Raw genomic sequence first — 230,686 nt, forward strand, 5'->3', positions numbered from 1 at the left:
GCGCGTGTCGCCGTGCAGTTCGTGGTCAATTTCGAGGAGGGTGGCGAGAACAACATCCTGCACGGCGATCGTGCCTCGGAGGCGTTTCTGTCCGACGTGCTGGGCGCGCAGCCCTGGGTCGGCCAGCGTCACGCCAATATCGAGACCATGTTCGAATATGGCTCGCGCGCCGGGTTCTGGCGGCTATGGCGGATGTTCACCGAGCGAAAGTTGCCGGCCACGGTGTTCGGCGTCGCGATGGCGCTGAAGCGCAATCCGGATGTGGTTGCGGCGATGCAGGAGGCGGGCTGGGACATCGCGAGCCACAGCCTGCGCTGGATCGAGCACAAGGATATGTCGGAGGACGAGGAGCGCGACGAGATCGCCCGTGCCATTGCCGTGCATACCGAGGCGACCGGCGCGCGGCCGCTCGGCTGGTACACCGGCCGCTCCTCGATCAACACGCTGCGGCTTTTGATGGAGGCGGGCGGCCTGCGCTATCTCTGCGATTCCTATGCCGACGATCTGCCCTACTGGATCAAGGCAGCCGGCACCGAGCCGCATCTCGTGATCCCCTATACGCTCGATGCCAACGACATGCGCTTCATCAACGCGCAGGGCTTTGGCGGCGGCGATGAGTTCTACACCTATCTGAAGGACAGCTTTGACGTGCTCTATGCCGAGGGTGCGACGCGACCCAAGATGATGTCGGTCGGCCTGCATTGCCGCGTCGTCGGCCGTCCCGGCCGCGCCGCCGCGCTGATGCGCTTCCTCGACTACATCCAGAAGCACGAACGGGTCTGGGTGCCGACACGGCTCGCGATCGCAGAGCATTGGCACGCCAATCTGAAGCATCTCGCCGAGCAGGCGTTCGAGATCGGGTAGTCAAACCACTCTCATCGCGCCTTAGCGCGTCAGTGCCCGGCCATGTGGCGGCCGATCTCGGTGAGGTCAGCTTCGCTGGCGCTGACATCGTGCACGAACGCGCCGTGGAACATCACGACCAGTCGGTCCGACAATTCCAGCAGCTCGTCGAGGTCCTCGCTGACCAGCAGCACCGCGGCGCCGCGGTTGCGGGCGGCCATGATCTCGGCGTGGATCTGCGCCACCGCCGCGAAGTCGAGCCCGAAGCATGGATTGGCGGCGATCAGCACCTCGACGTCGCCCGAGAGCTCGCGCGCCAGCACCGCGCGCTGCACGTTGCCGCCCGACAGCGCCGCGATCGGCGTCTCCGGCGTGCGGGTCTTGATCTTGTAGCGGTTGATCTTGCGCTCCGCGTCGTCGCGGAAGGCCGCGCGGTTCAGCCACCAGCCGCCGCGCGCGAACGGGGCGCGGTCGAACTCGCGGAATGCGATGTTGTCGGCGACGCTCATGCCGCCGACGCAGGCGTTCTTCAGCGGCTCTTCCGGCAACAGCGACATCTTGTGGCGGCGCATCTCCTCGCGGCTTGCCGCATAGGCCTCGCCCTGGACCCGGATCACGCCGCTTTCGGCTTCGCGCTGGCCGGCCAAGACCTCGACCAGCTGGCGTTGGCCGTTGCCGGAGACGCCGGCGATGCCGACGATCTCGCCGCTCTTCACCGTCAGCGATACGCCGTGCACGGCAATCGCGCCGGCATCGTCGCGCGCGGTGAGCTTGTCGAGCTCGAGACGGGGCGCGCCGGTCTCGCCGGTGCGTGGCGGCTGCACGGTCAACTGCTCGGCGCCGATCATGGTGCGGGCCATCTCGTCGGGCGTGAGGTCGGCGACCCGGCCGGTGCCGGCGAGCTTGCCGCGGCGCAGGATCGTGACGTCATCGGCAAATGCCATCACCTCGCGGAATTTGTGCGTGATCATCAGGATGGTCAGCTCGCCCGCGACCACCATGGCGCGCAGCATGCCGAGCACTTCGTCGGCCTCGCCCGGGGTCAGCACCGAGGTCGGCTCGTCCAGGATCAGGAAGCGGCGCTTCAGATAGAGTTGCTTGAGGATCTCGCACTTCTGCCGCTCGCCGGCGGAGATGTCGGAGACCTTTGCGTCGAGCGGCACCTTGAACGGCATCCGTGCCAGGAACGCCTCGAGCTCCTTCTTCTCCTTGCGCCAGTCGACCACGGCGGGCACGTCGTCGCGCGCCAGCACCAGGTTCTCGGCGACCGTCATCGCCGGCACGAGGGTAAAGTGCTGGTAGACCATGCCGAGCCCGAGCGCATGCGCGTCCTTGGGGTTGGCGATGGTCTGCTGGCGGCCGCCGACCAGGATGTCGCCTTCGGTGGCGTGGTAATAGCCCATGATGCATTTCACGAGCGTGCTCTTGCCTGCGCCGTTCTCGCCGAGCAGCGCATGAAACGAGCCGGGACGCACCTTGAGCTCGACATTGTCGAGCGCTGTGAAGTCGCCGAACCGCATGGTCATGGCGATGGCGTCGATGCCGAATGCGCCTGACGGTGCGGGCGGTTCGCCGATGATCACGACAGCGCCCCGATCAGGTCGGCGGATTTCGTCACCGCGCCGAACACGCCGCCCTGCATCTTGATCATCTTCAGCGCATGATCGTGGTTGCTTTTGTCGGTGGCGCCGCAGCAATCCTCGACCAGCACGCATTCGAAGCCGCGGTCGTTGGCCTCGCGCATCGTGGTGTGGACGCAGACGTCGGTGGTGATGCCGGTCAGCACGATGTTCTCGATGCCGCGCAACCGCAGCATCAGTTCGAGATCGGTGGCGCAGAACGAGCCTTTGCCGGGCTTGTCGATAACAGGCTCGCCCGGCAGCGGCGCGAGATCGGGGATGATCTCCCAGCCCGGCTCGCCGCGCACCAGGATGCGGCCGCACGGACCGGGGTCGCCGATGCCGGCGCCGATCTGGCGCGAGCGCCAGCGCTTGTTGGCGGGCAGGTCGGCCAGATCGGGGCGGTGGCCTTCGCGGGTATGGATGATGTGAAAGCCCTGCGCACGCATCACCGCGAGCAGCTTCTTGATCGGCTCGATCGGCGCCCGGGTCAGCGAGAGGTCGTAGCCCATCTTGTCGACATAGCCGCCGACGCCGCAGAAATCGGTCTGCATGTCGATGATGATCAGCGCGGTATTCTCTGGCCGCAGGTCGCCATTATAGGGCCAGGCGTAGGGCTCGGACTTGATGAAGCGCTCGGGCATGGAATGATCTCGCGAGATGCTATCGGGTGATGGACAATTCGGCGGGCGCGCCGGTCAGTGTGCGCTTCGGCGAGCAGGTGATGATCATGATCGCCAGGGTCAGGATGTACGGCGCGGCGTTGAACAGGTGATAGCCGGAGGTGATGCCGACTGATTGCAGCGCGGGCCCGAGCGCGGCGGCGCCGCCGAACGCGAGCGAGGCCCACAGGCACAGCATCGGGTCCCAGCGCGCGAAGATCACCAGCGCGACCGCAGTGATGCCCTGTCCCGAGGAGAGCCCTTCGTTCCAGCTGCCCGGATAGAACAGCGACAGGAACGAGCCGCCGATGCCGGCGAGGAAGCCGCCGACCATGGTGGCGCGCAGCCGGATCAGCAGCACGGAATGGCCCATCGCGCGCGCCGCGTCCGCGCTTTCGCCGGCGGTGCGGATCAACAGGCCCCAGCGCGTGGTCCTGAAGGCCCAATAGAGCAGCGGCGCGATGGCGGCGCCGATCAGGAACAGCACGTTGATGCGCAGCGCCGCGCGCACCTGCGGCACGTCGCTCCACCAGCCGAAATCGATCGCCGGCAGCCGGGCCGCCGTCGGCTCGATCAGCGGCTTGCCGAGGAAGAAGGCCAAACCAGTTCCGAGCAGCATCAGCGCGATGCCGACCGCGATGTCGTTGACCCGCGGCAGCGAGCAGATGCCGGCATGCAGCGCGCCGAACAACGCGCCGGTGATCCCGGCCGCGAGCACCCCGAGCCATGGCGAGCCGGAGAGATAGGAGATGCCGTAGGCGCTCATCGCGCCCATCACCAGCGTGCCTTCGAGGCCGAGATTGATGCGGCCGCTTCGTTCGGTGATGCATTCGCCGAGGCTGACGAACAGGAACGGCGTCGAGACGCGGATGGCGCCGCCGAACACGGCGAGCGGGACGGTCCAGAGCCCGAGCGAAGCATCCGCCATGTCAGGACTTTCCCTTCAGGAAGCCGATCCGTCCGTAGAGCGCGTCGCTTGCCAGCACGAACACGAAGATGATGCCTTGCAGCACCAGCACGGACGCATCGGGCAGGCCGAGCCGGCGCTGCAACAGGCCGCCGGAGGCAGAGATGCCGCCGAGCAGGATTGCGACCGGAATGATCGCGAGTGGATTCTGTCGCGCCAGGAATGCGACCAGGATGCCGGTGAATCCATAACCCGCGGCGAGGTTGGCATTGGTTCGGCCCTGCACGGCCGCGAGACCTCGATCATGCCGGCAAGCCCGGCGCTGCTGCCGGCGAGGAAGCAGACCGTCAGGATCAGCTTGCCGACGGAAAGCCCCACGATCTTGGCGGCGCGGATGTTGCCGCCGGCGACGCGCGCGGCGAAGCCGAAGGTGGTGTGATAGATCAGGATGTAGGCGGCAACGGCGGCGACGAGGCCGAACACCAGGCCCCAATGCACGTCGGTGCCGGGAATGCTGCCGATCATGTTGGCGGCGCCGATCTCGCGCGTCGACGGCTTGTTGAGGCTCGCCGGATCGCGCATCGGCCCTTCGACCAGATGGTTGAGGACGGCAAGCGCGATATAGACCAGCAGCAGGCTCGAGATCGTCTCGTTGACCCCGCGATACTGCCGCAAGCCGCCGGACAGCATGATCCAGAGACCGCCGCCGATCATGCCCGCGATCACCATCGCGATCTGCACGACGATCGGCGCTGCGCCCTGCAACGCCAGCGCCGCTGACGTCGCCGACAGCGCGCCGATCAAGAGCGCGCCTTCGCCGCCGATGATCACCATGCCGAGCTGCGCCGGCAGCGCCGTGCACAGCGCGGTCAGGATCAAGGGCGCTGCGCGGGTCAGCGTGTTCTGCCAGGAGAACCAGGTGCCGAACGCGCCGTAATACATGTAGAAATACAGGTCGAGCGGGTTCTTGCCGTAGAGCGCGATGAACCCGCCGAACACCGCGAGCGCGCCGACCAGCGCCGCGCCCGGGATCAGGATGTATTCGATACTCGCGCCGTAGCGCTGGAGGAAGCCGGGATCGGCGGCCGGAGCAACGCCGCCGGCCGCCTCCACCGATTCCGCCGCCTCGGTCGTCACGCGGTGGCTCCGATCACGCCCTCGACGAGATAGTCCATCTTCTCGAGTTCGGGATCCTGCTGGCCGCGATCGGTGCCGGAAGCGATCACCGTCTTGCCCTTGTTGTCGACGAGCGGGCCCTTGAAGATCGCGTACTCGCCGGACATGAACTTGGCCTTAGACGTCGTCGGCATGCTTGCGGGCTTCCGCCGAGACCATCTCGCCATAGGGCGAGACCTTGACGATCTCTTCCTTCAGGCCGCCGCGATAGAAGTTCGGGATTGCCTCACCCGCGGTGATCATCTTGACGAATTTCGGATAGAGCGCCTCCCAGTTCCACTCGGCGCCGGTGAGATAGGCCTTCGGCGCCAGCGGCGACTGGTTGACGTGATAGCCGCACACCATCGCGCCGCGGCGCGCGGCGTTCTCGACCATCGTCTTCGGTCCGTCGACATGGCAGGTCAGCACATCGACGCCCTGGTCGATCAGGCTGTTGGTCGCCTCGGCTTCCTTGACCGGCATCGACCAGTCGCCGGTGAAGATCACCTGCGTCGTCGCCTTCGGATTGGCGAGCCGGGCGCCGAGCGTGAACGCGTTGATGTTGCGCAGCACCTGCGGGATCGGCTTGGCCGCGACGAAGCCGAGCTTGCCGCTCTTGGTCGAATAGCCGGCGACGATGCCGGAGATGTATTGCGCCTCGTCGATGTAGCCGAAATAGCTGCCGGCGTTCTTCGGGTCCTTGTCGGTCCACAAGCCGCCGCAATGCTCGAAATGCATCTTCGGAAACTTGCCCGCCATCTTGACGACGTGCGGGTTGTAGTAGCCGAACGAGGTCGGAAACAGCAGCGTGGCGCCGTCGAGATTGATCATGGACTCGATGGTCTTCTCGACCGCGTCGGTCTCCGGCACCTTCTCTTCCTCGACCACCTTGATGCCGGGAAGCTTCTTCAGCGCCGCCGCGCCCTGTGCGTGGGCCTGGTTGTAGCCATAGTCGTCGCGCGACCCGACATAGATGAAGCCGACCGTGGTTTCCGCTGCCGCCGCGCCGCGAACGCCGAGCGTGCTGCCGAGCGCCAATGCCGCGCTTCCCTGCAATAAATGCCTTCTTGAAATCCTGCCAAAATCCATCGCCTGCTCCCTCCGGCGGGGCCGACCCGCCTGTCCTTGTCGCAGCCGCCGTAACGGCGGCGCGTGACGGAGTGTCGCAAGCTTCGTGCCAGAGCACGTTTAGCGGTCATGGTTCCATAAGTAGCTGAATATCAATGCGAATAATAGTCAACATGGGCGACCTCCGGAATCGGCAGAGTCCGGATTGCCTATTTGATGAGCGATCAATCGCCGTTGTATGCAATGCCGTTAAGCAGTCGCTAACTCCTGGACGGCCGATGCGATCCGCGCCGGGGGCGGCGTCAGGGCGCCATTTGCCGGCTGGTCAATCGGACCGGGCCTGCTACGAGTGAAGCGGGCTCGGGTGCCGGGTTGGACTGATGGGAAACAGCATGAGCGAGAAGAAACCGTCCGCGAAATCGTCCTCGAATCCATCCTCCCTTGGCGATGAGATCGTGGCGCGGATCGATCAGCTCGCGGCGATCTCGGAGACGCCGGAGCATCTGGCGCGCGTCTTCCTCACCGACGAGCATCGCAGGGCGGCCGATCTCATCCTGTCCTGGATGCGCGAGGCCGGCATGAGCGCGCATCTCGATGCGATCGGCAATGTCTGCGGCCGCTACGAGGGCGAGCGGCCGGGCCTGCCGGCCCTGATGCTTGGCTCGCATTACGACACCGTGCGCGACGCCGGCAGATGGGACGGCCCGCTCGGCGTCATCACCGCGATCGCCTGCGTCGCCGATCTGAACCGGCGCGGCAAGCGGTTGCCGTTCGCGATCGAGATCGTGGGCTTCGCGGACGAGGAGGGTGTGCGCTTTGCGTCGACCCTGCTTGGCAGCCGCGCCGTGGCCGGCACGTTCGACGAGAGCGTGCTCAACACGCGCGACCGCACCGGCACGTCGATGCGTGATGCGCTGATCGCCTTCGGGCTCGATCCCGATCATATCGGCAAGGCGGCGCGCGCCCGCCGCGAGCTGCTCGGCTATATCGAGCTGCACATCGAGCAGGGCCCCGTGCTGGAACAGAAGGCGCTGCCGGTCGGCGTCGTCACCGCGATTTCAGGTGCGACGCGGCTCGCCGCCAGTCTCACCGGCGTCGCCGGCCATGCCGGCACCGTGCCGATGAAGCTGCGGCGCGACGCGCTGACCGGCGCCGCCGAATGCATCGTGGCGATCGAGCAGTTCTGCAAGAGCGATGAAGCCGGCCTCGTCGGCACCGTCGGCTATATCAACGCCATGCCCGGCGCCACCAACGTGATCCCAGGCAAGGTGTCCTTCACGATGGACATCCGCTCGCAGACCGACATGCATCGCAAGCGCGCCGTCGCCGACATCGTGCGTCAGATCGAGGCCATCGCAAAGCGCCGCGAACTCGCGTTGCAGATCGACGTCACTCACGAGAACCGCAGCGTGCCCTGCGCGCCGTGGCTGAAAACGCAGATCGCGGCGGCGGTCGCCGCCGAGGGGCATGCCGTGTTCGAGCTGCCGAGCGGGGCCGGGCATGACGGGATGGCGATGGTCGACGTCGCCGATATCGGCATGATCTTCGTGCGCTGCCGCGGCGGGATCAGCCACAATCCGGCCGAGCATGTCGAACTCGCCGACGCCGACACCGGTGCACGGGTGCTGCTGGGATTCATCGAGAATTTTCATCCGCACGGTGCAGTGAATAGCTGAGGCCGCCACGCTTGGCGGCCCGTATAGCGCCAGTCCGCTGTCGCCTGATCCGTGCCGAATCCGGACAGATCAGACCGCCGTTTCCGGCTCGGCCGAGCCTATTTGCGCCCCGGGTCCGAAGCGCTAGACTTGTCCGAACGGGGGGAAGGACATGCGCTCGTCGTCCGTCGTGCAGGACGTTCAGTTCCCGAAACAACCGGCGCTGCAGCTGATCTATGACACTGCACCGATCGGCCTTGCCTACCTCTCTCCCGATTGCCGTTACCTCCAGATCAATCAGCGGCTCACCGAAATCTGCGGCATTTCCGTCGAAGGTCATCTCGGACGCACCGTGCATGATTGCGTGCCCGCATTGGCGACCGCGGTCGAAGGCATCGTTCGCTCGATCATGGAGACCGGAGAGCCCGTGACCGGCGTGGAGGTGTACGGCCAGCGCCCGGGCCACAATGACGAGCGATGCTGGATCACGCATTGGCACCCGCAACGCGAGCCGAACGGCAGCATCGTCGGGGTCAACGTGGCGGCGGAAGAGATCACCGACCGCAAACGCAGCGAACGCGAGATCCGCGCCGCCCGCGACGCGGCCGAGAAGGCCCTGCATCATCTGCAGGAGACCCAGGCCTCGCTGATCGAGGCGGAGAAGCTTGCAGCGCTGGGCCGGCTGGTGGCCGGCGTCGCGCATGAGATCAACAGTCCGGTCGGCACCAGCCTCACCGTCGCCTCGGTACTGGAGCAGAAATGCGCCGACTTCGCTGCCGAGGCCGCGCGCGGCAAGCTGAAGCGTTCCAGCCTCAGCGATTTCATCGAGGTCGTCGAGAGCGCCTCGTCGCTGCTGGTCGGCAACCTCAAGCGCGCCGCGGATCTGGTGCAATCGTTCAAGCAGGTCGCCGTCGATCCGCAGCTATTTCGACCGCAGCCAGTTCGATCTCGGCGAGGTGACCGAGCAGGTGCTCTCGAACCTGCGTCCGGCATTGCCGAAGAACAATCTGACGCTTGAGGTCAACTGCCCGTCCGGTCTCGCGATGAACAGCTATCCCGGCCCCTACGGCCAGGCGCTGACCAATTTGTTTGTCAATTCGGTCGCGCATGCCTTTCCGGACGGCAAGGGCGGCACCATCACGATCCGGCTGCAGGCGTCGGGAGGGGAACACGTCGAGATACTGTTCGCCGATGACGGCTGCGGGATGAGCGGCGACGTGTTGCGGCAGGCCTTCGATCCATTCTTCACCACGCGCCGCGACCTTGGCCGCATCGGGCTCGGCCTCCACATTGTTCACAACATCGTCACGAACCGGCTGGGCGGCGAACTCCATCTCGACAGCGCCCCGGGCATGGGGACCAGCGTGCGGATCACGCTGCCGCGCCTGGCGCCGCAGCGCGGAACCGATGGTTGAGCTGGGTTGGAGCCCCGAGAAGGAAATGCTCCCTGGCCTTCGGACCAAAAAACGTCCTTCCAAGTAACCGGCGCAAAAGGCATTCGACTACCCTTGCTTCCGCCCCTGCCATCGCGACATTCTACGGGCATTCCTGATGGTCAAGACGATGAGCCAATCCGCATTCGATCCCTTCGGCGAGCCGGTTCCCGCGGTCGATTCTTCGGCCGCGAGCGAAGGTGTGTCGAAATGGCTGAAGACCGCGGGCACCAGCGTGTTCTGGGTGCTGGTGGTCGGCATCGTGCTGGCGCGCGCGGTCTATTTCGAGCCCGGCGTGTTCAGCTTCGAGCATGCCGTTGCGTGGGCGCAGGGTCTGTTCGCCGCGCTTTAGCCGCCGGCGTGCGCGGCGCCGCCTTCGCGCCCTTCGTCTCCCGAATGATCCCCTCGAACGCGACCGCCGCCGGCACGTCCAGCCGGCCGGGCGATTTCAATTGCCAGAGCGTGCGCTCGATATGGACGCCCTTGATCGGGATCACCTTGAGTTTTCCGAGCTTCACCTGATCGTCGATCGTCGCGACCGATACGATGGCGACGCCGACACCGGCCGCCACCGCCTGCTTGATCGCCTCGGTGCTGCCGATCTCGAGCGTCCGCTGCGGCTCGACGCGGTGGGCGGCCAGCGCCTGCGCGACCACCTCGCGGGTGCCTGAGCCGGGCTCGCGCACGATCAGGATTTCGTCGTTGAGCAGGCGGACGTCGATCGCTCCCGCGGCGGCTGCGAAGCGGTGATCCGGAGCCGCGATCAGGACCATCACGTCGGTCCGCCAGGCTTCGCTGATCAAATTCTCGTCCTCGACCGGCCCCTCGACCAGGGCGATTTCGATCTCGTGCCCCAGCATCAGCGCCGCGATATCAGAGGTGTTGGCGCTCACCACATGCAGGTCGATACCGGGAAAGGCGCGGTGAAACACGCCGAGATATTCCGGGATCATATAGGTCGCGATCGTCGTGCTGGCGCCGATGCGCAGCGAGCCGCTGTCGAGGTTGCGCAATGCCTGCAACTCGTCCTCGGCGGCGCGCTCGGCCGCGAACAGTGTCTCGGCATGGCGGGCCAGCGCCGCGCCCTCCCGGGTCGGCCGCACCCCCTTCGGCGTGCGGTCGAGCAGCCGGCAGCCGACCTGCAGCTCGAAATCCCGCACGCCCTTGGAGATCGCGGGCTGGCTGATGTGCAGGAGGTCGGCGGCGCGCGAGAAACTTCCGGTTCTCGCCACGGCCGCGAACAGGCGGAGCAGATGCAGGTTGAGGGACATAACTTCTCTCTATCCGGGCAGTCCGAAAAGATATTAGCCAAGCGGGGCGCCCTGGCGCATAAAATCTTCTCCGAAAAGAGGATGTCGTGCCGCAACAAGAACAAGATCAGGGGCAGAAGCAGGGCGCGCTGAAGCGCATTTTCCTGCTCATTCCGGGCATTCTGCTCTGCGGGGTGGTCACGGTCATCTCGCTCGGCGTCCAGGCCATCGAGGAGCGGGTTTTCGACCATCCCTATATCGAGGCCCTGGTCGTCGCGATCCTGCTCGGGATGGCGGTGCGCACCGCCTGGGAGCCGTCGGAGCGCTGGCGATCGGGCATTGCCTTCAGCGCCAAGCAGCTGCTCGAGGTCGCGGTGATGCTGCTTGGCGCGTCCATCAGCTTCGCCGCCATCGTGGCGTCGGGCGGGCTCCTGATCGGCGCGATCGCCGTCACCGTCGTGATCATGCTGGCGGTGACCTATGGTCTCAGCCGGATCCTCGGGCTCAAGACCAAACTCGCGATCCTGATCGCCTGCGGCAATTCGATCTGCGGCAATTCCGCGATCGCGGCGGTGGCGCCCGTGATCGAGGCCGATGGCGACGACATCGCCTCGTCGATCTCGTTCACCGCCATTCTCGGCGTCCTGATGGTGCTCGGCCTGCCGCTGCTGATTCCGCTGTTGAAGCTGACGGCGACGCAATACGGCATCCTCGCAGGCCTCACGGTCTACGCCGTGCCGCAGGTGCTGGCGGCGACCGTGCCGGCCGGCATCGTCTCGACCCAGATCGGCACGCTGGTGAAGCTTGTACGCGTCCTGATGCTGGGCCCGATCGTGGTCGGCCTCTCGCTGTTCGTCGCGCGGCGGCGCAAGGCGGCCGGCACCGCCACGGACGGTGCCGCAAAGGCCGCCTCGATCAGCCCGTTCAAGCTGGTGCCCTGGTTCATCATCGGCTTCCTGGTGCTGGCCGCGCTGCGCTCGTTCCAGCTCGTGCCCGACATCGCGATCGCGCCGGTAACCAAGACGGCGGCGATCCTCACCGTCGTGTCGATGGCCGCACTCGGGCTTGGCGTCGATGTGCGCGTGCTCTCGACCGTCGGCGGCCGGGTGACGGCGGCGGTCACGCTGTCGCTGATGCTGCTGCTGGGCCTCAGCATCGGCCTCGTGCATTTCTTCAAGTAGAGCGTGATGAGATCAGGTTGAGCTCGAACGGCGTCGGAAGTTCACCTCTCCCTTTGGGAGAGGTCGATTTGCGCAGCAAATCGGGTGAGGGGTTACGGTTTATCGAGAGAGCAAGAGCCCTCACCCGGATTGCACCGGACGATGCTTCGCATCGCCGAGAGCAATCCGACCTCTCCCCGACGGGGAGAGGTGAACCGAAAGCGCGGCAAAGCGAGTCAACCAAAACTCACACCGCTCCAGCGGCTACTCGGCGGCCTTCGCGGTCTTGCCGAACATCCGTGTCGGTGCGGGAAAGCCGCAGGACGTGCCGTCGGTGATCTTGACCTGATCTTCCCAGGGCAGGCGGAAGCGGCCGGACACCATGTCCTGCATGAAGGTGTAGGGACAATCCATCGCGCCGCCCTTCACCGCGACATAGCCGCGGTGCCAGAGCTGATAGATGTTGTTCTCGACGCCCCAGTTGATCCGCGCTTCGCGCACGAGGTCGGGTCGCACTTCGGCGGTGATGATCTCGTCGGCCCGCCCCGTGGTGCCGTGCGCGATGATGCTGCCGTCGAAATTGACGATCATGCCTTCGCCCATCGAGTCGAACGACCCGTCCGAGCCGCACATGCAGACATTGGCCGTCACCATCAGGTTCTGGAACGCGTTGGCCTGGTTGGTGAAGCGCCAGCTGTCGCGGATCGGCGCGGTGTAGCCTGCGGTGCGGATCATGATCTCCGCGCCCTTGTAGGCACATTCGCGCGCCATCTCGGGGAACATGCCGTCATGGCAGATGATCAGCGCGATCTTCGCACCTTTCGGTCCGTCGATCACGGGAATGCCGACATCGCCCGGCTCCCACGGCTCGACCGGAATCCAGGGATGGAGTTTGCGGTAATAGAGCTTGATCTCGCCGTGATCGTCGATGATCAGCCCTGAATTGTACGGATTGCCGTGCGGGTTGAACTCCATGATGGAGAAGCAGCCCCAGATCCTGTTGTCGATGCAGGCCTTGCTGAAGGCCGCGACTTCAGGCCCGTCAAGCCGGCACATGATCTCCGGATTGGTGTCCATCGAGAGACCGTGCAGCGAATATTCGGGGAACACGACAAGATCCATGGTGGCGAGATTGCGCCGCGCCTTGCCGACCATCCAGGCGATGCGCTCGGTCTGCCGCGCCAGATCGACCTTGGTCACCACCACGGGCAGCTGCAGCTGCACCGGTCCGATCACCACGCCGTTGGGTGACTTGTTGAGACCGCCAAGTCCATTCATGCCTGTCCTCCCGCCAATTTGAAATGGGCTGTCATTTCGCGAACGATTGTTGTCGTTCCTCGGGCTCCCAGCTAGCAACGATCATGCCAGCAAGATCGAACGACCGGCAAATCAGGTGCCGGTGAGAACCTGGCAAGATGGCGCGGAGAACGGCCGAGCGCGTTCCAACAGATTGAGATGCCGGACGTTTCGGGCGGTTGAAGGCGCGAGCCGCATCATTGCGCAATGGCACGCCGTTTGCTTAATCAGTTCTAGGTCTTCTCGCATTCGGGGCTTGGTCATGGCGAATTCAAGCGGGACAATCGCGGCGGAGCCGGCGCCGATCACGCTCGACTGGAGCAAGACCGCGCTCGTCATCATCGACATGCAGCGCGATTTCATGGAGCGAGGGGGCTTCGGCGAGACGCTCGGCAACGACGTCAGCCAGCTCGCCCGCGCGGTGCAGCCGATCGCCGCCGTCCTCGCCGCGACGCGCAACGCCGGCTTGCTCGTGGTCCATACCCGCGAGGGCCATCTGCCCGATCTCTCCGACGCGCCGCCGGCGAAGCTCGAGCGCGGCGCGCCTCGCTTGCGGATCGGCGATCCCGGGCCGATGGGGCGGATCCTGATCCGCGGCGAGGCGGGGCACGACATCATCCCCGAGCTCTATCCGCTCCAGAGCGAGATCGTGATCGACAAGCCCGGCAAGGGCGCGTTCTACGCCACCGAATTCGGCGACATCCTGCAGAAATACGGCGTCGAGAATCTCTTGGTCTGCGGCGTCACCACCGAAGTCTGCGTCAACACCACGGTGCGCGAGGCCAACGACCGCGGCTATCGCTGCGTCGTGATATCAGACGGCTGCGCGTCCTACTTCCCCGAATTCCACGAGATGGGCCTGAAGATGATCAAGGCCCAGGGCGGCATCTTCGGTTGGGTCGCCGAGTCTGCCGCGGTGCTGGCGGCGCTCGCTGGCTAACTTGCGCAAATTCGGAATATTAGAAGAATATCCCTGAATTGCCCGACGTGTCAAGTTGCCTGGTCGAACGCCGGACGCCGCCGGCACCTTTGCATGGGGTTGTTTTCGATATTTTGGCAGCGCCCCCTGCAACGGCCCCATCACCCGATATTGCTCTAGCCGCCTTTCACCGCGCCCGCGGTGAGCCCGGCGACGATCTGCCGCTGCGCCATCACGGTGAGCAGCAGCACCGGTGCGGTCACGATCAGTGCGGCAGCGGCGAGCGGGCCCCAGCTCAATTGGTCGAACGAGATCATGTTGTAGACCGCGACCGGCAGCGTGCGGGTCTCGCGCCCGGCCAGCACGATGCCGAACACAAAGTTGTTCCAAGAGAAGATCACCGCGAGGATGAAGGCAACCGCGAGCCCGGGCCTGGCGATCGGCAACGCGACATGGCGGAACACCTGCCAGCGCGTTGCGCCGTCGATCAGCGCGGCTTCTTCCAGCTCCAGCGGCGTGGTCTCGAAATAGCCGATCATGATCCAGATCACGATCGGCACCGTGACCACGAGGTGGATGATGATCTGCGGCACCAGCGTGCCGAGCAGGCCGAGCCACTGGAACAGCAGGAACAACGGGATCAGATACGACAGGCCCGGCGTGATGCGGGCGATCAGGATCACGATCGCCGATTTATGCGCCGCCATCCGCGCAATGCCGTAGCCCGCGGGCACGCCGACCAGCATCGCCAGTCCCGTGGCGCAGCCGGTGACAACAAGGCTGTTGCTGAAATAGGTCAGGAAGCGGTTCGAGGCGAACACGTCGGCATAGTTCTTCCAGGCGAAATGCTCCGGGATGAACACCGGCGGATAGGAGGCGTTGTCGATCTCGAATTTCAGCGACAGCGAGGCCATCCAGAGGAAGAACAGGATCGCCGGCGACACGATGACGAACACCGACAGCCACAGCCCGATCCGGCCCAGAATCTGACGCAAAGATATCTGACGCGGGTTCATGCGCCGTCTCCGAGCTCTGACGTCCACAGCAGGCGCTTGCGCAGATAGAGCAGCAGCGCCGCCAGTGCCACGATCAGGAGGAAGAACACCACCGCGATGGCCGAGCCGTAGCCGAGGTCGTAATAGACGAAGGCGACGCTGTAGAGATAGACGTTGATGGTTTCCGACGCCGAGCCCGGCCCCCCCTGGGTGATTGCGAAGATGATGTCGAAGCTCTTCACCGCATCGATCATGCGGATCATGCCGGCGATAAACAGGAACGGCATGATCAGGGGCAGTGTGATGAAGCGGAACACCTGCCAGAAATTGGCGCCGTCGATCTGCGCGCTCTCATAGGGCTCGGTCGGGATCGCGGCGAGGCCGCCGAGCACGATCAGCATCACCAGCGGCGTCCATTGCCAGGTCTCGACCAGCACCAGCGACGGGATCACCGTCGTCGGGTTGAACACCCAGAGCTGCGGCGGCAGGCCGACCAGCGACAGCAGATAGTTCAGGACGCCAAGCTGCGGGTGGAACATCATGGTCCACACCAAGGCGATCGCCACCGGTGTGGCCATCATCGGCATGATGAAGATGCCGCGGAGGAAGCCGCGCGCGGCGAATTTCTGGTGAAACACCACCGCCGCCAGCGTGCCGAACACCAGCGGCAGCACCACCGACAGCGCGGTGTAGGACAGCGTGTGCCCGACCGCCTCGACGAAGCGCGGATCGGTCGGCAGCCGCAGATAGTTGGCGAGCCCGACGAAGACGGTCGGCGAGCCGACCTTCCATTCCTGCATGCTCATCCAGATCGTGAACACCCACGGAAAGACGATCACCGCCAGCACCACGACAAGCGCCGGGATCACGAATGGCCAGTAGGACGGCGGACGCCATTCACGCGCCGGCGCGGCGTCCCCAGAGCCTCCGGCTCTGGAGTCTTGTTTTGACGCGTTTTCTTCACGCGAACCGGTACCCACTTCGCTCGAAAACGCTTTGTCCGCCGCCGGCGAAGCCTGTGTCACCACGCTCACGCTTTTTCACTACGCTCCAGGATGGGGCGGAATTGCTCGTGCGCCTTCTTCAGCTCGGTGGCGGGATCGGCGCCCGACAGCGTCGCGGTCAGCGCCGCACCGACGATGTCGCGGAATTCGGCGACCGGGATGATGACCGGCAAGCCGAGCTTGGAGATCTTGGCGGAATCGACCACCGACTGCAGCCATTCCTTGGTCTTCACGCCCTTGGCGACCTCGGGGTCGTCGACGATGGAATTGCGGAACGGCACGCCGCCGCCGGCCTGCAGCAGGCGGGCGCCCTGTCCCCGCGAGACCACCCATTGGCAGAGCAGGTAGGCGGCTTCCTTGTTCTTGCTCGCCGCGGGAATGCCGACGCCGTCGCCATAGGTCGACGAGAATTTGCCCTTGGGTCCGGCGGGCACCAGCGTGTAGCCGACCTTGCCGACGACGCGCGAGGCGGCGGGGTCCTCCAGCGGCGGCGCCCAGCCGTCGGCGTCGATCCACATCGCCGCGCGGCCTTGGGTGAAGGAGGCCATCGATTCCATCCAGTTGAAGCCGGCGACGCCGGGAGGCGCGCATTTCGTCAGCAGCCGCTGATAGAGCTTGGTGGCTTCGACGGCCTCGGGGCCGTCGGTCAGGATGTTGCCCTTGGCATCGAGGAATTCGCCGCCATAGTTCAGATAGAAGTTGGTCCACATCGCCATGTTGGCGTTGCGCAGGCCGCGGCCGACGAAGCCGTAGATGCCTTCCTTGGGATCGGTCAGCTTCTCGGCGGCGATCGCCATTTCCTCCAGCGTCTTCGGGACCTCGACGCCCTTCTTCTGGAACAACTCCTTGTTGTAGTAGAGGATGAAATAGTCGACCGACCACGGCAGCGACAGCATCTGGCCCTTGTCGTTGCGTGCATATTGCAGGCCGGCGGCCGAGAAATCGCTCTCGACGAGGTCGGGCGGCGTCAGGCTCGGGTCCTTGAGAAAGCCCGACATGTCGGCGAGCCAGCCGGCCTTCTCGAACTGCCGCTTCTGCACGTGATAGCTGAGGTGCACGACATCGAAGCTCGGCTTGCCCGACGACAGCTCGATCACGCATTTCTGGCGCTGCTGCTGCTCGGGAATCTGCTCCGATTCGACCTTGATGCCGGAGAGCTCGGTGAATTCCCTGATGTATTTTTGCAGATTGTCGCCGCGCGGCCCCTTGGCGAGGATCACCTCCAGCGTCGTCCCGGAATATTTCTTCCAGTTGAGCTCGGCGCGGGCCGGAAATCCGGTCAATCCAACCGCGCCGGCGGCTGCGGTGCCGGCCAGCATCTGCCGGCGCGAGATCAGGTGATGCGACATGTTTCTCTCCCTGGACGGTTCTTGTTTGGGAGAGATAGTAGCGTCTGGACTTGGCCTGCCTAGCCCCCCGTGCGCGGCGCCGCTGCATAACGTTGCGCCGCGCATGGTATGGCAGTTATGCCTTGACGAAGGCGAGCAGGGTGCCGTTCGCAGCGGCCGGCGGCACGGTGATGCCGCTGCCGCTCTTCACGCCGGTCGTGCCGAGCGCCTTCTCGGTTGCGGCGAGGTCGGCCGCGATCACGAGGCCGGCGCCGCCGCGATCGGACAGGCCATCCAGCGATACGCCGGGATAACGCTTGCCGAGCTGATCCCTGGTCAGGAACACGAAGTCGGCGCGATCTCCGCCGGACGGCACCGTAACCGCGCCGTCGGGATCGTGCCTCGCGGCGATATCGATCATCCGGGAGAGATGCGCAGCATCGGTCGCGGGATCCGGCGAGACGATCAGCGCCTGCTTGAGACGTTTTGCCCCATTGGCGTGCGTCATCAGTTCGGGGATCCACACCGTCTCGCGGGTCTTGTGCTGGCAGGCGAAGATCCGGACGCCGCCGGGCGCCTCAGTGGTCGGCCACTGGAAGGTGCGGAATTTCGCGGCCGAGACTGTGCCATCAGGCAGCGTCACCGGGCGTTCGAAATCGGTCGGCCCGATCGGCGTATAGCCGCGCGCGCGGATCTCCTCGGCACCGGCGGTCGAATCCAGCGCGGTGAACGCGATCCGTTCGATGCCTTCGCCGCGCTTCTCGAGGAAAGCGCGCGCCGGAGCATTATGTTCTGTCGGCGTCAGCACGCCGAGCAATTCCATGTAGTCAGGGTCGAACATGATGGTGTAATTGCCCGATCCCATGTGCGCGCTATGGGTGCCGCGCGGCGACACGGTGAAGCCGAGCCGCCTGTAATTCTCGGCGGCCTTGTCGAGGTCCTTTACCATGACCACGGCGTGATCGATTCCGATGACGTTCTTGAGTGTCACTTCTTGTCTTCCCGGCTGGAATGAGAGAGTAGAGTAAAGCTAACCAGAACGCGCAGGCGCCTGCAAGAAAGGATCATGATGAGCAGCAATGCCGTGCGCTGGCCCAATTCGCTCTGGGCAGCAGCGACGCCACCCGGCCCCGATTGCCCCGAATTGACCGGCGCGCAACAGGCCGACGTCGTCATCATCGGCGGCGGCTTCACCGGCCTGTCGACCGCGCTGCATCTGCGCGAGGCCGATGTCGACGTCGCGATCGTCGAGGCCGCCGAGCCGGGCTGGGGCGCCTCGGGCCGCAACAACGGCCAGGTGATCCCGACGCTGTCGCGTCCCGATCCCGATGACATCATCGCCCGGCACGGCGCGGCCGGCGAGCGCTTCGTCGCGATGCTGCGCGACAGCGCGGCCATGCTGTTCGACGTCGTCAAGCGCTACAACATCGAGGCCGAGCAGGAGCAGGCCGGCTGGGTGCAGCCGGTGCATTCGCCGGGCCGGATCAGGATCGCGGAGCGGCGGGTGCAGCAATGGTCGAAATTCGGCGCGCCGGTCGAATTGCTGTCGCGCGATCAGACGAGGGACATGCTCGGCTCGGATGCGTGGTACGGCGGCTTCTGGAACAGGACCGGCGGCCACGTCAATCCGCTGGCGCTGGCGCGAGGCCTGGCGCGCACCGTGCTCGGCCTCGGCGCTCGGATCTATACCCGTTCGCCCGCGCTGAGCTTCGAGCGCCGCGGCGAGCGCTGGGTGGTGAAGACCGAGAAGGGGGAAATCTCCGGCCGCGCGCTGGTGGTCGCGACCAATGCCTATAGCGGCGAATTCGCGAAATCGCTGGTGCCTGAGATCGCGACCGAGGTGATGCCGGTGCTGTCGTGGCAGATGGCGACGCAGCCGCTGTCGGACAATGTCCGCAAGACCATCATTCCCGGCCGGCAGGCGATGTCGGATACCCATGGCGAGCTGTATTTCGCGCGCTATGACGCCCGCAATCGCCTCGTCACCGGCGGTGCCGTGCTCGGCCCGGGCGACAAGACCGCGCGGCTCAAGGCGCGCGGGTGACCGAGCGGTTGCAGCGTCTGTGGCCGCAGATCGGCGACGTCTCCTTCGACTATGTCTGGAACGGTTATGTCGGGATGACCGCGGATTTCCTGCCGCGCATGCATCGTCTCGGACCGAACGCCTATGGCTGGACCGGCTGCAACGGCCGCGCCGTCGCGCTGACGATCCCGCTCGGCCGCGAACTGGCAAAGGCAGTGCAGGGCGTGCCGGAGAGCGAGCTGGCGCTGCCGTTCACCGAGCCGGTGCAGTACGTGGCGCACGGATTGCTGCGCAAGCTCGCGCCCTGGATGCTGGTGCTCTACAGGCGCCGCGACGCACAGGAGCTGGTCAAGGGCGATCGCTTCGAGTTGCTGCGCTGGGCGGAACATTTGCTCGCGTCGCGCCGCTCGCGGTGAGCGCGGACCAACGACGCACCACGCGCGATGGCTCGATCAGGCGATCAAGGCATCGCGCTTTCGCGTGAAGTCGCCGCCGGGGATCGCCGACAGCAGCGCCTGCGTGTAGGGATGCTGCGGCCTGCCGAACACCTCAGCGGTCAACCCTTGCTCGACCACGGCTCCGTCCTTCATCACGGCGACGAGGTCGCAGATCTGCGCGGCGACCCGCAGATCGTGGGTGATGAAGATGATGGAGAGGCCGAGCTGCTGGCGTAGCCCGGCGAGCAGCTTCAAGACTTGCGCCTGCACCGAGACGTCGAGCGCCGAGACCGGCTCGTCGGCGACCAGCACATCGGGTTTCAGCGCCAGCGCACGTGCGAGCCCGATGCGCTGCCGCTGGCCGCCGGAGAATTCATGCGGGAAGCGATCGCCGGCGGATGGATCGAGCCCGACCAGCTCGAACAGTTTTCGCGCTTCCGCGATCGCGGTGGCGCGGTCGGTGCCGTGCACGATCGGTCCCTGCGCCACCAGCTCGGCAGCCTTGCGGCGCGGATTCAGCGAGGCGAACGGATCCTGAAACACCATCTGGATGTGGCGGGTCTCGCGCCTGATAGCGTCGCGGCCGAGCTTTGCCCAGTCCTGGCCGTTGAGCACGATCGACCCGGTGTCGGGATCGATCAGCCGCACGATGCAGCGCGCGAGTGTCGATTTGCCCGAACCGGATTCGCCGACGATGCCGAGCGTCGCGCCGCGCGGCAGGCGGAGCGAGACGTTCTTGACCGCCTCCGTCACCCGCGCGCCGCGGCCGAGGAAGCCGCCGGTGCGGTAGGTCTTGGACACGCCGTCGATGGTCAGGATGTCCTTGCCGGAGAGGATACGTGGCGGCGGTGCTTTCAGCGGCGGAACCGCCGCGATCAGCTGCTTGGTGTAGGCATGCTGCGGATCATTCAGCACCTTGTCGGCCGTGCCTTGCTCGACGATCGCGCCGTGCTGCATCACCACGACGCGGTCGGCGATCTCGGCGACCACGCCGAAATCATGGGTGATGAACAGCACCGCCGTCTTCTTGCGCTGCTGCAGGTCGCGGATCAGCTTCAGGATCTGGGCCTGCGTCGTGACGTCGAGTGCGGTGGTCGGCTCGTCGGCGATCAACAGCTTCGGGTCCAGCGCCAGCGCCATCGCGATCATGGCGCGCTGGCGCTGGCCGCCGGACAGCTCGTGCGGATATGCCTTCGCGGCCGCCTTGGGGTCGGGGATGCGCACGTCCTCGAGCAGTGCCTCTACCCGCGCATTGATCTCGGCCTTCGACAGGCCTGTGTGGATCGCAAACATCTCGCCGATCTGGTCGCCGATCGTGCGCAGCGGATTGAGCGCCGTCATCGGCTCCTGGAAGATCATCGCGATGCCGGCGCCGCGCACCTCGCGCATTTCGGCCGGATCGGCGGCACAGAGGTCGCGGCCGTCGAACAGCAGCCGGCCCCGTTCGATCGTCACCTCGTTCGGCAGCAGCCGCATGATGGCGTTCGCCATCATCGACTTGCCGGAGCCGGACTCTCCGACCACGCAGAGGATTTCGTTGGAGGCGATCGACAGGGAAACGTCGGACAGCGCGTGCGGCCGGTCGGCGCCTTTGGGCAGGCGCACCGTCAGCCCGTCGAGCGAAAGAACCGTGTCGCTCATCGGCTCTTCAGCCTCGGATTGAGCGCATCGTTGAGGCCCTGGCCGACCAGCGAAACCGCGAGCACGGTGACGAGGATCGCAATGCCGGGGATCGCCGAGACGTACCATTGCACCCGGAGCACGTCGCGGCCGAGCCCGATCAGATTGCCCCAGGAGGCGACGTTGGGGTCGGACAGCCGCAGGAAAGCGAGCGCGCTTTCCAAGAGGATCGCGACCGCCATCACCACGCTGGCATAGACGATGACAGGCGGCAGCGCATTGGGCAGGATCTCGCCGAGGATCAGCTGGAGGTCCTTCATGCCGAGCGTCTTGCCGGCCTGCACGAATTCGCGGTTGCGCAGCGACAGGAACTCGGCACGGGTCAGCCGCGCCGGCGCCGGCCACGACACCACGCCGACCGCGATGGTCACCGTCGTCAGCGTCGAGCCGAACACCGCGACCAGCACCAGCAGCAGCACGAAGTTCGGCAAGGTCTGGAAAGCTTCGGTGATCCGCATCAGGACATTGTCGACCCAGCCGCCGTAATAGCCGGCGAAGGCGCCGACCAGGATGCCGATCAGGATCGCGATCACGGTGGCGACGCCGCCGATCAGGAGCGAGATCCGCGCGCCGTAGAAGATCTGGGCGGCGATGTCGCGGCCGGAATTGTCGGTGCCGAGCAGGAAGCGCGGATTGGAGAACGGCCAGACCAGCGGCCGGCCCGCCAGCGCGAGCGGATCGCGCGGATACAGGAAGCCGGCGCTGACAGCCATCGCGATCACGAGTAGCAGCAGGATCAGGCCGATCACCGCGGCAGGGCTGCGGAAGTAGCGTTTCACCGCGCCCATCGTCAGCCCTCCGCCGCGATGCGCGGATCGAGCCGCGCGTAGAGCAGGTCGACGACGAAGTTGACGATAATGACGAGCAGGGCGGACACGAAGACGATGCCGAGCAGGGTGTTGAGGTCGCGCTGCACCACGGATTCATAGGCGAGGCGGCCGAGGCCGGGCAGGGAGAACACGCTCTCGACCACGACCGAGCCGCCGAGCATGGTGCCGGCCTGCAAGCCGATCAGCGTCACCATCGGCAGCAGCGCGTTGCGCAGCACGTGGCGGGTGATGACATGGGTCTCGTCCAGCCCCTTGGCGCGGGCGGTGCGGACGAAATCGAGGTTCAGGACCTCGAGCATCGAGGCGCGCATGATCCGCAGATAGATCGCAAGGAAGATCAGCCCGAGCGTCAGCGTCGGCAGCACCAAATGCGCGGCGATATCGAGCACGTGCCAGATCCCCCTCTGCACGGTGCCGATGTCCTCGAAGCCGCCCGGCGGCAGCCATTGCAGATAGACCGAGAACACCACGATCGCCATCAGCCCGAACCAGAACGAAGGCGTGGCGTAGAAGATCAGGCCGAGCGTCGAGATCAAGGTGTCCGGCCAGCGGTTGACGCCGCGCGCGGCGATCACGCCGAACACGAGGCCGAAGAAGAACGCGAACGACAGCGACGCGGTCATCAATAGGATGGTCGGCGGCAGCCGTTCCAGGATCACGGTCGCCACCGGCTTGCCGTAGATCGAGGAGAAGCCGAGATCGAGCCGCACCAGGTGCCACAGATAGTTGCCGAGCTGCGCCGGAACTGAGAGGTCGAGCCCGTAGAACTTGCGCAGCTGTTGCGCGGTCGCGGCGTCGCCGCCGCCCGTCTGCGCCATCAGCGCATCGACGGTGTCGCCCGGCGCGAGCTGCAACAGCAGGAACACGCCGATCAGGATCAGGAACAGGGTCGGGATCGAGGCGGCGAGCCGCCGCCCCGCAAGGCTCAGGATACGCATCGGTTATCTATAGCGTTTTCGAACGAAGTGGACACTGGCCTCTCAGTCACCTCGCCCCGCGTGCGGGGAGAGGTCGGATCGCATCGAAGATGCGATCCGGGTGAGGGGGTACAGGTCCATCGACAGATTGATCCGGCGGAGAGAGCCCCTCACCCCGACCCTCTCCCCGCAAGAGCGGGGCGAGGGAGAAGCGGGCAGCGCCGCTTTTGCCGGATAGCCGCCTCATGCGCTCAGCCAAAGATCGTGCCAGCTCGCCGAGCCCCAGCGCGGTGTGTTGGAGTGGTTGCGCGCCTTTGCCGTGATCACGGTGACGAAGATCTGCTCGATCGGCATCCAGACCGGCAGCTCGGTGTTCACCTCCTTGACGAAGTCGGCATAGAGCGCCTTGCGCTTGGCGGGATCGACCTCGGTCGCGGCATCGTCGATGGTCTTGTCGACGGTCTTGTCCTCCCAGCCCCACTGGTTGGTCCACGGCGCCCCCTTGGGCTGGCCGGAGCGGTACCACACCGTGGTCGAGACCGCGGGGTCGTTGCGATACTGATGCCAGCCGGTGGCGAGATCGAAGGCGTGGTCGTCATAGACCTGCTTGAGGAAGCCGCCGCCGTCGTTGCGCACGATGTCGACCTGAATGCCGACTTCTCCCAGCGACTGCTGGATAAACGTCGACCACAGCGAGATGTCCTCGCCCCACGGAGCCGGCAGCAGTTTGAGCGAGAAGCGGTTGCCGCCGGAGGCCTTGAAGCCGGCCTCGTCGAGCAGCGCGATCGCCTTGGCCTTGTCATATGGATATTGCGGCGTGTTCGGCCCGGGATAGAAGTCGGTCGATGTCGAGGGGATCGGGCCGGTGCCGAGCTTGGCGAAATCGCCCAAAAAGTTCTCGATGAAGAACGGCACGTTGATCGCATGCGCAATGGCGCGGCGGACGCGGATGTCGGACAGTTCCTTGCGGCGGAAGTTGAACTCGATGGTGTTGGTGCGGGCGTTGCCCTCATTGCCCTTGGTTGAGACGATGAAGCGCTTGTCCTTGCCGAGCCGCGCCATGTCCGAGATCGTCAGCCCCGAGAACGGGCTGTAGTGCAATTCGCCAGCCTCCATCTGGGCGGCCGCGGCGGCGCGGTCGGTGATCACCTTCCAGACGATGCGGTCGAGATAGGGTGCGTTCGGCCGCCAGTAATCCGGATTGCGGTCGGCGATGATGTATTGCCCGCGCTCGTATTTGACGAATTTGAACGGGCCGGTGCCGACCGGCGCCAGATTGGTCGGGTTCTGTCTGATGTCGCCGCTCTCATAGAGATGCTTGGCGGAGACATAGCCGAGGTCGGGCAGGGCGCGGAGCAGCAGGTTCAGCGGCATCGGCCGCTCGTAGCGGAAGATCGCGGTCTGCGGATCGGGCGTATCGACCGATGTGAGGAACAGCTGCAGCGTCGATCCGTAGTTGAGGATCTTCTTCCACATGTTCATCGCGGTGAAGGCGACGTCCTCCGAGGTGAACGGCTTGCCGTCGTGCCAGGTGATCCCCTTGCGCAGCTTGAAGGTGACCGTCTTGCCGTCCGGCGTTGCCTCCCAGCTCTCGGCGAGCACGCCGACCGGCTGTCCCTGGGCGTCGAGGTCGACCAGATTCTCCTGGATCTTGCCGCCGATGATGTAGACGCCGGTCGAGGCCTGGATGCCCGGGTTGAGCTGGCGCTGCTCGGCGCCGTAATGGACGTTGAACACGCCGCCCTTGCGCGGGGTTTCCTGCGCGAATGCCCGCATCGGATTGATGACATTGGCCGCAATCGCGGCCGAGGTCAGAAGGGCCGTGCGGCGGTTGATCTCGAGGCGGGACAAATCCATACGCGGGGTCTCCGGAACATACATAAAGGCTTGCATCGGGCGGCCAGCCGATCGGCCGTGGCGCCCCTTTGCGATATTACGATGGAATGGGAACCCGAGTCATTTTCTAATGCCTCGGCCTTTTGGAGGATCGTTTCCGAAACCTGAAGTGGCGCGCCGCGCCGCATCGCAACCCGAATTGCACGCCGCGCTGGCGCACGAGATGCGCCGGGTGATTCTCTTTAGGGCCAGCTTCGGGAGCCCCGAAGCCGCGCAAACGCTGTAATTTTAGGGGTCGGAAGCGACTTGACTGGAAAAAACACTGGAAAAACCCCTGATTCGGGGGCTGTCCACAACGATATTGCTATGGTGAGTGCAGAAAACACTGTTTTTCTCGGCGTTTTCCGCCATATCGTGCCCACTCCAGAATCAATGGAGCAACCATGGCTACCCAACTGTCGAAGTCGCAAGTGATCGAGAAGATCGCGACCACCACCGAACTCTCCAAGCGCGACGTCAAGAACGTTTTGGACTCGCTCGTCGATGTCGGCCACAAGGAGCTGAAGAAGGCCGGGGTGTTCCTCGTCCCCGGCTTCGCCAAGTTCGTTGTGGTCAAGAAGCCGGCGACCAAGGCGCGCAAGGGCACCAACCCCTTCACCGGCGAAGAGATGATGTTCAAGGCCAAGCCGGCCCGGAAGATCGTCCGCGCACGGCCGGTCAAGGCCGCCAAGGACGCGGTTTAAAATGAAAGGCCTCCGGTGACGGAGGCCTTTTGCTTTTGAGCCGTCGCTTCCTGCCGTTGGTTGCCCGCTTGAGCGTTTTCGAGCGAAGTGGACACCGGTTCGCGTGAAGAAAACGCGCCAAAGCAAAGTCTCGAGCTCCGGTTTCTGGTTGAACCAGGACCGGGGCTCTAGACCACCGGCGATCGGCCACCATCGACATTGATGGCGGTGCCGGTGATGTAGGAGCCTTGCTCCGAGGCCAGGAAGCAGGCGAGGTTGGCGAACTCCTCCGCTGTGCCGATGCGGCCGAGCGGCGTGCCCCGGGCCAGGCCCTTGGCGAATTCCCCGAAATCCGTGTTCGGCGCCTGGGCCGCGTGCCGCTTGACCCATTGATCGCTCATGATCAGGCCGACCAGCAGCGCATTTACCAGGATGTTGTGCTCGCCGCCTTCATTGGCCATCACCTTGGTCAGCGCCATGCCGGCGGCGCGTGACACCGAGGTCGGCGCGGAGTTGCCGGCCGGCGCCTTCGCAAAGGTGTTGAGCACGTTGATGATGCGGCCCCATTTGCGCTGCTTCATGCCCGGCCACACCAGCCGGCTGAAGCGGATCGCGGCGAACAGTTTCAGGTCGAGGTCCTCCTGCCAGGCCTCGTCGCTGATGCTCTCGAAGGCCAGCGTGCGCGCGGTGCCGGCATTGTTGACCAGCACGTCGATCTTGCCGAGATCCGCGACGATCTGGTCGTGCGCCCTCGAGATGTCGGCGGCCTTGGCGACGTCGCAGACGTAATCGCGTACCACGAGGCCGTCCTTGGCGAGTGCCTCGCGCGCCGCCGTGAGGTCGGCCGCGCCGCGGGCGAGGATCGCGACCTTGGCGCCGGATTCCGCAAACCGCCGCGCCACCGCGATCCCGATGCCCTTGCTGCCGCCGGTGACCACGGCGACACGGTCTTTCATTGATAGGTTCATTGTTGTTCTCCCTGGGGATGGCCCTGAGAGAACGCTATCAAACCGACAGCGCGACCAACAAGGTCATGCAGAGCAGGTGTGCTGTGACGATTATCGCGAGATGGAGCGGGCCGGGCATCGGATGTCTCCATTGTGGTGCGTCTGCGAGGGAGTACCGCCGTCTGTCTCCCTCCCCCTGAAAGGGAGAGGGCGGGGTGGGGTTGCTCTCCGCGGACGCCGGCGTCGGTGGAGGCAGGATCCCCACCCGGTTTGCTGCGCAAACCGACCTCCCCTTTTCAAGGGGAGGTGAGGATCGCTAGTTCAAGCTCGCGCTTGCCGTAAAACTGCGGTCGACGGCTTTACCGACATCCAGCGTCTTGCCGAGGATGCCGTAGCGCGTGGCGCGGTCGGAGGCGGCCTGCACTTCCTTGACCACGGCCTCGTCGATCGCGATCGGGCTGGTCTTCTGTGCGGTGTAGGCGGCGAGCAGCACGTCTTCCGGCAGCTTGGTCAGTTCGGCCGTGTTCCTGGCATACTCCGCGACATGGTCGAGCGACCACAGCCGCGCCTTGTTGAGCCGCTGCACCAGATCCTGCACCGCGGCGCGCTTGGTCGCGATCGCGTTGTCGGAGGCGACGATGAAGGTGATGGTCGGCGTCAAGCCCTCGCCATCGGCGACGACGCGCGCATTGTCCTTCAGCTTGGCATAGGAAATATAGGGCTCCCACACCGCCCAGCCGTCGATCGAGCCGGCGAGCAGCGCGATCTTGGCGTCGACCGGGCCGAGCGGAGCGAAGGTCGCGTCCTCGATCCTGCTGCCGGCCTTTTCCAGCGTCGCATTGATCAGGAATTGGCCCCAGCCGCCCCGCGTGCCGGCGAGGCGCTTGCCCTTCAGATCGGCCGCCGTCGTGATCGGCGAATCCCCGCGCACCAGGATCGCTTGCGTCCGCGCATCGGAGCGCGTCCCGCCGATCGCCTTGATCGGCGCCCCCGAGGCATAGACCGTGAGGAAGGACAGGTCGCCGGTGTAGCCGACGTCGAGCGCGCCGGCATTGATCGCCTCCAGGATCGGGGCTGCGGCCGGGAATTCCGACCATTCGATCTTGTAAGGCAGATCCTTGGCGAGGCCGGAGATCTCGAGCAGCGAGCGGTTGCCGCCCTTCTGGTCGCCGACGCGCAGCACGATCGCATCGGCGGCGAAAGCTGCGGCCGATGTCGACAGCGTGATCACGGCTGTGATCAGCGCGGCTGCCGTGCGGCGCGTGAAAGTATAGGGAGAACCCGAGCGGGTCAGTTTGCGCATATGCATTTTCTTTCTGATTCATTCGCTGCTCGTCGGGAAGCGCGGCAGCGTTCGACCGAGTCTATGAGCAAGCCGTTCGCCGTCAACGAAACGGAAAACTGAAATCGGCCCGCGCGCAGCAAGGATGATCTCGCCGAGCCGTCATGCGTAGAAGACATCGCGCAAGCGGCGATGTTTCGCTCAAATTTGGTGCAATCGATGCCGTTCCGTTGCACGTCTGGGCCGCGACGAGCGCGAAAATCCTTTCATCGTCGCGCGCTGCGATCGTGGAGAGTTCAGCTGCGGCGCCGACTACATTCGAAATTCCATTTCATTGACGATGAACTTGTCGCGCCGCATCATTTGCGCGTTGCTTTGAGTGCAATAGCGCCGGAGAAATCCGCTTTTTCTAAACCATGAGCTTCGAACGACGGGGCGCGCAGACGGAGACGTTTTGCGCGCGGGGCGGAGCCTTGCCGAAATGCAGGAGTGATGATGTCGACGAACAAAAAGACGGTGATGGATCGCCGCACATTGCTGCGCGCGGGCGCCGCCGCAGCCCTTGCCGCGCCGATCGGCGCCTATAGCGCGCAGGCCTTCGCGCCGCGCCCGGTCGCATCGGCGATCGACTTCTCCGAATTCCCGATCTGCAAGGCGGCTTCCGACGCGCCGCCGCTGGCAGGCAGCCCGCGCAAGCTGAAGCTGTCCTGGAACGCCGGTGCGGTCTGCCTCGCGCCGCTGCCGGTCGCCATCGACCATGGCTTCTTCCAGAAGCAGAATCTCGACGTCGAGCTCGTCAACTATTCCGGTTCGACCGACCAGCTGCTGGAGGCGATCGCCACCGGCAAGAGCGACGCCGGTCTCGGCATGGCGCTGCGCTGGCTCAAGCCCTTGGAGCAAGGGTTCGACGTCAAGATCGCCGCCGGCACGCATGGCGGCTGCATGCGCGTCTTGACCCGTACCAATTCCGGCGTCGACAAGCTCGCCGATCTCAAGGGCAAGATCGTCGCGGTCGGCGATCTCGCAGGTCCCGACAAGAACTTCTTCTCGATCCAGCTCTCCAAGCTCGGCATCGACCCGGTGAGGGATGTCGACTGGCGCGCCTATCCCGGCAATCTCCTGAACGTCGCGGTCGGGAAGGGCGAGGTGCAGGCCTTCCTGTCGTCGGATCCGCTGGCCTATCTCTGGCTGAAGGACGCGCAGTACAAGGAGGTCGCCTCCAACCTCGACGGCGAGTATCGCGACAAGAGCTGCTGCATCGTCGGCCTGCGCGGCAGTCTGGTGCGGGAGGAACCCCACGTCGCGCGCGCCATCACCCAGGCGCTGCTCGATGCCGCGATGTTCACCTCGCGGAACCCGGACAAGGCGGCGAAATCATTCCAGCCCTATGCGCCGAAGGCGGCGAGCCTCGCCGATCTCGAAGCGATGGCGCGTTACCACACCCATCACCATCATCCCACCGGCGAAGTGCTCAAGCGCGAGCTCAAGGGCTACGCCGACGACCTGAAATCGGTGCAGGTGTTCAAGCAGAGCACCGACACGGCCAAATTCGCGGAGCGGATCTATGTCGACGTATTCAGTGTCTGACACGACGGCCGCCGCGCCGCGCGCCGCGGTCACGTTCTCGAACCTCTCCGGCAGCTATGGCGTTGGCCTCGCGGCAGCCCTCGCCTGGCTCGCGTTCGGGCTGTCGTGCCTCTATTGGCCCGATGTCGGCGACTGGTCGCGGACCGGGTCGCTTGGCATCGGCGCGATCGTCATCGCGGCCTTTATCCTGTTCGGTACGTTCAGCGCGGATTATCTCGGCAGCGCCGGGCAAGCGTTGCGCAAGCGTGCGCCATGGCTGGTGGTCTTCGGCGCCTTCGTGACGCTGTGGGAGGTCGCCACCGCGAAATTCGCCTGGCTGCCGCTGCCGTTCTTCCCGCCGCCGCAGTCGATCCTCGAGGTCTACACCGACGATCTGCCAAAACTGCTCGACAGCGGGTTCGCCTCGATCAAGCTGCAGCTCGGCGGCTACATCATCGGTGCGACTGTCGGCTTCATCACCGGCGTCTCGATCGGCTGGTCGCAGAAGATCGGCTACTGGGTGCATCCGGTGCTGCGCTTCATCGGTCCGCTGCCTGCCACCGCCTGGCTGCCGATCGCGTTCTTCACCTTCCCCTCGAGCTGGAGCGCCTCGACCTTCCTGATCGCGCTGGCCACCGGCTTCCCGGTGACCGTCTTGACCTGGTCGGGCGTGGCGAGCGTCAGCAGCGCCTATTACGACGTCGCGCGCACGCTTGGCGCCAAGCCGTCGTTCCTGGTGCTCAAGGTCGCGATCCCTGCCGCGCTGCCGCACGTGTTCGTCGGCCTGTTCATGGGGCTTGGTTCGTCCTTTGCCGTGCTCGTGGTCGCCGAGATGATCGGCGTCAAGGCCGGCCTCGGCTGGTACCTGCAATGGGCGCAGGGCTGGGCGGCCTATGCCAACATGTACGCGGCGCTGATCGTGATGTCGCTGCTCTGCTCCGGCGCGATCACGCTATTGTTCCGGACCCGCGACCGCCTGCTGGTCTGGCAGAAGGGCGTCGTCAAATGGTAGTGCAATCCGCCGCCGAGGCGATCACCTATCCCGCCGTCGGCGCCGAGCTCGATATCGAAAGCGTCAGCCACGCCTTCGACATCGACGGCGATGTCCTGCCGGTGCTCGACAATGTCAGCCTTTCGATCGCGGCCGGCGAGTTCGTGGCGCTGCTCGGCCCGTCCGGCTGCGGCAAGTCGACACTGCTGCGCCTGGTCGCGGGGCTGGAGAAGCCGCGCAGCGGCGCGCTGCGCGAGGATGAAGTCCGCATCAGTGGCCCGCATCCGTCGCGTGTGGTCGTGTTCCAGGACCCGACGCTGTTTCCCTGGCGCTCGGTGTGGGACAATGTGGCGCTTGGGCTGGAAGCGCAGGGCATCCTGAAGGCGCAGCGGCACCGGGTCGATGCCGTGATCGAGCTGGTCGGGCTGTCGTCGTTCCGCAATGCCTATCCGCACCAGCTCTCCGGCGGCATGGCGCAGCGCGTGGCACTGGCGCGCGCGCTGGTCAATGATCCGAAGATCCTGGTGCTCGACGAGCCGCTCGGCAAGCTCGATTCGCTGACGCGGATCGCGATGCAGGCCGAGCTCGTGGCGCTGTGGCAGCGCAAGGGTTTTACCACGCTGCTGGTCACCCATGACGTCGAGGAAGCGCTGGTGCTCGCCAACCGCGTCATCGTGCTCTCCGACCGGCCGGCGCGGATCAAGGCCGATATCGCCGTCGCCCGGCCATACCCGCGGCATCGCGGCGATCCCTATTTGGCCGATCTGCGCAGGCAGATCCTCGGGCTGCTCGGACTGGAGGCGACATGGTGACGACAGCGGCGAGGGAGCTGCCGCCGGCGAACCAGCCCGAGCACATTGCGCGCGCGTTGCGGCTCGCCGAGGTGTTTGCCGCGCGTGCGCCCGCGCATGATCGCGACGCGAGCTTTCCCTTTGAGAATTTCGCCGATCTTTCGCGCGAGGGCCTGCTTGCGCTGACCGTGCCGGCGGTATCAGGCGGAGGCGGGGCGGGCGCGCGCGATGCCACGCGCGTGCTCGGTATCATCGGCAAGGCCGATCCGTCGACCGCGCTGGTGCTGTCGATGCATTACATCCAGCACCTGGTGATGGCGCGCAGCACGCGCTGGCCCGGCCGGCTGTCGCGCAAGCTCGCCAAGGAAACGGTCGAGGGCGTGGCGCTGATCAACGCGTTGCGCGTCGAGCCCGAGCTCGGCTCGCCCGCGCGCGGCGGCCTGCCGGCGACCACCGCGCGCCGCACCGAAACCGGCTGGCGGCTCACCGGCCGCAAGATCTATTCGACCGGGGGCGCCGATTCTGAAATGGTACGCGGTCTGGGCCAAAACCGACGAGCCGGAGCCCCGTGTCGGACAATTTCTGGTTCCGGCCGGGTTGCCGGGAACGCGGATCGAGGAGACCTGGGATCATCTCGGCCTGCGCGCCAGCGGCAGCCACACCGTGATCTTCGACGACGTGGTGTTTCCGCTGGATTATGAGATCGACGTCCGCAGGCCCGACGACTGGAAGGTTTCAGACGTCACCCAGGCGACCGTGCACGCGATCTTCGTCGCTGCGATCTATGACGGCATCGCCCGCGCGGCGCGCGACTGGCTGGTCAAGTTCCTCAAGGAGCGGGCGCCGGCCAATTTCGGCGCGCCGCTGGCGACACTGCCGCGCATGCAGGAGGTCGTCGGCGGTATCGAGGCGCGGCTTGCCGTCAATGCCCGCCTGATCGACAGCTTTGCGGCCGATTTCGATAGCGGCTTCCCGCTGTCCGCGATCGAGTCTAACATCATCAAGCTGACGGTGACCAATAACGCCGCAGCAGTGGTGGAGGATGCCTTGTCGCTGACCAGCAATCACGGCCTGTCGCGAACTAATCCGCTGGAGCGGCATTACCGCGACGTGCTGTGCGGCCGCGTCCATACCCCGCAAGACGATGCCACCCGTGTCTCCGCCGGGCGTTCCGCGCTGGGCGTCTGAAAACAACAGCCAACAACAACGGAGTTGTCAGTCATGCCGGTCGAGTTCATCGGCTTCATCACCAACAACAATGCCTCCGAGACCCTCGTTCGCTCAGGCCCGGTGCTCGATCCGCCCTATATCGAGACCGTTGCCAAGGCCCATGAGCTCGCCGGCTTCGACCGCGCGCTGCTGGCGTTCCACTCGACCACGCCGGACGCGCTGCAGGTCGCGCAGCATGTGCTGACCATCACCAAGCAGCTCAAGGTGATGATCGCGCAGCGTCCGGGCTTCACCGCGCCGACGTTGTTGGCGCGCCAGCTCGCGACGCTGGATCAGTTCTATGGCGGCCGCGTCTCGCTGCACGTCATCACTGGCGGCAACGCCATCGAGCTGCGCCAGGACGGCAACACGCTCGACGACAAGGACGAGCGCTACGCCCGCACCAGCGAATTCCTCGACGTGGTGCGGCTGGAATGGACCAGCGAGAAGCCGTTCAACTACAGCGGCAAGTATTACAATGTCGAGAACGGCTTCTCGCAGGTGAAGCCGTTGCAGAAGGGCGGCATCTACACCTTTGTCGGCGGCGGCTCGGATGCCGCGGTCGAGGTCGCGGGCAAGCATGCGGACACCTTCGCGCTGTGGGGTGAATCCTACGCGCAGGTGCGGGACGTCACCGCGCGGGTGCGCGCGGCCGCGGCCAAGCACGGCCGGCCGACGCCGCGCTTCAGCCTGTCGGTGCGGCCGATCCTTGCCGACACCGAGGAGAAGGCGTGGGCGAAGGCGGAACATATCCTCGCGCGCGCCACTGCGTTGCAGGACCAGACCGGTTACCGCCGGCCCAACCACGCGACCGACGGCGCCAAGCGGCTGCTGGCGCTGGCCGATCAGGGCACGCGGATCGACAAGCGGCTGTGGACCGAGATCGCAAAGCTCACCGGCGCCAACAGCAACACCACGGCGCTGGTCGGTACGCCCGAGCAGGTCGCGGAGGTGTTCGCCGATTATTACGATCTTGGCGTCAGCCATTTCCTGATCCGCGGCTTCGATCCGCTGGTCGATGCCATCGACTATGGCCGCGAGCTGATTCCGCTGACCCGCAAGCTGATCGAAGCACGCGACCAGCAGCGGGGGATTGCCGCCGAATGATCCGTCTCATTGTCGCGGCAGCGCTTGCGCTCGCCGCCATCGACGCGGCCTTCGCGCAGACCACGCTGCGCGTCGGCGATCAGAAGGGCAATTCGCAGGCCGTGATGGAAGCGGCCGGCGTGCTCAAAGACGTTCCCTACAGAATCGAATGGAAGGAATTCGCCGCCGCGGCGCCGCTGCTGGAGGCGCTTGGGGCGGGTGCGATCGACACCGGCCTGGTCGGCGATGCGCCGTTTACGTTCGCGGCCGCCGCCAGGATTCCGGTGAAGGCGATCGCCGCCGTGCGGCAGTCGCGCGACGGGCTCGCAGTCGTGGTGCCGGAGAATTCCGCGATCAAGAGCTTTGACGATCTGCGCGGCAAGAAGATCGCAACCGGCCGCGGCTCGATCGGCCATCAGCTGATCCTGGCCGCGCTGGAATCGAAGGGCTGGCAGGCGAGCGACGTGCAGATCGTGTTCCTGGCGCCGTCGGATGCCAAGGTCGCCTACACGCAGGGCGCTGTCGACGCGTGGTCGACCTGGGAGCCCTATGTCAGCCAGGAGGAGGTGCTGTTCAAGTCGCGCCGCGTCATCACGGCTGACGGCATCACGCCCGGCCTCGGCTTCCAGGTTGCGACGCCTGATGCGATCAAGGGCAAGCGCGCCGAGCTCGAGGATTTCGTGCGTCGCCTCGCGGCCGCGCGCGCATGGTCGCACTGAACAATGTCGAAGGCTACGCTGCGACCTGGGGCAGGCTGATGAACATCCCGCCTGCGGTGCCACTGAACTGGCTGACGCGCGCCAAGATCCGCATCGCACCAATCGACGACAGCGTGGTGGCCGACGAGCAGAAGACCATCGATCTCTACGACCGCTGGGGCCTGGTCCGGCAGAAGATCAGCGCCGCCGACATCGTCGATCGGTCGTTTGGTGCGGCCGTCGAGAAGGGTGCAGGCTTGTAATCTCCCGTCCGTGTGCTCGTCACGCCGACAAACGCGAATGCGCGTCTCAACCATGGTCGCTTATACGTCATTGCGAGCGAAGCGAAGCAATCCATCGCGCGGCATATGCGGACCGATGGATTGGATAGGTTCACGGCCTCACGTGATGAGAGGCGGCAGCTTACGATACCGCTAACGAATCCGTGATCGCAAAAATATCCATTCGTTGTCGCGCCTCGCCCCAGCAAGTATTTTTCCCGTTTGGCACAATCCTAAACCGCAACGTTGCTATTTTCTCGGCAGCCTTGCCGCACCCACCGGCGCTGCCAAGATCAATCGTACGAACAATCGAGTCCGGGAGATCACCGTGGGCCTTCAAGAAACTCGCATCGAGTCGCTGCCGTTTGTGACCGCTGAACTGAATTATCTCGCGCCGATGCCGGGCAAGCCCCGGACTTACGCTTTCGATCCGCCGCCCGGCGAACCCAAATCCACCGCACTGCCCGAAGCCCACAATGTCCCGATCTTCGACGGGCGTCTGATCGCCGACAGCTTCTCGCTCGACCGCGAGGGCTTTGCGCTGGTCAAGCATCCGACCATCGTGAAGGACTATTACGACGACAACGAAGTCCGCAATGTCTACTATCCCGCCGTCGAGGCCTTCCTCAAGGCGACGCTGAAGGCGGATCGCGTCTTCATCTTCGACCACACCGTGCGCAAGCGTGTCGAGGGTGCGGCCGATATCCGCGGCGGCGGCCCGCGCCAGCCCGCGACTCGCGTCCATGTCGACCAGACCGCCGTCTCCGGCCACAACAGGGTGTTCGAGCACTTGCCCGACGAGGCCGAGCAACTCGTCAAGGGGCGCGTCCAGGTGATCAATCTGTGGCGCCCGATCCGCGGCCCCCTGCGCGATTCACCGCTCGCGATGGCCGACGGCACCACGGTTGCCCCGGAGGATCTGATCGCCTCCGACCTGATCTACCCGAACCGCAGCGGCGAGACCTATTCGGTGAAGTACAATCCGAACCACCGCTGGTTCTACATTCCCGAGATGATGCCGGACGAGGCGATCCTGCTGAAATGCTACGACTCGGCGACCGACGGCCGGACGCGGTTTGGACCGCACACCGCCTTCGTCGATCCGACCACGCCGGCAGATGCCGCGCCGCGCGAGAGCATCGAGCTCCGCACGCTGGTGTTCCATAAGCATTGATGGCGAAGAACGTTACGGCACAAGAGTTGCGCTCCCTCTCCCGCTTGCGGGAGAGATGAGCCCGCGGATAGGCTGAGCCTATCAGCTCTGCTCCCAAAGTTGGCACCTCTGTCCCAATAATGTTACGCCCGTCCCCCAAACCGCTTGGGGAAGGGGCGATTCATGGACGGCGTGGTGACGAAAGAAGCCGCGGGGATCGGGTTCCGCTCCCTTGTCCTTGCACTTCTGGCATTGGCCTGCGGTCACATGCTGTCGACGCTGCTGCGCACGATCCCCGCCATCAGCCTCGACCTGATGGCGCGAGATTTCGGCACCTCGCCACAGGCGCTGGCGAGCCTCACCTCGATCTACCATTTCTCCTTTGCCGCCTCGCAAATACCGGTCGGGGCCGCGATGGACCGTTTCGGCGTGCGGCCGGTGTCGTTGAGCCTTCTCGGAGGTACCGTGGTCGGGACGGTGGTCTCGGCGCTCGCCACGGGGCCCGCGAGCTTCGTGCTTGGGCAACTCATGCTCGGCATCGCCACCTCGGGCATGCTGATGTGCCCGATGACGCTGGCGGCGAAGCAGATGTCGGCGGCGAAGTTCGGCCTGTGGTCCGGCCTGATCCTGTCGATCGGCAATATCGGCATGCTGCTGTCGGCAAGCCCGCTGGCCTTCGTGGTCGATCAGTTCGGCTGGCGCGCCGGCTTCTGGGGCGCGGCCGGCTTCGGCATTGTGGTGCTGATCGCGGTGTTCGCGCTGGTGCCGCGGCAGCCGGCGGCGCATGCGGACGATTCCTCGCCGGTGCAGCAGATGGCCGAGGTGCTGCGGCTCGGCCTGTCGCGCGGCCTGCGCGGATTGATCGCGCTGTCGCTTGTGTCGCTCGGCGCCTCGCTGGTGCTGCGCGGTCTGTGGGGCGGGCCGTGGCTGATGGATGTGAAGGGTCTGAGCCGCATCGAGGCCGGCAATGTGCTCGGCCTCTTCACGCTGGCGATGATCATTGGCCCAGCCTGTATCGGCGCCATCGATCGCAAGTTCGGGCATCGCCGCACCATGGTGGCGTCGACCCATGCCGTCGCCGCTCTGCTGCTGGTGCTGATGGCCGCCGGCGCGCCGCATTTCCTGGTCTCGAACCTGCTCGGCGCCGCCGTGATGCCGGTGCAGTACGATCTGGTGCTGCTGATCCTGATCGGGTTTGCGACCTCGGCGCAGCCGCTGATCTACGGCATGACGCGGCAGCTCGTCGCCGCCCAGAACACAGGCAAGGCGCTGTCGTCGGTCAATCTCGCGTTCTTCCTCGGCGCGGCGCTGCTGCAATTCAGCACCGCCGGCGTTGCGGCGCTGTTTGGGCTGCCCGCGGTGCTGCTATTCATCGCCGGTGCGCTGGTGATCGGGATCGTGCTGTTCCTGATTTACACCAAGCCTTCCGCCGCCTAGATCGTCTGCGCCTGCTTGCGAATTTCATTGGCAAGCGGCCGCAAGGAATCGACCCCGCGCGGCCCGACGAGGCTATAGCCCGTGCCACCGTCCGCCCACGAGAAACCTGCGACGTCGCCACCCGAATGCGCGGCCATCGGCGCGTTCTGATCCGACGTCATCGGACGGGTGAGGACCACAAGCCGCTCGCCGTGATCATCGTCGTACATGAACATGGCCGCCGGACCGTGCGCCGTCGGCACCACCCGTCCGCCCATCAAACGATATCCCGACTTGCTCAGATCCGGCAGCTTGACCGGCTGACGCAACCTGTTGGAGACCCATTGCACAAGCTCGGTGCTGTCGCGCAGCTCGACCGGCCGGGTGTGGTCCGAGGCGTAGACCTTGTAGGAATCGCTTGCTTCCTCGGCCAGCGCCGCAAGCCCGCCGGCCGGCGCCAGTGCCGCGCCGCGGATCACCCATCCGCCAAGGCCGCCGATCGAGAGCATCAGCATCGCTGCGATCGCCCAGCGAAATGACGAGGGACGGCGGCGCGGGCGCTCGATCATTCTGGCGAGGTTAAGCTGCGGCGGCAGCGGTTCCTCGGCAATCGGCAGCAATGCCGATCGCAGCAGGTCACGCTCTTGGGAGTAAGCAGCGATGCGCTTGGCGACGTCCGGATGCTTTTCCAGATAGGCAATGATTTCTGCCTCGCGCTCCGGCTCCAGCGCGCGATCCACATAGGCATGCAGATCGTCTTCGGTAACGGGTCGATTGCTCATGTCTTGTTCCGCAATTGCACGACATTATTGTTCAGGTCGCCAGCAGTCCCCTCCAGTTCCTGATGGAGCCGCTCGCGGGCGCGCGCCAGCCGCGACATCACCGTGCCGATGGGCACGCCGAGCACCTTCGCGGCGTCGGCATAGGACAAGTCCTCGACGCCGACGAGCAGGAGGACCGCACGCTGGTCATGCGGTAGCCTTGCGAGCTTCGCCATGACGTCGCGGTACATCACCTTCTGCTCCTGCTCTGCGTCCTGGCCGAATGCATCCTCGTTGGTTTCGTCGATCGCGACGTGGACGCCGCGCGTCGTTGCGCGGCGAAACTGGTTGATGGCGAGGTTGTGCAGGATGGCGAACAGCCACGGCCGCGGATTGTCCGACCGCCGCTGCTCCCAATGAATGACGGCGCGTTCCAGACAGTCCTGCACCAAATCGTCGGCCGCTGCGTGGTCGCGGACGAGGGCCCGCGCATACCGCCGCAAGGCGGGTATCAGCGGTTCGACCAGGCGCAGCATGTCGTTCATGGCGTTTGCACCTGGATGACCACACCGAGTTTCGCCGGCTCGCCTGACGCGATGACGAGATAGCGCCGTTCGGCCTTGGCCGCGCTCTGCACGATCTGGCGGATCGGACCAGCGGCGTTGACGATCGCAGAGCCGGCGGGATTGGTCATGAAGGCTGCCAGAGGCTCTACCGATCCCGTGCCGTCGGCATGTTGGGCCAATCCTAGCACGTAGCGCTGCTTGGGTTCGAGCCCGGTGACCGATGCCTGCACCACCTGGATCAGGCCCTGATCGAACAGCGAGACGCTGGTCGGCGGCTTGTCGCCTTTCGCGTCCTGCTTCGGCGCGAGCGCGAGGTGGGCGGCCTGGCCGGCGACGCCGAGGGCCTGCAGGTTCTGGCGATCGTCAGGATTCGGCGCGGCGTTCGGCACGTAGGCGATGGCCTGCGGCGCCTGACCGACCGGGATGTTGGCGATCACCTTGTTGGTCGCGGTGTCGATCGCGGCCAGCGCATCGGCATTTTCCAGGCCGACATAGACCCGCGTGCCGTCGCCGGACGGCCAGACGCCGTGCGGGAGGTTGCCGACGGCAATGGTCGCGACCTCCGAGAAGTCGTCGGTGCGAAACACCTTGACCTCATTGGTGCCGCCGATGGTTACATAGGCGAAGGTCCCCTTGGCCGTCTTCGCGAAATTGACGTGGTTGGTAATCGGGCCGGTGTCGATCGTCTTGATCAGGTTGAACGGCGGCCTGGCGTTGAAGACCTGCGTCCTGCCGACATCCTTCAGCGTGAACCACACCTGCTCGCCGTCCGGCGTCGCTGCGATGTTGGGGCAGAACGGGCTCTCCTGCTTCACTTTGGCCACGATCTGATGGTCGGCCACCGAAACCACGTCGGTCTCCGGATTGAACGAGGAGCAGATGTAGCCGTACTTGCCGTCGGGCGAGAAGATCTGCATGCCCGGTCCCGCCGGGACCTCGATCCGCATCGTTTCCTTGAAGCTCTGCGCGTCGATCACCGAAATGTAATTTTCGCCACGGACGGTGACCCACACTTCCTTGCCGTCGGGCGTGAAGAAGGCCTCGTGCGGCGAGCGCCCGACATAGGTGACGTGCTTGACCGCGTTGGTGGCCGTGTCGATGAAGGTCACCGAATTCGAGCCGATCGAGACGATGGCGAGGGTGTGGTGGTCGGGCGAATAGCCCATGCCGTGGACCAATACCTGGCCCTTGTAGAGCGGGCTGAAATTGCCGGGTTGCGGGTCGCCGAGCCTGATGACGCCGAGCAGCTTGTTGTCGACGGGATCGGTGACCGACACCGTGTTCGAGAACTGCTCGGCGGCGTAGACGCGGTCGTGATGGCTGATCGGAATGTCGGGCGAGGACACGGCACCCGGCGCCTGACCGGCAAACGCGGATGTCGACAGCACGATCATGCTGGTGGCCAACAGGCCCTTCACGAATGGGCTCGTCATCACTTGGTCTCCTGCTTCATCATGTCGTGGTGCATGTTCATGTGATCGTGCGTCGTCGCCGCCGGGGCGGGTTTCGGTCCGGGTTGCTGTGTCGGCGCGGGTGTCGTGTCCGTGACCTGTTCGCCGAGCGCGAGCTTCATGGCGTCGATCTCCTGGCGTTGCTCGACGATGATCTCCTGTGCGATCCGGCGCAGCCGCTCGTTCTTGCCGTAGCGGAGCTCGATCACGGCCATGTCGATCGCACCCTGGTGGTGCGGCGTCATCATCGCGACGAAATCGCGATCGATATCGCCGCTCGGCTTGGCGGCCATGTCATTCATCATCTTGGTCATCGCGGCATCGTTTTCGGCGAGGAAGGCGCTCTCATCGGCCGTCTGCGCGGTCGAGGCCGGTTGGTGCGCCTCTTGCGCGAGCGCTACCGGGGAAAGAACAACGGCAAACAGTACACGCGCGCCGAGCAGCGCGGCACCGATGCCTGGTCTAAAGAATCGCAGGATCATCACGTTCACCCTCATAGTTGGCTGGCACGGGTGGGACGCGGGGCGACGAATTCTATTCCGTCGGAGAGCGAAGATTCGTGCTGATCACGAATTACTGAACGGCGGAATAAATTCTGCGGCCCCGCGCCGCGGTTTGCGATCTGGAAGCGTCTGGTTATAAGAGGGAATTCCGGTTCCGCTCGGCCGGTTCCTCGATCCTCGCTGCGCAATCGCACGCGCCAACAAGGCCAAGATGTCCGCCAAGATCGATCCAATCACCCGCTCCGTGGTCCAGCACCGCCTGTCGTCGATCGTGAAGGAGATGGGCGAAGCCATGCTTCGCACCTCCTATTCGCAAATCCTCAATTCCAGCCGCGATTTTTCGCTGGCGATCTGCGACACCGGCGGGCGGCTGATCGCGCAGGCCGATCACATCCCCGTGCATGTCGGCGCCTTGCCGTGGGCGACGCTCGCGGTCGAGGAACGCTTCAAGGATGTTGCGCCCGGCGACGTCATCCTGCTCAACGATCCCTATCATGGCGGCAGCCATCTGCCCGATCTCACCGCCTTCGTGCCGGTGTTCGACGGCGGCAAGCGATTGCTCTGGACCATCGTGCGCGCCCATCAGAGCGACATCGGCGGCGCCACCCACGGTGCCTACAATCCGGCCGCAACCGAGATCTACCAGGAAGGCATTCGCATTCCGCCGATCAAGCTCTACGAGGCCGGCAAGCCGCGTGAGGACCTGCTCGACCTGCTGGCGCTCAACATCCGCAACCCCAGGGAATTCCGCGGCGATCTCGCGGCGATGCTGGGCGCCGCGCATCTCGGCGAGCGCCGCGTCTCAAAACTGTTCAGCGAGTTCGGCGCGGAGACGGTCGAGGCCGCGATCGAGGCCATTCTTGATGCCACCGAGCAGCAGACCCGCGCCGTGGTGTCGAGCTGGAAGGACGGCGTGTTCCATGGCGAAGCGCTGCTCGACGACGACGGGCACGGCCGCACCGACATCAGGATCGCCGCCAAGGTGACCAAGACGGGCAGCGATATCGAGGTCGATCTCACCGGCTCCGATCCGCAGTCGACGAGTTTCGTCAACTCGTCGCACGCCAACATGCAGGCGGCGGTGGCAATGGCCTTTGCCTATCTGATCGACGCCGATATCCCGAAGAACACCGGCGCGCTGCGGCCGCTGAAGGTGGTGGCGAAGCAGGGCACCATCGTGTGGGCCGATCCCGGCCGTCCGGTGACGCTGTGCACCAGCCATCCCTCGAACGAAATCGTCGAAGCCATCATCAAGGCGATGTCGGCCTCCTGTCCGGATCGCGTGATGGGCGGATGGGGCCGCCGATTCCGCATCGCGATTCAGGGCGAGGATCCGCGCACCGGGCGCAATTTCATCTGGCACATGTTCCAGGCGCGGCCCGGCGGCGGCGCATCGCCGGGCGGCGACGGCTATTCCTCGATCGGCGAGTGGCACTCGGTCGGCGGGCTCAAATTCGGCAGCATCGAGGTCGCCGAGGTGCGCTTTCCGCTGCATTTCCGCCAGCACGAGTTCCGGCCGGATTCCGGCGGCGACGGCCAGCATCGCGGCGGGCTCGGCGTTGCGCTCGACATGGTGCTGGAGACGGCAAAGCCCGCCAAGGGCAATACCGCCGGCGACGGCGCCCGCCATGGCCCGTGCGGCATGCTCGGCGGCAAGGACGGCGAGCCGCATCATTACCGGCTGTTGTCCGAAGGCCGCGCGCCGCGCGTGCTGAAGACCAAGGAGGTCGGCATCGAGTTGCGCCCCGGCGATTGCCTGGAGATCCGCTCGTCCGGCGGCGGTGGCTGGGGTCCGCCCGAGAAGCGAACGGCGGAGGCGCGGGCGCGCGACGTCGCACAAGGTCTGGTTTCGAAAGCGGTATAGGGCAGCGATGTACACGATTGGGGTTGACGTCGGCGGCACCTACACCGACCTGGTTGCGACGGATCAAACCGGGCGCACCGTTTTCGCGAAATCGCCGTCCACGCCGGCCGATCAGTCAATCGGCGTCATGACGGGACTTGAGGAACTGGCGCGCCGCCTCGGCGTCACGCGCGCGGCAATGCTCGCCGCGACCGATCGTCTGGTGCACGGCACGACGGTTGCGACCAATGCGCTGCTCGAGCGCAAGGGCGCCAGGGTCGCGCTGCTGACCACCGAGGGCCATCGCGACGTCGTGGAGATGCGCGAGGGGCTGAAGCCGGATCGCTACGATCTGCGCACGCCGCCGCCCGAGCCGCTGGTGCCGCGCGAGCGCCGGTTTGGCGTTCGCGAGCGGCTGAAGGCCGACGGCAGCACGGCGGTTGCGCTCGATGCCGCAGCGCTCGGCGACGTCATCGCCGAGGTGAAACGGTCCGGCGCGAACTCGATCGCGGTCTGCTTCCTGCACGCCTATCTCAACCCCGCGCATGAGCTCGCCGCGGTCGAGCGGCTGGCGAAGGAGCTGCCCGATGTCAGCGTGTCGCGCTCGAGCGACGTGCTGCCGCAGATCAAGGAGTATGAGCGCGTCTCGACCACGATCGTGAACGCCTATGTCGCGCCGACGGTGCGGCGCTATCTCACCAATCTGGAGCGCAGCCTGCATGAGGCGGGCTTCAAGGGCTCGCTGTTCGTCGTGCTGTCGCATGGCGGCATGGCGCCGGTGGAGGAAGCCTCGCGGCTCGCCGCGGGCACCGTGCTGTCGGGCCCGGCCGGCGGCATCTCCGGCAGCCGCCGCTGCGCCGAGATGCTCGGGATTCCCGATCTCGTGCCGTTCGACATGGGCGGCACCTCGACCGACATCTCGCTGATTGCCGACGGCGAAGCCTCGCTGTCCGCCGACGGTATGCTCGCGGGCCAGCGCATCGCGCTGCGCAGCCTCGACATCGCCAGCATTGCGGCGGGCGGTGGCTCGATTGCCGGTGTCGACGGCAGCCGCACGCTGCGGGTCGGGCCGGAGAGCGCGGGCTCGGTGCCGGGCCCGGCGTGCTACGGCAATGGCGGCCTAGCTGCCACCGTCACCGATGCCAATGTCGTGCTCGGCTATCTCGATGCCGCCGCCTTCATGGGCGGCGCGCGGCCGCTCGATCGCGCGGCGTCGGAAGCCGCAGTCGATCGGATCGCGGAGGCGCTCGATCTGTCGCGGATCGAGGCGGCCGCCGGCATCTACAAGATGATCAATTTGAAGATGGCCGACGGCATCCGCCTGATGACGTTGCGCCGCGGCGTCGATCCCCGCAAATTCGCGCTGCTCAGCTTCGGCGGCGCGGCCGGCATGCATGCGGCCGAAGTCGCGCGCGAGCTCGAGATCAAGCGCATCATCGTGCCGACGGTCGCTTCCGTGCTGTCGGCCTGGGGCATGCTGACCAGCGATCTGCGCTATGAGGTCAGCCGCACCCATTACGGCACGGGACGGATCTCGGCCGATGAGGTGAGGGCGCTGTTCGCCGCGCTGGAAGAGCAGGCGGCCGGCCGTTTGCGCGACTGGTTCAAGGGCGACATCGCGATCGAGCGTTCGGCCGAGATGCGCTATGGCGAGCAGGTGTTCGAGATCGACGTGCCGCTCGGCGACCTCGATCTCGGCGCCGCGGATCTCGTGGCACAGATCGAGGAGCGCTTCCATCGCCGCCACGAGGAGCTCTACACCTATGCCTCGCGCGGGCAGGAGGTGGTGTTCGTCAACGCCCGTGTCGCGGCGGTCGGCAAGGTGGCGCGCGGCGGTGGCGATGCCGGCGAGGCCGCGTCGGCCGCACCCTGCGCGCCACGCGGCAAGCGGCAGGCCTGGTTTGGCGCCTGGCGCGAGGTGCCGGTCTACGCGCTCGACGATCTCAAGCCGGGCCATGCGCTGGCCGGTCCTGCGATCATTGAAGCCGAAACCACGACGGTTCTGGTCGACAGCGGCGACCGCGTCGCGGTCAATCCGCTGGGCTTGGCTCGACATAACATTGCGCTGAGGCTCGCCTCCGCCATCAACATTTCATTTTTCCGGCATCGGCTTGGGCGATAAGCTCCGCTCGCTGGGAGGGAGCGCCGGCCTGGTGGCGGCGTTGTGGCGATGTTGATGCAAACAAAAAGACAAACTGCGCTTTCGATATCCCTTGTCCTCGCAGCGATGCTCGCGGCGTCGCCATTGCGTGCACAGCAGGCGCCCGAAGCGAAGACGGGCAGCGAGATCCGTGTCGGCAATGTCATGCCCTACACCGGACCGCTCGCCGCGTTCGCGACCATCGGGCGGGCGGAAGCGGCCTATTTCGACATGATCAACGAGCATGGCGGCATCAATGGCCGCAAGGTCAAGTTCATCTCGGTCGATGACAGCTCCAATCCGAAGACCGCGATCGAGCAGACCCGCGATCTCGTCGAGAGTCAGGACGTGCTGTTGATGTTCGGCTCGTTCGGCACGCCGAGCAACCTCGCCGTGCGAAAATACCTCAACGAGAAGAATATCCCGCAGCTGTTCGTCGCCTCCGGCGACGAGGAGTGGGCGCATCCGAAAACCTTTCCCTGGACCATGGGCTGGCAGCCGACCTTCCGCGCCGAGGGGCGGATCTACGCCAACTACATCCAGGCCGCCTATCCCTCGCGCAAGATCGCGGTACTGTGGCAGAACGACCAGTTCGGCCGCGATCTGTTCCGGGGATTGCAGGAAGGGCTCGGCGACACTGCGGGGATGATCGTCGCCGATCTCGCCTTCGATGCGTCGGAGACCGCGATCCAGAACCAGATCGGGATCCTGAAAGGCTCCGGCGCCGATATCCTGGTGTTCGACGGTGCGCCGGCGATCGCGGCGCGCGCGATCCGCGCTGCGGCGGACCTCGACTGGCATCCGGTGTTCATCCTCGACAATGCATCGGCCTCGATCGCCAGCGCGTTGCGGCCGGCGGGCCTGCAGAATTCGCTCGGCGTGATCTCGACCTCGTTCCTGAAGGATGCCGGCGACGCCTCCTGGAAGAACGATCCGCAGATCAAGGCGTGGGACGCCTTCATGGACAAGTACTACCCCGACGGCGACAAGGACGACATTTACGCCGTGTTCGGCTATGCCGCCGCCGACACGCTGATGCAGGTGCTGCGCCAGTGCGGCGACGACCTGTCGCGCGAGAACATCATGCGGCAGGCCGCCTCGCTGAAGGACTACCAGAGCCCGATCGCACTGCCCGGGATCGTGATCAACACCGGACCGAAGGATTTCCGCCCCATCAAGCAGATGCGGCTGGTGCAGTTCGACGGCAATGCCTGGCAGCCGATCGGCGACGTGATCGAGAGCGCGTTCACGCCGGTGCGCGAGGATAATTGAGCACGATGGTCACTCCATCACCGTCACCCTGAGGAGGCTGCAAAGCAGCCGTCTCGAAGGGGCGACGGCCCGACTGTGGCCGTGCATCCTTCGAGACGACCGCTGCGCGGCCTCCTCTGGATGACGGGTTAGGCGGTGCCGCCGCTCAGCTCCCTAAGTAACCACCTACTTCTTCAGCCCGTAATTCAGCAGTCCGCCCTTGTTCTGAGGCGGATGCGCGCGCAGGCCTTCCTCGTTCGGCTCGGTGCCCCAACCCGGGCGATCCGGGATCACGAGATGGCCGTCGACGAACTCCGGCACGTGGGTGAACAGCTCGTGGTCCCAGGCCAGGCGATCGATGTCGGTCTCCATGATGCGCAGGTTCGGCACCGCGGCGCAGAAATGCGCATTCATCATGGTGCAGAGATGGCCGTAGAAATTATGCGGCGCGACGTTGACCTCGAAATGCTCGGCGGCGGCGGCGATCTTCATCGACTGCCAGACGCCGTTCCACGGCGTGTCGATGATCGCGACGTCCATCGCCTGCTCGGCGAAATAGGGCAGGAACTCGCGCAGGCCCAAAAGCGTCTCGCAGGACGAGATCGGGTGCGGGCTCTGGCGGCGGATATAGCCGAGCGCCTGCGGGTTGAAGGTGTCGATCTCGACCCAGAACATATCCATCTTCTCGATGGCGCGCAGGATCTTCAGATACCCCTCGGTCTTGGCGTTGAAGTTGAGGTCGAGCAGGAGATCGACATCCGGCCCCGCGCCGTCGCGGATCGCTTCCAGATGCATGCAGAGATTGCGCAGCACATTGCGGTCGACATTGATCTCGGGCTGGAACGGCGAGCCGAAGCCGGGCCGCCAGCCTTGCGGCTTGCCATCCGTATAGACGAAGATGTTGGTCTTCATCGCCGAGAATTTCTTCTCGCGCACCTCGGCCCCGATCGCCTTGACGCCGTCGAGGTCGGTGATTGCAGGCTTGTACCAATCCGGATGATTGATGCGCCAGGTCGCGCAATGCGACCAGTAGACCCGCACGCGGTCGCGGATCTTGCCGCCGAGCAGATCGTAGCAGGGCACGCCGAGCGCCTTGGCCTTGACGTCGAGCAGCGCGTTCTCGATCGCCCCGAGCGCCAGCGCCACCACGCCGCCCGGCGGCGGGGCGCGTCGCGGCGAACAGCTCGACATAGATCCGCTCGTGCTCGAACGCGTTCTTGCCGACCACGCGCGCCGACAGCCGCTCGATCGCCGCCGTCACGCCGGGCGCGCCAAAGCCTTCGTCATATTCGCTCCAGCCGACCAGCCCGTCTGACGTCGTCATTTTGACGAAATGATAATTCCGCCAGCCGGCATCGCAGGCGAGCGTCTCGACGCTTTTGATTGTGGTGGATTTGCTCATGGTTTCCTGCCCGGCGTTTGTTGGCGTTGAAGAGAGCACAATAGCGGATCGAGCAATGCGTCAACCGCACGGCGGCAGACCGTCAGCGCACGCTTGTTGCAAAGTGCTGCGGCAATCCAGTGAATTCCGTCAAGCGGAAGAAAATTCCACTTGCATCACACAGTCGGCGCGGCTTCAAGTTCAGGCAACAAGAAACTGAATCAGCCGATGGCATCGGCTGGTCATTTTGTCGCGAGGAAGCGTGATGGGCGCGTTGTCGCATCTGCGGATAGTCGAGATCGGAAGTGCGGCGGCGACGAGCTATTGCGCGCGGCTGTTCGCTGATTTCGGCGCCGATGTGCAGAAGGTCGAGTCGCCCGCGGGCGATCCGCTTCGCCGCACTGCGCCGCTGACGCCGCAGGGGCACAGCGCATGGTTTGGGTTTCTCAATTTCAACAAATCGAGTGTCGTGCTCGACCAGAGCGACGTGAGCGCCACGTCGCGCCTGCGTGAGCTGATTGCCGGCTGCGACATCCTGCTCGATGGGCGCGGCATCGATGCGGCCAATTGTCCCGGCGTCGATCTCGATGCGATCAAGCGGAACAATCCGGGCCTGATCCATCTCGACCTCGCCTGGTTCGGCGATCGCGGTCCCTATGCCAATTTCGCGGCGACCGACTCCACCATCCGCGCGTTGACCGGGCTTGTGAAGCTGGTCGGACCCGAGCAGGGACCGCCGATGCACGCGCCGGACTTCCAGACCGGGATTCTCGGGCGGGCTGTGGGGCTTCATCGCCGCCGCCTCGTCGGTGCTCGGCCGCATGCAGGATGGGCGCGGGCGCAGCAGCCATCTCAGCCTGTTCGAGGCCTCTATCGCCGTGACCGAATACATCATGTTCGAGGCGTTCCAGCGCGGCGACATCATGCGGCGGATCGGCGTCAACCGGTTCTGGCCGACCTTCCCGGTCGGCATCTACGAGACCAAGCAAGGCTGGCTCGGCGTCACCACGGTGACTCCGGCGCAGTGGCGCGCGTTCTGCGAGATGCTGGGGCTCAACGAACTGCGCGACGATCCGACGCTCGTCATGGGCGTCGACCGGCTGCAACGCGTCGCCGAGATCGAGGGCAAGATCCTGCCGAAGCTGAAGCAGCGCACCGCGCAGGAATGGTTTGCCGAGGGTCTCAGGCGCAAGATCCCGATCGTGCCGGTGCCGGAGATCGCGGATCTCATCGCCGACGAAGAAAAGCGTGCGCGCGGCGCCATCGTTCCGATCACGGTCGGTGACGAGACCGGCCTTTCCGCCGGCACGATGCAACGATTGACGGGAACGCCGCCCCTCCGCGGTGGCCGCGTGCCCGATCTCGGCGAGCAGCAGGTAAGGCCCGAGGCTGCGCCGCGTGCGCCGGCACCGAAGCCGGCTCCGACCAATCGCCTGCCGCTCGAGGGCATCCGCGTCGTCGATTTCTCGATGGGCTGGGCCGGGCCGATCTGCACCCGCACGCTCGCCGATCTCGGCGCCGACGTCGTCAAGATCGAAGCGACCCAGTATCCGGACTGGTGGCGCGGCGTCGACCGCCGCCCGGCCTATGTGCTGGAGCAGATGTACGAGAAGTCGGTGCGCTACTGCATCATGAACCGCAACAAGCGCGGCATCACGCTCGACCTGACCCGGCCGAAGGGGCTTGTACTGGCCAAGCGCCTGCTCGCCGATGCCGACCTCGTGGTCGACAATTATTCGGTCGAGGTCCTGCCCAAGCTCGGCCTCGGCTACGACGTGCTGAGCAAGATCAATCCGAAGCTCGTGATGATGTCGATGTCGGCATTCGGCGCCGGCAGCGTGCATCGCGACTGCCGCGCTTACGGCTCGACCCTGGAGCAGGGCTCCGGCCTGCCAAGCGTGGTCGGTGATCCCGGCGGCCCGCCTGTGATGAGCCACACCGCGTTCGGTGACGCCGTCGGTGGTCTCAACGGCGCTGCCGCGGTGTTGACGGCGCTGATCCACGCCAGGCTGACGGGACAGGGCCAGTTCATCGATCTCGCGCAGATCGAGTGCATGATGCCGTTCGCCGCACCCTGGATCGTGGCGCATTCGATCGGCGGCAAGCCGCCGACGAAGTATGGCAACCGCCATCCTGACTTCGTGCCGCACGGCTGCTTTCGCTGCGATGGCGAGGACAACTGGATCGTGGTCGCGGTGTCCGATGACGCGATGTGGCCCAGGCTCGCGCGGCTGCTCGGCCGCGAGGACTGGGCGACGGACGAGACGCTCAAGGCGGGGGGGGGGGGGGCCGCGGGCCGGCGCGCCATCGAGGCCGAGATCGAGGCTGCGATCACGGCCTGGACCTCGGCACGCGATCCGGACGCGGTGATGGCTGCGTTGCAGGCCGAAGGGATCGCATCCGGCGTCGCGCGGCTGCCGATCGATCTGCTGCAGGACCCGCAGCTGCACGCCCGCGATTTCATCCAGCAGGTCGACCGCGCTTTCATTGGCAAGCATCCGCAGCCGTCGATGCCGTTCCGCGAGGGCGATGCACCGTTTGCGATCCGCTCGGTGCCGCCGACGCTCGGCGAGCATAATCGCGAAATCCTCGGCGGTATGCTCGGCCTCTCCGACGCCGAGCTTGAAGAGCTCACCCGCGAGGGCATTGTCGGCACCGAGATGCTGATGGAGGAGCAGCTGGTGCAAGAGAAGAAGCGGGCGGCGGGTTGATGGAGGCAGGCCAGCCGGCACAGTGCAAAGCGGAGGGTGCGCGCGACGGCGCGCGGCCGCTGCTGTCCATGCGCGGGCTCGGCATCCGTTTCAAGACCGCGCAGGGCATCTGGCAGGCGACGCGCCGGATCGATTTCGACATCGCGCCCGGCGAGCGGGTCGGAATTGTCGGCGAGAGCGGCTGCGGCAAGACCATCACCGGCCTGTCGATCCTGCGTCTCTTGCCGGGCAATTTTGCCGGCCTCGACGGCAAGATCCTGTTCGACGGCACCGATCTCGCCTCCTGCAGCGCGCGGCAGATGCGCGCCATCCGAGGCAAGCGGATCGCGATGATCTTCCAGGAGCCGATGAGCGCGCTCGATCCGGTCTTCACCGTCGGCCACCAGATCGCGGAGACGCTGCGCGTCCATACCGATGTCAGCTACGAGGAAGCGCGCGCCAAAACGCTGGAGATGCTCCGCCGCGTCGGCATAGCCTCGCCGGAGCGGCGGATCGACGACTATCCGCACCAGCTCTCCGGCGGCATGCGCCAGCGCGTGATGATCGCGGCAAGCCTGATTTGCGGCCCGCAGCTGCTGATCGCGGACGAGCCGACCACCGCGCTCGACGTCACCGTGCAGGCGCAGATCCTCGAGCTGCTGCGCGACATCAGCGAGACCTCGAAGACCGCGCTGATGCTGATCACCCACGATCTCGGCGTCGTCGCCGAGACCTGCACGCGGATGATCGCGATGTATGCCGGCGAGGTGATCGAGGACGCCACCGTCGACGAGGCGTTGGTGCGGCCGCTGCATCCCTATACATCGGGGCTGTTGCGCTCGCTGCCGCATCTGAGCCCGCGCCACGGCCGGTTACCGTCGATCCCGGGCCGGGTGCCGTCGATCGCGGAGATGCCGGCCGGCTGCCGCTTCCGTGCCCGCTGCGCGCATGCCGCCAAGGGCTGCGAGGCCGAGCAGAAGCTGCAGGACGCCGGCGGCGGCCGCAAGGTGCGCTGCTGGCGCTTTGCCGAGCTCAATTTGCCGGGCGCGCTGCACCCGCCCGATACGCCGGCTGCTGCGAAGGTCGCGACGCAATGACCGCAGCATCTGCTGAACAGCGCGGCGAGACCATCGTCTCGGTGCGCGACCTCCAGGTCCGCTTCCAGGCCTCGGACCGCCGCGCCACCGTGAAGGCGGTCGACGGCGTCAATTTCGACGTCCGCCGCGGCGAGACGTTTGGCATCATCGGCGAATCCGGATCGGGCAAGACCACGATCGGCCGCGCGCTGGTGTTTCTGCTGAAGCCGAGCGCCGGCGCCATCCTGCATGACGGCATCGACCCAACGGCGCTGTCGCGCCAAAAATTCCAGAGCCATCGCCGCGACTACCAGATCATCTTCCAGGATCCGAACGCGGCGCTGAATCCGCGCATGACGATCCTGGCCTCCGTGCTCGAGCCGCTGGAGCTTGCCCGCGTCGGCAGCCGCCCCGAGCGGGAGCGGCTAGCGCGGGAGGCGCTGGAGCGCGTGGGTCTGCCGCAGGAATTCGGCGAGCGCTATCCGCACCAGCTGTCCGGCGGCCAGAAGCAGCGCGTCGTGATCGCGCGCGCGTTGACGCTGAAGCCGAAACTGATCGTCTGCGACGAGGTGGTGGCCGCGCTCGACATGTCGATCCGCGGCGATGTGCTCAACCTGTTTGCCGATCTGCAGCGCGACCTCGGGCTGACCTATGTCTTCATCACCCATGATCTTGCCGTGGTCTCGCATATCAGCGAGCGCGTCGCTGTCATGTATCTCGGCCAGTTCGTCGAGCTCGGGCCGACCGAAGAGGTCGCCGAGCGGCCGCTGCACCCCTACACCATCGCATTGCTGTCGGCCGAGCCGCGACCGCTGCCGTCATCGATGCGCGAGGCGCAGCGGATCGTGCTGCAGGGCGAGGTGCCGAGCCCGATCGATCCGCCGTCGGGCTGCCGCTTCCGTACCCGTTGCCCGCACGCGCAGCCGCTCTGCACCGAGCGTGTGCCGGAGTGGCGCGAGTTGAAGCCCGATCATTGGGTGGCCTGCCATTTCGCCGACCGCCCGAATTTTTTGCCCAGAGCATGATCCGGAAAAGTATGAAGTGGTTTTCCGAGAAGATCATGCTCCAAACAACACTGGAGACAACGCCATGACGATGACGACACGACGCGAGGCCATGGCGCTGATCTCGGCTGCGCTGGCCGGCACCACACTCGGTGGCAGTGCATTCGCGCAAGCCGCGCCGAAGAAGGGCGTCACCTTGCGGATATCAGCGCCGGCCAATCCGTCGAGCCTCGATCCGGCAACCGGCGGCGCCGGCTCCGACCACGCCTTCCTGTTCACGATGTACGACACGCTGACCGAATGGGAGTTCGAGACGCTGAAGCCGAAGCCGGGGCTTGCGGAGAGCTGGAAGTTCACCGATCCCAACACGCTGGTGCTCAACATCCGCTCAGGCGTCACTTTCCATGACGGCACGCCGCTCGATGCGGAAGCTGTCAAGTTCAACCTCGATCGCAGCCGGAGCGATGCGAAGTCGAACATCAAGGCCGACCTGCTCTCGGTCGCCTCGGTCGAGGTCACCGGCCCGCAGCAGGTGACCTTGAAGCTGAAGACGCCGGATACCGCGCTGCCCGGCATTCTCTCCGATCGCGCCGGCATGATGGTCTCGCCGACCGCGCTGAAGGCGGCCGAGGGCGGCGTCGTGACGCGCAAGCCGGTCGGCGCCGGCGCCTACGCCTTCGTGAGCTGGGCCGACGGCGAGAAGATCGTGGTCAAGCGCAACGAGAAATATCGGAAGCCGGACCGGCCCTGGCCGGACGGCATCGAGTTCTCGATCATTCCCGAGCTCACCACCGGCGCGCGCTCGGTCACCGCCGGGCAGAACGATCTGATCTATCAATTGCCGCCGCGGCAGAAGGCGATCATCGAGCGCGCCTCGAGCGTCAAGGTGGTGCACGGCCCGACGCTCTATGTGCTCCAGATTTTCCTCAACTGGGCCAAGCCGCCGTTCGACAACGTCAAGGTTCGCCAGGCGCTCAACTTCGCGATCGACCGCGAGTCCTTCGTCAAGGCCGCGCTCGCCGGCCTCGCGGAGCCCGCCTACATGAACTTGCCGAAGGCGCATTGGGCCTATGATGCCGAGGTCGCCAAACTCTATCCCTACGATCCCGACAAGGCACGCAAGCTCCTCGCCGAGGCTGGCTTAAAGGAGGGCCCCCCGATCGAGCTCGGCGGCTATCCGGACCAGGATTCGGTGCAGCGTCAGGAGATCCTGATCGAGCAGTTGCGCAAGGCCGGCATGAATGTGCGCTTCGTCAACGCGCCGATCGCGGAGGCCTCTGCCGCGTTCTTCGGTCCGGAGAAGAAGGGGGCCGGGCTGCTCTCGGCCTGGACCGGACGGCCCGACCCGAGCCTGACCTATTCTTTGATGTTCACCAAGGACGCCTATTACAATGGCGGTCGCGCGCCGGTGCCGGCCGAACTCGAGGCCGCGATCAAGGAATCGCGCGCATCGGAAGATATCGAGGTCAGGCGCAAGGCGTTCGCCGCCGTGCAGCGGCTGGTGATGGAAAACGCCTTTGTCGCGCCGCTGGCGTTCCAGTTCGAGCTGGTTGCCATGAACAAGAAGGTGCAGGGCTATCGGCCCAATCTGCTTGGCAAGCCGAAATACGACGACGTCTGGCTCGAAGGCTGAACCATGGCACGACGGTCACCAGTCAAGGTCATCGGCAGCCGCCTGGTGCAGGCGCTGCCCGTGATCCTGCTCGCGACCTTCATGGTGTTTGCGCTGCTCAAGCTGGTGCCCGGCGACATCGCCGTGACGCTGGCCGGCGACAACGCGACCGACGCGCGGATCACCGAGATCAGGGCAATCTACGGCCTCGACCGGCCGTTCCTGGTGCAATATGGCGCCTGGCTCGGCCATGTCGCGCAGGGCGATCTCTCGCAATCGCTTCTGACCGGCGAGAAGGTCGCGGTCTCGATCGGGCGTGCGTTCCCGAATACGCTGCTGATCGTCGTGATCGCGCTGCTGCTGGCGCTGGTCACGGGGATTCCGATGGGCGTGATCGCCGCGATCAAACCGAACGGCTGGGTCGACAAGCTGATCAGCATGATCGCCTCGCTCGGCGTCGCGGTGCCCGGCTTCTGGCTTGCGATGATTCTGGTGGCGGAATTCTCGCTGAAGCTGAACTGGCTGCCGGCGACCGGCGCAAAATCCTTCAGCGCCTCGCCGATCGATGCGATCCGGCATGCGCTGCTGCCCGCCGTCGCGATCGCGGCCTATGGCATGGCCGAGGTTGCGCGCCAGCTGCGCGGTGCGCTGCTGGAGGTGCTGTCCTCGCAATATGTCCGTACGCTGCATGCCAAGGGGCTGTCGACGTCCCGCATCCTCTGGCAGCATGGCCTGAAGAATGTCGGCGTCAATCTACTCACCATCATCAGCCTGCTGGTCAACCGCATGCTGGCGGCAACCGTCGTGATCGAGGCGGTGTTCGCCATCCCCGGCCTCGGCAGCCTGATCGTGCGCGGTGCGATCCAGCGTGATTTCCCGATCGTGCAAGGCGTGGTCTTCACCATGGTGGTGGTCGTGATCGCGGTGAATTTGATCACCGACCTGCTCTGTGCCGCGGTCGATCCGAGGATCGAGCAATGACCGACACTGCGCTCGCTCCGCTCAAGATGCCGGCCAAGCCGACCCGGCTTCGGCGTTTCCTGCGCTGGCTCGCCGGCGATCTGCGCGCGGCGTTGTCGATCCTGGTACTCTCGGTGCTCGTGATCGTGGCAATCGGCGCGCCCTGGATCGCGCCTTACGCGCCGACCGCGCAGGACGTCAACAACATGCTGGCGCCGCCGGGGCCGTTGCATCTGCTCGGCACCGACGATCTCGGCCGCGACATCTTCTCCCGCCTGATCTACGGCGCGCCGGCCACCGTCTATGCCAGCCTGCTTGCGGTCGGCGTCGCGGTCCTGATCGGGCTGCCGGTCGGCCTCGTCGCCGGCTATTTCGGCGGCTGGATCGACGACACCATCAGCCGGATCATCGACACCTTCCTGTCGTTTCCCGCGATCGTGCTGGCGATCGCGGTCACCGGCGCGCTCGGCATCGGGCTTACCAACGGCATGATCGCGATCGGCATCACGATGTTTCCGGCGCTGGCGCGCATCGTCCGCGCCCGCTCCCTGATCGTGCGGCAGGAGCTCTATGTCGACGCCTCCAGGGGCTTTGGCGCGCCGACCTGGCATGTGCTGTGGCGCCACGTACTGCCGAACACGCTGCAGCCGGTCATCGTGCAGGTGACGCTGCTGCTCGCCGCGGCGCTCCTGGCGGAGGCCAGCCTGTCGTTCCTCGGTCTCGGCATCCAGCCGCCGGACCCGAGCTGGGGCGCCATGCTGGCGCGCGCCTATCAATATATGGAAATCGCTCCGGAGCAGATGTATGCGCCGGGCCTTGCCATTCTCGTCGTCTCCCTGGCGTTCAACGCGCTCGGGGAATCCTTGCGTGTTGTGCTCGATCCGACCATGAAGGATCGTTGACCTTTGGTGGAATGATCATGTCGTTCAAGAAATTGCTGATTGCCAACCGCGGTGAGATCGCGATCCGCATTGCCCGCGCCGCGGCCGAGAGCGGTATCGCCACTGTCGCGATCTATCCCGCCGACGATGCGGCCTCGCTGCATGTCCGATCCGCTGATGCGAGTCAGGAGATCCCCGGCCGCGGCGCGCGGGCGTATCTCGATATCGAGGCTGTCATCGCGGCGGCCAGGGTCACCGGCTGCGACGCGCTGCATCCAGGCTATGGCTTCCTCAGCGAGAACACGCAGCTGGCGCGGCGCTGCGCCGAGGAGAAGATCGTCTTCGTCGGCCCGTCGCCGGAGGCGCTCGATCTGTTCGGCGACAAGGCTAAGGCAAAGGCATTGGCGAAAACATGCGGCGTGCCGATCATCGCCGGCACGTCAGGCGCAACGACGTTGGACGAGGCAAAAGCCTTCGTCACCTCGCTCGGCGCCAATGCTGCCGTGATGATCAAGGCGATCGCGGGCGGCGGCGGGCGCGGCATGCGCGTGGTCGAGGACCTGGCGAAGCTCGATGAAGCCTATGCGCGCTGCCAGTCGGAGGCCAAGGCGGCGTTCGGCAACGACGCGGTCTATGTCGAGCGGCTGATCCGCAAGGCACGTCATATCGAGGTGCAGATCATCGGCGATCGTCATGGTGCGATCAGCCATCTCTGGGAGCGCGAATGCACCATCCAGCGCCGCAACCAGAAACTCATCGAGGTGGCGCCGAGCCCGTCATTGAGCGATGGCTTGCGCGCGCGCATCATCGAGGCGGCGAAGCAGCTCGCCGCCGCCGCGCGCTACGACAATCTCGGCACCTTCGAATTCCTTGTCGATGACGAGGCCGGTGAGGGCGAGGGCGCCTTCGCCTTCATCGAGGCCAATCCGCGGCTCCAGGTCGAGCACACCGTCACCGAGGCGGTGCTGAGCGTCGACCTCGTGCGGTCGCAGCTCGCGGTCGCCGCGGGCGCAACGCTGGCTTCGCTCGGGCTGGCGCAATCAGCGGTGCCGCTGCCGCGCGGCTATGCCATGCAGCTGCGCGTCAACATGGAGGTGATGGACGAGAAGGGCGTGACGAAGCCGACCGGCGGCACGCTGGCCGTCTTCGACCTGCCGTCAGGACCCGGCGTCCGGGTCGATACGTTCGGCTATTCCGGCTACCGGACCAGCGCCGCGTTCGACTCGCTGCTGGCAAAGGTCATCGTGCATTCGCCGAGCCTGAAATGGACCGACGTGGTGCACAAGGCGTCGCGCACCTTGCGCGAATTCCGCATCGGCGGCGTCGCCACCAACATCCCGTTCCTCAGCGCAATCCTGGCGCATCAGAGCTTTGCCCGGAACAAGATCAGCACCAACTTCATCGATACGCATGTGGCGGCGCTGGTCGGCGCGGCCAGCGATCTCGCCGCACCCTTGATCGACGTCAGCGAGGCGGCGACGACCAGGTCCGTCGCCACCGAGGCGGCGCCCGAGGGATCGCTCCCGGTGCCCGCGCCGTTGCAGGGCACGATCGTGGCGATCGAGGTCACGGAGGGCGATCTGGTCCGCCCCGGCCAGCAGATCGCGGTGCTGGAATCGATGAAGATGGAGCATCTCGTTGCCGCGCCGCATGGCGGCCGGGTGACGAAGATCGCCGGTGGCCCCGGCGTCACCCTGATGCATGGCGAGCCGATCCTGTTCCTGGAGCCTGCCGAGGTCGACGGCCATCATGCGGCGGAAGAGGCTGCGATCGATCTCGATCACATCCGCCCTGATCTCGGTGAACTGATCGCGCGCAAGGCGATCACGCTGGACGAGAACCGCCCGGCGTCGGTCGAGCGCCGCCGCAAGACCAACCAGCGCACCGCGCGCGAGAACATCGCGCAGCTGGTCGACGAGGGTTCGTTTGTCGAATACGGCTCGCTCGCGATCGCGGCGCAACGCCGCCGCCGCAAGGTCGAGGACCTCATCAAGAACACGCCGGCTGATGGCCTGATCGCGGGCGTCGCCACCGTCAACGCCAGGGATTTCGGCGCTGACGGCGCGCGCTGCATGGTGATCTCCTACGACTACACCGTGCTCGCCGGCACCCAGGGCCATATGAACCATAAGAAGATCGACCGCATGCTCGGTCTCGCCGAGCAGTGGCGCATGCCGCTGGTGTTCTATGCCGAAGGCGGCGGAGGCCGGCCCGGCGATACCGACCGGCTCGGCATGACCGGCCTCGACGGCCCGTCCTTCGTGCAGTTCGCCAAGCTCTCCGGCCTCGTGCCCGTCATCGGCGTGGTCTCGGGCTATTGCTTCGCCGGCAACGCCGCGATGCTCGGCGTCTGCGACGTCATCATCGCGACCAAAAACGCCTCGATCGGCATGGGCGGTCCGGCGATGATCGAGGGCGGCGGGCTCGGCGTCTACCATCCGGCCGAGGTCGGCCCTGTTACGTTCCAGTCGCCGAACGGCGTGATCGACATCCTGGTCGAGGACGAGGAAGAGGCGACGGCGGTTGCGCAGAAATATCTATCCTACTTCCAGGGCGCGGTTGCGGACTGGAAAGCGCCGGACCAGCGGCTGCTGCGCCGCGCGATCCCGGAAAATCGCTTAAGGGTCTACGACATCCGCAACGTGATCGACCTGATCGCCGACGAGGGCTCGGTGCTGGAGATCCGGCGCGATTTCGGCGTCGGCATGATCACGGCCTTCATCCGCATCGAGGGCAAGCCGTTCGGCCTGATCGCCAACAATCCAAAACATCTCGGCGGCGCGATCGACGCCGCAGCCGGCGACAAGGCCGCGCGCTTCATGCAGCTGTGCGACGCCTTCGACATCCCGATCGTCTCACTGTGCGACACGCCGGGCTTCATGGTCGGTCCCGAGGCAGAGAAGACCGCGATCGTGCGCCATGTCGCGCGGATGTTCGTCACCGGCGCCAGCATCACGGTGCCGCTGTTCGGCGTCGTGCTGCGCAAGGGCTATGGCCTCGGCGCGCAATCGATGATCGGCGGCGGCTTCCACGCCTCGTTCTTCACGGTGGCGTGGCCGACCGGCGAATTCGGCGGCATGGGCCTGGAAGGCTATGTCCGCCTCGGCTTCCGCAAGGAGATGGAGGCGATCGCGGACCCCCTCGAGCGCGAGAAGTACTTCCAGACCAAGGTCGCCGAGCTCTACGCCAACGGCAAGGCGGTCTCGATCGCTTCGGTGCTCGAGATCGATGAGGTGATCGACCCCGCCGACACCAGGCATTGGATCATGGCCGGCCTGCGCTCGGTGCCGAAGGTAGAGCCGCGCACGCACCGCAAGCGTCCGTGTATCGATGCGTGGTAGCGAAGTTCGATGCGTAGGATGGGTCGAGCGAAGCGAAACCAATCAATTCTTCATCCGCGGTGCAAATGATGGGTATCGCTTCGCTCGACCCATCCTACGGGGCTGAGTTGCCTGACGTGGCAAACCTCTTGGCATGTGACGCACGGATCGTGCGACAAACACCGTGTCGTCCTGGCGAAAGCCAGGACCCATTACCCCAAATCTCAATTATTGCGCGATGCTGAGGCCATGATCCCGTTCATCACTGAATGCGGTGGTTATGGGTCCTGGCTTTCGCCAGGACGACGGGGATGGATGGGGCAGGCGCCTCGCATCACCGAGAGAGCGATCCCAAGCTCACCCCAACCGCAACTCCGCGTATCCCTTCGCCGCCACCTCATCACACCTCGCACGATACGCCGGCGCGCTGCCGCTGTAGCGGGCGACGATGCGCCTCTGCTTGCCCTCGACATTGCGGTTGATGCCAGTCATCCAGGAATCGACCTCGTTGGACAAGAGCCCGACACCGAGCGCCTTGACATGATCGGTCCAGTCGGCGGTGCCTTCGGGGGTGGCGTCGAGGAAGGTCAGGCCTTTCTCTTGCGCGAAGCGGAGCAGGCCGGTGACCCAGTCGACGCTGTATTCGATGCTGCGCGGGATGTTGCCGAGCGCGGTGTGCGGGCCCATCAGCATCATCATGTTGGGAAAGCCGTCGACCATCAGCCCGAGATAGGTTTCCGGGCCGTGCGTCCATTTTTCTTTCAGCCTTGCGCCGTGCGCGCCGCGAAAATCGATGTTGTCGAAGCTGCCGGTGATGGCATCGAAGCCGGTGGCATAGATGATGATGTCGAAGGCGTAGTCCTTGTCGGTCGTCCGGATACCCTCGGGCGTGATCCGCGCGATCGGCGTCTGCTTCAGATCGACGAGTTCGACATTGTCGCGGTTGTAGACCTCGTAATAGAAGGTCTCGAGCGGCAGCCGTCGCGTGCCGAAGCCGTGATTCTTCGGGATCAGCTTCTCGGCGACGGCCTGGTTCTTCACGCGCTCGCGGATCTTGCGCGCGACGAAGTCGCTGATCGTCGCATTCGCCTCGCGGTCGATCAGGATATCCTTGAAGTTGCCCTGCCAGATGCCGAAGCCGCGCTCGCCGTAGAGCTTCTCATAAAATGCCTCGCGCTCGGCGTCGCTGACCTCGAAGGCGCCGCGCGGGTCGGGTGTATGGACGAAGCAGGCAAAAGTCTCCTTGCAACGCGCGAAGATCTTGGGATAGCCGGCCTTGATCTTGCCTTGCGTCTCCGCATCGATCTTGCCGTTGTGCAGCGGCGCCGCCCAATTGGCGGTGCGCTGGAACACGGTGAGGTGGCCGACCTCGCCGGCGATGGTCTGGATGGTCTGGATACCGGTCGCGCCGGTGCCGATCACGGCGACGCGCTTGCCGGTGAAATCCACCTTTCCTTTCGGCCAGCGCGCGGTGTGAAACGACTGGCCCTTGAAATCATCGCGGCCCTCGATGCGCGGCAGGGTCGGCGTCGACAGCGGGCCGATCGCGGTGATCAGGAATCGGCAGCTATGGCGCGCGCCGTTCTCCAGCGTGACCTGCCAGCTTCGCGTGTCGTCCTGGTAGATCGCGGACGTGACGCGGCTCTCGAACTGGATGTCGCGGCGCAGATCGAACTTGTCGGCCACGTAGTTGCAGTAGCGCAAGGTCTCGGGCTGACCGGCGAAATGCTCGGACCATTCCCATTCGTCGAGCAGCTCCTTCGAAAACGAGTAGCCGTAGGAATAGCTTTCGGAATCGAAGCGCGCGCCGGGATACCGGTTCCAGTACCAGGTGCCGCCGACGCCGGTGCCGGCCTCGAACACGCGCGTCTTGAGGCCGAGTTCGCGCAGCCGGTAGAGCTGGTACATGCCGGACAGGCCGGCGCCGATGATGATGACGTCGTAGTCCAGCGCAGCCGTCTGCGGGCTGTTGTCCTGGCGCAATGCGGCCACCTGTCGTTGCTCCCTGATCGGTTGATTGCCGGCAAGGCTAGCCGGTCTTCTTGCCGCCGACAAACCTCGAACAGCGGGGCTGCCATCGCGATTTGCCGGGTGCGCCTGCCTGCGCGCATTCCGCGCGGCGGACTGTCCGCCCCGTGGCTTTACTCAGCCGCGGGATTCCCTCTATCGTCGACCCGACAAGACGATCGCCCGCCAAGCGGCGACGGAACCGGTGGGAGTGAAGCGATGGGAGAGGCGCTGCGCAGGCCGACGTCGACAGACGTCAGCAACCCCCGGCTTTATCAGGATGACACCTGGCGGCCGCTGTTCGCGCAGCTCCGTCGCGACGATCCCGTGCATTATTGCGAGGCCTCGGCCTACGGTCCGTACTGGTCGGTGACGCGCTACGACGACATCTTTGCGGTCGAGCTGGATCATCAGAACTATTCCTCGGCCTCCGAACTCGGAGGTATCCAGGTCGCCGACCAGCCGAAGGGGCAGGAGCGGCCGAGCTTCATCCGCATGGACCCGCCCGGCCACACCGCGCAGCGCCGCACGGTCGCGCCGATCGTGGCGCCGTCGAACCTCGCCAATTTCGATGCCTTGATCCGGAAGCGCACCTCAGCCGTGCTCGATGCGCTGCCGCGCAACGAGACCTTCGACTGGGCCGAGCGGGTCTCGGTCGACCTCACCAACATGATGCTGGCGACGCTGTTCGATTTCCCCGCGGAGGACCGCGCCAAGCTGACCTGGTGGTCCGATGTCGCAATCGCCAACGTCGAGTCATCAGACGCGGTGGTGCATTCGGAGGCTGAACGCACCGCCGAGCTGGTCAAGATGGGAGAATATTTCCGCAAGCTGTGGGATGCGCGGATCGACGCGCCGCCGACCTTCGATTTGATCTCGATGCTGGCGCATTCGGAAGCGACGCGGAATCTGGAGCCGCGCGAGTTCATCGGCACCATCGGGCTTTTGATCGTCGGCGGCAACGACACCACGCGCAACTCGATGTCGGCCGGGTTGATGGCGCTGTGCGAGAATCCGGAGCAGTTCGAGCTGGTCCGCGCCAGGCCGGAGCTGATCCCGAACCTGGTGTCCGAGACCATCCGCTACCACACGCCGGTGCTACACATGCGCCGCACCGCGCGCAACGATGTCGAACTGGCCGGCCGCCGGATCAAGAAGGGCGACAAGGTCGTGATGTGGTACATTTCCGGCAATCGCGACGAGGACAAGATCGAGCGTGCCGACGAATTCATCATCGACCGCGCCAAGCCGCGCCAGCATCTCGCCTTCGGCGCCGGTGTCCACCGCTGCGTCGGCGACCGCCTCGCCGAGCAGCAATTGCGCATCCTCTGGGAGGAGGTTCTGGCGCGCGATCTGCGTTTTGAGCTGATGGGCCCGCCGCAAAGGCTCTATTCCAATTTCATCCGCGGTATACGAAGCTTGCCGGTGAGAATCGTGAATTGAGCCGCATCACCGGCCGTCATTGCGAGGAGCGAAGCGACGAAGCAATCCATTTCGCCGCGTGAGGAAACAATGGATTGCTTCGCTTCGCTCGCAATGACAGAAAAAGAAACTCCAAGGAACAAGAATGAAGAACGATCCCGTTGACGTCCTGATCATCGGCGCCGGCGCCTCCGGCGCCGCGGTGGCCTGGAGCCTTGCCGACACCAAGATGCATATCCTCTGCCTCGACCAGGGTGGCTGGATGAACCCTGCCGAATATCCGAGCACCGGCCGCGACTGGGAGGCGGAAATTCTACGGCGAGTGGTCGTCCAGCCCGAACGTCCGCAAGCGGCCCGAGGATTACCCGATCAATGACGACAATTCGCCGATCAAGGTCGTCAACTTCAACGCCGTCGGCGGCTCGACGGTGATGTACACCGCGCACTGGCCGCGGCTGCATCCGTCCGACTTCAAGGTGAAGACGCTCGACGGTGTCGCCGACGACTGGCCGATCGATTACGACGCGCTCACGCCGTTCTTCGAGGAGAACGATCGCATGATGGGCGTCTCGGGCCTGTCGGGCGATCCGCTGTCGCCGCTCAGCCATCCGCCGATGCCGCAGCAGCCGCTCGGGCTATCCGGCCCGCTGATCGGCAAGGCCATGAACAAGTTCGGCTGGCACTGGTGGCCGTCGGACACCACGGTTGCGACGATGGACTACGAGGGCAGGGCGCGCTGCATCAATCTCGGCCATTGCACGCCGGCCTGCGCGCAGGGCGCCAAGGCCTCGACCGACATCACTTACTGGCCGCACGCAATCCGCGCCGGGGTCGAGCTCAAGACCCATTGCCGGGTTCGCGAGATCCTGACCAACGAGCACGGCATGGCCTCCGGCGTCGTGTACTACGACAAGGATGGCGTCGAGCAATTCCAGCCGGCCGAGGTCGTCATCGTCGCCTGCAACGGCGTCGGCACGCCGCGGCTGCTGCTCAATTCGGTGTCGGGAAAATTCCCGAGTGGCCTCGCCAACTCGTCAGGCCTGGTCGGCAAGAACCTGATGTTTCACCCCTACGCGCAGGTCTATGGCTTCGTGAAGGAGCCGACCGACAGCAACCGCGCGCCGCCGACCTGCCTGTGGAGCAAGGAGTTCTACGACACCGATCTGTCGCGCGGCTTCGTCCGCGGCTACGGCATCCAGTTCGGCCGCGGCGCCGGGCCGGTGTTCGAGGCGGTCGCGAGCGAGCAGAAGGGCATCCTGCCCTGGGGCAAGGATCATCACCGCGTGTTCCGCAAGCTCAACGGTCATCCGCCTCGCGGTGTCGGCGATCTGCGAGGATCTGCCGGAGGAGCATAACCGCGTCACGCTCGATCCTGATCTGAAGGACAGCCACGGCATTCCGGCGCCGAAGATCGACTACACGATCAGCGCAAACAGCCGGAAGATGATGGACCATGGCCTGGCGCGCGGCCGCGAGATTCTCGAGGCCGCCGGCGCCACCGATATCTGCATCAACGATCCGATCCCGTGGGGCGGCTGGCATCTGCTCGGCACCGCGCGGATGGGGACCGATCCCGCGCGCTCCGTGGTCAACGAATGGGGCCGCTCGCACGACGTGAAGAACCTGTTCATCGTCGACGGCAGCATCTTCGTCACCTCGGGCGGCGTGAACCCGACCTCCACCATCCAGGCCCTTGCGCTCTACATCGCCGACCAGATGAAGCAGCGCCTCGCCAATCTGTTCGACTGAGACCGCCAGAGACCGACATGTCCGATAGCAAACAACTGACCGCAGCCCAGCGCGCCGATCTCCGCACCGTCGCTGCGATGATCGTTCCCGAAAGCGCCGAGTACAAGGTGCCGGGGGCTGACGATGCCGCGATCCAGGCCGACATGCTGGCAACGCTCGGCCGCGACACCGCGCTGGTCGCGCAGGCGCTGGATCATCTGGCGCGGCTTGCGGGCAAGCCGCTCGCCGAGCTCGACGAGGCCAGGCGCGATGCGGTGGCGCAGGAGTTTCGTAGCCGTGGCGGCGCCGCCGCGGCGACGCTCGTCCGCGTCGTGCTGCAATGCTACTACCGCGACGACCGCGTGCTGCGCTCGCTCGGGCTCGAGCTGCGTGCGCCGTTCCCGAAGGGCCACGTGCTGCCGGACGGCGACTGGTCGCTGCTCGATCCGGTCAAAGCGCGCGGCGGCACGCTGCGGCGGGCGACCTAGGGCCTGACGAGATCAGGCTGATCTGCACCGACAGCGAAGCTTCACCTCTCCCTTGGGAGAGGTCGGCGCATCGCGCCGGGTGAGGGGTTACGGTCCCTCATTAGTGCTGCGGCCCCTCACCTGATTTGCTTCGCAAATCGACCTCTCCCCATCGGGGAGAGGTGAAGCAAGTGCGCGGCCGAGCCGTTTCGATTCAAACTCATCTTGCCCTAGCCAACCGGGCAGGTGCGGGACGTAACCACTTGCAGCGGTGGGAGCAGGTCACCATCTGAGGGGGCCAAAGGACTCTCGCCATGCTGGATTTTACCTCAGATGCCGCCGGTGACAGGCCGTCACCGCGGGTGGAAGATGCTGCCCAGGTTGATGACCGGGCTTTGCTGGATGCCTATTCCAATGCCGTGATCGACGTCACCGACCGCGTCGGCCCCGCCGTGGTCCGGGTCGAGACCGGGCCGAAGGTGCGCAACGCGCGCGAGCGCGGCGGCCTCGGTTCGGGCATCGTGATCTCGCCCGACGGGTTCGTGCTGACCAACAGCCATGTAGTCGGATCGTCCAAGGAGATCCGGCTGCGCGACACCGAGGGCTTCGTCACCGACGCCCATGTGCTCGGCGTCGATCCCGACACCGACCTCGCGCTGCTGCGGGCCGACGGCGCGCGCGATCTGCCCTACGCCTCGCTCGGCAATTCGAAGACGCTGCGGCGCGGCCAGCTCGTGGTCGCGATCGGCAATCCGCTCGGCTTCGAATCGACGGTCACCGCCGGCGTGGTGTCGGCGCTCGGCCGCTCGATCCGCTCGGTCAGCGGGCGCACCATCGAGGACGTGATCCAGACCGACGCCGCGCTCAATCCCGGCAATTCCGGCGGGCCGCTGGTGTCGTCGCAGGGTGAGGTGATCGGGATCAACACCGCGATCATCAACGGCGCGCAGGGCATCTGCTTTGCGGTCGCGAGCAACACCGCGCAGTTCGTGCTGTCGGAGATCATCCGCCACGGCTATGTCCGCCGCGCCTATATCGGCGTCGCCGGGCAAACCGCGCCGGTGCCGCGGCGCCACGCGGTGCTCGCCGGCGTCGAGAACAAGATGGGCGCGCTCTTGATGCAGATCGAGCCGGACAGCCCGGCAGCGCGCGCCAGTCTGTTGCCGGGCGATGTCGTGATCAGGCTCGACGGCGTCGAGATCCACGGCGTCGACGATCTGATCCGCGCACTCGATCACAGCCGGATCGACCGGACCCTGTCGATGGACGTTCTTCGCCTCGGCCGCCTCCGCGCGATCGAGATCCATCCGATCGAAAGGAAGCCTGCGAAGCAGTGACCACGGTCGATCCACGAACTCGCCTGACCCTTTCCCCCTGTGGGAGAGGGTGGCTTGCCGGCTCCCGAGGGTAGAGGTGTGGCGTGCAACTTCTTTTCGGGGAGCGTTCTGCGTCTGAAAGTGACTACAAACAGCGCCTCCGCCGTCCGACGTGTGCCGCTAGCAACCGCGTGGAAATTCTTTCCGACCGCCTGCGTGGTCGTGCTCGTAAGCGTTTTTGGCAACGCGATCCGTGTGGACCGACTAGACCAGGGCTTGTGCTCACAAACGTGCAAAATGCCGGGTCTTGGCGGCGAAGCGGAAATCTTGTGCTCGTCCTGAGCTTTGCCGGTTGTGACCCGTAGCGGTCCGCTGCCACAACGCGGCATCACGATGCGCGGTCTTATCCTGGCGTTACGCTTCACCGTCCGTCAGGGGACGATCACCACTTCCCCCGGAATGCGATCTGTCTGGCGTGATCGCTGTTCACCACCAATATGGCCACCGCCACCCCTCATAGAGGCGCCACGATGACACCAGGGGTGGGGCGTATGGATCGACCCGGTCGTCTTCAGGGCGATAACGATATCGTGGAACAACATAATAATCCCACGGAGTTGGCCTTATCACGGGCCCCGGGATAACAATCCTCCTTGGTTCATGAACGACTTGTGCCTTCCGCGCCCGGGCTTCGGCACCAGACGTCCCGAGGTTGCACAGCACCAGGGCCGCTCCGAGAGCGCACGCGATGGTCATTATCTTCATGCATCGGCCTCCTTGCCTGAGAGTGCAAAAGGACTCAAAGCAAGGCAAGCGAATTCGCTCTCGACGGGCGTGAATGACCGCTTGGCCCCTCTTGAGACATGCCGGACGGCCGTGACGATATCCGCTTCCGAACGAAGACCGGAAGTGCCGACCCGCCGGCGCGAGGTCTCAGTTTGACCCAGAACGGACATGGCCTTCTTTCAAAGGCACGCTCCGTAGTAGCCGCCGTCGATATGGGTCAGAGCGCCACGTTCATCGCTCGACCAGATGACTGAGATGGATTCCATGCAAACACCGCCGCCCCACTTATAGACCAAAGTTCTCTTCCTCCTCTCTTCCTGCTCTGGAGTTAAGCACTGGTAGTACGCCACCCCAACCGGCACCTGCTGACCAGGCGGAACACAATTGGACGGTATAGGATCGGGGGGACGAAACCCCTGGCCGACCAAAATCGATTTCAAGTTTCCCTCTATTGACCCAACTGGAAATTTTGACTGCAAGACCTCGGTCAACTTTTTGCTGGCTGCTGCAAAGTGCGGCCAGTCTTCTTTGGTAATGACACCCTCCGCGATTGGCGGTGGCCCGGAGTCGAAAATCTCCGCGATGGCGATGGCCATGACCAAACGCGCGGTCGGGCTAAAGACAAACAAGCCGGAGAGAGTCGCCGCGATAAGGGCGAGTGCCGCCAAAACCCAAATAGCAAAACGCTTCACGCAGGTTGCTCTCCCCGCACTTGCTGCTGGTCCGCTACTTTGGCATGAAACCGTCATTCCGCGCATGTCCGAATCTGGCCCCTTTCGGACCTCATCGCGCGGCCCACGGATGACTGCTCACCGGGGACCAGCGGACTTCGGCGGAAGGCCGCGCGACTTTCGAGTTTGACCCATCTGTATGGACCGGCCGTGCGTTGCAAGCTGAATCTTCAGAACAGTGGTTGGTCTTGCGCTTCTGTATCCGGCCCTTGCGTGGAGCAGATCGCTCCTGGCCATCATGGATATCCGCGCGCGTCCGATCTCATTCTCGGATAGGCCCTCGAAGGCCAATTGGGTCACCAGATCACGAACGCGACGGCGAGACCGTTCTCCCATTCTTCAAATCCAACTCGCAGACTTCGGCGGGTATCTCCCATTTCAAATGTTCTCTAGGATTGACTGAAGCCATCCCTTCGGAGCCACCGTCGCTCGCTCGCCCCGATGGGCGAGCGACGGTGGCGGAGAAGAGTGGCGGTCATCCCTTTGGTGAACCAGAGCGAGCTCATGTCATACCGCTGCTGCGCTGAGACGCGTCTCGTATACACGATGTTGTGCCAACACGCTCCATGCGATGCGAGCCAGCTTGTTAGCCAGAGCCGTCGCCAGCACATTATGGTGTAGGCGTTGAGCCGCAGCGGCAAGCCAAGGTCCAAAGCCGTGCTTCATCCAGTTCCTTGGTCGCAGCAGAACGACGCGAGCGGCCTGCATGAAGAGCATGCGAAGGTAGCGATTGCCGCGTTTGGTGATGCGCCCGAGAATCGTTCGATCACCTGTCGATATCTGCTTAGGGACCAAACCGAGCCATGCCGCAAAATCGCGGCCGCGTGTGAAGGCAATGCCATTGCCGATCGCGGCGACGACGGCGCTCGAGATGATCGGACCTATGCCCGGTATTGTCATCAAGTGCCGACAAGACTCCGTGGTCTGGGCAAGCGCTTAGATTTCGCCACTCACGGCCTCGATGCGATCGTCGAGGCGGCGCCAGTCTTGAGCCAGATCTTCTAGGATGCGAACCATCCGCGGTGACAGGACGTCTGTGCGTTGGGAAAGGATGTCTGGCAATGCATGGCGCAACCAGTGGAGCTGTTGCCTCACGGTGAGGCCGTGCTCCAGGAGAAAGCAGCGAATCTGATTGATGATCGCGGTCCGCTCGCCCACCAGGCGGTAGCGCACACGGTGCAATGCCTGGAGATCGAGCTGCTCGTCCGTTTTCGGCGGCACGCACCGTGTCGTCGGACGTTGCACGGCTTCAGCAACCGCATGCGCATCTCGAAAGTCATTCTTGTGGGTCTGCCGGAAAGGCTTGGCGTAGACCGGCGGCACCTGTCTCACGTCGTGGTTGAGGGCAAGCAGTTCGCGGGTCACATAGTGCGTTCCCATGCCTGCCTCTATCCCGATCAGGCATGGCGGCACATTCGCGAGCCGAGACACAATTTTGGTGCGGGCCACCTTCTCACGCAGCACGATCTCTCCTCGGGCGTCGAGGCCAACCATGTGCAGTGTGTTCTTGCCGGGATCGATACCAATGGTGACGACTGCGGTGTCAAACTTGTGTGGCATGGGCGTGTTCCTCCTCCTGATTCCCCCCACAAGTATGCTCGCGGGTTTGGCGGGAGCACGGCCGGTCCATCCCATTCTCGGAAGTCGGGTGGTCAAGTTTGCTGCGCTGCGAATATCAACTTCCGGTAAGCTGGCTTCACCGGCTCCAAAAGGAGATATGTCCATCATGCTGGACCGCATCCTCGATGCAGCAACCGACAACCTCAGGTTCGCGAAGATTCTGGTCCAAATGGGCCTCGATCCGAACAACGTGACCTGGGACGCCATCTTCAACCGCCTGCTGGAGCTCTTCCTGCACAACATCACGCTTGCCAATATGTTCGCCCTGATCGGCGCGATCTTCTTCGTCGCCACATTGCTGACGCACACGATGGTGCCGCTGCGGGTCGCGAACATGATCGGTTGCGCGTTCTTCGCCATCTTCGGTGCGCTCACCGGAGCCGTCACGACCTTTCTTCTGTATTTCCTGATGATTCCCATCAATGCCTACCGTCTCCGTCAAATGCTCGCTCTCGTGAAGAAGGCGCGTACCGCAACGCAGGGCGACATGTCGATGGAGTGGCTCAAGCCGTTCATGACTGACCGCAAGTATCGCAAGGGCGATATCTTGATGAGGAAAGGTGACGCGGCCAACGAAATGCTGCTGACCGTCACCGGCAAATTCCGGGTCGTCGAAATCAACGTCGAACTTCCGCCGGGGCGTTTGATGGGCGAGCTTGGTTTCCTCACGCCCGACAACCGCCGGACCGCGACGATCGAATGTATCGAGGATGGCCGCGTTCTAACTATCAGCTACGAAAAGCTGCTCGAGATCTACTTCCAAAACCCGCAGTTCGGCTATTACTTCCTTGTCTTGACCAGCCAGCGCCTGCTGGAAAATCTCGCGCGGGCCGAAGCCATCATCGCGCAGAACAAGATCGCGCCGCAGCCGCCTCTCGCCAACTGACAGCGGCCCCGCGCGATTGATCGCGGCCGTCGCCTGCACGGCCGCCGCCGTCCTAATTGCCACTGGCTTCACGCGCATGGCGCAAAACTTGAATTCGGGACCTTTCCAAGCGGATCGAGCGCCACATTGGCGAGCAGATCGGCAACAGTCCTCCCGCTCATCCTTCGCTTGGGAGGCTTGACGTCCGATCATTACACGCTGCCTGCGGCCATCGCCGATAAAGCGAAGCCAAAATCGAGAGCGTCTTGCTGCAGTGCATGAGTCTGTTGTTGGACCCTCTCGAGACATGCCGGACGGCCGTGACGATGTCCGCTTCCGAATGAAGACCGGAAGTGCCGACCCGTCGGTGCGAGGTCTCAGTTTGACCCATATGTATGGTCCGGCCGCGCGTTGCAAGAAGATTTGGTCGAGCTGGCGATGAGCGGTCTTGCATCAATGTATCCGGCCTCTGATCGGAGCGTGTGGTGCTCCGGGCCATCATGGATATCAGCGCGCGTACGTTCTCGTTAGCGGACAGGCCTCGATCGGGCCATTCGGGTCACCAGTGTTCGCACGCGCTCGGAAGACCGAACCTCCATCTCGTCTCATCCTCTCGCAGACCTCGGCTGGAAGCTGTTGATAGGTTACGTCATCGCTTGCTCCTCAAATTGCTGAGTTCCTTTGTTCGAGCCAGGGGCCGTTCCTTCGTCCCGACCTTGCAGAACGTCGATCGCGTCGCGCGCAGGGGCGGTCAAGGCCGGCCGTCGCGCCTGACTTGCGGCGGGCTCTGGCGTCGCCAGGCTGCGCCTTGACCGAGCCGAGCACGGCGCGAGGATCAGGCGGGTCGGACGCTTGTCTCGTCGGTCCTCGTCAGCTCGAAGGCGCGTCCCTTAGCCAGCACCGCCCAGGCGATCCGGGCAAGCTTGTTGGCGAGCGCGATCGCCAGAACGTTGTGGTGCAACCGCCTTTTGGCGGCTTCGATCCAGGATTTGAGCCCGTAACGTTCCCAGTCCTTTATCCTGACCAGCACAACCCATGCCGCCTGCACGAACAGAACGCGCAGGTAGCGATTGCCGCGTCTGGAGATTTTGCCGAGGATGGTGCGGTCTCCGGTCGAGATCTGCTTGGGCACCAGTCCGAGCCAGGCGCCGAAGTCGCGGCCTTTGGAGAATACGTCTCCAGTGCCGATCGCAGCCACCATGGCGCTGGAGATGATCGGCCCGATGCCGGGCACCGTCATCAGGCGCGAACATGCCTGATCTTGACGGGCCAGTGCTTCGATCTCGCCGGATAGGCCATCGATGCGCTGATCCAGCCGGCGCCAGTCGCCTGCCAGCTCCTCGATGACGCGCAACATGCGTGGCGACAGGGCATCGGTGCGCGTCGCAAGGATGGTGGGCAGTTCCGTGCGCAGGAAGCCGATACCCTGGCGCACGGCGATCCCGCGTTCCAGCATAAAAGCGCGAATCTGGTTGATGATGCCAGTGCGTTGCGACACCAGCCGCTCGCGCACCCGATGCAGCGCCTGCAGATCGAGTTGCTCCGCGGTCTTGGTCGCCACGAACTTCATCGTCGGACGCTGCACGGCTTCGGCAATCGCTTCGGCATCGTTGAAGTCGTTCTTCTGTCCCTTGCTGTAGGGGCGAACATATTTGGCCGGCATCAACCTGGCATCGTGACCAAGCGATGCGAGCTTGCGGCTCAGGTGATGTGCGCCGACGCAGGCCTCCATGCCGACCAGGCAGGGCGGTAAGTTGGCGAGCCGCGCTTCCACTTGGCCACGCGACCACTTTTGCCGTAGCACGATGGCGCCGCGCGCATCGTGGCCCACGACGTGGAACGAGTTCTTACCGATATCGATGCCGATCACGGCGAGTGCGGTATTGGGTGTCTCAGACATGGCGTGCTCCTTGTCTTTGGCGCCCCTTGCCAGCTTCGCTTGCTGGCAGGGCAGGAGCACGGCCGGACCATCCCATTAGCGGAACTGAGCAAGCACAAAAGTTCGAGCCGAACTTCATGAGGCTAACCCGATCTTTACCATGGCTTTAGTCGGCACGCCGGATAGATCAAACTGGAGGTGCGGCGGATGACGAGGATGCATAAGTGATCAGCATGAGCAGCGGCATCCCGACCGGCAGAACTTATCTTGAGTTCTACTTGCTATGGAACGCCGTGTTCTGCGTTGTGGGAGGGGCTTGCTTTGTCTTTCTCGCGGCGGGTTACTTCGTCACTGCAATCGTCACGCTGCTCCTCACCGCATACGGACTCTTCCGACATGCCGGATCGATTGGCCGTCGGGCAAAGCAGGGCATTCGGCGGCCGACACCTGAGCTTCGCCGATGGCTATTGATCACTTCGGAGAGCCGAGACGCTATCGACGGCCGTTCTTGATAGTGCGGCAAACGGCCGCTTCTGGCCCATCGCGTCGGTTGGCGCAGTGCAACGACATGTCCGAAGTTGACGGTAGACCGGAAGTAGCTGGCCGACTGTATCAAACGACGCGATTGGCCGTTCTCGGACTTACGGCAATGTCCGCTTTCGCGATCCTGTCGGGGCCATAGCAGACGTCCAACGCGCGTGAGCCGAGCCGCCTCGATCCATGAGGACACGCCCTGGCTCGTGACGGTCGATCATCTCCGCTCCTCCGGACCCGCGTCGGTCCACCGGAACACGACCCGCCATCAGTCGTTGATACGGATCGAGTGCTTACCCGCCAAGTCGCCCTTGCAATGGCATGGTGGATAAGAATTTTCGGCCGCAATCGCGACGGACGCGTACGGTGTTGCGCAGGCGCGTTTGCATGATTTCGGAATAATAGAAGATATCGCTGATTTGCCCGACACGTCAAGTTGCTTTTCCGAGTGCCGACGGCCGCCTGCTCCTTTGCATGGGGTTGTTTTCGATATTTTGGGGAGCTGACCCTCGAAGGAGGTTCCCCAACGTCGCCAGTGGTCGCGGCAAAGGGCACTTCGAGTGCGAAAGCATCGGAGCGGCTGAGGGGGCTGTAACGCAGACGCGGTCGTCTCATCCGGCGCGGACCGCGCATAACAGATGCGGAGCATCGGCGTCCTTCAACAACGGCGGCCGAACCGCCTATGGCGACCTCCTCCCACATCCGCCTTGGCCAAGGCTACGGCGGACATGAGGAGGAGAAGGGAAGGGCTCGCTACTGCAGCGCCGCCAGCAACTCGTCGGGTTGCTCGACCATCATCATGTGGCCGGCGCGCGGCAGCACCACGGTGTGCGCATTCGGTGTCGCGGCGGCGAGCGCCTTGCCGGCCTTGGCGGGCGTCATCATGTCGCGCTCGCCGAGGATGAAGGTCGCGGGCACCTTGACCGCGGCCGCGGCGGCGAGCGCGTTCTGGTAGGCGTTGCAGGCGTTGAGGTCGTTGTACAGCACGCCCGGCTTGGCCTCCTGCAGCACCCGCCGCGCGCCCTGGTGCATCCACAGGCCGGGCGCGAGGCTGCCGCCGAGCTCGGCCTTGAAGCCGAGGCCCCAGATCGAGACCATGTCGATCGCAGCCGCATCATTGGCTTCGGCCGCCTTCAGGAGGTCGGGGCCGACCGTCATGGTCGCGGCGGTGCCGATCAGCGCGAGGCCGGAGACCTTGTCGGGGTGCCGTGCGGACGTCTCGATCGCGATCAGCGAGCCCATCGAATGACCGATCAGCCGCGCCTTCGACACGCCGGCGGCGGTGATCAGCGCCGCGATCCAGTCGGCCATCTCGGCGATGGTCGGCAGCGGCTTGCCGGCGGAGCGGCCATGGCCGGGCAGATCCGGCGCCAGCACGGAATAGCCGTGATGGGCGAACCAGCGGCTGTGCAGCGCCCAGGTCGTGGAATCGAAGCCGGCGCCGTGGATCATCACGACAGCCGGCAGCGATGCATCGAACGGCCTGCCGCCGGTCGCGATGAAGGTATCTGACCCGTTGACGGAAAGCTGCATGGCCCTAAGTCCTTTGCGAGGCGCGCAGCGCCTGGCCGAGATCGTCGATGATATCCTGCGCGGTCTCGATGCCGACCGAGAGCCGCACCAGCTCCTCGCCGATGCCGGCGGCCTTAAGCTGATCGGCGTCCATCTGCTGGTGCGTGGTGCTGGCGGGGTGGATCACCAGCGTCTTGGCGTCGCCGACATTGGCGAGATGGCTGATCAGCTTCAGCTGCTCGATGAACTTCTTGCCGGCCGCGCGGCCGCCCTTGATGCCGAAGCTGACGATCGAGCCGGCGCCGCGCGGCAACAGCTTCTTCGCCAGCGCGTAGTCCGGATGGCTCTCCAGCGACGGATGCAGCACCCAGTCAACCGCCTTGTTCGTGGTCAGGAAATCTAGCACGGCATGGGTGTTGCTGACATGGCGGTCCATGCGGACGCCGAGCGTCTCGATGCCCTGCAGCAGCTGGAAGGCGTTGGTCGGCGACAGGCAGGCGCCGAAATCGCGCAGGCCCTCGGTGCGGGCGCGCATGACGAAGGCGGCCTTGCCGAACTGCTCGTCGAAGACGATGCCATGATAGCCGGCATAGGGCTCGGTCAGCTGCGGGAATTTGCCGGAGGCGCGCCAGTCGAACCGGCCGCCGTCGACGATGACGCCGCCGATCGCGATGCCGTGGCCGCCCATCCACTTGGTCGCCGAGTTCATCGTGATGTCGGCACCGAGCTCGATCGGCTGGCTCAGATAGGGCGTCGCGAAGGTGTTGTCGATCAGCAGCGGAATCTTCGCATCATGCGCGATCTGCGCGACCGCGGGGATATCGAGCACCTCGAGGCCGGGATTGCCGATGGTCTCGCCGATCACGAGCCGCGTGTTCGGCTTGATCGCAGCACGAAATTCGCCCAGCGCACGGGGCTTCACGAAGGTCGTGGTGATGCCGAAGCGCGGCAGCGTGTGCGCCAAGAGGTTGATGGTGCCGCCATAGAGCGAGGCGGAGGCGACGATGTGGTCGCCGGCATTGAGCAGCGTCGCGATCGCCAGATGCATCGCCGCCATGCCGCTGGCGGTGCAGATCGCGCCGACGCCGCATTCGAGCGCGGCGATGCGCTCTTCCAGCACTGATGTCGTCGGATTGGAGATGCGGGTGTAGATGTGGCCGGCGCGTTCGAGGTTGAACAGCGCGGCGGCGTGATCGGCGTCCTGGAACACGTAGGACGTGGTCTGATAGATCGGAACCGCGCGCGCGCCGGTCGCGGGATCGGGGCGCTGGCCGGCGTGCAGGCTCAGGGTTTCGAAGGCAGGCGGCTTGGGTGCGGGCATGCGAAGCTCGTCGGGTCAGTCGATGAAGGTGATTACCGCGTTAGCTTAGACGTGAACTGCGGTGCGAACACGGCCGACATTGCCGAACACGCGCAGATAGCGCTCGACTTCGGACGGGATGCCGGTCGCCTTCTCCGGATTGTCGGAGAGCTTGACGGCCGGGCGTCCGTCGACCGACGTCACCTTGCACACGATCGAGATCGGATCGAGCTCGGCGGTGCCATCAGGCGCGCAGCCGACGAAATCGTTGGTGAGGTTGGTGCCCCAGCCGAAGCTGACGCGCACACGCCCCTTGAAGTGATGGAATGTCTCCTCGATCGAGCCGACATCCATCGCGTCGGAGAACACCAGCAGCTTCTCCTTGGGGTCGCGGCCCTTCTGCTTCCACCACTTGATGATCTCTTCGCCGGCGGTGATCGGCGGCGCGCTGTCGGGACGAAAACCGGTCCAGTCGGCGACCCATTCCGGCGCATCGCGCAGGAACGGCTTGGTACCGAAGGCATCGGGCAGGGCGATCAGGAGGTTGCCGCCATAGGCGTGGCGCCATTGGTCGAGGATGCGATAGGGCGCCCAGCGCAGCTCCTGGTCGTCGTCGGCGAGTGCCGCGGCCACCATCGGCAGCTCGTGCGCGTTGGTGCCGATCGCCTCGAGGTCGTTGTCCATCGCGAGCAGCACGTTCGACGTTCCGGTGAAGGACGGGCCGAGGCCTTCCTTCACCGCCTCGACGCACCAGCGCTGCCAGAGGAAGCCGTGGCGGCGGCGCGTGCCGAAATCGGACAGCCGCAATCCGTCCAGCTTCCGCAGCCGCTCGACCTTGGCCCACAGCTTGGCCTTGGCGCGGGCGTAGAGCACGTCGAGCGCGAAGCGGCCGTAGGTCTTGGTCGCCGCGCGCGAGCGCAGCTCGTTGAGGATCGCGAGCGCCGGGATCTCCCACATCGTGGTGTGGGTCCACGGCCCGTGGAAATGCAGCTCATACTGGCCGTCGACCTTGTTCAGCTCGTATTCGGGCAGGCGGAAGGTCGAGAGCCAGTTGATGAAATCGGGCGAGAACATCTGGGTCTTGCCGTAGAACGTGTTGCCGGCGAGCCAGATCAGTTCCTTCTTGGTGAAGCGGATGGTGCGGGCGTGGTCGAGCTGGGCGCGCAGCTCGCCCTCGTCGATGACCTCGGCAAGCCGGATATGGGTCGATCGGTTGATCACCGAAAAGGTCGTGCGGGTGTCCGGATAGCTTTCCCGGATCATCTGCTGCATCAACAGCTTGTAGAAATCGGTGTCGAGCAGGCTGCGCACGATCGGGTCGAGCCGCCAGCCGTGGTTGTAGGTCCGGGTCGCGATGTCTGTCACGGTCATGCGGGAACCTTAGCCTGCCGGGCGCCGCCCGCCCAGTGGGTATCGGGCGGAACATGGCAGGTCAGCGCGCTATGGTCTGCCGTATACGGCCGACCTTGGCGGCGACGTCGCTCCAGGCCGGCTTGTCCGGGGCAAACTGCCGCCGGAGGAACGTGACGAGCTCGGCGACTTGGCCGTCGCTCATGCTGTCCTTGAAGGCCGGCATGTAGCCGAGATCGGTCACGGCCGGCTTGGCGATGCCGTGCAGGATCACCTGGATTAGGTTGTCCGGCGCGTCGCTGTGCAGATTGCTGTTCAGCGCCAGCGACGGTCGGCTGCCGAACAGCGGCGGGCCGCCGACCTCATGACAGACGGCGCAGGCGCCCTGATAGATACGTGCGCCCGCCGAGGCCGCAGTGGTGACGGCGGTGGTGGCTTCGAGCTTGGCGGCCAGGGCATCGTGCGCGGGCCGATCGGTGGCCTCGTTGAACGAGGCGAGGTAGACCGCCATGGCGCGGATGTCCTGGTCGGGCACCCCGGCGAGCTCCTGCACGACCGGCGCCATCGGCCCCGCGGCGACGCCGTGCAGACGGGACTCGCCGGTGCGCAGATAAGCGTAAAGCTCGCCCTCGTTCCAGGGGACCGGCGCCTTTGACAGCGACGTCAGCGCCGGCGCCTCCCAGCCCTCGGCGAAGCCGCCGGCGAGATAGGCGCCTTGCCGCTCGGCGCCGAGCGCATTGCGTGGCGAATGGCAGGCGCTGCAATGGCCAAGCCCCTCGATCAGGTAGGCGCCGCGATTCCAGATCGCCGATTTCGATGGATCGGGCTGGAATGGGCGCGGCTGGTGGAATAGCGCATTCCATCCGGCGAGCAGCGGCCGCAGGTTGAACGGAAAGGCCAGCGCGTTCGGCCGCGTCGCGGCGCGCACCGGCGCCTGCGCCATCAGATAGGCATAGAGCGCCTGCAGGTCGGCATCGGTGGTCCTGGCAAAATGCGTGTACGGAAACGCCGGATAGAGATGGTGGCCGTCGCGATGAATGCCTTCGCGCATCGCGCGCTCGAACGCGGGATAGGACCAGGCGCCGATGCCGGTGTCGATATCGGGCGTGATGTTGGTCGTGTAGATCGTGCCGAACGGCGTCTCGAGCGGACGGCCGCCGGTGTTCGCGATGCCATGTTCCGACGTATGGCAGACCGCGCAGGCGCCGAGTGCCGCGAGCTCCTTGCCGCGTGCGATCGTCGCGGCGGAATAGGCCGAGGCATCGGGCCGGGCGATCGGCGCAATCGCGCGCCAGGGCAGCACTGCCGCGCCGATTCCGATCGCCGCGGCGCAGAGCGCGGCAATGCCCGCGAGCACGCCGCCGCGTTTCGCAAACGGATTTTGCCACCTGTTGAGGTCGGCCGGCGGCGCGGGAGAGGGAAGCGCCGCAGGCGTCACGGGCTGTTCGCCGCGCAGTCCCTTCAAAATGCGTTCCGGCGTGAACGGCGGCTCGCGAAAGCGGACGCCGGTCGCATCATAGATCGCATTGGCGATCGCGGCGGCACTCGGCACCGAGGCGGACTCGCCGACGCCGAGCGGCGGCTGGTCCTGCCGCGGCAGCATCAACACATCGATCTTGGGCAGGTCGGGGAATTTGATGATGGGGTAGGCGCCCCATTCCCTTGCCGTCACCGCGCCGCGCTCGAAGGAGACTTCCTCCATCAATGCGCGGCTGGTCGACTGGATGACGTTGCCTTCGATCTGGTGCCGCACGCCCTCCGGATTGATCATCAATCCGGAATCCTGGCCGGCCACGACGCGGGTCACGCTGACATCGCCGGTTGCCTTGTTGACCGCGACGTCGGCGATCCAGGCCGACCACGCCGCGCCGTAGCCGGGAAACTTGCTGTGCACGTAGAGCGCATAGGCAAAGCCGCGGCCGCGGACGATGTCGCCTTCCGCCTCGGGTGCCTGGCGCACCGGGCGCGGCGTCCAGCCGGCGCGCTCGGCAACCGCGTTGACGAGATCGATCGCGCGCTTGTCTTTCAGGTAGCGCAACCGGTATTCGATCGGATCGACCTCGGCTTCGGCGGCAAGCTCGTCGATATAGGATTCATGCGCGAACGTGTTGGGCAGCGCAGAGACGCCGCGAAGCCATGAGGCGCGCACGATCGGCGGCATGTCGTTGGCGACCACGCGCATGTTCTCGTAGTCGTAGGGCGGGATCGCGGTGCGGTCGCCCATCTCGAACACGGCCGCTTCAGGTGCGATCCGTCCGGTGAGCAGCAGCGCCAGCGTCGGCGCGCCGTTGGAGGGATAGCGCGTAACGAAGTCGTAGCCAGCGACGCTGCCGTCGGCGTTGAGGCCGCCGTTGACGTCCATCAGCTGCGCGGTGCCCTTCGGCTCCCACGCATGTTCCTGCTCGCGGGTAAGCTGGACGCGCACCGGGCGGCCGACCGCGCGCGACAGCAGCAGCGCATCGGCCGAGACGTCGTCGGCGCAGTTGCGGCCGTAGCAGCCGGCGGCCTCCATCCTGATGATGTCGATCTCGGATTCCGGCCGCTGGATCAAGAGCGCCAGATCGCCGCGCAGGATGTGCGGGTTCTGGGTGCCGGACCAGACCCGGATCGCACCCTCGCTGCAATCGGCGACCGCGCAGGACGGGCCGATCGAGCCGTGCATCTGGTAGGACCAGACGTAAGTCCGTTGCATCGGCCTAGCGGCCGCCTTGATCGCGGCATCGACGTCGCCCTTGTCGATCAGCTGGCGCGGCGTCGCGGGATTGGCGCGCAGCGCCTGCTCGATGTCGGAGAGGTCGGTCAGCGCCGGCCCCGGCTTCCAGCTCACCTTGAGCTGCGCGGCGGCCTTGATTGCGTTCTCCTCGCGCTCGGCGACGACGCCGACGAAATCGCCGATCCGCACCACCGCGACAAGGCCGGGAATATCCCGCACCGAGGCTTCATCGACCGCGATCAGGCTGGTGCCGACGAACGGTCCGGCATCGACGCCGGCATAGGGCGGGCGGACGACGCGGCCATGCAGCATGCCGGGCACGCGTACATCGTGGACATAGACCAGCTCGCCGGTGGCTTTCGCCGGCAGGTCGACGCGCGGCACCGACTTGCCGACGACGGAATAGGCGTCCACCGCCTTGACCGGAACGTCGTCGGCGAGCTCGAGCCGGATGGTGTCGTCGGCGATCAGCTCGCCATAGCTGACGCTGCGGTTGTCGTGGCCGCGGATCAAGCCGTCCTCGATCGTCAGCTCTTCGACCGGTAGTTCGAGCCGTTCAGCCGCACGCGCGAGCAAAAAATGCCGCGCCTGCGCGGCGGCCTGGCGCAGGGGAACGGCGGTGATCTGGATGGTCTCGCTTGCGATCGTCGCGCCCTGGTTCGGCACCACGGCGGTGTCGCCGAGGATCACGACGACGCGGGCAAAGGAGACGTCGAGCTCTTCGGCAACGATCTGTCCGAGCGCGGTGCGGATGCCGGTGCCGAGATCGACATGGCCATTATAGGCGTTAACCGAACCGTCGGCCGTGATGGTGATGAAGGTCTCGAACGCGCCTTCCGCACCCAGCACTGCAGGGCGGACGACCGACAGCGAGCCGCGCATGCGTTGCTCCGAACCGGCCATCAATCGCGCGCCTCGAGCACGTGGCCGGCGGCACGCATTGCCGCGCGGATGATCTCGATATGCGCGCCGCAGCGGCAAAGATTGTAGCGCAGCGCTTCCAGCACCTCATGCTCGGACGGATGGGGATTGCGCGTGAGCAGCGCCTTGGTGGTGATGATCATGCCGTTGAGACAATAGCCGCACTGCGCGGCCTGTTCGCGGATGAAGGCATCCTGCACGGGATCGGGATGCTCGCGGCTGCCGAGACCTTCGAGCGTGACGATGTTGCGCCCCGCGCAACCTTCGATCGGAATCACGCAGGCGCGCGCGGCAACGCCGTCGATCAGCACCGCGCAGGCGCCGCACTCGCCGAGCCCGCAACCATATTTAGGTCCGTTCAATGCGAGATCGTTGCGCAGCACGTAAAGCAATGCGGTGTCGGGAGCGGCGTCGACATCATGATTCCTGCCGTTCACGGTCAGGCGCATTGCCCCGGTTCTCCCCTGATGTTTGCGCTGCAATGTCAGCGTCAGATCGCCGACGAGGATAACGTTTGTATACAAACGTGCAAGCGGCGGCATGCCGCGCTGCAGCGTGTGCACGCTTTATGAACAGGGTGCGCAAGCGAATGGCAGCGTTTGATCGCAAAGGCCGCTTGACAGGTCCCGGGCCCGCGCGCAGGATCATTCGTATACGAACGATATAGGCAGGGGAGGCGGAAGCGCAGTATGATCGACCGCCACCACAAGTCCAGGCTTGGTCACGATGGCTGACACAATGACCGTCGCCGCCGGCGACAAGATCCGCTGCGATGCCTGTCCGGTGATGTGCTACATCAAGCCGGGCGCGGCCGGCGCGTGTGACCGGTATGCCAATCACGACGGCACGCTGGTGCGCGTCGATCCGCATGTCGTGCTGGAGCGCACGGTCTCGCATGGCGGCAAGCTGGTGCCGTTCCAGGCGAGCGGCGACTGGGACGGCAAGATCGTCCGTCAGCCCGAACTGTTCGTCACCGCGATCGGCGCCGGAACCACCTATCCCGACTACAAGCCGGCGCCGTTCATCGTGTCGTCGGAGGTCGATGGCGTCGACATGGTCACCGTGGTGACCGAAGGCATTTTCTCCCTATTGCGGCGTCAAGGTGAAGATCGACACCGACCGCTATCTCGGCCCGGAGACCGCGATCGTGCGCGCGGACGGCGAGGCAGTCGGCCACGTCACGACCAGCGAATATGGCTCGCAGATGCTGTCGCTCGGCGGCGTGCATCATCTGACTGGCGGCTCCAAGAAGGAAGGCCGCGTCACCTGCGACACGCTGATGGATCTCTCCAACTGCAAGGCGGTGGAGTTGACCATCGACGGCGGCGCGACCGTGGTGGTGCAGGCGGGCAAGCCGCCGATCGTCAATGGCATGGCGGAAGAGCGCATGCGGGTCGGCTGCGGCTCGGCGACCATCGGCATGTTCGCCAAGCAGTGGCACGGCAAGGTCGACGAGGTCGTGGTGGTCGACGACCACATCACCGGCGTGCTCAGCGAGCACCAGGCCGGCAAGCTGCTCGATATCGCCGACACCGGCATCAAGATGAAGGGCCGCCGTTCGACGCCGGGCCGCTACTTCCAGGTCGCCGATCCCGGCACCGGATGGGGCGGCACCAACATCTCCGATCCGCTGTCGATCCTGGGTCCCTTCAATGCGAAGGAAGCGCGGCCGGGGCTCACCATGCTGATGGTCTCGACCACCGGCGAGCATGCTTCCTACTACGTGCTGGACGAAGCGCTGAAGCCGATCGAGACCGAGATGCCGGCGGACCTCAAATTCTCGGTCGAGCGCATCCAGGAGAATTGCGAGCCGGCGCTGTGCACCGTGCTGTTCATGGGCGGGGCGGGCGGATCACTGCGCGCCGGCGTGACCGACAACCCGGTGCGGCTGACCCGTTCGGTGAAGGACGCGCTGACGCGGGTGACCAGCGGCGGCGCGCCGGTCTATGTCTGGCCCGGCGGCGGCATCACCTTCATGGTCGATGTCACGCAGATGCCGGCCGGCGCCTTCGGCTATGTCCCGACCCCGGCGCTGGTGGCGCCGATCGAATTTACGATGAAGCTGTCGGATTACGCGGCGCTCGGCGGCCATATGGATTTTGTCCGGCCGCTGTCGTCGCTGCGCGACAGCGCCGAAGTTCGGCCGATGCCTCATCTTCCCTGGCGGCGCGCATGACTAGAACGTTTTCCAGCGAAGTGGATACCGGTTCGCGCAAAGAAAACGCGTCAAAACAAGAATCTAGAGCGCCGTTCCGATTCCATCGGAACGGAAAAGGCCCTAGGCTCCCGCAAATCGCGCTTCTTCCTGACGGCAAGCGGCTGCATTTGCAGGACGGCCCGATTGATCTGGTCATCGAGGCCAAGGGCAGGGACGCGGACGTCAGCGCCGCCTATCAGGCGGCGGCAGAGCACTTCACCGGATTGCTCGACGAGCTCTGCGCGGAGCTTGTCGAGCTGCGCAGCGCGGCCGATCCGCAGCGCTGCGTGCTGAAGGGCGTGGTCGCGCGGCGCATGCATGCGGCGGTCGCGCCGTTTGCTGCCGGCTGTTTCATCACGCCGATGGCGGCGGTTGCGGGCTCGGTCGCCGAGGAAATCCTCGGCGCGATGCTGCAGGCAGCAACGCTCGATCGTGCCTATGTCAACAATGGCGGCGACATCGCGCTGCATCTGTTTGATGGCGAGCAATTCACCGTCGGCCTGATGGACCGGCCGGATCGTCACGGCGTGATGCGCACCGTGACCGTAGATAGCGACATGCCGGTCCGCGGCTTCGCGACCAGCGGCCGCCACGGCCGCAGCTTCTCGCTCGGCATTGCAGATGCCGTCACCGTGCTGGCGCGGACGGCGTCGCAGGCCGATGCCGCGGCGACCGTGATCGCCAATGCGGTCGATCTGCCCAACCATCCTGCGATCCTGCGCGTTCCGGCGAGCGAGCTGCAGCCGGACAGCGACCTTGGCGCGCGGCTGGTGACCCGCGATGTCGGGCCGCTGGCGGAACATGAGATCGAGCAGGCGCTTGAGACAGGGGCGGCGCGGGCACGTGACCTCCTGACGTCGGGATTGATCGAGGGCGCGGCATTGCGTCTACTGGGCGAGACGCGCCTTGTCGGTGCAACTGGGATTGGGGCGCCGGCGTCGCACGCGTTTCAGGCAAGGACGACAGAATACATGCTGCAGGCATGACCGGGAGCGAGCCAAGATGAGCGCCGTCATTCGCAAAATCGTCACCGTGGTCGAGGAGACCCATCTGGAGATGGGCAAGACCATCGCACCGCCGACCCGGCGCGCTGCTGCGATCGCCGTGATCGAAAACCCCTTTGCCGGCCGCTATGTCGAGGATCTGTCGCCGCTGATCGCGATCGGCGAGGAACTTGGCGAATTGCTTTCCAAGCGGGCAGTCGCCGCGCTCGGCATCGACGGCGCCAAGGCGCACAGTTACGGCAAGGCCGCTGCCGTCGGCGAGAATGGCGAGCTTGAGCACGCGGCCGCGATCTTGCATCCCAAGATGGGCGCGCCGGTGCGCAAAGTGCTTTCCAAAGGCGCGGCGCTGATCCCGTCGTCGAAGAAGCGCTCCGGTCCCGGCACGGACGCTGGACATTCCGCTCGGGCACAAGGACGCCGCCTTCGTGCGCAGCCATTTCGACGGCATGGAGGTGCAGATCAACGACGCGCCGCGGGCCAATGAGATCATGGTCGCGGTCGCGATCACAGACAGCGGACGGCCGCTGCCGCGCGTCGGCGGGCTGACGGTCGATGAGGTCAAGGGCGAAGACGGATTGCGATAATCTCTTTGAAGAAAAACTGGAGGACGGGATGCGTGGTTATTTCGTAGGGGCGGGATTGGCGATCGCGGTCGCGACCATGGCAACGAGCGCCATGACGATACAGGCGTTGGCGCAGAGTGAAATCAAGATCGGCGAGATCAACTCTTACTCCTTGTTGCCGGCGTTCACCGAGCCCTATCGCAAGGGCTGGCAGCTTGCGGTGGAAGAGATCAATGCCGCCGGCGGTATCAACGGCAAGAAGCTCGTCGTCATTTCCAAGGACGACGGCGGCAAGCCGGCGGATGCGCAGACCGCGGCCAACGAGTTGGTGTCGAGCGAGAACGTCGCGATGCTCACCGGCACCTTCCTCTCTAACATCGGCCTCGCCGTTAGCGATTTTGCCAACCAGAAGAAGGTGTTTTTCCTGGCGGCAGAGCCTTTGACCGACGCCATTACCTGGTCGAAGGGCAACCGCTACACGTTCCGCCTTCGTCCCTCCAACTACATGCAGGCGGCGATGCTGGTGGAGGAAGCAGCAAAACTACCGGCCAAGCGCTGGGCGACGATCGCGCCGAACTATGAATACGGCCAGTCGGCGGTCGCGGTGTTCAAGAAGCTGATGTCGGAGAAGCGGCCCGATATCCAGTGGGTCGACGAGCAATGGCCGCCGCAGGGCAAGATCGATGCCGGCCCGGTGGTGCAGGCGACTGCCGCCGCGAACCCCGAGGCGATCCTCAACGTCACCTTCGGTGCCGACCTCGTCAAGCTCGTGCGCGAGGGCAACACCCGCGGCCTGTTCAAGGGCCGTACGGTGGTTAGCTTCCTGACCGGCGAGCCGGAATATCTCGATCCGCTGAAGGACGAGACGCCCGAGGGTTGGATCGTCACTGGCTATCCCTGGTATTCGATCAAGACGCCCGAGCACGACGCGTTCCTGAAGGCCTACCAGGCCAAGTACAACGACTATCCGCGGCTCGGCTCGATCGTCGGCTACCAGACCATCAAGGCCGCGGCGGCGATCCTCGCAAAAGCCGGCTCGAGTGATCCGGAGAAGCTGATTGCCGCGGCCGAAGGCATCTCGATGCCATCGCCGTTCGGCGAGATCACCTTCCGTAAGATCGATCACCAGTCGACGCTCGGGGCCTTCACCGGCAAGACCGCACTGAAGGACGGCAAGGGCATCATGGTCGATACCGCCTATCGCAAGGGCGCGGACTATCTGCCCGGCGATGCCGAAATCGAGAAGCTGCGGCCGAAGGATTGAGGTCTCTACTTCTACTCCCTCGCCCCGCTCTTGCGGGAAGAGGGCGTAGGCGGCCTCTGGCCGCCGTCTAGAAGGAATGCCGATGCGAAGCATCGGCGCTGGTGAGGGGCCTTCTCCACGAGCTGGGCTCGCGGAGAGTCCCCCTCACCCGAAATTCAAGCTGCGCTTGAATTTCGACCTCTCCCCGCAAGCGGGGCGAGGTGAAGGAAAGTGACGTTTGTGATCTCCAACGCGGACCGCCCATGGCCTTCTATGTCGTCCAGTTCCTGACCGGTCTTGCCAGCGCGGCGTCGCTGTTCCTGGTCGCTTCGGGTCTGTCGATCATCTTCGGCGTGACGCGGATCGTGAATTTCGCGCATGGCGCGTTCTACATGCTCGGCGCCTATGTCGCCTTCACGCTGACCGAGCGCTTCTCGGGCGCGTTCGGCTTCTGGGGCGGCATCGTCGTTGCCGCGCTCGCGGTTGCCGCAATCGGCGTGCTGGTGGAGATGGTGCTGCTGCGCCGGATCTACCATTCGCCCGAGCTGTTCCAGCTACTCGCCACCTTCGGCCTCACGCTGATGGTCGAGGATCTCGTGGTGCTGATCTGGGGGCCGGACGATCTGGTCGGCCGCCGCGCACCGGGCTTCAAGGGCGCGATCGATTTCTTCGGCCAGAATATTCCGAGCTACGATCTGTTCCTGATCGTGCTCGGGCCGGTCGTGCTCGGTGTGCTCTGGCTGTTGTTCCAGCGCACCCGCTGGGGCGTGCTGGTGCGCGCGGCGACGCAGGACCGCGACATGGTCGCAGCGCTCGGCGTCAATCAGAAATGGCTGTTTACCAGCGTGTTCGCGCTCGGCGTCTTCCTCGCCGCGCTCGGCGGCGCGCTGCAGATTCCGCGCGACGCGGTCAATCATGCGATGGATTTGCGCGTCATCGTCGAGGTCTTCGTCGTGGTCGTGATCGGCGGCCTCGGCAGCATCATCGGCGCCTTTGTCGCGGCGGTGCTGGTGTCCGAGCTCAACGCCTTCGGCATCCTGATCTTCCCGAAGATCTCCATCATCCTGGTGTTCCTGGTGATGGCGGTGGTGCTGATCGTCCGGCCGTGGGGGCTGTTCGGCAAGCCGGAAGCGCCGGCGCGGCGTACGCCGGGCCTCACCGTGAATCCGTGGCGGCCGCTGACGACGAACGAGCGGCTTGCGGCGATCGCGGTGCTCGTGGTTGCCGCGGCGCTGCCGTTCGTCGCCGGCAATTACGTGCTCACCGTCGGCTCGGAGATCGCGATCTTCGTGATCTTCGCGGTCAGCCTGCACTTCCTGATGTCGGTCGGCGGGCTCGCCTCGTTCGGCCATGCCGCCTATTTCGGCCTCGGCGCCTATGGCGTGGCGCTGCTCGCCAAGATGGCCGGCTTGCCGATGATCGCCTGCCTGCTGCTCGGCCCGCTGCTCGGGCTGGTCGGCGCTGCCGTGTTCGGCTTCTTCGCGGTGCAGCTCTCGGGCGTCTATTTCGCGATGCTGACGCTGGCCTTTGCCCAGATCGTCTGGTCGATCGCGTTCCAGTGGGTGTCGGTCACCGGCGGCGACAACGGCATTCTCGGCGTCTGGCCGGAGAAATGGGCCGCGAGCCCGTCGCATTTCTACTGGCTGTCGCTCGGCATCGCCGCGCTCGCGGTCGTGATCCTTCGGATCATCGTGTTCTCGCCGTTCGGCTTTGCGCTGCGCGCCACGCGGGATTCGCCGTTGCGCAGCGAAGCCGTCGGCATCAACGGCAAACGCATCCAGTGGACCGCCTTCGTGATCGCGGGCACGGTCGCCGGCCTTGCCGGCGCGCTGTTCGCCTACCTCAAAGGCAGCGTCTTCCCTGACAATATGGGCATCTCGCTGTCGGTCGATGCGCTGGTCATGGTGCTGCTCGGCGGCGTCGAAACGGTGTCCGGCGCGGTGGTCGGCGCGATCGTCTACAAGGCGCTCAACATCTGGCTGGTCAGCCAGACCGATCTCTCCAAGCTCGTGCTCGGCGGCTTCGTCGTGCTGATCGTGGTCGCGTTCCCGAAGGGCATCGTCGGCACGCTGGAAGCCCTCATGCATCGCCGGCGCAAATCGTCGTCGACGGCGTCGCCTCTGCTCACCTCCCGCATCGAGACTGCCGAATGAGCATGGTTCCCACATTGCTGTCGGTCGAGGGGCTGACCAAATCCTATGGCGGCGTGCATGCCGTGCGTGGCGTCTCGTTCGAATTGCGCGCCGGCGAGATCCTGGCGCTGATCGGACCGAACGGCGCGGGGAAGAGCACCTGCTTCGACATGCTCAACGGCCAAAACATTCCCGATAGCGGCCGCATCCGCGTGCTGGGTGCGGAGACCACCGGCAAGAAGCCGCGCGTGATCTGGCGCATGGGTGTCGGCCGCACCTTCCAGATCGCGGCGACCTTCCCGACCATGACAGTGCGCGAAAACGTGCAGGTCGCGCTGGTCTCGCATGGCGGGCAATTGTTCAACCTGTGGGCCTCGACCGCGCGTCAGGCGCGCGACGAGGCCGGGCGGCTGCTCGATCTGGTCGGCATGGGCGCTTATGCGGAGCGGCCCTGCGGCGAGCTCGCCTATGGCGACGTCAAGCGGCTGGAGCTTGCGATCGCGCTCGCCAACCAGCCGAAGTTGCTGCTGATGGATGAGCCGACCGCCGGCATGGCGCCGCGCGAGCGCGTCGAGCTGATGCGGCTGACGGCGCGGATCGCACGCGAGCAGTCGATCGGCGTGCTGTTCACCGAGCACGACATGGACGTGGTGTTCGAGCACGCTGACCGCATCCTGGTGCTCAACCGCGGCAGCCTGATCGCCGAAGGCTCGCCCGAAGAGGTCCGCGGCAATGCCCAGGTGCGGGCGATCTATCTCGGCGAAGGCCTTCTCTACGACGCCCGGCACCGCGAGGGAGCATCCGCATGAAGCTCACGGTGAAGGATCTCAACAGCTTCTATGGCCCGGCGCATATCCTGTTCGACATCGCGCTCGAGGTCGGTGAGGGCGAGGTGGTTGCGCTGCTAGGGCGCAACGGCGCCGGCAAGTCGACCACGTTCCGCTCCATCGTCGGCCTGGTCGAGAGCCGCTCCGGCCGCGTCATGTTCGAGGGCAGGGACGTCTCGGAGCTGCCGACGCATGCGATCGTGCGCGGCGGGCTCGGCTATGTGCCCGAGGAACGGCGGATCTTCACTGATCTCACGGTCGAGGAGAATCTCGAGGTCGGCCGCCAGCCCAAGCGGGCGGGCGCGCCGCAATGGGATCGCGACAAACTGTACAAGCTGTTTCCCAACCTCGGCGAGATGCGCGGCCGGCCCGGCGGCCGCATGAGCGGCGGTGAGCAGCAGATGCTGACGATCGCGCGCACGCTGATGGGCAATCCGTCGCTCGTGCTGCTCGACGAGCCCTCGGAAGGGCTGTCGCCCAAAATTGTCGAGCAGATGGTCGATGCGATCCTGGCGATGAAGAAAGAGGGCGTCAGCATCGTCGTCTCCGAGCAGAACCTGCATTTCGCCCGGCTGATCTCGGATCGCGCCTACATCATCGAACGCGGCCGAATCTGCTTTGGCGGCACCATGGCGGAACTCGATGCGCGTCCGGATGTCCGCGACGCGCATCTGTCGCTGTAAAGGTGGGGTGAAACGATGGCGAGGAGTGCTGCACAGAAGCGAAGCGTCAAGGCCGCCAAGCCGGGCTACGTGCTGGACGAGCAGATCGGCTTCATCCTGCGCCAGGTGTCGCAGCGCCATGCGGTGATCTTCGCCCGCGAGATCGGCATCAACCTGACGCCGACGCAGTGGGCCGCGCTGTCGAAGCTGTCGGAGGTTGGCCCCTGCTCGCAGAACCAGCTCGGGCGGTTGACCTCGATGGACGTTGCGACCATCAAGGGCGTGATCGATCGCCTGACTGCGCGCGGCCTGACCGAGACCTCGCCCGATCCCGACGACGGCCGTCGGCTGATGGTGAGCCTGACGCGTGCCGGTCAGCAGATGGCCGACAAGGCCGCGCCGAATGCGCTCGTGATCTCCAGGGAGACGCTGGCGCCGCTCGACGCCAAGGAGCGCGAGAGACCCTGATGGCGCTGCTCGGCAGGCTGCGGTGACCTTACCCTCCCCTGGAGGGGGAGGGTCGGATCGCAGCGAGCGAAGCGAGATGCGAGCCGGGTGGGGTGATCTCTCCACACGGGCAGAATCTGTATGGAGAGACTGTTCACCCCACCTCGGTTCGCATTTCATGCGAACCGATCCTCCCCCTCCAGGGGAGGATGAAGAAAGTGCCACCGTGTCGCATCCGGACTACGTCGCAACACCGAGCGCCAGCGCGACGGCGCCGACCAGCACCAGGCTGACGGCCCAAACCGTGTCCAGATTGAACCAGCTCCGGGCGACGAATTTGAGGCCGAGGTAGCGGTAGACCAGCCACGCCAGAGATCCGCCGGCCGCGATCATCGCGCCGGCATGGACGATGGAGACCAGCACGGCCATGGTGAGGCTGGTGCCGATCAGGGAGTTGGCGGCCGCATGGCCTTGGTCCGGCTCAGCCTCGCGGCATAGTCCGAGATAGATCGGCACCAGCATCAGCGCCGCGCCGTGGGCGATCGCCACCGCGAAGGACCACAAAGCGAGTTGCGTCGGCGGTATCCGCGCCAACGCCCGCGGATGGCGCCGGTCGATCAGCCGATAGATGCCGAAGGTGATCACAAGCAGGCTGGCGCCGATCCGGATCGTGCGCTGCCATTCGACGAGGGTGATCAGCAGCGCGAAGGGAAGGATCACGACGAGCATCGCCAGCAGGTGACCGATTGCGAGCGGGCCAAGCGCGGCCAGCAGCGCGCGCGAACTTCTCCGCATCAATCCGGCCGAAACCGCGAGCGGCCAGCCCATGCCCGGGTTGATCCCGTGGTAGAGGCCGCTCGCAATCACCGCCAGCCACAACCAGGCCGGTGTCCAGTCGGCTGCACTCACAGTCAGGCCGATGGATAGCAGAATGAGTCCGTCGAGCAGTCACCGCCGTCAAGCCGGATCTGGTGCGCGCGGTATCCGTCGGGGAAGCTGACCCAGTAGTCCTTTGCCAGTTCGAGGCCCCCGCCCGGGCCGGCATTCGCCATCACCTCGGCGCCGGGAATGCCCTGCGGATAGAATTGGTCGTCCCAGGTCGAGTACAGCGAATTGGTCCAGTAGACCCGCTTGCCGTCGCGGCTGATCTCGACCATCTGCGGACCGCCGGCAAATGCCTGTCCGTTGGGATGCGGCGTGCGGCGGACGATGCCGCCGATGCGCACCGATCCGGCGAGCTTTGGCTTGCGCGGATCGCTGACGTCGTATTGGCGCATCTCGCCGGTGGCCCAGCAGGAGACGTAAAGGAATTTGTCGTCCATCGACAGGTCGATATCGGTCACCAGCGGCGGCACGGCACCGAAACCCTGCAGCAGTGGCGGCAGCTGCTCCTTCGACGCGGGCTCGGGCGGAATCGTCGCCGTCTTCTCGATGTGAAACTTGCCACCCTCGCGCCACCAGGTCCAGATCGAACCCTCGAGGTTCGTGGTATCGACCACGACGCCGACGAAGCCGTATTCGCGAACCGGATCGTGGGCGGGACGCACCTCCAGCGCCATTTGATGGTTGGCACCGAGATCGATGGTCTGGACATTGCGGCGCGCGCGCAGATCCCAGAAGTGGATGCGATGGCCGTATTTGTTCGATAGCAGGTCCTCCGGCACGATCCCGTTCTCGAATTGCGGCGGCAGCGCCCATTCGCTGCTCACCATGTAGTCGCGCGGGAGGTTCCACCAGAAATCATAGTGCTTGCTCTGGGGACCACGATCGATCTCCCAGCGTCCAAGCACCTCGAAGGTCTCGCAGTCCATGATGAACACGCCGGGCGGTCCATCGGTGCCGTCCTTGCCGCCGCCGCCGAGCGTCGAGACGTAAATGCCGTCCGGGCCGCAGTGAATGGTGTGCGGGCGTGAATAGCCGGTCTTCCTGAAGACCTCCTCGGGCTCGATGATCTTGTGGATCTTGGCCTGCGTCGGATCCGGCTTGGTGTCGATGATGTAGATCCGCGACGACCGCATGCCGGGAACGATGAGATAGCGGCGCTCGATGAAGGCATGTCCCGCAAGCGGGGACAATGCCGAGGAACACGCGTTCCAGCCGAAATGGTGAAACTCGTCGCCCTTGTTGGGCATCGTCACGGTGTGGACGATCTTGCTGTAGGTCGGCGAGCCCGGCTTGACGTCGATGACCGCGAGCGCGTCGGGCTTGGAAAAGTCCGGGCTGAGCAGCACGGTGTAGGCGAAGTTCTCTGCCGGAGCTTCCATCGCAAGCTTCGGCGAGGCGTGAAACGTGGGATCTGGCCTCATCGTCATCGTGCTGCCTCCTGTTTTCTGGTGTGGACCAATGGCACGGCGGCATGCGGCAGGAACTATTCCGGATCGTCGCGTGGCTCTTGCGAGCGCCGCCGGCTAGGTTCGCGGGGCGGCACGATACACCTCAATGATGACGGGCGAAAGCAACGTTCCGGTGCGGTAAGATGGCGCGTCTTGTACGCATCGCGTCATTCCGGGCGCGACCTAGTCGCGAACCCGGAATGACTGATGTCGAGCTCGATTACTTCGCTACGATCTCCGGCACCTTGCCTGCGGGCGGCGTGTTGCGGCTGCGCTGGGTGCGGACGATGCCGTCGATGATGGTCATGCCGATGCCCGGGAGATCGCCGAGCTGAACGCTCTCCAGGATGTTCTTGCCCGGCGAATGCTGCGCCTTGTCCATCAGCACGAAATCGGCGGAACGGCCGACCTCGATCAGGCCGCAGTCGAGCTCGCGCATCCGCGCGGTGTTGCCGGTCGCAAGGCAGAACGCGAGCTCGGCCGGCAACTCGCCGAGCGAGGACAATAGCGAGACCATCCGCAGGATGCCGAGCGGCTGCACGCCGGAGCCGGCCGGCGCGTCGGTGCCGAGGATGACGCGATGCAGGTCGCCCATCTCGCGCGCGGTGCGCAACGTGAACAGCGCCGAACGCTCATTGCCGTTGTGCACCAGCTCGAGCCCGCGCTTGCAGCCCTCGCAGATGCAGCGGATCTGGTCGTCGGGCAGCGCGGTGTGGCCGCCATTGATGTGGCCGACCACGTCGGTGTCGGCTTCCAGCACCACGTCCTTGTCGATCAGGCCGGAGCCGGGGATCGAGGGGCCGCCGGTGTGGATCGTGCTTTGAATGCCGTATTTGCGCGCCCAGCCGACCATCTTGCGCGCGGTGGGACCATCCTTGACGCCGCCGAGCCCGACTTCGCCGAGCAGCTTGACGCCGGCTGCGGCCATTTCCTTGAAGTCATCCTCCACCATCTCGCATTCGATGACGGGTGCGCCGGCATGGACCTTCACGCCGCCCGGCCGCAGCGTCCAGAACGCGCGCTGCGCGAAGATCGCCATCGCCTTCAACCCGACCACGTCGCGCGGACGGCCGGGCATATGCACTTCGCCGGCGGAGATCATGGTGGTGACGCCGCCGTGCAGATAGCTGTCGATCCAGTTGGTCTGGTTCTGCCGCGGCGTCCAGTCGCCGGCGACCGGATGGACATGGCTGTCGATCAGGCCGGGCGCGACCGTCGTGCCGTTGGCATCGACGATGGTGGTGGCGCCTTCGGTGTCGACGTCATTGAAGCGGCCGATCGCGGTGATCTTGCCGTTCTCGGCGACGATGGTATCGGCATCCAGGATCGGCCTTTCCAGTGCTCCCGACAGCAATAGCCCGATATTGCGGATCACCAGCTTGCTGGGGCCGGGGGCCTGGGGCGCGTCGTGAGCCATGGGTGTTTTCCTTCTGTTTTCTTTCCGAAATTGCCCGGGAATTTGAGCCCGGCTTGACTTTCGGATCAAGCCGGATTATTCGTTTGTGTACGAATGATCGTATACAAACGATCCGGCCGGTCAACGGGGTTCAAGTCCCTTTCCGCCGCAGCACAAATCAGGGATTGGTGCGATGAGCAATTTCAACCAGGAAAGCGTCCTCAGCGTTCATCACTGGACCGACACGCTGTTCTCCTTCAAGACCACGCGCAATCCGTCGTTCCGCTTCCGCAACGGCGAGTTCACCATGATCGGGCTCAAGGTCGGCGAGAAGCCGCTGCTGCGGGCCTACAGCGTCGCCAGCGCGAACTACGAGGACACACTCGAGTTCTTCTCGATCAAGGTTCCGGACGGCCCGCTGACCTCGCGTCTCCAGCACCTCAAGGAAGGCGACGAGATCATCGTCAGCCGCAAGGCCACAGGCACGCTGGTCATCGACAACCTCGAGGACGGCCGCAACCTCTATCTGATCGGCACCGGCACCGGTCTCGCCCCGTTCCTCAGCGTGATCAAGGATCCCGAGACCTATGACCGCTTCGAGAAGGTCGTGCTGCTGCACGGCTGCCGCCGCGTCAAGGAGCTCGCCTATGGCGAGATGATCACCGAGAAGCTGCCGCAGGACGAGTTGATCGGCGAGCTGGTGCGCGATCAGCTGATCTATTACCCGACCGTGACGCGCGATCCGTTCCGCAATCGCGGCCGCATCACCGACCTCATCACCTCGGGCAAGCTGTTCGCCGACATCGGCCTGCCGGCGCTCGATGCCGCACATGACCGCGTCATGATCTGCGGCTCGCCGGCGCTGGTCGCCGACACCCGCACGCTGCTGGGCGGCCGCGGCTTCGTCGAAGGCAATCACGGTGAGCCCGCCCAGTTCGTAGTCGAGAAGGCGTTCGCCGAGCGCTGATCTTCGCAGTGATCTCTAGCCCCGTCATTGCGAGGAGTTTGGGGCAAGATTGCAAAGCAATTTTGCGCTGAAGCGATGAAGCAATCCATCTTCCGGTACAGCCGGGAGCAATGGATTGCTTCGCGTCGCTTGCAATGACGTGGATCGAGCCGAGGCTAGGGCCTGACCGCCGGCGTCTCGATCGGCATGCCACGCGCCCGCGACATCAGATAGAGCTCGAGCTCGACCAGCTCGGGCGAGCCGTAGTCATAGGCCTGCGCCCGGATGCCCATGATGCAGGCGCGCAGCCGCCGCTGCAACGATCCGAGCGATTGCCATTCCAGCCGGTACAGCGGATAGCCGGTCGGCTGTCCCTGCGTGATCGCGCTTCCCGCGAGCTTCTTATCCCAATTGTCGTCGTGGCAATTGGCGCAGCCGAGATTGAGCTGGCCCTGCCGCTGCATGAACAGCGCGTGGCCCTTCGCGACGAATGGCGCCAGCTCCGGATCGTCGCCGGTCGCGATCGGCATGCCGCGCGACTGCTGCGCGACATAGGCGGTCAGCGCCAGCAGTTCGCGGCTTTCATAGGCAAATGGCGATGCCTGCTGGTGGTTGGTGCGGCAGAGATTGATCCGCGCTTCGAGGTCGACCGGCTTTCCCAGCGCCTTCTCGAAAGCAGGGTAGTGCGCCGCGACGCCCTTCATGCTGATGCGCGCATCGTTATGGCAGTCGGCGCAGGCCTTGTCCGCGCTGCCGGCCTTGCGCTTCCACAGTGCCTCGCCGTCGAGCACGAACAGCATGCCGGGGTTGGCGGTGTCCTCGTCCTGCATCGCCTTGGTGTCCGGGCTCATGAAGCTGTAGCCGGAGCGGCGTTCGGATCGCGGAATCTCCGTAGCGAGCGCTGTGCCCGCCATCGCCGTCAGCAGCGCGATGCAGACGGCAATCTTCATTCGACCGTGATCGAAGCCTGCGCGGTCTCCGAAAACCCCTTGTCGCCGATCCACTCGAACTCGAACTTGCCGCTCTCGGTCACCGTGGTGAAGAACGTGATGAACGGATTGGCCGCGATCGCCGGATAAAGATCGGCGCGGAACACCTCCGCGCCGTTGAAGCGGCAAATGAAGCTCGTGATGATGTCGCGCGGCACCACGTCGCCCGACGCGGTGTGGCGATAGCCGGTCTCCATGATGTGTGACATCAGCGTCTTGATCTCGATGACGCTGCCGCGCTGGGCCTTGGCCGGCACGTTGATCAGGGCCGACGGCATCAGATCGCCTCCTCGGTGCAGGCGGCGAGCGTCACCACGACGTCAGCGGTTGCCGACCAGAACGTGTCGTCGGACAGCCGCGCGATCGCCGTGACCTTCTGGCTGTCGGCGAGGCGGATGCGGGTCGATATTTGGGCGCGCCCGGCGCGCGGCCCGAAATAGAAATTGCCGATGTTCGGCTGCGGGTTCTTCTCGTTGAAAACGTGGATGCTCTTCACATACTCGTCCGCCGACATCGGGCTCGTGACGCTGACCGTCATCGGCACGGTGTTGCCGTTCTCGACCAGCGGCGGGATGTCGAGCTTGACCTTGCCGGTCCGCACATTGGCCTGGCCGACGACATTGCGGATCGCGGCCTGCAGCATCGCCGGCGTGGCATCCGCAGGGTGCACGATCACCAGCGCTGCGGCGCCTCCGGCGAGGCCCAGGAATGTCCGGCGAGAGGTGTGGTCGGAATCCGCCATTGTTTGTCCTAGTTCCGCAATGTCACAAGATACGCCACGATATCCTCGATCTGCTCGGCCGACAGGATCGGCTTACCGCGCCATGACGCGCCGACGCGCGTGAGGCCGTCGACGCGAAAATAGGATGGCATGATCGTCGCCGCATTGAGATGCGATGCATCGACAAGCCGGAGCCGCAACTGTCCTTCCGACCAGCGGCTGCCGGTGCCTGCGAGGCTCGGCGCGAGGTCGCCCTGAAACGCCTGTTCGGGAAATGGGCCGCTGTGGCAGAGGATGCAAGTGGAGGAACGCTCGACGATTAGCGCACGGCCGCGGGTTGCATCAGCCTTGGCTCCGGTTAACGAAGCGGGAATCGCATCGCCGACCACGGTATAGGGGCGCAGCTCTTCGGAGCCGGCGGGCGCGCAGGCTGCGAACAATGCCGCGGCGAGCAACGTTGCGAGGGCGAGCCTAGCCAAAGACGTCTCCCGTAATCGTCCTGAACCAGTCGATCGCTTGGTCGGCCTCGCGCTGACGCACCTCGCGCGGCGCGTCCACTGGGCTCGTGCTCACATCGGCCTCGGCGTACTGATCCTCCTTGGGTTGATAGATGCCCTTCAGCGAGAACGCATAGCCCGGCGCGACCGTGTTGTAGCAGGCGCCGTCGAGCCGCGGCGTCTCCGGCGCCTCGCCTGCAAGTGAGCTCACGATCGCGGCCGCGCAGGCCCGGCCTTGCGCCGCCGCGGCGGAGGCCGATTTCGGAATGCCACCGGCGATCGCGGCATCGCCGATGACGTGGATATTGGGCACGAGCTTCGAGGCAAAGCTGACCGGATCGATCGGGCACCAGCCGGTGTGGTCGGCGGCACCCGCGATCTCGGCGATCCGGCCGGCTCGCTGCGGCGGGATCACGTTGGCGACCGCAGCGGTGTAATTGCCGAAGTCGGTGACGATCTCGTTGGTCGCCGGATTGATCGACGTCACCCGGCCGCCCTGCGACAGCGCGATCCGTTCGATCATCCCGGGATAGAGTTCCGCCCAGGCTTTCTCGAACAGCTTCTGCTGCGAGTAGTTGTCCTTGGCGTCGAGCACCAGGATCTTGGAGCGCGGCTTGTCCGCCTTCAGGTAATGCGCGATCAGGCTGGCGCGCTCGTAAGGCGCCGGCGGGCAGCGCAACGGCGCGGCCGGCACCGCGATCACGACCAGGCCGCCATCGTCCATGGCTTCAAGCTGCTTGCGCAGGAGCAGGGTCTGCGCGCCGGCCTTCCAGGCATGCGGTATCTTCTCGGCGGCTGCCTCGTCATAGCCGGAGAGGGCGTCGAAGCGCATGTCGATGCCGGGGGCGAGCACGAGCCGGTCATAGGAGAGCGTTGCGCCGTCAGCGAGAACGATGGTGCGCGCCTGCGCATCGACCTTGGTGGCCGCCTGTGCGGCAACCGTGATGCCGTCGGCCGCAACCTTGTCGTAGGTGAATTGCTGCGCCGAGAGTTCACGCAGGCCTGCGATCACCTCGTTGCTGAACGGACAGGCTGTAAAGGTCTTGTTCGGCTCGATCAGCGTGACCTGAAGCTTGGCATCAAGCCGCCGCAGCGCTCGCGCGCAGGCTGCGCCGCCAAAACCGCCGCCGATCACCGCGATGCGCGGTGTGCCTTGCGCCAGCGACGGACGCGCCAGCGCCGCCGCTGCGACGACAGCGGCGCCACGGACCACATCCCTGCGCGTCGGATGACGCGTGACGGCCATGCACGAAATCCGAATAAGGAAGCGGCGGTCGGGCCGCCGCTTCTGGTTTGATCAGGCGAAGGAGATGTTCTGGTTGCGCAGGGGGAAGCTGCGGATGCGCTTTCCCGTCGCCGCGAAATAGGCGTTGAGCACCGCTGGCGCCGCAACGCCGATGGTCGGCTCGCCGACGCCGCCCCAGAACTCGCCGCTCGGCACCATCACCGACTCCACCTTCGGCATTTCGTTGATGCGCATCGAGTTGTAGGTGTCGAAATTGGTCTGCTCGATGCGGCCGTCCTTCACGGTGCAGCCGCCGTAGAACAGCGCGCTGAGGCCGTAGACGAAGGAGCCCGCGATCTGCCGCTCCACCTGCGCCGGATTGACGACATAGCCGGGGTCGGTGGAGGCGACGATGCGATGCACCTTGATCTTGCTGCCGTCGGTCACCGAGATCTCGGCCGCGCCGGCAACGTAGCTGCCATAGCCCATCACCTGCGCGATGCCGCGATAGACGCCCTGCGGTGCCGGCGTGCCCCAGCCGATCTTCTCGGCCACGGCGTTGAGCACGGCGAGATGCTTGGGGTGCTTGCCCATCAGCTTGCGGCGGAATTCGAGCGGGTCCTGACCGGCAGCCAGCGCCAGCTCGTCCATGAAGCATTCCAGGTAGATCGCGTTGTGGTTGACGTTGACGCCGCGCCAGAAGCCCGGCGGAACGTGCGGGTTGCGCATCGCATGCTCGACCAGCAAATTCGGCACCGAATAGCCGATCGCGGCCTCGCCGGATTGCGCGACGCCCTGGAACGCGGCGGGGTCCATGCCGTTCTGCAGCGCTTCCGGGCGCACCGAGAACAGGATCGACTGCCCCGACAGCCGGTAGTGCAGCGCGACCAGATTGTTGTCGGCATCGAACGCGCCGGTCAGCTTGCACTGCGTGATCGGGTGGTACTTGCCGTGCTGCATGTCCTCTTCGCGCGACCACAACAGCTTGATCGGCGTGCCCGGCATCTGCTTGGCGATCGCCACCGCCTGACGGACATAGTCGGTCATGCCGCGCCGGCCGAAGCCGCCGCCGAGCATCAGCTTGTGCACATCGACCTTCTCGGCCGGCAGGCCAGAGGCTTCGAGCGCCGCCGCGAATGCCGCCTCGCCATTCTGCGTGCCGCACCACACCTCGCATTTGTCCGGCGTGTAGAGCACGGTGGCGTTCATCGGCTCCATCGTGGCGTGATTCTGGTAGGGATAGCTGTAGACCGCCTCGACCTTCTTGGCGGCACCCGCGATGGCTGCCTTTGCATCGCCGTTCTGGTTGCCGACATAGGCCGGCTGTGCATTGTCGAGGCCTTCGGCGAGCCACTTCGCTATCGTCTCGCTGGAGACCTTTGCATTGTCGCCTTCATCCCAGACGATCGGCAGTGCATCCAGCGCGGTCTTGGCGTGCCACCAGGTGTCGGCGACGACGGCAACGGCGCTGTCGCCGACCGGCACCACCTTCTTGACGCCCTTCATGCCGGCGATCTTGGCTTCGTCGAAGCTCTTCACCTTGCCGCCGAACACCGGGCAGTCCTTGATCGCGGCGTTCAGCATGCCCGGCAGCTTGACGTCGATGCCGTAGGTCATCTTGCCGGTGGTCTTGTCGACGGTGTCGAGCCGCTTCAGGCCCTTGCCGGCGATGGTCCAGTCCTTCGGGTCCTTGAGCTTGACGTCGGCCGGCGGCTCGAGCTTGGCGGCGGCTTCCGCCACCTTGCCGTAAGTCGTCGTCTTGCCCGACGGCGTGTGGGTGATGACGCTGTTCGCGGCCTTGCACTCCGAGGCCGGCACCTTCCACTCATTGGCCGCGGCCTGGATCAGCATCACACGCGCGGTGGCGCCGCCCTTGCGGACATAGTCCTGCGAGCTGCGGATGCCGCGGCTGCCGCCGGTGGAGAAATCGCCCCAGGCGCGCTTGCGGGCGACGCTCTGGCCGGGCGTCGGGAATTCGGTAGTGACCTTCGACCAATCGCATTCCAGCTCTTCGGCGACGAGCTGGGCGAGGCCGGTGAGCGTGCCCTGGCCCATCTCGGAGCGGGCGATGCGGATCACCACGGTGTCGTCGGGCCGGATCACGACCCAGGCATTGACTTCAGGCGCGCCGTCGGCTGCGCGCACCACGGAGGGGCCGCCGAACGGCAGATCGAGGCCGAGCGCAAGACCGGCGCCGGCGGTTGCCGTGCCGATCACGAAGGCGCGGCGATTGAGTTTGGGCATGACGTGCTGGTTGACTTGCAGATTCATCGCTGCCTCCTTATGCGTTCGCGGCAGCATGGATCGCCTCGCGCACCTGCTGGAAGGTCCCGCAGCGGCAGATATTGGTGATGGCGTCGTTGATGTCGTCGTCGGTCGGCTTCGGGTTTTCTTTCAACAGCGCCGCGACGGCCATGATCATGCCGCTCTGGCAATAGCCGCATTGCGGCACGTCATTCGCGATCCAGGCGAGCTGCACCTTGTGCATCACGCCGCCCGCCGCAAGGCCTTCGATGGTGGTGATGTCCTTGCCGGCCACTTCGTGCACCGTCACGCCGCAGGAGCGCATCGCGACGCCGTCGATATGCACGGTGCAGGCACCGCATTGTGCAATGCCGCAGCCGTATTTGGTCCCCGTCAGTCCGACATTCTCGCGAATCGCCCACAGCAGTGGCGTGTCGTCCTCGACGTCCACGTTGATCGTCTTGCCGTTGATTTTGAGGTTTGCCATCGCTTTCCCCTGAATGGTCCAATCCTCCGATCGGACTTCGGCGCGATGTTGGCCTTGAAACTGGAACGGTTCAAATCAAGAAACCGCGTTTGCAGCGCGGAAGAAAGTTGACGGCGCGGTGTTTGGTCGCGCCCCGCGCGCGCAACATGCCTGTCATGTCTTTTGAGGCGAAGCGACGGCTAACCGCAGGAAGCTCAGGACGCTGCCGAGCGCTGCAAATCCCGCACCCAGCGCCAGCGCGACGGTGGCGCCCTCGCGATCGGCGAGTGCGAAGCAGAGCGCGGCGAGCGCAGCGCCGGTGGTCTGTCCGGTCAACCGCGCGGTCGCGACGATGCTGCTGGCGCTGCCGCTGCGATGCGGCGGCGCGCTCGACATGATCGCCTTCATGTTGGGGGTCTGGAAGAAACCGAAACCGATGCCGCAGATCATGGTGCGCCAGACGATGTTGGCGACGCCGGGCTCGGTCGGCAGAGTCGCGAGCAGCACCATGCCGAGGCCCAGCAGCAGCATGCCGATGCCACCGAGGATGCCGGCCGGATAGCGATCCGACAACCGGCCGCCGATCGGCGCCATGAAGGCGACCACCAGCGGCCAGGGCGTCATGAAGAAACCGGTCTCGACCTGCGAGCGGTGCAGAATGTCCTCGAAGTAGAACGGCAGCGATACGAAGGCGAGGCCCTGCACAGCAAATGAGCAGACGGCGGTCGCTGCCGACAGCGCGAAGATCGGACGGCGGAACAGGTCGATCGGCAGCATCGGCGCCGGATGATCCGCATGCCGCCGGGTCAGGATCCAGCCGAACAGGAGGGCGCCGGCGAACTCCGAGATGACGAGCGCAGGCGCCGCCTTGTGAGCGGCGCTGCCGATGCTGATGACGAAGAGCCCGAGGCAGGCGCAGGCCAGCGCCGCACCGGCAAAGTCGAACGCGTGGGTGGCGCGCGGCGTCTTCGGCAGCGTCTTCATGCCGATCAGCAATGCGACGATGCCGAAGGGAATGTTGACGGCGAACAGCCAGGGCCACGGGCCGAGAGCGAGGATGCCGGAGGCGATGGTCGGCCCGAGCGACATGGCGCTCGCGACGACGAGCGCATTGTGGCCGAAACCGCGGCCGAGCATTCGGCTCGGATAAACGAAGCGCACCAGCGCGGTGTTGACGCTCATCAGGCCGCTGGCGCCAAGCCCCTGCAAGGTGCGCGCGACCAGGAGGCTCGGCAGCGACCACGCCAGCGCACAGCCAATTGACGCCAATGTGAACAGCAGGAGACCGCCGAGATAGATGCGTTGATGGCCGACGATTTCGCCGAGCGCACCGAGCGGCAGCAGCGTTGCGACGAGGGCGATCTGGTAGACGTTGACGACCCAGACCACCTCGGCAGGGCTGACATGCAGGTCGTTGGCGATCGCGGGCAGCGCGATGTTGGCGATCGCGGTATCGAGCGAGGCCATCGCCAGCGCCGTGAAGATCGCGGCCACCGCCCAGCGCCGCCGCTCCCAGGGCAATCCATCCGGCAATCCATCAGTGATCGGCGCCGCTGCCGCACCTGATATCGGGGTCTTCTCGAGCATGTCTGAAATTGTCTCCGGGACCGCCATGTACTACGCCGCCATCCCGTTCCCCAGCCGCGCCATTGCATGATGCATATGCGAAGTGGCGTTGCCGGACGCGGGCCGGCAGGCTGCGGCCGAGAGTCGGCCGCGCGGCGACGAGCGGAACGAAGAGCAACACTCGCGCAAATTGTGTCGCGAGAACGCCGAAATATGACTCGGCGGCCGCGCAACAAATTCAGTGTCGTCCCGGCGTAGGCCGGGACCCGTAACCACAAATGGTAATTGTTGCGCGACGCTGGGGCCGCAGCCCTCTTCAACAACACAGCCCTGTGGTTATGGGTCCCTGCTTCCGCAGGGACGACACTGCGATTGTGGCGCGTGGCGCGATCAATCGAGTTCGTGTTCCCGCGGTGTGTCAGACAACCGCACGCAAGCGACTTTCGGATAGCTTGCGTCACGGTCGCGATCGACTACGCTTGGCATACAAGCAGGCGCGACGTCAGATCGGGCCGCAAGAGGGGACGCGCGCATTGCACGGACAGACCGACCGGCGCAGCGAAGCCATGCGAAGCGCCAGGGAGGGAACCCGGCGCCGCGCATTCACGGGCCTGTGGATCACGGCGCTGCTGGCGATCCTCAGCTTCCTGGTCATCTATCCCGTCTTGATGCTGCTGCTCGGCGCGCTCACCGACACCAACCCGGTGGTCGACGGCATCCGCCTCAGCCTGAGCCATCTGTCGATCGCCAATTTCCTCGCCGTGCTTGCCAATCCGAATGTCGGCGAGGCGCTGCTCAACACGCTGATCGCCTGTGGCGGCGGCACGGTCATCGCGGTTGCGATCGGGCTGCTGTTCTCGTGGATCGTGGTTCGCACCAACACGCCGTTCAAGGGCTTCATCGCCGCGGCCAGCATCCTGCCGCTGTTCGCGCCGCCGCTGGTGGCGGGCGTGGCCTGGGCGATCCTCGGCTCGCCGAAGACCGGGTTGATCAACACGATGTTCAAGTGGCTGGGCTCCGACCTGCGCATCGATCTCTATTCGATGTGGGGCCTGGTGTTCGTGTTCGGCATTTACTACGCGCCCTATGTCTACATGTTCACCTCGTCGGCGCTGCGCAACATGGACCCGAGCCTGGAGGAGGCCGCGGAAATCTCCGGCGCCAGCGCGTTCGTCACCCTGTTCACGGTGACGTTTCCGCTGATCATGCCGGCGATCGTCTCGGGCATGTTGCTGTCGTTCATCGTGATGCTCGGCATCTACGGCATCCCGGCCGTGCTCGGCGCGCCGACCAATCTGAGCGTGCTCACGACCTACATCTTCAAGCTCACCAACTGGTCGCCGCCGCTCTACAACACCGCAGCCGCCGTCGCGATCATCTTGATGATGGTCACGGGGCTCCTGGTCTATCTGCAGGAGAAATTGCTCAGCGGGCGCAGCTACACGACCGTTGCGGGCAAGGCGTTCCGGCCGCGCAGCCTCGATCTCGGGGCGTGGCGCTGGCTCACCTTCGCGCTCGGGATCGTCTATCTCATCATTGTGGTGGTGCTGCCGTCGCTGGCGCTAATCGTCGCCGCCTTCCGCAAGTTCATGTTCATCCGCGACGCCGCGAGCCTGTTCGACATGCGGCAGTATTCGCTGACGCATTTCGAAAGCATCTTCGACAACCCGCTGACGATGAAGTCGATCTACAACGCGATCGAGGTCGGTGTCATCACCGCTGTTGTCGGCGGCGCGCTTGCCTTTGCGATCGGCTACACCATCCATCGCACGCGGGTCGCGGGTCGCGGCGCCATCGACCTGATCTCGACGCTGCCGGTCGCAATCCCCGGGCTCGTGGTCGGCGTCGCCTACCTCTGGGCCTGGATCGGCGTGCCCGGCGGCCTCTACGGCACGATCTGGATTCTCGCGCTGGCCTTCATCGCGCGCTTCATGCCCGACACCGTGAAGGCGCTGTCGACGTCGTTCCTGCAGATCCATCGCGAACTCGAGGAAGCCGCCTGGGTCTGCGGCCGGGGCATGCTCGGCACTATCAGGACGATCGTGCTGCCGCTGGCGCGGCCGGGTGTGCTGGCGTCGATGACGCTGCTGTTCGTGCTGGCGATCCGCGAGCTCGGCTCTTCGCTGTTTCTCTACACCAGCAACACCATGGTGATGTCGGTGTTGCTGCTCGACTATTACGAGGGCGGCAATATCGGCAAGACGGCGGCCTTCAGCCTGGTGCAGACCGTGCTGCTCGGTGTCCTGATCGGCGGCGCCAACTGGCTGTCGCGTGGGGCGGCGCAGGGCAACGTGGCGCGGACCGGGTAACAACGAACGAGGGGAGGATTTGCGATGGATAGACGAACCTTCACCACACTGGCCCTGGCGAGCGTCGCAACGCTTGCGCTGGCGCCGGCCGCGCGGGCGCAGGAGTTCGGCTCGGCGGAGCTGATCGCGGCCGCGAAGGCCGAAGGTAAGCTTGTGTTCTACACCGCGAATTTTGCCGAGATCGAGCAGCAGGTGATCAAGGCGTTCAACAAGCGCTTTCCCGAGATCACGGTCGAGATGGTCCGCGCGCCCGGCGGGCAACTCATCACCCGCGTGAAGACCGAAGCCGCCGCTGGCAAGCTGATCGCCGACGTCGTCGACCACTCCGATCGCGCGCTGATGCAGCCGCTGGAGGATCTGTTCCAGGATTACGCGCCGCCGAACGCGGCCGATTACAGCAAGGACGCGCTGATCTCGCCGAAGCTCTGGCCGCGCGCCACCATCGCCTGGTCGATCGGCTACAATACCGAGCTGGTGAAGGATCCGCCGAAATCCTGGATGGATCTGACCAAGCCGCAATATGACAAGCTGATCGGGCAGGTGTTCGCGCAGTCCGGCGGCACCACCTGGACCCGGATCATGTTCGAGCGCCAGGTGCTCGGCGAGGATTACTGGGCCAAGCAGGCCGCGACCCATCCCGTCCTCTATCCCTCCGGGGCACCGACGGCTGATGCCCTGGTGCGCGGCGAGATCGCGATCGCACCGCTGCTCTACAACGTGATCTACCAGAAGAAGAAGGATGGCGCGCCGATCGAGATCTTCTTTCCGCCCGAAGGAGCGCCGGTCAATCCCTATGCGAGCGGCATTCCGAAGACGGCTGCCCACCCCAACGCGGCAAAGCTGTTCCTGAACTGGTGCCTGTCGAAGGAAGGACAGACCTTCATGATCAAGGAGCTCGGCAATCTCACCTCGCTGAAGGAGCCGCCGGCCTTTCCGGAGGGGTTCGATCCCAAGGTGGTCAAGCTCTGGTACCCGAAGTTCGACGATTACGTGAAGCTGCATGCGGCATGGGTGGCGGAGTGGGACAAGACGTTCGGTTACCGGCAATAGGCTGATGGTGCAGCGATGACGGCAACGCTCGAGGTCAGCGATCTCAGGAAGCAGTTTGCGATCGGCCGCCCGGCGATCGACGGTGTCAGCTTTGGCGTGCCGGCCGGCGAGATCGTGGTGCTGCTCGGGCCGTCCGGCTGCGGCAAGACCACGACGCTGCGCTGCGTCGCCGGGCTCGAGCATCCGACCGATGGCGAGATCAGCATTTCTGGGCGGGTGGTGTCGTCGCCGGCGCGTGGCATCCTGGTGCCGCCGCGCTTGCGCAACCTCGGCATGGTGTTCCAGTCCTATGCGGTGTGGCCGCATATGACGGTACGGCAGAACGTGATCTATCCGCTGAAGCACCGGACGATCGGGCGCACCGATGCCGCCCGCATGGTCGACGACGCACTGGCGCTGGTCGGATTGTCCGACTATGCCGACCGGCCCGTGGTGGCGCTCTCAGGCGGGCAAATGCAGCGCGTCGCGCTGGCGCGCAGCATGGTGTACCGGCCGCAACTCCTGCTGCTCGACGAGCCGCTGTCGAACCTCGATGCCAAACTGCGCCTGCGGCTGCGCGACGACCTCCGCGTCATCCTCAAGCAGACCGGGATGACCGCACTCTATGTCACCCACGATCAGGCCGAGGCGGTCGTGCTCGGCGACCGGATCGGCGTGATGCGCGACGGCAAGCTGCTGCAGATGGACACGCCGGACGTGATCTACAACCGCCCGGCCGATCTGTTCGTCGCCAATTTCACCGGTGCGACCAACGAGCTCGCCGGCACGCTGGTCGCGTGCAATGGCGGCTATGGTGTGGTCGATTTCGGCGACGGCCGGCAGGGTGAGGTCGCGCTGTTCCAGGCGCTTAAGCCCGACGAGAAGGTGCGCGTGGCGCTGCGGCCCGAGAACATCGCGATCGGCCGGCCCGATGGCACCAACACATTCGCGGCAAAGGTGCTCGACCGTCGCTATCAGGGCACGCAGACCGCCTACGGCATCGAGCTGTTCGGCAAGCGGCTGGAGGCGATCGAGCTCGGCACCGCCGCACGCCATCAGGTCGGTGTCGAGGCGCAGGTCGCGCTGCCGCGCGAATGCCTGTGGGCCTACCGTGACAATGGGCCGGCGTCCCAAGACTGAACAGAATCTACTGAGCAGAAGCTATTGCAGCGCCATTCCGGCAGACTTGATGACGGTGGTCAGCTTCTGCTGATCGGCCTTCATCAGCGCGGCGAGCTCATCGAGCGACATCGGCTTGCCCGGAATATTGGCAAGCGACAGCTGGCGCTGCACGTCGGGGTTCTGCAATGCCTTGTTGATCGCCGCATTGATCTTTTCCAGCAGCGGCGCCGGTGTCGCGGCCGGCACGTAGATGCCGTACCAGGGAACGTAGGCGGCCTCGGCAAAGCCGGCCTCGGCGATCGTCGGGACCTCGGGCAGGTCGGGGACGCGCTTGTCGGTGAAGACCGCGAGCGGCTTGACCGTGCCGGCCTTGATGTGCGGCAGAGCAAGTTCGAGCGAAACGATCTCGAAATGCATCAGGTTGGTCATCAGGTCGATCAGCGCCTGCGGCTGGCCCTTGTAGCCGACATTGGTCAGCTTGATGCCGGCGGCCTGAAACAGTTTCTGGGCGCTGAGGTCGATCGACGATCCGGTGCCGGGATTGCCGAAATTGAACTGTCCGGGCTGCTTGCGGGCGAGCTCGACGAATTCGCCGATGCTCTTCACCGGCATCGACGGATGCACCAGCGCCACGCTTTGATTCCAGACCGCGAGGCCAACGCACCTGAAGTCCCTTGCCGCGTTCCAGCCGGCGTCCTTGTAGAGATCCGGGTTGACCAGAAGCGCGGGGCCGGTGACGACCCAGGTGTAGCCATCCGGCTCGCTGCGCGCGACGGCGGCGGTGCCGATATTGCTGTTGCCGCCTGGGCGCGCCTCCACCACGACGGTCTGCTTCCAGTCGCGGCCGACCTGCTCGGTCACCGCGCGCGCGACGATATCGACGATGCCGCCGGCAGGGTAGGGTACGATGATGTGGATCGGCCGGCTTGGATAATTGTCCTGCGCGTTGGCGCCGGCGTTAACCAGCAGGACGGATGCAATGGTCGCGAGCAGTCGAATGGCGGTTGCGATGCCGCGCATGTCTCCCCCCCCCCATATCTGCCGCATCGTCTGCGCGATGCGTACTTTTCATGCATGATCTCTTCGGAAAACCGCTTCACACTTTTCCGGATCATGCCCTAGTCGTTGGCCACCAGCGAGCGGATGCTGCGGGCGAGCCCGAGCATGCGCGGCCCGCATTCGCGCTCGATCTGCTCGGCGCTGAAGCGGAACGAGGGGATGCCGCAATTGACCGAGAGGCACTCGCCGGTGGGCGTGCGATAGAGCGGGGCGGCGACGCCGAAGATCTCGCGCCGCCATTCGCCGAGCGAGACCGCGAAGCCGCGCTCGTTGCAGAGCTCGATGTCCGGCAGCGTGCGCCGTTCGACATAGTCGAGCTCCTCAGGGCGCTCGGCCTTCACGCGTGCGACATAGGCATCGCGTTCGTCCTTCGTGAACAGCGACAGTAGCGCGCGCCCGACCGCAGTCGGCGCCAGCGAGGAGACAAAGCCGACGTCAGGCACGTGCGGCACCGCATCTGTCGTGCGCAGCGTTTCGACGTAGATGAAGTCGAGCCCGAACGGCATCGCGATCGACACCGTGCCGCCGGTATAGGCCGCGAAGTCGCGCATCAGCGGACGCGCGAGCTGGCGGACCTTCAGCGACGACAGCACCGGATAGGCTGCGGCGAGCACGCCGAGTCCGAGCACGAAGCGGCCCTTGGCGTCGCGCCTGAGATAGCCGAGCTGCTCCAGCGTGTAGGTCAGGCGCGAGACGGTCGGCCGCGACAGGCCGGTGTGCTCGGCAAGCTCCGCATTCGAGAGCGGGCCGGTGTGGTTGCGGAAGGCCGCCAGCAGATCGAGCCCGTGCGCCAGGGTGGTCGCAAAGGAGGGATCCGCCTGGGATTCGAGCGAGGACAATGCCGCCATACGAAATAATGGTCTGAAATGGATCAGTTTGTCAATATATCGAAAGAGATTTGCAAATCGTTTCGATATGGGTTTATCTCCCACTCAAAAGACGGGAGGCGGTATGAATTTCGATCTGTCCGAACGGTCGGAGCGGCGGCGGAAAGATCTGTTGGCCTTTTTCGAGAAGGCGGTGCTGCCGCGCCACCGCGCCTGGCTCGACCATGTCCGCGCGCACAGCGATACGCCGCCGTTCATGGCCGAACTGCAGCAACAGGCGCGCGTGGCGGGCCTGTGGAATCTCGGTCTGCCCGAATTGGCGGACGATGAACCGGGCACGCGCCTCTCCCATCTCGACTACGCGCCGCTGGCGGAGATCATGGGCCGGCTGTTCTGGGCGCCGGAGGTGTTCAACTGCCAGGCGCCCGACGTGCCGAACATGATCGCGTTGCAGGCCTGCGCAACGCCGGCGCAGAAGAAGCGTTGGCTGGCGCCGCTGCTCAACGCCGAGACGCGCTCCGCCTTCGGCATGACCGAACCCGATGTCGCCTCATCCGATGCCACCAACATCGCAACGCGGATGGTGCGCGACGGCGACCACTACGTCATCAACGGCCGCAAATGGTTCATCACCGGTGCTGCGCATCCGCGCTGCAGCTTCCTGATCGTGATGGGCGTGACCGATGTCGGCGCCGAGCGCACCAGCCGGCATTCCTGCATCATCGTGCCGATGGATACGCCCGGCGTGCGGCTGGTGCGGCGGCTGCGCTGGATGGGTTGCGAAGATCATACAGCGCCGATCGGCGAGCTGGTGTTCGACAATGTGCGCGTGCCGGCGGAGAATCTGCTCGGTGCCGAGGGCGAGGGTTTCAAGGTCGCCCAGATCCGGCTCGGACCGGCGCGCATCCACCATTGCATGCGCTCGATCGGGCTCTGCGAGCTGATGATCGAGTTGATGATGGCGCGTGCCGCGGAGCGCAGCGCATTCGGGCGCACCGTGATCCAGTACGATACCGTCCAGCGCTGGATCGCCGAAGCCCGCGTCGAGCTGGAGCAGGCGCGGCTGCTCGCCTGGCGCTGCGCCTGGCGGCTCGATCAAGCTGGCCATCACGGCGCTTGGCGCGACGTCTCGCTGATCAAGGTCGTGGTGCCCGCGATGCTGCAAAAGATCGCCGACCGCGCGATGCAGGTGTTCGGCGCGATGGGCGGCTCCGACGATACGCCGATCCACCAGGCGCTGGCGTGGGGACGGCTGCTGCGGATCGGCGACGGGCCCGACGAGGTGCATCTGCGCCAGATCTTCCGGATGGAGCCGATGCCGGAATGGTCGATCGCCAATTCGCCCTATCTTGCTGCACATCCCGCCTGAGCGGCGCTACAGTGTCCACCGAATGATCCTGAAACGAGGCGCCCTTCCGATGACGATGACCGAGCAAGACCGAGACGCAAAGCCCGCCGCGATCGACAAGGAGCGTCTGCGCCGGAAATATCAGGAGGAGCGCAACAAGCGGCTGCGTCCCGACGGCAATGACCAGTATCTGCAGATCAAGGGTCAGCTCGCGCATTATCTCGACGATCCCTACACGCCGGTGACGGAGCGCGCGCCGAAGACCGACCACGTCACCTTCGCCTTCATCGGCGGCGGCTTTGCCGGGCTCGCCACTGCGGCGCGGCTGACCGAGGCCGGGGTGAAGGATGTCCGCATCGTCGAGAAGGGCGGCGATTTCGGCGGCACCTGGTACTGGAACCGGTATCCCGGCGCGCAGTGCGACACCGCGTCGATGGTCTATATGCCGCTGCTCGAAGAGACCGGCCACATGCCGACGGAGAAATACGCGCATGCGCCCGAAATCCTGGCGCACTGCCAGCGGATCGGCCGGCAGTTCAATCTCTACGACAACGCGCTGTTTCACACCGAGGTGACGAGCCTCGACTGGGACGCGGCGCAATCGCGCTGGATCGTCCGCACCACCAGGGGTGATGCCTTCACCGCGCAGTATGTCGGCATCGGCACCGGCCCGCTGCATGTGCCGAAACTGCCCGGCATTCCCGGCATCGAGCGCTTCAAGGGCCACTCGTTCCACACCAGCCGGTGGGATTACGACTACACCGGCGGCGATCCCCGGGGCGCGCTGATGGACAAGCTTGCTGACAAGCGCGTCGGCATCATCGGCACCGGCGCAACGTCGGTGCAATGCATTGCGTACCTCGCGCGCGCCTGCAAGGAGCTCTACGTGTTCCAGCGCACGCCGTCGTCGGTCGACGTGCGCGGCAACGGCCCGATCGATCCGGACTGGTTCGCCGATATCGCGACACCGGGCTGGCAGCAGCGCTGGCTGGAGAATTTCACCGCCAACCAGGCCGGTGGATCGGCCGAGGAAGATCTGGTGCAGGACGGCTGGACCGATCTGTCGAAGCGAATCCGCGCCAAAGTCATGCTGCTGCCGCGCGAGCAGCGGACCGTGGAAAACATGCGGGCGGTCTTCGAGGATTCCGACTTCGAGAAGATGGAGGAGATCCGCAACCGGGTCGACAGCATCGTCGGCGACCCCGAGACGGCCAAGAATCTCAAGGCCTGGTATGGCCAGCTCTGCAAGCGGCCATGTTTCCACGACGCCTATCTTCAGGCGTTCAACACGCCCGGCACGCATCTGGTGGATACCGACGGCAAGGGTGTGGAAGAGATTACCGAGAACGGGATTGTCGTCGCGGGCAAGGAATACAAGCTCGACTGCATCATCTACGCATCGGGCTTTGAGGTCGGCACGGAATATCGCAGGCGCGCGGGCTTCGATCTGACCGGCCGCGACGGCATCAAGCTGTCGGAGCATTGGGCCGCCGGCATGCGCACCAAGCACGGCATCCACGTGCATGGCTTCCCCAACGTGTTTTTCGTGCAGCCGACCCAGGGCGCCAACCTCATTTCCAACGTACCGCACAACCTGACGGAAGCGGCGCGGACCATCGCCCTGATGGTCGCTCATGCGCAGGACAACAGCTTCAAGGAAATTGAAGTCAGCAAGGAAGCCGAGGATCGCTGGGTCGAGCTGCTGCTGACCGCGGTCGGCCGGATGATCGGTGGGCCGGATTGCACGCCCGGCTACTACAACAATGAAGGACGCGAGCCCGGACCTGCCGCCAAGCTCAATGTCGGCTATCCGGCGGGCGCGTTGGCCTACTTCAAATACATCGATGGCTGGCGCCGCAGCGGCCAGTTCGAAGGCGTGCAATTCCGCTGAGTGATGCGCGACGGGGACTGATCTTCGCCAAACGAGGGAGTGCTTGAGTAATGACCCAGACAACCGCAGGTGAGACGTCGCATGAACTTCCGAAGGCGGCGTCCGCGCCGGTCATCGCGCAGCACGAAGCCACGCTGAAAGCGCTACCGTTCGCCGACACCAGGGATTTCGACGACGCCGCGCGCGGCTTCCTCGGCACCATCGAGAACGCGCGCGTCACCTCGGCCCAGGGCAGGGTGGTGTGGAGCCTCGAGCCTTACGGCTTCCTCTCCGAGGAGAAGGCGCCCACGACCGTCGATCCGAGCCTGTGGCGGCAATCGCGGCTCAACATGCATCACGGCCTGTTCGAGGTGGTGCCGGGCGTCTACCAGGTGCGCGGGCTCGACATCGCCAACATGACGCTGATCGAGGGCGACAAGGGCGTCATCGTGGTCGACACCCTGACCTCGATCGAGGGCGCACGCGCCGCGATGGAACTGTACTTCCAGCATCGCGGCAAACGGCCGGTCGCCGCCGTGATCTTCACCCATACCCATACCGACCATTGGGGCGGCGCGCGCGGCGTGCTCGACGACGCCATGCTGGCGGCGGGCGTTCCGATCATCGCGCCGAACTTCTTTATGGAGCACGCGGTCTCCGAGAACATCATCGCGGGGCCGGCGATGCTGCGCCGCGCGCAATACCAGTTCGGGCCGTTCCTCGCCAAGGGCGTGCGCGGCCAGGTCGATTGCGGCCTCGGCAAGACCATGGCGGCGGGCGGTGTGGCGCTGTTGCGGCCGACCGATCTGATCGTCGCGACCGGCGACAAGCGCGTGATCGACGGCGTCGAGTTCGAATTCCAGATGGCGCCGAACAGCGAAGCACCGGCGGAGATGCATTTCTTCATTCCGCGCAACAAGCTCTTGAACCTCGCGGAGAACTGCACGCACAATTTCCACAATCTGCTGCCGTTCCGCGGCGCCGATGTGCGCGATGCGCTGGCCTGGTCGAAATATCTCGGCGAGGCGCTGCAGTTGTGGGGCGGCAAGGCCGAGGCGATGTGCGGCCAGCACCATTGGCCGGTGTGGGGGCGGGAGCGCATCGACACCATGATTCGCCAGCAGCGCGATCTCTACAAATACGCGCATGACCAGACCATCCGGCTGATGAACCACGGCCTCAATGCGGCCGAGATTGCCGAGACGATCCGCCTGCCCTCGAGCCTCGAAGGCGCCTGGCACGGCCGCGGCTATTACGGTCACATCAGGCACAATGTGAAGGCGATCTACCAGAAGTATCTCGGCTGGTACGACGCCAATCCGGTCAATCTCGATTCCCTGCCGCCGGTCGAGGCCGGCAAGAAATATGTCGAGTATATGGGCGGTGCCGACGCGATCCTGAAACGCGCCACCGCCGATTTCGCCAAGGGTGAATTCCGTTTTGTGGCGCAGGCCGTCAGCCACCTCGTGTTCGCCGAGCCTGATAATCAGGCGGCGCGCGCGTTGCTGGCCGACGCGTTCGAGCAACTCGGCTACGCCGCCGAGAGCTCGACCTGGCGCAACGCTTATCTGTTCGGTGCCCAGGAGCTGCGGCAGGGTATGCCGAAGACGCCGCCGCGCTCGCCGATGCCGCGCGAGACGCTGGCTGCGCTCCGCACCGAGCAGCTCTGGGACGTGCTCGGCATCCGCCTCAACGGCCCCAAGGCCGAAGGCAAGCGCATCGTGCTGAACTGGAATTTTACCGATACGGGCGAGAGCTTCATCCTCAACCTCGAGAACTCGGCGCTGACTTACGTCAAGGGCGCGCAGGCCGCCGATGCGCATGCGAGCTTCACTCTGGCGCGCAGCGTGCTCGACGAGGTCATCGCCAAGCTGACCACGTTCCCGGAAGCGGTCGGCGCCGGCAAGATCAAGGCATCCGGCGAGCCGCTGCGGCTCGGCGAACTGATGATGCTGATGGACGAATTCCCGCGGATGTTCGAGATCGTCGAGCCGAAGCGGACGGTGGTGACGTAGTAAGGTTCGTACCGTCTCGCCGGATCGAGCAACTCCGCTACCGTCACCCTGAGGAGCGCGTAGCGCGTCTCGAAGGGTCGACGGCCCGGTTGGTGGCTGTGCATCCTTCGAGGCGCGCTCCGCTCGCACCTCCAGCGACAAAGGCGAAGCCTTTGCGCGGGGTTGACGGGTAGATAAATGTGGCAAGGCGTCATGGCGAGGAGCGTAGCGACGAAGCAATCCTTTCCTCGCTTGGGAGAAGATGGATTGCTTCGCTTCGCTCGCAATGACGGGAGCGGGCGCCTCGATCGCTATCTCAAATCCCGAGATACGCCGCCTGCACTTGCTTGTTATTGGCGAGTTCGGCGCTCGAGCCCTGCATGATCACGTTGCCGCTTTCCAGCACATAGGCGCGCTGCACCAGCGACAGAGCGCGGCTGACATTCTGCTCCACCAGGAGGATCGCGGTGCCCATCTTGTGGATCTCGGCGATCTTCTCGAAGGTCACGTCGGTCATGACAGGCGCAAGGCCCAGCGAAGGCTCGTCCAGCATCAACAGGCGCGGCTTCAGCATCAATCCGCGGCCGACCGCGACCATCTGCTGCTCGCCGCCGCTCATGGTGCCGGCGAGCTGCTTCCTGCGGTCGGCGAGCCGCGGAAAGATACTGTAGACGAGTTCCATCGTACGCGTGCGATCCGCCTTGGCCTTCGGCGTGTAGGCGCCGATCTCGAGATTTTCCTGCACGGTCATTTCCGGAAATACCTGGCGGCCTTCCGGGACGTGCGCGATGCCGAGCTCGGGAATCCGGTAGGGCGGTAGCGTGGCGAGGTCGACGCCGTCGAAAGTGACCTTGCCTGCGAACAGTTTGACGAGGCCGGAGACGGCGCGCAGCGTCGTGCTCTTGCCGGCGCCGTTGGCCCCCAGCAGGCCGACGGCTTCGCCTTCGCCAATGGAGATGCTGACGTCGGTGATGGCGGGGACCGAGCCGTAGCTGGCGCTGACGCGGGACAGCTCAAGCATGGGCGTCGCCCTGCGCCGGCGGATGCACGTAGGAGCCGAGATAGGCGCGGATCACTTCCGGGTTCTCCACGATCTCCTTCGGCGCGCCCTCGGCGATCTTCTGGCCGTGGTCGAGCACCACGATGTGACGGGCCACCGCCATGATCGCGCGCATGACATGCTCGACGATCACGATGGTCAGGCCGCTGGCGGAGAGTTTTTTCACCAGCGTCACCGCCTGGTCGATTTCGGCCGGGTTGAGCCCGGCCATCACCTCGTCGAGCAGCAGGATCCTTGGCTGCGTCGCCAGCGCGCGCGCCATCTCCAGCCGGCGCTGGTCGATGGTGGTGAGGTCCTTGGCCGGCGTCTGCTCCTTGGCGCCGAGGCCGACGAATTCGATCGCCTCCAGCGCCTTGTTGCGCGCGGCGGCGACATGGCGGTCGCGCAGGAACGCGCCGGTCATCACATTGGCGAGCACCGTCATCGCGCCGAACGGCTTCGCCACCTGGAAGGTGCGGGCAAGGCCGAGCGCGCAGACGTCATGCGGCCGCAAGCCCACGACCTCGTGACTGAAGGCGAGCACCGAGCCGGAGTCCGGGCGATGAAATCCCGTGATCAAATGAAAGCTCGTGGTCTTGCCCGCGCCGTTCGGCCCGATCAGCGCAACCGTCTCGTTCTCCTGCACCGTGAAGCTGACGTCCTGCACCGCGCGCAGGCCGCCGAAGCGCTTGCTGAGACCCTTGACGACCAGTGCTTCTGCCATCGCAACGACCTCAGGCGCGTGCCGGCTTGCGCCGGATGGTGCGGTGGTAGATGTCGGTCGCAAACCCGATCAGCCCGGTCGGCCGCCACAGGATCACCGCCATCAGGATCAGGCTGTAGACCGTGAGCTGGATGCCGCCGACCGAACTGCCGAGCCAGCTTTGCAGCAGCGCGGAAGTGGTCTCCAGCAGCACGGTGCCGATCACGGGCCCCCACAGTGTGCCGATGCCGCCGACGATCGAGACCAGCGCGGCCTCGATCGAGACGCTGAAGCTGAATGCGGTCGCCGGATCGATGAAGTAGATGTACTGGGTGTAGAAGGTGCCGGCGAGCGCGGTCAGGAACGCGCTGATCATGTAGATGTCGCGCTTGACCTTCGGGGCGTTGACGCCGACCGCCTCAGCCGCGTCCTCATCCTCGCCGATCGCGACGAGGTAGTAGCCGATCCAGGATTTCTCGATTTGGTGGGTGATCCACAGGCCGACCACGAGCAAGCCCAGCACGACGTAGTAGTACGAGGACTTCTCCTCGAACTGCATCATCAGCGGCGCGCTGCCGAGATTCGGGATCGTGGTGCCTTCGGCGCCCCAGGCGAAATCGCGGAATTTGAGGAAGATCAGCATCAGCACCTGGGCGGTCGCGATGGTGGCGATGGTGAAATAGGGGCCTCGCAGGCGGAAGCACAGCCAGCCGATCGGCAGGCTCGCCAGCATCGCGACCACGCCGCCCGCGATCATCCCGATCCAGGGCGAGATGCCGTAGTTCACCTGCATGATGGTCGAGGTGTAGGCGCCGAGCCCGAAATAGGCGGCGTGCCCGAGCGACAGCTGCTTGGCATAACCGCCCATCAGGTTCCAGGCGACGCCGATAAAGGAGAACAGCAGGATGCGGATGAAGATATCGATCGCGAACGACGAGGTGACGAACTGGGGCAGGACGAGCATGACGACGGTCCCGATCGCCAGCCACAGCCATTTCATGTTGCCGGAGGTCTGCATCAGCGGCCCCTCCTGGCGCCGAGGCCGCTCGGCCTGAAGGCAAGGGTCAACAGCAGCAGCGCGAACACCACGATCAGGCCAGAGTCCGCGCCGACGAACTGGATGCCGAGCGATTCCGCCACGCCCATCATCAGGCTCGCGACCAGCGCGCCCATCACATTGCCGAGCGTACCCATCACGACCGCGACGAACGCCATCAGCACGAACACCTGGCCGACGAACGGATAGGCCGAATAGAACGGCATCAAGAGCGAGCCGGCGGCACCGGCGAGCGCCAGCGCGGTGCCGAACGCGACCGCGAACACGCGATTGGGATTGATCCCCATCAGCATCGCGACATCGCGGTTCTGCGACGCCGCGCGCATGGCGCGGCCGAGATCGGTGGTGTGCAGGAACACCCAGAGCAGCCCGCTGAGTGCCATCGCGACCGCAAAGGCGATCAGTTTCGCCACCGGAATGTACAGCCCGCCGATGTGCCACGCTTCATCCGAATAGGAGGTATGGACGGTGCGGTAGTTGGCGCTGAACAGCATCAGCGAGAGATTGAGCAGCAGCAGCGACAGCGCAAAGGTCAGGAAGATCTGCGGCATGTCGTTCGGCCCGAGCACCCTGCGGATCAGGAAATGCTGGATCACGACGCCGGCAAGGAACAGCACCGGCATCGAGACGACCAGCGAGACCAGCGGATCGATGCCGAACTGGGTGGCGAGGAAGAACGAGATATACATCCCGATCATCACAAACTCGCCCTGGGCGAAGTTGACGATCTTGACCACGCCGAAGATCAGCGTGACGCCGATGCTGACCAGCGCGTAGATGCCGCCGATGAGCAGGCCGTTGATGACAGCCTGGGCCAGTGTCTCCCACATGCGATGCGACCGCGGTTCAGGTCTTCATCAGCGGGGCGCGGGCGTCTTCCTGGGGGAAGATGCTGGCGAGATCGGCGTTCTGCCACTGCACGCCGACCGGACGGCCATAGACGTTCTTGCCGTCGGGGCCGAACTTCACCTTGCCGCCGGGCGCCATCGCCGCGTAACCCGAGGAGACGTCGAGCGTCGAGAGCGCCTCGCGCACCTTCTTCGGATCGGCGGAGGCGGCGCGCTCCAGCGCGTCGGCCAGCATGAAGGTCTGCGCGACCAGGCCGCCGGCATATTCGAAGGCGAACTCGCCGGTGCGCTTCTTGAACTCGGCGTTGACCTTCTGCGCATCGTCGTTGACGTCATGGTTCCAGTGCGCGACGCCCTGCAGGCCCTCGGCGGCCTTGCCGACATTCTTGTAGAAGTCCGGCATCACGAAGCCGCCCGAGCCGCCATTGATCGCGATGTTGAGCCCGACCTGCTTCACGGTGCGCACGATCAGGATGAGGTCGTTGAGATAGGACAGCGAGAACAGCGTGTTGGCGCCGGAGGCCTTGACCTTGTTGATCAGCGGGCTCGCATCGGTGAAGCCGGCCGAGTAGGGCTCGAACATCACGATCTCGACACCTTCGCCGGGCGCCAGCTCCTTCAGCCCGTTCGAGGTCGAGGTGCCGAATGCGGTGTTCTCGAAGATGACGGCGACCTTGGCCTGCTCGCTGACCAGCTTGGCCATCTGCAGCTGCGCCTTGGCGAATTGCGAGGCGCGCGCGAACGGCGTGAAGGTGTAGGTGCGTCCCTTGTTGAGCTGGTCGGAGCTCGATCCGGTGATGATCGGAACCCGGGCGCGCTCGCAGACTTCGCTTGCGATCAAGGTCAGCGCGCTGGCGTAGCAGCCATGGATCGCCGACAGCTTGTTGCCGGTGATGAGCCGGTCCGTCTCGGTGCGCGTCAACACACCGTGGTGTCGCTCTGCACGTCGGACACGATGAGGTTGAGCTTGGCGCCGCCGAGCGACTTGATGCCGCCGGCTTCATTGACCATGTCGACCGCGAGCTTGGCTGCTGCGACGCAGCCGACGCCGATCTGCGCCATGCTGCCGGTGCTCGGATAGAGCGCGCCGATATTGATCGGGTCGGCGGCCCAGCCGCGCAGCGGGACGGCGCCGAATGCGCCAGCCGCGAGCACGCCGCCGGTTTTGAGCAGGAACTTGCGGCGGTTCAGCTTTGTCCGTGAGGCCTTGGTCGGCGCGGCATTATTAATGGCCGACGGCTTGTGGTCCCCTGTCATGGCGTTCCCCCTGTGCGACCGCGGCTCGGTTGCTCCGTCCGCGCGCTTATTATTTTTTGCTCAAGCGGGCGCATAAGAGCACGTAATTCGGCAATCGCAAAGGCGATATCGGCCGAGGCCACGGGGAAACGCGTTGCGACTGGTGCGTCGCATCAATCGCGCGACGCGCGCATGTGAGCCGTTCGCTGCGTGGGAGTTGCCGCCGGATGCGGCGATATTATTGATAATCGAATGACCCGCCGGACCGGCACAGGGGGCCGGCCGGTCCGCCGGATCATTCGATCGGCCGCTGCGACGGCTATTCCGCGCTCGCCACCAGCTTGAAGCGCGGCTTGGCTTCCATCAGGCTGCGATAGGCGGCGAGATAGTCGAGCGCCATCCGGCGCGCGGTGAAGCGGGTCTCGAACTGCTTGCGGATCGCTTCGCGGTTGAGCGTCGAAAGCCGGCCGACCGAGGAGATCGCGCTGATCTCGTCCTCGACGATGAAGCCGGTCAGGCCATCCTCGATGATCTCGGGCACCGAGCCGCGGTTATAGGCGATGACGGGCGTGCCGCAGGCCATCGCTTCGATCATCACGAGGCCGAACGGCTCCGGCCAGTCGATTGGAACCAAGAGCCCGATCGCGCCGCTGAGAAAATCCGGCTTCTCGCGGTCGCTGATCTCGCCGATGAACTCGATCAACGGGTTGTTGGTGATCAGCGGCTTGATCAACTCGTCGTAATATTCCTGGTCGGCGCGATCGACCTTGGCTGCGATCTTCAGCGGAATGCCGCAGCGGGTTGCGATCTTGATCGCGCGATCGACGCCTTTCTCCGGCGCGATGCGCCCGAGCACGGCGAGATAGGATTGCTTGACCGGTTGCGGCGTCAGCAAATTCTCCGGCAGGCCGTGATGGATGGTGCGCACCCAGTGCGCCTGCGGTACTGGCCGCCGCTGCGCATTGGAGATCGAGATCACCGGGATCTTGGAGAAGGTGTTGAAGACGGGCTGGTGCTCCGGCAGGTCGAGCCGTCCGTGCAGCGTGGTCACGAAGGGCGTCGGCTGCCGCGAGAACGCCGACCACGGATAGTAGTCGAGATGGAAATGCAGGAAGTCGAATTCGTCATCGTCGGCTTTCTGCCGCACACGCTCCAGCATCACCATGTGCAGCGCATTGGGGTCGCGGACGGAACCGTCGAGCCGCAGTGCCTTCGGCCAGGTCGCATCGAGCTTCGCGGAGGTCTGTGAGTCGCCGCTGGCGAACAACGTCACGTCATGTCCAAGTGTTACAAGTTCTTCGGTCAGCCAGTGCACGACCCGTTCGGTGCCGCCGTAGAGCTTCGGGGGAACAGCCTCTGTCAGCGGGGCAACCTGCGCGATGCGCATTTATCCGTCTCCTGTTTGCGATGTGGATGAACCCTCAGCCCTCTGATGGCACCGACATGCCAAGGACGGGAACGTTCTCGCACGTGCGAGGTTCCTTAGGTGTGGGAGATCTGCCGCTTCTTTCTTCCATCACACTGTGGTCTTGCTGATGCCATCTCGCTCCAACACGTTTTTGCCGACGCCAGCGTTGCAAAATTGTCGCGCAGTGATGGCTGCATCATGGAATCCCACCGCCGCCCTTCACGTCATCGTGCGCGAGAGCTTCGACTAAAACTTTCTCGTTCACCTTCAACAGGTTTCGCAGGACGTCATGGACCATCTGTCAGGCTATGCGCATCGCCCGTTCCCCTTCGTGCTGCGCTATCTGCGTCGGCGGCTTCCTTCGCATGTCGTCATCTTATCGGCTGTCGTCGCGGCGGTTGCCTGTTCGGTAGGCACGCAATACGGCGTGAAGAATCTGGTCGACGCATTGTCGGCAGGGCCGTTGGCCGCGAATGGCGTATGGCTGGCATTCGCTCTGCTCATGTCGCTGATCGCAGCCGACAACTTCCTGTGGCGGATCGCGAGTTGGACCGCGAGCTACACCTTCGTCAGCGTCAGCGGCGATCTTCGCCGCGATATGTTCCGCCATCTCACCGGCCACGCGCCCAGCTATTTCACGGACCGGCTGCCGGGCATGCTGACCAGCCGGATTACGGCGACGTCGAACGCGGTCTACACCGTCGAGAACATGTTCGTATGGAATGTGTTGCCGCCTTGCATCGCCACCTTCGCGGCGATCACCCTGGTTGGAACCGTCAGCGTGACAATGTCAGCAGTGCTGATCCTGATTGCGGGAACCATGGTCGTGGCCATGTTCCGCATGGCGGCCGCCGGCAGACCGCTGCATGACGATTTCGCCAACAGGGCGGCGGCCGTGGACGGCGAAATGGTCGACGTCATCAACAACCTGCCGCTGGTGCGCGCGTTCTGTGGCCTCGGCTACGAGCACGACCGCTTCGATGCGACCGTCAATCGGGAACTCGTGGCGCGCGGCCGTTCCTTGCGCTATCTCGAAAAGCTTCGTCTCGTTCACGCTGCCGTGACCGTCATTCTGACGATCGCGATGCTGGCCTGGGCTCTCAATCTCTGGCAGCAGGGCGCCGCGACCACCGGCGACGTCGTGCTGGTCTGCACGCTCGGCATCTCGATCCTCAGCGCCACCCGCGATCTCGCCGTTGCGCTGGTCGACGTCACCCAGCATGTCGCCCGCCTGACCGAGGCGCTGGCGACGCTGTTGCAGCCGCACGAGCTGAAGGACCATCCGGAAGCCGAGGTGCTGGTGAAGAGCGGCGCGGCGATCGCCTTCAACAATGTCTCGTTCCGCTATCCCGGCGGCTTGCAGGTGTTCGAGCGTTTCAGCCTGCGCATCCAGCCCGGCCAGCGGGTCGGCTTGGTCGGCCAGTCCGGCGGCGGCAAGTCAACACTGTTTACCCTTCTGCAGCGCTTCTACGACGTCGAGCAGGGCAACATCACGGTCGACGGCCAGGACATCTCGCGCGTCACCCAGCAGAGCCTGCGCGCCGCGATCTCGGTGGTGCCGCAGGATATCTCGCTGTTCCACCGGTCGATCCTGGAGAACATCCGTTACGGCCGGCCGGACGCCACCGACGACGAGGTGCGGCGGGCGGCGATCGCGGCGCGCTGCGACTTCATCGAAGGCCTGCCCGAGGGCATGAACACCATCGTCGGCGACCGCGGCGTCAAGGTCTCCGGCGGCCAGCGCCAGCGGATCGCGATCGCGCGCGCCTTCCTGAAGGACGCGCCGATCCTGCTGCTCGACGAGGCCACCGCGGCGCTCGATGCGGACTCCGAGGAGGCGATCCGCGAGGCGTTGTCGCGACTGATGCGCGGGCGTACGGTGGTGGCGATCGCGCACCGTCTCGCGACGCTGCGCAGCTTCGACCGCGTGCTCGTGCTGCAGGGCGGCCGGATCGTCGAGGACGGTCCGCCCGATATCCTCGTGAAGGGAAGGGGTCCCTACCGCGACCTGGTCGCGCGCGAGATGGGCCGCCTCTCCACCAGCGCGGCCTGACCCCGCGTCATCAAGCGCGTTGTTGCGTTCCGGTGCGTTCGTTCGAGCCGAGATACGGGCCAAGAGTCGGGCCAAGCAAAGTCGCCAGAGGTTCAGATGGCAGCTGACGTCGTCACGCAGATCATTACTGCTCGCATCACTGAGCACGTCGCCGAATCGCCGTTCTACATTCCGATGACCGGGCCCGCGGCGCGGCCGCGGCGCTCGCTCAAGCATGACGACACTTTCATCGTGCTCGACAGCCATGGCGATATCGGCGCCTCGGCCGGCGGGCCGGACGGCCTGTTCAACGCCGATACGCGCTACCTCGCGCGGTTGGAAATGGTGCTGGAGGACGTGCAGCCGCTGCTGCTCGGCTCCAACATGCGCGACGACAATTCGGCGCTGACGGTCGATCTCACCAATTCCGACGTCTATCGCGACGGCCATCTGACCTTGCAGAAGGACACGCTGCACATCGTGCGCTCGATCTTCCTGTGGCGCGGTACCGCCTATCAGCGCATCGGCCTGCAGAACCACGGCGAACACATCGCGAGCTTCGATCTGACGCTGCTGTTCGACAATGATTTTGCCGACCTGTTCGAGGTGCGCGGCGAGCGGCGACCGCGGCGTGGCATCGGCTCGAGCAAGCTGCTCGGCCCGACCGACGTCGTGCTGGAATATTGCGGCCTCGACGAGCAGACGCGGATCACCGCACTGCATTTCGACCCGCGGCCGACCCGGCTGTCGGTCAACGCCGCAACCTATCATTTCGACCTCGAGCCCGGCCGGGTCACGTCGCTGTTCGTGGCGGTGTCCTGCAACAAGCCGATCATGCAAAAGCCGGTGCCGTTCTTCCGCGGGCTCCTGGCGCATCGCCGGGAGATGCGAAATTCGACGGCCGGCGCGGCCAGCATCGAGACGTCGAACAACATCTTCAACGAGGTGCTGTGCCAGGCGATGGCCGATCTCAACATGCTGATGACGGAGACGCCGCAGGGCCGTTACCCCTATGCCGGCATTCCCTGGTATTCGACGACATTCGGCCGCGACGGGCTAATCACCGCGCTGCAAATGCTGTGGGTCGATCCGCGGATCGCCAAGGGCGTGTTGAAGCGGCTCGCGCTGTTCCAGGCCAAGGCGGTCGATCCGCTGTCCGATGCCGCGCCGGGCAAGATCCTGCACGAGATGCGCGGCGGCGAGATGGCCGCGCTGCGCGAGGTGCCGTTCGCGCATTACTACGGCAGCGTCGATTCGACGCCGCTGTTCGTGCTGCTCGCCGGGCTCTATCTGGAGCGCACCGGCGACTTGGAGACGTTGCGCGAGTTGTGGCCGGCGGTGGAGGCGGGGTTGCAATGGATCGACGGTCCGGGCGATCCCGATCGCGACGGCTTCATCGAGTATCAGCGCGCCACCGAGGAGGGGCTGCGGAACCAGGGCTGGAAGGACTCCTTCGACGCCATCTTCCACGCCGACGGCACGCTTGCCGAGGGCAATATCGCGCTGGCTGAAGTGCAGGGCTATGTGTTCGCCGGCAAGCAGCTTGCCGCCCGTGCGGCGCGCAAGCTCGGCTTCGCGGACAAGGCGTCGCGGCTGGAAGCCGAGACCGAGCGGCTGCGCGAGCGGTTCGAGGCGGCGTTCTGGTGCGAGGAGCTCGGCACCTATGCGCTCGCGCTCGACGGCGCCAAGCGGCCGTGCAAGGTGCGCACGTCGAATGCCGGACAGACCTTGTTTTCCGGCATGGTGCGCGAAGACCGCGCGCGACGGGTTGCCGCCGACCTGATGAGCCAGAGATTCTTCTCGGGCTGGGGCATCCGCACCGTCGCCGTGGGCGAGGCGCGCTACAACCCGATGTCCTATCACGACGGCTCGATCTGGCCGCATGACAATGCGCTGATCGCACTCGGATTTGCCCGCTACGGCCTGAAGCATTCGGTCGCGCATCTGTTCAAGGGCCTGTTCGATGCCGCGAGCTATATGGAGCTGCGGCGGCTGCCCGAACTTTTCTGCGGCTTCCGCCGCGAGCGCCGGCGCGGCCCGGTGCTTTATCCGGTGGCCTGCGCACCGCAGGCCTGGGCAAGCGCAACGCCGTTCACGCTGCTGGAGGCCGCGCTCGGGTTGGAGTTCGACATCGGGCGCGGCGAGATCCGCTTGCGCGATCCGCGGCTGCCGGAATTCCTCAACGACGTGGTGCTGCGCGACCTCAGGCTCGGCGCGTCCAGCGTCGATTTGCGGCTGCGGCGACACGACGGCGAGGTGTCACTCGAAGTGTTACGCACGCGCGGCCAGATCCAGGTGTCGATCGTGCTGACGCATTGAGCGTCGTTCGCACGGCACGCGCGCACCGGAAAATCGCGGGGAGAGGTATATGCGTCCGAGGATCATGGTGATGCTGGTTGGAGCGGTGCTGCTGACATGCGCGGGTGTTCGCGCCGCCGACGACGAAGCCCAGGCGCCGCCAGCAATTCAGGCGCCGCCAGCAACTCCTGCGCCGCCAGCAGCCGCCGCACCGAAGGAGCAGGCCAAAGAACCCTCCAAGGAGCCGTCGCCGCCGCCTTCGGTGACCGTGATCGGTGCGCGCGATGCGCACGGCATTCTCGGGCGCGACGTTCGCGGTTCCGCCAATGAGGACATGGGCCGCATTGTCGACGTCATCGTCGACCGCGACGGCAAGGTCCGCGCCGCGGTGATCGATTTCGGCGGCTTTCTGGGCGTCGGCAGCCGCAAGATCGTGGTCGATTGGAACGCACTGCACTTCGCCGGCGTTTCCAGCAAGAGCGACAGCATCACGCTGGACCTGAACAAGCAGCAGGTGAGCGCTGCGCCTGAATACAAGGAAGATACGCCGTTGATCGTGCTTGGCGCGGCCGGCAGTCTTCATCCATGGGATTACGAACATTAGGGGGCTAAAGCTGGTCGCGCGCCCGGACTCTGCTTTCGAGACGGTTGGCGACGATCGTGGCGGGCGATCAGCCGGCGACACCAATATTGTGCCGCTTGTTCCCGGTCAGCCCAGTCCCGAGGAACCGCGCATGCCGTCGCGCGAAAGCCAGCGCGGGCTCGACTGGTTCATCTTCTTCCTGGCCGACGTGCAAACCGGCTTCGGCCCATTCATCGCGGTCTATCTGACGACGCAGAAATGGACCCAGGTCGAGATCGGCTTCGTGCTCTCGATCGGCGGCATCATCGGCCTCTTGGGCCAGGTGCCCGGCGGCGCGATCGTCGATGCGGCGCGCTCGGAGCGGGTCGTCGCCGGCTGGGCGGTGGCCGCCATCGGCGCCGCCGCGCTGGCCTACGCGCTCTGGCCGATCTTTCCGGTGGTGACGCTCGCCGCCACACTGCACGCGCTCGCAAGCTGCGTACTAGGTCCGGCGATCGCCGCGATCAGCCTCGGCCTGGTTGGGCCGCTCGCGATCGGCGAGCGGCTCGGCCGCAATGCACGCTTCGCTTCGCTCGGCAGCGGCTCGGCCGCGGCGCTGATGGGCGCCTGCGGCTATTTCTTGTCGAGCCGTTCGGTGTTTCTCGTGACCTTCTTGCTCGCGATCCCGACGTTGCTGTCGCTGGCGCGGATCCGCGAGCGCGAGATCGACATCGCGCAGGCCCACGGCGAGGTGAAGCGCGAGATTCCCGACAAACGAGCGACCAGTATCGTCGGTCTGGTGCGACAGCGGTCGCTCTTGATCTTTGCCGGCGCGATGATGCTGTTCCAGCTCGCCAATGCCGCGATGCTGCCGCTGATGGCGGGCGTCGTCACGACACGGTCGAGCCAATGGGCGCCGGTTCTGATCGCCGCCTGCATCATCGTGCCGCAGGCGATCGTCGCGCTGTGCTCGCCGTCGGTCGGCCGCAAGGCCCAGGCCTGGGGCCGCCGGCCTCTGCTGCTGATCGCATTCGCCTCGCTCGTGATCCGCGGCCTGTTGTTCGCAACGGTGCGGGATCCCTATCTGCTGGTCATGGTGCAGATCTTCGACGGCATCACCGCGGCGATCTTCAGCGTCATGGTGCCGCTGATCGTGGCCGACGTGGCGTTCGGCAGCGGCCATTTCAACCTGGCGCAGGGCATTGTCGGAACCGCGGTCGGCATCGGCGCGTCGCTCAGCACGGTGCTCGCCGGCTTTGTCAGCGACAAGCTCGGCAGCAGCACCGCCTTCATGGGCCTGGCCGGCGTCGCCGCGCTAGGGCTGTTCATGATCTGGCTGGTGATGCCGGAGACGCGGCGGAGGGCATGACGCAGGCAGGTTTGGCCCCGCGGCGCCCTTCCTCATGCATGCGCCGTCATATATGAGTGATTTGCTGGCGGAACGAGCCGATAGTCCCGTGGATTAATCAATCCAAAATCGTGATCTGGTAGGGGTCGACGCAGCGCGGGCAGGCATTTCGACCGAGGAATGGCATGGAAAATCGAACGACGACGGCGCAAATCACCCGAGCAATGCGGCGTTGGGGGCCTCCCGCCTTTGTGACTTTCGCGGCGATAGTCACACTTGCGTCATTGACCGGCGGCGCTGCGGCAAAGCAGCAGCGCCCTGCGGCGACGGTCGAGGCGACCGCGCCGCGCGCCGCGGGCGAGCCGATCATGGCGATCGTGTCGATCAAAGCCCAGAAGGTGACCTTCTACGACGCCGACGGCTGGATCTACCGCGCGCCGGTGTCGAGCGGCGTCAAGGGACGCGAGACGCCGGCCGGCGTCTTCGCGCTGATCGAGAAGGACAAGGACCACCATTCGACCCTTTATGACGATGCCCTGGATGCCGAACATGCAGCGCATCACCTGGAACGGCATCGCGCTGCATGGCGGCCCGCTGCCCGGCTATGCGGCCTCGCACGGCTGCGTGCGGATGCCCTACGACTTCGCCGAGAAGCTGTTCGACAGGACCCGGATCGGGATGCGGGTGATCATCGCGCCGAACGACCCGGCCCCGGAGGATTTCACCCATCCGGCACTGTTCGTGCCGAACGCCCAGGCCATCGCGGCTGCTCCGGCGCGTGCCGAGAAACTCGCCCGCGAGGCCGCGGATGCCGCCAAGCTGGCCGACGAGGCAAAGAAGGCTTCCGTGGCCGCGACCAAGGAAGCTGCACTGTTCACGCCGGCATCATTGCGCAAGCTGGAAAGGGCCAAGACCCGTACCGACGCCGAACTCGCGTTCGCCGACAAGACGCTCGCCAATGCCAAGACCGACCAGGCCAAGGCGCGCGCCGAGGATTTGAAGCAGAAGGCCGCCGCCAAGGCCGCCGAAGCGACCTCGCAGTTCGAGGCAGCCCAGAGCGATGCCAAGCCGAAGCTTGACGCCGCAGCGGCTGCGAAGGACGCCGCCAAGGCGGCCGAGACCAAGAAGGTCGATACCCAGAAGGCAGCGACAGAAGCGAAGCTCGCGCTCGAGCCGGTCTCTGTCTACATCAGCCGCGCGACGCAGAAGCTTTACGTCCGGCGCAACACCCATAAGCCATGGGCTGATGGCGGCGAGGTGTTCGATTCAAGCATCGAGGTTCCCGTCACGATTCGCGATCCGGACCAGCCGATCGGCACGCATATCTTCACGGCGATGGCGCGTAACGATACCGGCCTGCGCTGGACCGAGGTGACGATCGACGACGGTGACAACGCCAAGAACGCGCTCGACCGCGTCACCATCCCGCAGGATGTGCTGGATCGCATCGCGCCGACCGCCGTGCCGCGCTCATCGATCATCATCTCGGACGAGCCGCTGAGCGCCGAGACCAACTACCGCACCGAGTTCGTCGCCGTGCTGAGCAACCAGCCCCAGGGCGGTTTCATCACGCGCAAGCCGACCAGGCCGATGGAAACCGACGACATGGTTGCGAGCGGGGACGGGGACGGTTTCGGCTTCTTCTCTCAGCGCAGCTGGAATCCCCAGTCTGGTACCCAATACGGCTATCCCCAATACGGCAATCCTCAGGCGCCGACCCAATACGGCTCCCCGTATTATGGCAATCCTCAGTCCGCCAATCCGCGCCGGCGCGGCGGCCAGTACTACTGGCAATCGCAACAGGATTGGTAGCAGGGCGCTGCCGCGGGATCAGACAGCACTCTGAGCGTCGGACGGCGGCGTGACACCGCCGTCCGATCGCGTGTCCGCTGTTACGGACGAGCTTCCAGGATCAGGTTGAACGGCGTTTCCGCCGCGCGGCGGAAACGTGAGAAGCCACCCTGGCGCGCCACCTCGCGCAGCCGGGTCTCGCCGGCCTGCGCGCCGAGTGCAAGCCCGACCTCCTGGTCCAGCGACGCTGGCGTGCAGATCATCGTCGACGCTGCGTAGTAGACGCGCCCGATCGGATTGAGGTTGTCCTCCAGCCGGTCGTTGGCGAACGGCTCGATCAGCAGGCAGGTGCCGTCGTCGGCGAGGGTGGAGCGGGTGTGCTTGAGCGCGCCGACCGGGTCGCCCATGTCGTGCAGGCAATCGAAGAAGCACACCAGGTCATACTTGTTGGCCGGGAAGTCCTTGGCCGAATGCGTCTGGAAATGAACGCGGTCCGACAATCCCGCCTCCTTCGCAGCCATCCGCGCCGCCTGGATCGAGCCGTCATGATAGTCGAAGCCGTAGAAGGTTGATTTCGGAAACGCCTCCGCCATCAACCGGGTCGACACGCCGTGGCCGCAGCCGACGTCAGCGACAACCGCACCCTTCGTCAGCTTGTCGACGACGCCCTCGAGCGCCGGTAGCCATTCCTGCACCAGATAGTGCTTGTAGCTGGTGCGGAAGAACCGGGCCGTGCCGCAGAACAGGCACTCGCTGCGCTTGTTCCATCCGACGCCCTTGCCGGTCTTGAACGCGTCGGTAATTTTCGGCTCGTCGAGAAATGTCGCGCCGACAAGGCTTCCCACGGCGCCGAGGAAGACCGGGCTCTCCTCGTCGGCGAGCGCAAGCGCCTGCTCGGGCAGCATCGAGAATTTTCCGGTTGCGCTGTCGTACTCGACGTAACCGGAAGCCGCCTGCGCGGAGAGCCACTCCTGAACATAACGTCCGGCTGTCCCTGTTGCCTTCGCCAGCGCCGCCGCATTCATCGGCCCTTGCTGCGCGAGAGCCTTGTAGAGCCCGAGCTTGTCGCCCAGCAGCATCAGCGAGGCGTTCATCGCCGCGCCGACATCGCCAATCATCTTTCCCATGAATGAATTAAGACGCTCCTCGTTGACGTCCATGATGTTCCTCCATCGCGATCGGGTTTTGCCAAAAGTCCGTCAGTGGCAATGACACATATGCGCCGTCGTCCGGGCAGGTAGCCATGGGGCGACTCGATCGCACGAAAGGTTCGCTGAAATGACCCGATTGTTACTTGGGACGCCGGAGCGGCCCGACCTCTCAAACCTGCGAGGCAGGCGGCCTACGCCACCGCCCGCGGCATGATCAGCTTTTTGTAGAGTGCGCCGTAGCAGGCGGCCGACAGGTCCCAGCTGTAGGACTTGGCCATCGCGCTGGCGCGCATGGCGTTGAGGCGATCCTTGGCGCGATAGGCGTCGAACGCGCGCCTGACGCCGCCGAGGAAGGATTCCGCCGATGGCTGCGAGAACAGGAAGCCGGTCTCGCCGTCGACGATGGTCTCCGCAAGCCCGCCGGTCTGGTGGCCGATCGGCAGCGAGCCGAAGCGCTGCGCATACATCTGGCTGAGGCCGCAGGGCTCGAAGCGCGACGGCATCAGGGTGAAATCGCTGCCGGCGAAGATCCGGCGCGCCTGCGCGTCGTTGAAGCCGATGATCACGCCGATCGCGTCGGGCCGGCGCCGATGCGCGGCCACAAGTGCGTCCTCGATCGTGGGCTCGCCGCTGCCGGTGACGACGATCTGTCCGCCGTCCCGGATGATCTGGTCGGCGGCCGACAGCACGAGGTCGACGCCCTTCTGATGCACCAGCCGTGCAACCAGGCCGAAGATCGGTCCACGCGAGACCGCAAGCCCGAATTGCCGGCGGACATAGTCGGCGTTGGCCTGCTTGCCCTTCCAGTCGCCGGCGCCGAACGGCTGCGCGAGCTGCGCGCAGTGGCGCGGGTCCCAGCTCTCGTCGATGCCGTTCAGGATGCCGGTCAGCTGGTCGGCGTCGGAGCGCACGCGCAGCAGGCCCTCCAGCCCGCAGCCGAGCTCCGCGGTCGTAATCTCCTTCGCATAGGTCGCGCTGACCGTGGTCAGATGCGAGGCGTAGACGAGGCCGCCTTTGAGGAACGACAGCTTGTCGTAGAACTCCAGCCCGTCGATGTGGAATGAGCTTTCCGGTGCGCCGATCCGCCGCAGCGAGTCCTTCGGAAACAGGCCCTGATAGGCGAGATTGTGGATGGTCAGGATCGACGGAATCCGTGCCTCGCGCCATGCGAGGTAGGCGGGTGTGAGCGCGGCCTGCCAGTCGTTGGCGTGAACGAGGTCCGCTGCCCAATTCTTGTCCAGCGTTCCGGCTGCAAGTTCGGCAGCGGCGGAGGCAAAGCGGCCGAAGCGGATGTCGTTGTCGGGCCAGTCGCGGCCGGACTCGTCGCCATAGGGATTGCCCGGCCGGTCGTAGAGCTGCGGACACAACAGCACATAGACCGGCAGCCCGTCCTTGGTCGATGCGCGCCCGAGCGTACACGCCGGCATCTCGGCGAGGGCCTCGCATTGTCCAACGATTTCAATATGAGTGAACTGTTCGACCACATCCCGGTAGCCGGGAAGCATGATCCTGACGTCGCTCCAGGACCGGAGCGCCCGGGGAAGTGCAGCGGAAACGGCACCGAGCCCGCCCACGCGCACGAAATCGTCCATCTCGGTCGTGACGAATAAGACCTTCAACAAGCGCCCTCGTTCCAGCCCGTGACAGGGCTATGCAAGATCGGGTCCAATCTGCCTTTGAGTAAAATGCAAGACGGCCCGCGGTCCCGGTCTGGACGAGACGCTTTCCTGTCAGGGCGGCTCACTTTAGGGTCTCGCGACGCCGAACAACGGCAGCGACGAAGCTGGAGGAAGCCTTGGCAACGACAATAGCCGCCGACGATGAGGGGAATTTGACACGGAGCTTTGACGGCCTTCGCGTGCTCGATTTTTCGACCACGATCGCCGGACCTCATTGCACGCGGATGCTCGCCGACATGGGCGCGGAGGTGATCAAGATCGAACCCGCCGAGGGCGAGACGATGCGGACGCGACCGCCGGTGCGCAACCATTGCTCGACGGCGTTCGGCCAGCTCAATATCGGCAAGAACAGCCTCGTGCTCGACCTGAAGTCGCCGGCCGGCGTCGAAGCCGTGCGCCGGCTGATCGCGACCGCCCGACGTGCTGGTGGAGAATTTCCGCCCCGGCGTGATGCGCCGGCTCAAGCTCGACTATGCCTCGATCCGCGACATCAATCCGAAGCTGATCTTCTGCTCGATCTCCGGCTACGGCCAGACCGGCCCGTCGGCGGAATTGCCGGCCTACGCGCCGGTGATCCATGCCGCTTCAGGCTACGAGATGGCGCATCTCGCCTACCAGCCGGGCCGCAGCCGGCCGGATTATTGCGGCATCTATCACGCCGACGTGTTGACCGGGGTCTACGCTTTCGGCGCGATCTCGGCGGCGCTCTATCAGCGCGGTGCCAGCGGCAAGGGCCAGCATATCGACGTCTCGATGCTGGAATCGATGCTGAGCCTGACCCTGAACGAGTTGCAGTGGTCGCAATTCGAAGTGAAGCAAACCCAGCGGCCGATGTTCGGCCCGATCGAAACCACCGACGGCTACGTGATGGTGGCGATCGCCAGCGAGAAGACGTTCCAGAACCTGATGCAGGTGATCGGCCGGCCCGAATGGGTGTCCGATCCGCGCTTCGCCAAATATTCCGATCGGCGGGAGAATTGGGCGGATCTGATGGAGGGCGTCGAGGCGTGGTCGCGCGCGGTCAGCACGCAGGCCTGTCTTGCCGCGCTCAATGAATATGGCGTGCCGTCGTCCGCCTATCGCACCGTGCGCGAGGCGCTCGCCGATCCGCAAATCGCCCATCGCGGTGCACTGGCCGAGGTCGAGGACGGCGGTGGCAGCTTCAAGGTGCTCAATCTGCCGTTCCGGATGTCCGGCGCTGCGGTCGGCGCGCGCAAGCGGATGTCGACGCTCGGCGAGCACACACTGTCCTATCTGAAGGAGATCGGGCTCTCCGACGATCAGATCGCTGGCTTCGCATCGCAACCGGCAAAGACGGCGCGCAGCTAGAGCATGATCCGGACCCGGAGGGCCGCGTTGGCGCAAAGGGGATGCCGGTTTCCCGAAGGATCGTGCTCAAACAGCTAGACGAGATCATGATGCGGGTCCACGTGATCGCATCGTGATCTGCCTGCGGCTTTTCATCCGTTTTACGGTCTTGTCGCGCGCGGCGATTCCGGACAAGCTGCCTCCCAACGTACGACGATCCGGAACACCGGACGTCGCCCATTCGGGAGGGAGCATCGATGAAGCTGGCCGGGCGCGCGCGCGCAGTTGCGCGCATATTTCTTGTGGCGGGATTAGGTGCAGCGGCGTTCGCTGCACCGGCCCATGCGCAGAAGCAGGGCGGTACGCTCACCGTCGGCCAGGAGCTGGACATTCCGGGCTTCGACCCGCTCAAGGTCGGCGTCTACGATACATCGGCCAACACTGCGGCAGCCTCGATCTTCGACACGTTGATGACGCTCGACGAGAAGGGCGAGCCGAAGCCGAAGCTCGCGCTGTCCTGGGAGCATTCCGAGGACTTCAAGACCTGGACCATCAAGCTGCGGCCCGGCGTTAAATTCCACGACGGCACGCCGTTCAATGCGCAGGCGGTGAAGGAGAATTTCGACCGCCAGAAGGATCCGGCCAACAAGTGCCGCTGCGCGTTCTACATTACCAGCATCAAGAGCGTGGACGTCGTCGATGACCTGACGGTGCGCTACAATTTCAGCGACCCGGCGGTGAACTTCCCGGCGACGCAATCGATCCAGAGTTCCAACAATGTGATGCAGTCGCCGACCGCGTGGAAGACGAAGGGCGACGATTACAATCGCAACCCGGTCGGTACCGGTCCCTACATCCTGAAATCCTGGAACGCCGGCGATCGCATGGTGCTGGAGAAGAACCCGGACTATTGGGACAAGGGCAAGCCCTATCTCGATCGTATCATCCTGAAGCCGCTGCCCGACGCGCAATCGCGCTTTGCCTCGCTGCAATCGGGTGAGGCCGACGTCATCTGGGACGATGAATACGACGCCGACAACATCGTCAAGGCGCAGAAGGACCAGAGCCTGACCGTGCATTCCTATGCGGGCTCCGGCGCGCAGGTCTATGCGTTCAATACCAAGGCCGCGCCGTTCGACGATGTCCGCGTGCGCCAGGCGCTGGTGATGGCACTCGACCGCAAGAAGATATCGCAGGCGATCACCAACGGTCTGGCGCGGCCGGCCACCAATCCCTATGGCGACGGCTCCTGGGTCAAGTGCAAGGATGACGGCGCGCTGCCGGAGGACGTCAACAAGGCCAAGGCCCTCATCAAGGACTACGGCAAGCCGGTCGATTTCAAGATGATCATCTCGGCGACGCCGCGCGGCCGCACCGTCGGCCAGGTGATGCAGCAGCTCTGGAAACGGGTCGGCGCCAACATGGAGATCGAGCAGGTCGATCAGGCCACCATCGTGCCGCGTGCCTTCATGCGCCAGTTCCAGCTGACGCCCTGGCGCATCGTCGACCTCGCCGATCCCGATCCGCAGATGTACGCCAATTTCCATACCGGCAGCCCGGTGGCGCTGGCAAACTACTCCGATCCGGAGCTCGACCGGCTGCTCGACTACTCCGATCCGGAGCTCGACCGGCTGCTCGAGCACGCGCGCTCGACCGCTGACGTCGACAGGCGCACCGAAGATTATTGCGCGATCAGCCGCCTCATCAACAAGGAGGCGATCTGGTTCTGGACCTTCCAGAACACCTACTACGCGATCTCGAGCGCGAAGGTGAAGGGCGTGCCGAAGATGTTCAACGGGGTGCTCGACGTCTCCTACGCCTGGAAGGAATAGCGTTTCATGCTGTTCTTCGTCGCGCGCAGGCTCCTCTATCTGGTGCCGGTGCTGATCGCCGTCTCGGTGCTGACCTTCGTGATCGCGTCGCTGCTGCCGGGCGATCTCGCTTATGTGATCCTCGGCGACCAGGCGACGCCCGAAAATGTCGCGGCGCTGCGTCACGACATGGGGCTCGATCAGCCGATCTGGCTGCGCTATCTCGGCTGGCTGTGGCACATCCTGCAGGGCGATTTCGGACGGTCGTTCCGCACCGGGCAGACCGTGTGGCAGGCGGTCAGCGAGCGCGTGCCGGTCTCGTTCGAGCTGATGATCTTCGCCGAGCTGATCGGGCTTGCGATCGGCGTGCCGCTGGCGATCGCCTGCGCCGCCAAGGCCGGCGGCGCGTTCGACCGCTTCATGACCGGCTCGGCCTTCGGACTGCTGTCGGTGCCGACCTTCCTGTCCGCGATCCTGCTGATCTATTTGTTTGCGGTCGAGCTGCGCTGGCTGCCGGCGACCGGCTACGTGCCGTTCACCGAGGACCCGGTCGCCAATCTGCGCTTCATGGTGCTGCCGGCGCTGACGCTTGGGCTTGCGGAATGGCCGGGCATCATGCGCGTGCTGCGCTCCGACATGATCGCGGCGCTTCAGGAGGACTATATCGCGCTCGCCAAGGCCAAGGGCCTGAAGCCGTCGCGCATCCTGTTCGTGCACGCGCTGAAGCCGTCGTCGTTGACGCTCGTCACCATCACCGGCATCAATATCGGCCGCCTGATCGGCGGCGCCGTGATCGTCGAGACGATCTTCGCCTTGCCCGGGATCGGCCGTCTCCTGGTCGGCGCGATCTATACCCGCGACCTCATCATCCTGCAGGGCGTGGTGCTGCTGGTCGCGGCGGGCTTCGTGATCATGAACTTCATCGTCGACTTGCTTTACGCCGTGCTCGACCCGAGGATCCGCCATGGCCACGCTTGAGCTCAGCCTCGACGAGACCGAAGCGACGCCGGTGCGGCGCAGGCGCGGGCTCGGCATGCTGTTCTGGTGCGCGATCGGCTGGATGGTGCTGGTGTTCGCGGTCGCGATCTTCGCCGACCTGCTGCCGCTGCCAAGCCCTACCGACATGGACATGCTGGAGCGGCGGGCGCCGGTTTCGGCCGAGCACTGGCTTGGCACCGACGGCCTCGGCCGGGATGAATTGTCGCGGCTGATCTATGGCGCCCGCATCTCGCTGATCGTCGGCCTCTGCGCACCCATGATCGGTGTCACCATCGGCGGCGCGCTCGGCATCCTCGCCGGCTATTTCCGCGGTCGTTTCGAATCCTTCGTGGTCGGCGGCATGGACGTGCTGCTGGCATTCCCGCCGCTGATCCTGGCGCTTGCGGTCACCGCCTTTCTCGGCCAGTCGATCTTCAACCTGACCTGCATCCTCGGTGTGCTTGGCATTCCGGCCTTCATGAGGGTGGCGCGGGCGTCGACGCTGACGCTGGCACGGCGCGAATTCGTCATCGCGGCGCAGGCGCTCGGCGCCACGCATGCACGGATCCTGCTGCGCGAGCTGATGCCCAACGTGATGCTGCCGCTGCTCGCCTTCTTCCTGCTCGGCGTCGCCGTCACCATCGTGGTCGAGGGCTCGCTGTCCTTCCTCGGCCTCGGCGTGCCGCCGCCGATCTCGAGCTGGGGCAGCATGATCGGGGAGGGGCGCGAAAGTCTCGATGTGGCGCCGCAGCTCGCCTTCATTCCGGCGATTGCGATGTTCCTGACCGTGCTCTCCTTCAACCTGATCGGCGACACCATCCGCGCGCTGACCGACCCGAGGCAAGGTGCGCTATGAGCGGTGCGCTGCTTTCGGTCGAGAACGCGGTGGTCGACCTGCCGACGCCGCGCGGCAATCTGCGGGCGGTCGATCATGTCGATCTCGTCGTCGGCGCCGGCAGGACGCTCGGCATTGTCGGAGAATCCGGCTGCGGCAAGACCATGCTGTCGCGGGCCGTCCTGCAACTGCTACCCAAGAAGGCCAAGCTGTCCGGCCGCGTGATGTTCGAAGGGCAGGATCTGACAAAGCTGCCGGCGGAGAAATTGCGCAAGCTACGCGGCCGCTCGCTCGCCGTCGTGTTCCAGGATCCCATGACCTCGCTCAATCCGGTGCTGACCATCGGCACCCAGCTGATCGAGACCATCCAGGAGCATCTCGAGCTCGATCTGGCCCAGGCCAGGCAGCGCAGCATCGAACTGCTGACGGGGGTCGGCATTCCCGCGCCCGAGCAGCGGCTGACGCAATATCCGCACCAGCTGTCCGGCGGCATGCGCCAGCGCGTCGCGATTGCGGTAGCGCTGTCCTGCGAGCCGAAGCTCCTGATCGCGGACGAGCCGACCACCGCGCTCGACGTCACGATCCAGGCGCAGATCCTGGATCTGCTGGCGCGCGAGCAGCAGCGCCGTCATATGGCGATGATCATCATCACGCATGACCTCGGCGTGGTCGCCGGCCGCACCGACGAGGTCGCGGTGATGTATGCGGGGCGCGTCGTCGAGCGCGCGCCGACGCTGGCCTTGTTCAAGCAGATGCGGATGCCCTACACCGAGGCGCTGCTCGCCGCATTGCCGAAGCTCGACGTGCCGCCGCATACGCCGCTACCGGCGATTTCGGGGCGGCCGCCCGATCCGACCCGGCCGCTGAAGGGCTGCTCGTTCTCGCCGCGCTGCCGCTATTCGGCCGGGCGCTGCAGCACGGAGAAGCCGGAGCTCAGTCCGGCGGAGACATTAGAGCATCTCTATGCCTGCTTCCATCCGATCGCGGCGGGACGTGGCGCATGATGTTGCAGGCCGCATCCAATCCGCTGATGAAAGTGGAAAACCTCGTCGTCGAATATTCGGTGGGGGGCAAGACCATCCATGCCGTCTCCGATGTCAGCCTCGAGATCGCGCGCGGCGAGACGCTGGGGCTGGTCGGCGAATCCGGCTGCGGCAAGTCCACGCTCGGCCGCGCCGTGCTGCAATTGCGCCAGGCGGTCTCCGGCAAGGTGCTGTTCGACGGCCACGACCTCACCACCCTGAAGGGCGAGGCGCTGCGCAAGATGCGCCGGCGCGTGCAGTTGATCTTTCAGGACCCGATCGCCTCGCTCAATCCGCGGCGGCGGATCGGCGACATCGTCGCCGAGCCGCTGGTGATCGCCGGCGTCAAGGATCCCGAGGAACGCCGGCGGCGCGTCAGCGAGGCGCTGTCGGCGGTCGGGCTCGACCCCGCGCTGGTGAGCGGACGCCTGCCGCACGAATTCTCCGGCGGACAATGCCAGCGCATCTGCATCGCCCGCTCGCTGGTGCTCAATCCGGAATTCGTGATCTGCGACGAGCCGGTGTCCGCGCTCGATGTCTCGATCCGAGCGCAGATCCTCAATCTGCTGGAGGAGATGAAGGCACGTTACGGCCTGACCCTGCTGTTCATCGCCCACGACCTCGCCGTGGTGAAGGCGGTCTCGGATCGCGTCGCGGTGATGTATCTCGGCCGGCTCTGCGAGGTTGGTCCATCGGAGCAACTGTTTGCACAGCCGGCGCATCCTTATACCGCGCTGCTCATCGAAGCGATTCCGGTGCCCGATCCGGATGTCCGGCCGACCCAGAGCGTGCCGGTCGGCGAGCCACCGTCGCCGATCGCGCCGCCGTCGGGCTGTCGCTTCCGCACCCGCTGCCCCCGGGCCGATGCGCGTTGTGCCCGCGAGGTGCCGGAACTGCGTCTGGTTGCGCCCGGCCAGTTCGCGGCTTGCCATCATCCGCTGATCTGAATAGTCACGCCTCTGAACAGTGACGCGTTGGCATTCGCGCGAGCTGCATGGCGGCTTGCTCGAAAATGGGGTCTTGAGCGTTTGTCCCGGGCGGGCAGGCGTGGCAAGGTCCGCCTCAAGAACAAGTTTCGGGAGAACAGCGATGAAGAGTTTTCAGGTCGTCGATTTCAACGCCCCCTTGAAAGAGGTCGATCAGCCGACGCCGCAGCCATCGGGCACGCAGGTGCTGATCAAGGTGAAGGCCGCCGGCGTCTGCCACAGCGATCTGCACATCTGGGAGGGCGGCTATGATCTCGGCCATGGCCGCAAGCCGCTGTCACTGAAGGACCGCGGCGTCTCGCTGCCGCGCACGATGGGCCATGAGACGGTCGGCGAGATCATCGCCTTCGGGCCCGATGTCAAGGACGCCGACAAGGGCGGCCTCAAGGTCGGCGATGTCACGCTGGCCTATCCCTGGCTCGGCTGCGGCAAATGCCCGACCTGCCTCGGCGGCGACGAGAACATGTGCGCGATCAAGCCGAATGCGCTCGGCGTCTATTGCGACGGGCGGCTATGCCGATCACATGACGGTGCCGCATCCGAAATATCTGCTCAACCTCAAGGGGCTCGATCCGGTTACGGCTGCGCCTTACGCCTGCTCTGGTGTCACGACCTACAGTGCGCTGAAAAAGGTCGAGAAGGATCTCGACACGCCAATCGTGATCTTCGGTGCCGGCGGTCTCGGCCTGATGGCGCTCTCGCTGTTGAAGGCGATGGGCGGCAAGGGCGCGATCGTGGTCGATATCGACGCCAGGAAGCGCGAAGCGGCCGAGGCCGCCGGTGCGCTCGCAACCGTTGACGGCAAGGCGCCCGACGCGCTGGAGCAGCTCATCAAGAAGGCGGGGCAGCCGATCCGCGCCGCGATCGACCTGGTCGGCAACGCCCAGACCGCGCAGCTCGGCTTCGACTGCCTGACCAAGGGCGGCAAGCTCGTGATGGTCGGCCTGTTCGGCGGTGGCGCACCCTGGGCGCTGCCGCTGATCCCGATCAAGGCGGTCACCATCCAGGTGCAGCTATGTCGGTAATCTGCGCGAGACGCAGGAGCTGCTCGACCTGGTGCGGACCAAGAAGATTCCGGCGATCCCGGTCACGCCGATGCCGCTGGCGAAGGCGAACGAGGCGCTGAGCAATCTGCAGAAGGGCCAGCTGGTGGGCCGCGCCGTGCTGACGCCGTAATCGTCATTGCGAGCGAAGCGAAGCAATCCAGCCCTCCGCTTGCTGAGACATGGATTGCTTCGTCGCTTCGCTCCTCGCAATGACAGGTGGCTCTTTTTCCAGATGTCTTGAGGAGTCCTATGTCCGCCAACGACGCACTCCACATCGCAGTTCTCGGTGGCGACGGCATCGGTCCCGAGGTGATGGCGCCGGCGCTCGAAGTGCTGCGCAAGATCGAGGCCTCGGCCGGCCTCAAATTCCGCTTCACCGAGGCGCCGGCCGGCGCTGGCCATTACAAGGAGACCGGCAAGTCGATGCCGGAGAGCACGATCCGGCTGTGCGAGGAGGCCGATGCGATCCTGCTCGGCGCCTGCGGTCTGCCGTCGGTGCGCTACCCTGATAACACCGAGATCGCGCCGCAGATCGAATTGCGGATGATCTTCGATCTCTATGCCGGCGTGCGGCCCGCGCGGTTGATCCCGGGCGTGCCGAGCACGATCGTCGGTGCCGATCAGAAGGGCATCGACCTCGTCGTGATCCGGGAATCGACCGAGGGCCTGTTCGCCTCGATGGGCAAGGGTGTCGTCACCGACAGCGAGGCGCGCGAGACCATGGTGATCACGCGCCGGACTTCCGAGCGGCTGTTCGAGTTCTCGTTCCGGCTTGCCGAACGCCGCAAGGCGCGCCGCCGCGTCGGCGGCGGGCTGACCTGCGTCGACAAGGCGAACGTGTTCAAGGCGTTCGCATTCTTCCGGAGCATCTTCGACGAGACCGCGAAGCGTCATCCTGGCGTCAGGGCTGATCATCTCTACATCGACGCGGCTGCGGCTGCGCTGGTGAAGCGCCCCTGGGACTTCGACGTCATGGTGACCGAGAACATGTTCGGCGACATCCTGTCCGACCTCACCGCCGGCCTGATCGGCGGCATGGGCATGGCGCCGTCGGCCGATATCGGCGACCGCTACGCCGTGTTTCAGCCGTGTCATGGCACGGCGCCCGACATCATGGGGCAGGGCAAGGCCAACCCCACCGCGATGATCCTGTCGGCCGCGATGATGCTGGACTGGCTCGCCGACAAGCACGGTCTCGAGAGCGCGGCTGAAGCCGCCGAAAGCATCGAGCGCGCCGTCGACAAGGTCTACGCCGGCGGCATCAAGCCGTTCGAGTTCGGCGGCAGCAACGGCACCGCCGATGTCGCGAAGGCCGTGCTGGCGGCGCTCTAGTACAAAAAAGGTGAGGGGGCCAAAGCCCCCTCGCTGACGATTAGCGCCGGTGTCCGCCGTGATGTCCGCCGCCATGATGGCCGCCACCATGATGTCCGCCGTGATGACGGTGCCCGTGATGATGATGGCGGGGGTAGAAGTGCGGACGATGATGCCATCCGTGATGGCGCGGTCCGTAGCCGTAGCCCGGTTGCCAATAGCAGCGGCCCCACCGATCGCAGACCTGGCGCACCTTGTCGACATTGGACGTTTCGCCTGCGATGTGGCTGGCCTGCGGAAGCCCGTTCGGCATCGCCGATGCCGCACCGGACATCAACGCTGCGCTTCCGAGCGCGGCCAGTCCAATAACGGCAAGCTTGATATTCATTGAGATCTCCTTGGTTGAAGCCTGAAAACGTCCGTGTGGCCGCTTCGTTGCTGCGACAAAAAAGCCAGGCGCGTGCACTTGGTTCTGGCGACGCCGGTTCAACGCAGCAAATGCGGGAGTTGTGAGGTCGCTTCGTGCGCGGGCGACAATTGGCCGCGCGACAGAATGGCGACGGATCGCGCTCGCATGCGCTGCATGAGATGCACAGCCGGAGCGCGAACTGGAACGGCCGGCGCACATGCGCAGCCGGGCGCCTGGATCACGAAGCCTTGAGAGCCCGCAGCCATCAAAGAAAAAGCGCTGCCATCGCCGATGGCAGCGCTTCGATATCTTCCCGGTCCGACCGGCGCGTGGCGATCCCAATGACCGGTCGCGGCCGATCCGCTCGCCCTGGTCGATCGCGTTCGCGGTCTCGCGATCGTACCCGTGCTGCCGTTCAGTCTTCGTTGGCGGCGATCGATTCCATCAGCGACACCAGTTGGCGCTGCACGGTCTGATCCTTGATCTTGCTGTAGGCGCGCAGCAACCGGAGGCTGAACGCGCTGTCGAGGAACAGCAGGCTCTCGACTTCGCGGGCCTTGTTGTCGCCGTCGTAGAAGAAGGTCACCGGCACGTCCAGCGCGCTCGCGATCTGCTGAAGGCGGGCGGCGCCGACACGGTTGACGCCCTTCTCGTACTTCTGAACCTGCTGGAAGCTGACGCCCAGCTTGTCGCCGAGCTCCGCTTGCGAGATCTTCTGCTCGACACGGCGCAGACGAATCCGCTTGCCCAACTCAATGTCCGGCTTGCCGGCGCTGCGCTGCTTCATCTTCTTTGCTGCTGATCTGTTCATTCTTGTGACCCGTCCTTCAAATCGAGAATCCCTGGCCCGGTCGGGTCAGGGACACGTTCATGATGTACCGCGTTAAGCTCGAGTGGATCGTCAGTTCGTCTGAACGACGAAATCCAAGAAGATCGCGGGATGGTATCCAAACGCACATGCAGATTGGAAGCACCCAAGTACCGAATCGGTCGACTACCTGTAGTCGACCGCACCAAGGTGTCTGTCGACACCCCGCCCTCTACATTTGGCAAAATATTGACCAAACCACAACTAGCGCGAGTTTGATCGACACAGATTTTGCGCGCATGCTTACTGGGCCGCATTGCACTGCTCCCGTAGTTTTACGGGAAGCCAATATTGTACGAGCGTCCTAGTATGGATGCAACCCCAGCTAGTGCACCCTGAGGTCGCGGCGAGGGTCTGCGGTTGCTTGACTGAATCGCCGCGAGAACGAAAAGTTTGACGTAAGTCCAAGTCAGGCTTTCGGAATGTTGCTGGACAATTGCCTAAAAGTTCTGAATCATCGGGAACAATTGTGCGCCTACGGAAAGCCGGCGAACTCTGGCAGGAGAGGCCAAATGAAGCGGAAGAGGGGAACACCTCGACTCTACCTCGCGGCTTCGGGAGTGGAAGATATGCCGGTCGCAAATACGGAAGAACGGTTGCTGGCGCTGCTGGCAACCCTGGAAGAATGTCAGGCATTTCTGACTGACCGGGCGAACACGGAGACGGCGCGGCTGTTGTCCCTTGCCATCCTCGAGCTTCGGATGGAGCTGCACAAGGTGACGGATTCCGAGTTGAAGGCGCTGTGCGACATGATCGCGTCGGACGAGCCGGTGCAGGAACCGGCGACCAGGCAGTTGCCGCCGTATCTGCGGCTCATCAAGTAGGCCGGCGCCATGCGCGGGACGCCGCCGGCCCGGTGTCGCACGGCTCAGCCCGCGGTGACGTCGACCGCGTCAGTGCCTTCGAGCACGCGCCGGGCCTTGTCCCGGTCGAGGTCACCTTCCCAAGCCGCGACCACGACGGTGGCGACGCAGTTGCCGATCAGATTGCCGACGGCGCGCGCCATGCCGATGAACCAGTCAACCGAGAGCACCAGCACGAGGCCGATCGCCGGGATGCTCGGCACCGCATTGAGCGTCGCCGCCAGGATCACGATCGCCGAGCCCGGCACGCCGTGCGCGCCCTTCGACGTGATCAGCGATACGCCGAGCACGAGCAGCAGGTCGCCGAACGACAGCGGCGTGTTGGTCGCCTGCGCGATGAAGACGACCGCCAACGTCAGATAGATCGAGAACGCATCGAGGTTGAACGAATAGCCGGTCGGGATCACGAGGCCGACCACCGAATCCTTGACGCCGAAATGCTCCAGCTTGCGCATCACCTGCGGCAGCACCGCGTCGGAGGATGTGGTGGCGACCACGATCATCAGTTCCTCGCGCAGGTAGCCGAGGAACTTGAGGATGTTGATGCCGGCCAGCGCCATCACCCCGCCGAGCACGCCGAGCACGAAGATCGCGACCGAGACGTAGAACAGCGCCACCAGCGACAGCAGCTGCTTCAGCGAGCCGACGCCGTATTTGCCGACCGTGTAGGCGACGGCGCCGAGCACGCCGATCGGCGCGAAGCGCACGATCAGGCCCATGGCGCGGAACAGCACGGTCGAGACCGCGTCGATGAACGAGGTGATTTTCTCGCCCTTCTCGCCGCCGACCAGCGCCAGGCTGACGCCGAAGATGATGGCGAAGAACAGGACCTGCAGCACGTCGTTGCGCGACAGCGCGTCGAACGAGGTGGTCGGGATGATGTTGAGCAGGAAGCTGCCGATGCCTTCGCCTTTCAGCTTCTGTGCGTTGCTGGCATAGTTGCCGAGCGCCTTGGCGTCCAGCGTCGAGGTATCGATGTTCATGCCGTGACCGGGCCCGAACAGGTAGGCCAGGATCAAACCGACCACGAGCGCGACCGTCGTCATCGCCTCGAAATACACCAGCGCCTTGACGCCGACGCGTCCGACCTTCTTGAGGTCGCCGGCGCCCGCGATGCCGTGCACCACCACGCAGAACACGATCGGCGCCACGATCATCGAGATCAGCTTCAGGAAGGCATCGCTGAAGATCTTCAACCCGATCGCGAAATCGGGCGCGGCCATGCCGATGATGATGCCGAGCAGCAGCGCAACGAGCACCTGCACGAACAGCGATGTGTAGAGCGGCTTGCGTGCAACTGTGGCTTCCGCTGCGATGGTCGACATGAACTCCCCCTGTTTTTGGCCGGTGTTCTTGCCGGCCGATCCCACCCCATCTTAGCAACTTGCGTGCCAAGATGTCGCAGGATTGGGAGCCACTTACCCGGTCATTCGCTGGTTTCGAGGGTGCTGGTCACCGTGTAGACGACGCCGCGGGGCAGGAAATCCACCGTGGCCTCGCCGCCGAGCTGGTCGCGGGCGCTGCGCTCGATCAGCCGGGAGCCGAAGCCGCGCTGCACCGGCGCCGTTACCGGTGGGCCGCCGGCCTCCGTCCAGATCATCCGGAGCTTCGGTCCGGCGCTCTCCCCGAGGATTTCCCAGTCCAGTGTCACCGTGCCGGTGTCGTTGGACAGCGCGCCATATTTGGCGGCGTTGGTCGCCATCTCGTGCAGGAGCATCGACAGCACCAAAGCAAGCCGGGGCGACAGCGGCACGCGCGGTCCGAACATCCTGACCCGTTCAGAGGCGTTCAGCAGATAGGGCCGCAGCACGCGGCTGACCACGTCCTGCAGGTCGGAGCCCTGCCATTTGTCGGTCGAGAGCAGGTTGTGCGCCTCGGCGAGTGCGCCGAGCCGTCCCTCGAACTTGTCGCGCTCGGCGCGGCTCGCGCTGCGGAAGGTCTGCGTGGCGATCGATTGCAGGATCGCCAGCGTGTTCTTGACGCGGTGGTTGAGCTCCTCGATCAGAAGGTCGTGCAGCATCTCGCCGCGCGCGATAGTGGTCGCCATCCGCACCGCGAAGCCGAGGCCGACCAAGAGCAGGACGCCGCCGATCACGCTGGTGATCGCGAGCGAGCGCCACAGCGGCGCCACCAGCGAGTTCTCGGCGATCCCGGCGGCGACGGTCCAGCCGGTGACGCGTGATTGCGTGAAGCCCGTGATCAGCGCCACGCCTTCGAGCGAGACGGTCGGCAGTGTCGCCTCGCTGCGGCGGAACATCTCGGCAAACAACGTTGGCGAGGCGCGCTGCCCGATGGTCGCCTGCGGATTCGGCACGCGGGCGAGGTTGACGCCGTCGCCGTCGAAGATCGAGATGGTCCAGTTCTGGTTCAGGCGCTGCCGCTCGATCATGGCCTGGAAGACCTCGATCGGCGGGCTGAAGGAGATGTCGTAGAGCACTTCGCCGTCGCGTATCACCGGCACCTCGACGGTGATGATCAGTTGCTGCTTCACCTCGCCGAAGAACAGGTTGGAGTATTGCGGCTGCCGCGTCGCAAACACCTTCTCGACGATCTCGAGATTGTTGCGCGGCGGCAGGCTCGCGGTGTCCGGCGTCAGCGAGGAGAACGCCTGACGTCCCCTGCGGTCGGCCACCAGCACCACGCCATCCTTGCCGTACTGGTCGAGAAAGCCGGCCGCGACGCGGCGGAAATTGTCGAAGTCGCTGTTGCGCAGCGAGTTGGTCAGCGCCAGCACCTGCAGCCCGCCGGTCATGCGCTGCATTTCCGCGTCGAGCAGCAGGCGGATGCTGCGCGCCGTCTCCAGCACGCGCTGCGTGGCCGCCTGGCGATCCCGCTGGTAATTGTGGAAGACGATCCCGACCGCGAAAACGATCAGCGGCAACATCGTCCCCGCGACCAGAAGCGCGAGACGCACTGGCAATGTCAGTTTCGGCACGATGTCCCCGGGTCGGCGCCCGTTTGCGGTGAGCTTAGGGGAAGCGGGAAAAGTCCGCCAAAGGAAATGACCGGCAATCTGAAGAATTTCGCGGCGCACAGAGCATGATCCGGAAAAGTGTGAAGCGGTTTTCCGGAAGGATCATGCTCAAACGAGGTTTGTGCGCCGCGGAAGGGCCCTTGGTCAGAGGTTGCTCTCGGTGATCGCGGCGTAGACCATGGTGCGCAGTTCGCGGCGCAGCGGATAGGCGCTCGACGGCAGCACCTGGGTCATGAAGATCGTGATCAGCTCCTCGGCCGGATCGATGAAGAACGATGTCGTCGCCGCGCCGCCCCAGTTGAATTCGCCAGGGCTGCCCGCGATCAGGGTCTGCGCCGGGTGCATGGTGACGGCGAAGCCGAGGCCGAAGCCGATGCCGCTATAGGCGGCTTCGGCGAACATCGAGCGCGACATCGCCGGCAGGTCGCCGCCGCCTGGCAGATGGTTGGTGGCCATCAGCTTCAACGTCTTCGGGCCGAGCAGCCGAACGCCGCCGAGCTCGCCGCCGTTGAGCAGCGCGCGGCAGAAGGTCAGGTAGTCGGCCGCGGTCGAGCACAGCCCGCCGCCGCCGGAGACCAGCGAGGGCGGCGACAGGAACGAACTGGTGGCCGGATCGTCCTGCAGCGTCAGCGTGCCCTTGCGCTCGGCGGCGAGCGGGTTGAAGCCGCCCTGCGGGTCGGCGGAATAGCAGGCGGCAAAGCGGTGCGCCTTGTCGGCCGGCACGAAGAAGTCGGTGTCGTTCATGCCGAGCGGCTTCAAGATCCGCTCCTTCAGGAACTGCTCGAACGGCATCCCCGAGATCTTGCCGACGAGATAGCCGAGCACGTCGGTGGAGACCGAGTAATTCCAGGCTTCGCCCGGCGAGAATTCCAGCGGGATCTTCGCCAGGTCCTCGATCATGCTGTCGAGCGTGCCGGCCTTGACGACCTCGCCGATCTTCTTTTCGCGATAGGCCGCGTCGACATTGGAGCGCTGCTGGAAGCCGTAGGTGAGACCCGAGGTGTGGCGCAGCAGGTCGACGATCAGCATCGGTCGGCTCGGTGGGCGGGTCAGGAAGGCGGGCGCGGTGCCGGCGACGAACACGCCGAGGTTTTTCCATTCCGGAACGTATTTGGCGACCGGCTCGTCGAGCGCGACCTTGCCTTCCTCGACCAGCATCATGAAGGCGACCGAAGTGATCGGCTTGGTCATCGAATAGATGCGGAAGATGGTGTCGTCCTTCACCGGCACCTTGCGCTCGAGATCGGCAAAGCCCTGGACGGTGGAATGCACGATCTTGCCGCGGCGGTAGATCAGGACCTGGGTGCCGGGAAAGCGGCCGGAATCGATGTAGCGGCTCTTCAGATGCGCTTCGAGGCGGTTGAGGGCGGCGGTCGACATTCCCGCGGATTCGGGCGAGGCAGGCGTGGGAGCTAACATCGGGCATTTTCTCCGGCTGGCGAGGCAGCCTTGATAGCCGAAAAGTGTCCGCTGCAGCAATCGGCCGCCGCTTACCGGCACCGGGCCGGTAGTGTACGCTCGCCCCTGCAATCGCGCCCTCAAGGGATACGGGAAACGCCGAGATGACCCAGTTCAACGAAACCGAGCTCACCACAGCCGTCATCCGCAGCTTCGACCAGACGCCCGATCCGCGGGCCAAGTTCCTGCTGCAGGAGCTAGTGAAGTCGCTGCACGATTATGTGCGCAAGACCGATCTCACCTTCGAGGAATGGGACCACGCCATCGGCTTCCTGACCCGCACCGGGCAGAAGTGCACCGACATCCGCCAGGAATTCATCCTGTTGTCCGACGTGCTCGGCGTGTCGATGCTGGTCGATGCGGTCAACCACAGAGATCGCGACGGCGCGACCGAGACCACCGTGCTCGGCCCGTTCTATGTCGGCGAGCACAAGGTGACGCCGCACGGCACCGACATCTCGGCAAGCCTGCCCGGCGAGCGCATGTTCGTGCAAAGCCGCGTCACCGATCTCGACGGCAAGCCGCTGGCCAATGTGCCGGTCGATATCTGGCACGCGGACGACGACGGGTTCTATGACTCGCAGAAGCCGAGCTATGCCACCGAAGGCCCGTCCTCGCGGGCGCGCTTCATCACCGATGCCGACGGCCGCTTCTTCTTCCGCACCATCGTGCCGTGCAGCTATCCGATTCCGACTGATGGTCCGGTCGGGCAGATGATCACGCAGACCAACCGGCATCCGATGCGGCCGGCGCACGTGCACTTCCTGGTCAATGCCAAGGGCCATGAGCCGCTGATCACGCATGTGTTCGTCGAAGGCGACAAGTACATCGACTCCGATGTCGTGTTCGGCGTGAAGGACGAACTGATCGCCAGGGTCGAGCGGCGCACCGATCCTGTGATGCCCGACGGCCAGCGCTCGGATCGCCCGTGGAGCCTGATGACCTACGAATTCCACGTGAAGCCCGGCGGCGGAATGGCGCCCGCGCCGCTCGGCACCAAGGTCGCCGAAGACGCCTGATCACTGCCGTCCAAGCGCTCTGCTCAATTCATGTGCGGCGCACAAGATTTGGGCGAATCGCAATTTTTTGGCAGCGCGCGGAGACTCCGTGCGCGATGCGACAAGTTGCGCAAAACATTGCAATAAAATCGATTTTTGCACTGCGGTGGCTTGGCACAAGGCTTGAATGGTCAGCTGCCGACGCCATTGAAGCCGTCCCTGGAGGCCACCCCATCGGATTTCTGACGCCGCCAGACCGGGGCCTCCCCGGTGCATGCCCTTTTGCGCCCTGCGCGCGTCGCCACCCGATGAACGGTGCTCGACGCAAAGACGCAACACCGTGACGCAACGACGCAAAGGACGACCGATGACCAAGCCCAGCAACACGCCCCGAGGCCGCGCGATCAGCCGTCGCCAGCTCCTGAAGGCAACCAGCGGCGGCGCCGCGCTGCTCGCCGCAGCGAAGCTCAATTTTCCCGCTGGTGCATTCGCGCAGGGCGCGGGTCCGGAAGTGAAGGGCGCCAAGCTCGGCTTCATCGCGCTCACCGATGCCTCGCCGCTGTTCGTCGCCAAGGAGAAGAGGCATCTTCGCCAAATACGGCATGCCTGATGTCGAGGTGCAGAAGCAGGCCTCGTGGGGCACCACGCGCGACAATCTCGTGCTCGGCTCCGAGGGCAACGGCATCGACGGCGCGCATATCCTGACCCCGATGCCGTATCTGATCTCGGCCGGCAAGGTGACGCAGAACAATCAGCCGACACCGATGTACGTCATGGCGCGGCTCAATCTGAACGGTCAGTGCATCTCGGTCGCCAAGGAATATGCCGATCTCAAGGTCGGCATCGACACCACGCCCTTCAAGGCGGCGCTGGAGAAGAAGAAGGCCTCCGGCAAGGCGGTGAAGGCCGCGATGACCTTCCCGGGCGGCACGCATGATCTCTGGATCCGGTACTGGCTCGCCGCCGGCGGCATCGATCCCGACAAGGACATCGAGACCATCGTAGTGCCCCCGCCGCAGATGGTGGCCAACATGAAGGTCGGCACGATGGATTGCTTCTGCGTCTGCGAGCCGTGGAATCTGCAGCTGATCCATCAGGAGATCGGCTACACCGCGATCACCACCGGCGAGCTCTGGGACAAGCATCCGGAGAAGTCGTTCGGCCTGCGCGCCGCCTGGGTCGACAAGAACCCGAAGGCCGCGAAGGCGCTGCTGATGGCGGTGATGGAAGCCCAGCAGTGGTGCGAGAAGGCGGAGAACCGCGAGGAGACCGCGGCGATCTGCGCCAAGCGGCAGTGGATCAACTGCCCGGTGGAAGACATCACTGACCGCATGAAGGGCAAGTTCGACTACGGCACCGGCCGGGTGGTCGAGAACTCGCCGCAGCAGATGCGGTTCTGGAAGGACAACGCATCCTACCCCTATCAGAGCCACGACCTCTGGTTCCTGACCGAGGACATCCGCTGGGGCAAGTACGAGGCGGGTTTCGACACCAAGGCGCTGATCGCCAAGGTCAACCGCGAGGATCTCTGGAAGGAAGCCGCCAAGGAGCTCGGCGTGCCGGCATCGGAGATTCCAGCCTCGACCTCGCGCGGCAAGGAGACCTTCTTCGACGGCAAGGTGTTCGATCCCGCCGATCCCGCCGCTTACCTGAAGTCGCTGTCCATCAAGCGTGTCGACGTCTGATGTGAGTGGAGCCGCGCATCGCGCGGCTCTCCCTTTGACCACGGAGATTGTCTGTCAATGTCGATGCCTGCCATGAAGACCGAAGTGTCAGCGGTGGCGATCCCGCAGGCCGCTGCCGCGGCGCCGGTCGTCACCATGACGCCAAAGCGCGCACCGCGCGCCGAGACCTACGCAAAGATGGCGAAGGAGACCGCGGCGCGTGTGGTGCCGCCGCTGATCGTGGTCGCGCTGCTGCTGGTGGTGTGGGAGCTGATCTGCCGGCGCGCCGGCTCCAGCCTGCCGCCGCCTTCCAAAGTGTTCAAGGACACCAGGGAGCTGATCCTCGATCCGTTCTTCGACAATGGCGGCATCGACAAGGGTCTGTTCTGGCACCTCTCCGCCAGCCTGCAGCGCGTCGCCTACGGCTATTCGCTGGCCGCGATCGCGGGCATCGCGCTCGGCACGCTGGTCGGCCAGTCGGTCTGGGCGATGCGCGGGCTCGATCCGCTGTTCCAGGTGCTGCGCACCATCCCGCCGCTCGCCTGGCTGCCGCTCTCGCTCGCCGCATTCCGCGACGGTCAGCCCTCGGCGATCTTCGTCATCTTCATCACCTCGGTGTGGCCGATCATCATCAACACCGCGGTCGGCATCCGCAACATTCCGCAGGACTACCGTAACGTCGCTGCCGTGGTGCAGCTCAATCCGCTGGAGTTCTTCACCAAGATCATGATCCCGGCGGCCGCGCCCTACATATTCACCGGCCTGCGCATCGGCATCGGACTGTCCTGGCTCGCGATCGTCGCCGCGGAAATGCTGATCGGCGGCGTCGGCATCGGCTTCTTCATCTGGGATGCGTGGAATTCCTCGCACATCAGCGAAATCATCCTGGCGCTGTTCTATGTCGGCATCATCGGCTTCGTGCTCGACCGCCTGATTGCGGGGCTGGGCAAGATCGTGACCCGCGGCACGGCTGCGAACTGAGGGACAAGTCATGCAGGCCTATCTGAAGCTCGACCACATCGACAAGACCTTCACTCGCGGCAGCGCCACCACCGAGGTTCTGAAGGACATCAACCTGACGATCGAGAAGGGCGAATACGTCTCGATCATCGGCCATTCCGGCTGCGGCAAGTCGACTTTGCTCAACATCGTCGCCGGCCTCACCGGCGCCACCAATGGTGGCGTGCTGCTGGAGAACCGCGAGGTCAACGCGCCGGGGCCGGATCGCGCCGTCGTATTCCAGAACCACAGCCTGCTGCCGTGGCTGACCGTCTACGAGAACGTCAAGCTCGGCGTCGACAAGGTGTTTGCAAGGAGCAAGAGCAAGGCCGAGCGCGACGCCTGGGTGATGCACAATCTGAGTCTCGTACAGATGGCGCATGCCAAGGACAAGCGGCCGAGCGAGATTTCCGCCGGCATGAAGCAGCGCGTCGGCATCGCGCGTGCGCTTGCGATGGAGCCGAAGGTGCTGCTGCTCGACGAGCCGTTCGGCGCGCTCGACGCGCTGACCCGGGCGCATCTGCAGGATTCGGTGATGGCGCTGCATCAGAAGCTCGGCAACACCATCCTGATGATCACCCACGACGTCGACGAGGCTGTGCTGCTGTCGGACCGCATCGTCATGATGACCAACGGCCCGAGCGCGCGGATCGGCGAGGTGCTCGAGGTGCCCCTGGCGCGCCCGCGCAAGCGGCTCGAGCTCGCGACCAACCCCGGCTACCTGAAGTGCCGGCAGCGCGTGCTCGAATTCCTCTACGAGCGCCACAGCTTCGTCGAGGCTGCATGAGCAGCGCCTCGCTTACGTGAGAGCCTTTTCTTCCTCGCCGCAATGGCGCGGCGAGGAAGCAGCGTGCACGGAGGCACACATGACGGAAGACCAGGTCAACCTCGTCCAGCAGACCTTCGCCAAGGTCGCACCGATCTCGGAGCAGGCGGCAGTCATCTTCTATGACCGCCTGTTCGAGGTCGCGCCCGGCGTGAAGGCGATGTTTCCCTCTGACATGACCGAGCAGCGCAAGAAGCTGATGGGAACGCTTGCCGTCGTCGTCAACGGATTGAGCAATCTATCGTCAGTGCTGCCCGCCGCGAGTGCGCTCGCCAAGCGCCATGTCGGCTATGGCGCCAGGCCCGAGCATTATCCGGTGGTCGGCGGCGCATTGCTGTGGACCTTGGAGAAGGGTCTCGGCGACGCCTGGACGCCTGACGTCGCAGCCGCATGGACCGCGGCCTACGGCACGCTGTCCGGCTACATGATTTCGGAAGCCTATGGCGGCGCGCAGGCGGCGGAGTAGGGCAGTCGTCGCCGGCCCTCGCCGCACGAAATCAGTTCCGCTAGCAACTGAATATCCATCCCCGTCGTTGCGAGCCAAGCGAAGCAATCCATACCTCCGCTCGCCGAGATGTGGATTGCTTCGTCGCTGTCGCTCCTCGCAATGACGTACAGAACGATTTAAGGTCCACCCGCTCCGCCAACGGGTGAACCAATAATGATGTTCCTGGAAACGCCGCCGAAACTGATCCCGACCGAAGTCTTCTCCGCCGTGCCGGCCGAATTCCGCCGCAAGGTGGCGAGCGAATGGGCCGACGCCAACCGGCCGGGCGCGGTGACTGACTGCTTCATCGAGGGACCGTCGTTCGATGCCGCCGGCAATCTCTACATCGTCGATATTCCATTCGGCCGCATCTTCAGGATTGCGCCGGACAGGTCATGGACACAGGTCGCCGAATATGACGGCTGGCCGAACGGGCTGAAGATCGGTCCGACGGGCCGCATCCTGATCGCCGACTACAGGCACGGGCTGATGGAGCTCGATGCCAGATCGGGCGAGGTCACGCCGCTGCTGCGCTCGCGCAATTCGGAATCGTTCCGCGGCTGCAACGATCTGCACATCGCTTCGAACGGCGACACCTACTTCACCGACCAGGGCCAGACCGGGCTGCACGATCCGACCGGCCGGGTCTATCGCTTGAGAACCAGCGGGCAGCTCGACTGCCTGATCGACACCGGCATCAGCCCGAACGGCTTAGTGCTCGATCCGCACGAGGCGGTGCTGTTCGTCGCCATGACCCGCGACAATGCGGTGTGGCGCGCGCCGTTCATGAAGGACGGCAGCGTGTCCAAGGTCGGCCGTTTCTGCTCGCTGTTCGGCCCGAGCGGACCCGACGGTCTGACGATGGACGGAGCCGGGCGGCTGTTCGTCGCGCACGCCTCGCTCGGCCACGTCTTCGTGTTCGCACCGAACGGCGAGTGCATCGCGCGGATCAAGTCCTGCGCCGGCCAGAGCTGCACCAATGTCGCGATCGGCGGCGCCAATCGCGACCGGCTCTACATCACGGAATCGGTGACCGGCACGGTGCTGGTCGCCGATATCAGCGGGCTGGACCGATAGCAGCTCGCTCGCGCGCCGGCGCCGGAACGAAGCGCGCTGTCGAACGCCACATGGCGGATGGCAATGGCGGAGCGAGTGGTCGCATCGGCAACGTCCAGTCTTTTCGATATATAATCCAAAATATAGCGCAGCGGGTCGCGACGAGTCCAGCCGCCACGGCGCGTGGCTGATCAGCGGTCCGAATGCATCTTCTCGAGAAAATCCTTCACGCCGCTGACGGCGCCGGTATTCGAGGCGACATAGCCCGGGAGTGCGCCCACGGCCTTGTGAAACTCGCTGCTCTTCATGATGTCGAGCACGCGCTGCATCGGCTCGGTCTCGAGGAACGCGCGCTTGCAGACGAAGAAATAGTCCTCCGTGAGCAGCCGGATGAAATCGAGGCCGAACTGCCGTGCGGCAGCCTCGACGCCAAAACTCGCATCCGCCATGCCGCTTGCGACATAGGCGGCGACCGCGGCATGGGTGAACTCCATGTGCTGGGCGCCATTGATCCGGCTTTGTGGGATCTTGTGCAGCGTCAGCAATTGATCGAACAGCAGCCGCGTGCCGGAATCATGGTCGCGGTTGACGAAGCGGGCCTTGCGCTCGACCAGGTCCTTCAGCGAGGTGATCTTCAGCGGGTTGCCGCGCTTGACCATCAGGCCCATCTCGCGCGTGACGAAATTGATCACGCGGTCCTCACGCGGGTCGAGCCATTCCCGGCAGGCCTTGATGCCCCGCGCGCGCAGTTCGCCGTGTGGCAGATGCACGCCGGAGAGATCGCAGGCGCCCTGCGCCAGCGAGACCAGTGAGTTCTGGTTGCTGACGTAGCGGAGGTCGACGCCCACGCCGCCTTCGCGATCGAGGAACTCGCGCAGCTTGGACACGGCAAAGCCGTGGCTGGCATGAACCCGGATGACCTGCGGCCGCTGCGCGAGGAATGGCTTGATCTCGGTCACCAGTTCCTGCGCGAGGTTCTCGAGCTGCAATCCGAGTCGCGCCTGCATGCGCTCGCCGGCCCACACCAGCTTCTCGCCGAACGGCGTCAGCTTCGAGCCCTTGCCGCGCTGGGTCTCCACCAGCGGCACGCCGAAGAAGGTGGACCATTGCTCGATCAGGTTCCAGACATGGCGATAGGAGAGATGCGCGTCGCTGGCGGCGCTGGTGATCTTCCCGGTCTTCCTGATCTCGTTGAGGATGCCGAGCATCACGACCGCGGTCTGCGGCGAGTTTTCTTTCCGGAAGCGCCAGACGGTCTCGATCTCGATCTGCAGCATCGTGGCCACCACCTATGAAGTCGACTTCATATCCTGGTATACCTATAGGCACAAGATATCATATTTACGGCGTATCATAGCCTCCTACGTTGCGTCACAACACCAGGAGGAAATATGATGTCGGTTACATATGACCATGAGCGCGACTTCAGCCAGACCCCGATCGTCCGGGACGAGCTGTTGCTGATCGACGGTGCCCGTGTCCGCTCGCTGTCCGGAAAGGCCTTCAAGTCCCTCAATCCTGCCACCGAGCAGGTGATCGCGACCATCGCCGAAGGCAATGAGGCGGATGTCGACCGCGCGGTCGCCGCTGCACGCCGCGCCTTCGAAGGCCCGTGGCGGACCATGCGCGCCGCCGAGCGCGGCCATATCCTCTTGAAATGGGCCGAGCTGCTCAAGCAGCACGCGGACGAGATCGCAGCCCTGGAAAGCCTCGATGCCGGCAAACCGATATCGGCGGTGCTGCGCCAGGATTTCCCGGCCGCCATCGACACGCTGACCTACTACGCCGGCTGGGCCGACAAGATCAGCGGCGATGTGGTTTCGACGCGCGATGACGCGCTGACCTATACGGTGCGCGAGCCGGTCGGCGTGGTCGCCGCGATCGTGCCGTGGAATTTCCCGCTGATGATCGGCATGTGGAAGCTGGCGCCGGCACTGGCCTGCGGCTGCACGGTGGTGATGAAGCCGGCCGAGCTGACCTCGCTGTCGGCGCTGCGGATCGGCGAGCTCGCGCTCGAGGCCGGATTGCCGAAGGGCGTGCTCAACATCGTGACCGGCCCCGGCCGCGTCGTCGGCGACGCGCTGGTCAATCATCCCGACGTCGACAAGGTGACGTTCACCGGTTCGCCCGGCGTCGGCCGCGGCATCATGAAGGGCGCCGCTGGCAACTTCAAACGGGTCTCCCTCGAGCTCGGCGGCAAGTCCGCCAATGTGATCTTCGACGACGCCAATCTCGAGGCCGCCGCCAAGGCTGCCGCGGCCGGCATCTTCTTCAATGCCGGGCAGGTCTGCTCGGCCGGCTCGCGCGTGCTGGTGCAGGAGAACGCCTATGACGAGGTGGTCGAGCGCCTGGTCGCCCGCGCCGAAGCGCTGCGCATCGGCGATCCCGCGGATCGCGCCACCGCGCTCGGGCCCGTCATCTCCGAGAAGCAGATGCGCTCGATCCTCGACTATGTCGAGATCGGCAAGAACGAGGGCGCGCAACTCGCCACCGGCGGCGCGCGCGTCGGCGACCGCGGCTATTTCATCAGCCCCGCGGTGTTCGCCAATGTCGCGCACGTGATGCGGATCTCGCAGGAGGAGATCTTCGGTCCCGTCGTCAGCGTGATAAAGTTCAAGGACGAGGCCGATGCGCTGCGCATCGCAAACGGCACCGCCTACAGCCTCGCCGCCGGCGTCTGGAGCGCGGACATGGGCCGCGTGCAGCGCTTCGCCAGGAAGGCCCGCGCCGGCACGGTGTGGATCAACACCTATGGCTATACCGACGTGCGGTTGCCATGGGGCGGCGAACGCGACTCCGGCCTCGGCCGCGAGCACGGCACGGCTGCGCTCGACAACTTCACGGAGCCGAAGGCGGTGTGGATGAATCTCAACGTTTGAATTGTTGGCACAGTGAGCACCACAAAACAGATGTCGTCCCGGGTTTGACCCGGGACCCATAACCACAAGTTTTTGAATTGAAGAACGCTGTGGCCACAGCGTTCTCGATAACAGCGTTCGGTGGCTATGGGTCCCTTGGGTTCACGACACAAGTGCAACACCTGCTAGGGTGTTGTGGCGATGGGACAATGTTATGGCCAGCTCAGCCTTGAAGAGCGCGTTGAGATTTACCGCCTGCATGCAGGCGGTAAATCTCAAAACGATATTGCGTCTGCGCTTGACCGCGCGACGTCGACGATAAGTCGGGAGCTGAAGCGCAACTCGCGGCCTACCAAGGTCTGGAAGAGCGGTTACGAACCGGTCCGGGCTCAACAATTGGCCGAACGTCGGCGACGGCAGGATGGCCGCTTCAAGCTGGCGCGCCAGCCGGCCCTGCGGGACTGCGTCGGCAAAAGCCTTGCGATGGGACATTCGCCGGAGCAGATCGCTGGTCGACTGGCGCGAGAACATGGTCGCGTCATGATCAGCCACGAGTCAATCTATCGTTTCATCTATCATCGTACGGCCCAGAAGGATTACTGGCACCGCCTGCTGCCGCGCCATAAACTCAGACGAGGGCGCCGGCGACGCCCAGGCGGCAGCCCTGCCAGCTTCATTAAACAACGGCGCTCGATCGATGAACGACCCTCCGAGGTCGAAGGCCGCGGGACGCCGGGTCATTGGGAAGCCGACTTCATGCTGTTCGCGCGATATGGCCAAGGATTGCTGGTTCTCCACGAGCGACAAACCCGCTTCAGCATCGTGCTGCATCCACGCGATCGGAAAGCTGTCCTCACGCTCGGACCATCGCCCGTCAACTCGGCAAGCTTCCACAGGCGATCCGTAAAACCATCAGCTTCGACAACGGAACCGAGTTCGCCGAGCATCACAGGCTTCACAACGCCCTCGGCGTCCAAACCTTCTTCTGCGATCCCCATAGTCCCTGGCAAAAAGGCGGCGTGGAAAACTCCATCGGGCGCTTACGACGCTCTCTGCCACGCAAAACTGACCTCAGGTTCATCACGGCAGCCGCCCTCAGGCGCCTCGCTCAGCGCCTCAACGATACCCCACGCAAATGCCTCGACTTCAAGACCCCCGCCGAGGCATTCTCCAAACTCAAATCAACCGTTGCACTTCAAACGTGACTCCATCTCCTTGCTTTCGCAGGGACGACGGTGGGGAGACATCGCTGCCTTATTCGACTATCCTTCGCGTGTGGCTTTGGCGCGAACAAGGGCAACCCGTGCAGACAAGACAATTCGGCAACAACGGCCCGCAGGTCTCGGTGATCGGGCAGGGCACCTGGTATCTCGATCGCGGTGACCGCAAGGCGGCAATCGCTGCGCTGAAGCGCGGTATCGACGCCGGCATGACGCATATCGACACCGCCGAGATGTATGGCGACGCCGAGCTCGTGATCGCGGACGCGATCGCCGGCCGCCGCGACGAGTTATTCCTGGTCTCGAAGGTCCTGCCGAGCAACGCCTCGCGGCGCGGCGCCATCACCGCCTGCGAGCGCTCGCTGAAGCGGCTGAAGACCGATCGCCTTGATTGCTATTTGCTGCACTGGCGCGGAACCTATCCGCTCGCCGAGACGGTCGCGGCGTTCGACGAATTGATCGCGGCCGGCAAGATCCGCTCCTGGGGCGTCAGCAATTTCGACGCAGCCGATCTCGATGAACTACTCGATGTCGCGGGCGAGGGCAGGATCGCCTGCAACCAGGTGCTCTACCATCTGCGCGAGCGCGCCATCGAGCACGCCGTGATCCCGTGGTGCGAGCAGCATGGCGTGGCCGTGGTCGCCTATTCGCCGTTCGGCCACAATGACTTTCCCGCGCTGTCGAGCAAATCCGGAGCGGTGCTGCAATCGATCGCGCAAACGCACCAGGCGACACCGCGCCAGGTCGCGCTGAGCTTTCTCACGCGGCTGCCGCCGGTGCTCGCGATTCCGAAGGCGTCGAACGCGGACCACGCGGCGGAGAATGCCGCGGCGGGAACGCTCAAGCTCGGCGGCGACGAGATCGCCGCGCTCGACGCGGCGTTCCCGCGCGGGCCGAAGCCGCGCTCGCTGCCGATGCTCTAGTTCACGGGATTCACTCAAGCTCCGCTCCACACAGTTCTTAACAAACTGTTGCAGATGCGGCCGCGCACAGGCTGCGGCGGGCGGTCGCGCGCGCTGGTGCATATCGGAGTCCCGTTTTCGGGCATTGTTCTTGGGGCGGAATTGGCGTTTTGTACGAACAGCAGATTCCCCTTATTTTGCCTCCGAGATTGCCGTGACACCGCCCCCCGCCGTAGCCGCCAGGCTGGACAGCGTTCCTCTTTCATTGCCCGCGAAAACGTCTGTTGCACGCAAGGCGCCGGCCCGCACCGACAGTCCGTTCAAGGGCATTGCGCTGATCCTGCTGTCGACGGTGTTTTTGGGCACCTCCGACGTCACCGCGAAATATCTGTCGTCCTCGCTGCCTTCGATCGAGATCGCCTGGATCCGCTTCCTGGTGTTCGCGCTGATCATGACGCCGGCGATGCTGCCGGGCACGCCGTTGTTCGCGCTGCGCAGCAGCCGTCCCGGCCTGCACGTGCTGCGCGGCGCAGCGCTGCTCGGCTCCTCCTTGATCTTCATCACGGGGCTGGGCTTCCTGCCGATCGCCGAGGCCTCGGCCACCAGTTTCGTCTCGCCGCTGTTCGTCACCGCGCTGTCGATCGCTTTCCTTGGTGAGAAGGTTGGCATGCGACGCTGGATTGCAACCGCGGTTGGCCTCGCCGGTGTGTTCATCATCCTGCGACCGGGCACCAGCGCCTTCCATCCCGCCGCGATCTTTCCGATCGTCTCGGCGCTGGCCTGGGCCGCCACGCTGATCCTGACGCGCATGATGAGCGGCAGCGAACGCCCGATCACCGTGATGACCTATTCGTCGATTGTCGGCGTCGCCATCGTCAGCGCGCTGGTGCCGTTCGTCTGGGTCACGCCGAGCTGGCACGACATCATGTTCGGCATCCTGATCGGCGTTGCGTCCACCGTCGGACAGTGGATCGTCGTGCTGGCGTTCCGCTACGGCAATGCCTCGGTGCTGGCACCGTTCTCCTACACGCAGCTGCTCTGGGTCAGCATCCTCGGCTTCCTGATCTTCGGCGAGGTCCCCGATCGCTGGACTATCCTTGGCGCCGGCTTCATCGTCGCTTCCGGCCTCTACACCGCGCACCGCGAGCGCATGCGCCGCTCGCAGTTGCTCGCCGTGGCCAGCGAGCCGTCGCCAAACGCCTGACCGCGGTGCCGCAAATCGTGCGCTGGTTGCGAATCCAACCTCTGCTAGCGTTGCGAGTGTACAACAGTCGGGCCGAAACTTCGATCTCGCGAAGGCCGAATCGACGGATTTCGGAAACAAACGGCAATCCGCAGTTGGTCGCATGCTAACCTGACCCCAACAGCGCCGGAGAGCGCTTGGGGCGGTGCACGTGCATTTTGGTTTGTTCTTTGTCTCGTTTGGTCGGTCGTCTCGCGGTGTGACGGCCTTGGCGGCCTGCGTCTCGGCGGCTGTGAGCCTGTTCGCGGTCAACTCGGCGCAAGCCCAGAGCTTCACGTGGGGTGGCAGCGGCAGCACGACGGGCACAGCCGACTACCAACTCCCGACCAACTGGTCGACGACGTCGCCCGGTGCGCCGCCGATCCTCCCAACCCAATCTGCCATTTTCGATTCGACGGGATCGGCGACGGTCACCATCGGTGCCGGTCTGATGCTGCCGGACTCCTGGACTTTCACCGCCAATTCGCGGTCGTACACGATCGGCGGCAATCCGGTTAACTTCGCTCTGGCGGGGCCAACCGGCGGTTTGATTAACCGGGCCAACAACGGCCAGACCATCACCATCAACGCCAACATCAACGACGGACTTGCCCCAGGGGTGATGGTGCAGCAGCTCGGCAACAGCACGTTGGTACTTGCGGGCACCAACGGCTACACCGGCGGCACGCTGATCTCGGCCGGTACGGTGCAGGTGACCAACGCCAATTCGGTCGGCACCGGCACCATCACGCTGAACGGCGGCACCTTCCAGATGCAGTCGCCGACGGTCTCGAGCGTTGCCTTTTCCAACAACATCGCGGTCAACGCGACCGCCGGCGCGGTCGATGCGAACGGCGCCCAGGTCAATCTTCAGGGCGTGATCGCCGATGGTGCAGGCGCGGGCGTTCTGCGCTTGATCGACTCGTCCGCGTCCGGCGTGTCCAACGTCCGGCTCTCCGGCGCCAACACCTACACGGGCGGCACGCTGGTGGTCGACACGACCGTTGTCGTCACCAACAACAAGTCGGTCGGATCAGGCACGGTCACGCTGGACAACGCGGCATTCCAGGCCGACGGCCTCAGTCACCTGACCTTCAGCAATAATTTCAGGATCAACACGTCTGCCACCGGCAGCGCGATCGACGCGAACGGCGTGACGCTCACGATCGCCGGCAACATCGCTGACGGCAACGGCCCCGGCAAGCTGACGGTGCTGGACGCTTCAGGCGGCCTCGGTCGCGTGGTGTTGCTCGGCACCAGCACCATACCGGCGGCACCACGATCTGCGATTGCGCGACGTTGCAACTCGGCGACGCCGGCCACACTGCCTCGATCGTCGGCCAGGTCAACGTCGACGGCAAGTTCGACATCGTCAACGCCGACACGTCGGGCATCACCAAGATCGTCAACGACGGCTTCAACGGGGTCGCCACCACGACGTTCCACAATTCCACGACGGCGTCGACGGCGATAATCGCCAACGAGAATTTCGGCATCACGCAGTTTCGTGACAGCAGCACCGCCGGCAATGCCTCGGTGAGCAACAGCAACGGCGCTCTCACGATCTTTCGCGACACCAGCTCGGCCGGCAATGCCACGTTCAACAACACCAATGGCGGCACCGTGGTGTTCGGCGACGCGCTTGGTCCTCCCGGCGGCTCGGACACCAGTACCGCCGGCAAGGCCGTGTTCAATAACCAGGACGGCGGCGGCGTTGTGTTCCTCGGCCACACCAATGCGGGTCAGGCCACCATCACCAACGGCGCCAACGGAGGCTCGACGCAGTTCTTCGAGTTCTCGTCGGCCGCGTCGGCGACGATCATTACGAGCGCTACCGGCTTCACCGGCTTCTTCCAGAACAGCACTGCGGCGAATGCAACGATCGACAACAGCGGGAACACCTATTTCGGTACGTCGGGCTTCAGCATGACAGAGGCACCGACCGCGGGCAACGCGACGATCACCAACCATTCCGGCGGCTTCCTGATGTTCGGTGCATATGCCACCGCCGGAAACGCCACCATCACCACCGAGAGCGGAGCCAACGTCAAGTTCTTCGACAACGCGACCGGCGGCACGGCGCAATTCATCACCAACGGCACCGGCTTTGTGGATTTCGGCGGCAGCCTTGGGCCGGGCGGCGACGGCCGCATCACGGCAGGCTCGATCGCGGGCTCAGGTATCTACTATATCGGTGCCGGCAACACGCTCACGGTCGGCGGCAACAATCTCTCGACCAATGTCAGCGGCGTGATCGCCGATTTCGATCCCTGCGGTTGCGGCCCGACCGGGCCCGGCAATCTGGAAAAGACCGGCAGCGGCACGCTGACCCTGTCGGGCCTCAACACCTATACCGGCACCACCGTTATCAATGGCGGCATCCTGCAAGTCGACGGCTCGATCGTATCGTCGAGCTCGGTGACGGTGAATTCGGGCGGCGCGCTTTCCGGTATCGGCACCGTCGGCAACACGACGATCGCAAGCGGTGGCATCCTGCTGCCCGGCAACGCGACCCCGGGCAGCTTCCTGAATGTGGCCGGCAATCTCGTGTTCCAGTCCGGAGCGCTCTATCTCGTCGGGCTCAATGCGAGCACCTCGACCTTTGCCAAGGTGGCTGGTGCCGCGACGCTCGCCGGTTCGGTCGGCGTCAGTGTCGCTGCCAGCAGCACGGTGATGAAGCAATACACCATCCTGTCAGCGGACGGCGGCCGCAACGGCGTGTTCGCCGGCGTCGATTCAACCGGGCTGCCGTCGGGGCTCGTCGCGACGCTCGGCTACGACGCCAGGAACACGTACCTCAACTTCGCGCTCGACTATGCCGCGAAGTCGAAGCTCAATATCAACCAGGGCAACGTCGCCACCACGCTGCAGAACTTCTTCAATGCCAATGGCGGCATCAGCGCGGCGTTCGCGGGACTGCCGCCGAATGGCCTGACGCAGGCCTCGGGCGAGGGCGCGACCGGATCGCAGCAGACGACGTTCAACGCGATGAACCAGTTCGTTGGTCTGTTGACCGATCCGTTCGTCGCCGGACGCGATGGCGGTTTTGGTGGCGGCGCGGGCGCCACGCCGTTTGCCGAGGAGAGCGCGTCGCTGGCCACTGCGGCGCGCAAGACCGAGCCGCGCGATGCGCTGGCGGCGATCTACACCAAGGCGCCGGCGCCGCCGCTCGACTTCGCGCAGCGCTGGAGCATCTGGGCGGCAGGTTACGGCGGCTCGCAGACCACCAGCGGCAATGCGGTGCTGGGCTCGAACAACAGCAGTAGCAGTATCTATGGCACCGCGATCGGCGCCGACTACCGCTTCTCGCCGAACACCATTGCCGGCTTTGCGCTCGCCGGTGGCGCCACCAGCTTCAGCGTCAACGGTCTCGGCTGGGGCCGCTCGGACCTGTTCCAGGCCGGCGCGTTCGTCCGTCGCACCGTCGGTGCGGCGTACCTGAGCGCGGCGCTCGCCTATGGCTGGCAAGACATCACCACCGACCGGATCGTCACTGATGCGGGCGTCGATCATCTGCGTGCAAACTTCAATGCCAATGCGTGGTCGGGTCGGCTCGAGGGCGGTTATCGCACTGCTACGCCGTGGATCGGGCTGACGCCTTACGCGGCGGCCCAGTTCACCAGCTTCGAGCTGCCGAACTATGCGGAGAGCGTCGTCTCCGGCGGCGGCGCCTTCGCGCTCAATTATGCCGCAAAGAGCGTCACCGACGTCAGGAGCGAGCTCGGCCTGCGCAGCGACAAGTCTTTTGCGGTCGACGGCGGCATCGTGACGCTGCGCGGCCGCGTCGCCTGGGCGCATGACTTCAACCCCGACCGCAGCGCCGCGGCCGTGTTCCAAACGCTCCCGGGCGCGGCCTTCGCGGTCAACGGTGCGGCGCAAGCCAGCGAGTCCGCGCTGACCACGGCCTCGGCGGAGATCAAGTGGCGCAACGGCTGGTCGGCGGCTGCGACCTTCGAGGGTGAATTCTCCAACGTCACCCAGTCCTACGCCGGCAAGGGCGTTATGCGCTATGCGTGGTGACCCTCCGTGCTATAGCCTGCCGCAGCGAAAGCCTGTCCTTGACTTAATCCGCGACAGTGTATTTCGCGGGACGAAATACGCTTCAAAATGTGGGAAGAAACCCACGCGGGAGGGAACATGCGCGCAGCGATCTTCAGAAACGGCGAGATTGTCGTTGACCAGATGCCGGAACCGAAGCCGGGTGCCGGCCAGGTGCTGGTCAAATCGCTCGCCTGCGGCATCTGCGGTTCCGATCTGCACGCACGCAAGCATGCCCACCGGATGGTGGAGCTGAGCAAGTTCCTGCCCGGCCGCACGCCGATGGATCTGTCGCGCGACGTCGTGTTCGGCCACGAGTTCTGCTGCGAGATCCTCGATTACGGCCCGGGCACCACGCGCAAGCTGAAGCCCGGCACGCGCGTCTGCTCGCTGCCGGCCCTGCTGACGCCGGAAGGCCCGAAGGGCATCGGCTATTCCAACGACTATCTCGGCGCGTATGCCGAGCAGATGCTGCTCAGCGAGCCGCTGCTGCTCGAAGTGCCGAACGGGCTCGCCGCCGAGCACGCCGCGCTCACCGAGCCGCTTGCGGTCGGCGTCCATGCGGTGGCGATGGCCAACATCAGGGGCGGCGAGGTGCCGCTGGTGATCGGTTGCGGACCGGTCGGCCTTGCGGTGATTGCGGCGCTGAAGATCAAGGGGCTCGGCCCGATCGTTGCCGCCGACTACTCGCCGGCGCGGCGGCTGCTCGCCGAGAAGATGGGCGCCGATGTCGTGGTCGATCCCGCCAAGACGCAGCCTTATGCGAGCTGGGCCGAGCACGCCCAGATGACCGAGGCAGAGAAGGCGGCGCGGCCGCCGATGCAAGCGCTGCTGCCGCCGCTGAAGCCCGCGCTGATCTTCGAATGCGTCGGCGTGCCCGGCGTGTTGCAGCAGGTGTTCGAGGGCGCCCCGCGCAGCGCCCGTGTCGTCGTGGTCGGGGTCTGCATGGAGACCGACAAGTCCGAGCCGATGCTCGGCATCATCAAGGAGCTCAACGTCCAGTACGTGCTCGGCTACACGCCGGAGGAGTTCGCCTATTCGCTGCGTCTGATCGCGGAAGGCCAGGTCGATGCCGCATCGCTGGTCACCGGCCGCGTCGGCATCGACGGCGTCGCGCAGGCCTTTGCCGATCTCGCCAATCCCGAGGCGCACACCAAGATCCTGGTCGAGCCGTGGCGTTGAGTTGCTGACGGCGTCGCGCGATTTGCATTTCGCGGGACCGAACCTATAGTTCGCTGTCTCTTATGCACTGACAGCACCCATCTCATGCGCGTTTCAATCATTACGGGAGGCGGCTCCGGCGTCGGCGCCGCGGTTGCGCGCCGGCTGGCCGGCCCCGATCAGGGGCTGATGCTGCATGGCCAGGGCGCCGAGGCCAGCGGGCTCGCGCGGCTGAATTCGGTCGCAGAGGAGTGCCGCAGCAAGGGCGCCAAGGTCGCGGTCTCTACCGGCGATCTCGCCGGGGCCGGCGCGGGCACGTCGCTGGTCGCGGCTGCGCGCGCCGCATTCGGGCCGATCGACAGCATCGTGCACGCCGCGGGCTTTGCCGATCGCCGTGATTTCGCCAGCCTGCCGCGCGCGGCGCTGGAGCGCGCCTTTGCCGTGATGGCGGCGGCATTCCACGAGATCGCGGCGGCCGCGCTGGCCGACCTCGCGCGCAGCGCGCAGGGCCGCGTCGTCGCGGTCTCGAGTTTCGGGCCGCATCGTTTCGTGCCCGGCGCGACCTATCCGGGATCGGCCGCCGCGAAGGCCGCGCTCGAAGTGCTGGTGAAGTCGCTCGCAATCGAGCTCGCAGCATCAGGCGCCACCTCAAATGCCGTGATGCCCGGTTACACGCGCAAGGATCCCGGCCTGCTCGGTGCGCTTGACACCGCGACCTGGGAGCGGGTGGCGAAAGCCAATCCGATGCAGCGGCTGGCCGAGCCCGACGAGGTCGCCGCCGTCGTCGCGTTCCTGCTGTCGCCGGAAGCGGGCCACATCACCGGCGCCACGCTGCCGGTCGATGGCGGCCTGACCTTGATGTGACGGCATGAGCGAGGGGGCGTCCGCACAGCAGGCTGATGTCGTCGTGCTCGGCGCCGGCATGGTCGGCGTCTCGGCCGGCCTTGCCGCACGGCAGCGCGGTCTTTCCGTCGTCATCGTCGACCGCCGCGAGCCGGGCAGCGAGACCTCCTACGGCAATGCCGGCATCATCTCGTCCGGCTCGATCCTGCCGCTCAACACGCCACAGCTTTTGAAGAACCTGCCGAAATATCTCACCAACACGCATCCGGCGCTGCGCTGGAATCTTCCGTGGGCGGTCGCCAACGCCGGCTGGGTGATCCGCTTCCTCGCCGCCGCGACACCGTCGCAGACCAGGCCGCGCGCCGCCGCGCTGCACGGCCTGATCGGGACGTCGCTGGCGCTGCATCGCGACTGGATCGTGCAGGCGGGCGCCGGCCATCGCATCAGAGAGACCGGCTGGCTCAAGGCCTGGCGCGGCGACGGGCTCGCGACTGCCAAGGCCGAGCAGGCAGCGCTCGCCGAATTCGGCATCAAAAGCGAGGTGCTCGACCGCCAGGCGATCTCCGCGCTCGAGCCGAACATCGTCCCTGCCTATAGCACGGGCCTGCTGCACACCCAGACGGCATCGGTCGATTCACCCGGCGCGGTGGTCAAGGCCTATGCGCAGATGCTCGCCGCCAGCGGCGGTACGGTGCGGCAATCCGAGATCCGGCGGATCGAGCAACAAGACGGCGGCTGGCGCGTGCAGCTTGCCGACGGCGAGATCGCCGCGCGCCACGTCGTGGTCGCGCTCGGCCCGTGGTCGGCCGAACTGCTGCGGCCGCTCGGCTATCGCGTGCCGCTGGCGTTCGAGCGCGGCTATCACCAGCATTTCGTGCCGAACCCGGCACGCAAATTGCTGCGGCCGATCCATGATGCGGAGGGGGCATTTCTGATGACGCCGATGGAGCAGGGCGTTCGCGTCACCAGCGGCGTCGAGCTGACTGCGCGCGACGCGCCGTCGAACTATGCGCAGCTCGAGGCAGTGGTGCCGATGGCGCGCAGCGTGGTCGAATTCGGCGAAGCGGTCGGCGAGCGCTGGCGCGGCGCGCGGCCGACGCTGCCTGACAGCCTGCCGATGATTGGGCCAGCGCCGCGGCATCGCGGTCTCTGGCTCGCCTTCGGCAACCAGCATATCGGCTTCACCACCGGTCCCGGAACGGGCGCCGCGGTCGCGGCAATGATCGCGGGCGCCACACCGCCGTTCGACGTGAAGGCATTTTCGCCGGGCCGGTATATCGCGTGACTCGCGCAAGGCCGCCTGCGATGCTGGGGTCGCAAGGCGAGTACAGGACGCGCGGCAACCGAGGGGCAGGATGAACTACGTCTGGGATTTCGGGATCCTCGCCAAGTACAGCCATCTGTTCTGGCTCGGGCTCGGCTGGACCATGGCTTACACGATCGGCACCATCATCCTTGGGACCCTGATCGGCCTGATCGTCGGCATGCTGCGGCTGCGGCGCATTCCCGTGATCGACTGGCTCCTGATCGCCTATATCGAGCTGTTCCGCTGCACGCCGCTGCTGGTGCAGATCATCTGGTTCTACTACGCGTTTCCGGTCGTGATCGGCGTCAACATCCCGGCGCATGTCGCAGCCGTCAGCGTGCTGTCGCTCTATGGCGGCGCGTTCTATGCCGAGATCGTGCGCGGCTCGATCGAGAGCGTGCCGGTCGGGCAGTGGGACGCCGCGAAGGCGCTCGGTTTCCGCGGCTGGCGACTGATGCGGCTCGTGATCCTGCCGCAGGCGCTGAAGCCGATGATGGCGCCCTATGTCAACCAGTCGGTGACGCAGCTGAAGAACACCTCGCTGGTCTCGATCATCGCGGTGCCCGATCTCGTCTACAACGCCACGCTGATCAACGCCGACACCTACCGGCCGCTCGAGGTCTACACCATCGTGGCGTTGATCTATTTTGCGATCCTGTTTCCCTCGACGCTGGTCGCGCGCCGGCTGGAGCGCGGGCTGACCTACGACAACGTGTGACTTGCTTCGCCTCTCCCGCTTGCGGGGAGGTCGGATCGCATCGTTAGATGCGATCCGGGTGGGGGTTTTCTCCACACGAAGAGCGTCGCTTGTGACGACACCCCCACCCCGACCCTCTCCCGCAAGCGGGAGAGGGAGATCACTACCGTCTTGGCAATTACCTCAGATACTCAGCTCCACCGGCACGTCCTCCGGCTTGACGCCGGCAAGGCCGAGGCCCTTGACGAACCATTCGCGCATCTGGCCGATGCCGCGGTTGTAGTCGATCCACACCGACAGGAAATCGCGCCAGCGCTTGTCCTGTTCGCGTCGCACCGCCGTGCCGCTGGCAATCGTCACCGAGGGCGAGGCCAGGATCTTGTAGGTGCCGAGGTTCGGGTTCTTGGCGATCGCGGTCAGCCCGAGCACCAGCGCGTTGACCACGCAATCGACGCGGCCCGACGACATTTCCAGCATCACCTCGTCGCGCGACTTCAGCGACTTGATGGCGGCGTTCGGCGCAAAGCGCCGGGCCACCGCCTCGTTGGCCGAGCCGACGTCGACCGCGATCTTGACCTCGGGCTTGTTGATGTCGGCCCAGGTCTTGGCCTCGAGGCCCTTCTTCAGCATCGCGCCGAACGGATGCGGGAACACCAGGTTGGTGAAATCCACCACCAGCGCCCGCTGCGGGGTCGGGTTGAGCGCAAAGCCGAGGTCGATCTTGTTGGCCTGCAGATCGAGGATTGAATTGCCATACGTCGACTCGACATATTCCAGCTTGACGTCGAGCAGCTTGGCAAGGTCGTTCGCCATCTCGATCGAGAAGCCGGACCAGGTGCCGGTGGCGAGGTCCTTGTTGAAATAGGGCAGCTCGCCCGGCAGCACCGCGATCCGCAGCACCTTGTTGGCCCTGATCCGGTCGAGCGTGTTGTCGGCCTGGGTCTGCGCCGAGGCCGGGGTTGCCATGGCGGCCGCGAGCGCCGCGCCGCTGCCGATCCCGAGCGCATAGCGCAGCGCGTCGCGGCGATCTTCGGAAATTGCGATGTCGTCGGATTGAGTCAAGCGGGCCTCCCTGCACCAGATCAGGGAAGCCTAGCGTCGGCATCCGGCCCCAGCAAGTGCGCGCGCCTGCGCCATTGGTAGGCGAGGGGTGGCTGTCTCTTGCTCTTCACCTCTCCCGCTTGCGGGCCCGCAAGCGGGAGGGGGGCCAGAGCGTGCACGTGGTCCGATCAATACGTTCCCGGCACGTACATCTCCGGCGGGATCGGGCCGCGGTGATAGTCGGGGTTGCGGACCCGCGGCGGCAGCACCACCGGTTGGTGCGTGACCTGCTGATAGGGGATCTGGGTCAACAGATGCGAGATGCAGTTCAGCCGGGCACGCTTCTTGTCGACGGCATCGACGATCCACCACGGAGAGTCCTGCAGGTGCGTGCGCTCCAGCATGGTCTCCTTGGCCTTGGTGTAGAGCTCCCAGCGGGTCCGCGCCTCGACATCCATCGGGCTCAGCTTCCACTGCTTCAGCGGATCGTGGATCCGCATCGAGAAGCGGAGCGCCTGCTCCTCGTCGGTGATCGAGAACCAGTATTTCAGCAGGATGATGCCGGAGCGGATCAGCATGCGCTCGAATTCCGGCACCGACCTGAAGAACTCCTCATACTGCTCGTCGTTGCAGAACCCCATCACCTTCTCGACGCCGGCGCGGTTGTACCAGCTGCGGTCGAACAGCACGATCTCGCCGCCGGCCGGCAGATGCGAGACGTAGCGCTGGAAGTACCATTGCGTGCGTTCGCGCTCGTTCGGCGCCGGCAGCGCCGCGACGCGGCAGATGCGCGGGTTGAGCCGCTGCGTGATGCGCTTGATGACGCCGCCCTTGCCGGCGGAATCGCGGCCCTCGAACAGCACGACGACCTTCTTCTTCTCGTGCTGCACCCAGTCCTGCAGCTTGACCAGTTCGCCCTGCAGCCGCAGCAATTCGCGGAAGTAGAGCTTGCGGTCGATCGACGGGCTTCCGGCGGCTCCGTCGTGGTCGAACTCGTCGAGCCTCACGTCGTCGAGCTCGAGTTCCTCGTCGAGGCTGTCGGCCATCTCCTGATGGATGCGGGCGCGCAAGGCTTCGTCGCGGGCGGCTTCGTCGGTGAGGTCGGAGGCGGTCATGAAGGTCCGTCTTTCGGAGTGCTAGATCGATCGGCGGGAGCATTGACGGGCGATGTTACCTCTCTATGACATTGGCATGACCGCTGCTTCACGCAGCCGGCGGGACTGTGCTAACAAGCGATGACAAGATCAAAAAAGGAGACGCCGATGATTTCGCTCACGCCAAAAGACGTCCTGCCCGAGGACGGCACCGCCGGCACGCTGGTCGGACGGGTCTGGCTGCCGCAGGCGGGCGGACCCGCCGTGGTCGCGGTGCGGGGCGACGGCGTGTTCGACGTCACCGCGCGCTTCCCCACCGTGAGCGCGCTGTGCGAGGAAGCCGATCCTGCGGTCGCGTTGCGTGCCACGCATGGCGAGCGGATCGGCGATTTCGAGGCGATCCTCGCCAACACGCCGCCCGATGGCCGCGACGCGACAAGACCGCATCTGCTCGCGCCGGTCGACCTGCAGGTGCTGAAGGCCGCCGGCGTTACCTTCGCGATCTCGATGCTGGAGCGCGTGATCGAGGAGCGGGCACGCGGCAACCCGTCGTCGGCGGAGGCAATCCGCAAGGAGGTGGTGCGGCTGGTCGGCGACGACCTCTCCAAGCTGAAGCCGGGCTCCGAGCCGGCGATGCGGTTGAAGCAGGTGCTGATCGACCAGAATGCCTGGAGCCAGTATCTGGAGGTCGGCATCGGCCCCGACGCCGAAGTGTTCACCAAGGGGCCGACGCTGTCCTCGGTCGGCACCGGGATGGATGCCGGGCTGCATCCGAAGTCGACCTGGAACAATCCCGAGCCGGAGGTCGTGCTTGTCGTCTCCGGTGCCGGCACGATCGTCGGCGCCGCGCTCGGCAACGACGTCAACCTGCGCGATTTTGAGGGCCGCTCGGCGCTCTTGCTGTCGAAGGCCAAGGATAACAACGCCTCCTGCGCGATCGGCCCGCTGCTGCGGCTGTTCGACGGGACCTTCTCGCTCGACGACGTCAGGGAGATGGATGTCGGCCTCACCGTGAAGGGCGCGGACGGCTTCGTGCTCGGGGGCCATTCCTCGATCTCCAAGATCAGCCGCGACCCGACCGATCTGGTTGCCCAGACCATCGGGCCTGTGCATCAATATCCCGACGGCTTTGCGCTGTTCCTCGGCACGATGTTCGCGCCGGTCAAGGACCGCGACGCCAAGGGTGAGGGTTTTACCCACAAGCGCGACGACATCGTCACCATCGAAGCACCCCAGCTCGGCAAGCTCGTCAACCGCATGCGGGGCAGCGATGAATGCGAGCCCTGGACATTCGGCGTTGGCGCGCTGATGAAGAACCTCGCACAGCGCAAGGTGCTGTGAGGAGGAGCGCAGCATGTTGCACGTGGGGTGGGTCAGCGAAGCGTAACCATCATCTTGCCGCGCGTCATGGTAGGTTACGCTTCCGGCTAACCCACGCCCTAGGCACCTCGCTCCTTGTGATTGCGAGGAGCGAAGCGACGAAGCAATCCCATCCCACCTTGCGGCACCACGGATTGCTTCGCTTCGCTCGCAATGACGGTGCACGTCGTTCTGCCATCCGAGGCGCGGCTCAACGTCTGGCAAAGACGTGCTATCTTGCTTGCCGTCGCCGCCGGCGTTGTCGAACATGTTCAGAAACCTGCGCGGCAGATCAATCGCGTGCTGCAACTTGAGGGCGCGCGGATGCATGAAATTCGGCGCGACCGCTTGTCGCGCCCTTATGTGATCCAGTTCATCCTCGTTCGCGCTGCTTCGCTTCAGCATACGGGCTCGACGCGAACAGAAGGAGTCGCGGACATGAGCGAGCAGCCATCGAATGGAATGCCTGATTGGCTCACGACCGATATGCTGGTGATTGCCGTCGCACTGGCCATCATCGTGGTTGGCATGTGGATCGCGCCGTAGCCTGGTTGCTCCGGCTGGTTGCCACGCTGAGACATCGTGGGATGATGTCACCACCCTAGGCGCGAGGCGATGGCGAGCCTTACAAGCCGATCATCCGGAAGATCATGCCGCCGACATTTGGGCCATGATGGTGATGGCGGCGATGACGGCTTCGCGGCGGTTCGTCACCGCCTGCGGCGGCCATCGCGCTCCTGCCGCCGTCCCGCTCGGGGCCAACAGCGTCGAACGCGGCCTTCTGCTCGTCGCTGAGCGCGCTGTAGAAAGTGTCCACGGCCGGACGTACCGTTCCGATCGCCTGAAGCATGGAATCGAGTCTCGCTCCGACCGCCGCAAGGCGTGCCGGTGGCGTGCGCGCATCGGTGGGCGGGCAGGACGATTTCAATGTGTCCTCAGCCTTTGTCGCAGCGTCCCGCATGGCATCGAGGCTCGCCCGCTGTGCATCGGTTGGCTTGACGTTGCGTTCGATGATGTCGCCGGGCCATGCGATGGCGGCGGGCTGCGCCGTATTGCAGTTGCCGCTGTCCGCCGTCGCCTCATGCTGGCCGCGGTGCTGATCTGCCACCAGCGCGGTCACCTTCGCTTTCTGATCGTCGCTGAGCAGCCCATAGAACCTCTCCAGCGCCGGCTGAAGAATCCCAACTGCGTCGCGCATGGCCTGGAGGCGCTGCTGCATCGCGGCGAGGCGGCTCGGCGCCGTCAGCGGCACGTCCTTGGGGCATGAATTGAGAATGGTCGCGGATGCCTTCTGCGATGCGCTGGCGAGGTCGTCGAGCGCGGTGCTCTGCTCCGCATTGGGTTGAATGGCGCTGCGGAACTGCTCGATCGGGAAGCCGGCGATATCGCTTCTGTCGCTGCCGCACATGTCGGCAAGGGTTGTGGTCTGAGCGGTGGCGCGCGATCGACCCGTGGCCGGCGGCCGGGGACCGGCATAGCCGGGCAGGTAATAGGCATAGCCGCTCAAGGCATCGTAGTCATAGGGACCGAACAGGCCGGCATACAGATCGCCATAGCCGTAATCCCAGAAGTACGGGTCATAGCCCCCGCCCCACCAGGCGTAGTCATAAAGATCGTAATAGGCATAGGGCCAGAAGATCGGGCCGACCCAGCCATAGCCGCCATTCGGATGGCGCCACCACCCAACGCCACCCATGGCGGCTCCGGCGGCGGCAGTCGTGATCGCGGCGCGCGTCATCGGATTGCGCAAGCCGCCAGGCTGGCGCAGGGCGGTGCTGATCTGGCGTGAGGCCAGCGCGTGCCCCACGGCGCTCGCATTGTGCCGCATCGCAGCTGGTGAGGCGGCACGTTGGCCGGCAGCTACGTTCGGCGCGCTGCGCGCAGCGTGAGCGGCTGGACGGAATTGGGAATGACGCGCAGCGGAGCCGCCGCTGAGCCTCGTGCCTCCTCTTGCAGCGGGATGAATGGTGTGAAAGCCGCCGCCACGCGCGCCGCCGGCGTGGAATCCGCCGCCGTGGAAACCACCACCGTGGAAGCCGCCTCCGCCTCCATGAAAGCCACCGCCGCCACCATGAAATCCGCCCCCGCCGCCATGAAAGCCGCCACCGCCACCGCCATGACCTCCACCGCCGTGGCCGCCACCGCCCCCGCCCCCGCGGGCAGCATCGGCGCTGCCTGCGAGCAGCGCAGCCGATGCCGCGACCGCGAGGATTGTGGCGAGTGCCAACACGGTGTGTCTGCAGCGGGCAGCCCTCAGCATCTTTCCTCACCCTTCGGATACTCAGTGATGCCTGACATCAACATCGAAGGCCGCTGCCGGGTTCCCGCGACGATCCGGTCGCGACGATTTAATTTGCAGCGCGGGACCTGCGGCGAGGGCGTCCGCTCCGGTGGAGAATCGCGACGTCAAGGGTGAGAGCTTCACCCACAAGCGACGAGATCGTCACTATTACCGCGCCACGGCCCGTCAGCCGCATGCGCACCAGCGACGAATGCGAGCCCTGGACCTCACGGTTTTACCTATCAGCGCTCCTGGGTCAGTGTGCAACGAAACCGCCGTCGACGGGCAGCGCAACGCCAAGGATCAGGCTCGCGGCGGGACTGCATAGCCACAGCACGGCGGCGGCAACCTCGTCGGGCTTGCCCATCCGGCCGATCGGCTGCTGCTTCAGGAATTCCTTCATCGCGTCGGGATCGATGGCGTCGCCCATCGGCGTCTCGATGCAGCCCGGGCAAATCGCGTTGACCCGGATGCCTTCGGCGGCGACATCGAGCGCGGCGCTCTTGGTCAGGCCGATCACCCCATGTTTGCTGGCGTGATAGGCGGCGCGGCCGGGCAAACCCACCAGCCCTCCGAGCGACGAACAATTCACGATGGCGCCGCTGCGCTGTCGCTTCATCTGAAGCAACTCGTGCTTCATGAAGGTCCAGACGCCGCGCAGGTTCACTTGCTGCACGTCGTCATACCCGTCGCCGGTCTCCTCGCTCATCGGGCACATTGGGCCGAGAATGCCGGCATTGTTGTAGGCCATGTCGAGCCGGCCGAACTGCGCGACCGCGCGATCGACCGCAGTCTTGGCCAGCGTCTCGTCCGACACGTCGCCAACAATGGCGATCGCTTTGGCGCCGGCGGAAGTCAGTTCTCGAGCGACTGCGTTCAGTCTCTCCTCGCTTCGGTCGACCAGGACCACGGCAGCCCCGGCCTTGGCGAACGCCTTGGCGGTCGCCGCACCCAAGCCGGAGCTCGCGCCTGTGACGAGGGCGACCTGGCCGGCAAAGTCGTAGGTGGGGTTCATGGTGAATTTCCTTTCACTTGCGGTATTGCTCGTCGCTGACCTTTTCCAGCCAGTCGACATTCTTGCCGTCGCGTGATTCCGTGATGGCGATATGCGTCATTGCGGTCGTCGTCGTCGCGCCATGCCAGTGCTTCTCGCCAGGCGGAAACCAGACGACGTCGCCGGGACGAATCTCCTCGACGGGTCCGCCCGCGCTTTGCACCCAGCCGAGACCTGACGTGACGATCAGGGTCTGGCCGAGCGGATGGGTGTGCCACATGGTGCGGGCGCCGGGCTCGAAGGTGACGTGGCCGCCGTTGATACGAGCGGGATCGCCGACCTGGAACAGCGGATCGACGCGGACCGCGCCGGTGAACCAGGCCTCAGGCCCCTTGCCCGAGGGACGTGAGCCGCTGCATTTGATATCCATCGCTCTCATCCTTTTCTCTGTCAGGTCCGGTGCGGCCGGAGCGGCGGCAAGGTCGCTGTGCGAGGCCCCAACCACGAGGCCGCCTGCAACCGCCAGCATTTGCCTTCGCGTGACTGCCGCGCTTTTCCGCGCAGGAGCGCGCGTCCGATCGATCCATTGACCATGGTTCCGTCTGCTCACAAGGCGACGCTATCGAGGTCACCGCCTGCACTGGATTTAATGCATGCGGCTATAACGACTAGCCGCTATAATCGGCATGGACTTAGAAACAGGCTCGATAAATGAAGCGCGGCCATCTCGATGATCTCTCGGCTTTCGTGATCGTCGCCCGCGAGGGCAGCTTCACCAAGGCCGCCGCCAAGCTCGGCGTTTCGCAATCCGCGCTCAGCTACACCATCAAGCAGCTCGAGGCGCGCCTGAAGCTGCGTCTCCTGACCCGCACCACGCGCAGTGTCTCGCCGACCGCGGCGGGGGAGCGGCTGCTGCGCAGCATCGGTCCGCGCCTCGCGGAAATCGAGGCCGAGCTCGCTGCCCTGAGCGAGTTGAGCGAAAGGCCCTCCGGCACCATCCGCATCACCGCCACCGAATACGCCACCAACGCCGTGTTGCTGCCGAAACTTGCCAAGCTTCTGCGCTCGTATCCGGACATCAAGGTCGAGATCATCTGCGACTACGGCCTGACCGACATCGTCACTGAGCGTTTCGACGCCGGCGTGCGCGATGGCGAGCAGGTCGCCAAGGACATGATTGCGGTGCGCATCGGACCCGATGCGCGCATGGCGGTGGTCGGCTCACCGTCCTATTTCCGGAACCGACGCGAGCCGAAGACGCCGCAGGAGCTGGTCGAGCACAATTGCGTCAATCTTCGCCTGCCCACCCATGGCGGGCTATACGCCTGGGAATTCGAGAAGGGCGCGCGGGAACTCAAGGTGAGGGTCGAGGGCCAGCTGTTCTTCAACACCACGAGCCAGATGCTCGAAGCGGCGCTCGCGGGTCTCGGTTTGACCTACCTGCCGGAAGGCCTGGTTCAACCGTACATCAACAAGGGCCGTCTCGAGCGGGTGCTCGAGGACTGGTGCGCTCCTTATCCGGGCTACCACCTCTATTACCCCAGCCGGCGCCAGCCATCTGCGGCATTCGCGCTGCTTGTCGAAGCGCTGCGGCATCGCGCCTAGCGCGATGGTTTCGCTTGCTGCGGAATTTGTTCGCCTCAAGGGCGAGGTAAAGCTCCGATGTCTGCTCTCATCGGATCGTATACCCGCCATCCACTGTCAGCGCATGACCGACCATAAAGCTGGCGGCGGAGCTGCACAGCCAGAGCACGGCGTTCGCGATCTCCTCCGGCCGGCCGAGCCGGCCGATCGGGACGTCCTTCAGCATCGCGCCAAGAGCGTCGGCCTGGGTTTGCATCATCCTGTCGAGCATCGCCGTATGGATGATACCCGGACAAACGGCGTTGATCCGGATGCCTTTCGCCGCATAGTCCAGCGCCGCGCTCTTGGTCAGGCCAAGCACCCCGTGCTTGGAGGCCTGGTAGCTTCCGCGTTTCGCGCCGCCGACCAATCCTCCGATCGACGAGCAGTTGACGATGGCGCCGCTGCCTTGCCTCAGCATCTGGCGTAGCTCGAACTTCATGCAGCTCCAGACGCCGCGGAGATTGACACTCATGACGCGGTCAAAATCCTCCCGGGACGCCTCCGCGGCTTCCGCGACCACGTTCTGAATGCCGGCGTTGTTGTAGGCCGCATCGAGCCGCCCGAAGGTGGCGACGGTGCGTTCCACCATCGCTTCGACCTGCGCATCGTTGGCGACGTCGCATCGGATGGCGAGGGTCTTGTGCCCCCGGGCGGATAATTCCGCGGCGGCGGACGCCACCGCCATTTCGTTGGTGTCGGCCAGCACCACCGCTGCGCCCGCCTCCGCAAAGGCCTTCGCTGCCGCAAGGCCGAGCCCCGATCCCGCGCCGGTGACGAGGGCAACCTGGTTGTCAAACGATATGTTCATGACGAGTGCCTTTGGCCTCAGTGGGGGCGTCTTGCAAAGACATCTTTCGCGACGGGCATCGCCGAAAACACGTTCGGCCAGCCGACATAGAACGCCAGTTGCGTGATCGCCTCCGAGGCCTCGGTCTGGGCCAGGCCGTTATCCATCGCCCGGTTGAGGTGCGGCGTCAGCTGCGCGGTCTGCCCATTGGCGATCAAGGCGCTGACGGTGACCAGGCTGCGATCTCTCGGTGCGAGATCCGGTCGTAGCCACAGATCACGGAACAGCACATCGGTGGTGTATTGCACGACCCCCGGAAACGTCGCACCGAACTGTTCCTCGACGAAAGTGGCGCGTTGTGCCTCGGCCGCTTCGTTGATCGGCAGCAACGTCACCGCGACAGCGGGCAGCTCTTCGGCGCCGATATTGCGGGCAGCGAAGACGTCTTTTGCAACAGCGACCGCCGACTTCGCATTGGCCCAGCCGGCATAGAAGGCGAGATGGGTGATGATCTCCGAAATCTCGCGCGGCTTGACGCCGTTATCGAGCGCCAAATTGAAATGATACGATAGCTCGATGGTCTGGTTGCGCGCAATCAACGCTGCCAGCGTTACGATGCTGCGATCGCGCGGCGCGAGCCCGGGGCGCTTCCAGACATCGCCGAGAAGACGGTTATGGGTGTAAGCGTCGAGCGCGGGAGCGACCTTGCGCAATTCGTCAGAGGTCAGCATCGGCTTCGATCCGGTCATCGCGGTCTCCGTTGTGGTTGCGGGCGCCGTCGACGCCAGCGACAGCAATGCGAAAGCGGCGATGTAAGGCTTCAGGGGAATCTCCTGTGACGGACATCCCGAGTATCGGTCCGCTCGGGCGCACCTGCGACGAACCAAGTTCCCGCTGTCGCGAGAGGATTTGTCCTGCCGACCGATCGAGGCGATCGCTGTCTGTCGGGACTGTTATATTGAGTGGCCCGTCATGCGATTAGAGGGGTGAATTCGTATGGACTTATGAAAGCGGCTTATGAATTGTCGCGCCATGCCCATGCTGCAGCGGTGTCTGGCCGAACGCCAATCACTGAGTTGCCCGACGACGCAAGTCCCCGTCGCGAAAATATTTCGCCTTTATCCGAACTGCAGCTCGGTGTGTGGTTCGCCCGCCTCACCCGACACGAGGGGCGCTTCGCGGTCGTCACGAACGTGGGTTGAGATGCGGTGGACGCTGATTGCGCAACTGACGAGTGCGCACGAGGCGGACGGTGAAGTCGTGTGGTCCTGACGCCCTAGCGGCCGGTGTCTCCCCGCAAGACGCGCAAGCGCTTTTGCGGAGACGGTGACAAGCAAGCCCAGTCTCGCCGGGGAGAGCACGAAGTAAGCCGTAACCCATCGCGCAGGGAAAGCCGGATTGCTCCGGTTACACCTGTGGTCCTACCCCCGAGCTTTCTACCCATTGCTCGGGGCCCATGGGTGCGATCGGCACCCGGCTTTCCCTGCGCCCTCTTCAAGGGAGGGCGAAACGAAATGCAAAACTCGGACAGATCATGTCGCGAGAATGTGGATGTTTGACTGACAAACCGCGCCACACGCTCGCTGTCGTCCCGGCGAAGGCCGGGACCCATAACCCCAAATGCTGCTTGTTGCGCGATGCTGGAACGGCGAGTCCCGCCTACAACGCTTGCTGCCGCGTATAGGGCCCGGCCTTCGCCGGGACGACAGTGTGGTCTTGGTGCCAGCGAGGCTCAAAACCAGCAGCCCTCACACCGGCAACGCCGTCGAATACTTCACCTGGCTCAGCGCAAAGCTCGACTCGATCGAGGCGATGCCGTCGAGCCGGGTCAGCTTGTTCTTCAGGAACGCCTCATAGGAGGAGAGGTCGGCGGCGACCACGCGCAGCAGGTAGTCGCGATTGCCGGTCATCAGATAGCACTCGAGCACTTCGTCCCATTTCGAGATCGCGCGCGCGAAGCGGTTGAGGTCTTCCTCCTTCTGCCGCGCGAGCTTGATCGAGATGAAGACCGAGACGTGCAGCCCGAGCGATTTCTGGTCGACGGTTGCGATATAGCGGCTGATGACGCCGCGCTCCTCGAGCAGCTTGACCCGGCGGTGGCAGGGCGACACCGACAGCCCGACCTTGTCGGCGAGCTCCTGCATGGTCATGCGGCTGTCGGTCTGGAGCAGACTCAGGATCTTGCGGTCGATGGTGTCGAGGGCAGGCATTGGGATGAACTCGTTGGTTAAGGCGGGATCGTGGGAATTTATCCCAATTTTTCCTGTGCTGTCGCGCGGAATTGAGATTTTCGGCGGCCCCCGCGGCAGTAACATCCGAGATATCGCCCGGAGCATTGCCATGGGAATTGCGCCTGAACGCCTCGACATGCTGTCCGCTTTGGCCCGCAAGGTGCTGTGGCTGTCGTCGTGGACCATCCATCACGCCAACCATGTGCGGCCCTCGACCGACGGACTGAAGGTCGGCGGCCACCAGGCCTCGTCGGCGTCGCTCGCCAACATCATGTCGGCGCTGTATTTCTCGGTGCTGCGCCCGCAGGACCGCGTCGCGGTGAAGCCGCATGCGAGCCCGGTGTTCCACGCGATTCAGTATCTGTTCGGCCATCAGACCCGCGACAAGCTGGAGAATTTTCGCGGCTACAAGGGCGCGCAGTCCTATCCGTCGCGCACCAAGGACACCGACGACGTTGACTTCTCCACCGGTTCGGTCGGCCTCGGCGTGGCGCAGACGCTGTTCGCCTCGCTGGTGCAGGACTACGTCAAGGCTCACGGCTGGCTGAAGGACCGGCCCGAGGGCCGCATGATCGCGCTGGTCGGCGACGCCGAGATGGACGAGGGCAACATCTTCGAGGCGCTGCTCGAGGGCTGGAAGCATGGCCTGCGCAACACCTGGTGGGTGGTCGACTATAACAGGCAGTCGCTCGACGCCGTGGTGCGCGAGGGACTGTGGGCCAAGTTCGAAACCATGTTCCGCAATTTCGGCTGGGACGTGGTGATCGTAAAATACGGCAAGCTGATGCTCGAGGCGTTTGCCGAGCCGGGCGGCGAGGCGCTGCGGCGCTGGATCGACAATTGCCCGAACCAGATGTACGCGGCGCTCTGCTTCCAAGGGGGCGCAGCGTTCCGCAAGCATCTGCAGGACGATATCGGCGACCAGGGCGACGTGTCGGCGCTGATCGATCGCCGCAGCGACGACGAGCTGCTGGCGCTGATGTCGAACCTCGGCGGCCACGACATGGCGAGCATGATCGAGGCCTTCGAGGCGATCGACCACGATCGTCCGGTGTGCTTCATCGCCTACACCATCAAGGGCGTCGGCCTGCCGATGCAGGGCCACAAGGACAACCACGCCGGCCTGATGACGGTGACGCAGATGGAGAAGTGGCGCGCCGCGCAGAATATCCGCACCGGCCACGAGTGGGACAAGTTCGAGGGCCTGTCGCAGGAGCCCGCGAAGCTCGAGGCGTTCCTGGCCGAGGCACCGTTCAACCGCGAGGGACGCCGCCGGCTCTCGGCGCCTGAAATCGACGTGCCGGAGCGGCTGGCCTTCAAGGCCTCCGCGCAGATGTCGACGCAGCAGGGCTTTGGCCTCGTGCTGCATGAGCTGGCGCGCGGCGACAGCGAGCTTGCGTCGCGCATCGTCACCGTTTCGCCCGACGTCACTGTGTCGACCAACCTCGGTGCCTGGGTCAACCGCCGCGGCCTGTTCGCGAAGGCGGAGAACCACGACCTGTTCCGGCAGGAGAAGATCCCGTCAGCCTACACCTGGGAATATTCGCCGAAGGGCCAGCACCTCGAGCTCGGCATCGCCGAGATGAATCTGTTCATCATGCTGTCGGCGCTCGGCCTGTCGCAGCAGATCAACGGCGCGCGGCTGCTGCCGGTTGGCACGCTGTACGACCCCTTCATCGAGCGCGGCCTCGATGCCTTGAACTATGCCTGCTACCAGGACGCCCGCTTCATGGTGGCGGCGACGCCGTCGGGCATCTCGCTGGCGCCGGAAGGCGGCGCGCACCAGTCGATCAAGACGCCCTTGATCGGGATCGGGCAGGACGGGCTTGCCTCGTTCGATCCGGCCTTCGTCGATGAACTTGCCGTGATCATGGGCTGGGGGTTTGGCCACATGCAGCGCGAGGGCGCAGAGGGCGGTTCGGTTTACTTGCGACTCTCGACCCGGACGCTGGAGCAACCGCAGCGGATCATGACACCGGACCTGCAGCGCGACATCACCGATGGCGCCTACTGGATGCGCAGACCGGGCCCGAACTGCGACATCGTTATTGCGTATACCGGCACCGTCGCGCCGGAAGCGATCGAGGCGGTCGGCCTGATCGGCGAGAGCCACCGCGATGTCGGTCTCCTGGCGGTAACCTCCGCCGACCGGCTCTATTCGGGTTGGTCCGCCGCGCGGAATTTGCGCCGCGACCGCCGTGGCACGCAGCATTTGAGTCATATCGAGCGCATGCTGGCGCCGCTTGGCCGCGACTGCGGCATCGTGACCGTGATCGATGGCCATCCGGCTTCGCTCGGCTGGCTCGGCAGCGTGCGCGGCCACCGGGTCGAGGCGCTCGGCGTCGAGCATTTCGGCCAGACCGGGACGATCGGAGACCTCTACCGGCACTATGGCATCGACGCCAACGCCATCATCGATGCGGCGGAAAGCGTGTCGGTCGGCGCCCCGGTGCGGCATCGCAAGATGGCGGTGTAGTTTCACCCTCCCCTTGAGGGGGAGGGTCGTTGCGCATGAAGCGTAGCGGAATGCGCAGCGGGGTGGGGTGATCTCTCCACTCGGGTACTGCTGGATGTGGAGAGACCGTCACCCCACCCCGCCGCTCATTTCATTCGCGTCGACCCTCCCCCTCAAGGGGAGGGTGAAGAAGTCTTGTCACTCGCTTGCCTGCGACATTATATGGCATGGGCGTGCACGAGCCGCGCCCCGCATATGGCGGGTTCAATTCGCCCTGCTTTCGTGCAAGGATGCCTGCCGAACGCTTTCCGTTCCCCTTATCCATACGCCCCCTACAAGAGGTTTCCGATGGTCAATCGTATGCAATTCTACATCGATGGCGCCTGGGTCGATCCGGTCGTCAAAGGCAAGTCCACCCCCGTCGTCAATCCGGCGACCGAAGAAGCGATGTATGAGGTTGCACTCGGCTCCAAGGCCGATGTCGACAAGGCAGTTGCCGCCGCCAAGCGCGCGTTCGAGACCTATTCTCGGACCAGCCGCGAGGAGCGCATCGCGCTGCTCACCAAGATCGTCGAGGTCTACAAGGGCCGCATGAAGGAAATCGGCGCCGCCGTCTCGGATGAGATGGGCGCTCCGCTGCCGATGGCCGAGAAGCTGCAGGCCGGTGCCGGCCTTGGCCACCTCATGAACACCCTCGAAGTGCTCAAGAAGTACGAGTTCGAGGAGACCATGGGCACCGCCGTGATCGTGCGCGAGCCGGTCGGCGTCGTCGGCATGATCACGCCCTGGAACTGGCCGCTCAACCAGATCGCCTGCAAGGTCGCGCCCGCGCTCGCCGCCGGCTGCACCATGATCCTGAAGCCCTCGGAGTTCACCCCGACCTCGGCGCTGATCTTCGCGGAAATCCTCCATGAAGCCGGCGTGCCGAAGGGCGTGTTCAACCTCCTCAACGGCCTCGGCCCGGAGGTGGGTGCGGCGATGAGCGAGCACCCGGACATCGACATGATCTCGTTCACCGGCTCGACCCGCGCCGGCGTCGATGTCGCCAAGCGTGCGGCGCCGACCGTGAAGCGCGTCAGCCAGGAGCTCGGCGGCAAGTCGCCGAACGTGATCCTCGAGGGTGCTGACCTCACCAAGGCGGTGACCGGCGGCGTGATGCACATGTTCAACAACTCGGGCCAGTCCTGCAACGCGCCGTCGCGCATGATCGTGCCGCTCTCCAAGATGAAGGAAGTCGCCGCGATCGCGAAGGGCGTCGCCGACAAGACCAAGGCTGGCGATCCGCGTGCCGACGGCACCACGATCGGACCGGTCGTCAACCGCGGCCAGTGGGACAAGATCCAGGCGCTGATCCAGAAGGGCATCGACGAGGGCGCAACGCTCGTCGCCGGTGGCCCGGGCCTGCCCGAGGGCGTCAACAAGGGCTTCTATGTCCGCCCGACCATCTTCGCCGACGTCACCAACGACATGACGATCGCCCGCGAGGAAATCTTCGGACCAGTGCTGACCATCCTCGGCGCCAAGGACGAGGCTGAGGCGGTGAAGATCGCCAACGACACGCCCTATGGTCTCGCCGGTTACGTCTCGGCCGACACTGTGGAGACCGCGCGCCGCGTCGGCCGCCAGATCCGCGCCGGCAATGTCAACCTGCAGGGCGTGCCGAACGAGCGCTCCGCGCCGTTCGGCGGCTACAAGCAGTCCGGCAACGGCCGCGAGTGGGGCCGTTACGGTCTGGAAGAATATCTCGAGGCCAAGGCCGTCGCCGGCTACAACGCCGCGTAAGCCGGAAGCACGAGAGACAAGATTCTGACGCCGGGGCGGACAACCGCTCCGGCGTCAGACGTTTGGAGGAGACTTTGTCCTCTTTGCCTTCTAACCGCCGAGCGCGCCTTGGGTGTTGACGTAGAGCGCATAGATCGACTGGCTGGCCGCCATGAACAGGCGGTTGCGCTTCAGTCCGCCGAAGCAGAGGTTGGCGCAGCGCTCCGGCAGCGCGATGCGGCCGATCATGACGCCGTCGGGCGCGAACACGACGACGCCGTCGAGCTCGGGATCGCCCATGCCCCAGCCGCACCACAGATTGCCGTCGATGTCGCAGCGCATGCCGTCGGGCGTACCGGGGCCGGCGTCGATGAACACGCGCTTGTTCGAGATTGTCTTGCCGTCGGTGGAAACGTCATAGGCAAGGATCTTGCGGTTCGGCTCGCCGCGGGATTCCACGACATAGAGGATCTTCTCGCCCGGCGAGAAGCACAGTCCGTTCGGGCCGAGCACGCCCTCGGCGACGATGCTGGCCTTGCCGGTTTCGGGATCGAGCCGGTAGACGTTGGGCTCGATCTCCGGATCGGCTTTGTAGCCCTCGTAATTGCCGAGCAGGCCGAAGATCGGATCGGTGAACCAGATCGCGCCGTCGGATTTCACCACGACGTCGTTCGGCGAGTTCAGCCGCTTGCCGCCGAAGGAATCGATCAGCACGGTGATCGATCCGTCATATTCGGTGCGCACCACGCGGCGTCCGCCATGCTCGCAGGTGATCAGCCGGCCCTGGCGGTCGCGGGTGTTGCCGTTGGCGAAGTTCGACGGCTTGCGGAAGATGCTGACCGCGCCGGTCTCTTCTTCCCATTTGAGGATGCGCTGGTTCGGGATGTCGCTGCACAACAGATAGCGGCCGTCGCCGAACCACACCGGGCCTTCGGCCCAGCGCAGGCCGGTGGCGATGCGCTCCACGGCGGAGAGCTTCAGCCAGTATTTCTCGAAGCGCGGATCGAGCGCGTGGATCGCGGGATCGGGATAACAGGTCGCGGGACGCCAGCCGGCGGAATGAACATCGGACATTTGCTGTTCTCGTTGTTGTGTTTCGATGGTGTTTCCTTGAGCGCATGGTTTGCTATCATTGTCGGCGTGCGACCGCAATTCGGTCCAATGATCCCCTTGAGCAAACAGGAAAGATGAGGGACGGCATGCCACGCATATTGATGACCGGCGCATCGGGTGGAATCGGCACCAGCCTGCGCAAGCTGCTGCCGCCGATCTATCCGGATCTCCTGCTGAGCGACATCAAGAAGCCCTCCGATCTCGGCAGCAACGAAAAGTTCAAGGCGGCCGATCTCGCCGACCTCGCAGAGGTCGAGGCGATCTGCGAGGGCGTCGACGGCATCCTGCATTTCGGCGGCTATTCGGTCGAAGGTTCCTGGGATGCGATCCTGCAGGCCAACATCATCGGCTGCTACAATCTGTTCGAGGCGGCGCGCAAGCAGGGCGTGAAGCGCGTGATCTTCGCCTCATCCAATCACGCGGTCGGCTTTTACCCGCGCCATCACCGTATCGGCACCGATGTCACCGCGCGGCCGGACAGCCGCTACGGTGTCAGCAAGGTGTTCGGCGAAGGCGTCGGCGCGCTCTATGCCGACAAGCACGGCATCAAGGTGACCTGCATCCGGATTGGCAATTTCGGCGAGGCGCCGCTCGATCACCGCAGGCTCTCGATCTGGCTCAAGCCGGAAGATCTGGTGCAGCTCTGCCGGATCGGGCTCGAACATCCCGACATTCATTTCGAGGTGCTGTATGGCGCGTCCTACAACGAGCGCTCGTGGTGGGACAATCACCGCGCCTACCATCTCGGCTATCGTCCGACAGGTCGTGGCGAAGACTTCCGCGAGCACGCGATGGCCGAGCAGGCCAAGTTGCCGCCGGATCCCGTCGGCGATTATTACCAGGGCGGCACGTTCTGCAGCATGGAGTTCGACGGCGACAGGACGAGGGTGATCGACTGGAAGAAATGATCAGTCGTCGCATTGCGGCAGTTGCTTCACGGTCTCGGTGTGCTGGCGCTGCGGCTCATTCGAGCTCTGTCCCGATGCCTTGGGCGCGCTGCCGGGCCCGTCATAGGTCTGGGAAAAGTGCGCGAGCGGGAAATTGAGGCTGATCTTCTGCCCAGTCAGGTTCTTCGCCTCCACCACAATCGCTTGCGCGTGTTTCAGCCGATCGATCAGCTCGCCATTGGCCTCCAGCGTGCCGCCGCAACCGAGCGTGTAGCAGTGCGTCCTGGCGATCTGCATCGGTTCGTCCTGATCGATGCGGAGGCTGATCGTGCCTTCCAGCATGGTCCGCGTTCCGACATTCGCGGTGAGCAGTGCGCGCGTGCTGGTCTGCGGCGAGACGCTGATGGTGCCGCCCGACGGCGCGCACTGGCCGCGCGCGGCGGCAGCGACGAAGCAACTCGCCTCGGTCAGGCAGGTCTTGGTCCAGGGCTCATAGGTGAGCTCTGTCGTGCGCGGGTCGGCCGCGTTGGCAATTCCGCCCAGCGCAAGCTGCACGGCGATCGATCCAATCAACAAAGCCACGTAGCGCATCGCCGTCTCCTTCACGAGCAGGCCGCGTATCGCGCTATTGCGGCTTTTTGTCGTTGGAGATGCGGACCAGATAATCCGCCTTGCTGTACTGCATGTGATCGACGCAGAGTTGCGCCAGCGCCCAGCTGTCGCGGCCCCTCAAGAGCTCGATCATCAATTCGTGCTGGCGGCGCGACAATGCGAGGCCTTCGCTGTCGGCGAGGTTCTTGGCGCGCATCGGCAACGTCAGGTTCATGTAGTCCTGCAGCGAGCGGACCAGATAGGGATTGCCGCAGGCGGAGAACAGCGCGAGGTGGAACGCATCGTTGGTTTCGTGGATGCCACGCATGTCCTGCGCGTCGGCCTTGAGGCAGTAATGCCGTTGCAGCTCGCTCAATTGCTCGATCAGGCTGACCGGCGCGGGCAGGGCAATCATCAGCGCGGCCTGGCGCGTCAGCATCTCACGCACCTCGTAGATCTGCCGCACTTCCTCCGCCGAATAGAACCGCACTGTGGCGCCGACATTCTTCTCGCGCAGCACGATGCCCTGACGTTCGAGCTGGAACAGCGCCTGGCGAACGAAATGCCGGCTCGCGCCGTAGCGCTGCATCAGGGTATCCTCGACCAGCCGCAGGCCGGGCGCGAAGCGGCCGAAGATGATGTCCTCCTCCAGCCGGCGGATCACTTCCGCCTGTTCCTCCTCCCGCGAGGGGGCCTGGATATCGGGCAAGGTGGGCTCGGCTTTCATGCGCTCTCGGCTTCGGGTCGGTGCCGGAGGTCAGCATGATGCGATGGCTATTGTCAATAATGAGGGCGGATTTGCCGCAGGCCAGCCGCGCTTCTCCGTCAGATTATCTCATATTGACAATAATTCCTGCTGCTCCTTAAGTGCGGCCAACCAACACACGGGAAGAGAAGAAAATGGCCGACGGACTTCGCAAGGGACTGACCAGCTATGGCGACGCCGGCTTCTCGCTGTTCCTGCGCAAGGCTTTCATCAAGGCGATGGGCTATTCGGACGATGCGCTCAATCGCCCGATCGTCGGTATCACCAACACCTACAGCGACTACAATCCCTGCCACGGCAACGTTCCGCAGATCATCGAAGCGGTGAAGCGCGGTGTGATGCTGTCGGGCGCGATGCCGTTCGTGTTCCCGACCATCTCGATCGCCGAGAGTTTTGCGCATCCGACCTCGATGTACCTGCGCAACCTGATGGCGATGGATACCGAGGAGATGATCCGCGCCCAGCCGATGGATGCGGTGATCGTGATCGGCGGCTGCGACAAGACCCTGCCGGCACAGATCATGGCCGCCATCAGCGCCGATCTGCCGACGGTGGTGATCCCGGTCGGGCCGATGGTGGTCGGCCATCACAAGGGCGAGGTGCTCGGCGCCTGCACCGATTGCCGCCGGCTGTGGGGCAAGTATCGCGCCGGCGAGATCGACGACACCGAGATCGAGGCGGTGAACGGCCGCCTCGCGCCGTCGGTCGGCACCTGCATGGTGATGGGCACCGCCTCCACCATGGCGTGCATCACCGAGGCGCTCGGCCTGTCGCTGCCGATGAGCGCGACGATCCCGGCGCCGCATGCCGAGCGCTTCCGCTCCGCAGAGGCCAGCGGCCGCGTCGCCGCCGAAATGGCGAAGACCAAGGGGCCGAAGCCGAGCGAGATCCTGACGCCGTCGTCGTTCCGCAACGCCCAGGTCGTATTGCAGGCGATCGGCGGCTCGACCAACGGGCTCATTCATCTCACGGCGATTGCCAACCGCTCGCCTTACAAGATCGATCTCGAGGCGTTCGACAAGCTTGGCCGCGAAGTGCCCGTGCTGGTCGACCTCAAGCCGTCGGGCGAACACTACATGGAGCATTTCCATCATGCCGGTGGCGTGCCGAAGCTGATGGCGCAGCTCGGCGACCTCATCGACCTCGATGCCAGGACCATCACCGGTCAGACCTTGCGCGAGGTTGTGGCCGGCGCGGAGGACGTGCCGGGGCAGGATGCAATCCGCTCCAAGGCGAACCCGATCAAATCCGAGGGCGCGATGGCGATCTTGCACGGCAATCTCGCGCCGCGCGGTGCTGTCATCAAGCAGTCGGCGGCGAGCCCAAAGCTCTTGCAGCACACCGGTCGTGCCGTGGTGTTCGAGTCGGTCGAGGACATGACGCTGCGGGTCGACGACCCCGAGCTCGACGTGACCGCCGACGACGTGCTGGTGCTGCGCAACGCCGGCCCGAAGGGCGCCCCCGGCATGCCGGAGGCGGGCTATCTGCCGATCCCGAAGAAGCTTGCGCGCACCGGCGTGAAGGACATGGTCCGCATCTCCGATGCGCGGATGAGCGGCACTGCGTTCGGCACCATCGTGCTGCACATCACGCCGGAGTCCGCCGTCGGCGGTCCGCTCGGCCTGGTGCAGAACGGCGACATGATCCGGCTCGATGTCGCCAAGCGCAGCATCGATCTCCTGGTCGACGAGGCCGAACTGCAAAAGCGCCGCGCCGCGCTCGCCCCCGCCAGCGCGCCGGACTGGGCCAAGCGCGGTTACGCGCATCTCTTCAATGAAACGATCCTGCAGGCCGACGAGGGCTGCGATTTCGACTTCATGCGCGCCAAGGGGAAGTAGCGAGCACCGTTCGGCGCAGTTGCCGAATTATCGATAATTCGAGTGACGCTGTACGTGATTGCGCCTGTGGGCGTTCAATTGCCTCTGTTTTATTGACAATCCCGTCGGACTGGTGGGATGATCGCGTCAATCAAAAACAGGGGGAACGTCGCGATGGGCTATTCAGCCAGGATCGTCGGGATCGCCATGGCCGCGGCAGCGTTGCTGCTGCCGGCGTGCGTCGGCGCGCAGGAGGTCAAGCACTTCCGCTTCGCCTACGACCAGCCGCGCAACACCGGCTATTCGGTCGCCGGCGATCTGTTCGCCGAGAAGCTCAAGGAATTGAGCAAGGGGACGATGATCGTCGACCAATATCCCGGCGCGCAGCTCGGCCAGGAGCCGCAGCTGCTGCAGCTCGTGAAATCAGGCGATATCGAGTTCGCGATCGTCTCCTCCGCCAACACGGCGACGATCTCGCCGCAGGCCGGCGTGATGTCGCTGCACTTCCTGTTCCGCAACGACGCCCATGTGATCAAGGCGCTGGCGGACCCGCAGGTGTTCGACGCCATCAGGACGATGATCGACGAGACCGCGCAGGGCCTGCATGTGATCGGCACCGGTTCGCAGGGCGTGCGCCACATCTACAGCAAGAGGGAAATCCACAACGTCGGCGACCTCAAGGGCGTGAAGGTGCGGGTGCAGGCGACCGCGACCGAGGACACCATGTTCCCGGCCTATGGCGCGCAGACGGTGCATATGCCGTTCGGCAGCGTCTACACCTCGCTGCAGACCGGAGTGGTCGACGCCGCCGAGAACAGCATCAACGTCTATCTCGTCAACAAGCACTATGAGGTCGCGCCCGTGCTGTCGATCACCGAGCACGAGGCCAACAATGCCCTGCTGTTCGTCTCCGACAAGCTGTGGCAGAGCCTCTCCGCCGAGCAGAAGCAATGGGTGCAGGCCGCCGCCAACGAGGTCAGCGCCAAAGAGCCGCAGAAAGCCTTCGAGCTGGAGCGGAATGCGCTGACCAAGCTGAAGTCGTTCGGCGTCAAGGTGGTCGATGACGTGGACAAGAAGAGCTTCACCGCGATCGCCGATCCCTATCTCGACAAGCTCGCAAAGGAGCTCGGCCCGCACGCGGAGAAGATCAAGAACCTGATCCGCGCCATCAATTAGACCAGCGTCGTCCCGGCGAAGGCCGGGACCCATACGCCGCGGCGTTTCAGTTGAGCGATTAGGTCGCCGACTTCTGCAACCAACTCGAGCCGGGGGTAGTGGGTCCCGGCCTTCGCCGGGACGACGGGGAAATTTGAGCCATGGCTATCGCCGACAGACTGGTGCTGCAACGGCAGCGGCATCTGAAATGGCGGGCGCTGGATCGGCTCGAGCTGATCCTGATGATGCTGTGCGGCCTGTTGTGCTTCGGCTTCTCGCTCTCGGTCACCGCCGACATCGTCACCCGCACCATCGGTCATCCCTGGCTGTGGCTGCAGGAGGTGACCTCGACGCTGTTCATCTACGCGATCTTCATTGGTGCCGCGGTCGCGACCAGGCGGAACGACCATCTCTATCTCACCGCGCTCTCGGAGGCGATGCACGGCAAGTCGCGGCTGGTCGTCGAGATCGTCATCAGGCTAGTGGTGCTGGGCGTCGCCTTTTGCCTGGTCTGGTACGGTTATCAAAATTACCTTCGCGGCTTCGGCAGTTTCCGGCTGCCGTCCGGAACGCCGATCGCATCACTCTATGCGGTGATCCCGCTGTCCGGCATCCTGATCGGCCTGTTCACGGTCGAGCAGCTCGTCAACGGCATCCGCAACGGATTTGAGCATCCGGAGCCGCCGGACGAGGATCTTGCGATTCCCGCGATCAACACCAGTGCGACCACGGGAGTGCAGCCGTGAGCGCACCGGTCGTGCTGGTGTTGATGTCGTCCTGCTTCCTGTTCTTCGGTTATCTCGGCGTGCCGGTGCCGTTCTCGCTGATGGCGGGCGTGTTCGTCGGCGCAATGCTGTCGGATGTATCGCTCGCCGCGATCATCCAGAAGATCTTTGACGGCGTCGATTCCGAGGCGCTGCTGGCGATCCCGTTCTTCCTGCTGGTCGGCGAGCTCATGAGCTCGGCGAATGTCGTGGTCCGCATTGCCAACCTGTCGGTCTCGCTGGTCGGTCATATCAGGGGCGGGCTGTCGCAGGTCGTCGTCGTGTTCAGCATGTTCTTCTCGGAAATGTCGGGCTCGACCACCGCCGATGTCGCTGTGATGAGCAGGGCGCTCGGCGGGCCGATGCGGCGGGAGGGCTATGAGCCGGCCTTCATCGCAGCGATCATCGCCTCGGCCTCGACGATCGCGGCGCTGGTGCCGCCGAGCATCACGGCCGTGGTCTATGGCGCGGTCGGCAACGTCTCGATCGCCGGCCTGTTCATGGCGGGTGTGGTTCCCGGGCTGATGATCGGCTTCGGGCTCATGATCTATTGCTATTTCTTCGGCCCGTCGGGTCTGCGCAAGCCGCGAGCGCCGCTGCGCCAGATCGCGTTCGCCGCCGGTGACGCCGCGCTGCCGCTGATGATCCCGGTGATCCTGCTCGGCGGCATCCTGACCGGCTGGTTCACGCCGACCGAGGCCGGCGTGGTGGCGGTCGCCTACATCATCCTCGTTGTGATCCCGGCGCTGAACCGCGGGCACTTGAAAAAGATCCCGTATGACTTCTGCCTGGCCGGTCTGATCTTCTCGCTGCCGCTGATAACGATCGGCGCGGCGAACGCGTTCGGCTGGATGCTGGCCTATCTGCGCGGCGCCATCTACATCGCCGACTGGATCACCTCGATCGCCGGCAACGATCCGCATCTCATCATGCTCTTGATGGTGCTGCTGTTCACCGTGGTCGGCGACTTCATCGAGCCGGTGCCGACCATCATCATCTTCATGCCGCTGGTGAACGCACTGACCCAGGCGGGCGACATCAATGGCGTGCATATGGGCGTCGTGCTGATCGCGACGCTCGCTTTCGGCCTGATCACGCCGCCCTACGGGCTGGTGCTGCTGATGGCCTCGAAATTCGTCGGCATCAGCTTCGGAAAAGCGCTGCGGGCGGCGCTGCCGATCTACGTCGTGTTCCTGGTCACGATCTGCTTCACGATCTATTTCCCGAAGGTCGTGCTGTGGCTGCCCAAGCAGGTGATCCCGGAATCGGTCGGTTGCTTCAAGGCACCCGGCGGCACCGGATACATCTGCCCGAACTAGACTAGCCCACCCTCTACTTCGACTTGCTGGTGAACTTCTTCACCGCGATGCGGAAATCGTCGGTATGCATCGACGTGATGATCTTGTGTTCCTCGGCATCGAGCTGCTGCTTGGTCGGCGTGGTGGCGGCCTGATAGACCAGCGACTTGGTCCCCGCGATCGCGGCCGGCGGATTTTTCGCCAGGCGCTCGGCGAGCTGCCGGGTGGCCGCCTTCAGCTCGGCCGCGGGGACGGTCTTGACGACCAGTCCCCATTCATAGGCTTGCTGCGCGGTGAAGCCATCCTCGGCGAGGAAAATCTGCAGAGCGCGACGCGTCCCGACGGTGCCGACGATGCCGACCGTGCTGCCGCCGTCCGGCGATACGCCGATCTTGGCATAGGCGGGCGTGAAGCGGGCATCCTCCGCGGCGATGCACAGGTCGGTCACGAAGGCGAGGCCCATGCCGGCGCCGGCCGCCGAACCGTGCACGCTGGACAGCACGATCTTCGGCATCCGCCGAACCGTCTCGATGAAGGCGTGATAGTGGTGAAGCATCTCGCCGACCACGGGCGCGATGTTGTTGGCTTCGGTCGCAGCAGCGATGGTCTGCAGATCGCCGCCGGCGCAGAAGGCGCGGCCTTCGCCCTCGATGACCAGCACGCGGATGTCCTTGTTGGCTTCGACCTCGGCGCCGAGCTGCTCGAGCTTTTTGGCGATCGTCATGTCGATCGCGTTGAACGCGGCCGGCCGGTTCAGCGTGATGGTCGCGATGGCGCCGTCGATGCGGAGCAAAGCGGGGTCGTTGGGGGAGGCGGGATCGGGCATTTTGAAGACCTTGGGCTTGTTATTTCCGGACATTTAAGGCCTTGGCGGGAGCTGTGGCAATCCGGCAGGGGCTCGGAGGGGGCTTTTCGGGTGGCCAGATTTGCCGGAGACCCCCTTGCATCAGCGCGAGCCATGGGGCCAAATAGCTCGCGCCTTCGGTACGCAGACACGAGCGCTGTGGTGACGGGGCACGCAAGCTAACATCGACAAGAGGAAACGGCATGGGTCACTCCTGCTCGCGCGTATTTGGGTTGTTCCGATGACAGGCTCGGTCATCATCGTCGGCGCCGGACATGCCGGCTTCCAGCTCGCGGCGTCGCTGCGCCAGGCCGGCTTCGCCGAGCGCATCGCCCTGATCAATGACGAAGGCCATTTGCCGTACCAGCGGCCGCCTTTGTCAAAGGCGTATCTGAAGGGGACCGGCGGGCCCGAAACCCTGATGTTCCGGCCCGACAAGTTCTACCAGGACAACAAGATCGAGCTGATCACCGATCACGCCCATGCGGTCGACCGCAACGCGCGGAAGGTGGCGCTCGCCTCCGGCACGTCGCTCGACTACGGCCACCTGGTGTTCGCGACTGGCGCGCGGAACCGGCTGCTCGATATTCCCAACGCAAGGCTCGACGCCGTCCGCTACCTGCGTATCCTGGACGAGAGCCAGGCGCTGCGCGACTTGATCACACCCGGCATGCGCGTCGTCGTGATCGGCGCGGGCTTCATCGGGCTCGAATTCGCCGCCACCGCGCGAGCCAAGGGCCTCGAGGTCGACGTGGTCGAGCTCGCCTCGCGCGTGATGGCGCGCGCGGTGACTGCGGAGATCTCCGAGTTCTCGCAGTCGCGCCACGGCGCGGCCGGCATCCGGATCCACCTCGGGGTGCAGGTCACGGCGATCGAGGCTGATGGCGCCAAGGTCACCGGCGTCAGCCTGAGCAACGGCACGCATATCCCGGCCGATCTCGTCGTGGTCGGCGTCGGCGTGCTGCCGAATGTCGAGCTCGCCGCGGAGGCCGGCCTGCCGGTCGCATCCGGCATCATCGTCGACGAGCATCTTTCGACCGCCGATCCGAATGTCTCCGCGATCGGCGATTGCGCGCTCTACACCAGCAAGCGCTTTGGCGGGTCGCTGCGGCTGGAGTCGGTGCAGAACGCGACCGACCATGCGCGCTGCGTGGCGTCGCGGCTGACCGGCAAGACCGAGGTCTATGACGGCCTGCCGTGGTTCTGGAGCGACCAGGGCCCCGATAAGCTGCAGATGGCGGGTCTCACCACCGGGTACGATCGCGTCGTGGTCCGCGGCGACCGCGCGCAGGGCGCATTCTCGGCGTTCTGCTATCGCGGCGACAGGCTGCTCGGCATCGAGTCGGTCAATCGCGCCGGCGATCACATGTTCGGCCGGCGGCTGCTCGGCGCGGGCGGTTCGATCACGCCGGAGCAGGCGGCGGATGCGAGCTTTGATTTGAAGAGTGCGCTTTCCTAACCCCTGGTCGTCCCGGCGAAGGCCGGGACCCATACTCCGCGGCGGTTATTGGCGGAGATGAACGCAGTCACTATGCGCGTGCCCCAAACTGTAGCCGGTGGTTATGGGTTCCGGCCTTCGCCGGGACGACGTGTAGAGAGAGCGTCCTTCACCTCGCGCGCCGTCGGCATCGACGGCGCGGCCCCCATCCGTTGCACGCAGATCGAGGCGGCAATGTTGGCGTAAGCCAGCGCGTCGCCGAGCTGCTTGCCGATGACGAGCTGCGAGGCGAGGGCGCCGACGAAGCAATCGCCGGCGCCTGTGGTGTCGACGGCCTTGACCTCGCGTCCGGGCACGAGCAGCGGTTGGTCCTCGACCAGCGCCAGCACGCCGCGCTTGCCGAGCGTGACGCAGACGGTCTTGCCACGCCCCAAGGTTCGGGCCGCCTCGGCGAAGCGGGAGGGGTCGTCGCTGTCGCGCAGCTCCGCTCCCGTGAGCAGGCCAAGCTCGGTCTCGTTGAGGATCAGGACGTCGACGAGATCGAGTAGCGCCTTGTCGGCCTGTTTCGCCGGCGCCGGATTGAGGATGGTGGTGGCACCGGCAGCGCGGGCGCGGCTGAAGAATGCGGCGATCGTCGGCAGCGGGATCTCGAATTGGCTGACCGCGACGTCACCCTTCGCAAGCACGGGGGCTGCGACATCATCGGCATCGACCAGCCCGTTGGCGCCCGGCACGACGACGATCGTGTTGTCGGCATTGGCAAGCGTGATGATCGCCGTGCCTGAATGCGTGCCGCCGGTGTCCTTGACGAAAGTGAGATCGACGCCCTGCGCGGCAAGGAAGGTTCGCAGCTCCTTGCCGAACGCATCGGTGCCGAGCCGGCCGACCAGCGTGGTCGGCACGCCCTGCTTGGCCGATGCTACCGCCTGGTTGGCGCCCTTGCCGCCCGGAAAATACAGCACGGCCTCGCCGGCGACGGTCTCGCCGATCCGCGGATGGCGCTCGGCGGTCGCCACCACGTCCATATTGATGCTGCCGGCGACGAAGACGCGCCCCATGCCTAACCCCACTCCGTCCTGTCAGACCGCGGCGCCGAACTCCTGCTTGACTGCCTCGATGTCGGCCAGCGTCGGCAGGCCGGCCTCGTTGCCGAGCTTCTGGATCTTGTAGGTCGACGCCGCGCGCGCGAACTCAAAGTGGTCATGCCAGGCTTTGCCGGGATTGGCGAGATAGGAATAGATGTAGGCGCCATGGAAGACGTCGCCGGCGCCGTTGGTGTCGATCACGCGCTTGCGCGGAATCGGCAGTGCCGGCAGCGTTTGCACCGTGCCCGCCTCGTCGTACCAGAGCAGGCCGCGCTCACCCATGGTGATGCCGCCGACCCGGCAGCCGCGGCTCTTGAGATAGTCGAGCATCTGCTCCGGCGTCTTGTCCATCTGCTCGCACAGTCGTTCGGCGACGATCGCGACGTCGATGAATGCGAGCAGCTCGTGGGTGTTGGTGCGCAGGCCGCCGCCGTCGAGCGAGGTCAGGATACCGTCCTCACGGCAGAGCTTCGCATAATGGATCGCGGCGTCCGGCTGGTGGCCGTCGATGTGCAGCGCGCGGCAGCCCTTGATATTCAGCAGCGGAAAGGGGTGGATGTGCTGGTCGTCGCGGCAGCGGACGATGGCGCGCTTGCCGTCGTTGGGCATGATGAAGGACAGCGAGGAGGAGTTCACCTTGCGGGGATGGAACGAGATACCGTACCTGTCGGCCATGTCCCAGAACATCCGTCCCAGCCAGTCATTGGCCATGGTGGCGATCAGGTCCGGTTCGATGCCGAGCTTGGCGCAGCAGAATGCCGCGGTCACCGCGTTGCCGCCGAACGACACCGCATAGGCGTCCGCAACGTGCTTCTCGTCGCCGACAGGCATGTGATCCGTGATGAAGGTGACGTCGATATAGGTCTGTCCAATGAAGAGAGCCTGCATTCGCTTCCCGTGATCGCTTGGTGTGGTCCCGGCCGAACATCAGACTAGCACCGCTGATCGGCCGATATCGCTGAAATTATTCGCAACCCTGCTTGGTTTACAGGTAGAGATGATGGATGTGCCGGCCTGTTCTGGTATGCCGCATAACGGCCGGCGGCAGGCCGCGGTTCCGGGATTCGAAGGAGAAGCACAATGACGGCAGATTCAGGGAGGCCAGAGCCATGATTACCGGTCTCGATCATGTCGTCGTCCTCACGAGCGACATTGCTGCCGCCAGCGCCGCCTACGAGACGCTGTTCGCGCGGGCGCCGGCCTGGCGCAACAGCGGCGACGGCGCCGACCGCGTGCTGTTCACGCTCGACAACACGACGCTAGAATTGATGGCGCCGCGTGGTGATGACGATGCCGCCCAGCGCGTCCGCAGTGCGCTCGTCACACAAGGCGAGGGGCTTGCAAGCCTCTGCTTCCGCACCAGCGATATCGCCAGGACACACCGCAGGCTCGAGCGGCTGACCCTGAAGCCCCCGAGCCCGTCGCCGAGGTCGAGAGCCGCGATGAGACCAGCGGCGCCACGCTGTCGTGGAAGCGCACGCGCGCGGCGACAGATGCGACGCGGGGGGTGCGCATGTTCTTCCTGGAGCGGGCGCAGGAGCGGCCGCTATCGGTGCGCACCACGCCGGCCTCGATCATCGCGATGGATCATGTGGTGGTCTCGACCGCCGACCCGGAACGCGCTGCGGCGCTCTACGGCGCGCGGCTCGGGCTCGACATGGCGCTCGACCGGTCGCATCCCGAGTGGGGCCGGCTGATGTTCTTCCGCTGCGGTGACCTCGTGGTCGAGGTCACGCACCGGCCGGCCAAGGAAAACAAGGCGGAGACGGACGCGCCGGACCGGCTGCGCGGCATCTGCTGGCGCGTCACCGATATCGATGCTACGCGCGCGCGGCTGGTTGCCGCCGGCGTCGACGTCTCGGAGATTCGCACCGGCCGCAAGCCCGGCACGCGCGTGATGACGGTGCGCAACGGCACGTGCAGCGTGCCGACGCTCCTGGTGCAGCCCTCGCAGGGAAAGCCAGACTAGGCCGCGTTTCATGCGCGCGTCGTCACGACAGCGTGCACCGCGGGCATTTCCTTGGTCGTCCCGGGGCGTGCGTAGCACGAGCCCGGAATCTATCGAGCCACATGCTCTGCGGATCAATGGATTCCGGGCTCGCGCCAGGGGGCGCGCCCTCAGGTGCGCAATTGCGCACCGGGGAATGACGAAAGCTGTCGCTGCGAGAAATATTCCCGCATGGCCGTCACGACAACATTCGTTCTCAAACGCCGCGCGTCATGCTACATTCATCAATTCAGCATCACGGGCGATCGATTTGGCCAAAGCAAAGCGGATACAGAGATGGCAGCGTGACCCCCAGGGGATGCGGCTGCGGATTCTCGAGGCGGCCAAGCAGGAATTCGCCGCCCATGGCCTCGCCGGCGCGCGGGTCGACCGCATCGCAGCCAATGCCGACGCCAACAAGCGCATGCTGTACTACCACGTCGGCAATAAGGAGGATCTCTATCTCGAGGTGCTTGAGGGTGCCTACGAGAAGATCCGCGCCGAGGAGCGCACGCTCGATCTCGAGCATCTCGACCCGCCCGAGGCGATCGCGCGGCTGATCCACTTCACCTGGAACTATTTTCTGCGCAATCCCGAGTTCCTGGCGTTGCTGAACACGGAAAACCTCGCCAAGGCAAAGCACCTGAAGCGCTCGACCAAGGTCAAGTCGATGCACTCGCCCTTTGTCGAGATGATCCGCACCGTGGTGACGCGCGGGGTCGAGAGCGGCGATTTCCGCGACGCAGTCGATCCAGTGCAACTCTATATCTCGATCGCCGGGATGGCGTTCTTTTATCTCTCCAACAGCGCCACGCTGAGCGTGATCTTCGGCCGCGACCTGCTCAAGAAGGACGCCCGCGACGAGCGGCTCGAGCACATGACCGCGCTGGTGCTGGCGGCGCTGACCGGCAAGTCCACCGCAGCGTTCGGCGCGATGCCGGTGTGGCACGCCGCGGAACACCGCGTGGTTTAAGTTCCCGAGCTCGCCACGACCGTCATTGCGAGGAGCAGAGCGACGAAGCAATCCATGCCGCAACACGCGGAGGAAATGAATTGCTTCGCTCCGCTCGCAATGACGCCGTAGCCCGACGGAGCCATCGGGCGCGCGTTCGCGCGACCCGTTGGCTTCATCCGGGCTACCGACGATCAAAAATCTCGCCTGACGAAAGTAGCGTGCTTCGGCGTGATTTTGCCGCGCGTCAGGGGCTGGACAGTATTTATCCAACGGGTTAATTTCTACACGAACGAGAGCGACTAGAAGGGAGCGTGACGTGGCGGAGGCAAAAAGCCCTTCGGGCGTGTCGAAGGTGCTGAATGCGGCGTGGGTACGTCCGTTCCTGTTCCTGGTGGTCATCGTGGTGGCCTGGGACCTCGTGATCCGGCTGTTCCACATCCCGGCCTATCAGATCCCGTCGCCCGGCGACGTCGTCGCGGTGCTGTGGAGCGACTGGCCGGAGTTGCTGCGGCAGTCCTGGCCGACCACCTATGCGACGATCTGCGGTTTCCTGCTCTCGGCACTGTTCGGCATTCCCACAGCGATGCTGATCGCGGGCTCGAAGACGGTCGAGAGCTACGTCTATCCGCTCTTGGTGTTCTCCCAATCGGTGCCGAAGATCGCGATCGCGCCGCTGTTCGTGGTGTGGTTCGGCTTCGGCATCATCCCCAAGGTGATCTCGGCGTTCCTGCTCGGCTTTTTCCCCGTCGTGGTCTCGGCGGTGCAGGGCTTCAAGTCCGTCGATCCCGACATGGTCGACCTGGCGCGCGCGATGCAAGGCAGCCGCTTCAAGGTGTTCTGCGCGGTCAACCTGCCGCACGCGATGCCTGCGATCTTCTCCGGCCTCAAGGTGTCGGTGACGCTCGCCGTGGTCGGCGCGGTGGTGGGCGAGTTCGTCGGCTCCAATTCCGGCATCGGCTACGTGATGCAGCGCTCGATCGGTACCTTCGACCTGCCGACGATGTTCGCCGCGCTGGTGATCCTGGCGCTGCTCGGCGTCATCCTGTTCTGGATGGTCGACCGTATCGAACGGCTGGTGATCCCCTGGCACGTCAGCCAGCGCGACGACATCATCTTCGCGTCCTAGCGCAGCAACCGGACAAGCGGCCCACACAAGGACCGCGGAACAATAAAGGGAGAACAACCATGAAGCGTTTGATTGCGGTCGCCGGCGCCGCATTGGCCTGGACCGCGCTTGCGGTGGCGCCCGTGTCCGCGGCCGACAAGGTCGTGCTGATGTTGAACTGGTACGTCTATGGCGAGCACGCGCCGTTCTATTACGGCAAGGCCAAGGGCATCTATGCCACTGAGGGCATCGACCTCGAGATCCAGGAAGGCCGCGGCTCGGCCGCGACCACGCAGGCGGTGGCGGCCAAGACCGCCGATTTCGGCTATGTCGACGTGCCCACGATGATGCGCGCCGCGGTGAAGGGCGCGCCGGTCATCGCCACCGGCGTGCTGTTGCAGACCAGCCCGATGTCGGCGATGGGCTTCGTCGACAAGAACATCAGGAAGCCCGAAGACATAAAGGGCAAAACGGTCGCGATCACCCCGGCGGATTCGATGACGCAGATCTGGCCACTGTTCCTGAAGAAGACCGGGCTGAAGGAAAGCGACTTCCAGACCGTTGCCGGCGACGGCCAGACCAAGCTCAACGCCGTCATCAACGGCCAGGCCGATCTGTTGCTCGGCTACGTCATGGACCAGTCGATGAAGATCAAGGACGCCACCGGCAAGGACGTCTATCCGATCAAGTTCGCCGACTACGGCATCAACATGGTGTCGTCGGGCATCATCGCGAACTCGGACTATGTGAAGGCCAATGCCGACCTGGTCCGCCGCTTCATGTCGGCGACCACCAAGGCGGTGGAAGCTGCGGAGAAAGAGCCGAAGGCGGCCGCGCAGTCGATCCTTGACGCCAACCCGAAGGGCGGCAAGATCGACACGCTGACGCAGGGTTTCGAGCTGACGATCCCGCTCTATCGCACGTCGGAGACCAAGACCAAGCGGCCGTTCCAGGTCACCGATCAGAACATGACGGAGTCGGTCAATCTGATGGTCGAATATGGCGGCCTCGACGCCAAGGCCAAGGCCAATCCGAAGGCGTTCTACACCAACGACTATCTGCCGAAGGGTAATTCATAAGCCATGAAATCGGCGATCAAGAGCGCTGCCGAGCAGCCCGCCGCGCATCTGCGCCTGGTATCTGACCGCGCGGCCGGTGCCACGCCGGGCATCAAGCTGTCGGGCGTATCGAAGACCTACCGTTCGCGCGACGGCGACGTGCCGTCGCTGCGGCCACTCGATTTCACCATCAATGACGGCGAGTTCTTTGTCGTGGTCGGGCCCTCCGGCTGCGGCAAGTCCACGCTGCTCAAGATGATTTCGGGTTTGTTGCCGCCGACGACGGGTGAGGTGCTGGTCGACGGCGAGCCCGTGACCAGGCCGCACGGCAATGTCGGCATCGTGTTCCAGAATGCCCTGCTGCTGCCGTGGCGCAACATCCTTTCCAACGTGATGCTGCCGATCGACATGAAGCAGCTGCCGCGGGACAAGTATCTTGCCCGCGCCAAGGCGTTGCTGAAGCTGGTCGGGCTCGAGGGTTTCGAGAAGAAGCTGCCCTGGCAGCTGTCCGGCGGCATGCAGCAGCGCGCCTCGATCTGCCGCGCGCTGGTGCATGATCCCAAGATCATGCTGATGGACGAGCCGTTCGGCGCGCTCGACGCCATGACGCGCGAGCGGATGAATGTCGAGCTGATGCGCATCCAGCGCGAGACCGGCAAGACCGTGCTGTTGATCACGCACTCGATTCCCGAAGCCGTGTTCCTCGCCGACCGGGTGCTTGTCATGACCGAGCGGCCCGGAGCGATCGCCGCGATCTATGACGTGCCGATGCCGCGGCCGCGCTCGCTCGAGACGATGTCCGATCCCGTCTTCACCGAACTGGTGCAACGGATCCGGAAGCATTTCTTCACGCAGGGGTCGCTGGACTAACACCCGAGTCTCCAATGCCGCTTCGCCTCAAAGTCAACGATATCGCCTTCTTCGAACGGCCGCTGGTGTTCGCCCGGCCGTTCCGCTTCGGCGCCGTGACGATCACCGCGTCGACGCAGTTGTTCGTGCGGGTCGAAATCGAGGTGGAAGGCAAGGGCCGCGCGACCGGCGCGAGCGCCGAAATGCTGGCGCCGAAATGGTTCGACAAGCGGCCGCATCTGACCGAGGCGCAGTCGCTCGACGGCCTTCGCCGATCGCTTGCGATTGCCCGCGAGCTCTATCTGGCGAACCAGAGTTTTGAGACCGCGTTCGGGCTGCACGCCAGGTGTATCGGCCCGCAGGTTGCGGCCTGCGCCGCGGAAGACATTCCGCCGCTCGCCGCCGGCTTTGGCCCGGCCGAGATCGACAAGGCGATCCTGGATGCGCTGTTGCGCGCGGCCGGCGCGAACGTCTTTGATGGCATGACCGGCAATATCGCTGGCATCGACGCACGGCTGACGCCCGATCTCGACGACGCGGCCATCGCGCGGTTCCTTGCGACCCGCAAGCGGCTCGATCGTGTCGCCGTCAGGCATACGGTCGGGATGGACGACACGGTTGAAGGCGAGGGCGGCGTCGTCGACGCAGGCGAGAACGCCGGTGCGCGCTATTTCAAGCTCAAGCTGAACGGCGATCCCGCCCATGACGCAGCGCGGCTGGCGCGGATCGGCAGCGAGCTCGCAAGGCTGCCCTACGCCACCAGGGTCACGCTCGACGCCAACGAGCAGTATGCCGACCTCGCCGCACTGGGCGCGCTGGTCGACCGGCTCGACCACGATGCGGCGCTTGAACCGATCGCGGCAAACCTGCTCTATATCGAGCAGCCGATGCCGCGCGACATCACCAAAGCCTCGCCGCTCGGGGCATTGGGCGCGCGCAGCTTCATCATCGATGAAGCCGACGATTCCTACAATGCGTTCCCGCAGGCGCGGGCGCTCGGCTATCGCGGCATCTCCTCGAAATCGTGCAAGGGCATCTACAAGTCGATCATCAATGCCACGCGCGCGGCGGCGTGGAGCGCCGATGGCGGCCCATATTTCATCAGCGGCGAGGATCTGACCTGTCAGGCCGGGCTCGGCGTGCAGCAGGATCTCGCGCTCGGGGCGCTGATCGGCGTCACCCATGCCGAGCGCAACGGGCATCATTACGTCAATGGCTTTGCCGACACCCCGGCCGACGAGGCCGATGCCTTTCTCACCGCGCATCCCGATCTCTACACGCGCGCCGGCGGCAAGGTCCGCCTCGCGATCCACGACGGCGATCTGCTGACGGGGTCGATCGCCGCGGCGCCGGGCTTTGCCAGTTCGATCCATCCGGACTGGTCCACCATGCAGCCGCTCAGGCGGCCCACACAACGCGTTTCGCAGGAGCAGACAGCATGACGACCAAGCGCCTCGGCCTGATCATGAACGGCATTACGGGCCGGATGGGTCTCAACCAGCATCTGATCCGCTCGATCGTTGCAATCCGCGAGCAGGGCGGCGTGCAGCTCGGGAACGGCGACCGCATCATGCCCGATCCGATCCTGGTCGGCCGCGACGCCGAGAAGGTCGCTAGCCTGGCCAAACGCTACAACATCGAGCGCCACACCACCGATCTCGATCGCGCGCTGGCCGACAAACACGACACCGTGTTCTTCGACGCAGCAACGACGCAGGCGCGGCCTTCGCTGCTGACCAAGGCGATCAATGCCGGCAAGCATGTCTATTGCGAGAAGCCGATCGCGACCAATCTCGAAGAAGCCGTTGCGGTCGTGAAGCTCGCCAATGCCAGGGGGCTCAAGCACGGCACGGTGCAGGACAAGCTATTCCTGCCCGGCCTGAAGAAGCTCGCCTTCCTGCGCGATTCCGGCTTCTTCGGCCGCATGCTCTCGGTGCGCGGCGAATTCGGCTATTGGGTGTTCGAGGGCGGCTGGCAGGAGGCACAACGGCCGTCGTGGAACTACCGCGCCGAGGATGGCGGCGGCATCATTCTGGATATGGTTTGCCACTGGCGCTACGTGCTCGACAATCTCTTCGGCGAAGTCGAGAGCGTGATCTGCATCGGGACGACAGATATCCCCGAGCGCTATGACGAGAAGGGCAAGCAGTACCAGGCGACCGCCGACGATTCCGCCTATGCCACCTTCAAGCTGAAAGGCGGCGTGATTGCCCATATCAACATGAGCTGGGTGACGCGGGTCTACCGCGACGATCTCGTCACCTTCCAGGTCGACGGCACCCATGGCTCGGCGGTGGCGGGCCTGACCGACTGCATGATCCAGGCGCGTCAGGCGACGCCGCGGCCGGTGTGGAATCCGGACGAGAAGCGGCTGCATGATTTCTACGCCGACTGGCAGAAGCTCCCCGAGAACGTCGTCTACGACAACGGCTTCAAGGAGCAGTGGGAGATGTTCATCCGCCATGTCTGCGAGGATGCGCCCTACAAATACACCCTGCTCGAGGGCGCCAAGGGCGTGCAGCTCTCCGAATGCGCGCTGAAGAGCTGGAAGGAGCGACGCTGGATCGACGTCGCACCGATCGTGGTCTGAGAAGGGGCTTTGTCATGAACAAGCCGGTCCTGCCGATATCGTCGCTGTCGCTGAAGCTGCCGACCGCCGATGGCGGTCTCGAGACCTATCGCCTGGCGGCGTCGCGGACGTTTCCGGCGAAGCTCGAGGGCACGCTGAACCGCGTCGCGTTCTCTGCCGCCCATGTGGTCGCCAATCCGCGCGCCGACGTCGATCCCTGGCTGACGGCCGCGATCGACTGGGACAAGACGATCGCGTTCCGTGAGCACGTCTGGGACCTCGGCCTTGGCGTTGCCGAGGCGATGGATACCGCCCAGCGTGGCATGGGCCTCGATTGGGCGACCTCCCTTGAATTGATCCAGCGCTCGGTGAGAGCGGCGAAGGGCAAAAGGCAACGCGCTCGTGTTCTCCGGCGCCGGCACCGACCATCTTGCGGCGGAAGACGCCAGGTCGATCGACGACGTGATCCGTGCCTATGAGGAGCAGATCGCAGCCGTGGAGAAGGCCGGCGGCCGTATCATCCTGATGGCCTCGCGCGCGCTGGCAAAGCTCGGCAGGAATGCGGACGATTACGCGAAGGTCTACGACCGCGTCCTGTCGCAGGTCCGCGAGCCCGTGATCATCCACTGGCTCGGCGACATGTTCGATCCGGCTCTGTCAGGCTACTGGGGCACGGCCGATCTCGACGAGGCGATGGACACGGCGGTTGCGATCATCAACGCCAATGCCGCCAAGGTCGACGGCGTCAAGGTTTCGCTGCTCGACAAGCAGCGCGAGATCGACATGCGGCGGCGGCTCGATCCGCGCGTGAAGATGTACACCGGCGACGACTTCAACTATGCCGAGCTGATCGCCGGCGACGACAAGGGATTTTCCCACGCGCTGCTCGGAATCTTCGATGCCATTGCGCCGGCGGCGTCCTATGCGCTGTCGCGGCTGGCCGCCGGCGACGAGGCCGGCTTCCACGACGTGCTGGGACCAACGGTGCCGCTGTCGCGCCACATCTTCAAGGCGCCGACGCGCTTCTACAAGACCGGCATCGTGTTCATGGCTTACCTCAACGGTCACCAGGATCATTTCACGATGGTCGGTGGGCAGGAGAGCGCGCGCTCGACCCTGCATCTCGCCGAGCTGTTCCGGCTCGCCGATAAAGCAGGGCTGCTGGCTAATCCTGAAGCCGCGACGCGCCGGATGACGGCGATCCTGGCGACACGCGGCATCGACGCCTGATGCGCGACTTTTCCAACGACCATCGCTGGCTGTCGCTGAACACGGCGACCGTCCGCAAGCAGGGCGATCTCATCGCCATCATTGAGGCCTGCGCACGCCACGGCATCCGCGCCATCGATCCCTGGCGCGACCAGGTCGCTGGTGTCGGCCTCGACCGTGCCGTGCGTGCGGTCAAGGACGCCGGCCTCGATCTCTCAGGCTATTGCCGCGGCGGCATGTTCACGGCGGACAGCGCGCATCGCAGCAAGGCGCGCGACGACAACCGACGGGCGGTCGACGAGGCGGTGGCGCTCGGCGCTCCCTGCATCGTGCTCGTGGCTGGCGGCCTGCCGCAATATTCGCGACCGGGCAGCGCGGCCTCGAAGGACATCACGGCAGCGCGCAACCAGGTGCATGACGGCATCGCCGAGATGCTGGACTATGCAAGACAGGCCAAAATGCCGCTCGCGATAGAACCGCTGCACCCGGCCTATGCCGCCGACCGCGCCTGCGTGAACACCACGAAACATGCGCTCGACATCTGCGATGCGCTCGATCCCGGCCGCACCGGCGCGATCGGCGTTGCGCTTGACGTCTATCACATCTGGTGGGATCCCGAACTCAAGAGCCAGATCGCGCGCGCCGGCAAGGACCGGCTGCTCGCGTTCCACGTCTGCGACTGGCTGGTGCCGACCAGGGACATCCTCAACGATCGCGGCATGATGGGCGATGGGATTATCGACGTCAAATCCGTGCGTGCGATGGTCGAAGCGCAGGGCTTCGTCGGCTATTCGGAGATCGAGATCTTCTCGAATGACTGGTGGACGAAGCCGATGGATGCGGTCCTGACGACCTGCATCGAGCGGCACCGCTCGGTGGTTTGACCCGACCACCGGTTCGGTGGACAAGGCGAGGCGTGCCCGTTATTCCGAATGCTGTGGGCGTAAACGGCACTGGGGGCCGTTGAACTCCGCGGTCCGGACCTTCGGAGCACGACATGCGTTTGAGCGATTGCCACAATTTCCATGATTTCCGCGAACTGGCGAGGCGGCGGCTTCCGGGCCCGATCTTCGACTACATCGACGGTGGGGCGGACGATGAAGCGACGCTTCGGCAGAACACCGCGAGCTTCGAGCGTTGCGATCTGGTGCCCAATGTCCTGCGCGGCGTCGAGAACGTGGATCTCTCGGTCACCGTGATGGGCCAGAAGCTGGCGACGCCGTTCTATTGTTCGCCGACCGCGCTGCAGCGTCTGTTTCATCATCAGGGCGAGCGGGCCGTCGCCGCCGCCGCGGCGAAATACGGGACGATGTTTGGCGTGTCCTCGCTTGGTACCGTGAGCCTGGAGGAATTGCGCAAGGCCTACGCTACGCCGCAGGTCTATCAGTTCTATTTTCACCGGGACCGAGGCCTGAACACGGCGATGATGCAGCGCGCCAAGCAGGCCGGCGTCGACGTGATGATGTTGACGGTCGACAGCATCACCGGCGGCAACCGCGAGCGTGACCTGAGGACCGGGTTTTCGATTCCTTTCAGGCTCACGCTCGGCGGCATGCTGCAATTCGCCATCAAGCCGGCATGGGCCATCAACTACGTCACCCATGAGAGCTTCAAGCTGCCGCAGCTCGACGAGCATGTCGATATGAGCGGCGGTGCGATGTCGATCGGGCGTTATTTCACGGAAATGCTCGATCCGGCGATGACTTGGGACGACGTCGCGCAAATGGTCCGGCAGTGGAATGGCCAGTTCTGCCTGAAGGGCGTCATGTCGGTTGATGATGCCAAACGCGCGGTCGAGATCGGCTGCACCGGCATCATTCTGTCCAATCACGGCGGCCGGCAGCTCGACGGCTCGCGGGCGGCGTTCGATCAGCTGGCCGAGATCGTCGATGCCGTGGGCGACCGGATCGATGTGATGATGGACGGCGGCATCAAGCGGGGCAGCCATGTGCTGAAGGCGCTGTCGCTCGGCGCCAAGGCCGTCGGCCTTGGACGCTTCTATCTCTATCCGCTGGCATCGGCCGGCCAGGCCGGAGTCGAGCGGGCGCTTGGTCTGCTGCAGGCGGAGCTGGTGCGGGACATGCGGCTGATGGGATGTTCCTCGATCAGCCAGCTCTCCCGCGCAAACTTGCGGTTCAGATAGCCGCCCGGCCGGCCACATCGGCTCGCAGGCCTGGTAAAGAGATGCCATGCAGCAAATTTGGTCGATCCCGTCAGCGCCGCTGCGCTTTAGGAATCCTGATCGCTGTGCGTGATCTCCAGCGTCACGAGCCGCGCCAGCAGCGTTGCGGGATAGAGCTGGCCGAAGATCGCCTCGAGATTGCATAGGCTGCGTGCGATCGGATGCAGCGGAGCGACGTCGCCATAGCCCGTGGTCGTCAGCGTCATGAAGCTGAAATAGATCAGCTCGTTCGCCAGCGCGGGGCTGTCCTCCATCTTCATCCCGGAAAAGGCCTTCGGCAGCAGCGTGCCGATGAAGGTGTAGAGTGCCGAGAAGATCACGGCAACGGAGAGATAGAGCAAGACGGCGCCGATCACGCGATGATAGGTCACGCGGCCCGGCGCAAATGTCGCACGAGCCACCGTCACGGCCAGGGTGATGCCGACGATCAGCCACGAGCCCGCGAACAGATTGAGGTCGAGGATCGAGGGCGAGCGCAGCCGCAAGATCCCGCCCGTGACGATCATGGCGAGTGCAACCAGCATCGCGGTGACCGCAATTGCGCTGCCCGACATCAGGAATACGCCGCCGACCAGGAACAGCGCGAGAAACAGCTCGAAAATCTGGAATTCGAACAGGCCGAGCGCCTGCAGGGGCGCCACCAGGAACATCATCACAAGGATCAGGATGGTGAGCACGGTCAGCAAGGAATCGCCCCAGCGTTCGCGTAGCTCGCCAGTCCTCATCCAACCGCGCTTCATTCCCGCCCCGTCATTCGGCATCGCATCAGCATGCTGGTGCCAGACATTGCTGCGCGGCGGCCGCAAAGGCAAGATGGGGACCGACATCCGGCGCGCCCGGCGACCAGATCGCCGGCCGGCCGTCTCAGGGGCTCGCGACCTGCTGCAGCGTGTTGAAGCGGGCCTTCTGCTCGCTGCTCAGCATGGCATAGAACTTGTCCAGTGCAGGCTCGATCAAATTCGCGGCCTTCTGCATGGCCTCGAGCCGGTGCTGCATTGCCTCCAGCCGGCCGACTGGCGTCAGCGGCACGTCGTTCGGGCAGGCTGCCTGCAGGTCCGCTATAGCTTTCTTGGTCGCATCGCTCAGACGGTCGAGCGCTTCCTTCTGCTTGCCCGCCGGATGAAGTGAGGCCTCGATCCTGTTGATCGGCAGTTGGGCCATGTCGGATTTCGAATCGCCGCAATTCGCGGATTGCGCGGTCGTTTGCTGTTCCGGCAAACGCTCGCCGACATGTGGACCGAGCGCATTGAAGCGGGCCTGTTGCTCGTCGCTGAGCGAGCTGTAGAAATTCTCCAGGGCCGGCCGCACGATCTTGATCGCCTCTAGCGTGGCGCTGATGCGGTTTTGCATCGACCGCAAGCGGCCGGTTGGCGTCATGGCATAGCCGTCCGCGCAGGAATCCTTGAAGATATCGGCTGCCTTCGCCGCTGATGTCTTCAACTCGTCGAGTAGCGCGCGCTGCTGCTGGTTCGGCCGTACCGCCCGCGTGATGTCGGCAAGCGGCCAGGCTGTGACGCCCTTGTCCGGCTCTCCGCATAACTGCTTGATTGCCTGCGGACTCGTATCGGCGCGTTGACGGGACCGATCGCGGCCTGCGGTGGCCGGATAGTCGCCAGGGTTGATGCTGGCATAGGCGGAGTAGGGACTGTTGGTGTCCCAGAACACGGTGTCCACGAAGTCGTCATAGGCGTAGGCCCAATAGCCGGGCTCGTAGGCATAGGACCAGAACGTGTAGTCAAAGATGTCCGAATAGGCGTAAGGCAGGAACACCGGGCCAAGCCACGCCACGAACGCCGCGCGGTGGCCGCGTCGCCAGGCATTCCGGGGCGCCCAGCCGCCTTGGCGCACCGCAAGCGCCGCCTGGCTTTGCGCACCTGTCTGGTCGCGGAAGCGTGCGGCAAATCGCTCGCGCTGGGCCGCCTGCGTCGCGGCCGTGGTCGCGGCGGCGGCCCCAACCGTTGTTGCGGCGGACCCAACCGTTGTTGCCGGCGCCAATCGCTGCTGACGGGCAAGGTCGGCTTGCTGTGAGCGCTGCTCGCGCTGCAACAGGCGGCTCTGCGCCTGCAGCGCGCGGTCATGGACGCGTTGCGCGCGTGCGCCTTCGACCTTTTGCGACTGCAATTGCTGCACGCGTTGCTGCAGGCGATCGATCCGGGTCTGCCGCTCCGCGGTCTGGTGCGAGAGCGCGTCACGCTGCCGCTGCTGCGCCGCCTGCTGGCGTTGCTGGATCAATTGCTGATGCTGCTGCGCGCGCTGTTGAACTCGATCCGTCGGTGACGGTCGCTCGCTCAAGCGCGACGGTACGCTCGGGCGTGATGGCGCGGCAATATGCGGAGCCTGACGCTGCAGCGGGGCCCCACGACGGAATTCGGGTCGATGCGTTGCGATCCGCGGCGCAGCGATATGGGGGGCTTGGCGCACCGACGGTGCGGCGAAATGCGGTGCCGGGCGCGGCGCCATCGCCGGTCGCTGCGGGGCATGGAACGCGGGTGCTGCCGGCCGTGCCATCGCCGGTGGCCGAGCCATTGCAGGCGGTCTCGCCATTGCGGGCGGGGCGGCGTGTACCGTCGGCGCGGGACGCGCCATTGCTGGTGGCTCGGCTGGACGTGCCCCGCCGGGCGCTCCAACCTTGTGTGGCTGGGCGGCAGCGCCGCTCGCCGACAGCATCGAGGCACCAACCAAAAGCACAGCAAGACAAATACCGCGGGGAGGCATGAGCATGGCTCTCTGTCCATCCCTGCCCACAAGGCTTCAACGCGCAGACGTCGAAATCGTTCTAGTTGGCCACGGCCGGTGCTGCGGTCTTCCGACGCAGGGAACCGTCATGAGACATCCTGCGTGAGGACAGACGCGATCCGCTCCAACGCCCAGTCGACCTGATCGGCCGTGATCACCAGCGGCGGGGCGATGCGAATGGTGTGCTCGTGGGTGTCCTTGGCGAGGATGCCACGCGCCTGCAGCACCGAGCAGTAGCGGCGGGCGCCGCCGGCTTCCGGGTGTAATTCGATCGCCAGCATCAGCCCGCGCCCGCGCACCTCGCGGATCACGTTGGCGCGGATGTCCTGCAATCCGGCGAGAAAGCGCGCGCCCTGTTGCGCCGCGTTCTCGATCATCCCTTCCTCGACGAGCACGCGCAGCGCTGCGCGTGCCACCGCACATGCAAGCGGGTTGCCGCCGAAGGTCGAGCCGTGCTGGCCCGGCCGCAGCGTGCCGAGCACGGCGTTGTTGGAGAGCACCGCCGACACCGGATAGAAGCCGCCCGACAGCGCCTTGCCGAGCAGCGTCACGTCGGCCTCTATGCCCTCGTGCTGCTCGGCGAGCAGCTTGCCGGTGCGGCCGAGCCCGGTCTGGATCTCGTCGAGCACGAGCATCACGTTGCGCGCGGTGCACAGCTCGCGCACGCGGGCGAAATAGCCAGGCGGGGGAATGATGACGCCGGCCTCGCCCTGGACCGGCTCGACCAGGAAAGCCGCGGTGTTCGCCGTGATCGCCTGCTCGAGCGCCGCGGCATCGCCGAACGGGATGATTTTGAAGCCCGGCGCGAACGGACCGAAATGGTCGCGGGATCCCGGGTCGGTCGAGAAGCCGACGATGCCGAGCGTGCGTCCGTGAAAATTATTTTCGCAGACGATGATCTCGGCCTGCCCGTCCGGCACGCCCTTGACCTCATAGGCCCATTTGCGCACCGACTTGATCGCGCTCTCCACCGCCTCGGCGCCGCTGTTCATCGGCAGTACCTTGTGCGACCCGGTCAGCTCCGCGAGCTCGCGATAGAAGGGGGCGAGCTGGTCGTTGTGGAAGGCACGCGAGGTCAGCGTCAGTCGATGCGCCTGCTCGATCATTGCTGCCAGGATCTTCGGATGACAGTGGCCCTGGCTCACAGCCGAATAGGCGGAGAGACAGTCGAGGTACCGGTTGCCATCGGTGTCCCAGACCCAGACGCCTTCGCCGCGGGACAGCACCACCCCGATCGGCTCGTAATTGTGGGTGCCGAACTGCGCTTCGGTTGCGAGGAAATCAGTGACCGATGCATTCATCATGCGTCACTCCCGCTGCAGCGCACGAGAGATTACATCAATCCGTGCCTGCAGTTGATTTGGGTATCAGTTCCTCCACAGGGAAGTGGACTGGCCAACCTAATTCGCAGGGGACAATTCATGCGCTGATGCTGCAGGGCACGCTGAGAAAACCGCGGAAGCGCACCCGGCCGCCGCGCACCGGCGCGCCGTCGAGTGCGTAGTTCGGGAAGCGCGCCAGGAAGCGCGAGATCGCGATGGCGCCTTCGAGGCGCGCCAGCGCCATGCCGGCGCATTGATGCGCGCCGGTCCCGAAGGCGAGGTGGCGGTTCGGCGTGCGTGCGACGTCGAAGCCTTCCGGGTTGGGGAATTGCGCGGGGTCGCGGTTGGCGGCGCCGATGCACAGCGTGACCAGCGTGCCGGGGGGCATCGTGATGCCGCCGAGCTCGGCCTCCTCCACGATCATCCGGTTGCCGAGCTGGTTCGAGCTCTCGTAGCGCAGCATCTCCTCGACAGCGGTCTTGATCAGGTCGGGCTGCGCGATCAGCCGCTGCTTCTCTTCGGGATGTTGGGTGAGCGTCACCAGCCCGTTGCCGATCAGGTTGGTCGTGGTCTCGTGGCCGGCGTTGAGCAGGAAGATGCAGTTGTGCAGCAATTCCTTCGCGGTCAGCCGCTCGCCATTGTCCTCACCCTGGATCAACCGAGTCAGCACATCGCGTTCGGGATTGCCCGGCTTGGCGCGGCGCCTTTCGACCAGGGTTTCGAGATAGGCGAGGAAATCCTTCACCGCATCGTTGCCGCGGTCGAATGCGTCCTTTGCGATCACGGGCTCCAGCGCGCCCAGGATCGCCAGCGACCAGTCGCGCAGCGGCTCGCGCTCGTCGTGCGGCACGTCGAGCAGATTGCCGATCACCTCGACCGGGATTGCGGAGGCGAAGTCGCCGATCAGCTCGAAGCGGTCTTTCGCGGCGATCCGGTCGAGCAGGCTGTCGACCAGCGCGATCAGGTCCGGCTCCATGCCGGCAATCGCCCGCGGCGACAACGCGCCCATGATCAGCCGCCGCACGCGGGTGTGCGCCGGCGGGTCGTTGAAGACGAGGCTGGTCGTGTGGTGCTCGTAGAGCAGCGAGTTGCCGTATTTCGGCAAGAACTCCTTCTTCTTGTCGGAGGAGAAGGTCTTGGTGTTCTTGTAGGCGGCGATGAGGTCGTCGTAGCGGGTGAGAAAATAGCAGCCGTTCGGCAGCCGCTTGACCGGCGCGTACTCGCGCAGCGCGCGATAGGTCGGGTAGGGGTTCGCATAGAAGTCAGGCGTCAGCTTTTCCAGGTCGAAGCCGTCAGCCAGCTCTCGCGCGTGCCCGTTCATGGCGGATATCCAACCCACATTAGTTTCATTTGCAACTATCGTAAGCCGCAGGCGGTGGCCGCGCAACAGAATTTGCATACTGGGAATGGCGCGGCGCGCGCCGCGCGATGCGAGTAAATCGCAGAGCCATATGCGGTTTTGCACTTTGATGAAGCGCGCGCGCCCCTCTACAGTCGCGGCTAAATAATAGGGACCGGAAACGCCGATGCATGCCCGAGCCGACACCGCGGCCTCCTGGCCCGAGGAGATCTTTTCGATCTTGCAACGCTTCGAGGTGCGTCAGGTGCCCTACGTGCCGGACGCCGGGCATTCAGAGCTGATCGAGCGCGTGCTGGGATCGTCCTCGATGCGCGGCATTGCGCTGACCACCGAGGAGGAAGGCGTAGCGCTGCTCGCGGGCGCCTGGGCCGGCGGCCAGCGCGGCGTGCTGCTGATGCAGTCGAGCGGGGTCGGCAATTGCATCAACATGCTGTCGCTGGTGCAGATATTCCGCTTGCCGTTCCTCACGCTGGTGACGATGCGCGGCGAATGGGGCGAGTTCAATCCCTGGCAGGTGCCGATGGGCTCGAACACCCAAGGCATTCTCGAATTGGCGGGGATCAAGGTGCTTCGCGCCGCGCGTCCTGATGAAGTCCGCGAAGTCGTCGAAGCCGGTGCCGCGCAAGCCTATAACGCCTGCACGCCAACCGCAGTGCTGCTGTCGCAGCGCCTGATCGGGGCAAAGGTCTTCACCAAATGAGCAAAGCCAATCTCCTCGACCGCCGCGCCGTGGTTTCCGAACTGCTGAGGGATCGCAAGGGCGCCTTCGCCATCGGCGGCCTCGGTGCCTCCACGTATGACATCGCCGCGGCCGGCGACCACGACCGCAACTTCTATCTCTGGGGCGGCATGGGCGGCGCGGTGATGATCGGGCTCGGTCTCGCGCTGGCCCAGCCGACGCTGCCGGTCGTCGTGATCACCGGTGACGGCGAGATGCTGATGGGGATGGGGAGCTTGGCGACAGTCGCGCTGCAGCAGCCGAAAAACCTCTCGATCATCGTGCTCGACAACGAGGCTTATGGGGAGACCGGCGGCCAGGCCAGCCATACCGGCGGGCCCGCCGATCTCGTGGGTGTTGCCAAAGCCTGCGGAATCGGGGATAGCCGGGCGATCAGCACGATGGCTGAGGTCGAGGCTTTTGCGTCGTCTTTGCAAGATGTTACGGCGGGACCGCGGTTCGCCAGCGCGAAGATCGATGGGGCCAATCTGGAACGCGTGCTGTCCAGCCGCGACGGCACCTACATCGTCAACCGCATCAGAGGGTCGATCGGACACACTCCGATATAAAGTGACTTTCGCGGTGCAATAGAACCTTGACTTTTGGTAAAGTGAGTGATTACTCACGACCCAAATGTCTACCTTACGCATGACGAGTGACTTGCGGCGTCAGTTGATCCTGAGCGCCGCAAAGCGGTGTTTCGCCCGCAACGGCTTTGCCGGCACCACGACAAAGAGCGTGGCGGCCGCGGCTGCCATTTCGGAAGGGCTGCTGTTCAAGCACTTCCCGTCGAAGGCGGCGCTCTACGCCGAAATCCTTGCCGAAGAGTGCGAGGCGGATCCCGATCTCGCGCATCTGCTCGGCCAGGAGCCCTCCACCGCGACGCTGATCGAACTGGTGCAGGGCATGGTCGGCCATTTCATGCAGCTGCGCGACGCGCCGGATCAGGAAGAGGCGCAACGGATGCGGCTGATGGTGACGAGCCATCTCGACGACGGCGAGTTTGCGCGCTTGCTCTACGACAAGGTCGGCAAGCTGATCGGTCCGACTTTCGCCGCTTCACTCGAGAGCGCGATCGCCGCCGGCGAAGCGACGCGGATCGGCGACGAGCCGCTCAACCTGTTCTGGTTTGCGCACCATACCGTGCTTATGGGCGCGCTGACGCAGCTGCCTGCGACACCTTGTCTCCCCTATGGGGATGCCGCCACGGCCGAGCGGCAGCTTTGCCAGTTCATTCTTCGCGGCATTGGACTTACCGAAGCCGCAATTTCAACTCATTTGGGCCGCCAGCCGTCGCCGAGCGCAGGACCGTCGGTAACTGCAGAAAGTGCATGACATGAATATCCAGACCGAAAGCCACATCTCGGGGCAACCGCTCAAGGAAAAGCAAGCCAAGCGCCCCGTCCGCTTGGTGCGTTGGTTTATCATCGTAGGCCTGTTGCTGGCCCTGCTGGTCGGCGCGCTGGTCGGCTTCAACGCCTTCCGCAGCCACATGATCGCGCAGTTCTTCGCCAACAATAAGCCGCCGCCGTCGAACGTCTCGATCGCCGAGGCGAAGACCGAGGTGATTCCGAATCTGCTGACCGCCGTTGGCGATCTCGTCGCCGTGCACCAGGTCAATGTCACGACCGACGTGCCGGGCCGCATCACCGAGATCCTGTTCACCGCCGGCAGCCATGTGAAGGCGGGCACGCCGCTGGTGCAGTTGTTCGACGCACCGGAGCAGGGCGACCTCGCCAGTTTCAAGGCGCAGGCGACCGTGGGCGAGCAGCAGCTCGACCGCGCCAAGCAGCTCGCGTCGCGCCAGTTCGGGCCGCAGTCCACCGTCGATACGGCGCAGGCGACCTACGACCAGGCACCAAGGCGGGCATCGCCAAGACCGAAGCGCTGATCTCCCAGAAGCTGGTGCGTGCGCCGTTCGAAGGCGATCTCGGCGTTCGCCAGGTCGAAGTCGGCCAGTATCTGACGGCCGGCACGCAGATCGTGTCGCTGACGGATTTGTCGGTGCTGTACGCCAACCTGACCGTGACCGAGAAGCAGAGCTCGCAGATCAAGGTCGGCCAGGCCGTGCGGGTCGCGGTCGACGCCTATCCGGGCCGCACCTTCGAGGGCAAGATCACCACCATCGAGCCGCAGATCGCGACCGAGACCCGCAACATCCGGGTGCAGGCGACGATCCAGAATCCGGAAAGCATCCTCAAGCCCGGCATGTTCGCGACCACCACGATCGTGCTGCCCGAGAAGCCGCCGGTCGTGACCATTCCCGAAACCGCCGTCGACTACACGCTGTACGGCGACTCGGTGTTCCTGATCACCGAGAAGAAGGGTGAGGACGGCAAGACCAGCCTGACCGCGGACCGCACCTTCGTGAAGACGGGCAACCGTGTCGAAGGCCGCGTCCAAATCCTCAAGGGCCTGAAGGCCGGGGACAGGGTCGTGGCCGTCGGCCAGATCAAGCTGCAATCGGGCATGGCTGTTGCGATCTCGAACGATCCGCAGCCGCCGGTTCCGGCCGAGCCGCCGCGCTACTAATCCCGATCATGAAACCCGGAGGGCCGATTGGCCCTCCGCCACATGTTGCCGCAACCGGCAGACAACACGAATCGAGTTGGCGATGGCCTTCACTGATATTTTCATCAAGCGCCCAGTGCTGTCGGTCGTGGTCAGCCTGCTGATCCTGTTGATCGGCTTGCGCGCGGCGATGGTGCTGCCGATCCGGCAATATCCGAATCTGTCGAATACCGTCGTGACGATCACGACGTCATATCCCGGCGCGTCGCCCGAGCTGATCAACGGCTTCATCACCACGCCGATCGAGCAGGCCGTCGCTTCGGCGGAAGGCGTCGACTACATGACGTCGAACTCGGTGCTCGGCACCTCGACGATCCAGGTCTACGTCAAGCTCAATCACGATCCGAACCAGGCGCTGACCGAAGTGCTCGCCAAGGTCAATTCGGTCAAATATCTGATCCCGAAGGAAGCCTTCGATCCGGTCGTGAGCAAGGCGACCGGCGACACCATCGCCGTGATGTATCTCGGCTTCTCCAGCGAAGAGCTGACCGGATCGGCGATCTCGGACTATCTGACCCGCGTCGTGCAGCCGGTGCTCTCGACGGTCGACGGCGTCGCTTCGGCCGACATTTTGGGCGGACAAACCTTTGCGATGCGTGTCTGGCTCGATCCGAACCGGATGGCCGGACGCGGCGTGTCGCCCAACGACGTTGCGGCTGCGATCGCCGCCAACAACTTCCAGGCGGCCGCCGGCCAGACCAAGGGCTTCTTCATCGTCTCGAACGTCTCGGCCAATACCGACCTTCAGAACATCGATCAGTTCAAGCGAATGATCGTGAAGGCGAAGGATGGCGGCTTTGTGCGCATCGAGGACATCGCGACGGTGGAGCTCGCGGCGCAGAGCACGGATGCCAGCGTCGCCTTCAACGGCGAGCATGCGATCTTCATCGGCATCAAGGCGACGCCGCAAGGCAACCCGCTGACCCTGGTGAAGGGCGTCCGCGCGCTGTTCCCCGACCTCGAGCGCAACCTGCCGCCATCGATGAAGATGAAGGTGGCCTACGACTCCACCAAGTTCATCCAATCGTCGATCGACGAGGTCGAGAAGACGCTGACTGAAGCGGTGTTGATCGTCGTCGTCGTCATCTTCCTGTTCCTGGCGTCGCTCCGCTCGGTGATCATCCCCGTCGTTACCATTCCGCTGTCGCTGATCGGCGTCTGCATCCTGATGCTGGCCGCGGGCTTCAGCTTCAACCTGCTGACGCTGCTGGCGATGGTGCTGGCGATCGGCCTCGTGGTCGACGACGCCATCGTGGTGGTGGAGAACATCCATCGACATCTCGAGGAGGGCCTGCCACCGGTGCAGGCATCGCTGAAAGGTGCGCGCGAGATCGTGGGCCCGGTCGTCTCGATGACGATCACGCTGGCGGCGGTGTACGCGCCGATCGGCTTCCTCGGCGGCGTCACCGGCACGCTGTTCCGCGAATTCGCCTTCACGCTGGCAGGTTCGGTGATCGTGTCGGGTGTGATCGCGCTGACGCTGTCGCCGATGATGTGCTCGGTGTTCCTCAAGAGCGCGGAAGAGGGGCGTTTCGCCAGGCTGGTCAATCGCGTGTTCGGCGCGTTGACGCGCGCCTATGGCCGCCAGCTCGACCGTTCGCTTGACTACCGCCCGATCACGGCCCTGTTCGCCGTGACCATCCTCGGTCTGGTCGGCTTCCTCTACATGCATATCCAGAAGGAGCTGGCGCCGCAGGAAGACCAGGGCATCGTGTTCGCGGTGACCAAGGCGCCGAAATACGCCAACATCGACTACATCGATTTCTACGGCGACAAGATGGACAAGGAGTTCAAGAAGTTCCCGGAGACCGACCTGCGGTTCATCCTGAACGGCATCACCGGTCCGCAGGGCGGCTTCGCCGGCATGCTGCTCAAGCCGTGGGATGAGCGCAAGCGCTCGGCCCAGACGCTGCAGCCGCTGGTGCAGGCCGAGCTGTCGAAGATCGAGGGCGTCAGCGCATTCGCGTTCAGCCTGCCGCCGTTGCCCGGCGGACCCGGCGGTCTGCCGGTGCAGATGGTGATCTCTTCGACGGCCGGATTCCAGCAGGTGTTCGACCAGATGAGCAAGCTGAAGGATGCTGCGCGCAAGAGCGGCCTGTTCATCGTCACCGACAGTGACCTCGACTTCAACCAGCCGGTGGTCCGGGTGAAGGTCGATCGCTCCAAGGCGAGCGACCTCGGCATCACCATGCAGTCGATCGGTGGCGCGCTGGCGACGCTGCTGGGCGGCAACTACGTCAACCGCTTCAACCTCGAAGGACGCTCCTATCAGGTGATCCCGCAGGTGCCGCGCGCCAGCCGGCTCGCACCGGAATCGTTCGACAACTACTACGTCCCGACCACGACCGGGCAGCTGGTGCGGCTGTCGACCGTGGTTACGGTCGAGACCGGCGTCGATCCGAACGCGCTGACCCACTACAACCAGCTCAACTCGTCGACCTTCCAGGCCGTGCCGATGCCCGGCGTTTCGATGGGGCAGGCGGTGGAGTTCCTGCAAGGTGAAGCCAAGAAGCTGCCGTCCGGCTTCAGCTACGACTTCCTGGCCGACTCCCGGCAGTACGTCCACGAAGGCAACCAGCTGCTGGTCACCTTCGCGTTCGCCATCATCATCATCTTCCTGGTGCTGGCGGCGCAGTTCGAGAGCCTGCGCGATCCGTTCGTGATCATGATCAGCGTGCCGATGGCGATCGTCGGCGCCTTGATCCCGCTGTTCTTCGGCGTCGCCACCATGAACATCTACACCCAGGTCGGCCTGCTGACGCTGGTCGGACTGATCACCAAGCATGGCATCCTGATGGTGGAGTTCGCCAACGAGCTGCAGCTCAAGGAGGGACTGGACCGCCGTTCGGCGATCGAGATGTCGGCCCGGATTCGTCTGCGTCCGATCCTGATGACGACGGCGGCCATGGTCACCGGCCTGCTGCCGCTGCTCACCGCCTCGGGCGCCGGCGCTGCCAGCCGCTTCTCGATCGGGCTTGTCGTCGTCGCCGGCATGACGATCGGCACGCTGTTCACCCTGTTCGTGCTGCCGGCCGTCTACATGACGATTGCGACTGATCACCAGGCTGCGGCCCGGTCCGAGCGTGCCAAGCAGATCGCCGACTACGAACTCGACGGCCGCGAGGGCGCACTGAAACCGACCTGAGCCCTCCAAGCTCATGCTCGCGGGAAAGGCGGCACTGGCGAAAGCCACTGCCGCCTTTTCTTTGTCTCGTGATAGCCTTCACTGATGGATGGGCAGAAGACCCTTTGGTTTGACGCGTTTTCTTCACGCGAACCGGGAGACCCAATTCGCTCGAAAGCGCTATGCTCCTCACAAGATCTGGAGGAAACAGGCATGGCGAGCGAATTCGCGGCGGGCAATTACCGGTTCATTCCGGCCGTGTTCCAATATTCAAGCGGTGCGCAGGCGAACGCCGGCTATGAGATCGAGCGGGTGCGCTTCGATCGCCTGGTGCCGCTTGCGGAAGGTTTTGCGCGCATTGCGGCCTACATCAAGGACGCCGGCCGGCCGCTGACCTCGTTCTGCGCCTGCGAACTGCGTTCGCCGGCCGCCTTTACCGAGGACGGCTTCCGCGCCTTCAACCAGCACTATGTCAAGACGCTCGCCGAATGGGGCCTGTTCGACGGCACCATCAATCCGGTGGCGCGCAGCAATGTTTGTCCCGAGATCGATCCGCCGGCCGAGCCGTCGTTTTACGCGTTCTCGTTCACGCAGCCGAGCACGAGCACGTCGCCGTCCTTCGTGATCGCGGGCGGCGCCGAAGCCCGCAGTGGCACTGCCAGCTAGACCCCGACCGCATCGTTTGCTACCGCGATCTCAGCCCCGGCGCATGGCGGGAGAAGGTCCGCTTCACCACCGGCGAGATGGAGCGCCGTCTTGCGGAGTTCAGCTTCGGCTGGCAGGAGACGACGGCAGTGCAGGCCTACACCGTGCACGACATCCATCCCGTGATATCAGACGAGCTGGTCCGCCGCGGCGCCACGCGCTCCGGCCTGACCTGGCACTTCTGCCGCCCGCCGGTCGTCGATCTCGAATACGAGATGGATTGCAGGAGGGTGCCAAGGGAAGTGGTGATTTAGATCGAGAGATGCGGTCTGTGAGACCCGTCATCCTGAGGAGCCGCGAAGCGGCGTCTCGAAGGATGCACGGCCACAGTCGGGCCGTCATGCTTCGAGACGGCCGCCGCGCGGCCTCCTCAGCATGACGGTGAGATATTCACCGCGCCTTCGGATCGAGCGCGTCGCGCAGGCCGTCGCCGACCAGGTTGAACGACAGCACGACCAGGAGAGATCGCAAGCCCCGGCCAGATCGCCATCCATGGCGCGCTGGTCAGGAAGCGCTGCGCGGCGTTGAGCATGCTGCCCCAGGACGGTGCCGGCGGCTGCTGGCCGAGGCCGAGGAAGGACAGCGCGGCCTCGGCGATGATCGCGGCGGCGATCGACAGCGTGGCCTGCACCAAGAGCGCCGGCAGGATATTCGGCAGGATGTGGACCAGCGCGATGCGCCAGCGCGGATTGCCCATGGCGCGCGCCGCCTCGACATAGTCCTCGACCTTGACGCTCATCACCTGGCCGCGGGTCAGGCGGATGAAGATCGGGGTCGCCGAGACGCCGATCGCGATCATCGCATTGCCGAGGCTCGGCCCGAGAAAGGCAGCGAGCGCGATCGCCAGGATCAGGAACGGGCAGGCCAGCATCGCATCGGTGATGCGGCTGATCAGTGCGTCGATGAAGCCGCCGCGATAGCCGGCGAGCAGTCCGAGCGGCACGCCGATCGCAAGCGCGATGCTGACCGAGATGACGCCGGCAAGCAGCGAGGCGCGGGCGCCGAACACGACGCGGGCGAGCACGTCGCGGCCGAGCTCATCGGTGCCGAACCAGTGCTGCATCGACGGCGCCTTGCGGACCAGCGACCAGCTCGTCGCGATCGGATCATAGGGCACGATCAGCGGCGCGAAGACGGCGAGCAGAACAAAGAGCGCGATCACGGCGAGCCCGAGCACGGCACCCTTGCGCCGGATCAGCCGCCGCCCGGCGCGCCGGGCCGGGCTCTCCAGTGTCTCGGCGGCGGCAAGCGAAGCTGATGTGCTGAGCACGGCGTCGGTCATCCAGTCAGCCTCTCAGCCGCGGATTGACGAGGATGTAGGCGATGTCGGCGATCAGGTTGAGCGTGATGTAGATCGTCGCCGTGGTCAGCACCACGCCCTGCACGACCGCATAGTCGCGGTTGAACACGGCATCGACGATCAGCTTGCCGAAGCCCGGGATCGAGAAGATCTGCTCGGTGAGGGACTGCGCCCGACAGCAGCGTGCCAAGCTCGAGCGCGCCGAGCGTGATGATCGGCGTCAGCGCGTTGCGCATCGCATGCTTGAGGATCACCGTACGCTCGGACAGGCCCTTGGCGCGCGCGGTGCGGACATAGTCGCTCTCGAGCACCTGCAGCATGGCGCTTCGTGTATGCCGCATCAGGACCGCGGCGATTGCATTGCCGAGCACGAAGGCGGGCATGACGGATGCGGCGAGGCTGGCGCGCCAGTTTTCGCTGAGCGGCACGTAGCCGGAGGCCGGCAGCCAGCCAAGTTCGACGGAGAACAGGAAGATCAGCATGATGCCGAGCCAGAAATTCGGCGTCGAGATACCCCACAGCGCGAACAGATTGGCGCCGTAATCCCAGGCGGTACCTTTCTTCACCGCCGAAATGATGCCAGCGGGAATGCCGATCAGGAAGGCGACCACGATCGCCATGCCGGCGATTTGCATGGTAACCGGCAGCTTCTGCGCGATCAGGCTCGACACCGGCATCTTGTTGCGCAGGGACTCGCCGAAGTCGCCCATCAGCACGCCCTTGACCCAATAGGCATATTGCACCGGGATCGCTCGATCCAGGTGATACTGCTGGCGGATCTGTTCGATGACGGCCGGATCGCGTTCCTCGCCGGCCATCACGAGTGCCGGATCGCCGGGCAGCAGGTGTTGCAGCGAGAAGATCAGGAGCGAGACGAAGAACAGCGTCGGGATCAGCTGAACCAGCCGCTTGGCGAGGAAGTTCAGCATTGGCGGCCCCGCGTGCCCTGCGCTGTGGCGATCATTTCAATTTCAGCCCGACCACGCGCACCAATCCATCCGGCATCTGCCGGTAACCCTCGACCTTGGTGGTGTGCGCGATCAGGAGTGTGCGGTGATAGATGTAGATGATGGGCTCGTCATTGAGCACGATCTTGGTCATCTTCTCGTAGATCGCCTTGCGCTGGACAGGATCGTTGATCAGCCGCGCATCTTCCATCAGCTTGTCAGCTTCCGCGTTGGAATAGCCGCCGTCGTTCTGCGGCGCCTTGGTGTGCAGGAAGACATAGGAATTGCCGTCAGGATCGATCCGGCCGCTCCAGTTGATCTGAAACACCTGAAATTCGCCGGCCTGGGCCTGCTTGAAGGTCGTCGCAAATTCGACCACGCGGATCTTGATGTCGAAGCCGGCTTCGGCCGCCATCGACTGCACGACCTGGGCCACGGCCTCGTTCTCGGCCCCTTTGGGGACCATGTAGTCGATGGCGACGGGCAGCGTGACACCGGCCTCCTTCAGCAGCGCCTTGGCCTTGGCAAGGTCGCGTCCCCGAACCGGAAACGCCTTCTGATAGTAAGGATGCGTCGGGCTGACCCACTGATTGCCCGGCGTGAACTCGCCGTTGAAGACGACCTGGTTGAGCGCCTCGCGGTCAATCGACAGGTCGAGCGCCTGGCGCACCTTTTCCGACTGGCTGAGCGGCCCCTTGCTCTTGTCGTTGCCGATGTTGATGGTGAGGCCGAGATAGCCGAGTTCGGGCGCGGTCGACAGCACGAGCCGCTTGTCGGCGCGGACGTCCTTGATGTCGGTGGCGAGCACGCGCTCGATCAGATCGAGCCCACCGGATTTCAGATTGGCGAGCCGCACCGTGGCGTCGACGATAGGAAGGAACACGATGCGATCGATGAAGACGTTGTCCTTGTTCCAGTAATCGGCAAATTTCTCGAACACCATGCGGTCCTGCTGCACGCGTTCGACGAACTTGTAGGGACCGGCGCAGACCGGATGCAGCCCGAATTTGTCGCCCGCCTCCTTGACCGCCTTCGGCGAGACCATCATGCCGGCGCGGTCGGTCAACTGGGCGATCAGCGGCGAGTAGGGCGTCTTGAGTACCAGTTTGATAGTCAGGGGATCGACGACGTCGACATGGTCGAGCGCGGCCAGTTCCGGTTTGCGAAACGAGGTCGGCAGCGTCAGATGGCGCTCCAGCGAGAATTTGGCGGCTTCGGCGTCGAACGGCTCACCGTCGTGGAACTTGACGCCCGGCCGCAGCCTGATCGTCATCTCCTTGCCGTCGGCCGAGTTCTCGTAGGACAGCGCGAGCTGCGGAACGATATTCAGCTTCTCGTCAATGTCGAACAGCTTGTCGCAGAAGGCCGAAAAGACGATGCGGCCGACATAGGTGCGTCCGATTGAAGGATCGAGGATGTCGGGATCCTCGGCGAGCCCGATGCGAAGTGTGGTCTCGGCACGCGCGCTCGTTCCGCACCAGGTCACGAGTGCTGCCATCAGGACCGCCAAGCGCCAAAATCTCATCGCCAACCCCTTAATCCCCTGCGCATTTGTTCCTTACGAAACAACCCCGGGCCGCCCCGAGGCTTCCGCCGTATTGAACGCCGCCACCAGCTTTTCCAGTGTCGGTGAGAACCCGCCATCGGACGGCACGATCGCCTCCGCGCCGGGCAGCTCGCCCGTTCGGTGACAGGCCGTTGCATATCCGGTGCCATCTTCGCGCAACTGCGGCACTTCGCTGCGGCAGCGCGTGATCACATAGGGGCAGCGGGTATGGAAGCGGCAGCCCGAGGGTGGATTGAGCGCGCTCGGCAGCTCGCCCTCCAGCACGATGCGGCTGCGCCTGGCACGCGGCTTCGGCACCGGGATCGCCGACAACAGCGCGCGGCTGTAGGGATGGCGCGGCGCGGCGAACAGCGCTTGCGCCTCCGCGGTCTCGACGATGGTGCCGAGATTCATCACGGCCACGCGGTCGGCGATATGTTTGACGACGGCCAGATCGTGCGAGACGAAGATGTAGGCGAGCTTCAGGCGATCCTGCAGGTCGCGCAGCAAGTTCAATATCTGCGAGCGGATCGAGACATCGAGCGCCGACACCGGCTCGTCGCAGACGATCAGCTTCGGCTCGACCGCGAGCGCACGGGCAATCGCGATGCGCTGGCGCTGGCCGCCGGAGAATTCGTGCGGATAGCGGCGGGCGAAGCGCGGCTCGAGCCCGACCAGACGCAACAGCTCCTCGACCCGCTCACGGCGTCCCGCCGCCGGGACGAGATTGTGCAGTGCCAGCGGCTCGGTCAGGATCTGGCTCACCGTCATGCGCGGGTTGAGCGAGGCGTAGGGGTCCTGGAAGATCAGCTGCGCGTCGCGGCGGAACGCGCGCAATTGCTCGGCATTGAGCGCGCCGAGGTCGCGACCTTCGAAGCGGATCCGTCCGGCGTCCGGCTCGATCAGCCGCAGCACCAGGCGGCTGACGGTTGATTTGCCGCAGCCGGATTCGCCGACCAGCGCCAGCGTCTTGCCGGCCTCGACCGTGAAGCTGACGCCGTCGACCGCCTTCACATAAGCGGTCGGCCGGCCGAACACCGAGCGTTCGGCGACGAAATGCTTCACCAGCCCTTCGACCTCGAGCAGCGCGGTCATGATACCAGCCGCTCCAAGGGCGCGCGGATGCAGCGCGAGGCGTGGGTCGCGCTCAGCAGCGCGAGTGGCGGCGGCGAGCGGGTGCAGGCATCCTCCACGAACGGGCAGCGCGCGGCAAAGCGGCATCCAACCGGCGGATTCGCCATGTTCGGCACCATGCCCTCGATGGTGGCGAGATGACTGGTGCGGCGGTCGAGCCGCGGGATCGAGCCGAGCAGGCCGACCGTGTAGGGATGCTGCGGATTGGCAAACAGCTCGTCGACGGGGGCGCGCTCGACGATCTCACCCGCATACATCACCGCGACCTCGTCGCAGACCTCGGCGACGACGCCGAGATCGTGGGTGATCAGGATGATCGCAGCCCCGCTCGCGGCCTTCAGCTCGCGCATCAGATCGAGGATCTGGGCCTGCAGCGTGACGTCGAGCGCGGTAGTCGGCTCGTCGGCGATCAAGAGCTGCGGATCGCAGGCCAGCGCCATCGCGATCATCACGCGCTGGCGCATGCCGCCGGACAGCTTGTGCGGATATTCGTCGATGCGCTTCTCGGGCGAGGGGATGTGCACGCGGCGCAGCAGCTCGATGGTGCGCTCGCGCGCCGCGCGCCGCGAGCCGCCACGGTGGCGCAAAATGGTCTCTGCGATCTGGTCGCCGATGGTGAAGCTCGGGTTGAGCGAAGTCATCGGCTCCTGGAAGATCATCGCGAGCCGATTGCCGCGCAGGTCGCGCAGCGTCGCATCCGGCACGTCGAGCAGGTCGAAGCCGTCGAAGCGGATCGCGCCGGAGACCGCGGCCGACTGCTTCGGCAACAGCCCCATGATCGCAAGCGAGGTGACGCTCTTGCCGCAGCCGGACTCGCCGACCAGGCCGAGCGTGGCGCCGTTGGCGACGGAAAGGTCCACGCTGTCGACGGCATGCGTCATGCGGCCGTCGTCGCCGTGGAAGGTGACGCGCAGGCCCTCGATCTCGATCAGCGGCCTGGCGGTCATTTGCGGCTCTTCGATGCCGCTGCGATGCCGGCGTCGATCTTGGTGCGGTCGCTGGTTCCGGCCGGGTTGTCGCGGGTCGGCATGAAGCTCCGGAACGGCACCCAGTGTTCGCGGCTGACCGCTTCCAGCCGCTCCAACTCGCGCAAGGGATCGGCGTGGTCGTCGACCCGCAGGTCGAGCAACGGCCATTGCTCGGTTCCGTGGATCAGAAGGGCCGCAGATTGCTTGCCGCGCTTGTCGCCGCCGGCCGCTTCGCCGGCGAACATCGCCTTGATCAGCCGCTCCGCGAACGGCAGCTTCTCGTTCGCGGCATAGACGCGCGCGGTCTCGTCGAGTACGGCGGGCCCGGCCAGCATGTTGCCGGCGATCGAGAAGCCGTCGCCGGCGATATGACCGAACCAGTCGATGCAATCCTTGCCCGAATGGGCAGCGATCCGGCCCTTGCTGTCCATGACATGCACCTGCCGGCTCTCGCGGCCGCCGTCACGCGCGAGCAGCGCCGCGATCGTCTCGTGCGGGCTCTTGCCGTCGCGCAGCAGCACGAGGCCGTCGATGCCGTAATAGGGATTGACCAGCGCCTGCGTCGCAATGGCGCCGATCCCCGGTGCAATGTGCGGCACGAGCGCGCCGACCGCGAAGAACCGCGTCGCGACGGCGATGCCGAGCTGGCCGGTGGCGCTGTCGCGGGCGATGATCGACCAGGTCATCCGAAACCTCTAGCGGCCCGCAGCGTAACCCTGCATGCCGCGCGGGTTGGCGGCGGCGCGGCGGCGGGGGCCGACCTTCGAGGCCGCGGTGAGGCGGCCTTCCGACCAATCCGGGCCAATCTCCACCACATGGCCGCGGCGCTTCAACTCGTCGATGGTCGATTTCGGCACGCGATTTTCCAGCACCAGCACGCCGGGGCGCGAGGTGCGCGGCCAGAACGAGATCGGGAAATGCTCGGAGTGCCAGGCCGGCGCGTCGATCGCCTCCTGCAAATTGAGCTTGGCGTGGACATGGCGCAGGAAGAACTGCGTGATCCACTGATCCTGCTGGTCGCCGCCCGGCGAGCCCCAGGAGAGATACGGCTCGCCGTCGCGCAACGCCATCGTCGGCGACAGCGTGGTGCGCGGCCGCTTGCCCGGCGCCAGCGAGGCAGGGTGATTCTCCTCCAGCCAGAACATCTGGGCGCGGCTGCCGAGGCAGAAGCCGATCTCGGGAATCACCGGCGAGGATTGCAGCCAGCCGCCGGACGGCGTCGCCGAGATCATGTTGCCGGCCTTGTCGATGATGTCGAAATGCACGGTGTCGCCGCGCACCTCGCCGAACCGGCCGACCGTCGGTTCGCCCGCGCCCATGGCGCCGACCGCTTCGCGATGCCCTTCGGCGTGCCGCAGCTTCACGACGCCGCCGAAACCTGTGACCGAGCCGGGGCGGAAATCGAGCGAAGCGTGGTCTTTCGAGATCAGCTTGCGCCGTTCGTTGTTATAGGCATCGGACAGCAGCGTTTCGATCGGGATCTCAGTGAACTTGGGATCGCCGTAGAACGTCTCGCGATCGGCATAGGCAAGCTTGGCGGCTTCGATCTGCAGATGGATGAAGTCGGGGGCCTGCGGGATCGAGCCCGTCGAGCTCAAAACCCTTCAGCAGCGCGAGCTGCTGCAGCATCACCGGACCCTGGCTCCAGACACCGCATTTCTGAACGGTGTAGCGGCCGTAATCGTAGGTCAGCGGCGCCTCGATGGTCGGCTGCCAGCGCGCCATGTCGTCGGCCGACAGCACGCCGCGATGCGGCGAGCCGGAGACGTCCATCACTTCCTGGGTGCGGCAGAATCTGTCGATCGCCTCGGCGACGAAGCCCTTCGACCAGGCCTGCCGCGCGCGCTCGATCTGCGCTACGCGGTCGCCGCCTGCGCTCTCCGCCTCGGTCAGGATGCGTGCGTAGGTCTCCGCGAGCTTCCTGTTGGTGAAGATGGTGCCGGGCTTCGGCACCTCGCCACCAGGCAGATAGACCTCGGCCGACGTGAGCCAGTATTTCCGGAACAGCTGCTCGACGGTCTTGATGGTGGCGGAGGCGCGCTCGACCAGCGGATGGCCGTCGCGGGCATAGGCGATCGCGGGCTCCAGCACGTCGCGCAGCTTCATCGTGCCGTAGTCGCGCAGCAGCAGCATCCAGGTTTCGAACGTGCCGGGCACACAGGCCGCGAGCAGGCCGGTGCCCGGCACCATTTCGAGGCCTTCGCTGCGATAATGCGCGATCGTCGCTTTCGCCGGCGCCGGTCCCTGGCCGCAGATCACTTCGGTTTTGCCGCGCTTGACGTCGTGCACGATGAGCGGGACGTCGCCGCCGGGGCCGTTCAGATGCGGCTCGACCACCTGCAACGTGAACGCCGCCGCAACGCCGGCGTCGAAGGCGTTGCCGCCTTTCTCCAATGCCGCCATGCCGACAGCGGTCGCGATCCAGTGGGTCGAGGTGACGACGCCGAAGGTGCCCTCGATCTCGGGCCTTGTGGTGAATGGATCGGGGTTGACGTTGCTCATGGGGCTGCGCTTCCGGCTAGGTCTTGTGGCGCGCGCACTTGATCACAGGCGGGCTGGTATGCCAACCGCTTGGTGGACATGGCCGCTCCCATCCGCGTGATCATGCCGGAACGGCGGCGGCAGGGCTGTTGACGGCGTGGCAGGCGACGCCGTCGATCAGTTCCGGCGCCTTCTCGCGGCAGAGATCGAAGGCGAGGGGACAGCGCGGATTGAACGCGCAGCCCCGCGGCGGATCGATCGGGTTGGGGATCTCACCCTTGACCGGGATGCGCTGGCGGCCGGACATCGCAAGGTCCGGAACCGCGCCGAGCAGCATCTTGGTGTAGGGCATCCGCGGGTTCTCGAACAATTTTCGGCCCTCGGCGATCTCGACGATGCGGCCGAGATACATCACGCCGATCCTGGTCGCCATGTGGCGGACAACCGCGAGATTGTGGCTGATGAACAGATAGGTCAGGCCGAATTTGTCCTGCAGGTCGCGCATCAGATTGAGGATCTGCGCCTGCACCGAGACGTCGAGCGCCGAGGTCGGCTCGTCGCAGACGATGAACTCGGCTTCCGACGCCAGTGCGCGGGCGATCGCGATGCGCTGGCGCTGGCCGCCGGAAAATTCATGCGGGAATTTTTGGCCGTCGTCGGGGTGCAGGCCGACCAGCGAGAGCAATTCGCCGACCCGGGCCTTGATGTCGCGTTCACCCTCGATCAGGTCGAAGGCGCGGATCGGCTCGGCCACGATGGCGGCGACCCGGTAGCGCGGATTGAGGCTGGCATAGGGATCCTGAAAGACCATCTGGATACGCCGGCGCAGCCGGCGGCGCGCCTGCGCCTGCCGCGGATCGGTCATCGAGACGCCGTCGATGACGACTTCGCCCGAGCTCGGCGGCAACAGGCCGACGACCATGCGCGCGACCGTGGTCTTGCCGGAGCCGGATTCGCCGACCAGCGCAAACGTCTCGCCGCGCTTGATATCGAAGCTGACGCCGTCGACGGCCTTGAGGAATTCAAGATGGCCGCCCTCGATCACGCGGTTGAGCCATGGCTTCGAGACGTCGAAGACGCGGCGCAGGTTCTTGACCTCGATCAATGTCCCGCTCATGCCGCCGTCTCCTTCGCCGGCTCGAACAGATGGCAGGCGACGGATTGGGTGCCCTGCCGGATCGGCTCGGGGCGTTCGACGCGGCAGCGATCGAAGACAAACGCACAGCGCGGATTGAACGGGCAGCCCGGTGGGATTGCCGACAGCCGCGGCATCGAGCCCGGGATCTGCACCAGGCGCTTGTCCTCGCCTGCGAGGGTCGGGATCGCGCCCATCAAGCCCCTGGCGTAAGGATGCAGCGGGTTGCGCACCACCTCCTGCACCGGGCCGATCTCGGCGATGCGGCCGGAATACATCACCGCGACGCGGTCGCAGGTCTCGGCGATCACGCCCATGTCGTGGGTCACCAGCATCACGGCGGTGCCGTGGTCGCGGCCGAGCCGCTTGATCAGCGTGATGATCTGCGCCTGCACCGAGACATCGAGTGCGGTGGTCGGCTCGTCGGCGATGATCAGCTCGGGCTCGGCGCAGATCGCAAGCGCGATGACAACGCGCTGGCGCATGCCGCCGGAGAATTCGTGCGGGTAGCCGTCGATGCGCTTCTCCGGCGCGGGGATGCCGACCTCGGCGAGCAGATCAATGGCGCGCCGGCGCGCGGCGCTTTCGCTCAGATTGGTGTGGGTGCGAATCGTCTCGATGATCTGGTCGCCGATCCGGTAGAGCGGATTGAGGCTGGTCAGCGGGTCCTGGAAGATCATGCCGATCCGCTTGCCCCTGATGCGCCGGATTTCTTCCGGCGGAAGATGGTCGATCCGCGTGCCCGACAGCTCGATCTGGCCGCCGGAGATGCGGCCGGGCGGATCGATCAGCCCGATCACCGCAAGCCCGGTGACCGACTTGCCGGCGCCGGACTCGCCGACCACACCGAGCACCTCGCCCTTGGCGATGTCGAACGACACACCGTTGATGGCGCGCAAGGTCGCGCGGCGGGTGACGAATTCCACCTCGAGATTGCGCACGGAGAGAACAGGCTGGGTCATCGGAGCCTTGGGTTCAACGCGTCGCGCAGCCAGTCGCCGAGCAGATTGATGGAGAGGATCAGGCCAGCCAGTGCGATACCTGGAAAGGCGACGATCCACCATTCGCCGGCAAACAGGTAGTTGTTGCCGATCCGGATCAGGGTGCCGAGCGAGGGCATGGTGTCGGGCATGCCGGCGCCGAGGAACGACAGCGTCGCCTCGGTGATGATCGCGAGCGCGAGGTTGATGGTGGCGATGACCAGGATCGGGCCCATCGTGTTCGGCAGCACGTGCCGCAGCATGATCTTCGGCGCCGGCAGGCCGATCAGCTGCGCCGCCGCCACGTAGTCCTTGTTCTTCTCGACCATGACCGAGCCGCGCACGGTGCGGGCATATTGCACCCAGAAACTGAGGCCGATCGCGATGATCAGCACGCCGAACGTGCTCATTTCGTCGAGCCGGTTGCCGAGCAGCGATTTGGCGACGCCGTTGACGAGGAGCGCGATCAGGATCGCCGGGAAGGTGAGCTGGACGTCGGCGATCCGCATGATCACGCTGTCGACCACGCCGCCGAAATAACCGGCGACCAGCCCGAGGGCGATCCCGAGCGCGCCGGCGAAGACCACGCCGGCAACGCCGACCGCAAGCGAGATGCGAAGGCCATAGAGGATCGCCGAGAGCACGTCGCGGCCCTGCTCGTCGGTGCCGAGCAGGAACGGACTCTGGCCGTCGGCGGTCCACAGCGGCGCGATCCGCGAGTTGATCAGCTGCAGCTGCGCCGGATCGAACGGGTTTTGCACCGCAAGCCACGACGCAAAGATCGCCAGCAGGAAGAACAACAGCGTGATCACGGCGGCGACCATCGTCAGCCTGGAACGGCGGAACGAATAGAGGATGTCGCTGTCGAGCGCGCGCCCGAACCAGCCGGCAGGCGCCTGCGGGTGATCTTCGGAGCGATGGGGGACGACGGCGTCGGACATCGGTTGCCCCCTCACGCCGCGCGGCCGATGGTCGAGCGCAAGCGCGGATCGACCACGGTGTAGAGGATGTCGACCACGAGATTGATGGTGACGAAGATCAGCGAGACCATCAACAGATACGCGGCCATGATCGGGATATCGACGTTTTGCACGGCCTGCACGAACAGAAGCCCCATGCCCGGCCATTGGAACACGGTTTCGGTGATGATCGAGAAAGCAATAACCGAGCCAAACTGCAGGCCGGCGACCGTAATCACCGGAACCAGGGTGTTCTTCAGCGCGTGGCCGAAATGGATCGCGCGCGTGGTCAGCCCGCGGGCGCGGGCGAAGCGGATATAGTCGGTCCGCAGCACTTCCAGCATTTCGGCGCGCACCAGCCGCATGATCAGGGTCATCTGGAACAGTCCGAGCGTGATCGCCGGCATGATCAGCGCCTTCAGGCCGGAGACGGTGAGCAATCCGGTGGTCCACCAGCCGAGCTTCACCACCTCTCCGCGGCCGAAGGAGGGCAGCCAGCCCAAGGTCAACCGCGAACAGATAGATCAGCAGGATGCCGATCAGGAAGGTCGGCAGCGAAATGCCGATCAGCGATACTGCCTGGAATAATTTGGCGAGCACGGTGTCGCGGCGCAGCGCCGAATAGACCCCCATCAGGATGCCGGCGACCATGGCGAACAGCGTCGCGCAGATCGCAAGCTCGAGCGTCGCCGGCAGCCGTTCCGCCAGCAGCGATGAGACCGGCAGGCGGAACTGGTAGGACACGCCGAACTTGAACTGCAGCGCATTGATGAAGTAGCGGCCGAACTGCACCAGCACGGGATCATCCAGGCCGAGCGAGCGCCGGATTTCAGCGCGCTGCGCGGCCGAGGTGTCGATCGAGACGATCTGGCTCACCGGATCGCCGGCGAAGCGGAACATCGCGAACGCAATGACGCCTACGGCGAGCATCACGCCGATCGCCTGCAGCACGCGGCGAAGAGTGAAAGCGAGCATCTCTACCTTTCACTGCTTTTGACATCCGGCGCGCGGCTTTGCGCGACCGGAAAACGAGAGGTCCCGGAAGCCTGCGCTTCCGGGACCCAATTCGCTAGAGCCACTATTCACCTTGTTTGGTCGCCCAGTAGAGCAGCACCTGATTGTCCGCGCGCTGGGTCAATTTGACCTTTTTCGACACGCCCCACACCAGCGGTTGCTGATGCAGCGGAATGTAGCCGTAATCCTTGATGACGATCTCGTAGGCTTGCTTGATCAACTGGTCGCGCTTGGCAGTGTCAGTCTCGACCAGAACCTTGTCGGCGAGCGCGTCGACTTCCTTGTTGCAGTAGCCGCCGAGATTGGCTTCGCCTCGGGTGGA

General features: G+C 65.0%; 171 protein-coding genes and 27 pseudogenes (2 of these 198 cut by a window edge). 107 read left to right on the plus strand and 91 right to left on the minus strand.

The annotated features are described in order from the left end of the window. Positions 1 to 864: the 3' portion of an allantoinase PuuE gene (puuE, locus tag ACVWW1_RS42775; protein ID WP_456660022.1), read on the plus strand. The gene continues 75 nt to the left of window position 1, outside the view; the window shows 864 of its 939 coding nt (coding positions 76-939); its start codon lies beyond the left edge, outside the window; the stop codon is at positions 862 to 864. A gap of 29 nt (positions 865 to 893) precedes the next feature. On the opposite strand, the gene ACVWW1_RS42780 is transcribed toward puuE, so the two are convergent. From ACVWW1_RS42780 to ACVWW1_RS42800, 5 genes and pseudogenes are all read right to left on the minus strand, one after another. Further along, entirely contained in the window at positions 894 to 2,426 is a 1,533-nt protein-coding gene (locus ACVWW1_RS42780) for an ABC transporter ATP-binding protein (RefSeq protein ID WP_456660023.1), read from the minus strand. Further along, positions 2,423 to 3,106 (minus strand): biuret amidohydrolase, encoded by a 684-nt coding sequence (gene biuH, locus ACVWW1_RS42785; RefSeq protein ID WP_456660024.1) that lies wholly within the window; start codon positions 3,104 to 3,106, stop codon positions 2,423 to 2,425. The genes ACVWW1_RS42780 and biuH overlap by 4 nt, the downstream gene beginning before the upstream one ends. Positions 3,107 to 3,125: 19 nt before the next feature. Further along, complete coding sequence (locus ACVWW1_RS42790; protein ID WP_456660025.1) at positions 3,126 to 4,052, minus strand: ABC transporter permease; 927 nt, start codon at positions 4,050 to 4,052, stop codon at positions 3,126 to 3,128. A 1-nt stretch (position 4,053) separates the two neighbouring features. Continuing rightward, a pseudogene (locus ACVWW1_RS42795) lies at positions 4,054 to 5,168 on the minus strand (ABC transporter permease). Next, positions 5,165 to 6,275: pseudogene (locus tag ACVWW1_RS42800) on the minus strand (BMP family ABC transporter substrate-binding protein). Before ACVWW1_RS42800 ends, ACVWW1_RS42795 begins: the two co-directional pseudogenes overlap by 4 nt. 371 nt (positions 6,276 to 6,646) lie before the next feature. On the opposite strand from ACVWW1_RS42800, the gene ACVWW1_RS42805 reads away from it, so the two are divergent. The 4 genes from ACVWW1_RS42805 (at position 6,647) to ACVWW1_RS42820 (ending at position 9,694) form a co-directional block, all read left to right on the plus strand. Further along, positions 6,647 to 7,930, plus strand: a complete 1,284-nt coding sequence (locus ACVWW1_RS42805) for an allantoate amidohydrolase (RefSeq protein ID WP_456660026.1) — start codon at positions 6,647 to 6,649, stop codon at positions 7,928 to 7,930. Positions 7,931 to 8,081: 151 nt separating this feature from the next. Then, a complete protein-coding gene (locus ACVWW1_RS42810; RefSeq protein WP_456660027.1) occupies positions 8,082 to 8,927 on the plus strand; it encodes a PAS domain-containing protein in 846 nt (281 codons plus the stop codon). Continuing rightward, positions 8,866 to 9,324 (plus strand): sensor histidine kinase, encoded by a 459-nt coding sequence (locus tag ACVWW1_RS42815; protein WP_456660028.1) that lies wholly within the window; start codon positions 8,866 to 8,868, stop codon positions 9,322 to 9,324. The genes ACVWW1_RS42810 and ACVWW1_RS42815 overlap by 62 nt, the downstream gene beginning before the upstream one ends. Before the next feature lie 148 nt (positions 9,325 to 9,472). Continuing rightward, positions 9,473 to 9,694 (plus strand): hypothetical protein, encoded by a 222-nt coding sequence (locus ACVWW1_RS42820; RefSeq protein ID WP_224942950.1) that lies wholly within the window; start codon positions 9,473 to 9,475, stop codon positions 9,692 to 9,694. Here ACVWW1_RS42820 and ACVWW1_RS42825 read toward each other — a convergent pair. Beyond that, positions 9,642 to 10,613 (minus strand): LysR substrate-binding domain-containing protein, encoded by a 972-nt coding sequence (locus ACVWW1_RS42825; RefSeq protein ID WP_456660029.1) that lies wholly within the window; start codon positions 10,611 to 10,613, stop codon positions 9,642 to 9,644. The two genes, ACVWW1_RS42820 and ACVWW1_RS42825, sit on opposite strands and share 53 nt — an antisense overlap. 86 nt (positions 10,614 to 10,699) lie before the next feature. Here ACVWW1_RS42825 and ACVWW1_RS42830 point away from each other — a divergent pair, with 86 nt between their 5' ends. After that, positions 10,700 to 11,773 carry a YeiH family protein gene (locus ACVWW1_RS42830; RefSeq protein ID WP_456660030.1) on the plus strand — a complete coding sequence of 358 codons (1,074 nt, stop codon included), beginning with the start codon at positions 10,700 to 10,702 and terminating at the stop codon, positions 11,771 to 11,773. Positions 11,774 to 12,016: 243 nt separating this feature from the next. Here ACVWW1_RS42830 and ACVWW1_RS42835 read toward each other — a convergent pair whose 3' ends face one another. Continuing rightward, entirely contained in the window at positions 12,017 to 13,030 is a 1,014-nt protein-coding gene (locus tag ACVWW1_RS42835; protein ID WP_456660031.1) for a formamidase, read from the minus strand. Between the two features lie 280 nt (positions 13,031 to 13,310). Here ACVWW1_RS42835 and ACVWW1_RS42840 point away from each other — a divergent pair, with 280 nt between their 5' ends. Further along, positions 13,311 to 13,988 carry a cysteine hydrolase family protein gene (locus ACVWW1_RS42840; RefSeq protein ID WP_456660032.1) on the plus strand — a complete coding sequence of 226 codons (678 nt, stop codon included), beginning with the start codon at positions 13,311 to 13,313 and terminating at the stop codon, positions 13,986 to 13,988. Between the two features lie 155 nt (positions 13,989 to 14,143). Here the strand turns inward: ACVWW1_RS42840 and ACVWW1_RS42845 are convergent, their stop codons facing one another. The 4 genes from ACVWW1_RS42845 to ACVWW1_RS42860 form a co-directional block, all read right to left on the minus strand. Next, entirely contained in the window at positions 14,144 to 14,968 is an 825-nt protein-coding gene (locus ACVWW1_RS42845) for a carbohydrate ABC transporter permease (protein WP_456660807.1), read from the minus strand. Positions 14,969 to 14,979: 11 nt separating this feature from the next. Continuing rightward, entirely contained in the window at positions 14,980 to 15,831 is an 852-nt protein-coding gene (locus tag ACVWW1_RS42850) for a carbohydrate ABC transporter permease (protein WP_312011359.1), read from the minus strand. A gap of 161 nt (positions 15,832 to 15,992) precedes the next feature. After that, complete coding sequence (locus ACVWW1_RS42855; protein WP_456660033.1) at positions 15,993 to 17,315, minus strand: ABC transporter substrate-binding protein; 1,323 nt, start codon at positions 17,313 to 17,315, stop codon at positions 15,993 to 15,995. 115 nt (positions 17,316 to 17,430) lie between these two features. Further along, positions 17,431 to 18,285 carry a VOC family protein gene (locus tag ACVWW1_RS42860; RefSeq protein ID WP_456660034.1) on the minus strand — a complete coding sequence of 285 codons (855 nt, stop codon included), beginning with the start codon at positions 18,283 to 18,285 and terminating at the stop codon, positions 17,431 to 17,433. A gap of 78 nt (positions 18,286 to 18,363) precedes the next feature. Here ACVWW1_RS42860 and ACVWW1_RS42865 point away from each other — a divergent pair. After that, positions 18,364 to 19,733 (plus strand): annotated as a pseudogene (locus ACVWW1_RS42865) (NAD(P)/FAD-dependent oxidoreductase). A gap of 36 nt (positions 19,734 to 19,769) precedes the next feature. Here ACVWW1_RS42865 and ACVWW1_RS42870 read toward each other — a convergent pair. The 4 genes from ACVWW1_RS42870 to ACVWW1_RS42885 all read right to left on the minus strand — a co-directional run bounded on the left by ACVWW1_RS42870 (position 19,770) and on the right by ACVWW1_RS42885 (position 25,038). Next, on the minus strand, positions 19,770 to 21,395 hold the full coding sequence (locus tag ACVWW1_RS42870) for an ABC transporter ATP-binding protein (RefSeq protein WP_456660035.1): 1,626 nt from the start codon (positions 21,393 to 21,395) through the stop codon (positions 19,770 to 19,772). Next, positions 21,392 to 22,222, minus strand: a complete 831-nt coding sequence (locus tag ACVWW1_RS42875) for an ABC transporter permease (protein WP_456660036.1) — start codon at positions 22,220 to 22,222, stop codon at positions 21,392 to 21,394. The genes ACVWW1_RS42870 and ACVWW1_RS42875 overlap by 4 nt, the downstream gene beginning before the upstream one ends. 2 nt (positions 22,223 to 22,224) lie before the next feature. Continuing rightward, entirely contained in the window at positions 22,225 to 23,202 is a 978-nt protein-coding gene (locus ACVWW1_RS42880; RefSeq protein ID WP_456660037.1) for an ABC transporter permease, read from the minus strand. A gap of 222 nt (positions 23,203 to 23,424) precedes the next feature. Then, positions 23,425 to 25,038: an ABC transporter substrate-binding protein gene (locus ACVWW1_RS42885; RefSeq protein ID WP_456660038.1), complete on the minus strand. Its 1,614-nt coding sequence runs from the start codon at positions 25,036 to 25,038 to the stop codon at positions 23,425 to 23,427. A 422-nt stretch (positions 25,039 to 25,460) separates the two neighbouring features. Between ACVWW1_RS42885 and ACVWW1_RS42890 the strand changes: the two genes are divergently transcribed. After that, a complete protein-coding gene (locus ACVWW1_RS42890) occupies positions 25,461 to 25,760 on the plus strand; it encodes an HU family DNA-binding protein (RefSeq protein ID WP_021077434.1) in 300 nt (99 codons plus the stop codon). A gap of 167 nt (positions 25,761 to 25,927) precedes the next feature. On the opposite strand, the gene ACVWW1_RS42895 is transcribed toward ACVWW1_RS42890, so the two are convergent. Then, the gene (locus tag ACVWW1_RS42895; RefSeq protein WP_207835972.1) at positions 25,928 to 26,707 is read right to left on the minus strand and encodes an SDR family oxidoreductase; all 780 of its coding nucleotides are present in this window, start codon (positions 26,705 to 26,707) and stop codon (positions 25,928 to 25,930) included. A gap of 295 nt (positions 26,708 to 27,002) precedes the next feature. Further along, entirely contained in the window at positions 27,003 to 27,989 is a 987-nt protein-coding gene (locus tag ACVWW1_RS42900) for an ABC transporter substrate-binding protein (RefSeq protein ID WP_456660039.1), read from the minus strand. A gap of 474 nt (positions 27,990 to 28,463) precedes the next feature. Here ACVWW1_RS42900 and ACVWW1_RS42905 point away from each other — a divergent pair, with 474 nt between their 5' ends. The 8 genes and pseudogenes from ACVWW1_RS42905 to ACVWW1_RS42940 all read left to right on the plus strand — a co-directional run bounded on the left by ACVWW1_RS42905 (position 28,464) and on the right by ACVWW1_RS42940 (position 37,180). Continuing rightward, positions 28,464 to 29,555 (plus strand): ABC transporter substrate-binding protein, encoded by a 1,092-nt coding sequence (locus ACVWW1_RS42905; RefSeq protein WP_456660040.1) that lies wholly within the window; start codon positions 28,464 to 28,466, stop codon positions 29,553 to 29,555. Further along, positions 29,533 to 30,546, plus strand: a complete 1,014-nt coding sequence (locus tag ACVWW1_RS42910) for an ABC transporter permease (protein ID WP_456660041.1) — start codon at positions 29,533 to 29,535, stop codon at positions 30,544 to 30,546. The genes ACVWW1_RS42905 and ACVWW1_RS42910 overlap by 23 nt, the downstream gene beginning before the upstream one ends. Then, entirely contained in the window at positions 30,540 to 31,337 is a 798-nt protein-coding gene (locus ACVWW1_RS42915; protein WP_456660042.1) for an ABC transporter ATP-binding protein, read from the plus strand. The genes ACVWW1_RS42910 and ACVWW1_RS42915 overlap by 7 nt, the downstream gene beginning before the upstream one ends. Further along, positions 31,331 to 32,504, plus strand: a pseudogene (locus ACVWW1_RS42920) (acyl-CoA dehydrogenase family protein). The gene ACVWW1_RS42915 and the pseudogene ACVWW1_RS42920 overlap by 7 nt, the downstream one beginning before the upstream one ends. Before the next feature lie 33 nt (positions 32,505 to 32,537). Then, positions 32,538 to 33,632 carry an LLM class flavin-dependent oxidoreductase gene (locus ACVWW1_RS42925; RefSeq protein WP_456660043.1) on the plus strand — a complete coding sequence of 365 codons (1,095 nt, stop codon included), beginning with the start codon at positions 32,538 to 32,540 and terminating at the stop codon, positions 33,630 to 33,632. Next, a pseudogene (locus ACVWW1_RS42930) lies at positions 33,629 to 34,572 on the plus strand (ABC transporter substrate-binding protein). The gene ACVWW1_RS42925 and the pseudogene ACVWW1_RS42930 overlap by 4 nt, the downstream one beginning before the upstream one ends. Before the next feature lie 346 nt (positions 34,573 to 34,918). Next, complete coding sequence (locus tag ACVWW1_RS42935; protein ID WP_456660044.1) at positions 34,919 to 35,764, plus strand: CmcJ/NvfI family oxidoreductase; 846 nt, start codon at positions 34,919 to 34,921, stop codon at positions 35,762 to 35,764. Positions 35,765 to 35,926: 162 nt separating this feature from the next. Further along, a complete protein-coding gene (locus ACVWW1_RS42940) occupies positions 35,927 to 37,180 on the plus strand; it encodes an MFS transporter (protein WP_456660045.1) in 1,254 nt (417 codons plus the stop codon). On the opposite strand, the gene ACVWW1_RS42945 is transcribed toward ACVWW1_RS42940, so the two are convergent. Genes ACVWW1_RS42945 through ACVWW1_RS42960 form a run of 4 tightly spaced genes read right to left on the minus strand, consistent with a single transcriptional unit; the run spans position 37,177 to position 40,419 of the window. Then, positions 37,177 to 37,941 carry an anti-sigma factor family protein gene (locus ACVWW1_RS42945; protein WP_456660046.1) on the minus strand — a complete coding sequence of 255 codons (765 nt, stop codon included), beginning with the start codon at positions 37,939 to 37,941 and terminating at the stop codon, positions 37,177 to 37,179. The genes ACVWW1_RS42940 and ACVWW1_RS42945 overlap by 4 nt on opposite strands. Continuing rightward, positions 37,938 to 38,465, minus strand: a complete 528-nt coding sequence (locus ACVWW1_RS42950; protein ID WP_456660047.1) for an RNA polymerase sigma factor — start codon at positions 38,463 to 38,465, stop codon at positions 37,938 to 37,940. The genes ACVWW1_RS42945 and ACVWW1_RS42950 overlap by 4 nt, the downstream gene beginning before the upstream one ends. Further along, positions 38,462 to 39,919 carry a YncE family protein gene (locus ACVWW1_RS42955; protein ID WP_456660048.1) on the minus strand — a complete coding sequence of 486 codons (1,458 nt, stop codon included), beginning with the start codon at positions 39,917 to 39,919 and terminating at the stop codon, positions 38,462 to 38,464. The genes ACVWW1_RS42950 and ACVWW1_RS42955 overlap by 4 nt, the downstream gene beginning before the upstream one ends. Beyond that, positions 39,919 to 40,419, minus strand: coding sequence for a DUF305 domain-containing protein (locus ACVWW1_RS42960; RefSeq protein WP_456660049.1), 501 nt, complete (start codon positions 40,417 to 40,419; stop codon positions 39,919 to 39,921). The genes ACVWW1_RS42955 and ACVWW1_RS42960 overlap by 1 nt, the downstream gene beginning before the upstream one ends. Positions 40,420 to 40,651: 232 nt before the next feature. Between ACVWW1_RS42960 and ACVWW1_RS42965 the strand changes: the two genes are divergently transcribed. The 3 genes from ACVWW1_RS42965 to ACVWW1_RS42975 are packed head-to-tail and all read left to right on the plus strand — an operon-like array spanning position 40,652 to position 45,695. Further along, positions 40,652 to 42,304, plus strand: coding sequence for a hydantoinase B/oxoprolinase family protein (locus ACVWW1_RS42965; protein WP_456660050.1), 1,653 nt, complete (start codon positions 40,652 to 40,654; stop codon positions 42,302 to 42,304). 7 nt (positions 42,305 to 42,311) lie between these two features. Beyond that, positions 42,312 to 44,405 carry a hydantoinase/oxoprolinase family protein gene (locus ACVWW1_RS42970; RefSeq protein WP_456660051.1) on the plus strand — a complete coding sequence of 698 codons (2,094 nt, stop codon included), beginning with the start codon at positions 42,312 to 42,314 and terminating at the stop codon, positions 44,403 to 44,405. A gap of 54 nt (positions 44,406 to 44,459) precedes the next feature. Continuing rightward, a complete protein-coding gene (locus ACVWW1_RS42975) occupies positions 44,460 to 45,695 on the plus strand; it encodes an ABC transporter substrate-binding protein (protein WP_456660052.1) in 1,236 nt (411 codons plus the stop codon). Between the two features lie 165 nt (positions 45,696 to 45,860). Here ACVWW1_RS42975 and ACVWW1_RS42980 read toward each other — a convergent pair. Then, positions 45,861 to 47,076 (minus strand): annotated as a pseudogene (locus ACVWW1_RS42980) (mandelate racemase/muconate lactonizing enzyme family protein). 244 nt (positions 47,077 to 47,320) lie between these two features. Between ACVWW1_RS42980 and ACVWW1_RS42985 the strand changes: the two are divergent. From ACVWW1_RS42985 to ACVWW1_RS43020, 8 genes and pseudogenes are all read left to right on the plus strand, one after another. Further along, a pseudogene (locus ACVWW1_RS42985) lies at positions 47,321 to 47,743 on the plus strand (CoA transferase); the annotation flags it as partial. Positions 47,744 to 47,876: 133 nt separating this feature from the next. Beyond that, positions 47,877 to 49,766 (plus strand): CoA transferase, encoded by a 1,890-nt coding sequence (locus ACVWW1_RS42990; RefSeq protein ID WP_456660053.1) that lies wholly within the window; start codon positions 47,877 to 47,879, stop codon positions 49,764 to 49,766. Continuing rightward, on the plus strand, positions 49,766 to 50,842 hold the full coding sequence (locus tag ACVWW1_RS42995; protein ID WP_456660054.1) for an ABC transporter ATP-binding protein: 1,077 nt from the start codon (positions 49,766 to 49,768) through the stop codon (positions 50,840 to 50,842). Before ACVWW1_RS42990 ends, ACVWW1_RS42995 begins: the two co-directional genes overlap by 1 nt. Continuing rightward, the gene (locus ACVWW1_RS43000; protein ID WP_456660055.1) at positions 50,839 to 51,846 is read left to right on the plus strand and encodes an ABC transporter ATP-binding protein; all 1,008 of its coding nucleotides are present in this window, start codon (positions 50,839 to 50,841) and stop codon (positions 51,844 to 51,846) included. The genes ACVWW1_RS42995 and ACVWW1_RS43000 overlap by 4 nt, the downstream gene beginning before the upstream one ends. A gap of 64 nt (positions 51,847 to 51,910) precedes the next feature. Beyond that, positions 51,911 to 53,458 carry an ABC transporter substrate-binding protein gene (locus ACVWW1_RS43005; protein ID WP_456660056.1) on the plus strand — a complete coding sequence of 516 codons (1,548 nt, stop codon included), beginning with the start codon at positions 51,911 to 51,913 and terminating at the stop codon, positions 53,456 to 53,458. 3 nt (positions 53,459 to 53,461) lie between these two features. Further along, positions 53,462 to 54,418, plus strand: a complete 957-nt coding sequence (locus tag ACVWW1_RS43010; protein WP_456660057.1) for an ABC transporter permease — start codon at positions 53,462 to 53,464, stop codon at positions 54,416 to 54,418. Then, complete coding sequence (locus ACVWW1_RS43015) at positions 54,415 to 55,299, plus strand: ABC transporter permease (protein WP_207836016.1); 885 nt, start codon at positions 54,415 to 54,417, stop codon at positions 55,297 to 55,299. Before ACVWW1_RS43010 ends, ACVWW1_RS43015 begins: the two co-directional genes overlap by 4 nt. Positions 55,300 to 55,316: 17 nt before the next feature. Beyond that, positions 55,317 to 58,619 carry a carboxyl transferase domain-containing protein gene (locus tag ACVWW1_RS43020; protein WP_456660058.1) on the plus strand — a complete coding sequence of 1,101 codons (3,303 nt, stop codon included), beginning with the start codon at positions 55,317 to 55,319 and terminating at the stop codon, positions 58,617 to 58,619. Positions 58,620 to 58,955: 336 nt separating this feature from the next. Here the strand turns inward: ACVWW1_RS43020 and ACVWW1_RS43025 are convergent, their stop codons facing one another. Then, positions 58,956 to 60,590: a flavin-containing monooxygenase gene (locus ACVWW1_RS43025; protein WP_456660059.1), complete on the minus strand. Its 1,635-nt coding sequence runs from the start codon at positions 60,588 to 60,590 to the stop codon at positions 58,956 to 58,958. Positions 60,591 to 60,824: 234 nt separating this feature from the next. On the opposite strand from ACVWW1_RS43025, the gene ACVWW1_RS43030 reads away from it, so the two are divergent. The 4 genes and pseudogenes from ACVWW1_RS43030 (at position 60,825) to ACVWW1_RS43045 (ending at position 65,559) form a co-directional block, all read left to right on the plus strand. Then, entirely contained in the window at positions 60,825 to 62,048 is a 1,224-nt protein-coding gene (locus ACVWW1_RS43030) for a cytochrome P450 (RefSeq protein ID WP_456660060.1), read from the plus strand. 124 nt (positions 62,049 to 62,172) lie between these two features. Beyond that, a pseudogene (locus ACVWW1_RS43035) lies at positions 62,173 to 63,776 on the plus strand (GMC family oxidoreductase). A 17-nt stretch (positions 63,777 to 63,793) separates the two neighbouring features. Continuing rightward, entirely contained in the window at positions 63,794 to 64,243 is a 450-nt protein-coding gene (locus ACVWW1_RS43040; RefSeq protein WP_456660061.1) for a hypothetical protein, read from the plus strand. Between the two features lie 293 nt (positions 64,244 to 64,536). Next, positions 64,537 to 65,559 (plus strand): S1C family serine protease, encoded by a 1,023-nt coding sequence (locus tag ACVWW1_RS43045; RefSeq protein ID WP_456660062.1) that lies wholly within the window; start codon positions 64,537 to 64,539, stop codon positions 65,557 to 65,559. Between the two features lie 944 nt (positions 65,560 to 66,503). On the opposite strand, the gene ACVWW1_RS43050 is transcribed toward ACVWW1_RS43045, so the two are convergent. Together ACVWW1_RS43050 and ACVWW1_RS43055 are read right to left on the minus strand one after the other, a co-directional pair. Beyond that, complete coding sequence (locus ACVWW1_RS43050; RefSeq protein WP_456660063.1) at positions 66,504 to 67,016, minus strand: hypothetical protein; 513 nt, start codon at positions 67,014 to 67,016, stop codon at positions 66,504 to 66,506. A 546-nt stretch (positions 67,017 to 67,562) separates the two neighbouring features. After that, a pseudogene (locus ACVWW1_RS43055) lies at positions 67,563 to 68,615 on the minus strand (IS110 family RNA-guided transposase). A 157-nt stretch (positions 68,616 to 68,772) separates the two neighbouring features. Between ACVWW1_RS43055 and ACVWW1_RS43060 the strand changes: the two are divergent. Then, complete coding sequence (locus tag ACVWW1_RS43060) at positions 68,773 to 69,561, plus strand: cyclic nucleotide-binding domain-containing protein (protein ID WP_176535150.1); 789 nt, start codon at positions 68,773 to 68,775, stop codon at positions 69,559 to 69,561. A gap of 814 nt (positions 69,562 to 70,375) precedes the next feature. Here the strand turns inward: ACVWW1_RS43060 and ACVWW1_RS43065 are convergent. Beyond that, a complete protein-coding gene (locus ACVWW1_RS43065) occupies positions 70,376 to 71,440 on the minus strand; it encodes an IS110 family RNA-guided transposase (protein ID WP_456655926.1) in 1,065 nt (354 codons plus the stop codon). A gap of 212 nt (positions 71,441 to 71,652) precedes the next feature. On the opposite strand from ACVWW1_RS43065, the gene ACVWW1_RS43070 reads away from it, so the two are divergent. Further along, a complete protein-coding gene (locus ACVWW1_RS43070; protein ID WP_456660064.1) occupies positions 71,653 to 71,931 on the plus strand; it encodes a hypothetical protein in 279 nt (92 codons plus the stop codon). Between the two features lie 775 nt (positions 71,932 to 72,706). Here the strand turns inward: ACVWW1_RS43070 and ACVWW1_RS43075 are convergent. From ACVWW1_RS43075 to ACVWW1_RS43095, 5 genes are all read right to left on the minus strand, one after another. Beyond that, on the minus strand, positions 72,707 to 73,486 hold the full coding sequence (locus ACVWW1_RS43075) for an alpha/beta fold hydrolase (RefSeq protein ID WP_456660065.1): 780 nt from the start codon (positions 73,484 to 73,486) through the stop codon (positions 72,707 to 72,709). Between the two features lie 4 nt (positions 73,487 to 73,490). Beyond that, positions 73,491 to 74,786 (minus strand): O-acetylhomoserine aminocarboxypropyltransferase, encoded by a 1,296-nt coding sequence (locus ACVWW1_RS43080; protein WP_456660066.1) that lies wholly within the window; start codon positions 74,784 to 74,786, stop codon positions 73,491 to 73,493. A gap of 45 nt (positions 74,787 to 74,831) precedes the next feature. Then, complete coding sequence (gene pncB, locus ACVWW1_RS43085) at positions 74,832 to 76,136, minus strand: nicotinate phosphoribosyltransferase (protein WP_456660067.1); 1,305 nt, start codon at positions 76,134 to 76,136, stop codon at positions 74,832 to 74,834. 61 nt (positions 76,137 to 76,197) lie between these two features. Further along, positions 76,198 to 79,710, minus strand: coding sequence for a molybdopterin cofactor-binding domain-containing protein (locus ACVWW1_RS43090; protein WP_456660068.1), 3,513 nt, complete (start codon positions 79,708 to 79,710; stop codon positions 76,198 to 76,200). 20 nt (positions 79,711 to 79,730) lie between these two features. Next, entirely contained in the window at positions 79,731 to 80,198 is a 468-nt protein-coding gene (locus ACVWW1_RS43095) for a (2Fe-2S)-binding protein (RefSeq protein WP_176532812.1), read from the minus strand. 277 nt (positions 80,199 to 80,475) lie between these two features. Between ACVWW1_RS43095 and ACVWW1_RS43100 the strand changes: the two are divergent. The 8 genes and pseudogenes from ACVWW1_RS43100 (at position 80,476) to ACVWW1_RS43135 (ending at position 88,871) form a co-directional block, all read left to right on the plus strand. Next, positions 80,476 to 81,925 (plus strand): annotated as a pseudogene (locus tag ACVWW1_RS43100) (6-hydroxynicotinate reductase). After that, positions 81,922 to 82,932 carry a UPF0280 family protein gene (locus ACVWW1_RS43105; protein WP_456660069.1) on the plus strand — a complete coding sequence of 337 codons (1,011 nt, stop codon included), beginning with the start codon at positions 81,922 to 81,924 and terminating at the stop codon, positions 82,930 to 82,932. Before ACVWW1_RS43100 ends, ACVWW1_RS43105 begins: the two are co-directional and overlap by 4 nt. 16 nt (positions 82,933 to 82,948) lie before the next feature. Next, a pseudogene (locus ACVWW1_RS43110) lies at positions 82,949 to 83,534 on the plus strand (amino acid synthesis family protein). A gap of 28 nt (positions 83,535 to 83,562) precedes the next feature. After that, a complete protein-coding gene (locus tag ACVWW1_RS43115) occupies positions 83,563 to 84,777 on the plus strand; it encodes an ABC transporter substrate-binding protein (protein ID WP_456660070.1) in 1,215 nt (404 codons plus the stop codon). Between the two features lie 242 nt (positions 84,778 to 85,019). Further along, complete coding sequence (locus tag ACVWW1_RS43120) at positions 85,020 to 86,909, plus strand: ABC transporter permease (protein WP_456660071.1); 1,890 nt, start codon at positions 85,020 to 85,022, stop codon at positions 86,907 to 86,909. Beyond that, on the plus strand, positions 86,906 to 87,697 hold the full coding sequence (locus ACVWW1_RS43125) for an ABC transporter ATP-binding protein (protein WP_092124897.1): 792 nt from the start codon (positions 86,906 to 86,908) through the stop codon (positions 87,695 to 87,697). Before ACVWW1_RS43120 ends, ACVWW1_RS43125 begins: the two co-directional genes overlap by 4 nt. Further along, the gene (locus ACVWW1_RS43130; protein ID WP_456660072.1) at positions 87,694 to 88,398 is read left to right on the plus strand and encodes an ABC transporter ATP-binding protein; all 705 of its coding nucleotides are present in this window, start codon (positions 87,694 to 87,696) and stop codon (positions 88,396 to 88,398) included. The genes ACVWW1_RS43125 and ACVWW1_RS43130 overlap by 4 nt, the downstream gene beginning before the upstream one ends. A gap of 15 nt (positions 88,399 to 88,413) precedes the next feature. Beyond that, positions 88,414 to 88,871, plus strand: a pseudogene (locus ACVWW1_RS43135) (MarR family winged helix-turn-helix transcriptional regulator). A 193-nt stretch (positions 88,872 to 89,064) separates the two neighbouring features. On the opposite strand, the gene ACVWW1_RS43140 reads toward ACVWW1_RS43135, so the two are convergent. The 3 genes from ACVWW1_RS43140 to ACVWW1_RS43150 form a co-directional block, all read right to left on the minus strand. Further along, positions 89,065 to 89,733 carry a hypothetical protein gene (locus ACVWW1_RS43140; RefSeq protein ID WP_456660073.1) on the minus strand — a complete coding sequence of 223 codons (669 nt, stop codon included), beginning with the start codon at positions 89,731 to 89,733 and terminating at the stop codon, positions 89,065 to 89,067. Between the two features lie 2 nt (positions 89,734 to 89,735). Beyond that, positions 89,736 to 91,136: a selenium-binding protein SBP56-related protein gene (locus ACVWW1_RS43145; RefSeq protein WP_456660074.1), complete on the minus strand. Its 1,401-nt coding sequence runs from the start codon at positions 91,134 to 91,136 to the stop codon at positions 89,736 to 89,738. A 241-nt stretch (positions 91,137 to 91,377) separates the two neighbouring features. Continuing rightward, the gene (locus ACVWW1_RS43150; protein WP_456660075.1) at positions 91,378 to 92,574 is read right to left on the minus strand and encodes an amidohydrolase family protein; all 1,197 of its coding nucleotides are present in this window, start codon (positions 92,572 to 92,574) and stop codon (positions 91,378 to 91,380) included. Between the two features lie 172 nt (positions 92,575 to 92,746). Here ACVWW1_RS43150 and ACVWW1_RS43155 point away from each other — a divergent pair, with 172 nt between their 5' ends. Continuing rightward, positions 92,747 to 93,520, plus strand: a complete 774-nt coding sequence (locus tag ACVWW1_RS43155) for a ferredoxin--NADP reductase (RefSeq protein WP_207836068.1) — start codon at positions 92,747 to 92,749, stop codon at positions 93,518 to 93,520. Between the two features lie 155 nt (positions 93,521 to 93,675). Here the strand turns inward: ACVWW1_RS43155 and soxA are convergent, their stop codons facing one another. The 8 genes from soxA to ACVWW1_RS43195 form a co-directional block, all read right to left on the minus strand. Next, positions 93,676 to 94,449, minus strand: coding sequence for a sulfur oxidation c-type cytochrome SoxA (gene soxA / locus ACVWW1_RS43160; RefSeq protein WP_456660076.1), 774 nt, complete (start codon positions 94,447 to 94,449; stop codon positions 93,676 to 93,678). Next, positions 94,446 to 94,766, minus strand: a complete 321-nt coding sequence (gene soxZ / locus ACVWW1_RS43165) for a thiosulfate oxidation carrier complex protein SoxZ (RefSeq protein WP_456660077.1) — start codon at positions 94,764 to 94,766, stop codon at positions 94,446 to 94,448. The genes soxA and soxZ overlap by 4 nt, the downstream gene beginning before the upstream one ends. Continuing rightward, positions 94,766 to 95,230 (minus strand): SoxY-related AACIE arm protein, encoded by a 465-nt coding sequence (locus tag ACVWW1_RS43170; RefSeq protein WP_456660078.1) that lies wholly within the window; start codon positions 95,228 to 95,230, stop codon positions 94,766 to 94,768. The genes soxZ and ACVWW1_RS43170 overlap by 1 nt, the downstream gene beginning before the upstream one ends. 8 nt (positions 95,231 to 95,238) lie before the next feature. Beyond that, positions 95,239 to 95,688: a sulfur oxidation c-type cytochrome SoxX gene (soxX, locus tag ACVWW1_RS43175; RefSeq protein WP_456660079.1), complete on the minus strand. Its 450-nt coding sequence runs from the start codon at positions 95,686 to 95,688 to the stop codon at positions 95,239 to 95,241. Continuing rightward, positions 95,681 to 96,952, minus strand: coding sequence for an FCSD flavin-binding domain-containing protein (locus ACVWW1_RS43180; protein WP_456660080.1), 1,272 nt, complete (start codon positions 96,950 to 96,952; stop codon positions 95,681 to 95,683). The genes soxX and ACVWW1_RS43180 overlap by 8 nt, the downstream gene beginning before the upstream one ends. Before the next feature lie 51 nt (positions 96,953 to 97,003). Then, positions 97,004 to 99,202 carry a molybdopterin cofactor-binding domain-containing protein gene (locus ACVWW1_RS43185; protein ID WP_456660081.1) on the minus strand — a complete coding sequence of 733 codons (2,199 nt, stop codon included), beginning with the start codon at positions 99,200 to 99,202 and terminating at the stop codon, positions 97,004 to 97,006. Positions 99,203 to 99,212: 10 nt separating this feature from the next. Then, positions 99,213 to 99,662, minus strand: coding sequence for a (2Fe-2S)-binding protein (locus tag ACVWW1_RS43190; RefSeq protein WP_456660082.1), 450 nt, complete (start codon positions 99,660 to 99,662; stop codon positions 99,213 to 99,215). Positions 99,663 to 99,815: 153 nt separating this feature from the next. After that, on the minus strand, positions 99,816 to 101,228 hold the full coding sequence (locus ACVWW1_RS43195; protein WP_456660083.1) for an MFS transporter: 1,413 nt from the start codon (positions 101,226 to 101,228) through the stop codon (positions 99,816 to 99,818). Between the two features lie 512 nt (positions 101,229 to 101,740). Here ACVWW1_RS43195 and ACVWW1_RS43200 point away from each other — a divergent pair. From ACVWW1_RS43200 to ACVWW1_RS43210, 3 genes are read left to right on the plus strand one after another with little or no spacing between them, the layout of a single operon-like run. Further along, on the plus strand, positions 101,741 to 103,516 hold the full coding sequence (locus tag ACVWW1_RS43200; RefSeq protein WP_456660084.1) for an ABC transporter permease: 1,776 nt from the start codon (positions 101,741 to 101,743) through the stop codon (positions 103,514 to 103,516). A 24-nt stretch (positions 103,517 to 103,540) separates the two neighbouring features. Continuing rightward, positions 103,541 to 104,566 (plus strand): ABC transporter substrate-binding protein, encoded by a 1,026-nt coding sequence (locus ACVWW1_RS43205; RefSeq protein WP_456660085.1) that lies wholly within the window; start codon positions 103,541 to 103,543, stop codon positions 104,564 to 104,566. 15 nt (positions 104,567 to 104,581) lie between these two features. After that, on the plus strand, positions 104,582 to 105,685 hold the full coding sequence (locus tag ACVWW1_RS43210) for an ABC transporter ATP-binding protein (RefSeq protein WP_456660086.1): 1,104 nt from the start codon (positions 104,582 to 104,584) through the stop codon (positions 105,683 to 105,685). A 21-nt stretch (positions 105,686 to 105,706) separates the two neighbouring features. Here the strand turns inward: ACVWW1_RS43210 and ACVWW1_RS43215 are convergent, their stop codons facing one another. Together ACVWW1_RS43215 and ACVWW1_RS43220 are read right to left on the minus strand one after the other, a co-directional pair. Continuing rightward, positions 105,707 to 106,687, minus strand: a complete 981-nt coding sequence (locus tag ACVWW1_RS43215; RefSeq protein ID WP_456660087.1) for a Bug family tripartite tricarboxylate transporter substrate binding protein — start codon at positions 106,685 to 106,687, stop codon at positions 105,707 to 105,709. Between the two features lie 98 nt (positions 106,688 to 106,785). Further along, the gene (locus ACVWW1_RS43220; protein WP_176532791.1) at positions 106,786 to 107,574 is read right to left on the minus strand and encodes an IclR family transcriptional regulator; all 789 of its coding nucleotides are present in this window, start codon (positions 107,572 to 107,574) and stop codon (positions 106,786 to 106,788) included. Between the two features lie 103 nt (positions 107,575 to 107,677). On the opposite strand from ACVWW1_RS43220, the gene ACVWW1_RS43225 reads away from it, so the two are divergent. From ACVWW1_RS43225 to ACVWW1_RS43235, 3 genes are read left to right on the plus strand one after another with little or no spacing between them, the layout of a single operon-like run. Further along, positions 107,678 to 108,922, plus strand: a complete 1,245-nt coding sequence (locus ACVWW1_RS43225) for an acyl-CoA dehydrogenase family protein (RefSeq protein ID WP_456660088.1) — start codon at positions 107,678 to 107,680, stop codon at positions 108,920 to 108,922. A gap of 49 nt (positions 108,923 to 108,971) precedes the next feature. After that, positions 108,972 to 110,792: a flavin-containing monooxygenase gene (locus tag ACVWW1_RS43230; protein WP_456660089.1), complete on the plus strand. Its 1,821-nt coding sequence runs from the start codon at positions 108,972 to 108,974 to the stop codon at positions 110,790 to 110,792. A 50-nt stretch (positions 110,793 to 110,842) separates the two neighbouring features. Further along, positions 110,843 to 112,786 (plus strand): alkyl/aryl-sulfatase, encoded by a 1,944-nt coding sequence (locus ACVWW1_RS43235; RefSeq protein ID WP_456660090.1) that lies wholly within the window; start codon positions 110,843 to 110,845, stop codon positions 112,784 to 112,786. Between the two features lie 295 nt (positions 112,787 to 113,081). On the opposite strand, the gene ACVWW1_RS43240 is transcribed toward ACVWW1_RS43235, so the two are convergent. From ACVWW1_RS43240 to ACVWW1_RS43270, 7 genes are all read right to left on the minus strand, one after another. Beyond that, complete coding sequence (locus tag ACVWW1_RS43240; protein WP_456660091.1) at positions 113,082 to 113,786, minus strand: ABC transporter ATP-binding protein; 705 nt, start codon at positions 113,784 to 113,786, stop codon at positions 113,082 to 113,084. Beyond that, positions 113,779 to 114,528 (minus strand): ABC transporter ATP-binding protein, encoded by a 750-nt coding sequence (locus tag ACVWW1_RS43245; protein ID WP_456660092.1) that lies wholly within the window; start codon positions 114,526 to 114,528, stop codon positions 113,779 to 113,781. Before ACVWW1_RS43245 ends, ACVWW1_RS43240 begins: the two co-directional genes overlap by 8 nt. Before the next feature lie 10 nt (positions 114,529 to 114,538). Then, a complete protein-coding gene (locus tag ACVWW1_RS43250; RefSeq protein ID WP_456660093.1) occupies positions 114,539 to 115,525 on the minus strand; it encodes a branched-chain amino acid ABC transporter permease in 987 nt (328 codons plus the stop codon). Then, positions 115,525 to 116,394: a branched-chain amino acid ABC transporter permease gene (locus ACVWW1_RS43255; RefSeq protein ID WP_207836105.1), complete on the minus strand. Its 870-nt coding sequence runs from the start codon at positions 116,392 to 116,394 to the stop codon at positions 115,525 to 115,527. Before ACVWW1_RS43255 ends, ACVWW1_RS43250 begins: the two co-directional genes overlap by 1 nt. 16 nt (positions 116,395 to 116,410) lie before the next feature. Beyond that, complete coding sequence (locus ACVWW1_RS43260) at positions 116,411 to 117,337, minus strand: ABC transporter substrate-binding protein (protein ID WP_456660094.1); 927 nt, start codon at positions 117,335 to 117,337, stop codon at positions 116,411 to 116,413. After that, positions 117,331 to 117,669, minus strand: a complete 339-nt coding sequence (locus ACVWW1_RS43265) for an ABC transporter substrate-binding protein (RefSeq protein ID WP_456660095.1) — start codon at positions 117,667 to 117,669, stop codon at positions 117,331 to 117,333. Before ACVWW1_RS43265 ends, ACVWW1_RS43260 begins: the two co-directional genes overlap by 7 nt. Positions 117,670 to 117,967: 298 nt before the next feature. Further along, complete coding sequence (locus tag ACVWW1_RS43270) at positions 117,968 to 119,035, minus strand: glycosyltransferase family 4 protein (RefSeq protein ID WP_456660096.1); 1,068 nt, start codon at positions 119,033 to 119,035, stop codon at positions 117,968 to 117,970. A 310-nt stretch (positions 119,036 to 119,345) separates the two neighbouring features. On the opposite strand from ACVWW1_RS43270, the gene ACVWW1_RS43275 reads away from it, so the two are divergent. The 4 genes from ACVWW1_RS43275 (at position 119,346) to ACVWW1_RS43290 (ending at position 125,317) form a co-directional block, all read left to right on the plus strand. After that, complete coding sequence (locus tag ACVWW1_RS43275) at positions 119,346 to 121,109, plus strand: ABC transporter ATP-binding protein (protein WP_176532781.1); 1,764 nt, start codon at positions 119,346 to 119,348, stop codon at positions 121,107 to 121,109. A gap of 96 nt (positions 121,110 to 121,205) precedes the next feature. After that, a complete protein-coding gene (locus tag ACVWW1_RS43280) occupies positions 121,206 to 123,407 on the plus strand; it encodes an amylo-alpha-1,6-glucosidase (RefSeq protein WP_456660097.1) in 2,202 nt (733 codons plus the stop codon). A 49-nt stretch (positions 123,408 to 123,456) separates the two neighbouring features. Further along, the gene (locus ACVWW1_RS43285; RefSeq protein WP_456660098.1) at positions 123,457 to 123,990 is read left to right on the plus strand and encodes a PRC-barrel domain-containing protein; all 534 of its coding nucleotides are present in this window, start codon (positions 123,457 to 123,459) and stop codon (positions 123,988 to 123,990) included. Positions 123,991 to 124,120: 130 nt separating this feature from the next. Next, on the plus strand, positions 124,121 to 125,317 hold the full coding sequence (locus ACVWW1_RS43290) for an MFS transporter (protein WP_456660099.1): 1,197 nt from the start codon (positions 124,121 to 124,123) through the stop codon (positions 125,315 to 125,317). A gap of 97 nt (positions 125,318 to 125,414) precedes the next feature. Here ACVWW1_RS43290 and ACVWW1_RS43295 read toward each other — a convergent pair whose 3' ends face one another. Continuing rightward, positions 125,415 to 125,684: a hypothetical protein gene (locus ACVWW1_RS43295; protein WP_456660100.1), complete on the minus strand. Its 270-nt coding sequence runs from the start codon at positions 125,682 to 125,684 to the stop codon at positions 125,415 to 125,417. On the opposite strand from ACVWW1_RS43295, the pseudogene ACVWW1_RS43300 reads away from it, so the two are divergent. After that, positions 125,665 to 127,108 (plus strand): annotated as a pseudogene (locus ACVWW1_RS43300) (L,D-transpeptidase family protein). The gene ACVWW1_RS43295 and the pseudogene ACVWW1_RS43300 sit on opposite strands and share 20 nt — an antisense overlap. Positions 127,109 to 127,188: 80 nt before the next feature. Here ACVWW1_RS43300 and ACVWW1_RS43305 read toward each other — a convergent pair. Further along, on the minus strand, positions 127,189 to 128,247 hold the full coding sequence (locus ACVWW1_RS43305) for a class I SAM-dependent methyltransferase (RefSeq protein ID WP_456660101.1): 1,059 nt from the start codon (positions 128,245 to 128,247) through the stop codon (positions 127,189 to 127,191). 182 nt (positions 128,248 to 128,429) lie between these two features. Next, positions 128,430 to 129,857 (minus strand): glycogen synthase GlgA, encoded by a 1,428-nt coding sequence (gene glgA, locus ACVWW1_RS43310; protein ID WP_456660102.1) that lies wholly within the window; start codon positions 129,855 to 129,857, stop codon positions 128,430 to 128,432. A gap of 284 nt (positions 129,858 to 130,141) precedes the next feature. On the opposite strand from glgA, the pseudogene ACVWW1_RS43315 reads away from it, so the two are divergent. The 8 genes and pseudogenes from ACVWW1_RS43315 (at position 130,142) to ACVWW1_RS43350 (ending at position 139,235) form a co-directional block, all read left to right on the plus strand. Continuing rightward, positions 130,142 to 131,246, plus strand: a pseudogene (locus ACVWW1_RS43315) (CaiB/BaiF CoA transferase family protein). A 236-nt stretch (positions 131,247 to 131,482) separates the two neighbouring features. Beyond that, positions 131,483 to 133,057: an ABC transporter substrate-binding protein gene (locus tag ACVWW1_RS43320; RefSeq protein WP_456660103.1), complete on the plus strand. Its 1,575-nt coding sequence runs from the start codon at positions 131,483 to 131,485 to the stop codon at positions 133,055 to 133,057. A gap of 6 nt (positions 133,058 to 133,063) precedes the next feature. After that, entirely contained in the window at positions 133,064 to 134,014 is a 951-nt protein-coding gene (locus ACVWW1_RS43325; protein ID WP_176532772.1) for an ABC transporter permease, read from the plus strand. Beyond that, on the plus strand, positions 134,001 to 134,870 hold the full coding sequence (locus tag ACVWW1_RS43330; RefSeq protein WP_456660104.1) for an ABC transporter permease: 870 nt from the start codon (positions 134,001 to 134,003) through the stop codon (positions 134,868 to 134,870). Before ACVWW1_RS43325 ends, ACVWW1_RS43330 begins: the two co-directional genes overlap by 14 nt. After that, positions 134,867 to 135,853, plus strand: coding sequence for an ABC transporter ATP-binding protein (locus ACVWW1_RS43335; RefSeq protein WP_456660105.1), 987 nt, complete (start codon positions 134,867 to 134,869; stop codon positions 135,851 to 135,853). Before ACVWW1_RS43330 ends, ACVWW1_RS43335 begins: the two co-directional genes overlap by 4 nt. Next, positions 135,850 to 136,818 carry an ABC transporter ATP-binding protein gene (locus ACVWW1_RS43340; RefSeq protein ID WP_456660106.1) on the plus strand — a complete coding sequence of 323 codons (969 nt, stop codon included), beginning with the start codon at positions 135,850 to 135,852 and terminating at the stop codon, positions 136,816 to 136,818. Before ACVWW1_RS43335 ends, ACVWW1_RS43340 begins: the two co-directional genes overlap by 4 nt. 142 nt (positions 136,819 to 136,960) lie before the next feature. Further along, positions 136,961 to 138,033 (plus strand): annotated as a pseudogene (locus ACVWW1_RS43345) (alcohol dehydrogenase). A 119-nt stretch (positions 138,034 to 138,152) separates the two neighbouring features. Then, complete coding sequence (locus tag ACVWW1_RS43350; RefSeq protein WP_456660107.1) at positions 138,153 to 139,235, plus strand: isocitrate/isopropylmalate dehydrogenase family protein; 1,083 nt, start codon at positions 138,153 to 138,155, stop codon at positions 139,233 to 139,235. A gap of 40 nt (positions 139,236 to 139,275) precedes the next feature. On the opposite strand, the gene ACVWW1_RS43355 is transcribed toward ACVWW1_RS43350, so the two are convergent. Together ACVWW1_RS43355 and ACVWW1_RS43360 are read right to left on the minus strand one after the other, a co-directional pair. Then, positions 139,276 to 139,602, minus strand: a complete 327-nt coding sequence (locus tag ACVWW1_RS43355; protein ID WP_456660108.1) for a hypothetical protein — start codon at positions 139,600 to 139,602, stop codon at positions 139,276 to 139,278. Positions 139,603 to 140,038: 436 nt separating this feature from the next. Next, complete coding sequence (locus tag ACVWW1_RS43360) at positions 140,039 to 140,434, minus strand: helix-turn-helix domain-containing protein (protein ID WP_094194089.1); 396 nt, start codon at positions 140,432 to 140,434, stop codon at positions 140,039 to 140,041. Between the two features lie 569 nt (positions 140,435 to 141,003). On the opposite strand from ACVWW1_RS43360, the gene ACVWW1_RS43365 reads away from it, so the two are divergent. After that, a complete protein-coding gene (locus ACVWW1_RS43365; RefSeq protein ID WP_143046883.1) occupies positions 141,004 to 141,315 on the plus strand; it encodes a hypothetical protein in 312 nt (103 codons plus the stop codon). Positions 141,316 to 141,359: 44 nt separating this feature from the next. On the opposite strand, the gene ACVWW1_RS43370 is transcribed toward ACVWW1_RS43365, so the two are convergent. From ACVWW1_RS43370 to ACVWW1_RS43380, 3 genes are all read right to left on the minus strand, one after another. Further along, entirely contained in the window at positions 141,360 to 142,679 is a 1,320-nt protein-coding gene (locus tag ACVWW1_RS43370; protein ID WP_456660109.1) for a dicarboxylate/amino acid:cation symporter, read from the minus strand. Between the two features lie 101 nt (positions 142,680 to 142,780). After that, positions 142,781 to 144,238 (minus strand): sensor histidine kinase, encoded by a 1,458-nt coding sequence (locus tag ACVWW1_RS43375; protein ID WP_456660808.1) that lies wholly within the window; start codon positions 144,236 to 144,238, stop codon positions 142,781 to 142,783. Positions 144,239 to 144,472: 234 nt separating this feature from the next. Beyond that, entirely contained in the window at positions 144,473 to 145,747 is a 1,275-nt protein-coding gene (locus ACVWW1_RS43380) for a serine hydrolase domain-containing protein (protein WP_456660110.1), read from the minus strand. A 143-nt stretch (positions 145,748 to 145,890) separates the two neighbouring features. Between ACVWW1_RS43380 and ACVWW1_RS43385 the strand changes: the two genes are divergently transcribed. The 6 genes and pseudogenes from ACVWW1_RS43385 (at position 145,891) to ACVWW1_RS43410 (ending at position 151,837) form a co-directional block, all read left to right on the plus strand. After that, a complete protein-coding gene (locus ACVWW1_RS43385; protein ID WP_456660111.1) occupies positions 145,891 to 146,805 on the plus strand; it encodes a dioxygenase family protein in 915 nt (304 codons plus the stop codon). Between the two features lie 346 nt (positions 146,806 to 147,151). Then, positions 147,152 to 148,469: pseudogene (locus ACVWW1_RS43390) on the plus strand (CmpA/NrtA family ABC transporter substrate-binding protein). A gap of 57 nt (positions 148,470 to 148,526) precedes the next feature. Then, positions 148,527 to 149,429, plus strand: a complete 903-nt coding sequence (gene ntrB, locus ACVWW1_RS43395) for a nitrate ABC transporter permease (protein WP_456660112.1) — start codon at positions 148,527 to 148,529, stop codon at positions 149,427 to 149,429. 10 nt (positions 149,430 to 149,439) lie between these two features. Beyond that, complete coding sequence (locus ACVWW1_RS43400) at positions 149,440 to 150,234, plus strand: ABC transporter ATP-binding protein (protein WP_456660113.1); 795 nt, start codon at positions 149,440 to 149,442, stop codon at positions 150,232 to 150,234. 79 nt (positions 150,235 to 150,313) lie between these two features. Continuing rightward, the gene (locus ACVWW1_RS43405; RefSeq protein ID WP_456660114.1) at positions 150,314 to 150,739 is read left to right on the plus strand and encodes a globin family protein; all 426 of its coding nucleotides are present in this window, start codon (positions 150,314 to 150,316) and stop codon (positions 150,737 to 150,739) included. Between the two features lie 195 nt (positions 150,740 to 150,934). After that, complete coding sequence (locus ACVWW1_RS43410) at positions 150,935 to 151,837, plus strand: SMP-30/gluconolactonase/LRE family protein (RefSeq protein WP_456660115.1); 903 nt, start codon at positions 150,935 to 150,937, stop codon at positions 151,835 to 151,837. Between the two features lie 170 nt (positions 151,838 to 152,007). On the opposite strand, the gene ACVWW1_RS43415 is transcribed toward ACVWW1_RS43410, so the two are convergent. Next, positions 152,008 to 153,093 (minus strand): substrate-binding domain-containing protein, encoded by a 1,086-nt coding sequence (locus ACVWW1_RS43415; protein ID WP_207840780.1) that lies wholly within the window; start codon positions 153,091 to 153,093, stop codon positions 152,008 to 152,010. Positions 153,094 to 153,210: 117 nt separating this feature from the next. On the opposite strand from ACVWW1_RS43415, the gene ACVWW1_RS43420 reads away from it, so the two are divergent. From ACVWW1_RS43420 to ACVWW1_RS43465, 10 genes and pseudogenes are all read left to right on the plus strand, one after another. Further along, positions 153,211 to 154,695 (plus strand): aldehyde dehydrogenase family protein, encoded by a 1,485-nt coding sequence (locus tag ACVWW1_RS43420; RefSeq protein WP_456660116.1) that lies wholly within the window; start codon positions 153,211 to 153,213, stop codon positions 154,693 to 154,695. Between the two features lie 180 nt (positions 154,696 to 154,875). Further along, positions 154,876 to 155,879, plus strand: a pseudogene (locus tag ACVWW1_RS43425) (IS30 family transposase). A gap of 98 nt (positions 155,880 to 155,977) precedes the next feature. Further along, entirely contained in the window at positions 155,978 to 156,817 is an 840-nt protein-coding gene (locus ACVWW1_RS43430; RefSeq protein ID WP_456660117.1) for an aldo/keto reductase, read from the plus strand. A gap of 193 nt (positions 156,818 to 157,010) precedes the next feature. Continuing rightward, positions 157,011 to 158,000, plus strand: coding sequence for a DMT family transporter (locus ACVWW1_RS43435; protein ID WP_456660118.1), 990 nt, complete (start codon positions 157,011 to 157,013; stop codon positions 157,998 to 158,000). A 640-nt stretch (positions 158,001 to 158,640) separates the two neighbouring features. Then, a pseudogene (locus ACVWW1_RS43440) lies at positions 158,641 to 158,700 on the plus strand (hypothetical protein); the annotation flags it as partial. A gap of 617 nt (positions 158,701 to 159,317) precedes the next feature. Beyond that, positions 159,318 to 162,038 carry an autotransporter outer membrane beta-barrel domain-containing protein gene (locus tag ACVWW1_RS43445; protein ID WP_456660119.1) on the plus strand — a complete coding sequence of 907 codons (2,721 nt, stop codon included), beginning with the start codon at positions 159,318 to 159,320 and terminating at the stop codon, positions 162,036 to 162,038. A 117-nt stretch (positions 162,039 to 162,155) separates the two neighbouring features. Continuing rightward, positions 162,156 to 163,238 carry a zinc-binding dehydrogenase gene (locus tag ACVWW1_RS43450; RefSeq protein WP_456660120.1) on the plus strand — a complete coding sequence of 361 codons (1,083 nt, stop codon included), beginning with the start codon at positions 162,156 to 162,158 and terminating at the stop codon, positions 163,236 to 163,238. 84 nt (positions 163,239 to 163,322) lie between these two features. After that, a complete protein-coding gene (locus tag ACVWW1_RS43455; protein WP_456660121.1) occupies positions 163,323 to 164,081 on the plus strand; it encodes an SDR family NAD(P)-dependent oxidoreductase in 759 nt (252 codons plus the stop codon). A 4-nt stretch (positions 164,082 to 164,085) separates the two neighbouring features. Continuing rightward, the gene (locus ACVWW1_RS43460) at positions 164,086 to 165,345 is read left to right on the plus strand and encodes an NAD(P)/FAD-dependent oxidoreductase (protein WP_456660122.1); all 1,260 of its coding nucleotides are present in this window, start codon (positions 164,086 to 164,088) and stop codon (positions 165,343 to 165,345) included. Between the two features lie 70 nt (positions 165,346 to 165,415). Then, the gene (locus ACVWW1_RS43465) at positions 165,416 to 166,084 is read left to right on the plus strand and encodes an amino acid ABC transporter permease (RefSeq protein WP_456660123.1); all 669 of its coding nucleotides are present in this window, start codon (positions 165,416 to 165,418) and stop codon (positions 166,082 to 166,084) included. Positions 166,085 to 166,246: 162 nt separating this feature from the next. Here the strand turns inward: ACVWW1_RS43465 and ACVWW1_RS43470 are convergent, their stop codons facing one another. Then, positions 166,247 to 167,125 carry a transporter substrate-binding domain-containing protein gene (locus tag ACVWW1_RS43470; RefSeq protein WP_456660124.1) on the minus strand — a complete coding sequence of 293 codons (879 nt, stop codon included), beginning with the start codon at positions 167,123 to 167,125 and terminating at the stop codon, positions 166,247 to 166,249. Between the two features lie 167 nt (positions 167,126 to 167,292). After that, entirely contained in the window at positions 167,293 to 168,219 is a 927-nt protein-coding gene (gene ppk2 / locus ACVWW1_RS43475) for a polyphosphate kinase 2 (RefSeq protein WP_456660125.1), read from the minus strand. Positions 168,220 to 168,366: 147 nt separating this feature from the next. Here ppk2 and ACVWW1_RS43480 point away from each other — a divergent pair, with 147 nt between their 5' ends. Both ACVWW1_RS43480 and ACVWW1_RS43485 read left to right on the plus strand, forming a co-directional pair. Further along, on the plus strand, positions 168,367 to 169,539 hold the full coding sequence (locus ACVWW1_RS43480) for a fumarylacetoacetate hydrolase family protein (protein WP_456660126.1): 1,173 nt from the start codon (positions 168,367 to 168,369) through the stop codon (positions 169,537 to 169,539). Positions 169,540 to 169,731: 192 nt separating this feature from the next. Continuing rightward, positions 169,732 to 170,103 carry a hypothetical protein gene (locus ACVWW1_RS43485; RefSeq protein ID WP_456660127.1) on the plus strand — a complete coding sequence of 124 codons (372 nt, stop codon included), beginning with the start codon at positions 169,732 to 169,734 and terminating at the stop codon, positions 170,101 to 170,103. Between the two features lie 79 nt (positions 170,104 to 170,182). Here ACVWW1_RS43485 and ACVWW1_RS43490 read toward each other — a convergent pair whose 3' ends face one another. From ACVWW1_RS43490 to ACVWW1_RS43505, 4 genes are all read right to left on the minus strand, one after another. Then, positions 170,183 to 171,385 carry a Spy/CpxP family protein refolding chaperone gene (locus ACVWW1_RS43490; protein ID WP_456660128.1) on the minus strand — a complete coding sequence of 401 codons (1,203 nt, stop codon included), beginning with the start codon at positions 171,383 to 171,385 and terminating at the stop codon, positions 170,183 to 170,185. Positions 171,386 to 171,417: 32 nt separating this feature from the next. Continuing rightward, positions 171,418 to 171,723 (minus strand): hypothetical protein, encoded by a 306-nt coding sequence (locus ACVWW1_RS43495; RefSeq protein WP_456660129.1) that lies wholly within the window; start codon positions 171,721 to 171,723, stop codon positions 171,418 to 171,420. 371 nt (positions 171,724 to 172,094) lie between these two features. Continuing rightward, positions 172,095 to 172,853, minus strand: coding sequence for an SDR family NAD(P)-dependent oxidoreductase (locus tag ACVWW1_RS43500; RefSeq protein WP_173641569.1), 759 nt, complete (start codon positions 172,851 to 172,853; stop codon positions 172,095 to 172,097). Positions 172,854 to 172,866: 13 nt separating this feature from the next. Further along, positions 172,867 to 173,262 carry a (R)-mandelonitrile lyase gene (locus tag ACVWW1_RS43505; RefSeq protein ID WP_456660130.1) on the minus strand — a complete coding sequence of 132 codons (396 nt, stop codon included), beginning with the start codon at positions 173,260 to 173,262 and terminating at the stop codon, positions 172,867 to 172,869. 281 nt (positions 173,263 to 173,543) lie between these two features. Here ACVWW1_RS43505 and ACVWW1_RS43510 point away from each other — a divergent pair, with 281 nt between their 5' ends. Then, entirely contained in the window at positions 173,544 to 174,437 is an 894-nt protein-coding gene (locus tag ACVWW1_RS43510; protein ID WP_456660131.1) for a LysR family transcriptional regulator, read from the plus strand. A 67-nt stretch (positions 174,438 to 174,504) separates the two neighbouring features. Here the strand turns inward: ACVWW1_RS43510 and ACVWW1_RS43515 are convergent, their stop codons facing one another. The 3 genes from ACVWW1_RS43515 to ACVWW1_RS43525 form a co-directional block, all read right to left on the minus strand. Continuing rightward, positions 174,505 to 175,266: a glucose 1-dehydrogenase gene (locus ACVWW1_RS43515; protein WP_456660132.1), complete on the minus strand. Its 762-nt coding sequence runs from the start codon at positions 175,264 to 175,266 to the stop codon at positions 174,505 to 174,507. A 17-nt stretch (positions 175,267 to 175,283) separates the two neighbouring features. Continuing rightward, on the minus strand, positions 175,284 to 176,069 hold the full coding sequence (locus tag ACVWW1_RS43520) for a carboxymuconolactone decarboxylase family protein (protein ID WP_456660809.1): 786 nt from the start codon (positions 176,067 to 176,069) through the stop codon (positions 175,284 to 175,286). 924 nt (positions 176,070 to 176,993) lie between these two features. Beyond that, complete coding sequence (locus ACVWW1_RS43525) at positions 176,994 to 177,455, minus strand: Lrp/AsnC family transcriptional regulator (RefSeq protein ID WP_456660133.1); 462 nt, start codon at positions 177,453 to 177,455, stop codon at positions 176,994 to 176,996. A 130-nt stretch (positions 177,456 to 177,585) separates the two neighbouring features. Between ACVWW1_RS43525 and ACVWW1_RS43530 the strand changes: the two genes are divergently transcribed. After that, positions 177,586 to 179,952 (plus strand): transketolase, encoded by a 2,367-nt coding sequence (locus ACVWW1_RS43530; protein WP_456660134.1) that lies wholly within the window; start codon positions 177,586 to 177,588, stop codon positions 179,950 to 179,952. A 327-nt stretch (positions 179,953 to 180,279) separates the two neighbouring features. Beyond that, on the plus strand, positions 180,280 to 181,713 hold the full coding sequence (locus ACVWW1_RS43535) for an aldehyde dehydrogenase family protein (protein ID WP_106327765.1): 1,434 nt from the start codon (positions 180,280 to 180,282) through the stop codon (positions 181,711 to 181,713). Positions 181,714 to 181,803: 90 nt separating this feature from the next. On the opposite strand, the gene ACVWW1_RS43540 is transcribed toward ACVWW1_RS43535, so the two are convergent. Continuing rightward, entirely contained in the window at positions 181,804 to 182,766 is a 963-nt protein-coding gene (locus ACVWW1_RS43540) for an SMP-30/gluconolactonase/LRE family protein (protein ID WP_456660135.1), read from the minus strand. A 125-nt stretch (positions 182,767 to 182,891) separates the two neighbouring features. Between ACVWW1_RS43540 and ACVWW1_RS43545 the strand changes: the two genes are divergently transcribed. Next, on the plus strand, positions 182,892 to 183,713 hold the full coding sequence (locus ACVWW1_RS43545) for an NAD-dependent epimerase/dehydratase family protein (protein ID WP_456660136.1): 822 nt from the start codon (positions 182,892 to 182,894) through the stop codon (positions 183,711 to 183,713). Here ACVWW1_RS43545 and ACVWW1_RS43550 read toward each other — a convergent pair whose 3' ends face one another. Together ACVWW1_RS43550 and ACVWW1_RS43555 are read right to left on the minus strand one after the other, a co-directional pair. Next, entirely contained in the window at positions 183,714 to 184,283 is a 570-nt protein-coding gene (locus tag ACVWW1_RS43550) for an invasion associated locus B family protein (protein ID WP_456660137.1), read from the minus strand. It abuts the gene before it with no gap. 34 nt (positions 184,284 to 184,317) lie between these two features. Further along, positions 184,318 to 185,010, minus strand: a complete 693-nt coding sequence (locus ACVWW1_RS43555) for a GntR family transcriptional regulator (RefSeq protein ID WP_456660138.1) — start codon at positions 185,008 to 185,010, stop codon at positions 184,318 to 184,320. A 173-nt stretch (positions 185,011 to 185,183) separates the two neighbouring features. On the opposite strand from ACVWW1_RS43555, the gene ACVWW1_RS43560 reads away from it, so the two are divergent. The 4 genes from ACVWW1_RS43560 to ACVWW1_RS43575 all read left to right on the plus strand — a co-directional run bounded on the left by ACVWW1_RS43560 (position 185,184) and on the right by ACVWW1_RS43575 (position 190,104). Then, positions 185,184 to 186,887, plus strand: a complete 1,704-nt coding sequence (locus tag ACVWW1_RS43560) for an IlvD/Edd family dehydratase (RefSeq protein ID WP_456660139.1) — start codon at positions 185,184 to 185,186, stop codon at positions 186,885 to 186,887. 186 nt (positions 186,888 to 187,073) lie between these two features. Beyond that, positions 187,074 to 188,042, plus strand: coding sequence for a TRAP transporter substrate-binding protein (locus tag ACVWW1_RS43565; RefSeq protein WP_224944099.1), 969 nt, complete (start codon positions 187,074 to 187,076; stop codon positions 188,040 to 188,042). A 140-nt stretch (positions 188,043 to 188,182) separates the two neighbouring features. Beyond that, entirely contained in the window at positions 188,183 to 188,767 is a 585-nt protein-coding gene (locus ACVWW1_RS43570; RefSeq protein WP_456660140.1) for a TRAP transporter small permease, read from the plus strand. Next, positions 188,764 to 190,104, plus strand: coding sequence for a TRAP transporter large permease (locus ACVWW1_RS43575; protein WP_456660141.1), 1,341 nt, complete (start codon positions 188,764 to 188,766; stop codon positions 190,102 to 190,104). The genes ACVWW1_RS43570 and ACVWW1_RS43575 overlap by 4 nt, the downstream gene beginning before the upstream one ends. 13 nt (positions 190,105 to 190,117) lie before the next feature. On the opposite strand, the gene ACVWW1_RS43580 is transcribed toward ACVWW1_RS43575, so the two are convergent. Next, positions 190,118 to 190,909, minus strand: a complete 792-nt coding sequence (locus tag ACVWW1_RS43580) for an enoyl-CoA hydratase/isomerase family protein (RefSeq protein WP_456660142.1) — start codon at positions 190,907 to 190,909, stop codon at positions 190,118 to 190,120. Between the two features lie 259 nt (positions 190,910 to 191,168). On the opposite strand from ACVWW1_RS43580, the gene ACVWW1_RS43585 reads away from it, so the two are divergent. After that, positions 191,169 to 192,386 (plus strand): NAD(P)/FAD-dependent oxidoreductase, encoded by a 1,218-nt coding sequence (locus ACVWW1_RS43585; RefSeq protein WP_456660143.1) that lies wholly within the window; start codon positions 191,169 to 191,171, stop codon positions 192,384 to 192,386. Between the two features lie 101 nt (positions 192,387 to 192,487). Here ACVWW1_RS43585 and rbsK read toward each other — a convergent pair whose 3' ends face one another. Beyond that, the gene (gene rbsK / locus ACVWW1_RS43590) at positions 192,488 to 193,423 is read right to left on the minus strand and encodes a ribokinase (protein ID WP_456660144.1); all 936 of its coding nucleotides are present in this window, start codon (positions 193,421 to 193,423) and stop codon (positions 192,488 to 192,490) included. A 21-nt stretch (positions 193,424 to 193,444) separates the two neighbouring features. Next, a complete protein-coding gene (locus ACVWW1_RS43595; RefSeq protein ID WP_456660145.1) occupies positions 193,445 to 194,338 on the minus strand; it encodes a sugar kinase in 894 nt (297 codons plus the stop codon). Positions 194,339 to 194,559: 221 nt separating this feature from the next. Between ACVWW1_RS43595 and ACVWW1_RS43600 the strand changes: the two are divergent. The 10 genes and pseudogenes from ACVWW1_RS43600 (at position 194,560) to ACVWW1_RS43645 (ending at position 205,325) form a co-directional block, all read left to right on the plus strand. Continuing rightward, a pseudogene (locus tag ACVWW1_RS43600) lies at positions 194,560 to 195,419 on the plus strand (VOC family protein). Between the two features lie 337 nt (positions 195,420 to 195,756). Further along, a complete protein-coding gene (locus tag ACVWW1_RS43605; RefSeq protein ID WP_456660146.1) occupies positions 195,757 to 196,410 on the plus strand; it encodes a TetR/AcrR family transcriptional regulator in 654 nt (217 codons plus the stop codon). A 298-nt stretch (positions 196,411 to 196,708) separates the two neighbouring features. Next, a complete protein-coding gene (locus ACVWW1_RS43610) occupies positions 196,709 to 197,518 on the plus strand; it encodes an ABC transporter permease (protein WP_456660147.1) in 810 nt (269 codons plus the stop codon). A 59-nt stretch (positions 197,519 to 197,577) separates the two neighbouring features. Next, positions 197,578 to 198,576: an ABC transporter substrate-binding protein gene (locus ACVWW1_RS43615; RefSeq protein ID WP_456660148.1), complete on the plus strand. Its 999-nt coding sequence runs from the start codon at positions 197,578 to 197,580 to the stop codon at positions 198,574 to 198,576. 3 nt (positions 198,577 to 198,579) lie between these two features. Next, positions 198,580 to 199,425 (plus strand): ABC transporter ATP-binding protein, encoded by an 846-nt coding sequence (locus ACVWW1_RS43620; protein ID WP_176532724.1) that lies wholly within the window; start codon positions 198,580 to 198,582, stop codon positions 199,423 to 199,425. A 14-nt stretch (positions 199,426 to 199,439) separates the two neighbouring features. Then, positions 199,440 to 200,846, plus strand: coding sequence for a hypothetical protein (locus tag ACVWW1_RS43625; protein ID WP_456660149.1), 1,407 nt, complete (start codon positions 199,440 to 199,442; stop codon positions 200,844 to 200,846). Next, positions 200,843 to 201,994, plus strand: a complete 1,152-nt coding sequence (locus ACVWW1_RS43630) for a Gfo/Idh/MocA family protein (RefSeq protein WP_456660150.1) — start codon at positions 200,843 to 200,845, stop codon at positions 201,992 to 201,994. The genes ACVWW1_RS43625 and ACVWW1_RS43630 overlap by 4 nt, the downstream gene beginning before the upstream one ends. A 14-nt stretch (positions 201,995 to 202,008) precedes the next feature. Then, a pseudogene (locus ACVWW1_RS43635) lies at positions 202,009 to 203,203 on the plus strand (dihydrodipicolinate synthase family protein). Continuing rightward, positions 203,203 to 204,066, plus strand: a complete 864-nt coding sequence (locus ACVWW1_RS43640) for a sugar phosphate isomerase/epimerase family protein (RefSeq protein WP_456660151.1) — start codon at positions 203,203 to 203,205, stop codon at positions 204,064 to 204,066. The pseudogene ACVWW1_RS43635 and the gene ACVWW1_RS43640 overlap by 1 nt, the downstream one beginning before the upstream one ends. 113 nt (positions 204,067 to 204,179) lie before the next feature. Next, positions 204,180 to 205,325 (plus strand): alpha-hydroxy acid oxidase, encoded by a 1,146-nt coding sequence (locus ACVWW1_RS43645; protein WP_176532719.1) that lies wholly within the window; start codon positions 204,180 to 204,182, stop codon positions 205,323 to 205,325. Positions 205,326 to 205,411: 86 nt separating this feature from the next. On the opposite strand, the gene ACVWW1_RS43650 is transcribed toward ACVWW1_RS43645, so the two are convergent. Then, positions 205,412 to 206,089 (minus strand): ion channel, encoded by a 678-nt coding sequence (locus ACVWW1_RS43650; protein ID WP_456660152.1) that lies wholly within the window; start codon positions 206,087 to 206,089, stop codon positions 205,412 to 205,414. 139 nt (positions 206,090 to 206,228) lie between these two features. Continuing rightward, on the minus strand, positions 206,229 to 207,494 hold the full coding sequence (locus tag ACVWW1_RS43655) for a Spy/CpxP family protein refolding chaperone (protein WP_456660153.1): 1,266 nt from the start codon (positions 207,492 to 207,494) through the stop codon (positions 206,229 to 206,231). A 3-nt stretch (positions 207,495 to 207,497) separates the two neighbouring features. On the opposite strand from ACVWW1_RS43655, the gene ACVWW1_RS43660 reads away from it, so the two are divergent. Beyond that, complete coding sequence (locus ACVWW1_RS43660) at positions 207,498 to 207,641, plus strand: hypothetical protein (RefSeq protein ID WP_456660154.1); 144 nt, start codon at positions 207,498 to 207,500, stop codon at positions 207,639 to 207,641. Positions 207,642 to 208,186: 545 nt separating this feature from the next. On the opposite strand, the gene rocD is transcribed toward ACVWW1_RS43660, so the two are convergent. Further along, complete coding sequence (gene rocD, locus ACVWW1_RS43665; RefSeq protein ID WP_456660810.1) at positions 208,187 to 209,401, minus strand: ornithine--oxo-acid transaminase; 1,215 nt, start codon at positions 209,399 to 209,401, stop codon at positions 208,187 to 208,189. Between the two features lie 118 nt (positions 209,402 to 209,519). Beyond that, entirely contained in the window at positions 209,520 to 210,743 is a 1,224-nt protein-coding gene (locus tag ACVWW1_RS43670; protein WP_456660155.1) for a cytochrome P450, read from the minus strand. A 205-nt stretch (positions 210,744 to 210,948) separates the two neighbouring features. On the opposite strand from ACVWW1_RS43670, the gene ACVWW1_RS43675 reads away from it, so the two are divergent. The 6 genes and pseudogenes from ACVWW1_RS43675 (at position 210,949) to cnbZ (ending at position 218,154) form a co-directional block, all read left to right on the plus strand. Next, positions 210,949 to 211,482: a phosphonopyruvate decarboxylase gene (locus ACVWW1_RS43675; protein ID WP_456660156.1), complete on the plus strand. Its 534-nt coding sequence runs from the start codon at positions 210,949 to 210,951 to the stop codon at positions 211,480 to 211,482. Next, the gene (locus tag ACVWW1_RS43680; protein WP_207836206.1) at positions 211,479 to 212,069 is read left to right on the plus strand and encodes a thiamine pyrophosphate-dependent enzyme; all 591 of its coding nucleotides are present in this window, start codon (positions 211,479 to 211,481) and stop codon (positions 212,067 to 212,069) included. The genes ACVWW1_RS43675 and ACVWW1_RS43680 overlap by 4 nt, the downstream gene beginning before the upstream one ends. 64 nt (positions 212,070 to 212,133) lie before the next feature. Beyond that, entirely contained in the window at positions 212,134 to 212,835 is a 702-nt protein-coding gene (locus ACVWW1_RS43685; RefSeq protein ID WP_456660157.1) for a TetR/AcrR family transcriptional regulator, read from the plus strand. 1 nt (position 212,836) lies between these two features. Next, positions 212,837 to 214,032: pseudogene (locus ACVWW1_RS43690) on the plus strand (efflux RND transporter periplasmic adaptor subunit). Positions 214,033 to 214,114: 82 nt separating this feature from the next. Continuing rightward, positions 214,115 to 217,216 (plus strand): multidrug efflux RND transporter permease subunit, encoded by a 3,102-nt coding sequence (locus ACVWW1_RS43695; RefSeq protein ID WP_456660158.1) that lies wholly within the window; start codon positions 214,115 to 214,117, stop codon positions 217,214 to 217,216. Between the two features lie 192 nt (positions 217,217 to 217,408). Beyond that, positions 217,409 to 218,154, plus strand: a pseudogene (cnbZ, locus tag ACVWW1_RS43700) (2-amino-5-chloromuconate deaminase CnbZ). Between the two features lie 136 nt (positions 218,155 to 218,290). Here the strand turns inward: cnbZ and ACVWW1_RS43705 are convergent. The 12 genes and pseudogenes from ACVWW1_RS43705 to ACVWW1_RS43760 all read right to left on the minus strand — a co-directional run. Continuing rightward, a pseudogene (locus ACVWW1_RS43705) lies at positions 218,291 to 219,182 on the minus strand (ABC transporter permease). 4 nt (positions 219,183 to 219,186) lie between these two features. Further along, positions 219,187 to 220,129 (minus strand): annotated as a pseudogene (locus tag ACVWW1_RS43710) (ABC transporter permease). Between the two features lie 31 nt (positions 220,130 to 220,160). After that, complete coding sequence (locus ACVWW1_RS43715) at positions 220,161 to 221,672, minus strand: ABC transporter substrate-binding protein (RefSeq protein ID WP_456660159.1); 1,512 nt, start codon at positions 221,670 to 221,672, stop codon at positions 220,161 to 220,163. 33 nt (positions 221,673 to 221,705) lie between these two features. Continuing rightward, complete coding sequence (locus tag ACVWW1_RS43720) at positions 221,706 to 222,788, minus strand: ABC transporter ATP-binding protein (RefSeq protein WP_456660160.1); 1,083 nt, start codon at positions 222,786 to 222,788, stop codon at positions 221,706 to 221,708. Continuing rightward, positions 222,785 to 223,774, minus strand: coding sequence for an ABC transporter ATP-binding protein (locus tag ACVWW1_RS43725; RefSeq protein WP_456660161.1), 990 nt, complete (start codon positions 223,772 to 223,774; stop codon positions 222,785 to 222,787). The genes ACVWW1_RS43720 and ACVWW1_RS43725 overlap by 4 nt, the downstream gene beginning before the upstream one ends. Further along, positions 223,771 to 224,481: a DUF1028 domain-containing protein gene (locus ACVWW1_RS43730; protein WP_207836226.1), complete on the minus strand. Its 711-nt coding sequence runs from the start codon at positions 224,479 to 224,481 to the stop codon at positions 223,771 to 223,773. Before ACVWW1_RS43730 ends, ACVWW1_RS43725 begins: the two co-directional genes overlap by 4 nt. Positions 224,482 to 224,490: 9 nt before the next feature. Next, positions 224,491 to 226,297: pseudogene (locus tag ACVWW1_RS43735) on the minus strand (gamma-glutamyltransferase family protein). Between the two features lie 100 nt (positions 226,298 to 226,397). Further along, the gene (locus ACVWW1_RS43740) at positions 226,398 to 227,393 is read right to left on the minus strand and encodes an ABC transporter ATP-binding protein (protein ID WP_456660162.1); all 996 of its coding nucleotides are present in this window, start codon (positions 227,391 to 227,393) and stop codon (positions 226,398 to 226,400) included. Beyond that, entirely contained in the window at positions 227,390 to 228,373 is a 984-nt protein-coding gene (locus ACVWW1_RS43745) for an ABC transporter ATP-binding protein (protein ID WP_212311228.1), read from the minus strand. The genes ACVWW1_RS43740 and ACVWW1_RS43745 overlap by 4 nt, the downstream gene beginning before the upstream one ends. Continuing rightward, positions 228,370 to 229,332 (minus strand): ABC transporter permease, encoded by a 963-nt coding sequence (locus ACVWW1_RS43750; RefSeq protein WP_456660163.1) that lies wholly within the window; start codon positions 229,330 to 229,332, stop codon positions 228,370 to 228,372. The genes ACVWW1_RS43745 and ACVWW1_RS43750 overlap by 4 nt, the downstream gene beginning before the upstream one ends. Before the next feature lie 11 nt (positions 229,333 to 229,343). Further along, a pseudogene (locus ACVWW1_RS43755) lies at positions 229,344 to 230,325 on the minus strand (ABC transporter permease). 103 nt (positions 230,326 to 230,428) lie between these two features. Further along, positions 230,429 to 230,686, minus strand: a pseudogene (locus ACVWW1_RS43760) (ABC transporter substrate-binding protein) (it continues 1,342 nt past the right edge of the window).

Source organism: Bradyrhizobium sp. JR3.5, assembly GCF_054057015.1.

Coding starts and splice junctions, on each gene's coding strand:
- ACVWW1_RS43535 (WP_106327765.1), top strand. CDS start 180,280: ATGGTCAATCGTATGCAATTCTACATCGATGGCGCCTGGGTCGATCCG.
- ACVWW1_RS43360 (WP_094194089.1), bottom strand. CDS start 140,434: ATGAACAGATCAGCAGCAAAGAAGATGAAGCAGCGCAGCGCCGGCAAG.
- ACVWW1_RS43725 (WP_456660161.1), bottom strand. CDS start 223,774: ATGACCGCCAGGCCGCTGATCGAGATCGAGGGCCTGCGCGTCACCTTC.
- ACVWW1_RS42790 (WP_456660025.1), bottom strand. CDS start 4,052: ATGGCGGATGCTTCGCTCGGGCTCTGGACCGTCCCGCTCGCCGTGTTC.
- ACVWW1_RS43060 (WP_176535150.1), top strand. CDS start 68,773: ATGTCCATCATGCTGGACCGCATCCTCGATGCAGCAACCGACAACCTC.
- ACVWW1_RS43080 (WP_456660066.1), bottom strand. CDS start 74,786: ATGCCCGCACCCAAGCCGCCTGCCTTCGAAACCCTGAGCCTGCACGCC.
- ACVWW1_RS43545 (WP_456660136.1), top strand. CDS start 182,892: ATGCCACGCATATTGATGACCGGCGCATCGGGTGGAATCGGCACCAGC.
- ACVWW1_RS43495 (WP_456660129.1), bottom strand. CDS start 171,723: ATGCTGCCCGCGGGGGCGGGGGCGGTGGCGGCCACGGCGGTGGAGGTC.
- ACVWW1_RS42900 (WP_456660039.1), bottom strand. CDS start 27,989: ATGCGCAAACTGACCCGCTCGGGTTCTCCCTATACTTTCACGCGCCGC.
- ACVWW1_RS42805 (WP_456660026.1), top strand. CDS start 6,647: ATGAGCGAGAAGAAACCGTCCGCGAAATCGTCCTCGAATCCATCCTCC.
- ACVWW1_RS43280 (WP_456660097.1), top strand. CDS start 121,206: ATGGCAGCTGACGTCGTCACGCAGATCATTACTGCTCGCATCACTGAG.
- ACVWW1_RS43400 (WP_456660113.1), top strand. CDS start 149,440: ATGCAGGCCTATCTGAAGCTCGACCACATCGACAAGACCTTCACTCGC.
- ACVWW1_RS43585 (WP_456660143.1), top strand. CDS start 191,169: ATGACAGGCTCGGTCATCATCGTCGGCGCCGGACATGCCGGCTTCCAG.
- ACVWW1_RS42915 (WP_456660042.1), top strand. CDS start 30,540: ATGGTAGTGCAATCCGCCGCCGAGGCGATCACCTATCCCGCCGTCGGC.
- ACVWW1_RS43450 (WP_456660120.1), top strand. CDS start 162,156: ATGCGCGCAGCGATCTTCAGAAACGGCGAGATTGTCGTTGACCAGATG.
- ACVWW1_RS43250 (WP_456660093.1), bottom strand. CDS start 115,525: ATGCAGACCTCCGGCAACATGAAATGGCTGTGGCTGGCGATCGGGACC.
- ACVWW1_RS42990 (WP_456660053.1), top strand. CDS start 47,877: ATGCAGGATGGGCGCGGGCGCAGCAGCCATCTCAGCCTGTTCGAGGCC.
- ACVWW1_RS43070 (WP_456660064.1), top strand. CDS start 71,653: ATGAGCAGCGGCATCCCGACCGGCAGAACTTATCTTGAGTTCTACTTG.
- soxZ (WP_456660077.1), bottom strand. CDS start 94,766: ATGCCGTCGGCCCTGATCAACGTGCCGGCCAAGGCCCAGCGCGGCAGC.
- ACVWW1_RS43385 (WP_456660111.1), top strand. CDS start 145,891: ATGACCCAGTTCAACGAAACCGAGCTCACCACAGCCGTCATCCGCAGC.
- ACVWW1_RS42960 (WP_456660049.1), bottom strand. CDS start 40,419: ATGATCCTGCGATTCTTTAGACCAGGCATCGGTGCCGCGCTGCTCGGC.
- rocD (WP_456660810.1), bottom strand. CDS start 209,401: ATGAATGCATCGGTCACTGATTTCCTCGCAACCGAAGCGCAGTTCGGC.
- rbsK (WP_456660144.1), bottom strand. CDS start 193,423: ATGGGGCGCGTCTTCGTCGCCGGCAGCATCAATATGGACGTGGTGGCG.
- ACVWW1_RS42855 (WP_456660033.1), bottom strand. CDS start 17,315: ATGTCGCATCACCTGATCTCGCGCCGGCAGATGCTGGCCGGCACCGCA.
- ACVWW1_RS43215 (WP_456660087.1), bottom strand. CDS start 106,687: ATGCGCGGCATCGCAACCGCCATTCGACTGCTCGCGACCATTGCATCC.
- ACVWW1_RS43405 (WP_456660114.1), top strand. CDS start 150,314: ATGACGGAAGACCAGGTCAACCTCGTCCAGCAGACCTTCGCCAAGGTC.
- ACVWW1_RS43210 (WP_456660086.1), top strand. CDS start 104,582: ATGACGGCAACGCTCGAGGTCAGCGATCTCAGGAAGCAGTTTGCGATC.
- ACVWW1_RS43530 (WP_456660134.1), top strand. CDS start 177,586: ATGGGAATTGCGCCTGAACGCCTCGACATGCTGTCCGCTTTGGCCCGC.
- ACVWW1_RS42995 (WP_456660054.1), top strand. CDS start 49,766: ATGGAGGCAGGCCAGCCGGCACAGTGCAAAGCGGAGGGTGCGCGCGAC.
- ACVWW1_RS43015 (WP_207836016.1), top strand. CDS start 54,415: ATGACCGACACTGCGCTCGCTCCGCTCAAGATGCCGGCCAAGCCGACC.
- ACVWW1_RS42840 (WP_456660032.1), top strand. CDS start 13,311: ATGGCGAATTCAAGCGGGACAATCGCGGCGGAGCCGGCGCCGATCACG.
- ACVWW1_RS43335 (WP_456660105.1), top strand. CDS start 134,867: ATGAGCGGTGCGCTGCTTTCGGTCGAGAACGCGGTGGTCGACCTGCCG.
- ACVWW1_RS43205 (WP_456660085.1), top strand. CDS start 103,541: ATGGATAGACGAACCTTCACCACACTGGCCCTGGCGAGCGTCGCAACG.
- ACVWW1_RS43195 (WP_456660083.1), bottom strand. CDS start 101,228: ATGCTCGAGAAGACCCCGATATCAGGTGCGGCAGCGGCGCCGATCACT.
- ACVWW1_RS42880 (WP_456660037.1), bottom strand. CDS start 23,202: ATGCGTATCCTGAGCCTTGCGGGGCGGCGGCTCGCCGCCTCGATCCCG.
- ACVWW1_RS43460 (WP_456660122.1), top strand. CDS start 164,086: ATGAGCGAGGGGGCGTCCGCACAGCAGGCTGATGTCGTCGTGCTCGGC.
- ACVWW1_RS43375 (WP_456660808.1), bottom strand. CDS start 144,238: ATGTTGCCGCTGATCGTTTTCGCGGTCGGGATCGTCTTCCACAATTAC.
- ACVWW1_RS42910 (WP_456660041.1), top strand. CDS start 29,533: ATGTCGACGTATTCAGTGTCTGACACGACGGCCGCCGCGCCGCGCGCC.
- ACVWW1_RS43625 (WP_456660149.1), top strand. CDS start 199,440: ATGCCGCTTCGCCTCAAAGTCAACGATATCGCCTTCTTCGAACGGCCG.
- ACVWW1_RS43255 (WP_207836105.1), bottom strand. CDS start 116,394: ATGTGGGAGACACTGGCCCAGGCTGTCATCAACGGCCTGCTCATCGGC.
- ACVWW1_RS43180 (WP_456660080.1), bottom strand. CDS start 96,952: ATGGCCGTCACGCGTCATCCGACGCGCAGGGATGTGGTCCGTGGCGCC.
- ACVWW1_RS43150 (WP_456660075.1), bottom strand. CDS start 92,574: ATGGCTCACGACGCGCCCCAGGCCCCCGGCCCCAGCAAGCTGGTGATC.
- ACVWW1_RS43580 (WP_456660142.1), bottom strand. CDS start 190,909: ATGCCCGATCCCGCCTCCCCCAACGACCCCGCTTTGCTCCGCATCGAC.
- ACVWW1_RS42945 (WP_456660046.1), bottom strand. CDS start 37,941: ATGAGCAATCGACCCGTTACCGAAGACGATCTGCATGCCTATGTGGAT.
- ACVWW1_RS43680 (WP_207836206.1), top strand. CDS start 211,479: ATGAGCAAAGCCAATCTCCTCGACCGCCGCGCCGTGGTTTCCGAACTG.
- ACVWW1_RS43120 (WP_456660071.1), top strand. CDS start 85,020: ATGGCCTTCTATGTCGTCCAGTTCCTGACCGGTCTTGCCAGCGCGGCG.
- ACVWW1_RS43640 (WP_456660151.1), top strand. CDS start 203,203: ATGCGCGACTTTTCCAACGACCATCGCTGGCTGTCGCTGAACACGGCG.
- ACVWW1_RS43480 (WP_456660126.1), top strand. CDS start 168,367: ATGATTTCGCTCACGCCAAAAGACGTCCTGCCCGAGGACGGCACCGCC.
- ACVWW1_RS43685 (WP_456660157.1), top strand. CDS start 212,134: ATGTCTACCTTACGCATGACGAGTGACTTGCGGCGTCAGTTGATCCTG.
- ACVWW1_RS43320 (WP_456660103.1), top strand. CDS start 131,483: ATGAAGCTGGCCGGGCGCGCGCGCGCAGTTGCGCGCATATTTCTTGTG.
- ACVWW1_RS43510 (WP_456660131.1), top strand. CDS start 173,544: ATGAAGCGCGGCCATCTCGATGATCTCTCGGCTTTCGTGATCGTCGCC.
- ACVWW1_RS43730 (WP_207836226.1), bottom strand. CDS start 224,481: ATGACCTGGTCGATCATCGCCCGCGACAGCGCCACCGGCCAGCTCGGC.
- ACVWW1_RS43045 (WP_456660062.1), top strand. CDS start 64,537: ATGCTGGATTTTACCTCAGATGCCGCCGGTGACAGGCCGTCACCGCGG.
- ACVWW1_RS43745 (WP_212311228.1), bottom strand. CDS start 228,373: ATGACCCAGCCTGTTCTCTCCGTGCGCAATCTCGAGGTGGAATTCGTC.
- ACVWW1_RS43490 (WP_456660128.1), bottom strand. CDS start 171,385: ATGCGGCACAATGCGAGCGCCGTGGGGCACGCGCTGGCCTCACGCCAG.
- ACVWW1_RS43330 (WP_456660104.1), top strand. CDS start 134,001: ATGGCCACGCTTGAGCTCAGCCTCGACGAGACCGAAGCGACGCCGGTG.
- ACVWW1_RS43465 (WP_456660123.1), top strand. CDS start 165,416: ATGAACTACGTCTGGGATTTCGGGATCCTCGCCAAGTACAGCCATCTG.
- ACVWW1_RS42875 (WP_456660036.1), bottom strand. CDS start 22,222: ATGGGCGCGGTGAAACGCTACTTCCGCAGCCCTGCCGCGGTGATCGGC.
- ACVWW1_RS43155 (WP_207836068.1), top strand. CDS start 92,747: ATGAGCAATTTCAACCAGGAAAGCGTCCTCAGCGTTCATCACTGGACC.
- ACVWW1_RS43130 (WP_456660072.1), top strand. CDS start 87,694: ATGAAGCTCACGGTGAAGGATCTCAACAGCTTCTATGGCCCGGCGCAT.
- ACVWW1_RS42810 (WP_456660027.1), top strand. CDS start 8,082: ATGCGCTCGTCGTCCGTCGTGCAGGACGTTCAGTTCCCGAAACAACCG.
- ACVWW1_RS43270 (WP_456660096.1), bottom strand. CDS start 119,035: ATGCGCATCGCGCAGGTTGCCCCGCTGACAGAGGCTGTTCCCCCGAAG.
- ACVWW1_RS42925 (WP_456660043.1), top strand. CDS start 32,538: ATGCCGGTCGAGTTCATCGGCTTCATCACCAACAACAATGCCTCCGAG.
- ACVWW1_RS42950 (WP_456660047.1), bottom strand. CDS start 38,465: ATGAACGACATGCTGCGCCTGGTCGAACCGCTGATACCCGCCTTGCGG.
- ACVWW1_RS42885 (WP_456660038.1), bottom strand. CDS start 25,038: ATGGATTTGTCCCGCCTCGAGATCAACCGCCGCACGGCCCTTCTGACC.
- ntrB (WP_456660112.1), top strand. CDS start 148,527: ATGTCGATGCCTGCCATGAAGACCGAAGTGTCAGCGGTGGCGATCCCG.
- ACVWW1_RS43030 (WP_456660060.1), top strand. CDS start 60,825: ATGGGAGAGGCGCTGCGCAGGCCGACGTCGACAGACGTCAGCAACCCC.
- ACVWW1_RS43540 (WP_456660135.1), bottom strand. CDS start 182,766: ATGTCCGATGTTCATTCCGCCGGCTGGCGTCCCGCGACCTGTTATCCC.
- ACVWW1_RS42975 (WP_456660052.1), top strand. CDS start 44,460: ATGCAAACAAAAAGACAAACTGCGCTTTCGATATCCCTTGTCCTCGCA.
- ACVWW1_RS42970 (WP_456660051.1), top strand. CDS start 42,312: ATGTACACGATTGGGGTTGACGTCGGCGGCACCTACACCGACCTGGTT.
- ACVWW1_RS43410 (WP_456660115.1), top strand. CDS start 150,935: ATGATGTTCCTGGAAACGCCGCCGAAACTGATCCCGACCGAAGTCTTC.
- ACVWW1_RS43115 (WP_456660070.1), top strand. CDS start 83,563: ATGCGTGGTTATTTCGTAGGGGCGGGATTGGCGATCGCGGTCGCGACC.
- ACVWW1_RS43555 (WP_456660138.1), bottom strand. CDS start 185,010: ATGAAAGCCGAGCCCACCTTGCCCGATATCCAGGCCCCCTCGCGGGAG.
- ACVWW1_RS42955 (WP_456660048.1), bottom strand. CDS start 39,919: ATGACGAGCCCATTCGTGAAGGGCCTGTTGGCCACCAGCATGATCGTG.
- ACVWW1_RS43740 (WP_456660162.1), bottom strand. CDS start 227,393: ATGAGCGGGACATTGATCGAGGTCAAGAACCTGCGCCGCGTCTTCGAC.
- ACVWW1_RS43500 (WP_173641569.1), bottom strand. CDS start 172,853: ATGAACCCCACCTACGACTTTGCCGGCCAGGTCGCCCTCGTCACAGGC.
- ACVWW1_RS43420 (WP_456660116.1), top strand. CDS start 153,211: ATGTCGGTTACATATGACCATGAGCGCGACTTCAGCCAGACCCCGATC.
- ACVWW1_RS43550 (WP_456660137.1), bottom strand. CDS start 184,283: ATGCGCTACGTGGCTTTGTTGATTGGATCGATCGCCGTGCAGCTTGCG.
- ACVWW1_RS43065 (WP_456655926.1), bottom strand. CDS start 71,440: ATGTCTGAGACACCCAATACCGCACTCGCCGTGATCGGCATCGATATC.
- ACVWW1_RS43240 (WP_456660091.1), bottom strand. CDS start 113,786: ATGCTTGAGCTGTCCCGCGTCAGCGCCAGCTACGGCTCGGTCCCCGCC.
- ACVWW1_RS43075 (WP_456660065.1), bottom strand. CDS start 73,486: ATGCAGCTTTCCGTCAACGGGTCAGATACCTTCATCGCGACCGGCGGC.
- biuH (WP_456660024.1), bottom strand. CDS start 3,106: ATGCCCGAGCGCTTCATCAAGTCCGAGCCCTACGCCTGGCCCTATAAT.
- ACVWW1_RS43265 (WP_456660095.1), bottom strand. CDS start 117,669: ATGACAGGGGACCACAAGCCGTCGGCCATTAATAATGCCGCGCCGACC.
- ACVWW1_RS43020 (WP_456660058.1), top strand. CDS start 55,317: ATGTCGTTCAAGAAATTGCTGATTGCCAACCGCGGTGAGATCGCGATC.
- ACVWW1_RS43515 (WP_456660132.1), bottom strand. CDS start 175,266: ATGAACATATCGTTTGACAACCAGGTTGCCCTCGTCACCGGCGCGGGA.
- ACVWW1_RS43570 (WP_456660140.1), top strand. CDS start 188,183: ATGGCTATCGCCGACAGACTGGTGCTGCAACGGCAGCGGCATCTGAAA.
- ACVWW1_RS43630 (WP_456660150.1), top strand. CDS start 200,843: ATGACGACCAAGCGCCTCGGCCTGATCATGAACGGCATTACGGGCCGG.
- ACVWW1_RS43380 (WP_456660110.1), bottom strand. CDS start 145,747: ATGTTAGCTCCCACGCCTGCCTCGCCCGAATCCGCGGGAATGTCGACC.
- ACVWW1_RS42835 (WP_456660031.1), bottom strand. CDS start 13,030: ATGAATGGACTTGGCGGTCTCAACAAGTCACCCAACGGCGTGGTGATC.
- soxA (WP_456660076.1), bottom strand. CDS start 94,449: ATGAAGATTGCCGTCTGCATCGCGCTGCTGACGGCGATGGCGGGCACA.
- ACVWW1_RS43325 (WP_176532772.1), top strand. CDS start 133,064: ATGCTGTTCTTCGTCGCGCGCAGGCTCCTCTATCTGGTGCCGGTGCTG.
- ACVWW1_RS43720 (WP_456660160.1), bottom strand. CDS start 222,788: ATGACCGCGCTGCTCGAGGTCGAAGGGCTGGTGAAGCATTTCGTCGCC.
- ACVWW1_RS43565 (WP_224944099.1), top strand. CDS start 187,074: ATGGCCGCGGCAGCGTTGCTGCTGCCGGCGTGCGTCGGCGCGCAGGAG.
- ACVWW1_RS43275 (WP_176532781.1), top strand. CDS start 119,346: ATGGACCATCTGTCAGGCTATGCGCATCGCCCGTTCCCCTTCGTGCTG.
- ACVWW1_RS43485 (WP_456660127.1), top strand. CDS start 169,732: ATGACGGTGCACGTCGTTCTGCCATCCGAGGCGCGGCTCAACGTCTGG.
- ACVWW1_RS43675 (WP_456660156.1), top strand. CDS start 210,949: ATGCATGCCCGAGCCGACACCGCGGCCTCCTGGCCCGAGGAGATCTTT.
- ACVWW1_RS43605 (WP_456660146.1), top strand. CDS start 195,757: ATGCGGCTGCGGATTCTCGAGGCGGCCAAGCAGGAATTCGCCGCCCAT.
- ACVWW1_RS43230 (WP_456660089.1), top strand. CDS start 108,972: ATGACGATGACCGAGCAAGACCGAGACGCAAAGCCCGCCGCGATCGAC.
- ACVWW1_RS43645 (WP_176532719.1), top strand. CDS start 204,180: ATGCGTTTGAGCGATTGCCACAATTTCCATGATTTCCGCGAACTGGCG.
- ACVWW1_RS43235 (WP_456660090.1), top strand. CDS start 110,843: ATGACCCAGACAACCGCAGGTGAGACGTCGCATGAACTTCCGAAGGCG.
- ACVWW1_RS43650 (WP_456660152.1), bottom strand. CDS start 206,089: ATGAGGACTGGCGAGCTACGCGAACGCTGGGGCGATTCCTTGCTGACC.
- ACVWW1_RS42870 (WP_456660035.1), bottom strand. CDS start 21,395: ATGAGCGACACGGTTCTTTCGCTCGACGGGCTGACGGTGCGCCTGCCC.
- ACVWW1_RS43010 (WP_456660057.1), top strand. CDS start 53,462: ATGGCACGACGGTCACCAGTCAAGGTCATCGGCAGCCGCCTGGTGCAG.
- ACVWW1_RS43040 (WP_456660061.1), top strand. CDS start 63,794: ATGTCCGATAGCAAACAACTGACCGCAGCCCAGCGCGCCGATCTCCGC.
- ACVWW1_RS42965 (WP_456660050.1), top strand. CDS start 40,652: ATGTCCGCCAAGATCGATCCAATCACCCGCTCCGTGGTCCAGCACCGC.
- ACVWW1_RS43615 (WP_456660148.1), top strand. CDS start 197,578: ATGAAGCGTTTGATTGCGGTCGCCGGCGCCGCATTGGCCTGGACCGCG.
- ACVWW1_RS43750 (WP_456660163.1), bottom strand. CDS start 229,332: ATGTCCGACGCCGTCGTCCCCCATCGCTCCGAAGATCACCCGCAGGCG.
- ACVWW1_RS43170 (WP_456660078.1), bottom strand. CDS start 95,230: ATGGCGGATTCCGACCACACCTCTCGCCGGACATTCCTGGGCCTCGCC.
- ACVWW1_RS43695 (WP_456660158.1), top strand. CDS start 214,115: ATGGCCTTCACTGATATTTTCATCAAGCGCCCAGTGCTGTCGGTCGTG.
- ACVWW1_RS43715 (WP_456660159.1), bottom strand. CDS start 221,672: ATGAGATTTTGGCGCTTGGCGGTCCTGATGGCAGCACTCGTGACCTGG.
- ACVWW1_RS43525 (WP_456660133.1), bottom strand. CDS start 177,455: ATGCCTGCCCTCGACACCATCGACCGCAAGATCCTGAGTCTGCTCCAG.
- ACVWW1_RS42820 (WP_224942950.1), top strand. CDS start 9,473: ATGAGCCAATCCGCATTCGATCCCTTCGGCGAGCCGGTTCCCGCGGTC.
- ACVWW1_RS43340 (WP_456660106.1), top strand. CDS start 135,850: ATGATGTTGCAGGCCGCATCCAATCCGCTGATGAAAGTGGAAAACCTC.
- ACVWW1_RS42825 (WP_456660029.1), bottom strand. CDS start 10,613: ATGTCCCTCAACCTGCATCTGCTCCGCCTGTTCGCGGCCGTGGCGAGA.
- ACVWW1_RS42940 (WP_456660045.1), top strand. CDS start 35,927: ATGGACGGCGTGGTGACGAAAGAAGCCGCGGGGATCGGGTTCCGCTCC.
- ACVWW1_RS43505 (WP_456660130.1), bottom strand. CDS start 173,262: ATGGATATCAAATGCAGCGGCTCACGTCCCTCGGGCAAGGGGCCTGAG.
- ACVWW1_RS43290 (WP_456660099.1), top strand. CDS start 124,121: ATGCCGTCGCGCGAAAGCCAGCGCGGGCTCGACTGGTTCATCTTCTTC.
- ACVWW1_RS43220 (WP_176532791.1), bottom strand. CDS start 107,574: ATGGCGGCATTGTCCTCGCTCGAATCCCAGGCGGATCCCTCCTTTGCG.
- ACVWW1_RS42895 (WP_207835972.1), bottom strand. CDS start 26,707: ATGAACCTATCAATGAAAGACCGTGTCGCCGTGGTCACCGGCGGCAGC.
- ACVWW1_RS43365 (WP_143046883.1), top strand. CDS start 141,004: ATGAAGCGGAAGAGGGGAACACCTCGACTCTACCTCGCGGCTTCGGGA.
- ACVWW1_RS43105 (WP_456660069.1), top strand. CDS start 81,922: ATGACTAGAACGTTTTCCAGCGAAGTGGATACCGGTTCGCGCAAAGAA.
- ACVWW1_RS43005 (WP_456660056.1), top strand. CDS start 51,911: ATGACGATGACGACACGACGCGAGGCCATGGCGCTGATCTCGGCTGCG.
- ACVWW1_RS43145 (WP_456660074.1), bottom strand. CDS start 91,136: ATGACGATGAGGCCAGATCCCACGTTTCACGCCTCGCCGAAGCTTGCG.
- ACVWW1_RS43285 (WP_456660098.1), top strand. CDS start 123,457: ATGCGTCCGAGGATCATGGTGATGCTGGTTGGAGCGGTGCTGCTGACA.
- ACVWW1_RS42905 (WP_456660040.1), top strand. CDS start 28,464: ATGTCGACGAACAAAAAGACGGTGATGGATCGCCGCACATTGCTGCGC.
- ACVWW1_RS43245 (WP_456660092.1), bottom strand. CDS start 114,528: ATGGCAGAAGCACTGGTCGTCAAGGGTCTCAGCAAGCGCTTCGGCGGC.
- ACVWW1_RS43350 (WP_456660107.1), top strand. CDS start 138,153: ATGTCCGCCAACGACGCACTCCACATCGCAGTTCTCGGTGGCGACGGC.
- ACVWW1_RS43225 (WP_456660088.1), top strand. CDS start 107,678: ATGAATTTCGATCTGTCCGAACGGTCGGAGCGGCGGCGGAAAGATCTG.
- ppk2 (WP_456660125.1), bottom strand. CDS start 168,219: ATGACCGCCTCCGACCTCACCGACGAAGCCGCCCGCGACGAAGCCTTG.
- ACVWW1_RS43095 (WP_176532812.1), bottom strand. CDS start 80,198: ATGCGCCTGACCGTGAACGGCAGGAATCATGATGTCGACGCCGCTCCC.
- pncB (WP_456660067.1), bottom strand. CDS start 76,136: ATGACCGTGACAGACATCGCGACCCGGACCTACAACCACGGCTGGCGG.
- ACVWW1_RS43190 (WP_456660082.1), bottom strand. CDS start 99,662: ATGGCAAACCTCAAAATCAACGGCAAGACGATCAACGTGGACGTCGAG.
- ACVWW1_RS43000 (WP_456660055.1), top strand. CDS start 50,839: ATGACCGCAGCATCTGCTGAACAGCGCGGCGAGACCATCGTCTCGGTG.
- ACVWW1_RS42890 (WP_021077434.1), top strand. CDS start 25,461: ATGGCTACCCAACTGTCGAAGTCGCAAGTGATCGAGAAGATCGCGACC.
- ACVWW1_RS43595 (WP_456660145.1), bottom strand. CDS start 194,338: ATGCAGGCTCTCTTCATTGGACAGACCTATATCGACGTCACCTTCATC.
- ACVWW1_RS43185 (WP_456660081.1), bottom strand. CDS start 99,202: ATGAATCTGCAAGTCAACCAGCACGTCATGCCCAAACTCAATCGCCGC.
- ACVWW1_RS43620 (WP_176532724.1), top strand. CDS start 198,580: ATGAAATCGGCGATCAAGAGCGCTGCCGAGCAGCCCGCCGCGCATCTG.
- ACVWW1_RS43305 (WP_456660101.1), bottom strand. CDS start 128,247: ATGGACGTCAACGAGGAGCGTCTTAATTCATTCATGGGAAAGATGATT.
- ACVWW1_RS43415 (WP_207840780.1), bottom strand. CDS start 153,093: ATGCTGCAGATCGAGATCGAGACCGTCTGGCGCTTCCGGAAAGAAAAC.
- ACVWW1_RS43455 (WP_456660121.1), top strand. CDS start 163,323: ATGCGCGTTTCAATCATTACGGGAGGCGGCTCCGGCGTCGGCGCCGCG.
- ACVWW1_RS43090 (WP_456660068.1), bottom strand. CDS start 79,710: ATGCGCGGCTCGCTGTCGGTCGTCCGCCCTGCAGTGCTGGGTGCGGAA.
- ACVWW1_RS43560 (WP_456660139.1), top strand. CDS start 185,184: ATGGCCGACGGACTTCGCAAGGGACTGACCAGCTATGGCGACGCCGGC.
- ACVWW1_RS43355 (WP_456660108.1), bottom strand. CDS start 139,602: ATGAATATCAAGCTTGCCGTTATTGGACTGGCCGCGCTCGGAAGCGCA.
- ACVWW1_RS43125 (WP_092124897.1), top strand. CDS start 86,906: ATGAGCATGGTTCCCACATTGCTGTCGGTCGAGGGGCTGACCAAATCC.
- ACVWW1_RS43670 (WP_456660155.1), bottom strand. CDS start 210,743: ATGAACGGGCACGCGCGAGAGCTGGCTGACGGCTTCGACCTGGAAAAG.
- ACVWW1_RS43370 (WP_456660109.1), bottom strand. CDS start 142,679: ATGTCGACCATCGCAGCGGAAGCCACAGTTGCACGCAAGCCGCTCTAC.